At 61.1% G+C, this 230,686-nt stretch carries 186 protein-coding genes and 7 pseudogenes (1 of these 193 cut by a window edge); 91 read left to right on the top strand and 102 right to left on the bottom strand.

The genetic code is table 11. The features are described from left to right. Nucleotides 1–206: 206 nt before the first annotated feature. Entirely contained in the window at nt 207–842 is a 636-nt protein-coding gene (locus RHEC894_RS31950) for a TetR/AcrR family transcriptional regulator (protein WP_085740601.1), read from the bottom strand. 114 nt (nt 843–956) lie between these two features. Between RHEC894_RS31950 and RHEC894_RS31945 the strand changes: the two genes are divergently transcribed. Further along, nucleotides 957–3,419, top strand: a complete 2,463-nt coding sequence (locus RHEC894_RS31945) for a beta-glucosidase (protein WP_085740600.1) — start codon at nt 957–959, stop codon at nt 3,417–3,419. A gap of 56 nt (nt 3,420–3,475) precedes the next feature. On the opposite strand, the gene RHEC894_RS31940 is transcribed toward RHEC894_RS31945, so the two are convergent. The 3 genes from RHEC894_RS31940 to RHEC894_RS31930 form a co-directional block, all read right to left on the bottom strand. Further along, entirely contained in the window at nt 3,476–4,012 is a 537-nt protein-coding gene (locus RHEC894_RS31940) for an OmpA family protein (protein ID WP_085740599.1), read from the bottom strand. A gap of 12 nt (nt 4,013–4,024) precedes the next feature. Next, a complete protein-coding gene (locus RHEC894_RS31935; RefSeq protein ID WP_085740598.1) occupies nt 4,025–4,699 on the bottom strand; it encodes a L,D-transpeptidase in 675 nt (224 codons plus the stop codon). 328 nt (nt 4,700–5,027) lie between these two features. Then, complete coding sequence (locus RHEC894_RS31930; RefSeq protein ID WP_206427952.1) at nt 5,028–6,239, bottom strand: GGDEF domain-containing protein; 1,212 nt, start codon at nt 6,237–6,239, stop codon at nt 5,028–5,030. Between the two features lie 483 nt (nt 6,240–6,722). Here RHEC894_RS31930 and RHEC894_RS31925 point away from each other — a divergent pair, with 483 nt between their 5' ends. Continuing rightward, complete coding sequence (locus tag RHEC894_RS31925) at nt 6,723–8,894, top strand: TonB-dependent siderophore receptor (RefSeq protein WP_085740596.1); 2,172 nt, start codon at nt 6,723–6,725, stop codon at nt 8,892–8,894. 181 nt (nt 8,895–9,075) lie between these two features. Here the strand turns inward: RHEC894_RS31925 and RHEC894_RS31920 are convergent, their stop codons facing one another. Next, nucleotides 9,076–10,959, bottom strand: a complete 1,884-nt coding sequence (locus RHEC894_RS31920) for a HAMP domain-containing methyl-accepting chemotaxis protein (RefSeq protein WP_085740595.1) — start codon at nt 10,957–10,959, stop codon at nt 9,076–9,078. A gap of 253 nt (nt 10,960–11,212) precedes the next feature. Between RHEC894_RS31920 and RHEC894_RS31915 the strand changes: the two genes are divergently transcribed. Continuing rightward, nucleotides 11,213–12,223, top strand: a complete 1,011-nt coding sequence (locus RHEC894_RS31915) for an AraC family transcriptional regulator (protein WP_085740594.1) — start codon at nt 11,213–11,215, stop codon at nt 12,221–12,223. A gap of 15 nt (nt 12,224–12,238) precedes the next feature. On the opposite strand, the gene RHEC894_RS31910 is transcribed toward RHEC894_RS31915, so the two are convergent. The 5 genes from RHEC894_RS31910 to RHEC894_RS31885 all read right to left on the bottom strand — a co-directional run bounded on the left by RHEC894_RS31910 (nt 12,239) and on the right by RHEC894_RS31885 (nt 16,753). After that, on the bottom strand, nt 12,239–12,769 hold the full coding sequence (locus tag RHEC894_RS31910) for a hypothetical protein (protein ID WP_085740593.1): 531 nt from the start codon (nt 12,767–12,769) through the stop codon (nt 12,239–12,241). A gap of 146 nt (nt 12,770–12,915) precedes the next feature. Further along, nucleotides 12,916–13,191, bottom strand: a complete 276-nt coding sequence (locus RHEC894_RS31905) for a hypothetical protein (RefSeq protein WP_010068777.1) — start codon at nt 13,189–13,191, stop codon at nt 12,916–12,918. A 240-nt stretch (nt 13,192–13,431) separates the two neighbouring features. Beyond that, nucleotides 13,432–15,399 carry a Fe(3+)-hydroxamate ABC transporter permease FhuB gene (gene fhuB, locus RHEC894_RS31895; RefSeq protein WP_085740590.1) on the bottom strand — a complete coding sequence of 656 codons (1,968 nt, stop codon included), beginning with the start codon at nt 15,397–15,399 and terminating at the stop codon, nt 13,432–13,434. Further along, nucleotides 15,396–16,229 carry an ABC transporter substrate-binding protein gene (locus RHEC894_RS31890; protein WP_085740667.1) on the bottom strand — a complete coding sequence of 278 codons (834 nt, stop codon included), beginning with the start codon at nt 16,227–16,229 and terminating at the stop codon, nt 15,396–15,398. The genes fhuB and RHEC894_RS31890 overlap by 4 nt, the downstream gene beginning before the upstream one ends. Nucleotides 16,230–16,261: 32 nt before the next feature. Continuing rightward, complete coding sequence (locus tag RHEC894_RS31885) at nt 16,262–16,753, bottom strand: GNAT family N-acetyltransferase (protein WP_010068349.1); 492 nt, start codon at nt 16,751–16,753, stop codon at nt 16,262–16,264. Nucleotides 16,754–16,917: 164 nt separating this feature from the next. Between RHEC894_RS31885 and RHEC894_RS31880 the strand changes: the two genes are divergently transcribed. Further along, on the top strand, nt 16,918–17,574 hold the full coding sequence (locus RHEC894_RS31880) for a sigma-70 family RNA polymerase sigma factor (RefSeq protein WP_085740589.1): 657 nt from the start codon (nt 16,918–16,920) through the stop codon (nt 17,572–17,574). Here RHEC894_RS31880 and RHEC894_RS31875 read toward each other — a convergent pair. Genes RHEC894_RS31875 through RHEC894_RS31865 form a run of 3 tightly spaced genes read right to left on the bottom strand, consistent with a single transcriptional unit; the run spans nt 17,465 to nt 21,067 of the window. After that, nucleotides 17,465–18,652, bottom strand: coding sequence for a PLP-dependent transferase (locus RHEC894_RS31875; protein ID WP_085740588.1), 1,188 nt, complete (start codon nt 18,650–18,652; stop codon nt 17,465–17,467). The two genes, RHEC894_RS31880 and RHEC894_RS31875, sit on opposite strands and share 110 nt — an antisense overlap. Nucleotides 18,653–18,662: 10 nt before the next feature. Then, nucleotides 18,663–20,081 (bottom strand): MATE family efflux transporter, encoded by a 1,419-nt coding sequence (locus RHEC894_RS31870; RefSeq protein ID WP_085740587.1) that lies wholly within the window; start codon nt 20,079–20,081, stop codon nt 18,663–18,665. Beyond that, the gene (locus RHEC894_RS31865) at nt 20,078–21,067 is read right to left on the bottom strand and encodes a GNAT family N-acetyltransferase (protein ID WP_206427959.1); all 990 of its coding nucleotides are present in this window, start codon (nt 21,065–21,067) and stop codon (nt 20,078–20,080) included. Before RHEC894_RS31865 ends, RHEC894_RS31870 begins: the two co-directional genes overlap by 4 nt. A gap of 194 nt (nt 21,068–21,261) precedes the next feature. Here RHEC894_RS31865 and RHEC894_RS31860 point away from each other — a divergent pair, with 194 nt between their 5' ends. From RHEC894_RS31860 to RHEC894_RS31850, 3 genes are read left to right on the top strand one after another with little or no spacing between them, the layout of a single operon-like run. Beyond that, nucleotides 21,262–21,480, top strand: a complete 219-nt coding sequence (locus RHEC894_RS31860) for an MbtH family NRPS accessory protein (protein WP_085740585.1) — start codon at nt 21,262–21,264, stop codon at nt 21,478–21,480. Nucleotides 21,481–21,498: 18 nt separating this feature from the next. Next, nucleotides 21,499–25,491 (top strand): non-ribosomal peptide synthetase, encoded by a 3,993-nt coding sequence (locus RHEC894_RS31855; protein ID WP_085740584.1) that lies wholly within the window; start codon nt 21,499–21,501, stop codon nt 25,489–25,491. Next, nucleotides 25,488–26,843 (top strand): SidA/IucD/PvdA family monooxygenase, encoded by a 1,356-nt coding sequence (locus tag RHEC894_RS31850; RefSeq protein WP_085740583.1) that lies wholly within the window; start codon nt 25,488–25,490, stop codon nt 26,841–26,843. The genes RHEC894_RS31855 and RHEC894_RS31850 overlap by 4 nt, the downstream gene beginning before the upstream one ends. On the opposite strand, the gene RHEC894_RS31845 is transcribed toward RHEC894_RS31850, so the two are convergent. After that, nucleotides 26,816–27,529, bottom strand: coding sequence for a 4'-phosphopantetheinyl transferase superfamily protein (locus RHEC894_RS31845; RefSeq protein ID WP_085740582.1), 714 nt, complete (start codon nt 27,527–27,529; stop codon nt 26,816–26,818). The genes RHEC894_RS31850 and RHEC894_RS31845 overlap by 28 nt on opposite strands. A gap of 390 nt (nt 27,530–27,919) precedes the next feature. Here RHEC894_RS31845 and RHEC894_RS31840 point away from each other — a divergent pair, with 390 nt between their 5' ends. Further along, complete coding sequence (locus tag RHEC894_RS31840) at nt 27,920–29,797, top strand: HAMP domain-containing methyl-accepting chemotaxis protein (protein WP_085740581.1); 1,878 nt, start codon at nt 27,920–27,922, stop codon at nt 29,795–29,797. Between the two features lie 19 nt (nt 29,798–29,816). Here the strand turns inward: RHEC894_RS31840 and RHEC894_RS31835 are convergent, their stop codons facing one another. Then, nucleotides 29,817–30,461 carry an NrsF family protein gene (locus RHEC894_RS31835; protein WP_085740580.1) on the bottom strand — a complete coding sequence of 215 codons (645 nt, stop codon included), beginning with the start codon at nt 30,459–30,461 and terminating at the stop codon, nt 29,817–29,819. After that, nucleotides 30,458–31,006, bottom strand: coding sequence for a sigma-70 family RNA polymerase sigma factor (locus tag RHEC894_RS31830; protein ID WP_085740666.1), 549 nt, complete (start codon nt 31,004–31,006; stop codon nt 30,458–30,460). Before RHEC894_RS31830 ends, RHEC894_RS31835 begins: the two co-directional genes overlap by 4 nt. A 186-nt stretch (nt 31,007–31,192) precedes the next feature. On the opposite strand from RHEC894_RS31830, the gene RHEC894_RS31825 reads away from it, so the two are divergent. The 11 genes from RHEC894_RS31825 (at nt 31,193) to RHEC894_RS31775 (ending at nt 41,857) form a co-directional block, all read left to right on the top strand. Then, nucleotides 31,193–31,441: a pentapeptide MXKDX repeat protein gene (locus RHEC894_RS31825; RefSeq protein ID WP_010067279.1), complete on the top strand. Its 249-nt coding sequence runs from the start codon at nt 31,193–31,195 to the stop codon at nt 31,439–31,441. Nucleotides 31,442–31,529: 88 nt separating this feature from the next. After that, entirely contained in the window at nt 31,530–32,369 is an 840-nt protein-coding gene (locus tag RHEC894_RS31820; protein ID WP_085740579.1) for a cytochrome b/b6 domain-containing protein, read from the top strand. After that, nucleotides 32,369–33,145 (top strand): molybdopterin-binding protein, encoded by a 777-nt coding sequence (locus RHEC894_RS31815; RefSeq protein WP_085740578.1) that lies wholly within the window; start codon nt 32,369–32,371, stop codon nt 33,143–33,145. Before RHEC894_RS31820 ends, RHEC894_RS31815 begins: the two co-directional genes overlap by 1 nt. Before the next feature lie 369 nt (nt 33,146–33,514). Next, nucleotides 33,515–34,273 carry a FadR/GntR family transcriptional regulator gene (locus RHEC894_RS31810; protein ID WP_085740577.1) on the top strand — a complete coding sequence of 253 codons (759 nt, stop codon included), beginning with the start codon at nt 33,515–33,517 and terminating at the stop codon, nt 34,271–34,273. Between the two features lie 23 nt (nt 34,274–34,296). Beyond that, nucleotides 34,297–35,271, top strand: a complete 975-nt coding sequence (locus RHEC894_RS31805; RefSeq protein ID WP_085740576.1) for a sialic acid TRAP transporter substrate-binding protein SiaP — start codon at nt 34,297–34,299, stop codon at nt 35,269–35,271. 274 nt (nt 35,272–35,545) lie between these two features. Next, nucleotides 35,546–36,118, top strand: coding sequence for a TRAP transporter small permease (locus tag RHEC894_RS31800; RefSeq protein WP_085740575.1), 573 nt, complete (start codon nt 35,546–35,548; stop codon nt 36,116–36,118). A gap of 4 nt (nt 36,119–36,122) precedes the next feature. Beyond that, nucleotides 36,123–37,529, top strand: a complete 1,407-nt coding sequence (locus RHEC894_RS31795) for a TRAP transporter large permease (protein WP_085740574.1) — start codon at nt 36,123–36,125, stop codon at nt 37,527–37,529. Between the two features lie 10 nt (nt 37,530–37,539). After that, on the top strand, nt 37,540–38,574 hold the full coding sequence (locus tag RHEC894_RS31790) for an L-idonate 5-dehydrogenase (RefSeq protein ID WP_085740573.1): 1,035 nt from the start codon (nt 37,540–37,542) through the stop codon (nt 38,572–38,574). A 218-nt stretch (nt 38,575–38,792) separates the two neighbouring features. Further along, on the top strand, nt 38,793–39,485 hold the full coding sequence (locus tag RHEC894_RS31785; RefSeq protein WP_085740572.1) for a GntR family transcriptional regulator: 693 nt from the start codon (nt 38,793–38,795) through the stop codon (nt 39,483–39,485). Nucleotides 39,486–39,620: 135 nt separating this feature from the next. Beyond that, entirely contained in the window at nt 39,621–40,508 is an 888-nt protein-coding gene (locus RHEC894_RS31780) for a dihydrodipicolinate synthase family protein (protein ID WP_010067952.1), read from the top strand. A 2-nt stretch (nt 40,509–40,510) separates the two neighbouring features. Continuing rightward, nucleotides 40,511–41,857: an FAD-binding oxidoreductase gene (locus RHEC894_RS31775; protein WP_085740571.1), complete on the top strand. Its 1,347-nt coding sequence runs from the start codon at nt 40,511–40,513 to the stop codon at nt 41,855–41,857. A gap of 128 nt (nt 41,858–41,985) precedes the next feature. Here RHEC894_RS31775 and RHEC894_RS31770 read toward each other — a convergent pair whose 3' ends face one another. From RHEC894_RS31770 to RHEC894_RS31755, 4 genes are all read right to left on the bottom strand, one after another. Then, nucleotides 41,986–42,387 (bottom strand): hypothetical protein, encoded by a 402-nt coding sequence (locus RHEC894_RS31770; RefSeq protein WP_085740570.1) that lies wholly within the window; start codon nt 42,385–42,387, stop codon nt 41,986–41,988. 70 nt (nt 42,388–42,457) lie between these two features. Next, on the bottom strand, nt 42,458–43,174 hold the full coding sequence (locus RHEC894_RS31765) for a hypothetical protein (RefSeq protein WP_085740569.1): 717 nt from the start codon (nt 43,172–43,174) through the stop codon (nt 42,458–42,460). Nucleotides 43,175–43,296: 122 nt separating this feature from the next. Then, a complete protein-coding gene (locus RHEC894_RS31760) occupies nt 43,297–43,968 on the bottom strand; it encodes a hypothetical protein (protein WP_085740568.1) in 672 nt (223 codons plus the stop codon). A gap of 178 nt (nt 43,969–44,146) precedes the next feature. Continuing rightward, nucleotides 44,147–44,491 (bottom strand): helix-turn-helix domain-containing protein, encoded by a 345-nt coding sequence (locus RHEC894_RS31755; RefSeq protein WP_010066694.1) that lies wholly within the window; start codon nt 44,489–44,491, stop codon nt 44,147–44,149. Nucleotides 44,492–44,669: 178 nt separating this feature from the next. Here RHEC894_RS31755 and RHEC894_RS31750 point away from each other — a divergent pair, with 178 nt between their 5' ends. The 3 genes and pseudogenes from RHEC894_RS31750 to RHEC894_RS33720 form a co-directional block, all read left to right on the top strand. Beyond that, complete coding sequence (locus RHEC894_RS31750) at nt 44,670–45,323, top strand: acyl-homoserine-lactone synthase (protein ID WP_085740567.1); 654 nt, start codon at nt 44,670–44,672, stop codon at nt 45,321–45,323. 203 nt (nt 45,324–45,526) lie between these two features. After that, nucleotides 45,527–46,252, top strand: a complete 726-nt coding sequence (locus tag RHEC894_RS31745; RefSeq protein WP_085740566.1) for a LuxR family transcriptional regulator — start codon at nt 45,527–45,529, stop codon at nt 46,250–46,252. A gap of 42 nt (nt 46,253–46,294) precedes the next feature. Then, nucleotides 46,295–46,450 (top strand): annotated as a pseudogene (locus tag RHEC894_RS33720) (CopG family transcriptional regulator); the annotation flags it as partial. A 48-nt stretch (nt 46,451–46,498) separates the two neighbouring features. On the opposite strand, the gene RHEC894_RS31735 reads toward RHEC894_RS33720, so the two are convergent. Further along, complete coding sequence (locus RHEC894_RS31735) at nt 46,499–46,963, bottom strand: Lrp/AsnC family transcriptional regulator (RefSeq protein WP_085740565.1); 465 nt, start codon at nt 46,961–46,963, stop codon at nt 46,499–46,501. A 127-nt stretch (nt 46,964–47,090) separates the two neighbouring features. Between RHEC894_RS31735 and alr the strand changes: the two genes are divergently transcribed. From alr to RHEC894_RS31720, 3 genes are all read left to right on the top strand, one after another. Further along, on the top strand, nt 47,091–48,224 hold the full coding sequence (gene alr, locus RHEC894_RS31730; protein WP_085740564.1) for an alanine racemase: 1,134 nt from the start codon (nt 47,091–47,093) through the stop codon (nt 48,222–48,224). A 27-nt stretch (nt 48,225–48,251) separates the two neighbouring features. Beyond that, complete coding sequence (locus tag RHEC894_RS31725; protein ID WP_085740563.1) at nt 48,252–49,538, top strand: D-amino acid dehydrogenase; 1,287 nt, start codon at nt 48,252–48,254, stop codon at nt 49,536–49,538. A gap of 78 nt (nt 49,539–49,616) precedes the next feature. Further along, nucleotides 49,617–50,636, top strand: a complete 1,020-nt coding sequence (locus tag RHEC894_RS31720) for an AraC family transcriptional regulator (RefSeq protein ID WP_085740562.1) — start codon at nt 49,617–49,619, stop codon at nt 50,634–50,636. A gap of 133 nt (nt 50,637–50,769) precedes the next feature. On the opposite strand, the gene RHEC894_RS31715 is transcribed toward RHEC894_RS31720, so the two are convergent. From RHEC894_RS31715 to RHEC894_RS31705, 3 genes are all read right to left on the bottom strand, one after another. Continuing rightward, on the bottom strand, nt 50,770–52,452 hold the full coding sequence (locus tag RHEC894_RS31715) for a globin-coupled sensor protein (protein WP_085740561.1): 1,683 nt from the start codon (nt 52,450–52,452) through the stop codon (nt 50,770–50,772). A 301-nt stretch (nt 52,453–52,753) separates the two neighbouring features. Then, nucleotides 52,754–53,437: a LuxR C-terminal-related transcriptional regulator gene (locus RHEC894_RS31710; RefSeq protein WP_245339588.1), complete on the bottom strand. Its 684-nt coding sequence runs from the start codon at nt 53,435–53,437 to the stop codon at nt 52,754–52,756. Between the two features lie 194 nt (nt 53,438–53,631). Continuing rightward, complete coding sequence (locus RHEC894_RS31705; protein ID WP_085740559.1) at nt 53,632–54,966, bottom strand: aspartate aminotransferase family protein; 1,335 nt, start codon at nt 54,964–54,966, stop codon at nt 53,632–53,634. Between the two features lie 141 nt (nt 54,967–55,107). On the opposite strand from RHEC894_RS31705, the gene RHEC894_RS31700 reads away from it, so the two are divergent. Beyond that, nucleotides 55,108–55,656, top strand: coding sequence for a cupin domain-containing protein (locus RHEC894_RS31700; protein WP_010064194.1), 549 nt, complete (start codon nt 55,108–55,110; stop codon nt 55,654–55,656). On the opposite strand, the gene RHEC894_RS31695 is transcribed toward RHEC894_RS31700, so the two are convergent. Beyond that, nucleotides 55,653–56,438, bottom strand: coding sequence for a pyrroline-5-carboxylate reductase (locus RHEC894_RS31695; RefSeq protein ID WP_085740558.1), 786 nt, complete (start codon nt 56,436–56,438; stop codon nt 55,653–55,655). The genes RHEC894_RS31700 and RHEC894_RS31695 overlap by 4 nt on opposite strands. 4 nt (nt 56,439–56,442) lie before the next feature. Then, entirely contained in the window at nt 56,443–57,162 is a 720-nt protein-coding gene (locus RHEC894_RS31690) for a GntR family transcriptional regulator (protein ID WP_085740557.1), read from the bottom strand. A gap of 198 nt (nt 57,163–57,360) precedes the next feature. Between RHEC894_RS31690 and RHEC894_RS33865 the strand changes: the two are divergent. Both RHEC894_RS33865 and RHEC894_RS31685 read left to right on the top strand, forming a co-directional pair. Then, nucleotides 57,361–57,450 (top strand): annotated as a pseudogene (locus RHEC894_RS33865) (short-chain dehydrogenase); the annotation flags it as partial. Between the two features lie 89 nt (nt 57,451–57,539). Then, the gene (locus tag RHEC894_RS31685) at nt 57,540–58,217 is read left to right on the top strand and encodes a GntR family transcriptional regulator (protein ID WP_010066932.1); all 678 of its coding nucleotides are present in this window, start codon (nt 57,540–57,542) and stop codon (nt 58,215–58,217) included. A 27-nt stretch (nt 58,218–58,244) separates the two neighbouring features. On the opposite strand, the gene RHEC894_RS31680 is transcribed toward RHEC894_RS31685, so the two are convergent. Further along, the gene (locus RHEC894_RS31680; protein WP_085740556.1) at nt 58,245–59,246 is read right to left on the bottom strand and encodes an Ldh family oxidoreductase; all 1,002 of its coding nucleotides are present in this window, start codon (nt 59,244–59,246) and stop codon (nt 58,245–58,247) included. 261 nt (nt 59,247–59,507) lie between these two features. On the opposite strand from RHEC894_RS31680, the gene RHEC894_RS31675 reads away from it, so the two are divergent. Together RHEC894_RS31675 and RHEC894_RS31670 are read left to right on the top strand one after the other, a co-directional pair. Further along, nucleotides 59,508–60,560, top strand: coding sequence for a proline racemase family protein (locus RHEC894_RS31675; RefSeq protein WP_085740555.1), 1,053 nt, complete (start codon nt 59,508–59,510; stop codon nt 60,558–60,560). A 108-nt stretch (nt 60,561–60,668) separates the two neighbouring features. After that, entirely contained in the window at nt 60,669–61,508 is an 840-nt protein-coding gene (locus RHEC894_RS31670; RefSeq protein WP_085740665.1) for a hypothetical protein, read from the top strand. Between the two features lie 60 nt (nt 61,509–61,568). Here the strand turns inward: RHEC894_RS31670 and RHEC894_RS31665 are convergent, their stop codons facing one another. The 8 genes from RHEC894_RS31665 to RHEC894_RS33220 all read right to left on the bottom strand — a co-directional run bounded on the left by RHEC894_RS31665 (nt 61,569) and on the right by RHEC894_RS33220 (nt 69,092). After that, on the bottom strand, nt 61,569–62,090 hold the full coding sequence (locus tag RHEC894_RS31665) for a hypothetical protein (RefSeq protein ID WP_085740664.1): 522 nt from the start codon (nt 62,088–62,090) through the stop codon (nt 61,569–61,571). Nucleotides 62,091–62,187: 97 nt separating this feature from the next. Continuing rightward, a complete protein-coding gene (locus RHEC894_RS31660) occupies nt 62,188–62,772 on the bottom strand; it encodes a TadE/TadG family type IV pilus assembly protein (protein ID WP_085740554.1) in 585 nt (194 codons plus the stop codon). Between the two features lies 1 nt (nt 62,773). Next, nucleotides 62,774–63,304 (bottom strand): TadE/TadG family type IV pilus assembly protein, encoded by a 531-nt coding sequence (locus RHEC894_RS31655; RefSeq protein ID WP_010067604.1) that lies wholly within the window; start codon nt 63,302–63,304, stop codon nt 62,774–62,776. Further along, nucleotides 63,301–64,665, bottom strand: a complete 1,365-nt coding sequence (locus tag RHEC894_RS31650; RefSeq protein ID WP_085740553.1) for a TadE/TadG family type IV pilus assembly protein — start codon at nt 64,663–64,665, stop codon at nt 63,301–63,303. The genes RHEC894_RS31655 and RHEC894_RS31650 overlap by 4 nt, the downstream gene beginning before the upstream one ends. A gap of 310 nt (nt 64,666–64,975) precedes the next feature. Further along, entirely contained in the window at nt 64,976–65,356 is a 381-nt protein-coding gene (locus tag RHEC894_RS31645; protein WP_085740552.1) for a carboxymuconolactone decarboxylase family protein, read from the bottom strand. A gap of 169 nt (nt 65,357–65,525) precedes the next feature. After that, complete coding sequence (locus RHEC894_RS31640) at nt 65,526–66,776, bottom strand: ABC transporter substrate-binding protein (RefSeq protein WP_085740551.1); 1,251 nt, start codon at nt 66,774–66,776, stop codon at nt 65,526–65,528. 65 nt (nt 66,777–66,841) lie between these two features. After that, entirely contained in the window at nt 66,842–68,944 is a 2,103-nt protein-coding gene (locus tag RHEC894_RS31635) for an EAL domain-containing protein (RefSeq protein ID WP_085740550.1), read from the bottom strand. Between the two features lie 10 nt (nt 68,945–68,954). Next, nucleotides 68,955–69,092 (bottom strand): hypothetical protein, encoded by a 138-nt coding sequence (locus RHEC894_RS33220; RefSeq protein WP_010067820.1) that lies wholly within the window; start codon nt 69,090–69,092, stop codon nt 68,955–68,957. Nucleotides 69,093–69,860: 768 nt separating this feature from the next. Here RHEC894_RS33220 and RHEC894_RS31630 point away from each other — a divergent pair. After that, complete coding sequence (locus RHEC894_RS31630) at nt 69,861–72,440, top strand: bifunctional diguanylate cyclase/phosphodiesterase (protein ID WP_089152763.1); 2,580 nt, start codon at nt 69,861–69,863, stop codon at nt 72,438–72,440. A gap of 606 nt (nt 72,441–73,046) precedes the next feature. On the opposite strand, the gene RHEC894_RS31620 is transcribed toward RHEC894_RS31630, so the two are convergent. Genes RHEC894_RS31620 through RHEC894_RS31610 form a run of 3 tightly spaced genes read right to left on the bottom strand, consistent with a single transcriptional unit; the run spans nt 73,047 to nt 74,650 of the window. Continuing rightward, a complete protein-coding gene (locus tag RHEC894_RS31620) occupies nt 73,047–73,760 on the bottom strand; it encodes an RNA polymerase sigma factor (RefSeq protein WP_085740547.1) in 714 nt (237 codons plus the stop codon). A gap of 34 nt (nt 73,761–73,794) precedes the next feature. Continuing rightward, nucleotides 73,795–74,121: a cupredoxin family copper-binding protein gene (locus RHEC894_RS31615; protein ID WP_085740546.1), complete on the bottom strand. Its 327-nt coding sequence runs from the start codon at nt 74,119–74,121 to the stop codon at nt 73,795–73,797. 7 nt (nt 74,122–74,128) lie between these two features. Beyond that, nucleotides 74,129–74,650, bottom strand: coding sequence for a DUF4142 domain-containing protein (locus RHEC894_RS31610; protein ID WP_085740545.1), 522 nt, complete (start codon nt 74,648–74,650; stop codon nt 74,129–74,131). 394 nt (nt 74,651–75,044) lie between these two features. On the opposite strand from RHEC894_RS31610, the gene RHEC894_RS31605 reads away from it, so the two are divergent. Beyond that, a complete protein-coding gene (locus tag RHEC894_RS31605; RefSeq protein ID WP_085740544.1) occupies nt 75,045–75,620 on the top strand; it encodes a methyl-accepting chemotaxis protein in 576 nt (191 codons plus the stop codon). Nucleotides 75,621–75,640: 20 nt separating this feature from the next. Here the strand turns inward: RHEC894_RS31605 and RHEC894_RS31600 are convergent, their stop codons facing one another. The 9 genes from RHEC894_RS31600 to RHEC894_RS31560 all read right to left on the bottom strand — a co-directional run bounded on the left by RHEC894_RS31600 (nt 75,641) and on the right by RHEC894_RS31560 (nt 86,807). Then, entirely contained in the window at nt 75,641–77,899 is a 2,259-nt protein-coding gene (locus RHEC894_RS31600) for an EAL domain-containing protein (protein ID WP_085740663.1), read from the bottom strand. A 335-nt stretch (nt 77,900–78,234) separates the two neighbouring features. After that, nucleotides 78,235–79,680, bottom strand: a complete 1,446-nt coding sequence (locus tag RHEC894_RS31595; protein WP_085740543.1) for an aldehyde dehydrogenase — start codon at nt 79,678–79,680, stop codon at nt 78,235–78,237. 20 nt (nt 79,681–79,700) lie between these two features. After that, the gene (locus tag RHEC894_RS31590) at nt 79,701–80,486 is read right to left on the bottom strand and encodes a coniferyl-alcohol dehydrogenase (protein ID WP_085740542.1); all 786 of its coding nucleotides are present in this window, start codon (nt 80,484–80,486) and stop codon (nt 79,701–79,703) included. A 40-nt stretch (nt 80,487–80,526) separates the two neighbouring features. Next, nucleotides 80,527–81,552, bottom strand: a complete 1,026-nt coding sequence (locus RHEC894_RS31585) for a branched-chain amino acid ABC transporter permease (protein WP_085740541.1) — start codon at nt 81,550–81,552, stop codon at nt 80,527–80,529. Beyond that, entirely contained in the window at nt 81,549–82,481 is a 933-nt protein-coding gene (locus tag RHEC894_RS31580) for a branched-chain amino acid ABC transporter permease (protein ID WP_085740540.1), read from the bottom strand. Before RHEC894_RS31580 ends, RHEC894_RS31585 begins: the two co-directional genes overlap by 4 nt. Next, entirely contained in the window at nt 82,478–83,206 is a 729-nt protein-coding gene (locus RHEC894_RS31575) for an ABC transporter ATP-binding protein (RefSeq protein ID WP_085740539.1), read from the bottom strand. The genes RHEC894_RS31580 and RHEC894_RS31575 overlap by 4 nt, the downstream gene beginning before the upstream one ends. Next, a complete protein-coding gene (locus RHEC894_RS31570; protein ID WP_085740538.1) occupies nt 83,203–83,955 on the bottom strand; it encodes an ABC transporter ATP-binding protein in 753 nt (250 codons plus the stop codon). Before RHEC894_RS31570 ends, RHEC894_RS31575 begins: the two co-directional genes overlap by 4 nt. Nucleotides 83,956–83,960: 5 nt before the next feature. After that, nucleotides 83,961–85,280, bottom strand: a complete 1,320-nt coding sequence (locus RHEC894_RS31565) for an ABC transporter substrate-binding protein (protein WP_085740537.1) — start codon at nt 85,278–85,280, stop codon at nt 83,961–83,963. A 63-nt stretch (nt 85,281–85,343) separates the two neighbouring features. Then, nucleotides 85,344–86,807, bottom strand: a complete 1,464-nt coding sequence (locus RHEC894_RS31560) for an aldehyde dehydrogenase (RefSeq protein WP_085740536.1) — start codon at nt 86,805–86,807, stop codon at nt 85,344–85,346. A 234-nt stretch (nt 86,808–87,041) separates the two neighbouring features. Here RHEC894_RS31560 and RHEC894_RS31555 point away from each other — a divergent pair, with 234 nt between their 5' ends. From RHEC894_RS31555 to RHEC894_RS31540, 3 genes are all read left to right on the top strand, one after another. Continuing rightward, nucleotides 87,042–87,941, top strand: coding sequence for an AraC family transcriptional regulator (locus tag RHEC894_RS31555; RefSeq protein WP_085740535.1), 900 nt, complete (start codon nt 87,042–87,044; stop codon nt 87,939–87,941). A 1,028-nt stretch (nt 87,942–88,969) separates the two neighbouring features. Beyond that, nucleotides 88,970–91,273, top strand: coding sequence for a hypothetical protein (locus tag RHEC894_RS31545; protein WP_164517734.1), 2,304 nt, complete (start codon nt 88,970–88,972; stop codon nt 91,271–91,273). A gap of 122 nt (nt 91,274–91,395) precedes the next feature. Beyond that, a protein-coding gene (locus RHEC894_RS31540; protein WP_089152714.1) for an IS5 family transposase occupies nt 91,396–92,147 on the top strand; the annotation gives its coding sequence in 2 pieces (ribosomal slippage) (nt 91,396–91,732 and nt 91,732–92,147; 753 coding nt in all). A gap of 145 nt (nt 92,148–92,292) precedes the next feature. Here RHEC894_RS31540 and RHEC894_RS31535 read toward each other — a convergent pair. The 3 genes from RHEC894_RS31535 to RHEC894_RS31525 form a co-directional block, all read right to left on the bottom strand. Further along, nucleotides 92,293–94,035: a hypothetical protein gene (locus RHEC894_RS31535; RefSeq protein WP_085740532.1), complete on the bottom strand. Its 1,743-nt coding sequence runs from the start codon at nt 94,033–94,035 to the stop codon at nt 92,293–92,295. Then, nucleotides 94,032–95,762 carry a hypothetical protein gene (locus RHEC894_RS31530; RefSeq protein ID WP_010069700.1) on the bottom strand — a complete coding sequence of 577 codons (1,731 nt, stop codon included), beginning with the start codon at nt 95,760–95,762 and terminating at the stop codon, nt 94,032–94,034. The genes RHEC894_RS31535 and RHEC894_RS31530 overlap by 4 nt, the downstream gene beginning before the upstream one ends. Before the next feature lie 361 nt (nt 95,763–96,123). After that, nucleotides 96,124–96,636 (bottom strand): hypothetical protein, encoded by a 513-nt coding sequence (locus tag RHEC894_RS31525; RefSeq protein WP_010069701.1) that lies wholly within the window; start codon nt 96,634–96,636, stop codon nt 96,124–96,126. A gap of 179 nt (nt 96,637–96,815) precedes the next feature. Here RHEC894_RS31525 and RHEC894_RS31520 point away from each other — a divergent pair. After that, nucleotides 96,816–97,094, top strand: a pseudogene (locus RHEC894_RS31520) (MFS transporter); the annotation flags it as partial. A gap of 107 nt (nt 97,095–97,201) precedes the next feature. Here RHEC894_RS31520 and RHEC894_RS31515 read toward each other — a convergent pair. The 4 genes from RHEC894_RS31515 to RHEC894_RS31500 are packed head-to-tail and all read right to left on the bottom strand — an operon-like array spanning nt 97,202 to nt 99,230. Beyond that, nucleotides 97,202–97,897, bottom strand: a complete 696-nt coding sequence (locus tag RHEC894_RS31515; RefSeq protein ID WP_010069432.1) for an MIP/aquaporin family protein — start codon at nt 97,895–97,897, stop codon at nt 97,202–97,204. Further along, nucleotides 97,897–98,424, bottom strand: a complete 528-nt coding sequence (locus RHEC894_RS31510) for an arsenate reductase ArsC (RefSeq protein ID WP_010069431.1) — start codon at nt 98,422–98,424, stop codon at nt 97,897–97,899. Before RHEC894_RS31510 ends, RHEC894_RS31515 begins: the two co-directional genes overlap by 1 nt. A gap of 15 nt (nt 98,425–98,439) precedes the next feature. Further along, on the bottom strand, nt 98,440–98,880 hold the full coding sequence (arsN2, locus tag RHEC894_RS31505; RefSeq protein WP_010069430.1) for an arsenic resistance N-acetyltransferase ArsN2: 441 nt from the start codon (nt 98,878–98,880) through the stop codon (nt 98,440–98,442). Next, complete coding sequence (locus RHEC894_RS31500) at nt 98,877–99,230, bottom strand: metalloregulator ArsR/SmtB family transcription factor (protein ID WP_010069429.1); 354 nt, start codon at nt 99,228–99,230, stop codon at nt 98,877–98,879. Before RHEC894_RS31500 ends, arsN2 begins: the two co-directional genes overlap by 4 nt. A gap of 178 nt (nt 99,231–99,408) precedes the next feature. Here RHEC894_RS31500 and RHEC894_RS31495 point away from each other — a divergent pair, with 178 nt between their 5' ends. Further along, on the top strand, nt 99,409–101,505 hold the full coding sequence (locus RHEC894_RS31495; RefSeq protein ID WP_085740531.1) for a carboxy terminal-processing peptidase: 2,097 nt from the start codon (nt 99,409–99,411) through the stop codon (nt 101,503–101,505). A gap of 728 nt (nt 101,506–102,233) precedes the next feature. Here RHEC894_RS31495 and RHEC894_RS31490 read toward each other — a convergent pair. Both RHEC894_RS31490 and RHEC894_RS31485 read right to left on the bottom strand, forming a co-directional pair. Beyond that, a complete protein-coding gene (locus RHEC894_RS31490; protein WP_020920629.1) occupies nt 102,234–102,518 on the bottom strand; it encodes a GIY-YIG nuclease family protein in 285 nt (94 codons plus the stop codon). A 242-nt stretch (nt 102,519–102,760) separates the two neighbouring features. Next, a complete protein-coding gene (locus RHEC894_RS31485; RefSeq protein WP_010069540.1) occupies nt 102,761–103,906 on the bottom strand; it encodes an IS4 family transposase in 1,146 nt (381 codons plus the stop codon). Nucleotides 103,907–104,466: 560 nt separating this feature from the next. On the opposite strand from RHEC894_RS31485, the gene RHEC894_RS31480 reads away from it, so the two are divergent. Continuing rightward, nucleotides 104,467–105,024, top strand: a complete 558-nt coding sequence (locus tag RHEC894_RS31480; RefSeq protein WP_206427958.1) for a dihydrofolate reductase family protein — start codon at nt 104,467–104,469, stop codon at nt 105,022–105,024. A gap of 54 nt (nt 105,025–105,078) precedes the next feature. Here the strand turns inward: RHEC894_RS31480 and RHEC894_RS31475 are convergent, their stop codons facing one another. From RHEC894_RS31475 to RHEC894_RS31440, 8 genes and pseudogenes are all read right to left on the bottom strand, one after another. After that, nucleotides 105,079–107,370, bottom strand: coding sequence for a transglycosylase domain-containing protein (locus tag RHEC894_RS31475; protein ID WP_245339587.1), 2,292 nt, complete (start codon nt 107,368–107,370; stop codon nt 105,079–105,081). Between the two features lie 48 nt (nt 107,371–107,418). Then, nucleotides 107,419–113,349, bottom strand: a complete 5,931-nt coding sequence (locus tag RHEC894_RS31470) for an MG2 domain-containing protein (RefSeq protein ID WP_085740529.1) — start codon at nt 113,347–113,349, stop codon at nt 107,419–107,421. A gap of 7 nt (nt 113,350–113,356) precedes the next feature. Then, nucleotides 113,357–119,005, bottom strand: a complete 5,649-nt coding sequence (locus tag RHEC894_RS31465; RefSeq protein WP_085740528.1) for a lysozyme inhibitor LprI family protein — start codon at nt 119,003–119,005, stop codon at nt 113,357–113,359. 198 nt (nt 119,006–119,203) lie between these two features. After that, on the bottom strand, nt 119,204–120,610 hold the full coding sequence (locus RHEC894_RS31460; protein WP_085740527.1) for an adenylate/guanylate cyclase domain-containing protein: 1,407 nt from the start codon (nt 120,608–120,610) through the stop codon (nt 119,204–119,206). 233 nt (nt 120,611–120,843) lie between these two features. Continuing rightward, entirely contained in the window at nt 120,844–121,353 is a 510-nt protein-coding gene (locus tag RHEC894_RS31455) for a hypothetical protein (RefSeq protein WP_010067504.1), read from the bottom strand. Nucleotides 121,354–121,559: 206 nt separating this feature from the next. Then, nucleotides 121,560–122,063, bottom strand: a complete 504-nt coding sequence (locus RHEC894_RS31450) for an SRPBCC family protein (protein WP_085740526.1) — start codon at nt 122,061–122,063, stop codon at nt 121,560–121,562. Beyond that, nucleotides 122,047–122,208, bottom strand: a pseudogene (locus RHEC894_RS31445) (ArsR family transcriptional regulator); the annotation flags it as partial. The pseudogene RHEC894_RS31445 and the gene RHEC894_RS31450, both read right to left, overlap by 17 nt. 143 nt (nt 122,209–122,351) lie before the next feature. Beyond that, complete coding sequence (locus RHEC894_RS31440; RefSeq protein WP_085740660.1) at nt 122,352–123,170, bottom strand: alpha/beta hydrolase; 819 nt, start codon at nt 123,168–123,170, stop codon at nt 122,352–122,354. A 178-nt stretch (nt 123,171–123,348) separates the two neighbouring features. Between RHEC894_RS31440 and RHEC894_RS31435 the strand changes: the two genes are divergently transcribed. Both RHEC894_RS31435 and RHEC894_RS31430 read left to right on the top strand, forming a co-directional pair. Further along, nucleotides 123,349–124,272 (top strand): LysR family transcriptional regulator, encoded by a 924-nt coding sequence (locus RHEC894_RS31435; RefSeq protein ID WP_085740525.1) that lies wholly within the window; start codon nt 123,349–123,351, stop codon nt 124,270–124,272. Nucleotides 124,273–124,462: 190 nt separating this feature from the next. Beyond that, a complete protein-coding gene (locus tag RHEC894_RS31430) occupies nt 124,463–124,939 on the top strand; it encodes an NUDIX domain-containing protein (RefSeq protein WP_085740524.1) in 477 nt (158 codons plus the stop codon). A gap of 105 nt (nt 124,940–125,044) precedes the next feature. Here the strand turns inward: RHEC894_RS31430 and RHEC894_RS31425 are convergent, their stop codons facing one another. Continuing rightward, nucleotides 125,045–125,530 carry a MarR family transcriptional regulator gene (locus tag RHEC894_RS31425; RefSeq protein WP_085740523.1) on the bottom strand — a complete coding sequence of 162 codons (486 nt, stop codon included), beginning with the start codon at nt 125,528–125,530 and terminating at the stop codon, nt 125,045–125,047. Nucleotides 125,531–125,728: 198 nt separating this feature from the next. Between RHEC894_RS31425 and RHEC894_RS31420 the strand changes: the two genes are divergently transcribed. From RHEC894_RS31420 to RHEC894_RS31405, 4 genes are read left to right on the top strand one after another with little or no spacing between them, the layout of a single operon-like run. Continuing rightward, entirely contained in the window at nt 125,729–127,312 is a 1,584-nt protein-coding gene (locus RHEC894_RS31420) for an AMP-binding protein (protein ID WP_085740522.1), read from the top strand. A 42-nt stretch (nt 127,313–127,354) separates the two neighbouring features. Beyond that, nucleotides 127,355–128,194 carry a p-hydroxycinnamoyl CoA hydratase/lyase gene (locus tag RHEC894_RS31415; RefSeq protein WP_085740521.1) on the top strand — a complete coding sequence of 280 codons (840 nt, stop codon included), beginning with the start codon at nt 127,355–127,357 and terminating at the stop codon, nt 128,192–128,194. 57 nt (nt 128,195–128,251) lie between these two features. Then, on the top strand, nt 128,252–129,358 hold the full coding sequence (locus tag RHEC894_RS31410) for an NAD(P)-dependent alcohol dehydrogenase (RefSeq protein ID WP_085740520.1): 1,107 nt from the start codon (nt 128,252–128,254) through the stop codon (nt 129,356–129,358). A gap of 21 nt (nt 129,359–129,379) precedes the next feature. Continuing rightward, the gene (locus RHEC894_RS31405) at nt 129,380–130,819 is read left to right on the top strand and encodes a coniferyl aldehyde dehydrogenase (RefSeq protein WP_085740519.1); all 1,440 of its coding nucleotides are present in this window, start codon (nt 129,380–129,382) and stop codon (nt 130,817–130,819) included. A gap of 53 nt (nt 130,820–130,872) precedes the next feature. On the opposite strand, the gene RHEC894_RS31400 is transcribed toward RHEC894_RS31405, so the two are convergent. Then, nucleotides 130,873–131,916 carry a class I SAM-dependent methyltransferase gene (locus RHEC894_RS31400; RefSeq protein ID WP_085740518.1) on the bottom strand — a complete coding sequence of 348 codons (1,044 nt, stop codon included), beginning with the start codon at nt 131,914–131,916 and terminating at the stop codon, nt 130,873–130,875. Nucleotides 131,917–132,178: 262 nt separating this feature from the next. Here RHEC894_RS31400 and RHEC894_RS31395 point away from each other — a divergent pair, with 262 nt between their 5' ends. Beyond that, a complete protein-coding gene (locus RHEC894_RS31395; RefSeq protein WP_089152770.1) occupies nt 132,179–134,182 on the top strand; it encodes an EAL domain-containing protein in 2,004 nt (667 codons plus the stop codon). A 166-nt stretch (nt 134,183–134,348) separates the two neighbouring features. Here RHEC894_RS31395 and RHEC894_RS31390 read toward each other — a convergent pair whose 3' ends face one another. Together RHEC894_RS31390 and ugpC are read right to left on the bottom strand one after the other, a co-directional pair. Continuing rightward, the gene (locus RHEC894_RS31390; RefSeq protein WP_085740516.1) at nt 134,349–135,641 is read right to left on the bottom strand and encodes a mechanosensitive ion channel domain-containing protein; all 1,293 of its coding nucleotides are present in this window, start codon (nt 135,639–135,641) and stop codon (nt 134,349–134,351) included. A gap of 398 nt (nt 135,642–136,039) precedes the next feature. Then, nucleotides 136,040–137,107, bottom strand: coding sequence for a sn-glycerol-3-phosphate ABC transporter ATP-binding protein UgpC (gene ugpC / locus RHEC894_RS31385; RefSeq protein ID WP_085740515.1), 1,068 nt, complete (start codon nt 137,105–137,107; stop codon nt 136,040–136,042). A 336-nt stretch (nt 137,108–137,443) separates the two neighbouring features. On the opposite strand from ugpC, the gene RHEC894_RS31380 reads away from it, so the two are divergent. From RHEC894_RS31380 to RHEC894_RS31340, 9 genes are all read left to right on the top strand, one after another. Then, nucleotides 137,444–139,084, top strand: coding sequence for an extracellular solute-binding protein (locus tag RHEC894_RS31380; protein ID WP_085740514.1), 1,641 nt, complete (start codon nt 137,444–137,446; stop codon nt 139,082–139,084). A gap of 72 nt (nt 139,085–139,156) precedes the next feature. After that, on the top strand, nt 139,157–140,275 hold the full coding sequence (locus tag RHEC894_RS31375) for a sugar ABC transporter permease (RefSeq protein WP_010069233.1): 1,119 nt from the start codon (nt 139,157–139,159) through the stop codon (nt 140,273–140,275). Beyond that, nucleotides 140,275–141,186 carry a carbohydrate ABC transporter permease gene (locus tag RHEC894_RS31370; RefSeq protein ID WP_010069232.1) on the top strand — a complete coding sequence of 304 codons (912 nt, stop codon included), beginning with the start codon at nt 140,275–140,277 and terminating at the stop codon, nt 141,184–141,186. The genes RHEC894_RS31375 and RHEC894_RS31370 overlap by 1 nt, the downstream gene beginning before the upstream one ends. Before the next feature lie 17 nt (nt 141,187–141,203). Next, nucleotides 141,204–142,226, top strand: a complete 1,023-nt coding sequence (locus tag RHEC894_RS31365; protein WP_085740513.1) for a LacI family DNA-binding transcriptional regulator — start codon at nt 141,204–141,206, stop codon at nt 142,224–142,226. Between the two features lie 51 nt (nt 142,227–142,277). After that, the gene (locus RHEC894_RS31360) at nt 142,278–142,739 is read left to right on the top strand and encodes an RbsD/FucU domain-containing protein (protein WP_085740512.1); all 462 of its coding nucleotides are present in this window, start codon (nt 142,278–142,280) and stop codon (nt 142,737–142,739) included. Beyond that, complete coding sequence (locus tag RHEC894_RS31355; RefSeq protein WP_085740511.1) at nt 142,736–143,665, top strand: ribokinase; 930 nt, start codon at nt 142,736–142,738, stop codon at nt 143,663–143,665. Before RHEC894_RS31360 ends, RHEC894_RS31355 begins: the two co-directional genes overlap by 4 nt. 313 nt (nt 143,666–143,978) lie before the next feature. Beyond that, nucleotides 143,979–145,865 (top strand): diguanylate cyclase, encoded by a 1,887-nt coding sequence (locus RHEC894_RS31350; protein WP_085740510.1) that lies wholly within the window; start codon nt 143,979–143,981, stop codon nt 145,863–145,865. A gap of 109 nt (nt 145,866–145,974) precedes the next feature. Next, the gene (locus RHEC894_RS31345) at nt 145,975–148,272 is read left to right on the top strand and encodes an FdhF/YdeP family oxidoreductase (RefSeq protein WP_085740509.1); all 2,298 of its coding nucleotides are present in this window, start codon (nt 145,975–145,977) and stop codon (nt 148,270–148,272) included. After that, nucleotides 148,269–148,580: a hypothetical protein gene (locus RHEC894_RS31340; protein ID WP_010069211.1), complete on the top strand. Its 312-nt coding sequence runs from the start codon at nt 148,269–148,271 to the stop codon at nt 148,578–148,580. The genes RHEC894_RS31345 and RHEC894_RS31340 overlap by 4 nt, the downstream gene beginning before the upstream one ends. A gap of 25 nt (nt 148,581–148,605) precedes the next feature. Here RHEC894_RS31340 and RHEC894_RS31335 read toward each other — a convergent pair whose 3' ends face one another. From RHEC894_RS31335 to RHEC894_RS31305, 7 genes and pseudogenes are all read right to left on the bottom strand, one after another. After that, a complete protein-coding gene (locus tag RHEC894_RS31335) occupies nt 148,606–149,604 on the bottom strand; it encodes an AraC family transcriptional regulator (RefSeq protein WP_085740508.1) in 999 nt (332 codons plus the stop codon). 819 nt (nt 149,605–150,423) lie between these two features. Further along, nucleotides 150,424–150,817, bottom strand: a pseudogene (locus RHEC894_RS31330) (oxidoreductase); the annotation flags it as partial. Between the two features lie 210 nt (nt 150,818–151,027). Beyond that, nucleotides 151,028–152,110 (bottom strand): glycine betaine/L-proline ABC transporter ATP-binding protein, encoded by a 1,083-nt coding sequence (locus RHEC894_RS31325; RefSeq protein ID WP_085740507.1) that lies wholly within the window; start codon nt 152,108–152,110, stop codon nt 151,028–151,030. Then, a complete protein-coding gene (locus RHEC894_RS31320) occupies nt 152,103–152,990 on the bottom strand; it encodes a proline/glycine betaine ABC transporter permease (protein ID WP_085740506.1) in 888 nt (295 codons plus the stop codon). The genes RHEC894_RS31325 and RHEC894_RS31320 overlap by 8 nt, the downstream gene beginning before the upstream one ends. Nucleotides 152,991–153,085: 95 nt before the next feature. Next, nucleotides 153,086–154,087 (bottom strand): ABC transporter substrate-binding protein, encoded by a 1,002-nt coding sequence (locus RHEC894_RS31315; RefSeq protein ID WP_085740505.1) that lies wholly within the window; start codon nt 154,085–154,087, stop codon nt 153,086–153,088. A 67-nt stretch (nt 154,088–154,154) separates the two neighbouring features. Then, nucleotides 154,155–154,949, bottom strand: coding sequence for a pyrroline-5-carboxylate reductase dimerization domain-containing protein (locus RHEC894_RS31310; RefSeq protein ID WP_085740504.1), 795 nt, complete (start codon nt 154,947–154,949; stop codon nt 154,155–154,157). An 11-nt stretch (nt 154,950–154,960) separates the two neighbouring features. Then, nucleotides 154,961–155,590: a TetR/AcrR family transcriptional regulator gene (locus tag RHEC894_RS31305; protein ID WP_010069005.1), complete on the bottom strand. Its 630-nt coding sequence runs from the start codon at nt 155,588–155,590 to the stop codon at nt 154,961–154,963. Between the two features lie 146 nt (nt 155,591–155,736). On the opposite strand from RHEC894_RS31305, the gene RHEC894_RS31300 reads away from it, so the two are divergent. The 18 genes from RHEC894_RS31300 to RHEC894_RS31215 all read left to right on the top strand — a co-directional run bounded on the left by RHEC894_RS31300 (nt 155,737) and on the right by RHEC894_RS31215 (nt 174,354). Next, nucleotides 155,737–157,773, top strand: coding sequence for an NADH:flavin oxidoreductase (locus RHEC894_RS31300; protein WP_085740503.1), 2,037 nt, complete (start codon nt 155,737–155,739; stop codon nt 157,771–157,773). A gap of 46 nt (nt 157,774–157,819) precedes the next feature. After that, a complete protein-coding gene (locus RHEC894_RS31295) occupies nt 157,820–158,422 on the top strand; it encodes a dimethylsulfoniopropionate lyase (RefSeq protein WP_085740502.1) in 603 nt (200 codons plus the stop codon). A gap of 148 nt (nt 158,423–158,570) precedes the next feature. Beyond that, nucleotides 158,571–159,320: an electron transfer flavoprotein subunit beta/FixA family protein gene (locus RHEC894_RS31290; RefSeq protein ID WP_085740501.1), complete on the top strand. Its 750-nt coding sequence runs from the start codon at nt 158,571–158,573 to the stop codon at nt 159,318–159,320. 25 nt (nt 159,321–159,345) lie between these two features. Continuing rightward, complete coding sequence (locus RHEC894_RS31285) at nt 159,346–160,275, top strand: electron transfer flavoprotein subunit alpha/FixB family protein (RefSeq protein ID WP_085740500.1); 930 nt, start codon at nt 159,346–159,348, stop codon at nt 160,273–160,275. A gap of 15 nt (nt 160,276–160,290) precedes the next feature. Next, nucleotides 160,291–160,983 (top strand): dimethylsulfonioproprionate lyase family protein, encoded by a 693-nt coding sequence (locus RHEC894_RS31280; RefSeq protein WP_085740499.1) that lies wholly within the window; start codon nt 160,291–160,293, stop codon nt 160,981–160,983. Between the two features lie 75 nt (nt 160,984–161,058). Next, nucleotides 161,059–162,186 (top strand): S-(hydroxymethyl)glutathione dehydrogenase/class III alcohol dehydrogenase, encoded by a 1,128-nt coding sequence (locus RHEC894_RS31275; protein ID WP_085740498.1) that lies wholly within the window; start codon nt 161,059–161,061, stop codon nt 162,184–162,186. Nucleotides 162,187–162,188: 2 nt separating this feature from the next. Next, nucleotides 162,189–163,025, top strand: coding sequence for an S-formylglutathione hydrolase (fghA, locus tag RHEC894_RS31270; RefSeq protein ID WP_085740497.1), 837 nt, complete (start codon nt 162,189–162,191; stop codon nt 163,023–163,025). Between the two features lie 55 nt (nt 163,026–163,080). Continuing rightward, nucleotides 163,081–163,653, top strand: coding sequence for an S-(hydroxymethyl)glutathione synthase (gfa, locus tag RHEC894_RS31265; RefSeq protein WP_085740496.1), 573 nt, complete (start codon nt 163,081–163,083; stop codon nt 163,651–163,653). Between the two features lie 333 nt (nt 163,654–163,986). Further along, on the top strand, nt 163,987–164,703 hold the full coding sequence (locus RHEC894_RS31260) for a GntR family transcriptional regulator (RefSeq protein WP_085740495.1): 717 nt from the start codon (nt 163,987–163,989) through the stop codon (nt 164,701–164,703). Further along, a complete protein-coding gene (locus RHEC894_RS31255; protein ID WP_085740494.1) occupies nt 164,700–165,611 on the top strand; it encodes a dihydrodipicolinate synthase family protein in 912 nt (303 codons plus the stop codon). Before RHEC894_RS31260 ends, RHEC894_RS31255 begins: the two co-directional genes overlap by 4 nt. Beyond that, nucleotides 165,604–167,121 carry an aldehyde dehydrogenase gene (locus tag RHEC894_RS31250; protein WP_085740493.1) on the top strand — a complete coding sequence of 506 codons (1,518 nt, stop codon included), beginning with the start codon at nt 165,604–165,606 and terminating at the stop codon, nt 167,119–167,121. Before RHEC894_RS31255 ends, RHEC894_RS31250 begins: the two co-directional genes overlap by 8 nt. Next, nucleotides 167,118–168,464 (top strand): FAD-binding oxidoreductase, encoded by a 1,347-nt coding sequence (locus tag RHEC894_RS31245; RefSeq protein ID WP_085740492.1) that lies wholly within the window; start codon nt 167,118–167,120, stop codon nt 168,462–168,464. The genes RHEC894_RS31250 and RHEC894_RS31245 overlap by 4 nt, the downstream gene beginning before the upstream one ends. A gap of 76 nt (nt 168,465–168,540) precedes the next feature. Continuing rightward, the gene (locus RHEC894_RS31240; RefSeq protein WP_085740491.1) at nt 168,541–169,392 is read left to right on the top strand and encodes a glycine betaine ABC transporter substrate-binding protein; all 852 of its coding nucleotides are present in this window, start codon (nt 168,541–168,543) and stop codon (nt 169,390–169,392) included. A gap of 84 nt (nt 169,393–169,476) precedes the next feature. Then, a complete protein-coding gene (locus tag RHEC894_RS31235) occupies nt 169,477–170,568 on the top strand; it encodes a glycine betaine/L-proline ABC transporter ATP-binding protein (RefSeq protein ID WP_085740490.1) in 1,092 nt (363 codons plus the stop codon). Between the two features lie 21 nt (nt 170,569–170,589). Then, nucleotides 170,590–171,438: a proline/glycine betaine ABC transporter permease gene (locus tag RHEC894_RS31230; RefSeq protein WP_085740489.1), complete on the top strand. Its 849-nt coding sequence runs from the start codon at nt 170,590–170,592 to the stop codon at nt 171,436–171,438. Next, nucleotides 171,435–172,286, top strand: coding sequence for an ABC transporter permease subunit (locus RHEC894_RS31225; protein ID WP_085740488.1), 852 nt, complete (start codon nt 171,435–171,437; stop codon nt 172,284–172,286). Before RHEC894_RS31230 ends, RHEC894_RS31225 begins: the two co-directional genes overlap by 4 nt. Before the next feature lie 15 nt (nt 172,287–172,301). After that, nucleotides 172,302–173,300 (top strand): 4-hydroxyproline epimerase, encoded by a 999-nt coding sequence (locus RHEC894_RS31220; protein ID WP_085740487.1) that lies wholly within the window; start codon nt 172,302–172,304, stop codon nt 173,298–173,300. A 40-nt stretch (nt 173,301–173,340) separates the two neighbouring features. Next, entirely contained in the window at nt 173,341–174,354 is a 1,014-nt protein-coding gene (locus RHEC894_RS31215; RefSeq protein WP_085740486.1) for a GlxA family transcriptional regulator, read from the top strand. Between the two features lie 155 nt (nt 174,355–174,509). On the opposite strand, the gene RHEC894_RS31210 is transcribed toward RHEC894_RS31215, so the two are convergent. The 3 genes from RHEC894_RS31210 to RHEC894_RS31200 are packed head-to-tail and all read right to left on the bottom strand — an operon-like array spanning nt 174,510 to nt 178,162. After that, nucleotides 174,510–175,790 carry a Xaa-Pro peptidase family protein gene (locus RHEC894_RS31210; protein WP_085740485.1) on the bottom strand — a complete coding sequence of 427 codons (1,281 nt, stop codon included), beginning with the start codon at nt 175,788–175,790 and terminating at the stop codon, nt 174,510–174,512. Nucleotides 175,791–175,830: 40 nt separating this feature from the next. Then, a complete protein-coding gene (locus tag RHEC894_RS31205) occupies nt 175,831–176,898 on the bottom strand; it encodes a hybrid-cluster NAD(P)-dependent oxidoreductase (RefSeq protein ID WP_206427957.1) in 1,068 nt (355 codons plus the stop codon). Between the two features lie 10 nt (nt 176,899–176,908). Beyond that, the gene (locus tag RHEC894_RS31200) at nt 176,909–178,162 is read right to left on the bottom strand and encodes an aromatic ring-hydroxylating dioxygenase subunit alpha (RefSeq protein ID WP_085740483.1); all 1,254 of its coding nucleotides are present in this window, start codon (nt 178,160–178,162) and stop codon (nt 176,909–176,911) included. 110 nt (nt 178,163–178,272) lie between these two features. Between RHEC894_RS31200 and RHEC894_RS31195 the strand changes: the two genes are divergently transcribed. Then, nucleotides 178,273–179,160 (top strand): LysR substrate-binding domain-containing protein, encoded by an 888-nt coding sequence (locus RHEC894_RS31195; RefSeq protein WP_085740482.1) that lies wholly within the window; start codon nt 178,273–178,275, stop codon nt 179,158–179,160. Nucleotides 179,161–179,175: 15 nt separating this feature from the next. On the opposite strand, the gene RHEC894_RS31190 is transcribed toward RHEC894_RS31195, so the two are convergent. The 3 genes from RHEC894_RS31190 to RHEC894_RS31180 form a co-directional block, all read right to left on the bottom strand. Next, nucleotides 179,176–180,828 carry an acyltransferase gene (locus RHEC894_RS31190; protein WP_085740659.1) on the bottom strand — a complete coding sequence of 551 codons (1,653 nt, stop codon included), beginning with the start codon at nt 180,826–180,828 and terminating at the stop codon, nt 179,176–179,178. 271 nt (nt 180,829–181,099) lie between these two features. Next, nucleotides 181,100–181,846 (bottom strand): SDR family oxidoreductase, encoded by a 747-nt coding sequence (locus RHEC894_RS31185; RefSeq protein ID WP_085740481.1) that lies wholly within the window; start codon nt 181,844–181,846, stop codon nt 181,100–181,102. Nucleotides 181,847–181,881: 35 nt separating this feature from the next. After that, nucleotides 181,882–182,274 (bottom strand): DoxX family protein, encoded by a 393-nt coding sequence (locus RHEC894_RS31180; protein WP_085740480.1) that lies wholly within the window; start codon nt 182,272–182,274, stop codon nt 181,882–181,884. A gap of 154 nt (nt 182,275–182,428) precedes the next feature. Between RHEC894_RS31180 and RHEC894_RS31175 the strand changes: the two genes are divergently transcribed. Further along, nucleotides 182,429–182,809, top strand: coding sequence for a helix-turn-helix domain-containing protein (locus RHEC894_RS31175; protein WP_010068184.1), 381 nt, complete (start codon nt 182,429–182,431; stop codon nt 182,807–182,809). A gap of 12 nt (nt 182,810–182,821) precedes the next feature. On the opposite strand, the gene RHEC894_RS31170 is transcribed toward RHEC894_RS31175, so the two are convergent. Further along, nucleotides 182,822–183,316 carry an Lrp/AsnC family transcriptional regulator gene (locus tag RHEC894_RS31170; RefSeq protein ID WP_010068185.1) on the bottom strand — a complete coding sequence of 165 codons (495 nt, stop codon included), beginning with the start codon at nt 183,314–183,316 and terminating at the stop codon, nt 182,822–182,824. Between the two features lie 171 nt (nt 183,317–183,487). On the opposite strand from RHEC894_RS31170, the gene RHEC894_RS31165 reads away from it, so the two are divergent. The 3 genes from RHEC894_RS31165 to RHEC894_RS31155 all read left to right on the top strand — a co-directional run bounded on the left by RHEC894_RS31165 (nt 183,488) and on the right by RHEC894_RS31155 (nt 190,275). Then, entirely contained in the window at nt 183,488–183,694 is a 207-nt protein-coding gene (locus RHEC894_RS31165; protein WP_010068186.1) for a hypothetical protein, read from the top strand. 27 nt (nt 183,695–183,721) lie between these two features. Further along, nucleotides 183,722–187,429: a trifunctional transcriptional regulator/proline dehydrogenase/L-glutamate gamma-semialdehyde dehydrogenase gene (gene putA / locus RHEC894_RS31160; RefSeq protein WP_085740479.1), complete on the top strand. Its 3,708-nt coding sequence runs from the start codon at nt 183,722–183,724 to the stop codon at nt 187,427–187,429. A 308-nt stretch (nt 187,430–187,737) separates the two neighbouring features. Beyond that, complete coding sequence (locus RHEC894_RS31155) at nt 187,738–190,275, top strand: methyl-accepting chemotaxis protein (RefSeq protein WP_085740478.1); 2,538 nt, start codon at nt 187,738–187,740, stop codon at nt 190,273–190,275. Nucleotides 190,276–190,310: 35 nt separating this feature from the next. Here the strand turns inward: RHEC894_RS31155 and RHEC894_RS33715 are convergent. Beyond that, nucleotides 190,311–190,595: pseudogene (locus RHEC894_RS33715) on the bottom strand (ABC transporter ATP-binding protein); the annotation flags it as partial. Nucleotides 190,596–190,839: 244 nt separating this feature from the next. On the opposite strand from RHEC894_RS33715, the gene RHEC894_RS31145 reads away from it, so the two are divergent. From RHEC894_RS31145 to RHEC894_RS31135, 3 genes are all read left to right on the top strand, one after another. Then, nucleotides 190,840–192,987, top strand: a complete 2,148-nt coding sequence (locus RHEC894_RS31145) for a type I secretion system permease/ATPase (RefSeq protein ID WP_085740477.1) — start codon at nt 190,840–190,842, stop codon at nt 192,985–192,987. Then, complete coding sequence (locus RHEC894_RS31140) at nt 192,984–194,441, top strand: HlyD family type I secretion periplasmic adaptor subunit (protein WP_085740476.1); 1,458 nt, start codon at nt 192,984–192,986, stop codon at nt 194,439–194,441. The genes RHEC894_RS31145 and RHEC894_RS31140 overlap by 4 nt, the downstream gene beginning before the upstream one ends. Before the next feature lie 308 nt (nt 194,442–194,749). After that, complete coding sequence (locus tag RHEC894_RS31135; RefSeq protein ID WP_281069176.1) at nt 194,750–201,880, top strand: M10 family metallopeptidase C-terminal domain-containing protein; 7,131 nt, start codon at nt 194,750–194,752, stop codon at nt 201,878–201,880. Between the two features lie 230 nt (nt 201,881–202,110). Here RHEC894_RS31135 and RHEC894_RS31130 read toward each other — a convergent pair whose 3' ends face one another. From RHEC894_RS31130 to RHEC894_RS31085, 10 genes are all read right to left on the bottom strand, one after another. Then, a complete protein-coding gene (locus RHEC894_RS31130) occupies nt 202,111–203,436 on the bottom strand; it encodes an FAD-binding oxidoreductase (protein ID WP_085740474.1) in 1,326 nt (441 codons plus the stop codon). 271 nt (nt 203,437–203,707) lie between these two features. Beyond that, entirely contained in the window at nt 203,708–205,363 is a 1,656-nt protein-coding gene (locus RHEC894_RS31125) for an ABC transporter ATP-binding protein (RefSeq protein WP_085740473.1), read from the bottom strand. Then, nucleotides 205,360–206,226: an ABC transporter permease gene (locus RHEC894_RS31120; RefSeq protein WP_085740472.1), complete on the bottom strand. Its 867-nt coding sequence runs from the start codon at nt 206,224–206,226 to the stop codon at nt 205,360–205,362. Before RHEC894_RS31120 ends, RHEC894_RS31125 begins: the two co-directional genes overlap by 4 nt. After that, entirely contained in the window at nt 206,223–207,173 is a 951-nt protein-coding gene (locus RHEC894_RS31115) for an ABC transporter permease (RefSeq protein ID WP_085740471.1), read from the bottom strand. The genes RHEC894_RS31120 and RHEC894_RS31115 overlap by 4 nt, the downstream gene beginning before the upstream one ends. An 80-nt stretch (nt 207,174–207,253) precedes the next feature. Next, a complete protein-coding gene (locus tag RHEC894_RS31110) occupies nt 207,254–208,864 on the bottom strand; it encodes an ABC transporter substrate-binding protein (RefSeq protein WP_085740470.1) in 1,611 nt (536 codons plus the stop codon). Between the two features lie 63 nt (nt 208,865–208,927). Further along, nucleotides 208,928–209,641, bottom strand: coding sequence for an HAD-IA family hydrolase (locus RHEC894_RS31105; protein WP_010066775.1), 714 nt, complete (start codon nt 209,639–209,641; stop codon nt 208,928–208,930). A 651-nt stretch (nt 209,642–210,292) separates the two neighbouring features. Beyond that, on the bottom strand, nt 210,293–211,573 hold the full coding sequence (gene otnK / locus RHEC894_RS31100) for a 3-oxo-tetronate kinase (protein ID WP_085740469.1): 1,281 nt from the start codon (nt 211,571–211,573) through the stop codon (nt 210,293–210,295). Between the two features lie 3 nt (nt 211,574–211,576). Next, nucleotides 211,577–212,353 carry a 2-oxo-tetronate isomerase gene (gene otnI, locus RHEC894_RS31095; RefSeq protein ID WP_085740468.1) on the bottom strand — a complete coding sequence of 259 codons (777 nt, stop codon included), beginning with the start codon at nt 212,351–212,353 and terminating at the stop codon, nt 211,577–211,579. A gap of 15 nt (nt 212,354–212,368) precedes the next feature. After that, nucleotides 212,369–213,310: an L-threonate dehydrogenase gene (gene ltnD / locus RHEC894_RS31090; RefSeq protein WP_085740467.1), complete on the bottom strand. Its 942-nt coding sequence runs from the start codon at nt 213,308–213,310 to the stop codon at nt 212,369–212,371. Nucleotides 213,311–213,379: 69 nt separating this feature from the next. Further along, nucleotides 213,380–214,696 carry an MFS transporter gene (locus RHEC894_RS31085; RefSeq protein WP_085740466.1) on the bottom strand — a complete coding sequence of 439 codons (1,317 nt, stop codon included), beginning with the start codon at nt 214,694–214,696 and terminating at the stop codon, nt 213,380–213,382. Nucleotides 214,697–214,932: 236 nt separating this feature from the next. Here RHEC894_RS31085 and RHEC894_RS31080 point away from each other — a divergent pair, with 236 nt between their 5' ends. Both RHEC894_RS31080 and RHEC894_RS31075 read left to right on the top strand, forming a co-directional pair. Next, nucleotides 214,933–215,931, top strand: a complete 999-nt coding sequence (locus RHEC894_RS31080) for a LacI family DNA-binding transcriptional regulator (RefSeq protein WP_085740465.1) — start codon at nt 214,933–214,935, stop codon at nt 215,929–215,931. A 16-nt stretch (nt 215,932–215,947) separates the two neighbouring features. Next, nucleotides 215,948–216,616 (top strand): aldolase, encoded by a 669-nt coding sequence (locus RHEC894_RS31075; RefSeq protein ID WP_085740464.1) that lies wholly within the window; start codon nt 215,948–215,950, stop codon nt 216,614–216,616. An 80-nt stretch (nt 216,617–216,696) separates the two neighbouring features. Here RHEC894_RS31075 and RHEC894_RS31070 read toward each other — a convergent pair whose 3' ends face one another. Continuing rightward, nucleotides 216,697–217,740, bottom strand: coding sequence for a tartrate dehydrogenase (locus RHEC894_RS31070; protein WP_085740463.1), 1,044 nt, complete (start codon nt 217,738–217,740; stop codon nt 216,697–216,699). Between the two features lie 442 nt (nt 217,741–218,182). Here RHEC894_RS31070 and RHEC894_RS31065 point away from each other — a divergent pair, with 442 nt between their 5' ends. Beyond that, a complete protein-coding gene (locus RHEC894_RS31065) occupies nt 218,183–218,401 on the top strand; it encodes a hypothetical protein (RefSeq protein ID WP_085740462.1) in 219 nt (72 codons plus the stop codon). 32 nt (nt 218,402–218,433) lie between these two features. Here RHEC894_RS31065 and RHEC894_RS31060 read toward each other — a convergent pair whose 3' ends face one another. Beyond that, a complete protein-coding gene (locus tag RHEC894_RS31060) occupies nt 218,434–218,745 on the bottom strand; it encodes a hypothetical protein (RefSeq protein WP_085740461.1) in 312 nt (103 codons plus the stop codon). 193 nt (nt 218,746–218,938) lie between these two features. Here RHEC894_RS31060 and RHEC894_RS31055 point away from each other — a divergent pair, with 193 nt between their 5' ends. The 8 genes and pseudogenes from RHEC894_RS31055 (at nt 218,939) to RHEC894_RS31020 (ending at nt 223,748) form a co-directional block, all read left to right on the top strand. Further along, nucleotides 218,939–219,394: a helix-turn-helix domain-containing protein gene (locus RHEC894_RS31055; RefSeq protein WP_348630169.1), complete on the top strand. Its 456-nt coding sequence runs from the start codon at nt 218,939–218,941 to the stop codon at nt 219,392–219,394. Nucleotides 219,395–219,489: 95 nt separating this feature from the next. After that, the gene (locus tag RHEC894_RS31050) at nt 219,490–220,395 is read left to right on the top strand and encodes a LysR family transcriptional regulator (RefSeq protein WP_010068594.1); all 906 of its coding nucleotides are present in this window, start codon (nt 219,490–219,492) and stop codon (nt 220,393–220,395) included. 54 nt (nt 220,396–220,449) lie between these two features. Next, the gene (locus RHEC894_RS31045) at nt 220,450–221,580 is read left to right on the top strand and encodes an HPP family protein (RefSeq protein ID WP_085740460.1); all 1,131 of its coding nucleotides are present in this window, start codon (nt 220,450–220,452) and stop codon (nt 221,578–221,580) included. Between the two features lie 42 nt (nt 221,581–221,622). Continuing rightward, nucleotides 221,623–221,902 (top strand): annotated as a pseudogene (locus RHEC894_RS33700) (DUF6522 family protein). A gap of 375 nt (nt 221,903–222,277) precedes the next feature. Beyond that, a complete protein-coding gene (locus RHEC894_RS31035) occupies nt 222,278–222,568 on the top strand; it encodes a hypothetical protein (protein ID WP_085740459.1) in 291 nt (96 codons plus the stop codon). A 104-nt stretch (nt 222,569–222,672) separates the two neighbouring features. Then, a complete protein-coding gene (locus RHEC894_RS31030; protein WP_085740458.1) occupies nt 222,673–222,966 on the top strand; it encodes a hypothetical protein in 294 nt (97 codons plus the stop codon). Between the two features lie 31 nt (nt 222,967–222,997). Continuing rightward, nucleotides 222,998–223,324: a DUF2934 domain-containing protein gene (locus RHEC894_RS31025; protein WP_085740457.1), complete on the top strand. Its 327-nt coding sequence runs from the start codon at nt 222,998–223,000 to the stop codon at nt 223,322–223,324. 4 nt (nt 223,325–223,328) lie between these two features. Continuing rightward, entirely contained in the window at nt 223,329–223,748 is a 420-nt protein-coding gene (locus tag RHEC894_RS31020; protein WP_085740456.1) for an HD domain-containing protein, read from the top strand. An 81-nt stretch (nt 223,749–223,829) separates the two neighbouring features. On the opposite strand, the gene RHEC894_RS31015 is transcribed toward RHEC894_RS31020, so the two are convergent. From RHEC894_RS31015 to RHEC894_RS30985, 7 genes are all read right to left on the bottom strand, one after another. Further along, nucleotides 223,830–224,099, bottom strand: a complete 270-nt coding sequence (locus RHEC894_RS31015) for an antibiotic biosynthesis monooxygenase (protein WP_010068165.1) — start codon at nt 224,097–224,099, stop codon at nt 223,830–223,832. A gap of 44 nt (nt 224,100–224,143) precedes the next feature. Continuing rightward, nucleotides 224,144–224,407, bottom strand: a complete 264-nt coding sequence (locus RHEC894_RS31010; protein ID WP_010068164.1) for a hypothetical protein — start codon at nt 224,405–224,407, stop codon at nt 224,144–224,146. A 251-nt stretch (nt 224,408–224,658) separates the two neighbouring features. Then, nucleotides 224,659–226,509: a DUF2264 domain-containing protein gene (locus tag RHEC894_RS31005; RefSeq protein WP_085740455.1), complete on the bottom strand. Its 1,851-nt coding sequence runs from the start codon at nt 226,507–226,509 to the stop codon at nt 224,659–224,661. Nucleotides 226,510–226,584: 75 nt separating this feature from the next. Then, nucleotides 226,585–227,859 carry a sugar ABC transporter substrate-binding protein gene (locus RHEC894_RS31000; protein WP_085740454.1) on the bottom strand — a complete coding sequence of 425 codons (1,275 nt, stop codon included), beginning with the start codon at nt 227,857–227,859 and terminating at the stop codon, nt 226,585–226,587. A gap of 31 nt (nt 227,860–227,890) precedes the next feature. Then, nucleotides 227,891–228,613, bottom strand: coding sequence for a YesL family protein (locus tag RHEC894_RS30995; RefSeq protein ID WP_085740453.1), 723 nt, complete (start codon nt 228,611–228,613; stop codon nt 227,891–227,893). Between the two features lie 20 nt (nt 228,614–228,633). Continuing rightward, nucleotides 228,634–229,743: an ABC transporter ATP-binding protein gene (locus tag RHEC894_RS30990; protein WP_085740452.1), complete on the bottom strand. Its 1,110-nt coding sequence runs from the start codon at nt 229,741–229,743 to the stop codon at nt 228,634–228,636. Between the two features lie 15 nt (nt 229,744–229,758). Further along, on the bottom strand, nt 229,759–230,686 hold the 3' portion of the coding sequence (locus tag RHEC894_RS30985) for a glycoside hydrolase family 88 protein (protein ID WP_085740451.1). It continues 245 nt past the right edge of the window; 928 of the gene's 1,173 nt are visible here — the last part of the coding sequence; its start codon lies beyond the right edge, outside the window; it ends in the stop codon at nt 229,759–229,761.

Below are 230,686 nucleotides of genomic sequence, written 5' to 3'. Positions count from 1 at the left end.
CGAAAGCGCTGCTACGGTAGCAAAAAAATGCGGCGTCTCGCAAACGACAGTCATACGGTTGAGCAGCTTTCTCGGAATTGGATCATACCGAGGCCTCAAGGATTTCTGCGCCAGCTATATTCGAGAGCGATCCAAAGGCGTGTCACCCGCTCATTACCCTCCCCAGCGGCCATCGCGCAGTGTCAGGTAGCGCTATCCGGGCCTGTTCATTCCTTCAGGTCGAGGCTTGCGAGCAGCCTGATAATATAGGCTTCCAGCCCGCCCACCATGTCGAAACGGTCGGGATCGCGCAGCCAGAGCATCTGCAGGCCGTCCATGACGGCGATCAGTTCGGCGGCCATGGCGTTGCCGTCGATGCCGGCATCGATCGAGCCGTCAGCGGCGGCCCGCTCGAAGGTCGCGGCGATATGCTGCTGCATCTCGGTGGCGCGATCGAGAAACCAGGCTTTGGCGGGGTGGCCCTTCATCAGGCTCTCGGCATTCAGGATGGCGAAGGCCCTGATAACCTCTATCATGCCGGCATTGCGGCGGAAGATCTCGACCATGCCCTTGAGCAGGCCGCGAAGATCGGCGCGATAATGGCCGATGAAATCGGCGCTATCGAGATCGCGCTTGGCGAGGATCGACAGCAGCAGATCAACCTTGGTCGGGAAATGATGCAGCAGGCCGGGCAGTGACAGGCCGACGTCGCTGGCGATATCGCCGATCGCGGCATTCTGGTAGCCGTCCTCGGCAAAGCGCCGCATCGCAGCCGCCAGGATCTCCGCGCGGCGCGTCTCCCCCTTGCGGGATCGCCGCCGGCGCTTCTCCTCTCCGACATTCTGTTCCGACAATTCCGCCATCGTCCCCGGTCCCTTTTCCATGCTCTCCATTCCATACATCAGCTTTGCTTGATTGACATCTTAAAAATACCGAGTAATCGGTAGGTTTAAGGATTGAACCCTCGGGAGGCTTGCATGATCGATTCCATTCTCGACAAGATGACCCTTGAGGAGCAGGTCTCTCTGCTCTCGGGCGCCGATTTCTGGACGACGGTTCCTATCGAGCGTCTCGGCGTGCCGAAGATCAAGGTGACGGATGGGCCGAATGGCGCGCGCGGCGCCGGTTCGCTGGTCGCCGGCGTCAAGGCGACCTGCTTTCCCGTCGCCATCGCGCTCGGCGCCAGCTGGAATCCCGATCTCGTCAAGCAGATGGGGGGCGCCCTTGCGCGCCAGGCCAAGAGCAAAGGAGCGGCCGTGCTGCTCGCGCCGACGGTGAATATCCATCGCTCCGGTCTCAATGGTCGCAATTTCGAATGTTATTCCGAAGATCCGGTGCTGACATCGGAACTCGCCGTCGCCTATATCGAGGGCGTGCAAGGCGAGGGGATCGCGGCAACCATAAAACACTTCGCCGGCAACGAATCCGAGATCGAGCGGCAGACCATGTCTTCCGATATCGACGAGCGGACGCTGCGCGAAATCTACCTGCCGCCCTTCGAACAGGCCGTCCGCCGCGCCGGCGTCATGGCCGTCATGTCCTCCTATAATCGTCTCAACGGCACCTATACCAGCGAACATCACTGGCTGCTGACCGAGGTGCTGCGCCAGGAATGGGGTTTTGACGGTATCGTCATGTCCGACTGGTTCGGCTCGCATTCGACAGCCGATACGATCAATGCCGGTCTCGATCTCGAAATGCCGGGTCCGGCGCGCGATCGCGGCGAAAAACTGATTGCCGCCGTGCGCGAGGGCAAGGTCGAGGCCGCGACGGTGAAGGCTGCGGCGCGGCGGATGCTGCTGCTGCTCGAACGGGTCGGCGCCTTCGAGAAGACGCCTGACCTCACGGAGCAGGCGATCGACCTGCCGGAAGACCGGGCGCTGATCCGCCGCCTTGGCGCGGAGGGCGCGGTCCTGCTCAAGAACGACGGCATCCTGCCGCTTGCCAAGACCTCGCTCGACCGCATTGCCGTGATCGGACCGAATGCCGCCACCGCGCGCGTCATGGGCGGCGGCAGCGCCCAGATTGCGGCGCATTATACGGTGAGCCCGCTCGAAGGCATTCGCGCCGCCCTTGCCAATGCCAACAGCATCAGCCATGCGGTCGGCTGCCGCCATAACCGTCTGATCGACGTGTTCAAGGGAAAGATCACGGTCGAATATTTCAAGGGACGCGGCTGCAAGGGCAATCCGCTTCATGTCGAGATCGTCGACAAGGGCGAGTTCTTCTGGTTCGAACTGCCGTCGGGCGATCTCGACCCCGCCGATTTCTCGGCTCGGATGAGAATGCAATTCGTGCCGGAGGAGAGCGGCGATCATGTCTTCGGCATGACCAATGCCGGCCTGGCGCGGCTCTTCGTCGACGGCGTACTGACGGTGGATGGCCATGATGGCTGGACGCGCGGCGAAAACTATTTCGGCACCGCCAATGACGAGCAGCGCGGCACTGTCGCACTCGAAGCCGGCCGGGCCTATGCGGTCACCGTCGAATACGAGCCGTCCATCGCGAGCGGGGAGGGCATCAACCTCATCGCCATTCGTTTCGGCGTGGAAAAACCGCTCGGCGAGGGCGATATCGAGGCAGCCGTCGAGACGGCCCGCAATGCCGATGTGGCGCTTCTCTTCGTCGGCCGCGACGGCGAATGGGATACGGAGGGGCTTGATCTGCCCGACATGCGGCTTCCGGGCCGGCAGGAAGAACTGATCGAGCGGGTGGCCGCCGCCAATGCCAATACCGTGGTCGTGCTGCAGACCGGTGGCCCTGTGGAAATGCCGTGGCTCGGCAAGGTCCGCGCCGTGCTGCAGATCTGGTACCCGGGGCAGGAGCTCGGCAATGCTGTCGCCGACGTGCTGTTCGGCGATGTCGAGCCCGGCGGACGCCTGCCGCAGACCTTCCCGAAGGCGCTGGCGGACAATTCCGCCATGACAGGCGATGCCGCCGTCTATCCCGGCAAGGACGGGCATGTGCGCTACGCCGAAGGCGTCTTCGTCGGCTATCGTCACCACGACACACGCGCCGTCGAGCCGCTCTTTCCCTTCGGCTTCGGCCTCGGCTATACCCGTTTCAGCTGGGGTGAACCGCGGCTTTCGGCCGGCGAAATGGGGCCTGATGGCGTGACTATAAGCCTCGACCTGACCAATATCGGCGACCGGGCGGGCTCGGAACTGGTGCAGCTCTATATCAGTTCGCCAAAGACAAAAGTGGAGCGGCCGGCCAAGGAGCTGCGCGCCTTCGCAAAGCTTTCGCTGCAACCCGGTGAGACCGGCACGGCCGTGATGAAGATCCGGTCGCGCGATCTCGCTTATTTCGATGTCGAGGCCGGCGCCTTCCGGGCCGAGCCGGGCGACTACCAATTGGTAGTGGCGGCGAATGCGGCGGATATCAGGTTCATCGTCGACCTGCCGTCGCCATCGGGTTATATCCTGCCGCCTCCGTCCTGAAGGCGGACTGGCGAGACCGCATCAGCTGCGCAAGCGCTGAATGGTTCGAGCGGCGATCAGGCCGCGTCGGGCTGGGTGCGCAGATTGGTGACGACGCGCCTGTTCTGCACCCGGCAGGATCGATCCGTGCAGTCGCGGACTTCGCGGTCGTTGCCGTAGCCCTTGGCCCACATGCGCTTGGCGTCCACGCCCTTTGAGGCGAGATAGGCCATTGCTGCGTCGGCGCGCTTCTGCGACAGCGTCTCCATTTTAATTGCGGAACCGGAATCGTCGGCAAATCCCTGCAGCTTGAGCAGCCAGGTCGGGTTCTTGTTCAGCCAGGCGGCCTGGTTGTCCAAGGTTGCCATGGCGACGGAATCGAGCGCGGCGGAGTCCTGCTTGAAGTAGATCCGCCGGCCGACATTGAGGATGAAATCTTCTTCGCTGCCCGCCGCCACGTTCTCGAAACCGGGCGCGGGATCGTTGGTCTGGCCGGTCATCGGCGCTGCGGTGGGTTCTTCCAGGGAGGCGATCTCGGTTGTGGAGCAGGCGGCAAGCGCCAGGAGCATGGACGCGACGAGAAGGCGCCTTGCAAATTCGGTCGGAGCAGACATCAGGGTGATTTCCTATTCAACCGGGGTTGTTTGGCTGACCTGCGTAGCGCTTTCGGCCTGGTCGGCAATATGCGGCAGAACCTGTACGGCCGTGCCGATGGGGCAACGCTGATAAAGGTCGATGGCATCCTCGTTGAACATGCGGATACAGCCGCTGGAGGCATCCTTGCCGATGCTCCATGGCTCAAGCGTGCCGTGGAAGCGATAGCCCGTGTCGACGCCGTCGCGATGCAGATACATGGCGCGGGGACCGAGCGGGTTCTTCGGTGAGCCTCCCTCCACGAATTCGGGCAGTTCGGGATGGCGTTTGCGCATCTCCGGCGGCGGTGTCCAGCGCGGCCAGAGAGATTTGGCGTCGATCGTGGCGCGGCCGAACCATTTGAAACCCTCGCGGCCGACGCCGACGCCGTAGCGGATCGCTGTCTTGTTCTCCATAATCAGGTAGAGGAAATGGTGCCTGGTATCGACGACGACGGTGCCGATCGGCTCGCTGCTGAAATATTTGACGACCTGGCGGTGCCATTTCCTGTCGATCTTGGCGAAGTTCGTCGCCCGAAATGTCACGCCATTGTCGACGGCGGTGCCGGCAAAAAAGGAAGACGCCTGAGCGAAAGCCGGCCTGCCGACCGCACCGGCGCCAAGTAACGCCAATCCACCAAGCACAATATCCCTGCGGGTCCACGGCATCGGCAATATCCCCCTCAAAGCCAAGCAGCGAAGCGTCAGTAAAGCAGATTTTTCATTTGCGACAACAGAAAATTATTCTCTTGCCTGTTGCCGTTACTCCGGCAGGGCGATGTTGGCCCAGCAACCCCCAGGTCATTTGTCTCCGCGCGACCCGAGCAAATTCAGGGGAAAAGGTCGGCGAGTTCGGAGCGTGCGATGCGCCGCAACCTGATCGCCTCCGCTGCGTCTATTGGACGATAGGGAAAGCGCAAACGGGTGCCGACGGAGCCCCAATTGCCGATGGCGCTCAAAAGAGCGGCGTTCGAATGGCCGAGGTCGCGGCGGAAGATCAGCCTGCCTGATCGGCTTCCGGCGTGTGGACCACCACGCGGTTGCGGCCGGTCTTTTTGGCAAGGTAGAGCGCCGCATCCGCCTGGTGCTGCATGCGCTCCGCGGACACGCCGTCACCATTTTGCAATATCGCTATTCCGATGCTGACAGTGACCCAGGGAACGACACGCGAGGTGGGATTTGGAAGAGACGCGGCCTCAACTCGGCTGCGAATTCTCTCGGCGACCGCCCTGGCCTCCTGTTCATCGGAACCGGGCAGAAAGACAAGAAACTCTTCGCCTCCGTAGCGGGCGACCTGATCCCGCTCATCTCTCATGCTGCTCTGGATGATGCCGGCAACTTTCACCAGGCAGCGGTCGCCTTCGGCATGGCCGAGATTGTCGTTGAGATGCTTGAAGTCATCGATATCGCACATCAGCATCGCCGCGCCGCTCGTTCGCATCAGTTCCTCGTTCCAGAAATGATGGAGCGTTTCCATCATCGAACGCCGGTTGGCGACACCCGTCAGCGGATCGGTCCGCGCCAGCAATTCCAGCTGCGAGTTGGCGTCGGTCAGCTCTGCGAGGCGGCTTCGATCTCGTAACTCGAGCAGGAAAGTCTTCTGAGCGAAGATGGTCGTGGTGCGTCGGGCAACGACTGTCGCAGCCACACCGCTCGCGAAAAACAGCGTTCCGGCAAGAGCGCTTCCCGCTTCGATGCCTGGATTGTGCAGCTGAAACACGAGGTAGAGACCGAGGGCGGAAGCACCGATCGCCATCGCCCAACCGAGCGGAACGGGAAAGATGATGATGGCGGTGACGGCAACAAACAGCATGATGGTCAAATGCCGCTCATAAAACTCGCCGCCACTGTTCACCCCCACCAAAGCGACGGACAGCAGGATGAGAAAAACCGCCGATAGGATGAAAACGCCCTGCAGCCACAAAGCGTGCGGTCGCCGGAAGACCATAACGGCGACAAGGGCGGCGGGGGGAAGGATAGACGCCGGCCAAAGCATCGACATGACGGTTTCGGCCGGAAGCAGGATCGCGTTGAGGCCCAAAGTCAGGATGTCGAGCACGATAACCCAAACCATCCACGCGCGGATGATCTTGGCCGTCCGCGGCCAGGAGCGTTCGCGAAAAAGCTGAGCCAGTTCCCCATGCAGGCGGATATCGCGCGTGCGCCCCCCGAGCAGGCGCTCGACTTGCTCTGAAATGGCCGGGCTCAACCTCTGGAGAGGTTTCCGCGAAGACGCCCTTACCGTTTTGATAGGAGCTCTGGTTCGCTCGGTATCCATGTGTCGGATTTAGGGAGAAGATGACCGGAGACAAGACGGGCCGCGGTGTTCGCCCGAAAAGACGATGTGCCTGCCCTAATGATTTTGTACCACGTGGTGACAGTCGGTCGTCAACATGCGTCACATCGGGTCAAGGTCTTACAGATAGGGCCGAACTGACGGTTCTGTCCCATCAAGATCGGCAGGTTGACAGCATTTCTGTCCACACTTTGCCTGTCGCACGACAAAACCGTCCTCCGTCGGCAATTACGCGGTGGAGAACGCTGCGGACCTTGATGGAGCGTGCAACCTGCTCGGGAGAGGCAAGCACGGAGATTTTATCGGTTAAAAGATGACTAAAAGAATCATCTTATGTTGACAAGGCCAATCTCGCTCCATAGGTTCCGCGCGCATCTGTGACGTAGGGACCAAGTGATGGCGCGTGTTTTTTTGAATGTTTCTAATAATCTACCGCGAATTTATAGAGAGAGCCTATTTGCCACGACGGCGGTCGTTCTGATCGGCATTGCAGCATCGCCGGCTTCCGCCCAGAGCGCCTCCGCAGGCGACACCGCGACAACGCTGGAACCGATCGTCATCCAGGGTGCAGCCTCTGATAGCAAGACCGACCGGACGTCGGTCACCGCCAAGAACAGCGCGGGCGCGACCAAGATCAGCACGCCGCTCGTCGAGACGCCGCGTTCGATCTCCGTCACCACCGAGAAGGAAATCGAGCAACGCGGCGCGCAGTCGGTCATCGAGGCGGTGCGTTACACGGCCGGGGTGACCACAGGAACGAGCGGCTTCGATCCGCGTTTCGACCAAATCTATATTCGCGGCTACAACGCCACGACGGTCGGCGACTATCGTGACGGATTGCGCCAGCCCTATATCAACTACGGCACGTTCCGCACCGATCCCTATCAGTTGCAGCGCGTCGAGGTGATCAAGGGGCCGGTCTCCGTTCTCTACGGCTCCGGATCGCCGGGTGGCCTCGTCAACAAGATATCGAAGCTTCCGACCGAAGAGCCGATCCGCGAAGTCGGCATGACCTACGGCACCAAGGACCGGGTGCAGGGAATGTTCGATTTCGGCGGGCCGATCAGCGAAGACAACGACGACTTTCTCTACCGCATCGTCGGCCTTGCCCGCCGCGGCGATACCAATTTCGATATTGCCGACGACCGCTATTTCCTGGCGCCGTCCTTCACCTGGAAGCCAGACGAGGGCACGTCTCTGACGGTGTATGGTCTGGCGCAGGCGGACGAAACCGATGCCAATGTCGGCGCGATCACGACCGTGGACGGCAGGATTCTCGATATCAGACAGAGCGATCCCGATTATGACTATCAGAAGATCAAGCAGCAGCAGGTCGGTTATCAGTTCGAGCATGAATTCGACAACGGCCTGACCTTCCGGCAGAACCTGCGTTATTCGCATCTCGATCTCAGGGCTCGCTACCTCGGCGTTACCAGCTGGACCGGGACCGTCGCGCATCGCGGCACGAATGCGATCCGCGACGAAATGAATGTTTTCCAGGTCGACAATCAGCTCGAGGCGAAATTCGATACGGGTCCGCTTGCGCATACGATGCTGTTCGGGCTCGACTACACCAATCTCAAGTCGAGCTTTGGCTATGGCTTCGGAGCCGCCGATCCGGCATTCGACTTCGATATCGCCAATCCGACTTACGGAGTCTCGGGCTCTACGCCGGACTATAATTTCTTGGCTTCCGATGCCGATATGCGGCAGGTCGGCATCTACGCCATGGACCAGGTCGAGGTCGGAAACTGGCGCTTCAACTTCGGCGGCCGGCAGACCTGGGTAGACCAGACGCGAGATTCGACCTTGCCCACGGTCAGCTCGGAGGATGTCGACAAGAATGCCTTCTCCGTACAGGCCGGCGCGCTTTACCTCTTCGACAACGGCATCGCGCCGTTCGTTTCCTACGCGACCTCCTTCGATCCGGTCACCAACCGATCCGCAACCAACACAATTCTTCCGCCGACGAAGGGCGAGCAATACGAAGTCGGCGTGAAGTACCAGCCTCCCGGCTCCGACATCCTGCTATCGGCCGTCGCCTATCACATCGTCGAGCAGAATAAGCCGAGGCTCGCCGACCCGCTGACCTTTGCCTATGACTCCCAGGGCGAAGTGACCGGAAAGGGTATCGAGCTTGAAGCCCGCGCGGCAATCGCCGACGGCCTCGATATCATTGCGGCCTATACCTACAACGACTCCGAAGTAACGGGGGGCAACAACGTCGGAAATACTCCCGCCGTCACCCCGACCCATATTGCAAGCCTGTGGGCGAACTACACCTTCCAGGAAAGCAATCCCTTCAACGGTCTGTCGGTTGGCGCCGGCATGCGCTACATCGGCGAGACCTGGACGGATGTTGCCAATACCTCGAAAAATCCTGCGACTTTCTATGTCGATGCATCCGCCTCCTATGATTTCGGCGCGCTCGACAAGAAATATGAGGGCCTGACGGCAGCCTTCGCCATCCGCAACATCGCCGACAAGCGAGAAACGGTTTGCGAAGAGGGCTTCTGCTACCTGGGCCAGGGCCGCAACATGACCGGCACACTGAAGTATCGGTGGTAAAGGCATGGGCTGCCGAGACGAACAGGACGTCTCGGCGCCCGACTTCGATTGCTGATCGTCCATCGCCCACCAGGCCGCCTATCTTGACGGCTTGGGGGCGATGGTCCGTTCTCCTATTGCCAAAGTAAATTACTTACCGCAGACCGCCATCGTCACCCTTCGGCTCCGCCCCATTGAGCGCTTATGCCGCGTACCCGCGGCCGAAGGCGGCAGCCACTCTGTTGCCGAGCGTCTGCACTGCCGATGAAGATGGCGCGACGGGCTCACGTCGCGGATCCTGCCGATCACCACTCAGTTTGAAACGCTCGACCAACTGAGTGAGCATCTTGGCCTCGTTTGCCAGAGATGTGCTGGCGGCAGTCGTTTCCTCGACCATGGCGGCGTTCTTCTGAGTGACTTGGTCCATCTGGTTGACTGCGACATTGACTTCACTCAGGCCTACGGATTGCTCTCGTGCAGAAGTCGCAATAGCCTCGATGTGATCGTTGATCGTGGCGACATCTATTTCGATCGTTTTGAGAACCTCGCCGGTCTCGCTGACCAGCTTGACCCCATCACTGACCTCGGCATTGGAGGTTCGGATCAGCGCTTTGATTTCCTTCGCAGCCGTTGCCGATCTCTGCGCAAGCTCCCGCACTTCCTGTGCCACAACGGCGAAGCCTTTGCCTGCCTCACCCGCCCGCGCGGCTTCCACTCCGGCATTCAGTGCCAGGAGATTTGTCTGGAAGGCGATTTCATCGATCACTCCGATGATGTTGGAGATTTGGTTCGAAGACTCTTCGATCCGGCTCATGGCGTTGACTGCTCTTGCAACGACCTCTCCGGACCGCAGCGCACTGGCATTCGCCTGGTTCGCCACCACTCGCGCTTCCTCGGCGCGGTTCGACGAATTGACGACATTGGTGGTGATCTCGTCGAGTGCCGCAGCAGTTTGCTCGAGCGAAGCAGCCTGCTGTTCCGTTCGCGTTGAAAGATCGTTGGCTCCCTGGCTGATTTCGCGCGTACCGCCGTCGATGGTCACGGTAGCCGTTGAGATTGCCGAGAGAGTGGCGGCCAGTTGTTGAACCGAACTGTTGAAGTCGTGACGCAGAGCTTCGAAATCGGCGGCAAAAGCGCCGTCCAGCTGAAATGCCAGATCCCCGGATGCAAGGCGCTTCAGTCCTATCGCCAGGCCCGAAGTTGCTATACGCAGCCTTTCAGCCGCCTCGGCTTCGGCCTGCTGCTGAGCGGTAATGCGATCTTTCTCGGCTTGCGCCCGAGCCTGTTCCGTTTCGGCTTCCAACTGGCTGTTGGCGATGAGGGCCTGGCGGAACTTTTCCACAGCGACAGCCATTTCGCCTATTTCGTCGCTACGCTCGCGTCCGGGGACCTCGCGCGCCGTATCCCCACCCCGCAATGTGTTCATATAAGTGGACATCTGGGATAGAGGCGCGATAACACGCAGATGGCTGAGGATGATCGCGGCCATACCTGCTGCGAATGCGATCGCAAGGGCAACGATGGCCGAGGTGACGCTGAACTCGACAGCGGCGTCGGCCGTAGTCAGGTTGTTGTTGTTGTCGGCTACATTTATGTCGACGTCCTTCTGGATCAGGTCGCCGGCTGCGTCATAACTCGTTCTGCCCTCGCCGAGCAGCAGCGTCATCGCATCGTCAGGCTTGCCGGTATCTGCGAGCGTCTTGGCTCGCTGCCATATCTGCTGATAGGCCGCGTCTGCGCTTACAAAGTTCTGGTAGATGGCCCGCTCGGCGTCGCTCGTGATGGCTGGCTGATAGTCCTGCAGGTCTTTGCTGATCTGCCCGGTGGTATTGCTCAAATCGGAAAGAATCTCCTGCCGCGTTGTGTCGCGGGCGAGGACATAACCGAGATGTGCAACGCGCATATCGCCGTAGTCGACGTTGAGTTGGCTGAGCGTCAACATGGAGGGAACCGTATCGAGGGCGATCGACCGGCTGGCGGTCTTGATCGTGGATAGGGATCGCAACCCCAGAATACCTTGTCCAAGTGAAATGGCGACCAGAGTTCCAAAAAGTCCGAACAAAGTAAATTTGAGGGTTATTCGCATGATGTGCTGCTCCTTAGTCTTGCCGAGATAGCCTCGTGCGAGAACGGGAGCATCGGGATCCGTAAATTTTTATTAATCATGCGGCTTCCTCGGTTCTGCCGCTCTTTCCGCATTCGGAATGTGGATAGGCGTTCGCGTTGGGGATAGTTGCGGTGAGCCTCTTCCGTATTAGCCAAGCAAAACATGTTGTATTCAGTTCAGCGGTGACGTTGTCGGCGGCGGCGTGGGGAGTTGGCCGATCAGGGAGGAGTTAATGGAGGATGATCAGAGCTTGCCATTCACCTGTCGGTATCGTGGCGCCTCATTCGATAACATGATCGAAACCCTTGGCAGCGCATTCGGCACATTTTCCGCCGAGCCGGCGGGGAGCAGCAGAGAATTCAGCTGGGGGATCGATCTTGCGGTGACCGAAAGGACAATTCTGGTGCGGGGCTCCCACCAGGATCAATTCACATTTCGGGTCGAGCCGATTTCGGAAACGGCTCAATATTTGTGCATTATCGTTCCGCGCAGTGGTGGCATGGGTATCACTCGCGGCTCGCGCTGCGGTCAGGCTTCCTCAAGCAGGCTTCTTCTCTACACCAATTACGAAGCCGGCGAGGTAGCGATGTACGGTCAGAACAGTCTGATCGATGAACTGTTGATCGACTGGTCCGTCATTCGTCAAACCGTGGCGCAAATTTTCGAAAAACCGTTGGATGGGTCGCTGGAATTTCTCTTCGAATTGGACGGGACGACCGCGTGCGGCGCGACGATACAAAGACTCGCCGAGACGATCATCGATGGTATGAGTGAGGCTGGTCCCTTGATGAGCTCTCCAATTGCGATGGCGAATCTCACCCAGGCGATGGCTGATCTCGTGGTTCGCCAGGTACCGCACCGCCTAACGCCGTTTCTTGGCAAGAAAGTGCATATGATCGCACCGCGTCATGTTCGACGGGCGATCGAATTCATGCATGAGCATATCGATCAGCCGATCACCATGCCGCTTGTGGCCGAATTCGCCGGAGTTTCAACCCGAGCCCTCGAAACCGGCTTTCGCATGTTCAAATACATAACCCCGGCAGGATACCTGCTTGCCTTGCGCCTGCAGGCAGCTCGACGAGATCTTCTCAATCCCACAAACGATGAGAGCATCAAAGCTATTTGCCTGAAATGGGGCTTCTTCCACTTCGGGCGCTTTTCGGCCGTCTACGCGTCGACTTACGGAGAAAAACCGTCCCAAACGCGGCTGCGCTCCCGAGCCTTAAGCTCGGCCTGCTAGCGAGAGCAGCCAATGTCAGAAGGCGCGAAAAAGCCTATCCCACAATGCTCGGGCAGGTGATGCCAGCGGTTTCGACTCGTCGTTCGCAATCTTGATATCCAAGTCGCTCCTTTCTGTCATGAACGTCGCAGTCATCCGGGTAAAATTAGTCGCCACCTCGGCAAAACGCATTGATCCGCTTTCACCCAACACTTTCCGGAGCGTGGCTAAAGTCAGGTCGAATTTCCTGTAAATCTGCTCGAACCGTCCGCAGCTTCTTTTTTCTACGCGCACGGCAAGATTGCCGTCCGCGAGCGCCGAGACGATCCGGCTGATCTCGGAATAGCTTTCTTGCAGGACGGCGAGTAGCTCGTTGAAAGTTTCGGCACTTCGATTGAACTCGGGATCTTGAAAGTTCTGCGGCATTCGTCGCGAGAAATCTCCGTGGGCAGCAGCGCTAGCAGCGGCATCGAGTTCCAAGCGGAATCGACCGGCTTCTCCGTCCGTCCGGAGCCCTTCAGTTTCCAATACTTCAAGCATATTGGCGCTCGTGTCCTGGTCAATCACTGGGCCGATCTCCTATGAAGCCCACGATAGCCGGACTGCGGCAAAATCGTACCTGATTGGCATGTCTTGGAACCGCACAGTGATGTTGACTTCTCATATTGACGTTCGCGCGAACCGGCGTTTCCTGCCGCTTTGGCAGGCGCGAGCTAGGTTACGATCAACGGCCTGGCTCGATGTCCGTCCAGCACTTCACCCTGCCGATCCGTGCATTGGCTCTCCTGGGCTGCGGCGGATGCCGTATAGGATTCTGTTCGCGCTGCATGGGCGAGCCATGTCAACTTCTCGAACATGGCGACCAGTTCATCCATCACCGCTGTGATATTTGCCCGGGCTTCTTCCAATTGCTCTTCCGGCGAACCGGGCGCTTTTGCGTGGCCTGATGGATTTGCTTGCTTCTCGGGGAACGTGATTATGTTGCTCATGGAGCTTCCTATGAAATTGGTGGCAGATGAACTGCAAGCGTGCCTGATCATCTGGGTGGCCACGCCTCGTGCAGGGCCTGCCTCTGCATTGATGGAGCTATGCTTTAGGTTGGATGAAGAACAAGCGGCCCGAGCAGATGACTTCGCAGATCGGATACTGTTTTGCGTATTTCTGCGGATTGTTGAACGACGCAGAAAATGAGACTGGCGGTGACAGGTCGAGCTTGCTCCGGCCGCCCCTCACCTCCGCCGACGCAGAACGATCAGCAGCATCGGGGCTCCGACCAGAGCCGAGATCAAGCCGGCCGGCACCTGATAGGGAAAAGCGACCATACGTCCCCCCCAGTCGGCGATGACGAGCAGGACCGCCCCGATGAGGGCGGCGGCGAGGAGCTGGGTGGAGGGCCGGCGAAGACCGAGCCCCTGGGCAAGGTGCGGTGCCATCAATCCGATAAAGCTTAAGGGGCCGACGACGAGCGTCGCTGCTGCCGTCATGATCGCGGAGAGCCCGAACAAGACCGCGCGTGCGGGAACGATCCTGAGGCCGAGTTCGCTTGCCGTTTCGGTTCCAAGTTGCAGCAGGGCAAGCCAGCGGCTGGCGAGAAAGGCGGCGATGAGGCAGGCGAGCGCAATCAGCAAGGCGGTTGCCGCCACGGTGTTGTCGACGAAATAGGTCGAGCCCGCCATCCAGCGGATCAGCGCCAGGCCGCGCGGGTCGCCGCTCGCGGCAAGGACGCCGATTCCGGCGTCGAGGATCGCGCCGAAGGCGATGCCGGCAAGCAGCACGCGGTTCGGGCCGAAGCCGGAGCGGGCGCTCAAGAGGAAGATCAGCGTCAGCACGATAAGGGCGCCGCCGCCGGCAAAGGTAAGCTGGAGCGGCAGTCCCGGTGCGGCAAAGGTAAACATGGCGGCCGCAACGCCGAGCGTTGCTCCTGCCGAGACCCCGAGCACTTCCGGGCTCGCCATTTCGTTTCCGGTCAGCCGTTGTAAAATCAGCCCCGTCACACCGAGCACGGTTCCGGCGCCGAATGCAGCGGCGACCCGGGGCAGCCGAAGGGGAAGGATTTCATTCCATGCGGCGGCCGGCAACCACGCCCAGGCTCCGTCGGGCGCGCGGCCGAAAAAGATCGCGGCGATCGCCAATGCGATGACGCAGGCGAGCAGGATGGCGAATGATGTCGTTCTGCTGCCGATCGCAGGCCGTGGCAATGCAGTAGCCGGCAGCGTGCGCGAGACTGTGGCGAGACGTGGCAGAAGAGCGATCAGGATCGGACCGCCGAGCAGCGCGGTCACCGCCCCCGTCGGCACGAAATCGCCGGGTGCAAGAAGCTTGATCGTCTGATCCGTCAGCAGGAGAAGACCGGCGCCTGATATCGGCGACCAGATCAACTGGCTGATGATCCGCCTTGCACCAGCGAGCCGAACGATCTGCGGGGCGACCAGCCCGATGAACCCGATGACGCCAACGGCGCTGGTGACAAGGGCGCAGAGGGCGATGGCAATCGCCAGGATGAAACTCCGCGCCCATTTGACCGGCAGGCCGAGGCTCGTTGCGCCGGCATCGCCGAGTTGGCTGAGAGCGAGCGGTCTCGTGGCGAGAAACGCAAGCCCGCAGAGCAGCGCCACCTTCGGCAGCAGCGACATCGGGATCGCCCAGCTTTGTTGTGACAGCGACCCGGCGCCCCAGATGAAAATCCCCGAGAGATATTGATCGTTCATCAGCACCAGGATGGCTGCCGCCGCCCCGCACCAGAGGCCGACGATCATGCCCGACAGGATGAGGGAAAAGGGCGAGAAGCCGTGCCGGGCGCTGATCGAAAAGATGGCGATGGCAGCCGCCGCACTTCCGCCGAGCGCGACCGCGTCCCGGCCCCATCCGGTCAGCGAGGGGAAGGCGAGCATGACCGAAACCAGCGCCAGATTGGCACCGGCCGAGACGCCGAGCGTCGTCGGCGAGGCTAGCGGATTGCGCAGCACCTGTTGCAGGATCGTGCCGGAGAGCGCGAGGGCAGCGCCTGCTATCAGCGCCGTCGCCATGCGCGGAAGCGTCGAATAGACGAGGAGAAGGCGCTCGGCATCATAGTCGCCGGTCGCAGCCTCAAGGTGAGGCAGCGCCGGCAACACCTCCAATAGGGCAAGGCCCAATCCGGAAAAGAGCAGCAGCGCCGCAAGTGCGGGCGCCCCGAAGTAAGAAAATCCAGCCTTCATCGGGCGGCAGTCTCCAGGGTATCTACTACGAGGGTCGAAAATCGCAGCGCCTCCTCGACCATTCCGAACATCAGGACGCCAGGAATGACGGAGATCCGCCGCTGTCTGACGAAGGGAAGGCTGGTCCAGAGCGGGCTGTCGGAAAGCTGCGTGAGGACGTCAGGCGGAAGCAGCGGCGAAACGACGATCAGATGCGCTTCTTCGTCGAGTTCGGCGAGCTGTTCCAGGCCGATCGTTTGAAATCCCCAGTAGCTGGTCTCGCCCTTCCAGGCATTCTCGATGCCGATGCGCTTCATGGCGCCGCCGAAAAGCCCGGGGCCGCCATAGATGCGCGCATGCCTGCTGTCGATGAAGTTGATGACGGCAACCGGAGGCGCAGACAGGCTCTTTGTCCGCTCCCGCAACCGATCGAATGCGGCGTCGGCATGGGACAGAAATGCCTTTGTTTCCTTTGGCCGCCCGATCATCGTTCCGAGCCGCAGCGTTTCGGCGTAGGAACAGTCGAGCGCCTCTGCGTGCTCGGCATAGATGGTGAACCTTTCCACCGGCGCGATCCGCGCCAGCTTTTCATCCAGTGCGGCAAGGAAAGGGGTGCTGAGAATGAGCGACGGTCGGATGCTGGTGAGCACTTCGAGGTTGATCTCCGACGTGGTGCCGAGATCGACAACATCAGGCGGCATCGCCGGCTCGACGACCCATTCCGCCCAGTTTCTCAAGGAGACGACCGCGCGCGGTATCTCGCCGAGCGCAAGCATCGTCGACGCCAGCCCATAGTCGAGCGAAACCACCCCGCCGTCGCCGGCGTTCGCGATGGCGGGTGCGCCGGTCAAGGCCAAGGCGCCAAGCAGAAAGTCTCGTCGTCTCAAAATGCAGACTCACCTGCCTGGACCGCAGCGAGCGGCTTGACCATGAACAGACACGGATGATCCTCGTGCCAGAGCGTCGCAAAGACCTCTGCCCTGACGAAGCCGTTGCGATCATAAAACCGCCGCGTCGCCTCGAATTGCGGTTCGTCGAGGCCGCGCGGGGCGAGCGTCTTGACCGTCAGCAGCCGGGCGCCCGATTGATGGCCGAAGCGTTCGGCCTCGTCGAGGAGATGGCGTCCGGCACCGCGACCGTGATATTCGGGGCGTGTCGCAATCAGTGCGATTTCGACGGCCCCGGGCAGATGCGGCTTCAAGGCCATCAATGCCGTCACGACATCCGCTTCAACGTAGCCGAACACCGGTAGATCCTCGACCGCCGCGGCACTAGCTTCGATGACCTCCGGTTCTGAAAACCAGTCGGGCAATGCCCCCATGATCGAGCGGCAGAGCTCCGCCTTGCCTGTCAGGATCTCGACTGTTCTTCCCATTTTTTCTCGCCTTCACGCGGTCGATTTAAACTTGACTCTTGTTATCATCTTAAAATAGACACTGCAATCAAATCGTGCACTTCCGCTCAAAAAAGGAGCGTCAAGACCGAACCGACCAGCAACGACAGAGCCTGATTTTCCATTTGTAAAAAGGGTACAGGACTATGCGAGCATCGCATCGTGATGTGAACGGAAATGCCGTGGTCAACGCTATGATCGAAAACAAGGAGAAACTCCTCAAAACGATCGAAAGCGTTGTCAAATCAAGATCATATTCCGAGGATATATTTCAGGATGGCGTTATCAAAGCTTACGGGGTGAATGTCGAAGGCATTCGTTGCCCCATCGGTTACGCATTCCGGATGGTCTATAACCTCGCGCTTGACGAGAGCCGCCGCCGGCGCCAGCGGATGAACAACTATAGGTCGATAGACCAGGTGCAGGAGATCACGGCGCCGATCCCGACAGTGCTCGATCAGCTCGTGGCAGCCGAGACCCTGCGTGACGTGCTCGCTTCGCTGGAAGCACTGCCGAAGCGTACCAATGATGCCTTCATCCGCCACCGCCTCAACGGCGTGCCGCAGAAGGATATTGCGGCCGAACTCGGCGTCTCGAGGACGCTCGTCAATTTCATGATCAAGGCGGCGGAGCAGCATTGCCATTCGGCGATCACCGAACCCGCCGGCCCCGATCATGAACATCGGCGGGATACTACCGCCGCGCGGCGTGCAGCGCCTGCTGCAGGTCGCTCCACAGCAGTTCCGGCTCTTCCAGCCCAACGGCGAAACGAATTGTCTGTTCGCTCACGCCGAACCGGATGAAAGTGGTCATCCGGTCGGGAATCTGCAGCGCCACCTTGGCGGGGACGACGAGCGTTTCCGGTCCGCCCCAGCTGACCCCGAGACGGATTTCGCGAAGCCCGTTGACGAAGCGCGCGACGTCGATATCGGGCGTGAGGTCGAAAGCGAAGAGCCCGGCATAACCCGACAGCGTCGCCCGGCCGGGATGATCCTGAAAGGCCGGGTGGCGGACGTGGGCGATGTCGGGATGCTGCTTCAGCCGTTCGGCGAGCAGCAGTCCGCTGCGCTCATGCTCCTTGAGGCGGACACGCAGTGTGCGCATGCCGCGCAGCAGGAGCCAGGCCTCGAACGGCGAGAGCTTGGCGCCGACATAGGGATAGGAGGTCGAGTTGATCCTGGCGATCGCTTCCTTTGTGCCGACGACGACGCCGGCGACGGTATCGCTGTGGCCGCCGAGATATTTCGAGGCGGCGTGAATGACGATATCGACGCCGTGCTGGATCGGCTTCTGGAAGAGCGGCGTCGCCCAGGAATTGTCGATGATCGTGGTGACGCCGGCCTCCTTCGCCATGGCCGACAGCGCCACGATGTCCTGCAGCTCGAAGACGAAGGAGGAGGGGTTTTCGAGATAGAGCAGCTTGGCGCCCGGCAGCGCCTTGCGCACCTCGTCATGGTCGGAGGGATCGACGAAATCCACCGTGACGCCGAGCCTGCCGAGCAGCTTCACCAGCAGGCGGTAGACATCATTATAGAGGTGGCGCACGGCAACGACCCGGTCGCCCGCTTCCACGAGGCTGAGAATGGTCGCGGTAATGGCGGCCGTTCCGCTCGAAAAGGCGCGCCCATCCTCCGCGCCTTCGAGGCGCGCGACCAGCAGTTCGAATTCGCGGACGGTCGGATTGTCGCCGCGCGAATAGATGTAGTTGCGCGCCCGGCCGGCGAAGACATCCTCCATCGCCTCGTAACTGTCGTAGGTAAAGAGCGACGTCTGGAAGATTGGCGGTGAGACGGCGTTGAATGCCGCCGGATCGACGGGCGTAAAGAGATCGTCGGCGATCGCATGGGCGCCAAGGTGGTGCGGGTTGATCGACTGGTTCATGGTCATCCTCTCATGGACAAAAGCTGGGATAGGGACGGATGGAGGCCGGATGGCCGGCCGAACGCTGCCGGAGTGCGCTGAGTGTCCTCGCCAGGCAGACGGCCGACAGCAGGCCGGTCAGGGCAGAGGCAAGGAACATTGCTCCGAGCAGGCCCGAAAAACCGAAGAAAGGCGGCAGGAGCGCAAGCAGCGGAAAGAGCAGATAACCATTCTGCGCCAAGCCGACGGCCAGTGCTGCTTTCGACCTGCCCTGCGCCTGGAAGAGGACCAGCAATGTTTGCCGCAGGCCGAACAGCAGAAAGGGAAGATGGGTCGCGACGATCGCTTGCCCCGCGATCGAAATCACTGCCTGATCCCCGGTGAAGAACGAAGCGAGCTGTTCGGAAAAGACGATCGCCGCCAGACCATGGGCGCCGCCGACGGCGCTCGTCACGGCCGTCAGGATGCGGGCAGCCGACAGCACCCGTGATATATCCCCTCGGCCCCAGGCAAAGCTCAGGATGGACTGGGCGCCGAGCGAGATGCCGATGACCGGGAGTGCGCCGACAGCAAGCAGCCGCAAGGCGATGCCGACTCCGGCAATGCCGTCCTCGCCATGATAGGTGCCGGCGACCGACAGCATGGCCGCGATTGCGCCGGCCGTCGCAAGGCTCGTCAGCGTCGTCGGTGCGCCCACGGCAAGGACCGGCCTGAGATGCCTGAGGTCGCCGAGCCGCCAGCCGAACGTCAGCCGGATCGTCCCGAGGCGTCTGGCATGATAGGCGCCGTAGATTGAGAGCGCCACGATCTGGGACAGGATGGTTGCGATCGCCACCCCTTGCAGACCGAGGCCGAAGCCGAAGATCATGATCGGATCGAGGACGATGTTCAGGGCGAAGCAGGCGACCAGCGTCCACATGCTGAAGCGGGCATTACCTTCGGCGATCGCCAGGAAATCGAGAATGATCTGCGCCATCGTCAGCGGGATCGAGACCGCGATGATGAGGAGATAATGCTGCGCAAGCGGCTCGATCGCGGGTGTCGCGCCGACCAGCAGGAAAGATGGGAATACGACGATGGCGATCGCGCTCGCCGCGCCGAAGAGGACCCCGGCTGCAAGGCTGACCGAGGCCAGCGTGCTCGCCCGCGACCGGTTTCCGGCGCCGAGCGCCCGCCCGACTTCGGTCGCCACGCCGACGCCGATGCCTTCGCCGAAGGCGGCGACGAGCATGAGGATCGGCAGCACGATCATGATCGCGGCAATCTGGTCTTCGCCGATCATGCCGACGAAGATCATGTTGATCGTGTGATGCGCGGCATTGATCGACAGGCCGAACATGGCGGGCAGGCCGAGGCGCAGCAGCAGCCGGAAAAGCTGCGGGCTGGCAAGATCTTCCGGGGCAAGCCGGCGTTTCCGCAGGCTGCCGCTCATCTCGCTCATGTCGTTCATGATGCGGGGACCCAGAGATGATCGCCGAAGAAGCGCTCGCGGGTCAGCATCACCAGCAGCGCCCGCTTGTGCGGAAAATCGAAATGCTTGACCTTGGCAAAGCCCGAGCGGTCGAGATTGCGGATCTGCTGCTCGTGGCTGGCGCGCGGTTCGCCGACGATGCGCCTCGTACGCGGATCGTCGAGGAAGATGAAATGCATCAGCGAGGGAAGCCAGGCGCTGATCCATTTCTTGCCGCGATAATCCGGCTCGCCGATCGCCACATGCCATCCACGATCGTAATCGTCGGCATCGTAATAGGGACCGAGCCGGTTCTCCTTGGCCCAGTAGACCTCGAAATAGCCGAAGGGAATGTCGGCGAAACTGCCGATCAGCGGCAGGACATGCGGATCGGCGATCCTTTCCTCCAGGATCTCCCGGTGCTTGTCGATCGAGCCTGCATCCTCCCAGATCGTGTTGACCTGCTCGTCGTTCATCCAGCGATGGAAGGCGGCAAGATCGGTCTCGGGATCGGCCAACCTGAAGCTGATATCCCGCTCCAGCCACGGGATGAAGCGCTGATAGATCGTGCCCTTCGGCTTTGCCGGCCGGCGCGGATGATAGCGGCCTGCCGTCATCTCCTGCACGGGCGGCAGCGGATAGGACATCTGCGGCAGCCACAGCGAGGGCCATTGCCAGAGGATGGCGGAATCGAGCCGTCCATCGGTGCCTGAAATGTGCCGGGGAAGGCCAGCCTGATGGCCTTCGAAAGCGACCGATTTGATCGAGCGGTCTTGCGCCGTCACCGCTTCGGCGGCCGCCATGAGAAGCTCCGCCGATTGCACGGGATTTCCCTCGTAGAAGGTCAGCGAGGCGACGCCGGCTTCGACTTCGAGGGCGACTTCGTGATTGCCGTGTGCGGTGTTGAGATGGACGATATTGGGGGCAAGCCTGACATAGCTGCGCGCCTGCAGAACCCGCCTTTGTTTGGCGGCGTCGAAATCCATGATGTTCTCCTTGATCGGCAGGGCTTTTGATGCTGCGAGCATGAAGCCCGCTCCTGCGCCGATTTGGTAGAATGACGATCCATCCCAAGGCGGATTTAGGGGCAGGCGAAGAAAAAAATTCTCAGCAATTTTCTAAACTCCAGCAGGGGGGATCCGTCATTTGCGCATGACGTCAATCTCTGCAGGAGCTTCGAATGGACAATCTTGAGCCCCGCGACGATCTCTGGATCGTCGTCCACGACACCGAGCATCACTACTCGGTCTGGCCGCAGGACAAGCGGATTCCGGTGAGCTGGCAGGCGGCGGGTTTTGCCGGTTCGCGCCAGGAATGCCTCGCCCATATCCGTGACGTCTGGGCCGATCCGCGCCCGCTCTCCCTGCGCTCGGCCATGGCAGCCGATGCGCGTCTCTGACAACGTCTGGATGGCAAGATGAACAAGCAGATTACCAATTTCGCCGATGCCCGCCCGACCGATGCGGCAATGGACACAATCGTCGAAAGCTTTCCGCTGACGATCGCGCAGAAACGCATCTGGTCGCTGGAGCAGATCGGCAATTACACGGTTTTTCCCGACCAAGTCATCGGGCTGCGGCTGGGTGCCGGGATCGACATCGAGACGATTGGCGGCGCCTGCCGCGCGCTCGTGGCTGAGAACCCGTCGCTTGCCACCCGCTTCCGCCGGCTGGCGGGCGGCCGCATCGAGCAATATCGCGGCGCATCGAACGCCGTGCCGATCGAAATCCTCGGACAACAGGGAGCCGCTCTTTCGCAGGCCGAAGCCTTGGCCGCGCGGAAAGCTTTCCGCGACGGGCGCTTCGATCTTCTGGACGGGCCGGGAGCGCGAATCCAGATCATCCGGCTTGCCGATGGACAGTCGCTGCTGACAATCGTGCTGCATCCGATCATTTCAGACGATCGGGAAAAATCCGTTCTTGCCGCTTCGCTGGCGCGCATTCTCGATGGCGCGCCGGCCGGCGACATGCGCCCGGCGGAAATTTCGGCCGGGACGCGGGAGGAAGAATGGCTGGAGACGGATGCGGCACGCGAAGCGCTGGTCTATTGGCGCGACACGATCGGTCTCGACTATGCGGCCACAACCTTCCCCACCCGCTTCAACAGCGGCGGGCTTGCCGGCGTGGCGCGCGCTGAGCATCGCTTCGCGATCGAGCCCGCGCTGTGGGACAGGCTGGAACGGCATGCGGGGAATAAGGGATTTCAGGTCGAGCGTGTGCTGCACGCCGCCTTCTGCGCACTGCTGGCGCGCTACAGCGGCAACTATGCTTTGCTGACCGGGCTGCTGGCCGCGCGTCCCCGCACGGAGCATTTCGCCACCCGCGGCCGCGCCGAACAGGTGCTTCCGCTCGTCCTGCCGCTCGCCTCCCGGCATTCCCTCGACGATGTCGTCGCGGCGATCTCCTCGGTGACGGAGGAGGGGCTTGCCCGCCTCGTGCCGCTGGAGCGCATCACGCAGGAACTGGTCGTCGACGAAGCGGCCGCCCAGGAAGCCGTGGTCAAGGCGCTGTTCGAATTCCGCGAACCCTATCCGGTCGCGAGAGATGCGACGAATCTGGAACCGTCAGGCGCGCGTGCCGACAGCGAACTTTCCCTGGTGGTCGAGGCGTGTCTGCAGGGCGGCGCATTCGGGCTGATCGACTATGCTCAGGATCTCTATGACGGCGCCCTGATCGCCCGTGTCGCCAGGCATTTCGGCCTGGTGCTCGAACAGATCGTCGCCCAACCGGATCTCCGGATTAGGGATATCGAACTGGTCGGCAGTGACGAGCTCGACTGGTTGTCGGCGCCTTATGAGGACGATGTCATCAACGATGACCGGCCGGTTCACGAGTTGATATCGGTCCACTCGCGCCGGACGCCTGAGAAGACCGCGATCGTCTATGGCGATGAGGAGTGGAGCCATGGTTGGCTGGAGGCGAGCACCAACCGTCTCGGGCATCGGCTGCGGCAGCTCGGCGTTCGCGCCGAGGTCACGGTCGCGATCTTCATCAAGCGTTCGCCGGAGGCGATCGTCGGTATCCTCGCCACGCTGAAGGCAGGCGGCGCCTATATTCCCGTCGAGCCCGACCATCCGCCGGTCCGCAACCACCACATCCTGCGCGACGGCGGCGTCAAGATCGTCCTGACCCACAGCTGGCTGCGCCATCGCCTGCCGGAGGAGCTCGATGCGATTATCCTCGAACTCGACAAGCTCGATCTCGACGGCGAGCCGGACACGCCGCTTCATATTCCCACGCATAAGGATCAGCTCGCCTATGTCATGTACACGTCGGGATCGACGGGATTGCCGAAGGGTGTGGCCGTCGAGCACGGCCCGCTGACGCACCATTTGCAGAATACCTCGCGTGTCTACGGCATGAGTTCGGAGTCTCGCGAACTGCCGTTCCTGCCCTTCAGCTCGGATGGCGGCCATGAGCGCTGGATGAACCCGCTGATGGAAGGCGGCAGCATCATTCTTCCCGATCAGCCGCTCTGGACCCCGGAAGAGACGCTGACGGCGATGCGCAAGCACGGCGCCAACAATGCGAGCATCCCGACAACCTATCTGCAGCAACTGGCGGAATGGGCCGACATTACCGACGGCGCGCCGCCGATGCGGCTCTATTCTTTCGGCGGTGAAGGGCTGGCGCAATCGACCTTCGACCTCCTGTCGCGGGCGCTGAAATCGGAATGGCTGATCAACGGCTACGGTCCGACCGAAACCATCATGACGCCGATGGTCTGGAAGGTGAGGGCCGGCACCAAGTTCCAGGGTGTCTATGCTCCGCTCGGCCGCGCCGTCGGGCTCCGGCGCGTCTATGTGCTCGACCCCGATCTTAACCTGTGCCCGATCGGCGTGACCGGCGAGCTTTACATCGGCGGCGAGGGCATTGCGCGCGGCTATCTCGGCAAGCCGGATACGACGGCGGATCGCTTCATCCCCGATCCGTTCTCGCAAGAGGGCGGCCGGCTTTATCGCTCCGGCGACCTCACGCGCTGGCGCGAAGACGGAACCGTCGAATTCGTCGGCCGCGTCGACCATCAGGTGAAGCTGCGCGGCTACCGCATCGAGCTCGGCGAGATCGAAGCGGCGCTGCTCCAGCAGCCCGGCGTCGGCGAAGCCCTGGTCGTGCTGCGCGATGACGATGCCGGCGAGAAAGCGCTGGTTGCCTATGTCGTTCCCAAGAAGGACGAGAGGCTTGATGTCGAGACTGTTCGGTCCGGCCTCGAACGCAGCCTGCCGTCTTATATGGTGCCTGCGGCCGTGGTCGAACTCGAAAAGATGCCGACCAATCCGAACAGCAAGCTCGACCGCTTCGCGCTGCCCGCACCTCAGCCCGTCAAGCGCGAAATCGTCGAGCCGGCGACCGTGCTCGAAGAAGAGGTGCTGGATGTCTGGCGCCAGGTTCTCAAGCTGGAGGCGATCAGCGTCGAGGACAATTTCTTCGCGATCGGCGGCAATTCGCTGGGGGCAATCCGCATCCTTTCGCAGATCCGGCAGCGCCGGCCGAAGATCCCGCTCACCGTCGCCGATATCTTCAACAACCCGACCATTCGCGGCTTTGCCGGCGTGATGGAGCAGGGGGAGGAGCGGGATCTCTCCGAGGTGATCGTGCTGCGGGCATCAGGCGCCAAACCACGGCTCTATTGCTTCCCGGGACTTCTCGTCAGCACCCGCGAATATGTGAAGCTCGTCGATTATCTCGGTGCCGACCAGCCGGCGACCGGCTTCATTTGCCACTCGCTGTCCGAGAAGAAGGAAGTCGGCGCGCCTGTTGAAGAGATCATCGAGAGCTATGTCGACTATATCAGGAAGCACAGCCGCGGCGCGCCCTGCACTTTTCTCGGCTGGTCCTGGGGCGGGCTCCTGGCCTATGAGGCGGCCCGCACGCTTGCCAACGAGGTCGACGTCAGGATGATGGCGATGGTCGATGTCTGCGATCTCGGATCGGAATTTGCGATCGGCGCCAAGCCGCGCTTCCGGCCGGGCGAACGCGACGCGCTTCACCGGGACGTGCAGGCATGGCTGCAAAAGACGGCGATGCGGCCCGAATGGGACCGGCTGCTGTCGACGATGGACGCCGATACCTATGAGCAGTTCCTGCGCTTCGTCGGCGACGAGAAGGACCCGCTTCCCACAGACGGGCCTGATATCAGCAGCCGCGAGCATACGTTCTGGGTGCTGATCGACAATGCCCTGATCTTCCGCAAGCATCGGCTCGTTCCCCATGATGTGCCGATCTATCCCTGGGCGGCCGACGACAGCCTCAACCGCGGCCTCAACCTGATCGATTGGCGCCGCCTGTCGCCGCGCGCGCACGCGGCCGAGATCATCACCGGCACCAACCACCTGCACATGATCGGGTCGCCCGCCTTCCACTCAAGGCTTGCCCTGCGTCTCAAGGAAACAGAGAAGGATTTCGCATGACCGTCGCTTTTACCCGCAGGGACGCCCTCAACGAGCCGCTCGATCTTGCCGGCATCGGCATCGGTCCCTCCAATCTGAGCCTTGCCTGCCTGCTGGAAGCCGTGCCCGAGGTCCGCAGCCGCTTCTTCGAGCGGCGCGGCGCCTTCGACTGGCATCCCGGCATGATGATGCCCGGCGTCGAGCTGCAGTCGTCCTTCCTGAAGGACCTCGTCACCCCGGTCCTGCCGACCAGCCGCTGGTCCTTCATCTCCTATCTGGTCGCCCATAAAAGGCTCTACGCCTTCCTGAACGCCAATTACGAGGCCGTGCCCCGGCAGGAATTCGCGCGTTACCTCGCCTGGGTCGCCAAGGGTGTGGAGGGCTTGCGCTTTTCGACTGACATCCGCGACGTCGAGCACCGTGACGACCGCTTCATCCTGCGCTTCGACAACGGCCAGGAGGAAGCGCGCAACCTGGTGATCGGCACGGGGTCTTCGCCCTTCGTGCCCGCCTGGGCAAAACCCTTCCTGGGTGCGGATTGCTTCCATAACAGCGAGGCTAAATCGCGCCTCGGCGATCTCGGCGCTTCCCGCATCGTCGTGGTCGGCGGCGGCCAGAGCGGCGGCGAGGTGGTGGAAGCACTGCTTGGCGATCCCGGTTCGATGAAGGAACTGACCTGGATCAGCCGGCGCCATAATTTCGAGCCGATCAACGATACGCCGTTTTCGAACCAGGTCTTTTCGCCGGAATATGTGCAGGCCTATCTGAAACTCAGCGGCGACCAGAAGCAGGCAGCCCTGAACAACTCGATCCTGACGAGCGACGGCCTGTCGATTTCGACGATCCACTCGATCTATCGCCGCCTCTATGCGCTGCGTTATCTCGAACCGGGCACGCTCGCCGCATCGCTGTCGCCGAACCGCGATGTGATCCAGATGGAGCGGAACGGCAATGCCTATCGGCTGATCGTCCGGAACCATTTCGACGGCGGCATAGAAGTGCTGCATGCCGATGCCGTGGTTCTGGCGACCGGCTACAGGTTCCGGCTGCCCGATGCGCTCGGCGCGCTCAGCGAAAGGATAAGCCTCGACAGAAACGGCTATCCCACCCTGAACGACGATTACACCATGCAGTGGACGGGGCCGAGAACCAACCGGCTGTTCGCGCAGAATGCCGGCCGGTACTCACACGGCATCGCCGACTCGCAGCTCAGCCTCATGGCCTGGCGCAGCGCCGCCATCGTCAACTCGCTTCTCGGCCGGCAGCATTTCGATGCCGAACCCGACAACGCGCAACTGGTCTGGGCGACGGAGGCTTCGGCGATGCCGCATCCGTTGCGCGCCGGCTATTCGGACGGCATGCTGTCGTCCTGAAACAGGCGTGTATGAATCTCGGGGAGCCCTGATCGGGAGCAAACAGCCAGCGCAACGACGTGCTGGCTGCCGCTTTCGATCAGACGGTGATGCCATTGCCGGTCGGGTCCGCCGGTCATGACAGGGACGCCGACCTTCCGGGAAAAAGCGACATTGCGAGGATCTTCCCGCAAGCCCACGCCAAGCGCCTTGAGATGGCTCTCCTTGAGCGTCCAAAGTTCAACGGCGGCTCGCGCGCGTTGATGCGCGGGCAATTCATCGAGCCAGCGTCGCTCGTCCAAGCTGCAATAGGTGTCCAAAGTCACCTCTTCGATCTCGGTGTCGGCGCGCTCGCAATCTATTCCGATGCGCTCGCAGCCCGCCGCAACCGCGACCGCCACCAGCCCGTCGGCATTGGACAGGCTGAATTGCAGTCTATCGCGACCCTCAAGGCTTAGCTTGCCGTGTTCGTCTGCGACAAACACGATCTCACCCGGCAGCGTCCCGGTATGGGCGCTCAACAGGCGCCGCAAGAGATAGCGGCCGGCTATGAACGAGGCTCGATCTCGTTCAAACCGATAGGTCGCCGCCCGATCCCGTTCATCCGGGGAGAGCGACTGCATCCAGCGGTTTCGGTCACGTTCGTTCCTGGAATACTGCCAGAGAGAGATTTCGATACCGGCAGGTTGGTTTTCTGATAGCTGCATGGATCCAGTATGTGTTCCCGGGGCCGATTGGCAAGCACGCAGCTGCTTGCCGACGTTGCGGATGGCAGGCAGTGGCGTTCCGTTCCCTGACAGGTGCCACACAAGTTAATTTCAGGACCTCTTTCGGCTCTGCTCCACGGCCGACGATCGGCGCGGTGCCGATCTCGGCCAAGAGATATTTTCACTCGCGGTGGCTGTTTTTCCCAAGTTTTCCATTAACTTATGGTCGTGCCATGGCTCTCATTGATCGCAGAAGTGTCGGTCCGCGCAAAGTTTTCTAAAAACGACACCGGCGCCACCGTTTAGTTAATACTAAATTATTAAATCCGGTGCGAGATTTTGCGTCAACCGGAAAGCCGGTCGTCCCAACAAGCCTTCGAGGAGACCCGCATGAAGCGCCCAAGTATCAAGCAGGCCCTGATCTTAAAGCTGACAATTATCAGCCTGTTCATGGTTGGACTGTCCTATGTCTCGCTGACCAAGATGTCGACGCTTCGGGCCAATGCCGAACAGATCGGGACCTTCTGGATGCAGCGGCTGGTGACGGCTCGTGAGATCAAGGACAACTTCCTCGATCTGAAGCTGAGCTATGCTCAGTATCTCCTGGAAGACACGGCGGAGGAGCAGAAAACCGGAAAGCAAGAGATCGACGCCGCAGGCATCGCGCTCGACAAGATTGTCGCCGAATATGAAAACGGCGTCCGCACGGTGCGTGGGCGCGAGCTGATCAATCAGATCAAACCGGAACTCAGCAAATATCGCGAACTGGCAGATCACATGATCGCGCTCCAGACCAGCGGGAAGACGCCTGAAGCCGTTCGGTTCTTCAAGGAAAATATGGAGCCGCAAGCTGCGCTGGTGAACAAGGCGGTGGCCGATCTGGTTGCTTTCATTCTTAGCCAGGCCGAAGGCTTCGTCGCCGCGAGCGGTGTTTCGGCGAATTCCGCTTTCCTCTTGACGGCAGCAATTGCAGCAATCGCCGTACTCATTGCCGTGGCGGGAATCGTGTTTGCCGTATCAGGAATTGCCAACCCGATCCGAAGAACCGCGTCCGCCATGAAGCGCTTGTCGGATGGCGACCTCGACAGTGATATTCCCTATGCCGGCCGCGCCGACGAAGTCGGCGAAATGGCCAACGCGGTCGAGATCTTTCGTCAGAACGCTCTTAACGTCGTCAGGCTTGAGAAGGAGGCCGCCGACTCCCGCATTGAGAGTGAGGCGGCGCGCAAGGCCGCCCAGCAACGCGCCGAACGCGAAGCTGAACAATTGCGTTTCGCAACCACGACATTGGGTGGGGGTCTCCGGCGGCTAGCCGCAGGCGACATATCCTTCCAGCTCTCGGAACAGTTTGCAGCCGAATACGAAACCTTGCGCGAAGACTTCAACGCTTCGCTCCGGCAGTTGGGCACGACGATCGGTGCCGTGCTGCAGACCGTACACAGCATAGACAATGGCACCGGCGAAATTGCATCTGCCGCGCAGGACCTTTCCAAGCGTACCGAACAACAGGCAGCTTCTCTTGAGGAGACGGCCGCAGCCTTGGACGAGATCACGTCGAATGTGACGATGGCCAGCAAACGCACCGATGAGGCACGCCATGTAGCGGTGGAAGCCAATGTCAGCGCTCAGCGGTCGGCAACCGTGGTAGCGGAGGCCGAGCAGGCCATGCGGCGTATCGAGGACAGTTCAGAGCAGATTTCGAACATCATTGGTGCAATCGATGAAATCGCCTTTCAGACGAACCTCTTGGCGCTGAACGCCGGCGTCGAGGCTGCCCGTGCGGGTGAGGCGGGCAAAGGTTTTGCCGTGGTCGCACAGGAAGTCCGTGAGCTTGCCCAGCGCGCCGCTCAAGCAGCCAAGGAAATCAAAGGCTTTATTCAAAAGTCGTCAACCGAAGTGCAAAATGGCGTGAAACTGGTTCTCGAAACCGGAACGTCGCTCAAGTCGATCGGCGAGTATGTCCTACAGATCAACCAGCTGATGGATGCGATTGCCACTTCGGCGCGCGAGCAGTCAACCGGGCTTGCCGAGATCAATACCGCCATCAATCAAATGGACCAGACGACCCAGCAAAATGCGGCAATGGTCGAGCAGTCGACGGCTGCCGCCGCATCGTTGTCCTCCGAGGCAGGCCGTCTGCGGGATCTGGTCAATCAGTTTCAATTGGACGGCGACAAAGGCGCGGCGGACGTGCAGCGCGGCGGGCGGGCTTTCGAAGGCAATAAACCAATCCGGTTGGTCACTGCGCGCCGCGCGATGCAAAGGTGACGCGCGACCAGAGAAGGATCTACCAGCGCAGCAGGCGAGGACTGGTGAAGACGCCAAGCGCGCCGGTGAGCAGGATGCCGAGGGAATACCAGATCAGCACGAAGGGCATGCCGTTTTCGGTGCAGAACCATGAATAGACCCAGGCGCCCGCTGCTCCCGCGGCAATGCCGGCGACGAAGCCGGTGAGCCGCAGATCCGAAGGTGCTGCGCGACGCAGCGCCCAGACCACGCCGGCATAGACCGGCAATGCGAAGCCGACGATCAGCAGAGGGCAATGGAGCGCCGAGGAGCCGAGGATCAGCACTCGGGAAGACCCAGCAGGAGCCATCATCAACTGGATGGCTGCGACTCCAGTCATCGCGGCAAAGATCGTTGCAAGCCAACCGAAAAAGCGCCCTTCGGAACCGTCGGGGCGGGAAAGCCGAACGACGGCGAAGAGAGCCGTCACGGCAATCAGTGCATTGTAAGCCGATTTGATCCAGAAGACCGGCAGCATCAGTACTTCAGGCATATCGACCCTGAGGCCGAGAATGGCCAGCATCAGCAGCAGCGAGAGCCCGAGGGTGGGCAACAGGCCAAGCGCGAAACGGCGCCGCAGGGTATTGCGCGGCACCGGCTTCAGGTCGCTGACCAGGCTTTCGATGATGTCGTCCGTCTTTGTCACGATGCGCCTCGCAATCTCTCTCCGAGCGCCTTGAGCGCCCGGTGGATGCCGACTTTCACCGCCGATTCGGACTGGCCGGTGCGGGTTGCGGTGTCGGCGACCGAACGGCCCTCGAGTTTTACCTGCCGGATCAGTTCCTGCTGTCTCGCTGTCAAGCCGTCGAGTAGCCGCTCGACGTCCATGCGGGCCGTCAGCGTGTCCTCGCTGAAGTCGCTTTCGATTTCCTCTCCAAGCTCGATCTCGGCCAGCCTGCGTCCGCCGTGGCCACGGTGATGGTCGATCAGCTTGTAGCGGGCGATCGAGAAGAACCATGCCGTGAAGGGTCTGTTTCGGTCATAGGTGGATCGGCGGGAATGCAGTGCCAGCAATGTCTCCTGGACCAGGTCTTCCATGTCCGCCTTCGTCGCCGCAGCCATCCGGCGGCTGTAATAACCGACAAGCAGCGCCCGCAAAATCGTCAGCAAACGCCGATAGGCGGCCTCGTCCCCGTCAAGGGAAAGAAGCATCAAGGCTTTCAGGGCTTCTTCCGAACGGGCTGTTGTCATGCTGTCGGAGAGTTCATTCGGAAAAGCAGCCAATCGGTTACAGGGAAGATCAAAAACAATATCGGTATCACAGTCCTATCACATGCTCGTGAGGCTGTAACGCATCCCGTCGTTGCCTCGAATGGGTTGATGTGAGCCGTCGGCAGACCGCCGGCGGACACGACAATCCCATTCCAGGAGAGTTCCATGACCAAACTTGTTTCCAGCCTTGCAGCCTGCGCCTTCATCGTCGGCCTTTCGCTCGCCGGTGCGGCGTCGGCTGAAGACGCGATGAAGTCCGATACGATGAAGAAGGACACGATGCACAGCGACGCGATGTCGAAGGATGCCATGAAGATGGCGGGCACCAAGAAGGACTGCATGCACAAGGCCGGCATGGAAAAGGATGCGATGAAAAAGGCCGATATGACGAAAGCCTGCGATGCGATGAAGTAGGCGTTTCAGATCGGCGCGGCCGCTGAAACTTTATCCACGGCGGCTGCGTCTTCTCTGCTCGAAATGTCCATTCCTCCGGAGAACCATCATGGCGATGATCGATGCCGGCACGAAAACCGGTCGCATGCTTGTCTACCGCCACAGCCTTGCCGTCCGCCTGTCGCATTGGCTGAACGTGCTGTGCCTGACCGTACTGCTGTTCAGCGGCCTGCAGATATTCAATGCGCATCCTGCACTTTATTGGGGCCAGTACGGCGCCGACAACGACCCTTCCTTCATTTCCATGGAGGCTGTCGAAGACGGCAATCGGGTGAAGGGGGTGACGCATATTGGTTCGCTCGCCTTCGATACGACAGGTTTCCTCGGCCTCTCGAACGTCGACGGCGAGGCGACAGCAAGGGGTTTTCCGAGCTGGCTCACGGTTCCCAGCTATCAGGATCTGTCGACCGGCAGGCGCTGGCATTTCTTCTTCGCCTGGCTCTTCGTTTTCAACGGCCTCGTTTATTTCTGCTACGGGCTGTTCAGCCGGCATTTCCGCCGGGATCTCGCCCCGGCCGGCAACGAACTCAGGCTCGCCCATCTCGGCCATGAGGTTGTCAACCATATCAGGCTGCGCTTTCCCAAGGGAGCCGAGGCACGGCATTACAACACGCTGCAGAAGCTGACCTATCTCGTCGTGATCTTCCTGTTGCTGCCGTTGATGATTGCCACAGGGCTGACCATGTCGCCGGGCTTCAATGCCGTGGCGCCCTGGCTGCTCGATATCTTCGGCGGCCGTCAGTCGGCCCGCACCCTGCATTTCCTCACGGCCTTTTCGCTCGTCGCCTTCGTCGTCGTGCATGTCGCCATGGTGATCCTGTCGGGTCTCTTCAACAATCTGCGCTCGATGATCACCGGCTATTACGCCATCGAACAGGGAGACGAATGATGAGCCGCCTGATCACCCGCCGCCGTTTCCTGATCGGCTCGACGCTCACCGCCTCCGCACTCGGACTGAGCGGCTGCGACGCATTGGTCGAAAACGACCGGACGAAATCGGTCCTGAAGATCGCCGAGGGCTTCAGCATGAAAACGCGCCGCTTTCTGCTCGGCGACGATGCGCTGGCCCGCGAATTCAGCGAGGCCGATCTGTCGCCGGTCTTTCGCTCCAACGGCACCAGCATGCCCGATAACCCACAATATCTCGACTGGATGAGCCGGCAGTTCTCGACCTGGAGACTGGATGTCGGCGGTCTCGTCGAAAAGCCGTCGCAATTTTCGCTCGCGCAGTTGAAGGCGATGCCGTCGCGCACCCAGATCACCCGCCATGACTGCGTCGAAGGCTGGAGCGCGATCGGCAAATGGGCGGGCGTGCCGCTCGGTGCTCTGCTGCAATCGGTCGGCATGAAAGCTGAGGCGCGCTACATCGTGTTTCACTGCGCCGATGAATACGAAAAGACGTTGGATGGCAGCGGCTGGTATTATGAGAGCCTCGACTTGGTCGATGCCTTCCATCCCCAGACGATCCTCGCTTATTCGATGAACGGACGCGACCTGGAGGTGGCGCATGGAGCGCCGCTGAGGCTCCGGGTCGAGCGGCAGCTCGGTTACAAGCAGGCGAAATATCTGACCCGCATCGAGGCGGTGGCGGATCTCGGCCAGCTTTACGGCGGCAACGGCGGCTTCTGGGAGGATCGCGGCTACGAATGGTATGCGGGGATATAGTGGCCCCATGCGTACGCTTAAAAACGGCCGAGGAAACCTTCCACGACCGTGCGGTGAGCGCCTTCACTCAGTCACCCCGGTTCGAGGTACGGCCGAGCGCATTTGCGTGCTTCAAAAATCGCGACCTCATTCTGGCGCCTACGCCTCCCGCCACGGCAAAAAGCCAGAGATAATTCATTGTCACGCTTCTGGTGTCGGCCAAACCCGAGAGGATGGCGGAGGTTCCAGCGGTTGCTCAGATTGTGAATAATGCCCGCGGAAAGTTCATGCGACGGATTGACGCACAACCCAAGCGATGATACGCATTGATAATTGGTCAGGCCAGTTGACCAGATGCGTGCTTGAGGAGAAGCCGCCGGGGAGGCCACGATGTTTTCGCCTGTGGAATCCCGCCGCCTTTATCGGCAGGTGGCGGATCAGATCCGATCGATGATATCAAGCGGCGAACTTGCCGTCGGCCAGAGGCTGCCCGCCGAACGTGAGCTCGCGGAGCAACTGTCGGTGTCGCGTCCGACGGTGCGGGAGGCGCTGATCGTCCTGGAGGTCGAGGGCCTCGTCAATATCCGCATGGGCTCCGGCATCTATGTGGTGCGCCGGCATGCCGCAAGCGTCGCGGCAAGCGAAGGTGAGCCGGTGGAGGGGCCTTTCGAGCTCCTGCAGGCGCGCGCCGTCATCGAATGCGCCATCGCCGAGGAAGCCGCGACCCGCGCCAAGCCTGAAGATATCGCGCTCCTCGACGAAGCGCTGGTGCGCATGAGCGGCGGCGTCAATGATGCGGGCGCGGTCATCGCCGCCGACCGCGCCTTTCACACCGGCATTGCCGCGATCGTCGGCAATGCGACGCTGATCCGCGTGACCGGCGAGATGTTCGACATGCGCATGAGCCCATATTTCGAAAGGCTCGCGAGCCACTTCGAGGGGCCGACGACATGGCGCAGCGCCCTGGAGGAGCATCGGGCTATCCGCGACGCGATTGCATCAGGCGATGCGGCCGGCGCAAAGGCGGCCATGCGCGCCCATCTCACCCTATCGCAGAAGAGGTTTTCCGAGAGCTTCGGGGAGGAGTTTTCGGGAGAGGAGGAACGCGGCCGCGACAAGGGGCCAGCAAAAGCAACGGACAAGACTTAACTCGAGCTCAGGAGGAGAGAGCGATGAAGAGCAGACTGGCAACGATATTTTGCGCCGCAGCCGCGATCATGGCGAGTACGGCACTTGCCCAAGCCCAGACCGTGCTGAAATGGGCGCATGTCTATGAAACGTCCGAGCCCTTCCATACGGATTCCGTCTGGGCCGCCGAAGAGATCGCCAAGCGCACCGACGGGCGCTACAAGATCGAGGTCTATCCGGCCTCGCAGCTCGGCAAGGAAGCAGATATCAACCAAGGTCTCAAGCTCGGCACCGTTGATATCATCATCTCGGGATCGAGCTTTGCGGCGCGCGATTACAAGCCGATCGGCGTCACCTATTTCCCCTATATTTTCCGCGGTCCCGATCACCTGATCGCCTATACCAAGAGCGACGTCTTCAAGCGCCTCGCCAAAGGTTATGAAGACAAGACCGGCAATCACATCGCCGCCGTCAGCTATTACGGCACGCGCCATACGACATCGAACAAGCCGATCGCCAAATGCGCCGACATGCAGGGCTTGAAGATCCGCGTGCCCGACGTTCCGGCCTATCTCGCCATGCCGCGCGCCTGCGGCGCCAACACGACGCCGATTGCCTTTGCCGAGGTCTATCTCGCGCTTCAGAACGGCACCGTCGAGGCGCAGGAGAACCCGCTGACGACGATCGAGGCGAAGAAGTTCTACGAAGTCCAGAAGAACATCATTCTCACCGGCCACATCGTCGATCACTTGAACACCGTGATCTCGAAGACGCGCTGGGCGAACCTGTCCGACGAGGACAAGAAGATCTTCGGCGAGGTTATGCAGGAGGCCGCCGAGCGTACGACCAAGACGATCGCCGGCAAGGAAAACAGCCTCGTCGCCACCTTCAAGGAGAAGGGGCTCAACGTCGCCGAGGTCGACAAATCATACTTCGAGAAGAACGTGATGGAAAAGGTGAAGTTCGAGGACTTCGGCTACGAGAAGACCGATTGGGAGGCGATCCGCGCGATTCAGTAAAAGCTCGTCAGCAATAGATGCCCCTCGCCCTAGCCCTCTCCCCGCATGCGGGGAGAGGGTGGCGGCAGCCGGATGAGGAGCAGGCGCCGCCGAGCAATGAACGAGGTTTGTCGACGAACTGAAAGGGCCGCCAAATACTCTTCGTCATGCTCGGGCTTGTGCCCCAGGCATCTGCCACCATTCGATAGGGCAGCAGATCCTCGGCACAAGGCCGAGGATGACGCCGAGCAAGAATAAGCGCCGCCCATCTTCCCCAACCGCAACAAGGCCGATCATGTCGCAAGAAATCCATACGCCAATCACCGCCGAGGAAATCGGTCACGAGTTCGAAGGGCACGCGCCGACGGCAAACGTCTCGGACTACGCCGTCGAAGACTGGATCACGCTGGTCGTCTTCTGGCTGATGGCCGGTTGCGTCTTCCTGCAGTTCTTCACGCGCTATGTGCTGAACGACAGCTATGCCTGGACCGAGGAGATCGCGATCAACTGCCTGATCGGCGTCGTCTTCTTAGGCGCCGTCATGTGCGTGCGCACGTCGCGGCACATCCAGGTGGACGTGTTCTATCACTACATGCCTGCAAGCCTGGCGCGCGTGCTCGCCACTTTCGTCGATATCGTCCGCATCGGCTTCTTCGCCTATGGCTGCCATCTGATGTGGCGCTATGTCGACATCGTCGCCGACGAGCAGATGGTCACCATCGACCTGCCGCGCAACGTCGTCTTCTACGCCGTTCTCGTCGCTTTCGTGCTGATGCTGATCCGCGCGGTCATCGTCTTCATCGCCAATATGCGTCGCGGCTACTCCGTTCTGGAGCGCCCCGAAGAATTCCAGACCGTCGAGGAGTAATCCGATGCTGCTGCTTCTTGGTTCGTTTCTGGTCCTGATGCTGGTGGGTGTGCCCGTTGCCATCTCGATGGCCGTCGCCTCGGTGCTTTACATCGTCCTCTACGGCGTTGCCCCCGACATCATCGTCGCCCAGCGCATGATCGCCGGTGTCGAAAGCTTTCCGCTGCTGGCCGTCCCCTTCTTCATCCTCGCCGGCAATCTGATGAACTCGGCCGGCGTCACCGGTCGCATCTATTCCTTCGCGGTGGCGCTCGTCGGCTGGATGAAGGGCGGGCTGGCGCAGGTCAATATCATCGGCTCCGTCATCTTCTCCGGCATGTCCGGCACCGCACTTGCCGATGCGGCAGGCATCGGCACGATCGAGATCAAGGCAATGAAGGATCACGGCTATCCGGTCGAGGCGGCGGTCGGCGTGACGGCAGCTTCGGCAACGCTCGGGCCGATCTTTCCGCCGTCGCTGCCTTTCGTCATCTATGGCATGATGGCGAATGTCTCGATCGGCGCTCTTTTCATGGCCGGCATCCTGCCCGGCGTCGTCATGACGCTTCTGATGATGATCACCGTCGCCGCCTTCGCCTATTGGAAGCGCTGGGGTTCGGACGCGCCGTTCGATGTCAGGCAGCTGCTGTCGGCAGGAATGGAAATCGTCGTCGTCCTGGCAGTGCCGCTGGCGATCTATCTGCTGATGCAGGCTGGTGTATCGATGAATGTTGCGGCTGGCATTGCCCTTCTCGTGCTTCTTGCCCTCGACTGGTATTTCCGCTTCTCCGCCGTCATGGCGCTGATGACGCCCGTCATCCTGATCGGCGGCATGACGATGGGCTGGTTCACGCCGACCGAGGCCGCCGTCGCAGCCGTTCTCTGGTCGCTGTTCCTGGGGCTGGTGCGCTACCGCACGATGACGCCCTCGACGCTTGCCAAGGCAAGCTTCGATACGATCGAGACGACGGCATCCGTTCTCTTCATCGTCACGGCGGCATCGGTCTTCGCCTGGCTGTTGACGGTGAGCCAGGCGGCGCAGCTGCTGTCCGATGCGATCCTGTCGATCACCGACAACAAATGGGTTTTCCTCATCCTGGTAAACCTGCTGATGCTGTTCGTCGGCTGCTTCCTGGATACGATCGCCGCCATCACCATCCTCGTGCCGATCCTGCTGCCGATCGTCGTCAGGTTCGGAATCGATCCGGTTCAGTTCGGGCTCATCATGACGCTGAACCTGATGATCGGCCTGTTGCATCCGCCGCTCGGCATGGTGCTTTTCGTGCTGTCGCGGGTGGCGAAACTCTCGGTCGAACGCACCACCATGGCGATCCTGCCCTGGCTGGTGCCGCTCTTCCTGGCGCTGATCCTGATCACCTTCGTGCCCGCCATATCGCTCTGGCTGCCGCAGCAGCTCGGGCTGCTGAGGTAGGAGCGGGGTCATGCAGACACGCCTGGCACGGCTTTACGAAAAGGGCGATCTCAGGGTTGAAACCGATGTGGTCGCGACGCCCGGTCCAGGTGAGGTGTTGCTCAAAATGGCAGCCGCAGGCATCTGCGGTTCCGACCTGCATTATTATCAGGATGGCGGCTTCGGACCGGTGAGGGTTCGCGAACCGATCATCCCGGGCCATGAGGCATCGGGAATTGTCAGCCAAGCCGGCGAGGGTGTTGATCTCGCGGCCGGCACGCTGGTGGCGGTTAATCCCAGCCAGCCCTGCGGGCGCTGCGAATATTGCCGCAGGGACATGCCGATCCACTGCCTGGAAATGCGTTTCATGGGCAGTGCGATGCGCTTGCCGCATGAACAGGGCATGTTCCGGGAATGGCTGGTGGTGCCGGCCAGGCAGTGCCTTGCGGCAGGAGCTGCAACGACGGCTGCGGAAGCGGCCTGCAGCGAGCCGCTCTCCGTCTGTCTGCACGCTGCATCACGCGCAGGAGATATTGCCGGCAAACATGTCCTCATCACCGGGGCCGGCCCGATCGGGGCCTTGATGGTTGCCGTTGCCCGTTATCACGGCGCAAGCGAAATCGTCGTAACCGATCTTGCGGATGCGGCGCTGGACCGAGCCAAAGCGATGGGTGCTGGTCGTACGATCAATGTTTCCCGGGATGGCGCAGCACTTGCGGAGTTCGAGGCGGGAAAGGGTTATTTCGATCTCGTCTTCGAATGCTCGGCCGCCGTCCCGGCGATCCGCAGCGCGATCGCCGCCGTCAGGCCGTGCGGCACGATCGTGCAGGTCGGCGTCACAGGCGAGATTCCGATCCCTCTCAACGCCATTGTCGGCAAGGAACTCCACATTCACGGAACGCAGCGCTTCCATGAGGAATTCGCCACCGCCGTGGAGCTGATTTCCAGCCGCAGGATCGACGTGCGTCCGATCATCAGCCACAGCCTGCCGCTCGAACAAGCCGACGCGGCTTTCATTCTCGCCGGCGACCGCGCTGCCGCCTGCAAGGTGCAGCTTATCTTTTAAGCCATGCAATTCCGACGAGTTCGGCGGAAGGTCGGCCATTCGCAGCCGAGTTGCCGCACCGTGTCGGCGACTGTTCATGGCATCTGCAATCGATTCAGCCGGTACGGATAGAGCACTTTCACACAACATAGGCTCGACGGGACGGGTTCTAATTCCAAAGAGGTATTGACGCCTATCTTATGTCTACTTATTGTCTTCTAAAAGTAGGAGGCAATGATATGGATGCCGAGATCAACCCTGACCGCAAAGGCAATCTTGGCCTCATGCTCCGCAGGCGCATCTTGACGATGGAGCTGCCACCCGGGGCGGTGTTGGATGAAGTGGCGCTGAGTGAAGAGTTCGGACTATCCCGTCCGCCGGTTCGCGAGCTGATGCGCCAGATGGCCGGCGAAGGCTACATCGAGCTGGAAGCAAACCGCGCTGCGCGCGTGAGTTCGATGAGTTACCAGTCGCTTCGCGACTTCTTTCTTCTTGCGCCGATGATCTACATCACAGCCAACAAGCTGGCTGCCGAGAACGCAACGCGTGGGCAGCTCGACGTACTCAAGCAGGTTCAGCAATCGTTTCGAAAGGCGGTCGACAATTGCGATGTCGAGGGGCGCGTCTTCTACAACGACCAGTTCCACCGCCAGATCGGCGAGATGGCGCATAATGTCTATCTGGTTCCGAGCTTGCGGCGGCTGCAGATTGACCATGCGCGCATCGGCAAGGTTTTCTACACGCACCCGAATACGCCTCGCATGCAGGAAGAACTCGAGCTCGCCGCGCAACAACATGACGAGATGATCGAGGCCATCGGGAAACGGGACCCCGACGCAGCCGGAGAGCTGGCACGGATTCACATCGAGCTCTCACGACGAAACATGGCCATGTACGCGGCCCCGGAGGGCCTGGAGACGCCGACCCCTTAGGGCCGGTGTTTTGAAGAAAACATCGGATCGCAGCCGCAAAGGCCGGCGAGCGAACTTTCAAACAAACAGGAATACATCAGGCTCAAGCCATTGGATTTCCACCCATGGGCAGCCTAACGCGGGACTAGAGAACGAATGTCTGACTTCCCATTTCGAGGCCTGAATCTTGCCATCACCACGCCGTTCGACGCCGTCGGACGCATCGATTACGACAGGCTCGCAGCCAATGTCGAGCGCTACCTTGCTGCAGGCGTCAGGAGTTTTCTGTTCAGCTCCGGCACCGGTATGCACGTCTACCTTTCCAAGGAGGAATCCGAGGAACTGATCCGGCGCGGAGCGCGGATGGTCGACGGACGGGCGAAGGTGATCGCTCAGACGTCCGCCCTGCTTGTCGAGGACGTCGTCGAGCGCACCGCCCGCGCGCGCGATGCCGGCGCCGATGGTGTCATGGTTCTTCCGCCCTTCTTCGAAGGGCCGACCGACGATCAGGGCATCATTGATTTTTACAGCGAGGTTGCAACGGCAGGCCTTCCGGTCATCGGCTACAACGTCCCGCAGGCGGTCGGTGTCGCCGTCACGCCCGACCTTCTCGAACAGCTGAGCGAAATCCCCGGCTTCTGCGCCGTCAAGGACAGTGGCGGCGATCTTGCAAAGCAGGCAGCCCTTATCCGCACCGGCCGCTTCGTCATGAACGGCGCCGACCCGCTTGTTCCCTATGCGCTCTATGCCGGATGCGACGGCCTGATCTGGGGTGGGGCGAACTTCGCTCCGAAAACCTGCGTCGCCCTCGTCGAGGCCGCCGCCGGGCGCAAGTGGGACGAGGTGCGCGCGCTCTGGAAGATCCTGGAGCCGTCGATGGGACTGATCTGGGAAGGCGATTACGTGCAGTCCGTCTACGCCGCCGCCGATCTCATCGGCTACGGTGCGGGCGTTCCGCGCAAGCCGCTGCGCGCGCTCGCCCCGGAAAAGCTTCCCGTCCTGCGCCGTTCCCTCGAGGCACTCATGGAGCGGGAGGCGATTTGACTGTGACCCAGGCCGCAAAGAACGTCTTTGTTGCATCCAGGCTTCCGAAACGCGCAGGCGTGTCGGGCTGGGTGGCCACGCTTCAGCCGCGCACGCCGCGGCCCTCGCTGAACGGGCCGGTCATTGCGGATGTCGCCATCATCGGCGGCGGTTTCGCGGGGCTTTCCGCGGCCCGGCGCACATCGCGCCTCGACCCGGCCGCCAAGGTCGCCGTGCTGGAAGCGGGTGTCGTCGGCGAGGGGCCAGCGGGGGCGAATTCGGGCTTCATCATCGACCTGCCCCACGAGGTCTCCTCCGACGATTTCAGCGGAGAGTCGGAAGCCAAGTTCAGGCAGTCCGTGCTCATACAGCGCTCCGCCATCGCTCTGGCGAGCGAGATGGCGGCCGAAAACGGCTGGGGCAAGGACGTGTTCGATCCCTGTGGCCGATACAGCGTCGCTATCAGCGCGGAAGGCGACAAGCACCTCGAGGATTATGCGGCACAGCTGACGAAAATGGGCGAGGACCATCGGCTCCTTGACGTCAGGGAGATCCAGGCGGTGACGGGATCGCCGGTCTACACCTCCGGTCTGTTCACGCCCGGCACGATCATCGTGCAGCCCGCGGCCTATATACGCGGGGTTGCCGACTGCCTGAAAGAGCCGGTCACCCTTTACGAGCGGACGCCAGCACTCTCGTTCGAGCGCTTCGGTACGGGCTGGCTTGTCAAGACGCCGCAAGGCTCCGTGCAGGCGGGAAAGATTATCATGGCGAATAACGGGCATGCGGAGAGCTTCGGCTTTTTCCGTGGCCGTCTGCTCCACGTCTTTACCTACGCTTCCCTCACCGAGGCGTTCGACCCTTCGCGCCTCGGCGGAGAACGAAAATGGGCTGCCACCCCAGCCTTGCCGATGGGAACGACCGTCCGCCGCATCACCACGGGCGGCGGCGACCGAATCCTGGTGCGCTCTCGCTACAGCTACAATCCGAGCATCGCCGTCAGCGATAGCGCGATCCGGCGGGCCGGCCATCTGCACGACGGCAAGTTTTCCAAACGCTTTCCGACGCTTGGCGGTGTCGCGATGCAGTATCGCTGGGCCGGCGCGATGGCGCTCACACGCAATCATGTCCCGGCATTCGGCGAGATCGAACATGGCGTCTTCGCGGCATGCGGCTGCAACGGCCTGGGAGCGTCGAATTCGACGGCGGCAGGGATCGCCGCGGCGGAACTGGCGCTCGGACACGATTCCGAACTCGGCCGCATCTATGCCCGCCTGGCTGCCCCGACGGCATTGCCGCCGCAGCCCTTCACGACGATCGGAGCCAAAACCCATCTCGCCTATCGCGAGTGGCGCGCAGGATCCGAGTGACGAGGAGCATTCTCCGATCTGCGCGTCTTCGGCGTCATCGAGGCAGCCCGGTCGGCGCCATTTCCCCTCCCGCCCTAAACCTTCGGACAAGACGGAGGGGGCATGTTTTGCGAGAGGAGCTTCGCCTCCTACTGGCAGGCAGTCAGGCCGCCCGGATTTCGAATGGCGGCGAAACCGACGCCGTCGATCGTGTTGTCGTTGCGGGCAATGAAGCAATAATCGTCATTGGCGTGGGGGGCTGCGACGACGCAGGAGTTGGATCCGGCCGGAATGACATAGGTGTCCAAATTGTTGATCGCAAATACGGAGGCGGTTCCATTTGGATGGGGTGCCGGCTGTTTGGTGAACAGGATCGCATCCTGCGGCGGCGCGACGGCGATCGGTTGATGGTTCCGGCAATCGGGCGAAAAAGCGAGCTGCGCGGTAGCGGGCAACGCGGTTGCCAGCAGAGAGAGGGTGGCAATGGCGAGCGCGGCGATCTTGCCGCGGCAGACCGTTTGGCCGGCGAATTTCGAAATGTTCCGTAGCATTGCTGTTCTCCTTTTGGTTCAAGCGTTTGATGGTCTGCTCGATCGTCGGTGATGAATGGAATTTCTGGATCTATGGTCCTCCTGTCGCCGAAAACGTTCCGTCGGTGTTGTAAGTCACGGTGTAGGTGCCGTAGCCGGTGGTGAAATCGCAGAGGGCGGCGTTGCTCTCGTCATAGGGAACAACCGTTCCTGCAGGCTGGTAACCCGCCTTCACGAAAAAGATCTGCTGCGGTATGCAGCTCATGACGGCGTTGGGGACAGGAGCGACGAAGCTCGACAGGATGATTGCCTGGTCGTTGTTCAGGGCGGCGACGCCGCAATAAAGTTCCGGAGCCGGTAAGGGCGTATAGGTGGGCACGTTCATGGCAAAGGCGCCGACCGGAACCCCGGATTGGTATGCGGGCGCGGAAAGCCCCAGCGGATCGAGCGTCAAGCTCGTGCAATTGTTCGGCTCGCCGCCGGCGGTGGTGAGCGTAATCGCGCGGGCCGCGGTGGTGCTGGTGACGATCGATCGCGTGGTGGCATCAAGCGCGATGAGCGCGATAAGCTGCGAGGAAGGCGCCGATTGCATCGTGCTGAGGGCGCCTGCATAGATCTGCCTGTCCAGACCGAAATTGATCTGGGCTCCCGAATTTCCGTAATTGCCGACGCTCTGGCAGCCGAGGCTGCTGCTGAAAACCGAGGGGCTGAGCAACGAAGGGAAAGCGGCCTGCTTCTGGAAGAGATAAAAATATTGCGTTGTTTGCGACAGGTTCCGAACGATAATCTGGTAGGACGAACTGGTCATGGCTACGACACTCCCGTCTGAGATCCGACATATCGGTTGCCTGGGCGGGCGGCGGTAATCGCGCGGATGGCGGCGCATGCGGGTGAAGCGTGACGGTTCCTCACCCGCAGGCCAGCCGAGGCTTACTGGAGCTGCGTGCTCCAGGTGCCGTTACCGTTCAAGGTGATGTTGCAGACCGTGTAGCCGCCGGTGAAATCGGCGACCGCCGCGTTCACGCTCGATTGCGTGAAATTCATGACGGTGCCCGGTGTATAGGCTCCGGTCTGAACATAATATTTCAGGATCGGCTGGCAATCGGTGTTGCTGGCCGGGTTTGCCTGCACGAAGTTGGAGAGCACGATGCCGCCATTGACGGCGACCGCCGAGCCCACATTGAAATAGGGGGGCGAGTTGAAGACCGGCGTGGTGATGCGGAAGGCTCCGGGCTGCACACCCTCACCATAGGTAGGTGCCGAAAGACCGAGCGGATTGATGGTCGCCGTCGTCCAGTCGTTCGGGTTGCCGCTGCCGCCGGAACTCGGAGCGAGATCGATGGCGCGGCTGGCTGACGCGTAGCCGGAAGAAGCGCCGATCTGTGGGGGCGTGTTCGCCTGCTGGATACCGGCATAATATTGCAGGTTGACCTGGAAGGTCAGGATCGAACCTGTGCCGTCGTAATTGCCGAGCGACTGCGAGAAAAGGCTGTTCGAATAGACTTGCCCGCCACCGGTATAAACGGCGGGCTGCTGAAAGAAGTAGAAGCCTTGTGTCTGAGCTTCGAAATTTTTCACATTGATGGTCAGCAGAGTAGACATGGTTACGACCCTTCTCGGTTGAGAGTGAAACAAGGGTTTCGGCGGCGGCGAGGGCAGGCGGCTAAGCCATTCGGCCGATTGATGAAACCCTGACTAGAAAGATCGTTTATCATCTGCCTTGTGGCAACTTAAACGTGTTGAGCGCAGATTGAAAATCGGCACAAATTTGCGCCTGGCGTTACAGACGCTCCGGGGGGATGGATTCGACCAATCCCATGAGATTGGACCGGGCTGCCGCAGGCCGGTCGCGCAATGCCTGAACCAATTGCAATTCCGTAGGGGAAACCGTGTCGCTCCGATGCCAATCCATGGTCCCTCGTCCGAGCAGCAGCCAGTCGAGGGAGACATCCAGGAGGTGCGCCAGCGCACAGGCGCTTTCGAGCGAGGTGTGGCCGCCATTCTGCCAGCGGGAGACGGCGGCGACCGATACGTTCAGTTCGGCCGCGAGTGCGTGAACCTTCCGAAACTTGCCGCGGGATATCGCCTCGCGAATGCGTTTGCCGCGTGCCAGGTCGTGCGTCATTGGAATCCTCCCCATGTTCTCTTGAATTTGGCGACCACGGAGAGCGTTCGGCCGATCAATATCAGAAATCGCTTATGAAAATGAAAAGCAAAGCGAAGCGCCGGTCAATCTGGTGAAATATCCATATTGTCGCGGCTCGGCCTCCCGTTGTGAAACTTCGACGATCAGGAGGACGGAGATGTTGCGGATACTCACCAAAGATATGTTCGAGGCCGATCGGTGTGCTTTCGACGAAATGTTTCGGGCTCGCGCCGCCGTTTTTCGCGATCGTCTGGGATGGCAGGTCGATGTCAGGGATGAGTGGGAAAGGGATCGATATGATGAAACGGAAGATCCCGTCTATCTCGTGACGCAATGGCCTTCCGGCGCGCTGACAGGTTCGCTGCGCCTGCTGCCGACCACCGGGGCGACGATGCTCAAGAGCGAGTTCTGCCGGTTCTTCGACGAGCCTATCGATATCGACAGCCCGACGACTTGGGAATGCACCCGCTTCTGCGTTCATCCGCTGGCCGGACAGGCGGATTACAATTCGTCGCGCGCGGTCGCCACGGAACTTCTCTCTGGGCTTTGCGATCTCGCACTCGATACCGGTATCGAGAGTATCGTCGGCGTTTACGACGCCGCGATGATCGGCGTCTATCGCAGGATCGGCTGGAGACCGACCGCGCTTGCCAGATCCCGCCCCGAAATCGGCAATCTGTATGTCGGCCTGTGGGAGGTGACGGCGGACAATTGCCGCACGCTTCGCGCCAATCTCTCCCGGCTTATCGAGCAGGCCTCTGGCAATCCCTCAGGAGCTGCCGTCGATGAAAGACATGGTGGAATCAGATGAACGGGCGGCGTCATGCGCGGTCGTTGTCGCGGCAGCGATCCGCCGTTCCCGGGAGATGGAGAGAACCATCGCCCACAGTGGGATATGCGGCACCGGGTCTTAACGCATTTTTCACGTCATACGGGGGTATGGACTATTATCAGCAATCGCTAAATGATACCGATGCGAGCAGCAAAAGAAACGCGCAACCTCGAGTTCATCTCATGCTGAGCAGTTCTCGTTTTTTCTATAGTCTGGACCGGATTTCCGCATCGCCGACATTGCAGGATCTGGAAGCAACGCTCGATGAAGTCCGCCACATCTATGCGATCTCGCATATGGTTCTGCATGTGACCCGTTCTTCCGGGGCCTCCGCCGACAATCCATTGCTGATGCTGACCTATCCGCCCGAGTGGGTGAAGCAGTATCGCGAACGGGACTATTTCAGCATCGATCCCATCGTGCGCCTCGGCCGGCACGGTTTCCTGCCGGTAGAATGGTTCGCGTCGAAATGGGATTCAGGCCGGGCGCAGATCTTCTTCAAAGAGGCGATGGCCTTCGGCGTCGGCCGGCAAGGCATCACCCTGCCGGTGCGGGGACCGCAAGGCGAGCGATCGCTGTTTACCGTCACATCAAACCATCCCGATGCCTATTGGCGGCAGTTCCGGATGGACAGCATTCGCGATCTTCAGTTTCTCGCCCACCATCTCCATGACAGGGCAATGGTTCTTTCGGGCATGAGAAAGAGTGCGGATTTTCCGCAATTGTCGCGCCGCGAACTCCAATGCCTTGGTATGACGGCGAACGGCCTTATGGCAAAACAGATCGGCGCCCGCCTGTCCATTTCGGTCAGCGCGGTGCAGCTCTATCTCGCTTCGGCGCGCCGGAAGCTGACCGTCGCCACGACCAGCGAAGCGGTCGCCAGGGCCACCGCGCTTGAGTTGATATAGTTTGAAATGTTCGTGACCTTTTCGGCCTGAAGCTGAAAGGGCCGTGAGGAGAAGCGCGAGACGCCGCGGCGGGAGACCCTCAATGCCTGGGACGAATTTCAGGCGACCGGCCTGCACCTGACTGGCGACGAGGTTGAAAAGTGGTTTTTGTCATGGGGAACTGACGAAGAGCTACCCGGACCCGAATGCCACAAGTAATCTTCTCCCGAGGGGCTGCAATGCGAAGCACGGGGAGAGCACCGTGGTTCAGCGCCTGCCTTTCGTCCGTGTCGCCAGCACGTTGCGGATCGAGAAGCTGGAGTGAATCCTCAGCACGCCCGGCAGGGCAGACAAGATCTCCTTGTGGATCCGCTCGAATTCGCCCGCATTGGCGACTTCCACGCGCAGCAGGTAATCGGAGCCGCCCGTCATCAGAAAACATTCGCGGATCTCGGGATGCCGGCGGACCGCCGCCTCGAAGCGGTCGAGATAATCCTCCGTCTGCCGTTCCAGGGTGATGTTGATGATCACGGCGATCATCGCATCCGCATTGCTCGTATCGAGAAGGGCGGTATAGCCGCGGATCACACCCGTCTTTTCCATGATTTTGATGCGCCTGAGGCAGGCCGAGGGTGAGAGCACGACCTCGGCCGCGAGCTTGGCATTGCTCATGCGGGCGTCGAGGCGCAGGAGCCTCAGGATGTTGCGGTCTGTCGCGTCTAGGGCGGTCATGATTGATTATTCCAGATTTTCACTGATCGTGCGCATAATATGCAAATTATACAATAATCAACGACAAAATTGCAGGCAATTTCGCCTATTATTTCATAGACTCCCATAACAATAAGAGGGAGTGGACATGGACGGTGATCTTCTGGTTTCCCACGCACACACTGCCGCGATCATGCGGGGAGCCACGGGCTATCTCAAGATCGACCTTACCGCTCTCGGCCGCAATTACCGCAAGCTCCTGTCGATGCTGGCGCCGGTGCGCGCGGGCGCCGTCGTCAAGGCCGATGCCTATGGCCTCGGCGCCGAGCGGGTGGCCAAAACCCTTTATGGTCAAGGCTGCAGGCATTTCTTCGTCGCCCAGTTCGTCGAGGCCGTCAGGCTCCGGCCGGCGCTTGCGCAGGACGCCCAGATTTTCGTGCTGAACGGCTTGCAGCCGGGCAGTGAAATTGCCTGCGCCGAGATGGGCGTCGTCCCGGTTCTGAATTCGCTTGCCCAGTGGCGGCAATGGTCGGCAGCGGCGGGCGCACTGAAGCGCTGCCTGCCTGCCGTCCTGCAATTCGACACCGGCATGTCGCGGCTCGGTTTCCCCCCGGAGGAAAGGGCCGAGCTCGCGGCTGCCCTTCGCGACGGCGGCAATGTCGAGATCCTGTTCATCATGAGCCACCTGGCCTCGGCCGATGAGGGAGATGGTAAGCAGAACGGCGAGCAACTGGCGGAGATGGCCGGCATCGCCGAGGAATTTCCGGGCCTCGATATTTCCTTTGCCAATTCCGGCGGCGTTTTCCTCGGTGGGGCCTATCACGGTGTCCTCGCCCGGCCCGGTATCGCGCTCTATGGCGGCGCGCCCAATGCCGGCGAGAAAAACCCGATGGAGCCGGTCGTCAGCCTCAACGTCGCCGTCGTGCAGACGCGGACCGTGCCATCGGGTACGAAGGTCAGTTATGGCGGTGCGTATGTCGCCCAAAGGGAAATGCGGCTCGCCACCATCGCCGCCGGTTATGCCGACGGCCTGCCGCGAAGCCTCGGCGACCGCGGCGCCGTCTTTTACCGGGGCGTCCGCCTGCCGATCGTCGGGCGCGTGTCGATGGACAGCATCACCATCGACATATCGGTCCTGCCGGAAAACACGCTGACGCTCGGCAGCCTTGTCGAAGTGCTCGGCCCGCATCAGACGCTCGAGGACATCGCCCGCGATGCCGACACCATATCTTACGAAATCCTAACCGGTCTCGGCGATCGTTATCACAGGCAATATCGCTGAGTCCGCGGCTCCATCATTGGGAAGATCATGAAAGTCATCGTTCTGGGCGCCGGCATCCTCGGCGTCACCTCCGCTTATCAACTCGCCAAAGCAGGCCATGAGGTCACGGTCGTCGACCGTCAACCCGGCCCGGCGCTGGAAACGAGCTTTGCCAATGCCGGCGAAGTCTCCTTCGGCTATTGTTCGCCCTGGGCGGCACCCGGCATTCCGGCGAAGGCCATGAAGTGGCTGTTCATGAAACATGCGCCGCTCATCCTGCGCCCGAAATTCGATGTGGCCATGCTCTCCTGGATGGCGAGGATGCTGTCGAACTGCACCTCCGAGCGCTACGCGATCAACAAGAGCCGCATGCTGCGACTTGCCGATTACAGCCGCATCGCGCTCGCCGAGCTACGCGCCGAAACCGGCATCGCCTATGACGAACGCATGCAGGGAACGCTGCAACTGTTCCGCACGCAACAGCAGCTCGATGCCTCGGCCAAGGACGTCAAGGCGCTCGCCGCCGACGGCATCCCCTATGAGGTGCTGGACCGGGACGGCTGCATTCGCGTCGAACCGGCGCTGAAGCATGTGCGCGAGAAGATCGTCGGCGGCCTGCTGACGCCGAAGGACGAAACCGGCGACTGCTTCAAGTTCGCCAATGCTCTCGCTGCAAAGGCCGAAGCGCTCGGTGTCCGCTTCGTCTACGGCACGACGATCAAGCGGCTCGATGTCGAGGCCGGCCGCGTGCGCGGGGTTGTCACCGCTCGCGCTCGCGATCGCGATCGCGATGGCGACGGCGACCACGAGAGCATGAGCGCGGATGCGGTGGTGGTCGCGCTCGGCAGCTATTCGCCGCTGCTGCTGAACCCGCTCGGCATCCGTCTGCCGGTCTATCCGGTCAAAGGCTATTCGCTCACCATCCCGATCACCGATGCCGCGCGCGCGCCGGAATCGACCGTCATGGACGAAACCTACAAGATTGCGATCACCCGGCTCGGCGATCGAATCCGCGTCGGCGGCATGGCTGAAATTTCAGGCTATACCAACGATCTTGGCCTGGCCCGCCGCAGCACGCTGGAGCATTCCGTCACCGATCTCTTCCCCGGCGGCGATGTTTCCAAGGCTTCCTTCTGGTCGGGCCTGCGCCCGATGACGCCGGACGGTACGCCGGTCATCGGCCCGACGAAGATCAAGGGCCTCTTCCTCAATACCGGTCATGGCACGCTCGGCTGGACCATGAGCACCGGTTCGGCACGGCTGATAGGCGATCTCGTCAGCGGCCGCTCGCCTGAAATCGACGCCAAGGATCTTGCCGTAAGCCGCTACGGCTGAGTGCGCACAGAGCAAAAAGGAATTGTATTACTATTTAAATCGGCTATCCCTAGCGTAGATCGTCTTGCGAGGGCATGCATGTCCGTTCATTCCGATAGGCATACCGTAGGCAGTTCCATCCGGCAGCCGGCTCTGCAGAGCATGGCGTTTCGGGAAACCGCGCGGAGCGGAACGGACCTGGACGAGCTCTCGGAGGCATTGTCGACGCCGAACGCCGCGATCAAGATGACGGCAGAACGCAATACATCAATTGCATATCACTGCAATTTCATCTCGGTGGGAGATGTCAGCGTTGGCGATTGCTCCTATGAAGGCACGATCGTCGGCAAGCGGGACGGGGTCATCGACAGGATGAGCATATTCCTGCCGACGCAGGGCAACATGTCGTTCGGCGGAAAACGGGAGCCAATCTATTCGGTGCCCGGTCGGGGTGTGATCCTGGAGCCGGGCAATGCCAGGGACACCGGCATCTTCGGCCCCCGTCGTCACCTCTGCATGTTCATCGATCAAGCGATGATAGCCAGGCGCCTCACGCATATGTTCGAGCGGACGATCAGCGGTGGCATCGATATTCATCCCGATATCGATCTTACATCAGGTCCGGGGCTTGTCTTGCAGCAGATCGTCTCGAACCTCCACAGCGGCCTTAGCGGCGACGGCCTGCTGCAGCGCTCGCCGCTCGCCGTCAACTCGTTCTGCGAGGCGGCGGTCTACCTGCTTCTGGAGACGTGTTCCCATCGCTATTCGGAGGAGCTGGCGCGCCCTGCTCCGGCTCCGGCCCCGCGCCATGTGAAACGGGCAATCGACTACATGCGGGAACATATTGCCGAGCCGCTTTCTCTTGACGACATCGCTGTCGTAGCAGAGGTCAGCGTTCGAACTCTGCAGCAGGGTTTCCGGCAGTTCAGGAATACCACCCCGATGTCATACCTGCATGAACTCCGAATGCAGGCTTTGCGTCAGGATCTGCTGGAATGCGACGGGAAGCAAAGCATTGCCGAGATTGCGCTCAGATGGGGATTTGTCCACCTCGGGCGGCTTGCGGCCGAATACAGGAAACGTTTCGGTGAGCTGCCGTCGCAGACGTTGAAGCGCTGAACTCCCGGGCATTCGGCTGCTTTCCGGCATCTGAGATTGAGCAGCGGCCTCGGTCGCATAACCAGCCGCTTCGCTCGCGGCTGGCCGTGGTCACAAAGCGGAATTCCGGGGAGCCGCCAGGCGCGGCGGCTCGTCAGAATTCCTCCCAGTCGCTTGCTGCGATAGCGGCATTGCCGTGGCTTGGATAGGCCGCGCCCAGCTTTGCCCGCAATTCGCGCGCCGGAGACGGAACTGCCGTGTGTCCGCTTGTCCGCCCGGCGACATGTGGCCGGGATGCACGGGCTTTGCCGATGTTGAACGCGCTGAGCATCTGAGCGATACGGCCGACTTCCTGAACCAGGGAATGGCTGGCGGCGGTGGATTCTTCGACCATGGCGGCGTTTTGCTGGGTAGCCTGGTCCATGGCATTGACGGCCGTGTTGACCTCCTGAAGCGCAGTCGCCTGCTCGCTCGATGCCCTGACGATGGCGCCGATGTGGCGGTCGATTTCCTGGACCTCGTCGACGATCACCGTCAACGTTTCGCCGGTTTGCCCAACCAGGGACACGCCTGCCTTCACCTGTTCGCCGGAATTGTTGATCAGCCCCTTGATCTCTTTTGCTGCCTTCGCGGACCGTTGCGCCAGTTCGCGAACCTCCTGGGCGACGACGGCAAAGCCCTTGCCGGCCTCTCCCGCCCGAGCCGCTTCGACGCCGGCATTCAGTGCGAGAAGGTTGGTCTGGAAGGCGATTTCATCGATGACGCCGATGATGTTGGAGATTTCACGTGACGAGCTGTCGATCGCTCCCATTGCGGCGACGGCCTGCTGGACGATCTGGCCCGATTTCTCAGCGCCGATGCGGGCCTTTGCAACCAATTGGCCCGCCTCTTCCGCGCGCCGGCTGGAATCTTTGACGGTGGTCGTGATCTCCTCGAGCGCGGCGGCCGTTTCCTCGATGGAGGCGGCCTGCTGCTCGGTTCGCTTGGAAAGATCGTCTGCTGCGGACCGGATCTCTTGCGACCCGGCATTGATCTGCGAAGCAGCCCCGTTGATCTGTTCTATGGTCGTCGCCAGCTGTTCCAGTGCATTGTTGAAGTCGTCGCGCAAGGCGTGGTAGGCGGCAGGCAGGTTGTCGTCGATCCGGTAGCTGATATCCTTGGCGGCAATCGCTGCCATGGCCTTGCCGAACGTGCCGCAGACGAGCTGCCGTTCCGCCTCGATCGCATCTGCCTGGGCCTTCTGCTTGGCGATCTCGGCCTGGTCGATATAGACCGAGATGGCGAGATCCATGTCCAGCATCACGGCCTTGACGAGGCTTGCCAGCGCGTTGCCGAATTCGGTCGGCTTCATCGTTTTTTTCGAAAATACTCCACCCTTCGGGGCCATTTCCTCGACGGCGCTGTTGATCAGATGGTCGACAATGATCGCGTAGCCGCCGATATACCATTGCGGCTCCAGGCCGATGCGAGCGTGGACGGTTCCGATCGTCCTGACCTTGCCGACATATTCCTCGTTGAAGTTGCCGTCGGCGATATTGGCCCAATGGCCCATCTGGGCACCCTTGGCGCGGGCGATATTCTCCTCCGTGGAGAAGAAGCGGCTGACTTCCGGGCTCTTACGGAGCTGCGCATAGAACTTGTCGAGGCCATGCGGCAGTTCGCGTTCGATCAGCGTCTTTAAGGATCGGATGCCGGCACGGCCACGATGGTCGAGCTGCATGAAGTCGAGGCGGCGTTCGACATTCTGGCTTTTGCTCTTGGCGTGGTGCGGTCCGTCGCCGCTATTGTGACCATGGGCCGAATTGCCGCTGGCATGCATATGAAACTGACTCGACATTCCCGACCTCGAAGACTGGGCTGAAACCGTAATTGGGCACGTGCCTCAATCACATCGAAACCCGCCGTCATGTCGGAACATGGCGTCCACCCGCCTGATCGATGGCCCCAAAATTGGGGCATTTGGTTTATTTCCAGTTAACCAAACCGGCGGGGAAAATGGATTCTGTCAATTTATTCGTTGTCCGGATACGTCATGCGATTTTTGGATCAAGAGATTTGATTTCATCTGCCCCTGAACGGCGACAGCTCCCGGGTTGGGAGCTGCGCTTGGAGGGTATTCGGTTCGGAAGATTCGATGTTCAGCTGATGAGTTGCCGACGGATTGCTTCGGCAATCGCATGGGCGCGATTGGCTGCCCCGAGCTTCTTCGTCGCGCTCTTGAGATAGCTGTTGATGGTTTCCGTCTGATAGTCCGACGCATCGGAAATTTCTTCGCTCGTCAGCCCTTGGCCCGCCAGTTCGAGGCAGCGAAGCTCGCCGCGGGTCAGGCGAAGGACGCCGGCTGCAAAACGGTCCATCAGCGGCTTGGTGATCGCCCGATGCAGCGGCTCGGAAAAGAAGACAAGCAACTCCTGTTCGCTTGCAGTGAACGGCCTTTCCCGCGTGAAGCAGACCCCTCCATAGACGATGCCGTTCCTTGAGAGTGGAATCTGTATCCGCCGCCCGATCTCATAGGATCGCAGCAAATATTGGAGGCGTTGGGACGGGGGCAGAATGTCGAAGGCTTCTTCCTCCGTCAGCGGCGCGGTTCGTTTGAGCGACTGAACGACGAGGGGATCGGACAAGCCGAGCTTTTCTCCAAAATAGGTATCGACGTAGGCGGGAGGCATATCGGTATCGATGGAGCGGCCCCTCCCGATCTGATATCCTTCCAGATCCAGCCCGCCGACGGCGATGTAGCGGAAATCGACGGCCTTCCTCAGTTGTTCCAGCAGGTCGCTGTTGCGCAACTGTCGGTGGGCGGGAACTTCGCGAAGATCCACGAAATGGCAAAGGCTTTCAATTGAGGCGCACCCCATCTTGTCCCCCGATTCGCTGGTTAACGATTAACCCGACTTTGGGGCTTGAGAGTTAATAATATGTTTACTTCTCGTCTTGGCACTTGCAGGGGCGCTATTTTCCTTCCTCGGGCGGGATGCAACCGCCCGAGGACGTCGTGTCGAATTCCGTCGACGGCTTACGCCGCACGCTTCAGCGCATCGCCGAGCGTCGAGACGAGCGTGTCGATCTCGCCTTTCTCGATGATGAGCGGCGGAGAAAGCGCGATGATATCGCCGGTCACGCGGATCAGCAGGCCCTTGTTGAAGCAATCGACGAAGACGTCGTAGGCACGGGTTCCCGGTGCACCGGCACGGGGCGACAGTTCGACCGCACCGACCAGGCCGAGATTGCGGATGTCGACGACATTCGGCAGGCCTTTCAGCGAATGAAGGCCTTCCTGCCAGTGGTCGGCCAGATCGGCTGCGCGGGTCAGCAAGCCTTCTTCCTCATAGATTTCGAGAGTGGCAAGGCCGGCGGCGCAGGCGACAGGATGGCCGGAATAGGTATAGCCGTGGAAGAGCTCGATGGCATTGTCAGGCCCGACCATCAGGCCATCGTAGACCTTGCGGCTGGCAAAGACCGCGCCCATGGGGATCGCACCGTTGGTCAGGCCCTTCGCCGTGGTGACGAGATCGGGCACGACGCCGAAATAATCCACCGCGAAAGGCGTGCCGAGACGGCCGAAGCCGGTGATGACCTCGTCGAATATCAGCAGGATCCCGTATTTGTCTGCGGTGGCGCGCAGCTTCTCGAGATAGCCCTTCGGCGGCAGGACCACGCCGGCCGATCCCGACATCGGCTCGACGATGACGGCTGCGATGGTTTCGGCGCCGTGTAGCTGCACCAGGCGCTCGAGATCATCGGCCAGTTCCAGGCCGTGGGCGGGAAGCCCCTTGGAAAACGCATTGCGCTCGACGTCGAGCGTGTGGCGCATGTGGTCGGCCGGAATCTGCGGGAAGACGCGGCGGTTGTTGACGAGGCCGCCGACGGAAATACCGCCGAAGCCGACGCCGTGATATCCCTTCTCGCGCCCGATGATCCGGGTGCGCGTGCCCTGGCCGATCGCACGTTGGTAAGCGATGGCGATCTTCAGCGCCGTATCGACCGATTCCGAACCCGATCCGGTGAAGAACACCCTGTCGAGCTTGGCCTCGGCGCCGCCCGGCGCGTTCGCGGCCAGTTTCGCAGCAAAGTCGAAGGCGATCGGATGACCCATCTGGAAGGTCGGGGCATAATCGAGCGTCGCAAGCTGCCGCTCGACGGCCTGGGAAATCTTCTTGCGGCCGTGGCCGGCATTGCAGCACCAGAGCCCGGCCGTGCCGTCAAGAACCTGATTTCCATCGACGTCGGTATAATACATGCCGTCTGCCGCTGCCAGAAGCCGCGGCGTCGCCTTGAATTGCCGGTTCGCCGTGAACGGCATCCAGAAATTATCGAGTACGGGCGCGTTCGTCTTACTGATCTGGTCCATCCTGGCCTCCTGTGATTGGCGCGAGAATGACAATTTCCCTTCGTCAAACAAGTCCTTTTCTTTGCCGGTGCAAGTGATTGAAATTAAACAGACAAGAAAGTAGTCTTTTCGATATTATGAACAACACAAACGGATCGCGTCATGTCAGTCGATATCGGCAGCCGCCTTCGCCATCTCCGGATCGCCCATAAGCTTTCCCAGCGTGAACTCGCCAAGCGTACGGGCGTGCCCAATTCAACGATTTCGCTGATCGAATCGAACGCCTCCAACCCCTCGGTCGGGGCCTTGAAGCGAATTCTGGACGGGATCCCCATCGGGCTGGCGGAATTCTTCGCCTTCGAGCCCGAGCGTCCAAGGAAGGCCTTTTATGCGGCTGAAGAACTGGTGGAGATCGGCAAGGGCGCCATCTCCTACAGGCAGGTTGGGGAGAATTTGTTCGGGCGCAGCCTGCAGATACTCAAGGAATGTTACCAGCCCGGTGCCGACACCGGAAAAATTCCGCTTGTTCACGAGGGAGAAGAGGGCGGGATCGTCCTCGCGGGAAGGCTCGAGGTGACCGTCGATGACGAGCGGCGCATCCTTGGGCCGGGGGATGCCTACTATTTCGAAAGCCGGCGCCCGCACCGCTTCCGCTGCGTCGGGCCGGTGCCCTGCGAAGTCATCAGCGCCTGCACGCCGCCGACTTTTTAGTCTTTGCCCTCGATACGGGCGAGGACGCCATCGAGTGCGGCGGTCAGCGCGGCGATGCCGCCCTTCTTGTCGAAGTCCGAAAGGACCTGCTCGTTCAGTCCGCCCTTGGTCGCAAATTCCCGACTCAATGCGCTGAACGGCTCGGCGGCGCCGGCGCTGCTCGCCTTCTGCCCAAGGCTTGCGAAGAGCGGGGCGATATAGGCCTGTCCCTTCGCCCTTTCGAGCCCGCTTTTTTCCAGCCAGCCGGCAACCGACTCCATGATGCCGAAATAGGTCGACATGACGGCACTTGCGGCTGCGAGAAGATCATATTCCTTCCTGGACTGGCATTGCACGGCCGTTCCGAGCGTATCGAACAGCTCTGCGACAGCCGTATCCGGCGGATAGACCGCAGTCACGCCCTGCCGGTCTGCGACGAAGGGCAGGGGGATGGCCTGAACGAGATTGACATCGGCGCCGATCCACTCCAGCAGGGCCTGTCGCTCGGTCGCCGCAACGAGGCTGACGACTATCTGGCCGTTCCTGAACGAAAGCTGCCGCACGACCTCCTCGGCGATTTGCGGCCGTATCGCCAGAAACACCATATCGCTGCGCTCGACGACATCCTGATTGTCGTGGGCAATCCGCACGGAGGCGAACTCGGCTGCCAGTGTCTCGGAGATGTGCGCGCTGCGCGGGGAAACGTGAATCTCGCTGATATAGGCCGGTTCGGCCAGAAGCCCGCGAACCATCGCTTCTGTGATGGCGCCGGTGCCGACGAATCCAATGCTCTTGGCGCTCATGTGGCTACTCCGCGGCCCGCAACGGCCCCAGCGCGACATCCGTCGTGTAGTTCTCGCGCATGAAGTTGATGAAATTGTCCTGGAATTGGCGTGTATGGGCGTGGGCGAGTTCGTCGGCGAGCTCGACGTTCTTATCCCTGATGGCATCGAGCATCAGAGTGTGTTCGTTGGTCAGCAGATAGCCCTCGTGAGTTCGCTCCAGATATTCGAAGTGCAGGTGGAGCATGCGCTGACCCTGCGACAGCAGCTTTTCGTAGAACGAGGCGAGATACTGGTTTTTTCCGGCATGGGCGATTGCCATGTGGAATTCCTTGTTGGCCTCCGACATGGCGAGATGATTGCCTGTTTTGACTGCCGCTTCGAATGATTTCAGCCGTTTGGCGATGATCTTCAGGTCGGCTTCTGTCCTCAGGGCTGCGGCAAGCCGCGTATTCATCCGCTGGGCGATGTCGAGCGCTTCCACATATTTCGGAAAGGTCGCGACTTCGATGGGGGCGACGATCGTGCTGCGGTTCGAAAGCGTCACCACCAGCTCGTCGGCGCCGAGCCGGATCAGGGCCTCTCGGACCGGCGACCGCGACATGTCGAAACGTTCGGCAAGCGTCATCTCGTCGAGAATCTGACCGGGCGGCAGAGCGAGCGACAGGATCTCGTTGCGAAGCGCCTCGTAGACGTTTTTCCAGCCGGTTCCGCGGATACGTTTCACTTCCGGTTCATCAGACACTTAAGTCCCTTTCTCTCGACGCGGATTCCAGGCCAGAAAAGCAGCCTGCCGGCACTGTAGTGTTTCCGCCCGGGTTTGTCGACGCGCTGTTGACAAGTCGACACGAGGCCGACAATAAAACAACGGAAACAGCCAAAGCGGACGGATGGAAAAACGCGCTTTGATGCCGGCACCAATCGACGCGGAAACCGGTTGGACGACAAGGTTGGTATCAATGCCGTCTGCCCAGGCGAAATCCACACGCCGATGCTGGAGGCCGGCGCTACCCGCTCTGGCCGGGCGATCGCCTTGGGTGAAAACGCCAATCGATCTTGAGGAATGAGATCGTCTACGATATCCCAGGCAGGGCTTCGTCTCGGACATAAGGAACTTGGGCTATGCCTTTCAATACCGCTCAGGTGACTAATCTCGGGAAGGCGCCCACCGCTTCGGATGTGATTTTGAAATTCATCCGTGATTCCATCGCGGATGGTTCGCTTGATGAAGGGGAGCCGATCCGCCAGGACGATGTCGCCCGGCTGTTCAATGTCAGCAAGATTCCGGTGCGGGAGGCGCTCAAACGGCTGGAGGCCGAAGGTCTGGTGGAATTCCACCGCAACAAGGGCGCGATCGTGACCAGCGTTTCGGAGCCCGAGATCGCCCAGATCTTCGAGGTGCGCGCGATCTTGGAATCGAACGCCATCAAGCTCTCGATTCCGCATATGACGGAAGAGACCTTTGAAAAGGCGCTTGCCTATTGCGACGCCTTCGCAGCGGAGACGGATGTTGCCCGGTGGTCGGAATTGAACTGGCGATTCCACAGCTGCCTCTACGAGGATGCGCAGCGGCCATTTCTCGTTACCACCATCCGTTCCGTCAATGACCGGCTGGAACGCTATCTCCGGGTGCAGTTGACGCTGTCGCATGGCAAGCAAACGGCGGATCGAGAGCATCGGCAGATCCTCGAAGCGTGCCGCGCGCGCGACGAAGAAAAGGCGGCAGAGCTGCTCTATGCGCACATCATGAGCGCCTGCCAATCGCTCCTCGAACATCTTCCGGCAAAAAAGCCCCGCTGAGCGTCATTGCGCCGATGGTGGCAACCATCAGGCGCCCGCGATCTTGACGATCGCTTCGAATACGGCGCGCGGCACTTTCAGCCCTTCCGTCGCCGGCCTTGGATAGGCGATGCCGCTGACGCCGGGCACGAATACACCGTGGCTCTGAAGGCGGTCAGTCTGGCGGCGGGCGCGTTCGACAAGGCCATCGCCGGTGCGCCCCGGCATCATCGCGACGATGGTCAATCCCACAGCGGGGCTTGCGCTTCCCTCTCGGAAAGATGGCGTGTCCAACGACCAGGGTCCTCCGGACAGGCCGGCCGACAGCATTTCCACCATCAGCGCCACATTGGCGCCCTTGCGCCCGCCGAAGGGGAGCAGCGCTCCGCCGAGTGCTCTCGCCGCATCCCGGGTATCCTTGCCGGTTTCGTCGACGGCCCATCCCTCCGGGATGGCGCGCCCCTCGGCCGCGGCAGCGACGATATTGACATAGGCGGTCGCGCTGGAGGCTTGGTCGATGATGAGAGGCAGCGACCCTTCGCCGAGCGGAAAGCCGAAGGCCATCGGGTTTGTGCTGTAGACGGCCGGACCGCCCGCTTTCGCGACCACCATGGCATTGGCGTTGGTGGCGGCGATGCCGACGATCCCTTCGCCGGCAAGCCTGCGAACATAATAGCCCAGTTCTCCTGTCGTATAGCTGTTCGTCTGCGTGAAGACCGCGAGCCCGAAATTGCGCGCCGCCGCCACGAGATCGTCGAACGCCAGATCGAAGCCAAGCTGAGCGATGCCTCGATCGGCATCGGCGGCGAAGAAGGCGGGATAGGGACGCTCGCATGTCGGCGCCGGGTCGCCGTTGATGCGGCCTTCCCGGAAGCTGTCGAGATAATCCACCATGTGCGGAAATCCGAGCACGGCAGGTCCATAGAGCGCGGCGGACAAGGTGGCGTCCACAAGGGAGCGGGCAGTGGCTTGGCTGGCGCCTGCCGCCAGGCAGGCGCGCATCGCCAAACTCTCGGCTTCCGCCAGATCGAACACGACCTCATCCGACATCTTGATCTCCTCCTTTTTCTCTCCTGGCCGACCGACCTGTCCTGGCCGTTCTGAGGCTTTAGCAAAAGTGGGGACACGTCGACAGGCGAAATGTACAGAGATGTCTATTTTTCGCTATCCCCGATTGACGAGTCTATATTTTCAGATATCGTATACGATATTACAAGGCAATATGCATTACACGCGTTTTCTGAAAGCCGGAGACGTCAGGCATCGCTTTCACGAACACGAGCTCGCGATCGAATAGAGAAGGAAGCAGAAATGGGATTCAAAAGGACGGTTCACGCGGTCGATACTCACGCCGGCACGCCAATGCGCGTGATCACGGGCGGCGTTCCGCATATTCCCGGCAATTCCGTCTATGAAAAGATGAAATGGCTGGAGAGCAATGACGACCAGTTGCGCAAGCTGATGCTGCGTGAGCCGCGCGGCTATCCCGCTCATTGCTGCAACATCATCGTGCCGCCTTGTCATCCGGAAGCGGATGCCGGTTATGTCATCATGGAGCAGGTCGAATATCCGATGATGTCGGGCGGCAATACCATCTCGGTGGTCACGGTTCTGCTGGAGATGGGCATGCTGCCTATGAAGGAGCCTGTCACCGAGCTGGTGCTCGAGGCGCCGGCGGGGCTCATTCGCGTCAAGGCCGAATGCCGGAACGGCAAGGTCAAGAGCGTGACCTTCAAGAATGTGCCGGCATTTGCCGCCCATCTCGATGCCGTCATCGACGTGCCGCATCTTGGAAAGGTCACGGTCGATGTCGGCTGGGGCGGCATGTTCTATGTCATCGCCGACGTCAGGCAGTTCAAAGGCCTTGAACTGATCCCGGCGCATGGGCGCGAGATCGCGCGTGTTTCGGCGATGATCAGGCAGGCGGCCATCGAACAATTGCAGGTTGCTCATCCCGATTATCCCGGCGTCGGTATTACGATCTCACAGCTGTCGGGTCCGACGGATGATCCGAACGCCGACTGGAAGAACACGGTGACGATGGCCACGGGCGATCTTTCCTGGGATGATCCCGCCACCTGGACGGGAGCGCTCGATCGCTGCCCCTGCGGCACCGGCACCTGCGCGAAGATGGCCGTTCTGCATGCCAAGGGCGAATTGCCGCTCAATCAGGATTTCCGGCATCAGGGCATCCTCGGCAATATCTACACCGGCAGGCTGGTCGAAGAAGCCAGGATCGGCGACAAGGCCGCCGTTGTCCCGACGCTGACCGGCACCAGCTGGATCTCCGGCTTGAACACCCTCGTTCTCGACAATGACGATCCCTTTACCGAAGGGTTCACCCCCGGCGACATCTGGGCCTGACGAAAGGCGCGCGGCGCGTCGCCTGCGGCGATGATCTCGCTTTCGTTTTGGTCGTCATATGTTTACAAGCGCAAGCTGTAAATATTCGACCGAACGGAGGCATTGATCTTGCGTATCCTGCGTCGCGCGCTCTTGGGGTCCCTTTGGGCCATCATCGGCTGGAAGCCGTCTTTCGCGAGGGAAGCCAGCCCGGAAACGGTGACTGAAGCCGAGGCCGCGTCGGTGACGCCCCGGCATGTCCTGTGTTTTCTCGGTAGCGACCGCGACCTCAGCCGCCTGTCGCAAGCGGCAGCGCAGGCGATTCGTGACTTCGCCACCGGATTCAGCATTGACGAGGAATATTCGCAGGCCGAGCCGGACGACCGCATGAGCCGGTCGTTCGATGTCTGCTGGGACCGTGTCGAACCGGATGCCTGGAACGAGGCGGACGAGGAGGCCGTCGCCGGTCATCAATCCGTGCTCTATGTTCTCGGGCCGAGCATGGCGCAGGCCGAGACGATGAAGGTTTCGATGCTGGCGCTGCGCTTCGTCGAACGGCTGATCGCTGCGGGAGCGGTTGCGGTGAAGGGCGAAAGCGCCGGCATCGCGCATGGGCTCGATCGCTGGCGGGAGCTGATCCGGCAGGGAGCCGAGGCTGAGAAGGCAGCCGATGCGCTCGCCGAGCAGCGGATCGGCCGGCTGGCCTTCGCCAAGCGGCCGCTCTCGGCGAAAGGATATCTGGAAAGCGTCGGGTTCCACCTCGTCGGCCTGCCCGACGTCTATGTGCCCGCGGCGATGGGCAGCGAAAGGCAGGTCGTTGCCATCATGGATGCGGTCGCCGACGAGATCGCCAGGCAGGGCCTCGAGCCGACGCTGAAGGCGCGCCGGGCAAAGCTCTCCTTCAATTCCACTTACGAAGTTGACGAGTTCAAATTCAATCCCTACGGCATCGTCAGGCTCGGCGGCTGAGTGACGCAATCTCGCGCCGGGACTTTTGCCTGCCTTCCCCCATGATCACTGAACGCCGCTTCAATCCGTCTGCTGCTCCAATGTCTTGGCTAACTCTTCATAGTGGCGGGCAGATCCCGCATTCTTCTCGGCGGCATATTGGGCGCTGACCAGCCGCGCTGCTTCGGCCGCGATGCGAAAGGCATTGATCCTATCCTGCGGCTCAGTCTCGGCTTGCGCGCCGATGTCGCCGTCGCTGAAACTGCCGGCCCTAAATCCCTCAGGCAGATCGACGACACCGATCTCGGGAACGCCGTCCTTCATCCTGCCGAAGAAGGCTGCTCCGGCCTTGTCGCCGTCCCGGCGGCGCAGCATTCCTTCCCCTGACGCTTTTCCCCCGATACAGGCGCCAATCCAGAAGGTGGGGCCGCTGGTCAGTGAGGCCGGTGCTACAAATTTGCAGCGGCTGCCCGGATCCTGCGACCATCGAAGCGCGGCCGGCGCCGCACCGGCTGGGGCTGGCGAATATAGCGCGGCCGCCACAGCGGTCGCCGCAATGATCTGCAAACGTCCCATACCGCCGCAAACTCTTCTTGCCGTCATTTCCATACCTCTTGTCGCCGGTCCTTTAATCGGCTGAGGCAATGCACCATTGTCCGCCTGGCGACAACTGCCACGGGGCCGCTAAAGAACCTGCTGCTCAATTGTATTTGATCGTGTCGCTGACTCTCGGGCGATTGAAAAAGTAGCGATCGAAGCTATAGCCGTTCTGTCCGGTGAAGCTTGAGAAAAACTCCGAGACCGGCGTCGTCAACGTGTATTGTACACGGGTCAGCACGACCTGCACGCCGGTTTCCTTGATTGTCGAGGGGATGGTGACCGCGCTCGCGGTGCCGGAATTCAGCGCCGTGGTGTTGAGCGCGGCAGACCAGTTGACGGTCGCACTGCCGCTCGCATTGACATCGTTGACCGCAACCGTGATCGTCAGCTTGCTGGTGTCATAAGGCTGCAGGATGAAGCTGGCGCCGGAAAGAAGCTTGGCGACGTCGGTTTTCGTCCAGGAGCTCTGCTGGGCTATCATGTCGCCGGTGGACGAGGCGATCTCGTCGATCTTTCGGCTGACCGTCAGCGCATGGCCGAGATCGACGGTGCCGAACAGCAGCATCAGCAGGATCGGCAGCACGAGTGCGAATTCGACACCCGAAGCAGCCGATCGGTCGCGCGCGATATGCCGGATGCGCGACCGCGCAAAGCGGAAAAGGGACCGGCTCGATTTCTTGGTCATGTCAGAAGGGCTCGTTGCGGAACAGAGCGGCAGATCCAAGCAGGTAGCGGCCGTCGGAAAGCTTGGCGTTCGACAGGCTGAGGAAATTGGCGACCGCAGTCCACGGCAGGAACGCCTGAACCAGGATGTAGTCGCTGCCCTTGCCAATATCATAAGTCTCGGTGACGGTGAGTTTGCCACTGTTGTCGATGGGATCCGTGCTGGCAGCGGAGGACATGTCGGAAAGCACGTTCACCTTGACGACGAGACCGCTGGAGCAGTCGAACGTCAGAAGCATGTCGTCGCATATCTTGGCCTTGAAACCGGCCAGCGTGATTTTGGAGGACGCCACCTCGCCAGTGCGGATCATCCGGGAAATCTTGTGAACCGAAGCGTCCAGTGCGGAGTTGACGAAAAACATCAGCGACACTTCGATAATGCCGAATAGAATGATGAAGAGCGGCAGGGCCAGGATCGCAAATTCGATCGCGGCAGCCCCCTTGTGGTCGCCGACCAGACGGCGCAGCGGTGCGAAGATTTTTTTCCGCGTCATTGGGTCAACCGAACGGCAGAGAGATATTGGGTGAAAAGCGTCGACAGGCCTGCGGTGATCTCGGTCGATGAGGATGCCGACAGGAACAGGCTCTTGGACGATGCGCAGTCGGCAAGTGCATAGGGGATGTAATCCCGCCGCGTAATGCTGGTCGATACGCCGCTATCCATCGTGCCGCCCCAGGTGTTCTTCCAGTTGGCGCTCGCCATGGTCGAGCCGACAGTTGCGTTGTAACCCCAGTCCGTGGTGATCGGCAGATATTCGGTGTAAAGCACGGCCATCGTATTGGATTGATTTTTCAGATAGCCGCACCAATCGGGGTTGAGCGGCGCGACTTTATTCCAGTATGCCCCAGAGATCGCCTGGTTGTTCTTCCATACGACGCTGTCGGTCACCCATTCGCGCTTTGACTGGACGCCGTCCGTCAGCAGAAGTACCAGCTTGAGCGGCGACGCTGAGGTGGTTCCATCCCCTCCGGCGCCGACTTTCTGCTTGAGCGTGGCGAGCGAAACGTCGAAATAGGTGGCGGCCGTCGAGGTCGCGCTGGTGAGGCCATAGCTTGCGGTGGTGAGGCGGGTGCGCGCCGTGTCCGTGCTCAGCGTCGGGGCGAGAACCTCCGTCAGCGTATCGCCCAGACTATAGAGCCCGACCTTGATCCGTTCGTGATTCTTGTCGGATGTGTCAATCAGGCTGAGCACGTCCTTGACCGCGTCGCCGGCGACATCGGCGCGCAGCTTGATGCTCTTTGCCGTGCTGTATTCATAGTTGTTGGCATATGTCTTATTGCCGACCTTGTGCGAATCGCCGGTGTGGCAGGCGAATTGACAGCCGATGCCGGAATACATGGTCGCCTGACCTGCCGTCGTTGCCGCCAGGAGCATCGACGGGGACGTGTCGATGACGATATAGACATTGAGATAGGAGGTCGCGGGTCCCTTGACGGCGCTTGCCACGCTGACCGGAACGGTATCGATATTGGCAATTTTCATGAAGGTCGTCGGAACGGTGCCGCTCGCCGTCGCCGTGATGTTGTGGTTGGTGGTATCGATGTCGATTTCGCCAAGCGTGTAGCTGTTTTCCACCTGAGCATGGAACCAGTCGGTGACCTTGAGCTTGAGGGCGTCGGTGTCTCCGGTGTTGTTGATCTGCTTGACTGCGGCGATCAGCGCCGCATCGAGGTCGCTCTGCATCTTCTGGCGGACATTGTAGCTGCGAATATAGTCGAAGCTCGCGCCGACTGCGACGAGCATCGGCACCAGGCTGAGAGCGACGATGATCCCGACGTTGCCGGTTCTGTCCCGTCTAAGACCGCGAAGGGCTGCGAAGGCCCGGCCGAATGAATATGAAAAAACCGACTTCAATAAAACACCGCTGCCCAAAACATGAAAAACAGTAGGGGCAAGATGTGTTAAAGACGCTTAAGTCTTTGTTAATTCTTGCCAGTTCTGGCAAAAACGGGACGCAGGTGCGCCGTTTGGTGCGTGTATTGGATATGTTTGCGAATTATGGATATTCGCAAGGCCGCGTCGCCGGCATGGCGCGCGTGTAGCAGCGATCTGCCGTTCTCTTTCGAAGCAGGAGCAAGCTTTCCATAGGATAAACCCGCGGTTGAGCCGCGGATTATCGTGCTGATGGAATAACGCAACCGATCTGCCGACGAAAGAATGGATATCAGGCCTTGTCGACTTCGGCAAAGACTTCGCGCGCAAGCCGGAAGGCTTCCACGCCGGCGGGGATGCCGGCATAGATGGCGAGCTGCATCAGCGTATCCTTGATTTCTTCGCGGCTGCAACCGTTCGTCAGAGCGCCCTTCACGTGCAGCTTGAACTCGTGGCTCCGGTTCAAGGCGCCAAGCATGACGAGATTCAGAAGACTTTTGTCGCGGCGGGTGAGGGCAGATCGCCCCCAGCCGGCACCCCAGCAATATTCGGTTACGAGGTTCTGAAAGTCCCGGTTGAAATCGTCGGCTGCACCAAGCGCCTTCTCCACATAGTCGGCGCCGAGAACTTCCTTGCGGATCGCCAGGCCGCGTTCGAACATTTCTTGCGACATTACAAGTCTCCTTCATTGACGACGGGATTGCTGGGAACACCTATAGCCGGGATTTCCACGGCGATGATATCCCCCGGCCTCAATGAAGCCGATCTGGCGGCGAGGGAGCGCCAGCCTTCATCCGTATCCGGCTGGACCGCTTTCGAAGCGCATCGGCGGCAATTCACGCTCAGCGCTGCATCAGCAGGTCGTGCAGGCGTTTCTGAACCTCTTGCGGCGACATGTCTCTGTTGTTGAAAAAGTCGCCCACCACGGCGATCCAGCCCTCCGACATCTGGGCCGGCATGGCCTGGGATTGGGCGCTGACTTCGCCCTTCTTGGCCTTGATCATCTCCAGCCCAAGCTTGCCGCAACGATCGAGTCCGGACGGATCGACATCGGTGCGTACCGGCAAGGACCCCTTGATCCGGCTGAATGCGACCTGATTGTCGCGGTCGAGCACCATGCGGGCGAAAGCCTGCTGAGCTTCTGCCGTGCCGTCCCGATTGGTCAGCGGAAAGGCAAAGGCATCAATCACCATGAAATAGGCGATGGACGTGCCGGGAACGAGGCTGCAATCGAAATCCTTGTCGACGCTGTAGCCGCGCGCCACAAGTTCGCCCTTGGCCCAGTCTCCCATGAACTGCATGCCGGCCTTGCCCTGGCCCACCGCCGCCGTGGCATCGGCCCATGTCTTGTCCTTGCGCTGCTCGATCGGCTCCACATAGTTGGACAGGCGCAACAACAGTTCCAGAGCTTCGATCATGCGCGGGTCCTGCACCAGGGCGGCATCGCCGCTCATGAGACGGGCGTAACCCTCTGGTCCGAACTTGTGATAGACGATGTCGTTGAAGATGAGCGACACTTCCCACCGCGAGCCGCCGAGCGCGATCGGCAGACGTCCTGTCGCCTTGATTTTTTCGGCCGCGTCGAAGAGCTCGTCCCAGGACTGCGGCGTCTTCACGCCGGCGTCTGCCAGTGCCGCCTTGCTTGTCCAGAGCCAGTTTTCCGCATGGATATTGGTCGGCGCGAAATAGACCTTTCCCTTGTAGGAAATCCGGTCAAGAACCGTGGCAGGAAGGACGTCCTGCCAATGATCCGCCTGCGCGACGTCATCTATATCCTGCACGATGCCCATTTCCGGCAGTTCGCGCGATCCCTCGTTTGCATTCCACTGCATCACTGCCGGTGCATATCCGTTGGCGATGCGATCGCTCACGACCCGCTGGACGGCGACCTTGTTTTCTGCCGGCATGTCGACCCACTGGTTGCCGGTAGCCGTCCAAGCCTTACGGAAAACGTCGAGCGCCGCAGCCTCACTTTTCGAGACCCAGAAATGCACGACATCCACTGCCATGCCCTCTCCCGCGAAAGCTTTTGCCCCCGGACCCGTGGTCACCAGGGCCGCCGCAAGCCACGCCCACATTATTCTTTGTTTCATTCGCCACCCTCTTTCATTTGATGTGCCTTGCCTCACCGAGTCTCGATGGGCTTTCAGTATCGCTTTCAGCTTGCAATCTGGGTGATCTGCTTGGGGACCTTGCGCACGGCAATGGACCCGGACGCCAGTCGTTCGACTGCAACGGACGCTGGTTCCGGCTTGGCGTAGAGATAGCCTTGGCCGATCTCGCAGCCGGCATTCAAGAGGAAATGACGCTGGCTCTCCTCCTCGATGCCTTCCGCGACGCATCGCTTGCCGAGGTTGCGGGCGAGATCGATGATCGCCCGGATGATCTGCTCGGAGCGAACATCCTTGCCGATTTCGGCCACGAAGCTGCGGTCGATCTTGAGTTCGTCGAAGGGGAAGTCGCGCAGGTGCACGAGCGACGCAAAGCCGGTGCCGAAATCGTCGAGCGAGACCGACACTCCACGCCCGCGGAAACGCGAAATGGTCTCGGCGATCTGATTGGCGCCGCGATTGAGAAAGACGTCTTCCGTGACTTCGATGGCAAAATCGAGCCAGTCGAGGTCGTTCGCTTCCACCGCCGCAGCGATGAGGGTGTAACCATCGTCGCCGACCAGCAGGGCTTCCGGCAGATTGATGGCAACCGACCCGGCCCTGAACCCTGCTGTCTTCCACGTCTTGAGATCGCGAGCGACCGTATTGACGATACAGCGCGTCATGCTTTGGATGAGATGGCCTTCCATGAGCGGCAGGAAGCGGCCGGGCGGCAGAATGCCGAGCTGGGGGTGGCGCCAGCGCACCAGTGCCTCGAAGCCGAGATGCTCGCCGGTCTGCAGGTTGACCTTCTGCTGGTAATAGACGACGAACTCGTCACGGTCGGCGGCGACTGCGAGCGCTGCGGCAAGCCGGTTCTGCTCCAGCCGCTGGGCGAAGGATGCTTCGTCGAAGATGACGGCGGTGTTCCGCCTGGCCTTGGCGGCATAAAGCGCCAGATCTGCAGTGCGCATGAGTGCGGCTTCGTCCGACGCATGGCCTGGTACGAGCGCGCCGCCGAGACTGGCCGAAACCGGCAGCAGCCGGCCCTCGAAATGACATTCCGTTGCAATGGCAGCGACTGCGCGCTCGGCGATCCCCTCAAGCGTTGCCGCATCCGAAATTCCGGGAAGCAGAGCAGCAAATTCGTCACCGCCAAGCCGCGCAACTATGTCGCCGGCGCGAAAAGTCTTCTGCAACGCGCTGGCGACGTGGCTGAGAACCGCGTCGCCTGCCGGATGGCCAAAACTGTCGTTGGTAGCCTTGAAGTGGTCGAGATCGACCAGCAGCATCGAAAAGCCGGCGCCCGTCCGCTCAAGGGAAGCAAACAGTCCGTTCAGCGCCTCATTGAACGACGATCGGTTGCCGAGGCCTGTCAGCGTGTCGGTATGGGCCAGGTGGGTCAGCTTGATCTCGAAATCGAGGGTTCGCCGGTGCTCGGTGCGCAGCTTGACGAGGAGCGGTATGAAAAGGATGAGAGTGGCCAGGATGAGTGTGGCTGCGGTCAGGCTGAGGAGAACCGCGCTGATCAGGCGGGTGTGATCGATGCTCATATCGCTCCGGTCATGCGCACTCTCGATCAAGGCGCCGAACTGACGCATGAGCATGCTGTCGGATGAAACGGCGAAGTCGATCGGTCCCCAGAAGCTGTATCGCTCCCGCCGATCCAGCAATTTCGCGGACACGACGCGTTCGGCCCTTTCAAGGAAATCCTCCAGCCGTCCGTCGAGTTCCACGCGCAGTTTTTCAGATGCCGCATCCCGGCCGTTCAGCCGTTCGAGAAAATTTGCCTCGACCTCATCGTTCAGCTCGTTCAGCTGTACACTCATGGCGCGGATGTCATTGATCGCCGTCTGAACGTCCTCGACCATCGGCCTGACGATATATTCCGGCATATTCGGGTCGGCGGAAGCGCGCATGATCGCTCGCGTCTGATTACCAAGCTGCTGGAAGCGAATGAACTGGCGGCCGATCAGATAGCTGATGTTCTGCTGCAGGGAATGACGATCGAGTGCCACCTTGACCGTCAGGAAGGTTGCCCCGATGAGAACCGTCATGACGACAACCGCAAGCACGTAATGGCGCCCGATGGAGCGGATATATTTCGCCACGGAGGAATGGGACTCGCCTGATGGCGTCACCGTGTTTTCCAAATCCGAACCAACCCCCATTCGCGCTCCATCAGGAAAAGTATAAATTGGCCGAGCTGCCTTCGGCCCACAGGCTGTTCAGCCCGTTTTCAAATACGGCTTGAATTTCTTGCTGCTGGAGCCCGCTGTTTGAAGCCGTCGGGTTTGCGCCGGACGGCGGCGTCACCATGATTTATCGGAGGATCGGCCCTCATGGCCTGAGTTCGCGCCGGAAAATGCAAGGCCTCACGTCATCGCTCGCAGGCAAAAACTGTTGGGAGGCTCCCGGAGCGATACGGCTCCGTGCGTCAATAATTCGAGGCGACAGGGATATTCCGGTCTGTCGCGCCGGGCCGGCGCGCGCCGTCTGCGCCACATCGAGAAAAACTGCTGCCATGTGCATGCGAATTATTGAACATTTTCCCCTCTGAGCGCATGCCATCTGCATTGATGAGCAGCGCCTGTTCCGTCTTGTCCCGCAACCCGTCTTCATGGCGGAGAGATACGGGCAGCACCTCGTTCGAATGGGTTGAAAACTGCGGACAGTCTGGTTTCAGAAGCGTAAACGCCTTCGTGAAAAACTAACAAAACCAGATTCTTGCGAGAAAACACGCACGAAAACATCGTAAATTGGCCACGCTGTTCGGATTCCGGATAAAAGCGATGTCCCTTTCCGGGCCAGTGGTGAAACCCTGGCGGGGCAAGTCCGCAATATCCAAATCGCGCGGTTTGATCCGGATCGCGCGTCGAATGTGACGCGCTGCAGGAGGACGCAGCGATCTCTTAATTTTCTGGCCGCATTATTCAGGTCTGAGTGACGTGCTGCGGTTGCAGCGGCCCGGCGCTCTTGCGGTCACATCTTCATCAGTTTGCGCCTCAAATGACTTGGGTGGCTTTCCTAGAGAATTCGCGGTCGGATGAATGACGCATCCGGCCGGTACGCATGGTGAGGATATCCATGACGAAGTCGTCGTCCCAATCGCTCCAGCAGCCGGCGCTTTTCATGCAAGGCCGCGAGCGGGATGGAGCGCAGCATCAAGACGCCGCTGTCGCCCGGCAGGCCCTTCCGGAAGTCTTGCTCGGCGTATGTCCCCTCCCCATATTCTACAAGAACACGCATGGCCGTTATATCGGCTGCAACAAGGCTTTCGAAGACTTCGTTGGTCTCGCACGCGACGAAATTATCGGGAAAACCGATTTCGATCTTCATCCGAAACATCTGGCCGAATTCTATTTCGCTGAGAATGAGGCGCTCCTCCAAAGGGGTGGAGCCCAGTATACCGAAAGGAAGTTTACCACGGCGAATGGGGCCGTTCGGGACGTCGCCATCAACAAGGTGGTTTTGACCGGGGAAAACGGTGGCCCGGCTGGCCTGATCGGCGCCGTCGTCGACATCACCGAGCACACGCAGGTGCAGCGGGATCTCAAGAATGCGCTCGAATTCGCAGAAGGGATTATCACTGCTATTCCGGACGTTCTGTTCGAAGCGGATGAGGACGGCCGCTATCTGCAGGTCTGGACGCGAAACCCCGAACTGCTGGCCCAGCAGAAGGAGATGCTGCTCGGCAGGACGGTCAACGACGTTCTTGCGCCCGATCAGGCGGCCATCGCGATGGCGGCTCTGAGCGAGGCCTGCAGAGAGGGAGTGGCCTACGGACGATGCATTTGCATCTCCCTGCCGAACGGCGAGACGCGATGGTTCGAGTTGTCCATAGCCAAGCGGCCGAGCGCCGATCCGGCGGCGGCCACCACGCTCCTGGCATTCTCGCGAGATATCACCGAGCGAAAACAAGCCGAGGATGCCATCAATTCCGTGCGGACGCAGTTGCTGAGTGTGCTCCAGACCATGCCCGATATGGTCTGGGTCAAGGACATGGACGGGGTCCATGTGATGTGCAACCACGCCTTCGAACGGTTGACCGGATTGGCCGAAGCGGACGTTGTCGGAAAAACGGATTTCGAGCTGTTCGATATAGAAAGGGCTCGGTATTTTCGGGAATCGGACAAGGCGGCGATCGAGGCGGGAAAGTGCATTGTCAGCGACGAGGAATGGGTCGTTTCCAAGGAGAAGGGTGAATCTGTTCTTCTTGAAACACGCAAGGTGCCGATTATCGATGCAGCGGGAGACGTCGTCGGCGTTCTCGGCGTGGCGCGCGACGTGACCGAACTGAACGTCTCGCGCCAGAAAATCCACCAGATGGCCTTTTACGATCCTCTGACCTCGCTGCCGAACCGATCGCTGTTCAACGATCGGCTGCGGCAGATGATCCCCTCGGCCGGATCGCGAGGCCAGCGGGCCGGGGTGATGCTGATCGATATCGACCATTTCAAGGTGGTCAACGACACGATGGGGCATCCCGTCGGCGATCAATTGCTCTGCCAGGCGGCCGCACGCCTCAATGCCAGTGTGCGCGACTACGATACCGTCGCCCGTCTCGGCGGCGACGAATTCGCGATCCTGCTGCCGGAGCTGCGGCAAGGCGACGATCTCGGCCGGATCGCCAGCAACATCCTTGAAAAATTCAGGGAAAATTTCCTGCTGGACGGCCAGGAAGTCTTCATTTCATGCAGCGTCGGCATCGCGCTCTATCCCGATGACAGCGCGGACGCCAACGACCTGGTGAAATACGCCGATTCGGCGATGTATCTCGCCAAACGCTCCGGACGAAACAGTTTCCGCTTCTATTCGAAGGATCTGACCGCGAGCGCCGAGGAACGCATGCGGCTGGAGTCGGAATTGCGCCGCGCCATCGAGCGCCAGGAACTGGAATTGCACTATCAGCCGAAGGTGCTTCTGGAGAACGGTGCCATGGTCGGCTCCGAAGCCTTGCTGAGATGGCGTCACCCTGAAATGGGCATGATTCCTCCCGCCCGTTTCATTCCGGTCGCCGAAGACACGGGGCTGATCGTGGAACTCGGGCGGTGGGTGCTGCGCGAGGCATGCCAGACGGCGACCGAGTTGAACGCCGACAGCCGCTCACCGCACAAGGTGGCGATCAATCTCTCGGTCAAGCAGTTCCAGTCTGCCGGACTGGTAAAGTCGATCGCCGAAATTCTCGACGAAACCGGCTGCCGCGCGGAATGGATCGAGATCGAAATAACCGAAAGCCTTCTGCTCGATCAGAAGAATGAAACGCTGCAGGCGCTCTCCGAACTTCGAAGCATGGGATTTTCGATCGCCATCGATGATTTCGGCACCGGCTATTCGGCGCTGAATTATCTGGCGCGCTTTCCGATTGATACGCTGAAGATCGACCGATCGTTCATCAACAGTACTGACAGACGCAACGAGGAGCTGGTCAAGGCGATCCTGTCCATCGCGCGCTGTCTTGGACAGAGCGTGGTGGCAGAGGGCGTCGAAACCGCCGAGCAGGCAGCTTTCCTGGCGGCCAATGGATGCGGTTCGGCGCAGGGGTTCCTCTACAGTAAAGCCGTGCCCAAGGCCGACATCATCGCCCTGTGCCTGCGCTCCGCTGCGAGCGGTGCCAACCCGGGCGAGACGGGGTCTTGCCCGGGCGAGACGCGGTCCTGCGGATGAACGCCGCTGGAAAATGATGATACAGGCGCGGTTGCTGCCCTGCACGAGGCTGCGAAATCTGCGGCGCTCGGCCGAGAGCGTTTGCCGAGCGGCAGGAGCCGATGGCGCCGCGATCTGAAAATGTGCGATTGTCGCAGCCCTATCCACTTGGCGCAGTAAAGCTGTCATGGGAATTCCGGCCAGCGCAAAAATAGGAATTTGTTAAGGCTGAGGCGGTGTTTATGGCCTCACGAACACAGGCAACTCGCTCCAATGAATAGCGAGGATGTTCCGGGCGATCGGCATGAAATAGGCCGCATCCCTTTAAGCCATCGGATCCGGAGACATGAGCGTTTCCTATCCGCCAGAACAACGAAACAAAGAATGCAAATGGCTGAAATCATCCTCTTTCCAAATCCGGCTCCCAGCACGTCGATGGAGCTTCACGACCCGCAGGTCCCAGGCCAACCGTCCGGCGATCCGGAGATGGATCAGATGCTCCAGGCACGTGCCCGGATCCGAAACGTTTTGGACGAACTCGATAGACTAACCGGTGCGCTGCAAGCCTGCTCCTCGCTGACGGGGGCATAGGATTGGTCGGCGAGTACGGGACCTTGTTGCGAGATATCATGACGGCTGCCGAAGCGCCGCGATGACGCGATCGGCCATGGAAGCGCAGCGGGCGCCATCGAAGGGGAACAGCGCCTGAAATGCGCCGGAGAGCCGTTTTTCGATCGACTGACGCATCATCTTTCGCGCCCGGTGCAGCCGTGTCTTGGCGGTTTCGGGCCTGATGCGGAGATAGGATGCGGCCTCTTCGGTGCTCATGCCTTCGACATCACGCAGCACGAAGATGGCGCGAAATTCATCCGGCAGTTCGTCGACTGCATGTTCGAGGAGCTGGCGCGCCTGGCTCCGCGACAGCTCGGTTTCCGGATCGGTTGCGGAGAGTGAGGATGGAAACTGGAGCACTTCGCCGCCCGGCGACGTCGTCTGCATGTCGATTTCCTCGAGCGTAGTGGTGTTCTTCTTCTGTCGGCGCACGCGGCCCAGAGCCTCGTTGAGCGTGATCCGGGTCAGCCATGTCGAAAGCTCGGCCTCACCGCGGAAGGTCGCCAGATTGGTGAAGGCCTTGACATAGGCAGCCTGCACGACATCTTCCGCCTCCCCATCGTTGCGGATGACGGCGCGCGCGGTGCGGAACAGACGCTGGTTGTGGCGCTGGACAATGGCGCGAATGGCGGGTTCGTCGCCCTGCTTTGCGAGGGGCACGAGCTCGGCGTCCGATAGCGTCGATATGTGCTGCCGGTGTCGGGCGACCGGAACCGGAATGGCTGCCATGCAAATCTCCGCCTTGTTCGATCGGAGCCCGGCCCTATGGCCGGACGTCCAGTTTGCCCGTCATGGCGGGATGAAAACGGCAATAGAAATCGACCGCTCCCGCCCGGCTGACCGTCATCCGCGCTTCCGATTTTGGCGGCAGATCGATATCGAAGCTTTTGTCGCGAGCCGTCGCCGTGTGCCGGAATATATCATCGTTCCGCCAGATGATCACATCGCCGACATGCAACTCGGCAGGTGCTGAGCCGAATTTCATGCCCGCGATGGTGACCTGATATTCCCCCGCCGAAGCGGCACTGACGCCTACACACAGCAGCGCAAGCAGCAAGGGAAGCCGCAGCACCTTGATAAGCCGGCCCATCGCTGACCTACTTGATCATCGAAGCAAGATGCTCGGCATGCATCTGGTGCTGCTTGAACAGGGTGAGGCCCGTTTCCAGCAGCGATTTCAGCTCCTTGTTCTGAGCCGAAGGGATCAGCACCTTGGCGAGCGCATCGTTGACCGATTTGTGATAAGCGACCTCGTTTTCGATATAGGCCTTGTCGAAGGCCGCGCCATCGAGGGCGCCGAGCGTCGTCAGTTCCTTGCTCGCCTGGGTCGAGAGCGACTGGCTGATCTTGTTGTCCTCAGGCGTCACCTTCAGCTTTTTGACGAGCGCGAGCGCCTGATCGTTGACGGCCTTATGGTCGCGCTCCATGGTCTTGGCGAATTCGATGACCTCGGCATTCTTGCTTTTCTTCAACGCCTGCTCCGCGGCAGTCACATCGATCTGCCCCGCCGTATAGGCGATATGGGCGATCTGAGGGTCGGTCGGCTTGGCATCGGCAGCGATCGAGGCGGTGCCGAGCAATGCTGCGATGAAGGTTGCGCCTAGAATTTGCTTGAACATGATCTGTCTCCTTTGTCGGATGGAAGCGAGCATTGGATGCAGATCGATCGAAAAGGTTCCCGGAAATTTCTGACGTTGAAAGACAGCCGGCCCCAACCGCGGCGCTTCAGCCTTTGCCGCAAGGCCTGCCGTTGCAGGCCGCTGTCCAATCAAAATACGTCGATACTATCCGTTTTACGCGCCAAAGAACTGGCCGCGCCAAGGTCGAAGGGCTTTTTTAAGCGTTGCGGCATTGGATGGGGTCGCGCGCTGCCGGTTGGGATAACCCGTCCGGCTGCGACCGCCGCGGGGGGCAGCAGGCAGATGGAAAACGACATGGTAGATCGCAATTGTGCGCTTATGATCCGCGGCGGGTCATGCGGCCGCGCGGCATTGCGCTAAGGCTTGGGTGGGCATGGTCGAGATAACGAACGGCTCCGGGCGGAATAAGACGTACCAGGATCGGGATTCCCAGGATACCGAAACCATCGAAGCGTCAACCGATCTCAACGAGCAGAAAGCCAGGTTCTGCGCCGAGATCGCGGCCTTGGCGACGGCCGTCATGAGCGGAGATCTGACGCGGCGCATGCATGCCGATTATGCCGACCCGGATCTCGGCCGTTCGGCCGCCCTCCTCAACCAGCTGATCGGTTCGATCGGCGATAATTTACATGATTTCAACGATGCGATGACCGCTCTCGCCCAGGGAGATCTGCATCGCCGCGTGCGGGAGAAGCACCGCGGCGCCTTCGGGCCGTTGCAGAAGAATTTCAATCTGGCCATTGCAACGGTGCGCACGGTGCTGGGAGAGCAGGGTTCGGATCAGTTTACCGATAGGGCGGCGAAATTTCGCCGGATGCTGACGGCTTTCACGCGGGATGAGACCGCTTTCGCAATTCGGATCTCCGATGAGGATTCGCGGCCCATTCCTTCGCCTCCCCACGATCTGTGGCTGAAGCTCGCCGACGCATTGGACGGTTTCTCGGTCTAATCTGTCAAGCAGGCGAGCGATCAGCCTGCCCCTGTCAGTCCCCTGTCCTTCATTTGGCAAAATTCGATCAGCTGCTGCGAGCTCATCGGCCGCGCCAGAGCGTAACCTTGCAGCAGATGGCAACCGAGATCTTTCAGGATCTTCGCATGCTCCATTGTCTCCACGCCCTCGGCAACGATGTCGATATTCTGTGATCGGCCGATTTCGATGATCGAGGAGACCAGGCGGCGCTGAGAGGGAGAGGCGATAATCGGCTTGATGATCTCCCGATCGATCTTCAGCCTGCGTGGCTCAAATCGAAGCAGGCTGACGATGCTGGCATGGTCGGTGCCGAAATCATCGATCTCGATTTCGATGCCAAGCTGTTTGACGGCGGGAATGATCTCGCTGAGAACGGGTTGAAGATGGTCGAAGGAGATTGTCTCGAGCAGCTCGAAACAGAGCCGGCCCCTTGCAACCGGAAGCGCGGAGAGCTCGGCCAGCAGATCGGCCTGCGCCAGCCGGCGCGCCGATATGTTCACCGAGACACGCGGGATCTGCATTCCCAAACTGTCCCATCGTGTCAGCTCGAACAGCGCCTTTTGCAGGATCAGCCTGTCCATGTCGCCGCTGCGCCCCAGCCTTTCGGCGACATCGAGAAATGCGTTCGGCCCGAGCAGGCCTTTTCGCGGGTGATCCCAGCGGGCAAGGGCCTCGACGCCGGCAATCGCCAATGTATTGGCATCGAATTGCGGCTGGAAGAATGCAACGAGTTCATCGCTGTCGAGCGCATGATCGAATTCATCCGCCAGTTCCTTCGACTGGATCGCCGCGCTGCGCAGCTCCTCGGTGAAAATCGCCGCGCGGCCGCGGCCCGTCTTCTTCGCCTCGTACAGAGCCAGATCGGCATTCAGAAGCAATTGGCCAAGGTCGCGGCCGCGCCCCTGCCCGGTTTCCCAGGCGACGCCGGCGCTGGCCCCGACCACACATTCCGCACCATCGATGAAGAGGGGTTGCTCAAGCGTCTCGACGATCTGCTGGACCAGTCCGTTGGCTTTCGGCGCGGGATCGCTGCTCCAGCTGGCGAAGATGAACTCATCGCCACCGATCCGAGCCGCGACATCGTTCGGGCCGGCCAGTTCGGCAAGGCGGAAAGCCGTTGTCTGCAAGACCGTGTCGCCTCCGGCATGGCCTTTGGTGTCGTTGATCTCCTTGAAACGATCGAGGTCGATATGGATCAGGATCAGGCAATCGTCCGCACCGGGTCTCGGCGGCTGGGCGATCATCCGGTCGATAAACCGTCGATTGGGAAGCCCGGTCAGCGCGTCATGCAACGACAGATATTCCAGCCGCTGGCGGGCGCGAACGAGCTTTTTCTTGTGCAGGCGAAGCTTTTCGATGGTTCTCTGGCGTGATTTGGTAAGAAAGCCGACCCAGATCATCGGCGCGACGACACAGAGGGACAACAGGCTCGCATAGAACTCGAAAGTGCCGAGCCCGTTATACGGGGCCCATCCGTGCTTGGGCACGGCGACCAGGGTCCATCGGCCATAGGTCATGTCGACGGAGGTCACCACCGGCTGCTTCGAAAAAGTGTCCAGGCTGCCGAGAAAAACTTGTTTGGGCGAATTCGGCTCCGGTACGGTGCTGATGGCGATCTCAAGCTCGCTCGAGCCAAGGCCGCTTTCCCCGAAGAGCCTCGGAATATCGACGATGCCGGAAAGAAGCCCCCAAAAGACCTGGCTCGTTCCGTCGTTGAGATAGATCGGGCACCTGACCACGAAAGCCGTTCCACCCTGGATAAGCTCGACAGGGCCTGTCAGCACGATATTGTGGGTGTTGCGCGCCAGCATCGCGGCAGGCCGTTGCTTCTCATTCGTCCGGTAGTCGAGGCCGATCGCCTTTTCATTGCCCTTTTCCGGATAGACCCATTTGACGACCATGCCGGGTGCGGCGGCAAAGCTGCGCAATTGTGAATCGGGCTGCAGGATCTCAGCGGCAAGTTTGGAAAATGCGTCCTGGCCCATCTCCGGATTGACGGTGATCCCCGCCGCCAGGCCCTGCAGCAGCTTCACATTGCCGTTGAGGTTCGTCTGAAGCCGGGAGGATATGGTGGCAAGCTCGCCGGCGACCACCGCGCGTTCATCGGCGAGCGATCGCTCCAGCCGCCAGTTCGTTGCCACCCAGACGACGATGACGGCGATGGCGGCCGCAAATATTGCTGGAGCAAATGCGCTGGCATGGCGCATGACAGCGCCCACAAAGCCGCGCGCTACCTTTGGATGTCTTCGAAACTTCATCAGGCCGCCGGTGTAGATAACAGGCATCTACCCTTGCACAGTTTGTTTAAGGCAACGCTAAACCCGACAAGGCACGATCGGCAAAGCTCCTTTTTGGCCTGGATCGTGACGACGCCCGCCTCAACTCCTGGAGCGAAGGCGCTTTAAAGCATGTCGCGCAAAAGTGTCCAGCGGTTTTGCGAGAACGACATGCGTAAAACAAAGACCTAAAGCGCGAGGAGCGAATCTGAAAGATTGCGACGCGCTTTAGGTTCGGGTAAAACGCGCCGCAACCGCCATAGCCGTTGCGGCGCAATCATGCTTTCAAGACCACGCCGCAGCGCCGCCGACGCCCCTCAGAAGGGATAATGCTGGGCGGAATTCTCGATGGTGATCCAGCGCAGGTCGGTGAATTCGGCGATCGCCGCCTTGCCGCCGAAGCGGCCGTAGCCGCTGCCCTTGACGCCGCCGAAGGGCATTTGCGCTTCATCGTGCAGCGTCGGGCCGTTGATGTGGCAGATGCCGGATTCGATGCGTGCCGCAACCGCCATTGCCCGCTGGATGTTGCGGCTGAAGACGGCGGATGACAGGCCGTATTCGGTGTCGTTGGCAATGCGGATGGCCTCCTCCTCGCCGGAGACGCGAATGATCGGCTTGACGGGGCCGAAGGATTCTTCCGCATAGACGCGCATGTCGGGGGTGACGTGATCGAGCAGCGTCGCCTCGACCACGGTGCCGGAGCGCTTGCCGCCGGCCACGAGTTTTGCGCCCTTGGCGGTGGCGTCAGTGATCAGCTCCTCCATCTTTCTGGCGGCATCGAGGCTGATCAGCGAGCCGAGAACGACATGGCCGCGCGGGTCGCCGGCCGGCAGCTGGCTGGCGCGGGCGGCCAGTCTGGCGACGAACTGATCGGCGATCGCCGTGTCGACGATGATCCGCTCCGTCGACATGCAGATCTGGCCCTGATGCATGAAGGCGCCGAAAATCGCGGCATTGACGGCGCCGTCGATATCGGCGTCGTCGAGAATGACGAGCGGCGCCTTGCCGCCGAGCTCGAGCAAAGCGGGTTTGAGATATTTGCCGCAGGTCTCGGCGATGATCTTGCCGACCTTGGTCGAGCCGGTGAAGTTCACGCGCCTGACGGCCGGATGGGCGATCAGCGCGTTGACGATCTCTGGCGCATCCTCCGGCGCATTGGTCAGAACATTGATGACGCCGGCCGGCAGGCCGGCTTCGGTCAGCACTGTCGCGATCAGCCGGTGCGTGCCCGGGCATTGTTCGGATGCCTTGAGGATGACGGTATTGCCGCAGGCGATCGGCATGGCGATGGCGCGGGTGGCGAGGATGACGGGCGCATTCCACGGCGCAATTGCCAGGCACACGCCGGCCGCCTGCCGGACGCCCATGGAAAGCGAGCCGGGCTTGTCGGAAGGAATGATTTCGCCTGAAATCTGCGTCGTCATCGCGCCCGCCTCGCGCAGGATATTGGCGGCGAGCATGACGTTGAAGCCGGCCCAGGGCGCGGTGGCGCCGGTCTCCTCGATCATCAGCCGGGTAAATTCGGCCACTTTCGAATCCATGATGTCGGCGGCCTTCATCAGGATGGCGCGGCGCTGGCCGGGCCCGGTCTTCGACCAGGCGCCGAAGGCGGCGGAAGCGGCGTCGACGGCGGCGGCGACATCCTCAAGGCTGGCGGCGGCGGCGCGGCTCGCAAGCTTCTCGGTGAAGGGGTCGATCCGGTCATAGGTCCGGCCGCTGGAGGCTGCCCGGTCGGCGCCGTTTATGAGCAGGGAAATATTCATCGTGGGTCTCCTGGAAAGAATTAGAAGCCGAGAACGTCGGCGTTGATGGAGGCTTCGAGGCCGCCGTCGGCGGCAAGATTGGCGCCGTTGATCCAGCGTCCGCCGTCCGAGCAGAGGAACAGCACGGCGGGCGCGATATCGGCTGATGTGCCGGCGCGGCCGACGCGGGTGATGTCGCTGTCGACCCGGGCATCGCCGAGCACGGCGCGGAACTGCTTGAGGATCGGCGTTTCCACCGGCCCGGGGCTCACCGCATTGACGCGGATGCCGCGGTCCTTGAACAGCGGCTGGTGGGCCGCGCGCATGGTCCAGAGCAGCAGCAATTCCTTGGAGAGCGGGTAGCCCTGCTCGTCCTTGAGGCCGTGTTCGGCGGCAACGGCCGCCACATCCGGAAAGCCTTCGATCGAGGTCAGCAATTTGGCCCGCTCGAGATTGGCGCGCCAGCCGTAACCGGCGATCGAGGCGACGTTGACGATGGCGCCGCCTTCGCGCAGGCGGGGTGCGACGGCTTCCGACAGAGCGCGCAGGCCGTAGAAATTGACGGCGAGCGTCGAGACCACGCCTGTATTGCCGGAAAGGCCGGCGACATTGGCGAGCGCATCGAGGCGCGCCGGCAGCTGCGCGACGATCTCGGCAACGCCCGATGGCGTGGAGAGATCGCCCTTGATGAAGGCGGCGCTTCCATTTGCCGGTTCGCGCACATCGACGCCGATGACCTCGGCGCCCATCTGGCCGGCCAACTCCGCCGTCCGGGCGCCGATGCCGGAGGCGACGCCGGTCACCAGGATTGTTTTACCAAAAAGCATGGATTTCACCTTTCGCAAGAAAACCGGGAAGCAGGTCGGTTCATTCTTTCCATTTGATTTTCGTCGGGCCGGGCAATTTCAGCCGGTAGCCGACGGGCAGAAGCTGGAAGTCGAAGCGGCGCTCGATTTCGCCCCAGAGGCCGCGCGGCATGTAGAGCGAGAAGATCAGGGCCGTGGCGCCGAGACCGATCAGATACCAGACGCCGGCCGCACCGAAGAAAGTCTCGATGACGAAAAACAGGATGGCTCCGAGGATGGCGCCCTCGAATTTGCCGATCCCGCCGACCAGCACCATGAAGATCATGTAGGCCGTCCACTGGACGCTGAAGTAGGTCTTCGGCTGGAAGGTCGTGGCCGTCGCCAGCCACAGGCCGCCGGCGATGGCGATGCCGAAGGCGGCGAGCACGAAGAGCAGCCGCTTGGTGGCGGTCACCCGCACGCCGACCGAAGTCGCCGCCTCTTCATTGTCGCGGATCGCCTGCATCGCCGCGCCCGCGCGGCTGCGCATCAGCATGAAGAGCGCGCCGAGCAGGGCCGCCATGGACGCGAGCGCAAGCCAGTAGATCGCCGCCCGCCGCGTGCCGCTGTCATAGACGTTGAGCGAAATCAGCGAGGTTCCGGTTTCCCCCTGGATCAGCCGGTCGAGATTGACCAGCAGATGCGCGAGTTCGGCGACGACCCACATGCCGATCGCAAACTCACCGCCCTTCAGCCGCAGCATGAACAGCGAAAGCGGGATCGACAGCGCGCCGGTCACGATCGCCGCGGCAAAGACCGAGACGAAGGGATCGAGCCCCGCATCGGCGAGCCGGATGGTGAAATAGGCGCCGAGGCCGAAGAACACCTGCTGGCCGACCGAGACCAGGCCGCCGAAACCGGCAAGCGCATTCCACATGGCGGCCAGGATCACATAGATGAATAGCGCCGTCATCCGGTCGATCGCACCGGCGCCGAGCACGGCGGGGGCGAGGATCAGCAGGGCAAACACCCCGGCCATGGAGCCAAGCGCCGCCCGCGACGAGGTCGTCCAGCGCTCGATCGATATTCCGTTGGAGACGAATGTCATGTCGGGCTCCGATGGCGTGCGCGAAGGTTGAGGAGGGTGCTGGGTTTCAGAAGTGCTGCGATTTTATCGAAAACCGGCAGGCGGGACCGCGACAGCCGGATGAAAAGCACCAGCAGGAACACGGCATGGCCGCCGATCAGAAAGCCCTGCGGATGCAATTGCGCGCCGAGTGATTGGGCAAGGCCGAGAATGATGCCGCCGGCAAGCGTGCCCCAGAGCGATCCGGCTCCGCCGATGACCGCCGCCTCGAAGGCGAAGAGCAACTGCGGGCCGCCCGCATAAGGGCTGAAGGTCGCCCGCATGCCGAGAAAGGCCCCGGCGATCCCGATCGTGACCATGGTGATGGCGGTGGCCACCGCATTCACCCTGCGCGCATCGATGCCGACGAGCCCTGCCGTATCGGGATCCTCGGCCGTGGCGCGGATGGCGCGGCCGAGCGCAAATCGCCCGAGGAAGAATTGCAGCCCGCCGAGAACGAGGATCGCCGTTACCATCATCATCACGGCAAGCTTGCCGACGAAGATGTGGCCGGGCAGCTGCCAGGATGCATAGGAGAGGTTGCCGATGAAGGGCGCGAGCGACCGGGTGTCGGCACCGAACTGCTCGAACAGCAGATTGTCGATGACGATCGACAGGCCGAAAGTCGTGAGGATCGGCAGCAGCGTGCCGCCGCGGGCGCTGCGTTCGAGAATGAAGCGCTGCAGCAGCCAGCCGATCACCGCCATGACGGGCAGCACGATCAGCAGGCCGGCAAAGGGCGGAATGCCGGCCTTGGCGGCAAGCAGCCACAGTCCGTAGGCGGCGGCGACCGCCAGGCTGCCATGCGCGAGATTGATGATCCGCATGACCGAAAACATGAAGGACAGGCCGCAGGCGATGACGGCATAATAACCGCCGAGCAGGAGGCCCTGGATCAGGGTGTTGATCATGATGCGCTCCTTTCGCCGGCTGCCCGGTGCAATCCGAAATAGGCTTTGGTGACCTCGTCGCGGGTGACGGCCGCTGCCGGCCGGTCGAGCACGATGCGGCCTTCCAGCATGCAGATGACACGGCTTGCGACACTCATGGCGCGGCCGAGATCCTGCTCGACCAGCACGATCGTCGTTCCCGAAGTCAGCAGCGCCTGCAGCTGGGCATAGACGCGGTCGACGACCAGAGGCGAAAGCCCGAGCGAGACCTCGTCCAGCAGCAGAATATCGGGATTGCTCATCAGCGCCCGGCCGATGGCGGTCGCCTGCTGTTCCCCGCCGGAGAGGTGGCCGGTCTTGGTGTGACGGCGGGGTTTCAGGTTCGGAAAGGCGTCGAGCACGCGATCGATGCTCCACGCGCCCTTGCGTCCGCAGCTCTTGCCGAGAAGCAGGTTCTCTTCGACAGTCATCTGCGAAAACAGGCGCCGGCCTTCCGGCACCAGGGCGATGCCCTTGGCAATCCGCTTGTGGGAGGGGACGGCGGCCAGGTCTTCGTCGCCGAGAAGCACACGGCCGGAGGCGGGCAGATGGGCGCCGGCGATCGATCTGAGCAGTGTCGTCTTGCCGGCGCCGTTGGCGCCGACCAGAGCCAGCACCTCGCCTTTGGCGATATTGAAGCTGACCCCGCGCACCGCCTGGAGCAGGCCGTGGCGGACGTCGAGATTCTCGATGGAAAGAAGGCTCATGCGGGCGTCCCTCCAAGATAGGCCTTCACCACCTCCGCATCGCTCATGACAGTTTTCGGTTCGCCGTCGGCGATGATCCGGCCGGCATCCATACAGATCAGCCGTTCCGCCACCTGCAGCAGGATGTGAACGATATGCTCGATCCAGACGATGCCGATGCCGCGGCGGCGCAATTCGAGGATGGTTTCGACGAGTTCGCTCGCCTCGCCATCGGTCAGGCCGCCGCCGATCTCGTCGAGCAGCAGCAGCCGCGGCTGGGTGGCAAGCGCGCGGGCAAGCTCCAGCCGCTTGCGATCGAGCAGGCCGAGCGTGTCGGCCTGGCGGTTGGCGACGCCGAGCATGCCGCAGAGCGACAGCGAGTCCACCACACGCTCATAGGCCTCGTCGCGGCTTGCGGCATTGCCGTGCGAAGCGGCGACGAAGACATTTTCGAAAGTCGTCATGCCGCTGAAGGGTTTGGGAATCTGATGCGTCCGCACGAGTCCGGAGCGGCAGCGCTCCGCCGCCGTCCGGCCGGTGACGTCGGCGCCATCGAAGGTGATGCTTCCCGCACTCGGCGGGTAGGCGCCGGCAAGCACGCTGAGCAGCGTCGTCTTGCCCGCCCCGTTCGGCCCGACGATGCCGACCGCCTCGCCATCGCCCATGGAAAAATCCAGATTTTCCAGGACGACGAGCGCGCCGAACTGCTTGTGGATCCCTTTGGCCGAGAGAAAGGTTCCTCCCGGCCGATTTTGAGCTACCTGCTGCACGTGCGTTACCCGTTATAAGCGATCAGCTTGGCGCCGACCGGGACATTGGGATCGGTGGCGTTTTCGGTGACGACATAGTCGAGCGCGAATTTCGAGCCCTCGGCCGCCTTCACCCATTGCGTGCCGATGATTGGCCCCGGTGAGACGTTGGCGACCGGACCGCTGGTGAAGTCGACCTTGCCGGCGATCGTCGTGGTCTTCAGCGTGGCGAGCGCCTTGGCCACCGCCTCCTTGCTCTTGACGTCGGTGCTCGCCTTCAGCGCATCGAAGCCGGCATCGAGCAGCGCCAGGCTGGCGCCGAGCTGCTGCGTCCACTGCTTGCCGCTTGCCGCTTCATAGCCGTCGGCAAGTTCGGTTCCGGAGACGCCGGTCAGCGTCGATTTGTAAGGGAAGGCCTTGTGCCAGTAGGCCGCGCTGCCGATGTTGAGGCCGAGATCGCCGAGCGCCTCGATGTCGGATGGAAACAGGCCCGTCTTGGCGACCTGGCAGATCTTGATCTGCTGGGTCAGACCCTGTTGTGCCGCCTGGCGCCAGAAGGCGGCGAAATCGGGCGGGATCGGGAAGGAGTTGAAGATCTCCACGCCCTCTTGCCGGAAGAGAGCGATCTGCGCCGAAAAGTCGGTCGTCCCGGTTTCATAGGCGCCGGGATCGACGATCGTGAAGCCGGCCTTGGCAAGTGCGGGCGCCAGATGGGCGCGGATCGCATTGCCGTCGGCATCGTTCGGATACATGACGCCGACCTTCTTGTTGGTCTCGATCAGGCTCCACTGCGAAACATAGGCCTTGTGGAACTCTTCGACGCCGAAGCCGAAATGATAGGTCCACTTGAACGGCGAGGGCGCGCCCGGCTTGGCGCCGCGGCCGAAATACCAGGCTTCCCAGGGCATGACCGTGGAAAGGCAGGGAATGCCTGCCGCCTCGCAGGCATCGGCCACCGGATTGATGGTTTCCGGCGTCGAGACGGCGAGCATCAGGTCGATCGCCTCGTTGTTGATCAGGTCCTTCGCCAGCTGGCCGGCGCGCGAGGGATCGGACTGGGTGTCCTTGTCGAGTATCTCCACCTTCCAGGTCTTGCCGCCCGCCTGCAGGCCGCCCTCCAGCGCCTTGCGCGCCAGTTCCAGCACATAGCCGTCGGTCTCGCCGAAGCCGCCGAGAGGGCCGGTGCGCGGGCTGATGAAGCCGACCTTCAGCGTATCGCCGCCTTGGGCGAAAGCCGTGCGGCCGGAAAGCGCCAGCGCCGCACTGCCTGCGGCAGCCGATGCGATGAAAGAGCGGCGGGTGAGAGACGCTGTGTTGAGTTTGCCGTTGCGGAAAATGCCGTTCATGAAATTCCTCCCTCTTGATGCGGGCCTCCCAGCCCGTTTGCTCGTGTTCATCCCGATCCGGACTCAGATCGGGTAATGTCGTTTTCCCCCAGCCATGGTGATCCATCGGAGCTCGGTGAATTCATCGATCGCGGCCTTGCCGCCGAAGCGGCCGTAGCCGCTCGATTTGACGCCCCCGAACGGCATTTGCGGCTCGTCGAAAACCGTGGCCTGGTTGATGTGGCAGATGCCGGATTCAAGCCGCATGGCAACCGCCATCGCCGCATTGACATCGGCGCTGAAAACCGCCGCCGAGAGCCCGTATTCATTGTCGTTGGCAACCGTTACCGCCTCGTCGACGCTGCCGACCCGGACGATCGCCGCAACCGGCCCGAAACTCTCCTCGCGGTAGATGCGCATGGCAGGCGTCACGTGATCGATGACGGTCGCATCCATCAGCGTGCCGTTGGGCCGGCCGCCGCAGACGAGCACCGCGCCCTTCTGCAGGGCGTCGTCGACGAGCGATTTCACGCGCCGAGCCGCCTCAGTGTTGATCAGCGTGCCGAGCGGCGTATTGCCGTCCCCAGGATGGCCCGCGACGAGGGTTTCCGCCTTCGCCCGGAATTTGCCGACGAAGCCGTCGGCGATCTCGTCCATCAGGATGATCCGCTCGGTCGACATGCAGATCTGGCCCTGGTTCATGAAGGCGCCGAAGGCGGCAGCCCCCACCGCCTCGTCGATATCGGCGTCATCAAGCACGATGAACGGCGCCTTGCCGCCGAGTTCGAGCAGGCAGCGCTTCAGATGCCGTGCCGCGCTTTCGGCGATGATCCGGCCGACACGGGTGGAGCCGGTGAAATTGATGCGGCGCACGGCCGGATGGGCGATCAGGGCATCGACGACGGCGGCGGCATCGTTCGGCGCATTGGAGACGACATTGACGACACCGCGGGGAAAACCGGCGTCACGCAGGACGTCGCCGATCAGGCCATGGGTCTTCGGGCAGAGTTCGGAGGCTTTCAGGACGACGGTGTTGCCGCAGGCAAGCGGCATGGCGACGGCGCGGGTGCCGAGAATAATGGGCGCATTCCACGGGGCGATGCCGACGCAGACGCCGGCCGGCTGGCGCACCGCCATGGCAAGGTTTCCGGGAATGCCCGATGGAATGAGCTCGCCGGAGATTTGCGTGGTCATCGCCGCCGCCTCGCGGAATATATCGGCGCCGAGCCGGCAATTGATCGCCGCCCATTGCGTCGTGGCGCCGGTTTCGCCGGTCATGGCGGCAACGAGTTCCGGCGTTCTGATATCGAGGAGATCGGCCGCGGCATTCAGCAGTCTGCGCCGCTCGCCGGGGCCGGTCTGCGACCAGTCGGGAAAGGCGGCAGCGGCCGCATTGGCGGCCCGCGTCATATCGGCGATGGATCCTGCGGCGGCGGTCGTTGCGACGTCGCCGGTCAGCGGATCCAGACGTTCGAAGGTCGCCCCCTCGGAGGCATCAATCGCCTCGTTGTTGATCATCAGCTTTGCCGAAAACACCGCTTCACCCATTCATTACATGTCGGCGCCAGGTGCTGACGCCTGCATTGTTGCCACGGGAGAAGACGAGCGGACGCGACGGCCTGAAGGCCGCTCAAGCGTTCCTGCGTTGTCGGAATGCCTCCTCCCAAAGGCTGATGACGATAAGGTTACGCCGATCGACTGCGGATGGAATGCGATTTATTGGGTTAATATTGTAATTATCCGGCGATTGCGGCACTATTTCACGGGAGCGGAGGAGCGGTCTTGGCGACGGACGGAGGCATTCATCACTATGCCAGGGGCGAGTGGCACGCGCCGTCGCTGTCGCATCGGCGCATCCGCCTTCAAAAAGGCCTCTATGCCGATTTCCACCATTTCCTGCTGCTCGGCGAAGGCGCCGCCGAGCTTCATTTCGACAGCGGCGAAGATCGCCACTTGCACGGGCCGCTGCTTGCCTTCCTGCCGCCGCAGGCGCGCTGCGACCTGTCGATTGCTGCGGGAAGTGCCGCCCATCTCATCGGCGCCTCGGCGCAGATCATGGTCGATGCGATCGGCGACAAGGTGGAATCCTATTCGCTGCGCCTGTTCACCGAGCAGCGCAAGCTGGTCGAGGCGCGGGATCCCTTGCTGGTAGCCGAAATCAGCCCGCTGATCTCAGGCTTCGTGCGGGAACTCGGCGATCCCTCCCGCGCCTCCTCGATGGTGGTCTCGGCCTATCTCAGGCTGATCCTGATGACGCTGTGGCGCGGCAGCGACGGCGAAAGAAACGAGCCGCGCGGGCAGGGCGAAACCGGATCGATCCTGCAGCGCTATCGCCAGCTGGTCGAGGCCGGCTTCCGCCAGCACCGGCCGATCAGCGATTATGCCGCCGAACTGGGCGTCACCGCCGACCGGCTGCATTCGATCTGCCAAAGGACGCTCGGCCGCTCGCCGATCCAGCTTCTGCATGAGCGCGTGGTGCAGGAGGCAAAACTCAGATTGGAACGCTCAGCCCGCAACATCCAGGAAATCTCCGACAGCCTCGGCTTCCGCGACCCGACCTATTTCAGCCATTTCTTCAAACGCAAAACCGGCCTTTCCCCCGCCGGCTACCGCGAGATCGCCCGGGGGGCGGCTGGGTCGGAGAGTAGTATGTTGTCCTCGGGGTATGCGGATTGGCCTTAGGCTCGGGGCCTATTGGGTAAAGTTGGAATTTGCCGGTCTTGGATCGCAAATCACATTGTGGAATACCCAGCCTGCGTGAGACTGCAATGCCAATAGCTGTCGTGACAACGACTAGCGTGAACGACCGCTTAGGGCCGCAAGCGGATTGGGGCCTCTTGGAAGCCGGCCAAAAAAGCCGACAGTAGCTTCAAGTCTCGTAGGCGTGTGCTCATCTAGGCTGCCAGCGGGGGTTGGCATCGCGCGTAGACGCTTCGTAGCCGGCTCTGCTGTCCACGTCACGCGAGAATTATTGAAGGTTTAGAGCTTTTAATACCGAGCGGCGAGTTTGACTTTGACGTCGTGTTGGTGGACGTTTCGATGTAGCAGTGTCGCTCCACAATCCTAACTACATAAGCTCCCCAAATGGCAAAGCAGGTCTCTGACGGAAAATTGGAAAATGAAGCTGTATTGGCTCCAATCGAAAAGGCTCGCCGAACATTTGAAAATATAATCTCCGAAGTAGGAGAGTTGCTAGAGCAGGCAATTACCGAAGAAGACGCCAAGATAAAGCTAATAAACCGTATTATTTGTGAGGTGTTAGGCTGGGACGTCTCAGAAATCTCAACAGAACGACAGCACGCAAATGGATATTCTGATTATCTAATTGGCGAGAATGGGGACCCGCTTTTTGTCTTGGAAGCGAAACGACAAGGATTGTTGGAGGTCGATTTCGCCAAGAAGGACAATTTGAGGCTCGTCGCCCTATCAAATACCGCCCTTAAGAAGTGTAAGGAAGCTGTTGATCAAGCGTTTGGTTACGCCGCAGAGGAGGGTCTCCCGTTTGCAGTAGTGACGGACGGCATCATATGGATTTTGTTTAAGCCGTTTGTTGCAAATAAGTCTTATCGCAGTGTGTCATCATTCATTTTTCCATCTCTGGAGGCAATTCGAAACGATTTCCATATTTTTTTCGAGATTCTTTCAGCGGAGCCTGCCGTGAGCGCCTCTATGCCGTGCGCTTTGACGAGATTCACAATAGCGCGGCAAATGTGGAAGCCGTTCGCTATACTGCATTCAGCGACGTTGATATCCATCTTACAGCAAAGAGCGATTTTTCGTTTGAAATCGAACGCATACTGGGCACATTTTTTGACAAGCTACGAGGCGACAATGATCCGGACCTCCTGCTGAACTGCTTCGTTGAGAGCCGAGAGAGCAGATATGCCGATTACAGCTTGGAAAAACTGACCGATCGCATTTTGGGAAATATTAAGACTGAAGATATCGAAGGGAAACTATCAGATGTCATTGAGGTTGCCGCTAGCGAGAGCAGCGGTGGTGAAACCGTATTCATCGTAGGCCCAAATGGAGCGGGAAAAAGCACCTTCGTGGACCGATTTTTCAAGAAAACGCTTCGACGAGATCTTCGGCTGCGTTGCTTGGAAGTTCACATCGATCTCCTCGATATTACAGGTGCCGTAGAAAGCAGTAATCGGGAAACAATTGAGATTATAATATCTTCAATTCACCGGCAGATTTATCCTGAAAATGACGGTCCAAATTACGACCAAATGCGCGGCTTATATTTCAGTGAATATGAGCGCAGGCGCAAGGTTAGCCAGAGAAATCTATATATCTCCAATAAATCTGAATTTCAGATTCAGTTTGATACTTATGTAGAGGAAATTGTTGAAAAGAATCGTGAAGACTACCTCAAGAGACTGCTCAAGGACACTGTTAATAATCGGAAAATGCTTCCGGTTCTAGTATTTGATAACATTGATGACCATGATGAGGCCGTGAAAGTCGCCATCTTTCAGCTTGCTCAGTCTCTGAGACGACATGTTGCCCATAGCTTACTCATTTTCCCCATTACGGATAAGACGGCTTGGGGGCTATCTAAATTAGATATTGTAAATGTGTATTCCAGTCGGTCCTTTTTTTTGCCGACCCCTTCGCCTCGTGAGGTGTTCCGAAAGCGCATTGAATATATCACGGGTAATACTTCCGAGACGCCAAAGGCTCGAACCAAAGAATTTTATCTGGCCAAAGGCATACGGCTTCATATCGACGATATTCGAAAATTTGCATTTATAGTCAACGATATATTTGTAAACCAGGAGTATACCGCACAGACGCTTGGTGAATTCAGCAACTACAACATTCGGATAACTTTAAATCTGGCGCGGCGGATCATAACGTCACCTGTGCTGGCCATTGAGAATTTGGTTACTGCCTACGTTGTCGGCGAGGCAACAGTAGTCCCATTTGATAAGCTAATTGAGGCACTCGTGAAGGGTGATTACACTGCGTTCAAACCCGGAGAGTGTAAGCAACTTTGTTCCATTTTCGAATCTGATTTACGGGTAATTCAAAGTCCGCTGTTGAAAATTAGAATCTTGAAGCTTTTGGAGGCGAGGCTTCTGCAGGGAAGGACAGTCGAAGAACGACATATGCCAGTGCAGGCAATATTCGATTTCTTTGATGCGCTGGGCTCTTCAGAGGCAAGCACCAGTAGTGCTCTGAAGATACTGCTTGACGCCGCCCTCATTGAGAAGTTTGACGTTTCGCTAGGGCATCTGTCACCAGACCAATCGGTGGCCATTTCTCACCGAGGGGCGGTTCATTTGAGTCTTGTGACAAGATATCCGGTGTTTGTGGGGCAGTTAGCTTTGGCAACAGGGATATCAGATCGGATTCTCGCCGATGAATTAAGGAGCATAGCGGGGTCAAATGATCAAAAGGCGGCAAGTCGCGTCGTCGAGAAATTTTTAAACTACGCTCTTGCGAAAGATGCGCAGCTTCTTGGGTCTGTGGGCAAGATAGATAGAGGTGATCAGAATTCCTTGTTGTATTCGCTTCGAACATTGGCTGCTGGGAAACGGCCCGTGGTGTCCTCAGTTGCAGGCATAACAACACAGCGCATCCGCTGTGTTGTCGAGTGGTTTGACAGGGGCCTTGGCTATGGCTTCGTAAAACTGGCGGACAGAGATATCAGCGCGATGCTTCACAAGAATGCACTCGGTCCGGTATCCCCCTACGACATATGGGAGGGGGACATCCTTGTTTGCGAACTGGTCGAAGCCGAAAAAGGCCTCTCCGTGGAAAAGGTAATATCGATCGAACCAGGTAACTATCAACGTGGAGAAGGGGTAATTGTTAAGCTCTCGACAGAGAAGGGCTTCGGATTTGTGGAGATCGACGGCCTACCTATCGATGCATATTTGCCTCTCAATAAATTCGCAGAGGATCATAGCAGGCCCCTTAGAGAGGGGCAAAGGGTCAAAGTAGCCTATGTTCAGAACAAGGGCCGGGAGGGGTATGTCATAAAAGAGCTTTCCCCCGCAAAATAGAACGACTGTCGACTTGGCGTCGATAAGTCTAGGGTGTGTCGTCAGTTCCCTGCCTTGCTGGGCAAGATTCCCAAATCGGATTTTATGTGATTCATAGCAGACCGGCCATTGGAGGGCTGGTTATGACACGTCGTTATGGATTGCGAGACGATCAATGGGATCGGATCAAGGACCTTCTGCCCGGGCGGGAAGGTCATGTTGGCGGCACGGCGGCCGATAATCGCCTGTTCGTGGAAGCTGTGCTTTACAGATACCGCGCCGGAATACCCTGGCGCGATCTTCCTGAGCGGTTCGGAGACTGGAAGATCGTCCACAAGCGGATGCGCCGATGGTGCGAAGGCGGCGTCTTCGAGCGTATATTCAAACACTTGGCCGCCGATCACGACAATGAATATATGATGCTGGATTCCACCGTCGTGCGCGCCCACCAGCATAGTGCTGGCGCGCAAAAAGGGGGGACCAGGCGATCGGCCGATCCCGTGGGGGGCTGACGACGAAGATCCATGTGATCGCCGATGCGCTCGGAAATCCGGTTGCGATCTCACTGACACCGGGCCAGGCATCGGATCTGGCGCAGGCCCAACCTCTTCTTGAGGAAGTTGATCCTCAGGCGTTCCTGGCTGACAAAGCTTATGATGCCGACGCGCTCATCGACCATCTCAAAGCACGTCACATTACTCCGGTGATTCCGCCAAAAGCCAATCGTACGACGCCCAGACCAACAGACTTCGCGCTTTATTGCGAGCGCAATCTCATCGAACGTTTCTTTAATAATCTCAAACAGTTCAGAGCTATAGCCACGCGATACGACAAGCTCGCCGCCACCTTTCTCGGAGCAGTTCAGCTCGTCGCCGCTTTCATTTCGCTCAACTGACGACAGGCCCTAGTAGACGACCGTTTTCTTACAATGAGGTCGCCAAACGGAAACTATTTCCGTTCGCAGCCGGAAGAAGATTATCACTTTCGCTCCTGCCAATGAGATGTTTGCAGCGTGTTAGTCCGATGGTGCAAAGGGTTGCCTAGTCCTCCTGCCGGATTGTGCGGTCGGATGCTAATTGATCAGATGCGGTGCTGTTCGGTGCCGCACGATCTTGACCTTGCCAAACGTGGACGGGCACCGGCATGCGATAATGGCGACATGCCGTGAGGAGAACCGGAGTCAGGTTGCTTCGAACAGCGCTTACTCGCTCATGTAGCGGATGCTCGTTCATCACGCGATTGAGGAGTTCAAAAACGGCTTCAAGCGAGTCGTTGAGAGGCAGACCTGGTACCGACAACCCGTGATCTCGATCACCATCCCAAAACACGTCATCCGTTCGCCCGTCGGGAACCCAGATTTGGTGTGTCATATGCGGGGCGTGTTCTAATAACGTGCTGCGCAAACGCTCAGCACGTTCCTGATCTCCGACCATAGCAAGCCACGCAAGAATGAAAGTGTAAAGAATCCCCGCCCGCGTATGCTCTTCGAAGTATGTGTCGCTGCGATCTCTGGGATGACTGAGGACGTCACGATAATTTGTCGTCGGTATCGGATAGTGCTGACGTATCCTTAGTCCGTTGCACAGGTGATCCGACATGCCACGAATATAGTCGGCGACGTTGGAAATACGGCCGCGCACGTCTGCGAGACGCATGAACAGAGCCAGCTCGATCATGAAGTCGTCGCGAATTGGAACGGCTAACGCCGGATTCGCGTTCAGCATCGCGATCGCTATGTTGAGCAGCTTGTCAGCCTGTTCGCTCATCGCTTGCGCGAATGCCTCATCCTGCATGCCGCTCAAGGCATCCAGCCACAGTCCGTGAAGTGACAACCTCCCCAGAGTCTCGAACAAAGCTATGTTGATATCGACCGCATTACGTGAATTCACGGCCATGGAAAGCGCGTAGCGCTTGTCGGCGAACGGCCCAATCTTTTCAACGAGCAGAAGGTGAGCGATGATGAAATGAAGTTTCAATACCTGATCAAAATGAGCTAGCCGCTCTTGTCGTGTCGGACCCTTACGCAGATGGGTACTGTCGCAGTGTGGCCAGCTACGTAGCAGTAACAGCTCTGATGCTCGATAGGCCGCCTCAAGGTTGCCGGCGTCACGAGCCCATACAAAAAGTATCCAAAGGCATAGGTAGGCCTTGCGTAGCTGGCGTGTGCGCTCTGTCTGGTTCTTAGGTTCGGTGAAAATAGCATTAAGCAGGTGGCGGAAATGCCGATAAGCGACGTCGGGTTGGTCGAGCATCGCAAGCGCTTTCTGGAACAGCCCACGGTGCTCACTCTCAACTAATTCTGCGCGTAGCATGCCACTGAGAATAAGATCAGCGAGCCGATCTCCGTTCCACTCGGCGAAGTGAAGGTTGGCTTTCTCATTCGTCCGACAGAAGCCGCTCCATTGGGCCCGAACATCCTCGCGCATCTCGCCGCCCATACAGACACATACGACTACAGGGAGTTCCGCCAGGTGGGGTGGTATGCGGTTCGGGATGTAGTCATCCATAACTTCGTTGAGCGACGGTCGTACCGCCTGCTGACTGGCGTCCCAGTGCTCCCGTGTCAAGTCGCCGGATTTGATTGTGAAGAGGAACAAGCTGCGAGCGCCATCGCGGTCCGCATCGGGGCCGACTGCAGCGATGTCGACACCAGCTTGCCGTGTGCCACGGCGAGGGCGGGTCAGAACTTGGAACCCGCTCTCACTCAGAAGGGCAGGCAGGATAGCGTCGAGTTCGTCGCGTTCACGCAGTGAGCGCAGATAGTGCGTAACGACAAGTTTCACAGCTGTTCTCGAGACTCAAGCTTGAATTGGACGAGCATGCGGTCTAGGCCTACCGGGTCGATGACACTGAGCAGGGGTAACTCGGACGAGATTGAGAAGGATTTCATTTCGGTCTCGGTCAGATGTGTGGTGCCGTCGCCGGTATAGATCGGCGTCAACGACGAGCGACCATACAGAATGTATTGTTTGGTGAAGAGGTCCTCAAGCATCGATTTCCGGCGCCCCTGCTCCATGCTCCGTTCCATCTGTTCGTGCCACTGAACACGGTCCGCCTCGCGCTGCGTTTCGCTGGGGTGCAGTTCTACCAAGCGTTCAATACCCTCCGTTGCACCCTGAAGTGCAGTCTTGCGCGCGAGCAGTTCAGCAACGCCCGAGCCTTTCAATTCGTCGTCTGCGACGTAGTGCTCTAGGTGCTTCTTCAACTTGCCGCCATAGCTCAGGAGCAGGGGGTCGTAGATCAGATCGAGGACGTAGTTCGCGATATCCGGAGATCCATCGCGAAGCACCGCTAACGGTATGGCAACTGCGGCAAGCGGATCAATGAAGAACCATCCAACGGCCTTGCGGCAGAGGAATAGTTGGTCCGATGGGTCTGGTGGGAGAGACGACATGGGGATGGAGAAAGGAGGGGCATCGTTCCCGACGCCGCAAACTTCGCTAGCTACGCATTTGCGAGTGTGCGTACCCCCGTTCAGCAGCCAGTACATAACCGCACCACCCAGCACGTCAGAGCCTGCATTTTGCAGCGCGTGGTAGGTGCTTTGGAGCGCATCCAGCGTAATCCGACCCTTCGAGCGATCTATCAATTCACCGACTAGGCGCACGACATGCTCGGCGCGCCCGGTGCCCACGAGTTGGTATGCGGCATGGTCGATGTGCGAGATCGTACCAATGTGGTCTGGGTTAACGTCCGCGACGGCGGCGAGACACAAGTTTATGGCGTTCTCTGTAAGGCCCTCTCGGTGAAGCCAGAGGAAGTCTGCCGCAAAGTGAATCGAGAGCGGAGTCCGTGTCTGAAGCACTCGATCGAGTTGTTCGTCGAAATCGGTTGGTGCGGATTCTTTTCGTTGTGCGGCAGCGCGGTAGCCCGCTTCGAGGGACCGGAGTGCGGTTTCCTCATCGTCGCTGGACGCTCCTTGAAGCAGGGTGTCAAACACCTCATTGTAACGCCCACCCAACTCCATGGCTCCCAAGGCCGAAATGGCTGCGAGCTTGGCCGCTCGTTCGTCAGATCGCGCAAATATGAGGCTTTCCTCGACATCAGCGTTCATTCGCAAAGTCGTGAGTAGTTGACGCAGCGCTACGTCGTCGCCCCTACGCGCCGCTTCGTAGACCTTGGAAGGCCTGGATGGGTCCTTCTTCGTCCATTCTCCAAAAGCAGCACTAGGGGCACCTGCAGCCAGATCGTTGCCACCGGCGTCGATAAGGCGCGCCACAAACCGAAGAAGGGCGGCTTGATCTACGTTCAGAAGGGGTATGAGATCACACAGAACATGTTGGACAAAGAAGAATTGCGGTCCTTTAAGCTCCGCCAGCGCCTCTTCGATATGGAGGTCAAGCCGTGGCGCGTCGGTGGCGTTGAAAATGCTCGCGAGCGTATTGAGGAACGCAGAGTGATTATCGTCAAGACACTGACGGTCGCGATCTGCAACAGTACGAAGCAAGCCACGTGTGCGGAGCTGCGTATTCAGTTCTGTCTCGTCTATCGATATCGCCTCGGCCGTCATCCGTCTTCCGCTGAGTTTGGTGTTCCCTAAGAGAGGAGATATCAAAGTTATGGGAGCGCATATGATTCGCATAGTCGATGAAGTGACGTATGCGCTCCCGATCTGTTTTGCACTTGTGGGGCCTACTTCCTGAGGAAAGATCGAAATTCCGATCTGGACAGGACCGGCCGGTTCGATTGCGAACTGCGTTGCGAATGTCCGCTTTTAGAATCGACCAAGAGACCACCGAAGGACCGAAACGAAGGCGCGCTGCCGCCCGGCCGCTGCCGGCCTTGTTGCGGTTATCAGCCTTCCGCTCGGACAAGGAAAGCTTCTGTGCCGAAGCTACCGCACACCAAGGTTTCCCCAATCCTGACTGCGTTCAGGGTGGCCAAAAAGGCTTCACCGGCTCAATGCGATATCTCTTCTCGAACTCACGGATCACCATTTCGAGCGTTGCCTCAAAAGCACCCTGATCGAACATCATCGATTGCTTTGCCTCGTGGAGGTAGCGCCAGTCGATGAAGGCGTCTTGATGCTGACCCAGAATGTGACGAATTCTGTAGTCGAAGTTGAAACCGTGGGGATGATACGGGGCCACTGACCTTCTGAACTCCGCATCGAGTTTCTCTTGGCTTTCGGGCTTTAGGCTATCAAATAGTTTCATCAGGTTGTGCGATTTGACAACTTTTGGATCGTCGTAGTCGAAAACGAACCACGCTTTCAGTGCCAACTCCATGGAAAGCGCCAAAAGCATCGGTTCAACACCGACGTGTTCGCCCTCGCGGAACTCTACATCCTTTCCGAATTCTGGGCCTGGAAAGCTCTGAGTTTTTCGAAAAATCGCCTTTGCGGCTTCCCCGATTCTTATGGCCGTCGTTAGGCGCTCACTCATCAGATGTCCATTTGATTGATGTAGACCGGTTTTGGATCTTGAGTTGAGACATTACATGAACGTTATCGCTCAGGCCAGGTAGCATAGAGTTGCAACAACAAGGCGGAGTTGATCTGTCGCCGAAGCATCGCTCTGCATCCTGAGCGCGGCCGCCACCGCGCGGTCCGGGCTCGGAAAGGTCGCCGTCGGTGCCGATCTTCGCCCTTGCCATCGTGCTCATGGAAATCTCTTCCGGTATGGTCCAGTACCAAGCCGCCTTCGAGGCGCTGGTGGAGGCCGATCCCCGGTCCGCATCGCGGAGTATCACCTATCTCACACTGATTGCCGGGTTTGCCTCCACGATCTTCTGGCCGATCGCGATGGCTCTGCTTGGCTATCTCTCCTGGCGCGAGATCTATCTGGTTTATGCCGGGCTCAACCTTGCCATCTGCATGCCGTTCCATGTCTGGATCATGCGAAAGGGAAAGAAAGGTGCCACAGGCGGGCAAAGGCTGATGCGCGAGCCCGTCGTCGGGGCAATCCCACAATGGTGGTCATCCGCATCCGATTGTCGTAGATGGTGAATTCAAAGCTTTGCCTCCGATGAGACTGTCGATGAGGTGGAGGGCTGCAGGAGCCAGGTGAGCAGCGTAAGTGCGAGAACAGCACCGGCAATCTCGGCGATCCAGAAACCAGGCAGATCGACAGGACGAATGCCTGAGAAGGTGTTTGTCAGTGACCGGGCCAACGCGACCGCGGGATTGGCGAAGGACGTCGACGCGGTGAACCAGTAGGCGGCGGTGATGTAGAGCCCGACGAGCCACGGCACTGCCCTCTGCTCGAACTTGATGCCGGCAAGGATCACTGCAAGCAGTCCGAAGGTTGCAACACCCTCGGAAAACCACTGGGCGCCGCCCGCCCGCACCTTGCCCGACAGTTCGATCAGCGGCAGTCCGAACATCAGGTGCGCCGCGATTGTTCCGACCACGCCGCCCGCGATCTGCGCCAGCACATATCCCCCGAAGTCGCGCTTCGGCAGTGACCGGGACATTGCAAAGACCATCGACACGACCGGATTGAAGTGAGCACCGGAGATCGGCCCGAGGATTGTGATCAGCACCACCAGGATAGCGCCCGTCGCCAGCGTATTGCCGAGTAGCGCCAGGCCAACGTCCTGCGTCAGCGATGTTGCCATGATGCCCGATCCGGCCACGGTCGCGACCAGCATTGCGGTCCCCAGCCCCTCGGCAACCAGCCGCCGCGGTAGGTCGAAGCCGTCCATCAGTTTGCCTTCGGCTGCGGAATGTTGGCGCCTTCCATGGCGCCGATCTGGCGAAGGTGTGTTTCCAGCGCGAGCTTGTCGATCGAGGTAAGCGGCAGGCTGATAAAGGACATGATCCGGTTCTTCAGGAAGCGGGCGGCTTGGGCGAAGGCGCGCTGGATCTCGACTTCCGTCCCGACGACGGCGGCGGGATCCTCGACGCCCCAATGTGCGGTCATCGGATGTCCGATCCAGATCGGGCAGGCTTCGCCGGCTGCGCTGTCGCAGACGGTGAAGATGAAGTCCATCTGCGGCGCGCCGGGTTCGGCTAACTCGTCCCAACTCTTCGATGAGAAGCCGGCCGATGGATAGCCGAGCGCTTCCAGCTCCTTCAGGGCGTGCGAATTAACCTCGCCCTTCGGCTGGCTGCCGGCAGAATAGGCCTTGAAGCGACCCGCGCCTTCCTTGTTGAGAATGGATTCGGCGAGAATAGAGCGAGCGGAATTGCCCGTGCAGAGGAACAGCACGTTATAGGTCTTGTCGGTCATGGTCGTGATCCGGGTTTAGGTTGGCGGCCTTATGAGCCTCATGATGGTCGCTGATGATGGGCAGATGGAGGAAAGCTGGCGCGTCGCCAGTACCGCTGCGGGCACGCTGTCCCGCTGCACTTCAGAAAATCCGATGCGCGCGAAGAACGCCGCTGCGCTCATCGTCGCGAGAAAGACATCACCGCTGCGGTCAAGACTCGCCAACGTCTGCTCGACCAAGACACCTCCCAGGCGTTGGCCGCGGTGATCGGGTAGCACGACGACCGAGCGGAGGAGGTGATCATCACCGCAACGCTCGACGCCGGAGAAGCCAACAATCCGGCCATCCGATGATAGTGCCTTGAAGAAAGTGCGGCCGTGATCTTCGATGTCGTCCGTTGGCAGATGCGCGTCCGTCAAAGCCGCTTTGAGGGCAGCGTCGTTACCCGTAACCTGCTCTAGCCGGATCGCCCTCATGACAACTTCGCCTCCGGGGCGCAGCAGGGTGCCAGCTCGGCAATGAGCGGAGCACAAAGCTCCGTCGATCCACCGCAGCAATCCTTCAGGAGGAAAAGAGTTAATTCGCGAAGCGCATTGAGATCCGCCCGATAGATGATGGACCGGCTCTGTCGTTCGCTCGTTACCAGACCTGCCCGTGACAGTGTTGCGAGATGCGCCGACATTGTGTTCTGCGGCACATCGATGAGGCGGGCGAGTTCTCCAGCGGGAATGCCGTGGGGCTCGTGCCGTACGAGCAGCCGAAAGGTTTCCAGGCGCGTGGTCTGAGCCAGGGCGCCGAGCGCCGCTATCGCGTTGTCATTATCCATATATCCAGAATAACGGATATTTTGTCGGTGTCAATGCGATCGGCGAGTTCATGGAACCCCGGATGCGTTTTCTTGGCTTTGCCAACCATGTTATTTGCCACCTGCTTGCCAAAAGACCATAATTGTCTCACCTAGATCACCCATCGACATCAGGCATTATGAATTGGATCAACGCTGAATGCGCATACCCTACGTTTTTCTTGCAGCATTTCTTGCCCTCGCACAGTCCGCATATGCTGAAGTTGCCTCACCGCCTGCTTTGGCGCCGCTGAAGCGGCAGGCGCAGGCGGCTCAGTTGAGCGCACAGTTTCTCTCGCGATACAGCTACAAACCCGTTCCGCTTGACGACGCCTTGTCGCAAAGGATCATGGACAGCTTCATCAAATCGCTTGATCCGGACCGCATGCTCTTCCTGCAAACGGATGTCGACAAGTTCATGGCCGATCGCAGCGAGATCGACGATGCGATCGAAAAGCAGGACCTGAAGATCCCGTTTGCGATTTTCAACGCCTATGAACAGCGCGTCGTCGACCGCATGACCTATGCGCGCAGCCTGCTCAAGCAGGGCTTCGATTTCAGCACGCAGGAGAGTTTTTCGGTGCTGCGCGATAAGGAGCCGTGGCCGCAGTCGGAAGCCGAGAGCAACGAGCTTTGGCGCAAGCGCGTCAAAAGCGATTGGCTGCGGCTGAAGCTCGGCGGCAAGACCGACGCAGCGATTCGCGAAACCCTCGACAAACGCTACGAAAACTCGCTCGAGCGTGCTTACAAGTTTAAAAGCGACGACGTTTTCCAGTCGTTCATGGATGCCTACGCCACCTCTGTCGATCCGCACACGGATTATTTCGGGGCGGCCGCTTCCGCCGATTTCAATGTCTCGATGAAGCTGTCGCTGTTCGGCATCGGTGCCGTGTTGCAGGAACGCGACGACTACACGACCATCCGTGAGCTCGTGCCCGGCGGGCCGGCGCAACTCTCCGGCAAGCTCGCCGTCGGCGACCGCATCACCGGCGTCGGTCAAGGCAAGGATGGGCCGATCAAGGAAGTCGTGGGCACGCGCCTCGATGAAGTCGTGCAGATGATCCGCGGGAAAAAAGGCTCCGTCGTGCGCCTGGATATCCTGCCGGCCGATGCCGGCGCCGATGCCGCGCATCGTGTCGTCAGCCTGGTGCGCGATAAAATCAGCCTCGACAAGCAGGCCGCCAGGAAAACCGTGCTGTCGGTGAAGGCTGGCGACACCACGCGTAAGATCGGGATCATTACGCTGCCTGTTTTCTACGAGGATTTTGAAGCCAAGAGCAAAGGCGACAAGGACTACAAGAGCGCAAGCCGCGATGTCGCCAAGCTTCTCGGCGAATTGAGCGACGAAAAGGTCGACAGCGTTCTTATCGATCTGCGCAACAATGGCGGCGGTTCACTGGATGAGGCGATCGATTTGACCGGTCTCTTCATCGGCAACGGCCCGGTCGTTCAGCAGCGCGGCAGCGACGGCAAGATCGGCGTCAGAAGCGCTGATTTTGCGGCACCCGTCTGGACAGGCCCGATGGGCGTCCTGATCAATCGCGGCTCGGCCTCGGCTTCGGAGATTTTTGCCGCTGCCATCCAGGATTACGGTCGCGGCGTGATTATCGGCGAACCCAGTTTCGGCAAGGGCACCGTTCAGACCGTCGTCGATCTCGACCAGGTGGTTCACAACAGCAAACCCGAATTCGGCGAGCTGAAAGTGACGATTTCCCAGTTTTTCCGGGTCAACGGCGGCACCACGCAGCTGCGCGGCGTGACGCCCGATCTCACCCTGCCGGGCCTGTCCGATCCCACGAGCTTCGGCGAGACCAGCTATGACAACGCCCTGCCATGGGCTGAGATCAAACCCGCGAAATACACCCCCTCCGACACGATCAAGACGCTGCTGCCGGCATTGCAGAGCCGCCATGACGCGCGGGTCAAGAGCGATCCGGATTTCCAGCGCCTGTTGAAAGACATCGCCGATCTGAAGGCGCAGCGCGAGAAAGGGCTGATCTCGCTCAATGAAGCCGAACGCCGCAAGGAAGCGGCTGCTCGAGAAAGCCGCTTCAAGTCTCGGGCCCAGGGAAGCGATGACGAGGATCTTGGCGGAGATGACGGCCTGCAGGCGGACGAGCGCAGCCTGAGCGCCGATATCGCCATGGAAAACGCCCGCAAGAATGCCAAAGACGTCCTGCTGGACGAATCCGCCGCCATTCTTGCCGACGAGGCAGATCTGCAGCAAGGCCCATCACAGGCAGTCACAAAGCAATAGGGCAGTTCCAGCGTCGCATCGTTGTTCCAGCCGACGTCGAGTTTGGCAGAAGCAGCTCCCCACTCTCCGGCATCCCAGGGCTTGCTGGCCCTGGGATCCATGTGTCCCGGCACCACCTCTTCCTCCGTCATCCCAGGGCCTGACCCTGGGATCCATGCCGCTGGCGCTGCGTGAACAGAGATGGGCCGCAATTCAACGAAATTATTGAAGCCGCGTACTTGGTTGTGGATCCCAGGGTCAAGCCCTGGGATGACGGAGAATGGGGTTGGCGTTCTCGCCAAACGCACCGTCGGCGCAGCCTGCGAGACGCCACTTCTGCCGCGGCTTCATCGCAGCTGCCGAGTCGCAGCTTCATCGCGCCGGCGAAGCTTGTGTGTCCCGGCAGCACCTCTCCTCCGTCATCCCAGGGCTTGACCCTGGGATCCATGCGGCTGGTGCTGCGTGAAAGGAGATGGGCAGCAATTCAGCGAAATTATTGAAGCCGAGTGCTTGGCTGTGGATCCCAAGGTCAAGCCCTGGGATGACGGGGAATGGGGTTGGCGTTCTCGCCAAAAGCACCGTCGGCGCAGCCTGCGAGACGCCACTTCTGCCGCGGCTTCATCGCCGCTGCTGAGTCGCAGCTTCATCGCGCCAGCGAAGCTTGTGTGTCCCGGCACCACCTCTCCTCCGTCATCCCAGGGCTTGACCCTGGGATCCATGCGGCTGGCACTACGTGAACAAAGATGGCATCACCAAAGCGTCAAATAGAGATCGTCCCACTCGGGATTCATCGCCTCGACCAAGTCGATTTTCCATTGCCGGTTCCACCGTTTCAATGACTTCTCGCGCTGGATCGCGCTGCCGATATCCCAATGCTCCTCATACCAGACGAGGCGGGTGCATCCATATTTCCAGGCAAAGCCCGGCGTCAGCCCTTCGCGATGTTCATAAATGCGGCGCTCCAGATCGGAGGTCACGCCGATATAGAGGGTGCCGTTTTTCTGGTTGGTGACGATGTAAACATATCCTGCCATGTGTGCAGAGTGCTCGGCTGTGGATCCCAGGGTCAAGCCCTGGGATGACGGAGAGTGGGGCGGCTTCCGGAGCAAGGGCAGGGGAGGAGAGGTGGTGCCGCGATGCCCAAGCTCGCCGGCGCGATGAAGCTACGGTAGAAACCGCGCCTCACACGCTGCACCGCCGATGCGTTTGGCAAGAAAGCCAACCCCACTCTCCGTCATCCCAGGGCCTGACCCACTGCTGTCCGGTTTAAATTGTGTCACCATTGGAGGCTCATCTGGCCGGGATTTCCGGGAGGGTTGTTGCGTGGTTTTAGCAGGCGGTCGATCCTTTTGCGGTGCATCAGGTTGGTGCGCACCAGGCGGGCGAAGGCCAGCGGGCTTATGATGGTGGCCTGGTCGGCCTTTGCCATCTGCAGCAGCAGATAGGCGATCAGAGCGACGGCCACCTGGATGCGCACTGCATTTTCGCTGTTGCCGAGGAAATGGCGGATTTTCAGCGTCTGCTTGACCCAGCGGAAGAACAGTTCGATCGCCCAGCGGCGCTTGTAAAGTGCGGCGATCTCCTCGGCCGGGGCGGTAAGATCGTTGGAGAAGATGCGCAATATCTTGCCGGTTTCGATCCGCACGCCGATCTCGCGCACCGGCCGGTTCATCGGATTGCGGCGGCTCCTGGCCTGGCGCTGCGGCAACAGGCCGATGCGGTCGAACAGGATGCCGGCATCCTCGTTGACCGCCTGCTCGGCGCTCGCTGTCAGTTTCGTATGGGACTTGAGGCGGGTGACGATGCGGCAGCCGGCGGCATCCAGCTTCGCCCACCAGCCGAAATCGTAATAGCCGAGATCGAAGACATAGGTGGCGCCCGCCTCGATCGGCATCTCCTTGGCGGCGGTGATGTCGTTGACATTGGCCGCGGTGACGGCCGCATAGATCGGCCGTTCGGCATTGGCATCATAGACGACGTGCATCTTGGCGCCGCAGGCCTGATCGGAAAAGCGGGCCCACTGCGATCCCGCCCCGGAAAGTGGCAGACTGCTGCCGTCGATCAGATAGACCGCCTCGCCGATGGCCCGCTTGAGGCCGCGCCCGGCGCGGGCCAGCATCTGCGTAAACAACTCGGTAAAAACGGCGCTCGGACGCAGGCCGTTGGCATCGGCGAAAGTCGAGCGCGACACCGGGCGAGCGCCGAGATGGTAAAGGCGGGCACTATGGCTTTCCAGGGACCCGACGATCTCGCGCAGGCTGACGGCACCGGCAAGCTGGCCGTAAAGCAGGGCGATCAACTGGCTCTTCGTCGACAGCCGCCGAACATGCTTGTCGGCCTGATGCTCCTCCACAAGTCTTTCGAAGATCGTCCACGGAATCCGCTTCAACAGATCATGAAAGACGCTATTGTCATGCCGCACGGTGTTGCTCCTATTTCGTGTCCGAGATCGTCGCGAAACGCTCGAATACGAGTAGAATCAACACCGTGCACCATGTCCACTAAATTTAAACCGGACAGCAGTGGGCCTGACCCTGGGATCCACAGCCAAGCGCACGGCCTTAATAACTTGTCTGCAGTTGGACGCCATCTCTTTCCACACAGTACCAGCCGCATGGATCCCAGGGTCAAGCCCTGGGATGACGGAGAGTGGGGCGGCTGCTGGAGCAAGGACAGCGACGAATAGGGTTGCGGTTTACGTCGGCCGCTCTCTAGCTGTCTGGTCCCATTGTGTGACGGAATAGGGGTTCGCTGGATAGGGGCCGGACCAAACCGGTTGGCTCGATCATGGTCCGGCGCCTTGTAAGATACGGCAGTAACCAAAATCCGTATTCGGCATGTCGGCGTCAGCGTCGCTCGAGCGTCCTTGGGAACATCGAGACCTTCCGCCTGCTCTCCGCTTGCCTGAACGAGCTTTTGCATCAACAGTCCACCCGCAGAGCGCATTGGAAAAGACCATAGGAGATAAAAGTGTCTGCATCAGTGCTCTTCATGTCCATGTCACTGGACGGATATATCGCGGGACCTAACGATGAAGTGGGCAATCCCGGCGGCGACGACTTTATGCGGTTGCACGAGTGGTACGGGGATTTTTCCCGGCCGACTGGGCCGGTCGGACAGTTGTGGGACGAATGGAACGCGCCAGGTGCGATTTTGGCGGGTCGGCGAACCGTGGAGCAGGTCGATCACTGGGGCGGTGACAATCACGGTGTGCCGATCTTCGTACCCAGTCACAGGCCGCCCGGGCCATCCGTCGCGAATTACCCGTTGGTCAAATATGTGAGCGACGGGATCGTGAGCGCAATGGCGCAGGCAAAGACCGCCGCCGGGGACCGGGACGTGTTGATGCTTGGCGCGTATACGGCGCAACGGGCGCTGGAAGCTGGCGTGCTCGACGAACTGCAAATACACCAGGTTCCAGTCTTATTCGGAGGTGGCCGCCGAATGTTCGAAGTCTTACCATCGCGCGTCGAGTTGGAGATCGTCCGGGTGATCGATACACCCGAGGCCACGCACATCCGCTACCGTGTCCGCCGCTGAGCCCGCCGACCCAGCCGTCACTCGGTCGCAGGATTTGTCGGCAGTTCGACCTTCTCACTGCACATAGACCGGCACGACCGCGGAGGTTTCATCGCGGTAGGGCAGGCGGATCTGGAAGCGGTGTTCACCCCGCTGGATGGGCCAGAAGACAGGCTGGTCGGGGTCGGTGACGGCGAAGGGCTGGCCGTCGACATACCAGACGATTTGCGGCACGTGCGGCTGCACGTCGGCCTTCAACGGCAGCCGGTCGAATGCGGCCGGCTGTTCCGGATTGCGCCAGATCTGGCTGTTGCGGGCAGGCGCCGATATGGCGAGATGGATCTTCGCGTTGGCAGCGTCGGCACCTGCGAGCGCATAATTCTGGCTCTTGCCCGCTGTTGCGCTGATCGGAAAAGACGGGAGGCCGGCGTCCGGGCGAGGCGATAGCGCAGCCGCCTTCGGCATCTCGTCGGGCTTCAGCCATTCCACCAGCGTCCGGCTGCAGCTGTTGTCGTCCGCCTGCCCGTTGACGACGCAGACCTGCATGGGCTTGCGGTCCGGCGGCGTCGGAAACCGTGCATCGGCAATGTCTCCCGGCTTGTTGCCATGCACCCGGTCGATGATCGCGTGCACGAGGCGGGCGGCACTGCCGGCGCCGGTCATCCGGCTCATGGTGCCGTCGTCGCCCCGCCCGATCCAGACGCCGACGATGACCTTTTCCGAATAGGCCACGGCCCAGGCATCCCGGTAGCCTTGCGAGGTGCCGGTCTTGATGGCGACCGGGAATGGATATTCCAGCGTGCCGTAGCGGTGGAAGCTCGGCAGCCGGGCCTGCGGATCGGAGAGGAAGGAGGTAATCAACCGGGCGGTATCGAGCGAAATCACCCGCACGGATTGCGGCTGCGGCTGCGCGCGCGCCCAGCGCAGATCCTGCAACTGGCCGTCATTTGCCAGCACGCCATAGGCCCGCATCAGCCTGTCCAGGCGTGTCGGCAGGGAGCCGATCGCCATCGACAGGCCGAAATGATCGGCCGGCGTTTCCAGGTCGTGCAGACCGAGATCGCGCAGAAAGCGGAATGTCGTTTCCAGCCCGATGCTGCGCAGCAGATTGGTGGCGGGCACATTGCGCGAATTGGCGAGCGCCTGGCGGGGCAGCATGGGCCCGAGGAATTCGCGGTCGGCATCGCCGATGCCCGCTGCGCCTTCCGGCAGATCCAGCAGAATATCGGTCGGCTTCAGCACGCCGCGCTCGAATCCCAGCGCGTAGATGAAGGGTTTGAGCGTAGAGCCGGGCGAGCGCTGCGTCCGCGTATAGTCGAAGGCGCCGGCATGCCTGCCGTAATAATTGCTCGAACCCACCTGGGCGAGAACCTCGCCGGTTTGACGCGACACCACCATGACGCCGACTTGCTGGGCGCCGGCAGAGCGCCAGCCATCGAGATATTGCCGCGCAAGCGCGGTGACGTCGGCCTGCAGGCCGAGGTCGATCGTCGTGTGGATCAGCGGCATAGTCGCCGAGGCCGGAGCGACCAGGCCGTTCTCGATCAGATCATGATAACGCAGGATCAGGTGCAGGGCGTCCGGGCGGCGGGGCAGCTCGGGCATCCGCATGGCGTCGAGCTGGCGGTGGGCGATTTCCGCCTCGTCGGCCGCAAGGATTTTCTGTTTCGCCAGCGCTTCGAGGATGTGATGACCGCGGTGAACGGCCCGGCGCAGGCCCCGCGGCCGCAGCGGGTTCATCCGGGTCGGCGATTGCGGGATGGCCGACAGCAGCGCGATCTCGGCCCAGGACAAGTCCGCCACCGGCTTGTCGAAATAGAGCCGCGCGGCATGGGCGATGCCATGGCTGCCGTTGCCGTAAGGCGCCAGCCGCAAATATTGCGCCAGCGTGGCGTCGCGGCCGTAACGCAGGGTCAGCAGCACGCCGGTGCCGGCCTCGAGGATCTTGTGCATGAAGCTGCGCGATTCCGGCTGCTGCATCCGCGCCACCTGCATCGCAATGGTCGAGGCGCCCGAGCGGCGCCCGACGCCGCCGAGATTTTGCCAGGCTGCCCGGCCGACCGCATAGGGATCGACGCCGATATGGTCGTAGAACCGCCTGTCTTCGAGGGCAAGCGTCGCCTTGACGACGCGGTCGGGCAATTGCTCCAGCGGCCAATAGCCATAATCGATGCGCCCGCTCGCACCGTCGGCGTGACCGATCTGCGTGAGGAAGGCGCCGCTGCGATCATAAAGGATCGGCGTCGGGGCCGGCGCAATCAGCTGGGCGCGCCGATCGATGAGATAGGCATAGACCAGGGCCCCGGCTGCGAGAAGCAGTGAGGAGAAAAGAACGAACTTCGATCGGCGCGTTCCCAAGAGTGTCATTAGCCGGCTGCCTGGCTCCTCGCCTGATGTCATCCTGATGGTGGCGGCCTACTTCGCCACCACGATTTGCACGGCAGCGCTCATTCCCTGCACACCCTTCTGGTACATGGTTTCGGCAAGGGCCCGTGGCTGCGTGTACGAACCGGGGATCAGGGCGCGCGTCCGGTAGGCGAAGGTGTAGTTGCCTTTCGCAAGTCTGTCCGCCGCGCAGAATACCTGATCGTCGCCATAGGAGACCCAGTTGCTCGGCAGGCTCGACGCAATAGCAGGCGTGGCCTCGGCCGGGGCGGTGGCGATATTGGGGTTGAGAGGATCGAGCCCCGCGGCCAGCGGCAGGGTCAGCGCCACATGGGTGCGATCTTCGGATACGACCAGTTCGACCCTTTCCTCCAGCACGTCGCCGACCTTGAGCTCTATCGCCCCTTTGGCATCGGCAACCAGCTTCTCCAGCGGCGCATCGCCGGCCGGCACGCGGTAGAGCGTGCGGGTCAGGGCGAAACCCTGGCTCTCGGCTGGGGCGGTATAGCCGGCTTCGGCGGAGAGATACGAGGTCTCCACCAGCGCCAGAGCAGCCGTCGTTCCGGTATTCTGGATGGTGACGGCGCTCGGATCCAGGGTCACCTCACGCAACACGGGCGCGTTCGCGTCGAGCGTCAGATTCTGGACATTGCCGTTCTGAGCCAGCGTCAGCGGCAACGGCGTGGTCGGCCGCTGCCAGGCGGCTGCAAGCGCGCGGATTGCGGCCGCCGTGGCATTGGTCGAGCCCCAGCCGTCGCCTTCGCCGAGCTGCAGCAAGGCGGTTTTCAAAGCGGGATAACGCGGATCCGTTTCCGACGTCAGTGCCGCCGCACGCACCATTTCGGCAAGGCTGCGGGTTTCCGAGGGCAGGATGATCGGGCTGCCGCCATCCTGGGCCTGGCCGTCATAAACCAGCTGGCCATTGCGGGAGAGGATGCGCACGCGCGACCACATGGTGTCGGCGAGACCGCTGACAAGGCGTTGGTCGGCATCGGGCGCAGCCGCGGCCGCCGCCGTCATTCTGGCAACGCTGACATTCGGCATCACGGCGGCCGAGCGGGCGAGTTCGGCCGTATAGGCAGGATCGAGCGCGCCGCCTTCGGCCAGAGCCGTCAGGGCCTCGACCCGTTCGCGAACCTCGTCACCGCTGATGAGATGCGGATAGTCCGAGCGCAGCGATAGTTTCAGCGCGCTCGCCAGGCGATCCGCCAAGGCCTTGTCGGTGGCTTCGCCCGCCTTGTCGGCCGCGACCAGGAAGGAATAGGCCCAGGCCGTCAGCGAGACATTGCCCTTGCTGTGCGGCCAGAAGCCGACGAGGCCATCGGCATCGACCGCCTGGCCGATTGCCAGCACGGTATTGTGCACATCGCCGTCGATGCGTTTCTCAAGCTTCGCCGCGGCCAGGATGGGGGCGAAACTTTTGAAGGCGACGCCGGAGGAGGCGAGCGATATCCGTTGTTCGGTGGAGCCGTAGGGCGTTTCCACCAACGTGTTGAGACCGGCGACGAGCTTGACCAGTGCCGGATCGGAGGTCAGCGTCATCACCCGCTGAAACGATCCGGGGCGCAGATTTTCCTGAAGTGCCGGCAGCGTTTTCGAGCCGCCCGCCGGGATTTCGACGATCTCGTAATGCCTGGTCGGCATGCGATCGGGCTTCAACGGCAGCGTGATCTCGACGGCGTCGCTGGCGTGGTCGTCCAGGCGCTCGACCCCGAAACGCAGCCGCACGTCCTCCCTGCCGGGCTGTGGCTCGGGCACCGCGGCGAGAACGCCGATATGCGCCGGTTTGTTCTGTTCCCAGGTAAAGGCGAGATCCTTGCTGCCCGCCAGCGTCAATCCGTCGGCAGCAATGGAAGCAGCGCCGGCGCCGCCACTGCCCTCGACGACGCGGGCAATGACGCCGGCCTCGAACTGGTCTCCATAACGCAGGAAGCGGGGCAGGGCGGGTTGCGCCACGATCTCCTGCCGGATCAGCATTTCGCCGGTGCCGTAGCCGAAGCGGTCGGGACCGCTGACGGCCTTGGCGCGCAGCTTGAAGACGGTCAGCGAGTCCGGCAGTTTCACCTTGATCCTGGCGATGCCGTCCGGGCCGACCTTCACGTCCGGAAGATAGATCGGCACCGGCGTGAAATTCTTGCGGACGGATATATTGTTGTCCGTGCCCCAGTCCTCCCGCTCGTCGCCGCCCGGCACCTCATCCAGGGGAATGATGCCGAAGGCCATGTTGCGGGTGTCGCGCAGCGCCATGGTGGAGGGGCGCTTGACGATGAAATTCGGCAGCGGATCCAGCGGCTGTTCCGTCGCCAGCGACAGCACGGCCTGGTCGATCATCCAGAAGGTGGCGTCGCCCGCAATCGGCTGACCGGTATCGTCGGCCAGATGCAGCGTGACCTCCACTTCATCGCCGGGGCGGGCCTTCTTCGGGTAATCCAGGGTCACGCTGACCGTGTTTTTCACCGGCTTGACCGTCACCGTCTTCGTCGCGGCGATCGTGACCGGCTTGCCCTGGTCGAAGGGCGCGTTCGGCGAGGGAATGCTGGTCTCCAGCCGGCCGCGCATGATGAGGAAGTGCACGGGAATCTCAGGCGTATATTCCTTGCGGATCGGCACCGCATAATGGCCGTATCCGTCTGTGATATCGACCCAGTCATAGCGGAACGTTCCCTCGGGCTCTTCGACGACGGCAAGCGCGCGGGCGGTCTGGAAAGGCGACTGGATCAGCAGGTTGGCGGTCTCGCCGGGGATGTAGCTGTCCTTATCCGTGGTCACGACCGCGGTGCGGGCGGGCGGCTGTGCCCAGGTGACCGGCGTAGTGCCGCCGACGAAGAAGTCTACGCTCACCTGCTGCCGGCGGCCGATCCGGTCGCTGGCTTCGAGTTGCAGCACATAGACACCGGCGTCCTTCGCCTCGATCGCCAGGGTCTGAATCTCCGACGTGCTGGTAATCTTGCGCTCGAGAACGGTCTCGTCCATCTGCTGCGTGATGTATTTCGCCGAGCCCTGGCTGAAGTCGCTCGCCTGCAGCGTCGACGTCCAGTTGCGATGGATCAGGCGCGCCGTCATCTCCAGCCCGGCGACGGGATCGCCATTGCCGTCGACGGCGAGGATCTCCGGCTCGATGGCGCCGGGCGTCGGCACATAGCGCGGCAATTTAAGGCCAAGCACGAAAGGCGGGACGGCGTAGACGTCGGTGATGCTGCGCACCTGCAGATCGTCGTCGCCGGTCACCGTCGCCTCGATCATGTAGCGGCGGGGTTGCGCCGTCGGCTCGATCGTCGTGTCGAAGCTGATGCGGGCGGCCCCGCCGGCATCGGTGCTGCCGTCGCGTTCGAGCGCCGGCGAGGATTTGAATTCGCCGCCGCCGGAGTAACGGGAATCCGTCGAAAAAAGGAAGCCTTCGTGGCCTGATGGCGTCCAGTTGTAGGGATATTGCACCGCGCGCCAGCGAATGGGGCGATCGGCCAGCAGGCCGCCGGCGAAATAGCGCGCGATCAGATCGACGTTGAAGGAGGAATCGAGCGGTACCGTTTGCGGATTGTTGAGCACGACTTCGAAAGTCGGCAGCCGGTAAGCCTCCTTCTTGAAGGAGATGCTGCCGCATTGGACGGTCTTGTCAGCCGCGCTGTCGTCGTCGGCGCTCCCGGAAGTCTCGGCCTGGCTGTCGTCGGCGGTCGCATCATCGCTGCTGCCGTCGCTCGGCTGGCCGTCGGCATTACCGTCGTCATGAGATGTCTGCGCCGGTTGGGTTTGGTCCGCAGCCGCAGCCGCGTCACCCGGTTCGAAGTGAACCTCGTAATCGCCGGTCGCCGGCGTCTCGGCGTCGAATTTGTGGTAAAAGCCGCCGGACGCGTCCAGCCGCACCGGCACGCGCCATTCCTGCTGGTCGGGGCCGGTGATCACGATCTGGCCGCCCTGCGTCGGCAGCGTCAAGTGGCCGCCGAGATAGCTGCGGACAAATCCCTTGATATGCACCGGCTCCTCCGGGCGATAGATCGGCCGCTCGGTAAAGATGTGGCAAAGCGTACGGCTTTGCTCGGTACGGTTGTCTTCTGGATTGGTGGTCCACTCCAGCCACGAGGCCGAGGGCTTGGTCCAGTTATCCCCGGCATATTGGGCCGGGGCATGATCGGGGTCGACGACCAGAGTATCCAGCCCCTTCGTCACGATGACCCGCCGGATCTTCGCATCAGTGCGCTGCTGCAGCTCCCAGGAAAAGAAACCCTCCGCATCGGTCGTCCCGGTCGCGAGTGTGACGAAGTTGCCGTCCCGCAAACCGTCGAGGCGGATTTGCGCCCCGGCGATCGGATTGCCGCCGGCAAGCGAGGTGACGGCAAAGCGCACCCGGCCCGGTTCCTCCACGGCGCTCAAGGTCAGGTCGGTGACCTGCACGCGAAGCCAGTGGCGGGTTTGATTGTCCACCGCGCGCAGGCCGACGAGGTAAGTGCCGGGCTGGTCGGCGCCGGCAATCCTGGCAAAAAAGGATTTCAGATCGAGGCCGAACTTGGTGTCGACGCCGCCCTTCTTGATCGGCAGGTCCACGAACTGGGAGATGGCCGGCGAGCCCAGCGCCTTGATGCGTGCCTGGATCGCATCGGCCGATATCTCGTCGCTGTCAGCCCATTTCTGCGGCTCCTTGCCGGGCAGCGGCGGCGCCTCGTCGTCGTCGGTATCGAGGCCGGATTGCGGAAAAGGCCAAAAGTCGCGCGACAGCGGATCGATCGCATGGATGCGCACATCCGCCCTGTCATAACCGCGCCCGCGCAACGGCACGAGTTGCGGGCCAAAGCGCTCGACCACCCCCTGCGAGGCATCCCAGACGAGCGAGGACTGTTCCGGGGCGAAAGCGAATTTGCGGCTGAAGCCCTCGGCGAGCGGCCTGCCGCGCTCATCCGTCAAGGCGCCGGCGGCCACATCGAGCGTATAGACCTTGTCGGTGAGAAAGCGGCCATTGATATAAAGCCGCCCGCTGCCTGCTTCCGCCCTGAGATCGTCAACCGGCGGAGAAATGCGCAGGGCGTCCCGGACCGAGAGCTGCTCTCCGGCCGCCGGGTTGCTCGAAAACCGGAAGATCAGCCCACGGCCCTGGCTTGACCGATCGGCGTTGTCATCGCCCTCGGCGCTGTCATCGCTGACGGTGGCGTTGGACGTGCAGCGCATGATGCCGTCGCTCGTCGTGGCGTCGAAGCCCCGCCCGCAATCGGACTTGGTCATGGTGAAAGGCACGGCGGTGCGCACGCGCAATTCGAAGGTCTGGTCGCTGAAATCAGCGGTGTCGGCAAGCTTCAGCCGCAGAATGGCGACGCGGCCATCGGGCACGCTCGCATGCAGCTTCACTGCATAGGATTGCTGGTCGCCGCGGCCGCTGCGTTCCAGCGGCTGGATATCGAAATCCTGCGCCCCCAGCATCAGACCGCCTTCGTCGCCAATGCCGGGCGCCGGACGCAGCTCGATCGACAGAAGGCGGCTCAGCGCCGCGACATCGACGGGTTCGGCAAAGGTCAAGGTGATCTGGTCGAGTTCGGTGACCGGATCGTCGGCAGCAGCCGGGGCCGTGGAGACGGGCACCGGCAGCAGCGGTATCAGTTCCGTCTCGCCGCCGGCGGCCTTGTCATAACCCAGCATCTTGACCTTGACGCGGGCAAGCGGCTGCCACTTATCGGCCGGCCTGAATTGCAGGGCGCGCGGGCCGAGCCATTGCCAGGCGCCGGCAGCCACCGGTTCTATCGTCACGAAACGTTCGGGCGCGTCTTCCGGGCCGCCGGCTGCGGGGCCGGTATCGTTAGAAAAGAAGATCGTCACCGGATCATAGGCGCGCAGGAACCTCTCCGGCACGATTTTGACGCCGTCGGCCCGTTGCAGAACATCGAGTGCCGGTGCGGGAGCGCTCTGCTGCGCCTGGCCGTTTGAGATCAGCGTTGAAGACGCAAGGGCGAGGGCAATGAGAAATACGATCTTTTTCATTGGTGTTTCACTTCGATCCCGTGGGCTTCAAACCGGCGCGCTGCAGGTAGTCACTGACGATTTCGGGCGGCGGACCTGCGGGCGGTGGCGACAATCCGACCACCGAAGGTCTGACGATGAGCGTCGGTGCGTCGGCCGGTGCGCGCGCTTCGAGGAGATAATAGCCTGCCGCAAGCTGCTTGAGCTGATTGACGCCGTCGCCGAGCGCCTGACCTTTGGCATCCAGCAGCCGGCCGATGGCGAGGTCCGGATCGGAGCGCAGGCCGACACCGATATTACCGCTGTTTCTGACCTCGAAGCCGAACAGGGCCGTCGCGCCCGGTGCAAGCACGACCGGGGCACCGATGCCGTCATTGACCGGGACGACCGGCGTTGCCGTCATATCCAGGCTGCCCGACAAGGGGCCTTCATGCGTGGAGTAAAGCGTCAGGATCGCCTCGCCCGCCGCAAGATAGCGGTGGAATTCCGCTCCCGTCGGAAAGAGCTGCATGTCGCGGCGACCATCCTGCTCCAGGCCGACGATCACGGGGGCGTCGGTGCTGACGTCAAGCACCATCGGTTGGGCCGGATCGAGACGGAAGGCCATGGCCTCGCCCTCGAGCGCCACGCTCTGCGGCAGGGTCATCGCTTTTGGTTCGGGCTTCGGCCAGGGCGACTTGCCGCCGCGCTCGAGCCACAGTGCCACGAGCCCGGCGCCATGATCGACGATCAGCCGGCCGGGTCCGGAGACGGACATGCTCTCACCACGCAAGACCCGACCGTCGTCCCCGATAAAGGTCGCCGCGCCGCCGGAGACATTCAGGATATCGCCTTTGATGGCATCGACGGCGATTTCTTCCGATCCGACCGTCCCGAAGAACCGGCGCTTGATCTGATCATCGCCGAGGCTGACGGCTTGTCCCGGCGACAGGCCGACGCGCGCCGAGCCGGCATTCCCCGTCAGGTTGACGAGCCAGATCTCTTCGGCCGAGGTCGCGATGCTGCGCGACAGGGGAGCCGAACCGGACCAGACGTTCAATAATTGGAAGGCTGAAGGGTCGGAGACGACGGCGATTCCGGGCGCCAAGTCGAGCGTCAGTCGTTTCACCCCGGCTGCCAGCTTCACCGGCTGCGCGCTGAAGGCTGGAACGGTCGCGGTCAATGTGCCGTTCAGCTGCACCGCCTCGAGTTCAGCCGCATCGATTGGCCTGAGCCGCATCTGCAGGCTTTCATCGCTTGCGGCGTTCCATATATGCAAATCCTGTTTATCGGCGAGGGCGACCGCACTGTTGAGGCTGACGCCCATGCCGCGTCCGGCCGAAAGGCCCGGCTGGCCAAAAGCCGAATCCGCGCGCCACAACCTGACCTTACCAGGCAAAGAAGGGGTGACTGGAACAATTGCCTGATCTCCCGCCGCAAGCGTCAGCGCGATCTCTGCATCGGGCTGTGCAGGGTTCACCTGCACATGGCCAGCTGCGCGGGAGACCAGCCACAAACGATCCGATTGCGGCGCAAAAAGCCCTGATGTCGCCGCCGTCAGCGGGCGATCGGCACTTGCGCCTGCAAGCAGATCGCCGCTGGCGCCGAGGTTGACGAGGCCGGCCGATGGTGCATGCGCGAGAGCGATATTCAGGGAGAGATCAAGGCCATCGATGGCCACGGGTTCCAAGGCGATATCGCCGGGCTCGCGTATATCACCGGCGATGCTGCGCGCGGCGATCTTGATGGGCGCTGCCCCGCCATCGAGGGTCCAGACCGATGCGCGCAATTGTGCATCCCCCTCGGAAGCCGGCCAGGCGATAAAGGGCGTGCGTCCGCGGGCAAAAGCCTGCGGCTTCCAGCTGCCATCGGCGTCTCGTTTTTCGACGGAGAGAACCAGGTCGCTGGTCGACTGCGCCGCCACCAGCGCAAGCCGATCCTTTACATTCGCCGGCAAGAGGCCCGGCAGAGGGAAAGTAAAGACGGAGGCGCCATTGACGGAGGCGGTGCCGCTGTCGGCAAGCGCCGGCTGCGGTTGTTCCTGCGGCAGGGCAAACTGGACCTCGATATCCCCGACATTGGCCTGGTCGTCGTCACTGGAGTCTGCTTCTTGATCGTCGGGATTATCGTCCGATTGGCTGGCTGTACCTGCCGCCGCCGCCTCATCGAGAGCCAGCGTGTAGGATCCGGCCGGCAGGCGGGTGGAGAGCGCGATGTTCCAATCATCGCTGCGCCCCGTCAGGCGTTCGACGACGGCGCCGTGCCCGTCCTTCAGCACAGCCTTGATTTCGCTGCGGCCGAAAGTGCCGAGGCTGACGACATGGTCCTTTTCGACATTGAAGGAAAGCTCGGCCGGCAGGTTGACGAAGCGCGCCTCTCCGGGCTGCAAATCCGTGGTGTTCAGGGTGATCTGATAATCCAGCCGGTCATCATGGGCGAGGCTCGTGAGGTCGATGCGGTAATGCCCGGCCTTCAATTTGCCGGTGAATTGCGGAGCGGCAACAAATCGGGCGATCTGCTCCTTGTCGTCGCGAAACAGGGTGCCGATCATGCCTTCGGTCAGATCGATGCTGACATCCGCATCGGCCAGGAGATCGAAAGTCCAGCTGTCGGGAACGCGTGTGGCGCCCTTGCTCTGAGGCTCGCGCCACTGAAATTCCTGGGTCTGATTGAAGGCGAGCGGATGCGGCCCGTGGCCCTGCAGTTGCGGCGGGTCGATGACAGGCCTGAGCCGCGCGACAAACCGCGTGTCGACGTCGCGCGGCAGGATCACGAGGCGGTAATGCCCCGGCGTGAAATCCTGGCTGAGCGTGGAGAGCGGGCCGGGCGCGGTCAGCGGCCAGCCTTCCGTATCCTCGAGGCGAGCGGTCAGGTCTTCGCCAAGGGAGTAGAGATCAAGCTGGTAAGATCCCGCACTGGTTATCTCGATCGGCACGATGGCGCCGCGCCCGCCGGAGAGAATTCCACGGCTGGTGCCATCGGCGACCAGGGTTGCCGCCGTCGGAAGCGAGGCCGGCATCACGGCGACGCCGAGATGGCCGGAGGAATTCTGTGCGGAGACGTCGATCTGATAGGTTCCCGCGCGCAGATAGGTTTGCAGCAGCGCATTATGGCCATCGCCATTGTCCGCCGCCTCTCCCAGCCTCGGCAGGAAGGACGTTCCAAGGCTCAGCGATGTCTGCAAACGGCCAAGGGTCTCGATGCGATAAAGCCCCCCTTGCGCCACCTCGAGCCGGTAGGATTTCTGTGCGTCCTCGGCGAGATCGAGAAACTGGCTTTGGCCGGCAATCAACGGGGATGCAGGGGCCGGCGGTGCGCTGTTGGGCGCCGCGGCAGCATCAGGCTGCCAGCTGACGACGATCGAGCGGGCAGCGGCTGAAGCCGGGAAGCGCAAGGTCAGCGTCCGGCCTTTTGCATCAACGCGCTGGTTGCTGGTGGCGAAAGCGACGGAGCTATTATGCATGTCGACGGCGGCGATCGTCCCGCCGCCGGGCACACGGACGTCGATCTGCAAATCCGCTGACGACGCCGGCCGCGACAGGGCGTCCGCACCGTCGATCCGGGCGCCTTTGGCTTGCGGCACGGGCGCCGGCATATCGGACATTGGTTGGTTCGGTGGGGGTTCGTCCGGCAGGGGCTGCCGTTGCGCCGAGGCATCGGCGGGCTGCCAAAGCGCCAGTGGCCGCGCCTCAAGATTGGCGGGCAGGGCCACGGCGCGAGGCCCCGTCAGCAGACCGGGCGCGGCATTGGTGATGATCTCGTAGCGCGTGGCCTTTTCGGCTCCCCGAATGCCGAAGGATATATTGGTGCGCGCCGGAGCGGCGGGCTGAACCGGTGGGACGAGGCCCGGCGTGCCGAAGGTGAGGTCGACGATGCCGGCGGCATCGTTGTCGGGCAGCAGCCGCAGCAGATAATAGCCGGCGTCCAGATCGAAACGATCGGGATTGCGGCCATCGGCGCGCGGCGCATTGCCGACCTGAACCGGGCTGATGTCGGCGTGCAGGGCAACGCCCGCGGTGCGGATCGCGATCTGGCCTGCCTGCGTCATCTCGAACAGCAGCGAGGTCGGCCCGCGCAAATTGAAGCGCCGCCGCCAGGCCTGGCCTGGGCCGAGATGCGGCAGATCGGACGCGACGATGGTCGCTTTGCCATCGCCATCCTGGCGTACCAGCAGCGCCGTCGCCGGAATTTCATCGCCGCCTTCGCCGGCAACGTCTAGGCTGATGAGATTGGGCACCGAGCCTTTGAATTGCGTCTCGGTGCCGAACCGAAGCCCGCGGACCTGGAAATGCTGGCCTTCATACCCCGAGATTTCGACAATGCTCGGCTGGCTGTCCGTCGAAAGTGCCAGCGTGGCCGCCGGCTCACGGCTGGCCTTGTCGATCGCGGCGCTTTGAAAAGCAGTCTCCGCTTGGGAAGTCCGACCGGCCCGGAGCACCGCCGGCGCCGATTGCGGCAGCTCGAGACGGAAGGTATCGAGATCCGCCGGCGCCTCGAAACGGATCGAGCCAAAAGGCCCGATGACATTTTCGGCAATCCCTCCCGCGAGCGACAGCTGCGTGCCGGTGCGAATATGGAATGGCTCTGCGGCATCCGAATTGGTCCAGACAAGCTTCTGGCCGCCATAGGCCGTCACGAGGTAGCGGCCCGGCTCGACCGTTCCCCTCAGCCTGGCCCGGGTCATCGGCAGGCCCGGCTTCAGTTCGAAGATCGACATTTTCGGCGAGAGATCGGCAATATCGGTGCCGTTTCGCCATAAACGCAGATCCTGAAGCGAGCGTCCAACCGCCTCGATATCGACGCGCCCGGATTCGGGAATGTCGATCCAATAGGATCTTTGCTGCAGATCGCCGAGATCGGCATGGATGGGGGTGGCGGAGGTCAAAGCGGCGTCGGGCTGTTCGAGCTCCTGATAGGCCTGCGCGGTGAGCTGGACGTAGCCGGCGGCTCCCTTGGCGCCGAACACACGGATCTTGTAGGTGCCCTTGTCGAGCAGCGCATCGATCCGGCCGTCGCTGACGCCGGCGGCACCCATGCGGTCTCCTGGGCCTGCGATCATATCGACGAGCTGCAGCGCCGCACCGGAGGCGCTCTGCGTGCGGATGGCGATATGGCCGGGCGCCTCGACGGTCAGCAAGGTGCTGCTGTCCTGATCGGCAGGCAGATGATCCAATGCCAGATGCGGCTGCGACACTAGCGGGGGCGGGGCTTTTGCGGGCGCGGATTGAGATGCTGCGTCAGCCGCCGGCGCCGAACGATCCTGTTCCGCCGCCGGCTGGGTCGCCGGCGCGGTCGATGGCGTGGGTTGGACGGCCTGGGCGGGTTCAGGAGGCTTCTGATCCGGAGAAGCGCTTGCTGCTCCAAGCGCGGCAAGACGCGCCTGATAGCTTGTCGTCAGGCATGCCGACAGCCGGGCCAGATCGGTATCCACGCAGGATTTGTTGCGCTCCGCCAGCCAGCGGCGCTGTTGCTGTCGCAGATCGTTCAGCTTTGCCGGGTTGCCGCCGAGATCCGTCAAAGCTTGCCGATAGGAGGCCGCCAAGGCGGTATCCTGAGCGATCAGGGCCGGAGAGGCGCAGATCGCTTTCTCGATAACGGTCTGCGCCTTGCTGCAATCAAAGGATTGCGCATGGCAGACCGTCGAAAAAAGACCACAACCGAGGACAACAAGCGCATGCAGGCGGAAGACGGAAGCCATGAACAACTCGTTTTTTAGGTGGCCGGCACACTACTCAATATGAAGTATCGCTGATCAAGACAATATGCTTCACCCGCACAAGGTGTGGCGATGATAAAAACAGCAATCCGCGGGCAAAAATCCGATCATGGCCCCGGCGAAACGCGGCCTGCACCGATGTTCGTGGCGGGCTGGCAATGCGCGAAGATCAGACGAAGCTCACGAGAGGGCGAAGATTCTGACCTCTCTGCCGATGCCCTGAAGTTCCGCCATCCGCGAGGCCGATGTGATGCCGCTGTCGCGCAGGATATCCGAAACCTTGATATCGCCGACGATTGCCTCCGTCGTCATGATCACATTGGGATCGGCAAGGCCCTGGACGCGCGAGGCGATATTGACGGTCTGGCCGAAATAGTCCTGCCGGTCGTTCAGGTTGACGGCGAGGCATGGGCCTTCATGGATGCCGATCTTCAGCAGAAGATCGTCGCTGCCGTGTTCGGCATTCAGCCGCAGCATCGCCTCCCGCATCCTGAGCGCGGCCGCCACCGCGCGGTCAGGGCTCGGAAAGGTCGCCATCACGGCATCGCCGATGGTCTTGACGACCGCGCCTGCCTCGGTGGCGACGATCTCGTGCAGAACTCTGAAATGCGCCCGCACCAGATCGAAGGCGGCAAGATCTCCGACGCGCTCGTAGAGCGCGGTCGAGCCTCTCAAGTCGGTGAAGAGGAAGGTCAGGCTGGTGATCTTGAGGCGCTGGTCGACGTCGAGCGTATCGGTCCGGTAGATGTCGCGGAAGCTCTGGTTCGTCAGCAGTCGTTTGGCTGTCAGAAAAGGCCGCCTGCGCCCGAGAAGGTCGTGCAGGTCATCTCCTGCAATGCAGACGTTCGGCACCACTCTGCGGTCGGTGTGGTTTTCGAGGGTGAGCCGCAACTGGCCGGGACGAAGGGTCAGCGTTTCGTTGAGTGCATGCGCCCGGCTGATGACCATCGAAAGGGTTTGACGTTCGCCGGTAGGCTCGCCCTTCACGTCGATGAACTGTGCGGAATGCGTGACCGCATCGAAGATGATGACGAACTGCGCCGGCAGTTGCAGCGAGACGAAAGCCTTCTCGCCCGGAGCCAGCTCGATCATCTCCAGCTGGATACGCGAAAACTTCGCTTCCAGGTCCTCCGGCAGGTCGACACCGGAGGAGAAGAAGATCTGGCGGTAGTACTCGAGCGGAGGCAAGCGATCGGGGTCGTGGGCGGCAATCCTGCGCACTCTCGGGCTGACGGTGAAGGTTACCTCGACCATCTCGTCGAGCGTCGGCTCGTATCCGGCCGCGCAGAGTGCGCAATGATAGGTCTCTTGCGAGACCCCTTTGAGGGTTGCGCCGCTGTCAAGGACACCGCCGCATCCCGGGCAAAGCACATTCCAGGTCATTTCGAACGCGCCGATGCGGGCCGCATGCAGAAGCGCTGCGATGGTTTTCTCTTCATCGAGGTGATGCTGATTTGCGAAAGCGAGTGCATTGATGCGATTGAGATCGCGGTCCGAGCCATGTTTGACGACGTTTTCGATGCACTCGATCGTCTGCGGGTCGGCGGCCTGCCGCAGGGCGGCAAAAAGTGCGTCCATTTCGCTCATCAGATCAGTCTCCGTGCGCAGAACCCACGGCGGACGACGCCAGGACCGCGATCATAACACGGGAATTTCTTAATAGAAATCGATAGGCCCGGAGCTGCTCAGGGAAACGATTGAAGCCGCGCGCGCTTGGTTGTGGATCCCAGGGTCAGGTGCAAAGCCCTGGGATGACGGGAGTGGGTCGGTGCATTTCCAACAGGGATCGACCGCGTCGCATCCGATCCAGCTTTAGGACTTCAGGCGAGGTGAGCGAGGATATCGTCGACGACACCTGTAATGCTACCCGCCGTGTCGATATTGATGCCGACGGGAAGATACTCTCGGCTATCATGGTAACGCAGTACCAGAGCCCGCTCGGCCGGCTCGAAGCCCGGCTCATTGGGCCGCCCATCCAATCGTCGGTTCAAGGTCTCAACGTCGATGTCGAGCACGAAAACTTTATCGAACAGGTGTAGGAATTTGTGGAAATTGCGCGAGCCGCCACAGAAGAAAGTAGCAGGGCGGGTGGTGTCGGCAGCAATGGCGCGGACTTTTTCAGTCGGCCAAATCCAATGCGCGTATCCCCAGGCAATGCGGTCGGTGCCTTCGGGTGGTCCTGCGAGTGCGCGGCCTGTCTCGGGGTCGCCCACATATGCCAGGACGCGGTCGCCATGGACAACATGATAGCCCCGCCGCTCCAGTTCGGAAGCGACAGACGTTTTTCCAGTGCCCGAACTGCCTTCGATCAAATAGTTTTTTATGCCCATGAGCGCTTTTATCACGGCCTTCGATCCGGTGATAAGACCTCTACGTGCGCACGCTCACACAAAGAATTCAGCGATCGCCTGCAGCCCGGCACAATGCGGTGGCGGCGAATATCTGGTGGGCGCGCGCGCCTTCGCTCCGGCCGGAAAGGCCGGTGGGGCGCGTCCCGAGAGCGGACATACCCCCGAGGTGAGTTTTCCGGCCGGCGCTACACGCCTAGACTGGAAAGCAATTCGTCGAGCTGCTCCAACTGCTCCGGCAATGCGGCCGCCGAGCCCTGTAGTGCTTCCTCAAGCGCCTCCTTGGACGGATAGACTTCGTGGAACTTCAGCAGCGTCTTCCCGCCCTGTTCCTCGAAAGTCACGGTCGTGATGGCGCCCTCTTCGTCCTCGTCGTTGGTCCAGACGATGCGCTCGTTCGGCACCACCTCGAGATACCTGCCGTAGAAGGCCATGGTGTCCGACCCGTCGGCGCCGAATTCCAGCCGATATTTGCCGCCGGTACGGACGTCCATATCGCACGATACGAGCGAAACGCCGGTTGCCGATTTTGGCACCCACCACCGCTGGAACAGCTCGGGCTGGCTCCATGCCTTGTAAACCGTGCTCGGCGGCGCCTCGAATGTCCGCGTCACGATGAGTTCGCGATCTCCTTTGCGCTCGACCGACGTGCGGTTCTGCGCATCGCCTGCATTGTCAACTTGCCGATTCATCGTTTCCCTCCCGTTTCATCTCGCTGATGATTTCGTCCAATGCTTCGAAGCGGGCCTCGAAGAGCTTGCGATGCGCCTCGATCCACTCGGCCTCCGCCTTGAGGCCGCGTTTCCCAAGCTTGCAGGTTCTCACCCGTCCGACCTTCACTGCGCACCAAGCAAATTGCCATTGTCGGAAGCACCTCCGGGAACGCTCCACGTACCAGCACCAACAAGTGTCACCCGGCACTGCCGGGTGACAGATCGTCCTGATGACGTTGGATAAAGGCCGCGGTCCGGTCGATGTCGTCAAGACCTGATGAACGAGAGCAGGTCGGGGTTAAGGACATCTGCATGTGTGGTCAGCATGCCATGGGGGTAGCCCGGATAGGTCTTCAGCGACCCGTTCTTGAGCAGGTCGACCGCACGCGGCACGGAACTTGCGAATGGCACGACCTGATCGGCCTCGCCATGCATCACCAGCACCGGCACGGTGATCTTCTTGAGGTCTTCGGTATAATCTTCCAGCCAGGAGGCGACAGTCGCGTGGTGAGCGAGAGCACCACCGCCCATGCCCTGACGCCACCAGTTCGCAATGATTGCCTCCGAAGGCTTGGCCCCATCGAGGTTGTACCCGTAGAACGGATTCTCAGGGACGAAACGGTAGAATTCCGACCGGTTGCCCAGCACGCCCGCGCGGATAGCTTCGAACCACTCCGGCGGCTGACCGGACGGGTTTTCCTCGCTCCGGTACATGTTCGGCGTCAGGGAAGCGACCAGCACCGCCTTCGCGACCCGCTCCTGGTGGCGGGCGACATAGCGAGCCACCTCACCGCCGCCTGTGGAGTGGCCGATGTGGATCGCGTCGCGCAGGTCGAGGTGCTCGGTCAGGGCCGCGAGGTCGGCAACCCAGTGGTCCATGTCGTTGCCGGTGCCGGGCTGGTCGGACCGGCCGTGGCCGCGCCGGTCGTGGGCGATCACCCGGTAGCCGTGGCCAAGAAAGAAGGTCATCTGGGCGTCCCAGTCGTCCGCCGACAGCGGCCAGCCGTGGCTGAAAACGATCGGCTGACCTGAGCCCCAGTCCTTGTAGAAGATGTTTACGCCGTCCGTGGTCGTGATTGTAGGCATCGTGTCGCTCCATCTGCTCTGTTGAACATTCGTTTTTCGATACAGCTGATTGCGAAATACCTCCGGCGAGGCGTGTTCGATCATATCTCAAAACTGTGACGTTGACTAAATCCCCTCTTTATCAAGGACAAATACCTTGTACGTTCGAGCTATGCCTAGAATGTATAGCGAGGACCCGATGGAACTCAGGCATTTGCGCTATTTTGTTGCTGTTGCGGAAGAGGGAAGCTTACTCACCGCAGCCGAGCGGCGGCTACACACTTCCCAGCCCTCACTCAGCAGGCAAATTCGCGATCTGGAAACCGAAATCGGTGTAAAACTGCTGGAACGGCAGCCGCGCGGCGTGACGCTCACCGCCGCCGGTAAAGTGTTTCTTGATCACGCGCGGCTGGCCTTATTGCAAGTCGAGGCGGCTGCGGAAGGGGCCCGGCGGGCGGAACGGCCGCAAAAGCAGTCGTTCACTATCGGTTTTCTCGCAGGACAAGAGGTCGTGTGGCTACCCCATGCATTGCGCATTATTCGTGAGGAAGCGCCGGAGGTTGAAATCATACTGTCCAGTCAGTCTTCCCCGGACCTTGCTCTGGCACTGATGCGAGGCAAGCTGGACGTCGCTTTCCTTCGCCCCGAGACGCAGAGTGTTGGTGTGTCCTTCAAGTTTTTAGCCAAGGAGCCACTGATCGCCGTACTGCCGGCGGACCATCGCTTGACGTCTCGCAAAAAGATCCGGCCGCAGGACCTTGCCCGCGAAACTTACGTCAGTTCGGCTAGAATTTCTCCCGTATTGCAATCCGTGATCCAGGATTACGCGTCGGAAATTGGGATCACCCTCAAGGCAGAGTACGAAGGTGACGGTCTGCCATCGGCAATGTCGCTCGTCGTGTCTACAGGTGGAATAACGCTTATTCCGCTTTATGCGCAAAATATGCTGACGCCAAATGTCGTTGCCAGAGCACTTGAGGGTGTGCCTCCGACAATTGATCTCACCTTAGGATACAACGATTCAAATTCCTCACCTTTGCTCCGCCGATTTTTGTCTCGTTCTGATGAATTGGTCGCCAACGTACAAAATCAGAGCATCATCCGCTATGCTGAGGTTCCATAGTAGAGATCAAGCTCAACCGGCCTCCCGAAAGCTGCAAGTCAGCTCGCGGCCCATGTCAGCCATTGCCGATTACGGCGCGCAATGACTGCTAAGAAGGCGCGAAGCTGCCGAGCGCAGCCGTTATGCGCGTTGCGGAATTTCCTGTTATGCCAACCGACGACGCAGAGGATCATTTTGGAGGAGAGGGCGAGTGGCCGAAATTCCAATTCGTTGTTTTGCCGTGTCGGTCGTTGTCATCCGCGAGAGGATGGCTGGATATGAGGTGCTGCTTTTACGCCGAAATCACACGTTGATTGGTGGGTGGTGCCAAGTGGCCGGCGGGATCGAGGATGGCGAGAAGGCCTGGGAAACTGCGTTGCGAGAGGTCCGTGAAGAGACGGGCCTGATCTGCGACTTTCTCTATTCTGCAGATATCTGCGAGCAATTTTATGAGGCGGATCGCAATGCCATCAGCATGCTGCCCGTCTTCGTCGGCGTTGTGAATGCCGAGCAGGCAGTTGTTCTCAATGATGAACACAGCGAATTTCAGTGGGTCTCATTCGCAGAGGCCGTGGAGATGGTGCCGTTCGCCGGGCAGCGTCATGTTTTAAGACATGTCGAGGCGGAGTTCGTGCATCGGGAGCCGGTTGGGCATCTTCTCATTCATGAGATGTCGCGGAAAATTTAAGTTTCTTCGAAGCCGATGACCTCTTCGAGCCGGGAGCGGTCACGAGGCTTCTCTGCGGCGAGCGGGTCTTGAGCCCAGGCCAGCCGGGAAACGCGAAGCGGGTTTTCAGTTCCTCTTATAGATCCGCTTCAGCGCCGCCAGCAGTGCGTCCATCTCATCGGGTGAAAACAGGTCGATGAAACGCTGCTCATGCGTGTCGATCAGCTTGCGCGCCTGTGCGAGTATCGCGCGTCCCGCCTCTGTCAGATGCAGTTCCTGGCGGCGGCGGTCGGCTTGGGAAGGCCGGCGCTCGATCAGGTCGCGGGCCGCCAGCCGGTTGACGAGGGCCATCATGGTGGCGCGGTCGGTACCGAGCGTGTTGGCAAGGTCGATCTGCGATGCGCCGGTGTTGACCGCAAGCAGTTCCATCACCGCCAGCTGTTTCTGCGTCAACGCCAGTTGCTCCATGGTTTCGGCGAAGTCGCGATAGATCGCGACATGCGCCATGCGCAGATGAAAGCCCAGGAGATTGCCGAGCCGGCCGACGTCGAGCGGCGGCGTTACGGACGCCTCTTCGCCCTCTACATCGTCCTGCGGTGCTTTCGTGGTCATTGTTCGTCTCGCCTTGTTCAGGCGTCATAACCATCAAAATCAGCGGGTTAGTCAATATCGGCGGCCGCAATTTCTCCGACGCCCGCCCGAATGAGCAGATTGCTGCAGACGGCTCTTGCATCTTCGGGAAAAGATATTAGTATGTGTTGCATACAAATTTGGTGCCTGCTGTGGGAGCGGTGGGCATGGGAGGAAATCATGGCGCATTCCTTTTCCGGGGTGGCTTCGCAGGCGGATTGCGGACTGGTGACGGATGACCCGATCCTCTACCGTGCCCGCGTGGCGGGGGATGGTCAGGCTCTGTTCGAGATCGCTACCGGCCGGCAGTTCACCTATGCCGAGCTCGATGCGCGGATCGCCCGCTGCGCCGGCTTTTTGAGCGGTGTACTCGGAGCACGGCGGGATGGGGCGCGGGTCGCCATGCTGGCGCGCAACTCGATGGATTCGATCGTGCTGGCCTTTGCCTGCCAGCGTGCCGGCGCCATCTACGTGCCGCTCAACTGGCGCCTCAACGCCGCCGAGCTTCGGCCGATCCTTGCCGATTGCACGCCGGCGCTCCTGATCCACGACGAGGAGTTTTCGGTTGCCGTGGCGAGCCTTGCGGATGCCGACGCCGCGATGACGGTGATCTCGACGGTCGATGGTCCGGCCGGGCTCGCCACCCGGATCGAGGCGAGCCTTCCGGCCGGACCGGTGCCTGCCGATGCCGATGGAACCTGCGTCCTTCTCTACACGTCTGGCACGACGGGACAGCCGAAGGGTGTCGTCATCACCCGCCGCAATGCTTTTTTTGCCGGCATCAATTTTTCCTTCGTTGGCGAGATCGGGCCTCAAACCGTCGCTTTGTGCGACCTGCCGTTCTTCCACACGATCGGGCTGATCGCGGTGGCGCGCACCACATTGATGCTGGGCGGCACGCTCGTTATCTCCGACCGCTTCACCCCGGCGCGCACGCTGGCAGCCCTTGCCGACCGGCAGCGCGCCATCACCCATTATTTCGCCGTGCCGCAGATCGCACTCGCCTTGCGCAGCGATGCCGCCTATAGCGCCGCCGCACTTTCCGGCCTGCACGCGCTCTTCGTCGGCGGCGCGCCGCTGACGCAGGCGCTGATTGAAAGCTACCTCGAAGACGGCGTCGCGTTGGTCAACGGTTACGGCATGAGCGAGGCGGGAACGGTGCTGCATGTGCCGATCGACCGGCGCGCGGTGCAGGACAATCCCGGCAGCGTCGGTCTGCCGGCGCCGTTGCTCGACATTCGTATTGTCGGCGAGGACGGCCGCGACGTTTGCGACGGCGAGATCGGTGAACTCTGGCTGCGCGGCCCGGCGGTGACGCCGGGCTACTGGAACAAGCCGCGGGAAAGCGCTGCCGCCTTCACCGACGGCTGGTATCGCACCGGCGATCTCGGCCGGCGCGACGCCAACGGCTTCTATCGCATCGTCGACCGGCTGAAGGACATGTATATCAGCGGCGGCGAGAATGTTTATCCGGCCGAAGTCGAAGCCGCGCTGGTGAGCCATCCCGATATTCTCGATGGCGCCGTCGTCGGTATTCCCGATGCCAGGTGGGGCGAATGCGGCATCGCCTATGTCGTGCTGCGGCCGGGTTCTGCGGCAACCGGCGAGATGATCGCCGGCCATTGCGCCGAACGGCTCGCCGCCTTCAAACGTCCTGCGCGCATCCTCTTCGTCGAGACCATTCCCCGCACCGCCTCCGGCAAGGTGCAGAAACACGTTCTGCGCCAGCTGCATTCCGAAGAAACCTTTCAACGACAGGCCTGACGCGGCCTCCGGCTTTCATGCCGAAACCAATGGAGTGATCCCATGAGTGAAAACAACAAGACTGAAAACCAATCGCCGGTTCTGGTCGAATTCGACAACGGCATCGCTTTCGTGACCCTCAACCGTCCGGAAAAGCGCAATGCGATGAACCCGGCCCTCAATGCCCGGATGCTCGAGGTGCTCGACGAACTCGAGGGCGACGAGCGCTGCGGTGTGCTCGTCCTGCGCGGCGCCGGGCAATCCTGGTCCGCCGGCATGGATCTCAAGGAGTATTTTCGCGACAATGACGGCAAGCCGCGCGATGCCACGCTGAAGGCGCGGCGCCAGTCCGGCGGCTGGTGGAGCCGGTTGATGTATTTCGAAAAGCCGACGATCGCCATGGTCAACGGCTGGTGCTTCGGCGGCGCCTTCACGCCGCTGGTTTCCTGCGATCTTGCCATCGCCGCCGAAGAAGCGAATTTCGGCCTTTCCGAGATCAACTGGGGCATCCTGCCGGGCGGCAACGTCACCCGCGCGGTCGCCGAAGTGATGCGCCATCGCGACGCGCTCTACTACATCATGACCGGCGAACTGTTCGGCGGGCGCAAGGCTGCGGAAATGGGGCTGGTCAACGAGGCCGTGCCGCTCGCCGAGCTCGAAACCCGGGTGCGCAAGATCTGCGCCAGCCTGCTCGAAAAGAACCCGGTGACGCTGAAGGCCGCCAAGGACACCTATAAGCGTGTGCGCAACCTGCCGTGGGATCTCGCCGACGACTACATCTACGCCAAGCTGGAGCAGATGCTGTTTCTCGACAAGACCAAAGGGCGCGACGAGGGGCTGAAGCAGTTCCTCGACGACAAGACCTACCAGCCGGGGCTCGGCGCCTACAATCGCAGCCGCTGAGGACATGAACCCGGCCCGCCGGGTCGTGAGCGGGCCGATCATCGGGAGGAGGATAGAATGAAAATCCATGCCGCGGTGGCGCGTGCGCCGCATATGCCGTTTTCGCTGGAAAAGCTCGATCTGGAGGAGCCGCGCGAGGGGGAGATCCTGGTTCGCGTCGTCGCGACCGGGGTCTGCCATACCGATATCGTCATGCGCGACCAGCACCTGCCGGTGCCGCAACCGGTCGTGCTCGGTCATGAAGGTGCAGGCATTGTCGAGCGTGTCGGGCCGGGCGTTGCCAAGGTGGCGCCGGGCGATCACGTGGTCATGACCTTCAATTCCTGCGGTCATTGCCCGAGCTGCAACGATCACGAGGAGACCTATTGCCACGAATTTTTCCCGCGCAATTTCTTCGGTTCGCGGGCCGATGGTTCGAGCGGGCTTTCCTACCGGGGAGAGCGGGTGAACGGCAATATTTTCGGACAGTCCTCCTTTGCGAGCCATGCGCTCTGTCATGAGCGCAACATCGTGAAAGTGCCTGAGGACGCCGATCTGGCGCTGCTCGGGCCGCTCGCCTGCGGCATCCAGACCGGCGCCGGCGCGGTCATGAATGCGCTGAAGGTCGAACCGGGAAAAGTGCTCGCGGTTTTTGGCATGGGTTCTGTCGGGCTTGCCGCGGTCATGGCGGCGCGGGTCGTCGGCGCTTCCAGGATCATCGCCGTCGATGTCAATGAGACGCGGCTGGCGCTTGCCGCCGAACTCGGCGCGACCGATATCGTCAACGGCAAGGCGGGCGATGCGGTCGCCGCGATCATGGCGCTGACCGGCGCCGGGGTCGATTATGCGATCGATGCCTCCGGCGTGCCCGCCGTCATCGATCAATGCGTGCGCGTGCTGGCGCCGCGCGGCACTTGCGGCATCGTCGGCGCCTCGCCGTACGGCGCAACGCTGACGCTCGACCTCACCCATATCCTCTCCGGCGGACGCCGGGTGCGCGGCATCGTCGAAGGCGATTCCAATCCGGACGTGCTGATCCCTCTGCTGATCGACCTTCACAGGCAGGGCCGCTTCCCCTTCGACAGGCTCGTCACCTTCTATGATTTCGCCGATATCAACCGGGCGGTGGAGGACTCGGAAAAAGGCATCGTGCTGAAACCGGTCGTGCGCCAGCCGGCCGTCTGACACCGTTCAAGGGAGGAAAGAATGAACACCATGACCCCGATCGCCAGCGATACCAGCCCCGATGCCATGAAGGCGCTGCTCGAGCGGCAAAGGGCATCCTTCGTGAAGGAAGGGCCGCCTGATATCGAGACCCGCATCGATCGCATCGACCGCGTCATCGCCCTTCTCGTCGATCATAAGGATGCGATTGCCGCGGCTCTGTCGGAGGATTTCGGCAGCCGCAGCGTCGAGGCAAGCCTGCTTCTCGACGTTTTCACCTGCATCGGTTCGCTCAAATATGCCAAGGCCCATCTGCCCGAATGGCTGAAGCCGGAAGAACACGAGGCACTGTTCCCGGATGCGGTCGCCAAAGTGGTCTATCAGCCGAAAGGCGTCGTGGGGATTCTCAGCCCCTGGAATTTCCCCTATCAGCTCGCCCTTGCGCCGCTTGCCGGCATTCTTGCCGCCGGCAACCGCGCCATGATCAAACCGTCGGAGGTCACGCCGGCTTCATCAGCTCTGATGGCGGAACTCATCGCCGGCGCCTTCGACGAAACGGAAATATCAGTGGTTCAGGGCGGACCGGCGACGGGCACGGCCTTCACATCACTTGCCTTCGACCATCTGATCTTCACCGGCGGCACGGCGATTGCCCATCACGTCATGCGGGCGGCGGCCGAAAACCTGACGCCGCTGACGCTCGAACTCGGCGGCAAGTCGCCCGTCATCGTCGGCCGCTCGGCCGATCTCGCAGACGCGGCGCGCCGCGTCATGACCGTCAAGACGCTGAATGCCGGCCAGATCTGCCTGGCGCCTGATCATGTCTACGTGCCCGAGGAAAGCGTCGAAGCCTTTGCCGAACATGCGGTGGCGGCGGTCGCCGCGATGTATCCGACGCTGAAGGAAAATCCTGATTACACGTCGATCGTCAACGGCCGCCATCATGCCCGCGTCCAGGGCCTGGTCGAAGACGCCAGGGCCAAGGGCGCCCGCATCGTCGAGATCAATCCGGCGGGGGAGAATTTCTCGCAGCAGCCGGCCCACCGCATGCCGCCGACCCTGATCCTCGATCCCACCGACGCTATGCGCGCGCTGCAGGAGGAAATCTTCGGGCCGGTGCTGCCGGTTCTTCCCTATCGTGATATTGCCGACGTCATCGATCGCATCAATGCCCGGCCGCGCCCGCTTGCCCTCTATTATTTCAGCGGGGATCACGAAGAGGAGCGCCGTGTTCTCGACAATACGACCTCCGGCGGGGTGACGGTCAACGACTGCATGAGCCACGTCACGGCGGAAGGCCTGCCCTTCGGCGGCGTCGGCCATTCCGGCATGGGCGCCTATCACGGCAAGTTCGGTTTCCTCGCCTTCTCGCATCCGCGCGCCGTCTATCACCAGAGCAGGATGGTGGAAGCGGAATATATGATGCGGCCGCCCTTCGGCGAGGCGATGCGCGGCTTTCTGGCCGCGGCGATCTGCAAGTAGAGCGACATCGCCGGAGCCGGGCGTGAGATTTTGTTACGCCCGGCCGTTGCGGCTTACGGCAGCTTCCTGATGGTGCTGTAAATGATGTTGCGGTTGGTGCCGAACCAGACCCTCTTGTCGACCGTGTTTTCCGCCGCGCTGGCATTGGCAATACGCCACATGTCTGCCTCGGAACGCTGGAGAAGCTCCCAGTTCATATAGGATTCCATATATCCGTCATCCGCCATCTCATCGGAGAAGTTGGCAAACAGAAAGATGCCACCCGGTTTGAGCATTTCCATGCAAATCTGCGTGAGCCGGATTGCGACCTTATCCGTGAGATAATCGTACAGGCCTGCGGCGTAGATCAGATCGAATGTGCCAATGTGATGCTTTCGCGCGAGCAGGCCGCGCACAGATCCATCGATAGGCTCGACACGGGTCCCGTGGAACTGGCTCGAGATCGAGCCAATGCTTTGCGGATCCTGATCGAGAGCCACCCAGCGTTTCAGGCGGCCTTCCGCCAGTGCTGTGGATGCCTCCGCTTCGCGAAGGTGACCGGCGGCGATGGCCAGAACCTCGGTATCCGAACCGGTCCGCGCGGCTGTGTCATCGACGTAGCGGGTCAGGATGTCGCGCCGTTCCCTGACGGCCACCGGGCCGGGCGCGTTGATCGTGTATTCGAAGATATCGAGACCGAGATGGGTGGATCTGGCCACCTCTTCGGCCACCGCCGGATGTCCATAAATAAAGTCTATCAGACTGGCATCACCGGAATAACCGCGCGGCTTTTCGAAGGACCAGCGCGTGAACGGGCACTGCTGCAGGATCTTTGCCGAGGGATGGGCCTGAATCAGCGGGATGAGCTTCTGCCACACGGCCGCGCCGCATTTCTGGCGGACGTCGTGGAGCTGACCAATCAGCCACCTGACGGCCTCAGGCAGGTCTTTGCCGGCGGCGAACCGCTGCATTGCAAGGCTGATGACAATCGCAAACTCGGCCTCCGCGGTGCGAAGCAGGCCTGTTTCGTGATCCTGGCTGGGTGAGAGGAAGTTATTGCTGACGGACTGCGGGGTGATCAAGCTTTGGCCATCAAGGGAAAAGAGCGGCTGTGCCACGGAACCTCACACTGGTAAATAACAACTTAAGAGATAAGATAAAATCCTCAGCAATTTCTTAACGTCAAGTCAAGGTCCGCGGCAGTAGTCGCCACCGCGCCACTTAATTTTAGAAAATATTAGTGAAACCGAGAGATACCCTGCCGGCTTAGGGGTTGTTTGCGCCTTATCGGTTGATGTGCAGTGGGCGTAGGGGTATCCAGTTTCAGCGGGCGGTCTGCGTAGGGCAACGGCTGCAAGTTGTTTGGGTGGCAGGGGCATGATGCACGTGTTAGCCGAGACCGCAGTCGCCACAATGCGGCCAACGCTGTCGCCAGAACGGCTGCGTCGGCTTTATAAGCAGCGGAGCGAGAGCAGCCGAAAGTGCGCGACGCGCAGCGGCCTCTGGATCGCCGTCGCTGTTTACTTGGCCTATGCCTTCACGGACTATCTTTTTATTGGCGATGTCGTCCAATACACCATCGCCGGCCGGTTGGCGGTAGGCGCCGGCGCGCTGTGCATGCTGGAGCTCCTGCTCTATCGCAAGGCAAAAGCCGACACGGTCGACATGGCCGCGGCGGTATCCGTGCTGGCAGCCTATCTTGTCTGGCTTCTCACCGCCCAGATGACCACGGTCAGGGAAGCGTTCTCATACTATATGGTTTTTGGCGCGATCTTCATGATGAGCGTCAACCTGTTCTTCAGTTTCCGGTTTCCGCTTGCGCTTGCGGCCTCCGTCACCAACGTGCTCATCTTCGTCGGCGCTCTTTATCTGTTCGCGCCTATGTTGCTTCTGCACAAGCTGATCCTCGGCGCCTTCTGTATTTCCTGTTTTATTTTCACGTCTTACGTGAACCTTCAGCTCAACAGAGAGCGCTATAAGGTCTTCCTGAATGCCCTTGAAGCCAGTTTGCAGCAAGCGGCCGCCGAGGAAAGGGGCAAGGCGCTCTTGCACCTCTCGAACACGGACTCGTTGACGGGCCTGGAAAATCGCCGGGCAATCGATCAACGCCTGCGTGATCACTGGCAACGCTGGCAGGACCAGAGGGCGCCCTTTGCCGTCCTGCTCATCGATGTCGATTACTTCAAGCACTATAACGACTGCTATGGTCACCAGGAAGGTGATCGGTGCCTTGTGGCCGTATCCCAGCTTCTCCAGAGCGTGGCCTCGTCCTACGGATCGATCATCGGGCGATACGGCGGCGAGGAATTCATCGTCATCGCGCCCATGCAAAATTCGGAAAGAGCGTCCGCACTCGCAGAAGCAATGTGTGCCGCCGTCCGCGCGCTGGCCTGGCCGCACGAGCACCGGCGGGACGGGACCACTGTCATCACCGTCAGTGTCGGCGTCTCCTACACGCGAGACCAGACCAAGCAGGTCGACAAGGTCATTCATGAAGCCGATCGCGCACTTTATGCCGCCAAGGCAACGGGTCGCAACACCGTCGTGGTCTTCGATCCTGACGACCCGCAGAGCAGCGACGACAGCGAGGATATCGCCGCGACCCTGAAGATCGCGCTTGAACACGGCCTCGTCCACCTCGTCTATCAGCCGATCCGCAACGTCCAGACCGGCAAGACGGACGGTGTTGAAGCTTTGATGCGTTTAAGGATGCTGGACGGAACCGCGGTGCCGCCTGACAGATTTATCCCGGTTGCGGAAAGGACGGGTTCGATCGTTAAACTCGGCCGGTGGGCCATTCGCACTGTTTGCCGAGACCTGCTGGCAACCGACCTGGTGGAGGTTGCCAGCGTCAACGTTTCGCCGATCGAACTGAAGACGCCGGGTTTCGCCAGCTATATCGCAGCAACGCTGGCAGAATTCGACGTGGCGGGCGCCAGGCTTGCTTTCGAAATTACCGAAGGGGTCGAGCTGGAAATCGACCAGGACCTGGTTCGCTGCATCAGCGACCTGAGGGCGCTCGGCGCTCAAGTTTGGCTCGACGATTTCGGCACAGGCTTCGCCGGGCTCTCGTGGCTTCGCCTGATAGACTTCGACACCGTCAAGATCGATCGGTCCTTCCTCCATGACAGCAATACGGAGAGAGGCAAGAGGATGCTGCTCGACATCATCAGCCTGCTGCGCAATCGCGGCGTGAAGATCCTCGTTGAAGGCGTCGAGACGATCGAACATCAGTTGCTGATGCAGCAATATGGAATCAACCACATCCAGGGATATTACATCGGACGGCCCGCGCCGGCTGCTCGGCTTGAAACGGATAACGTGCTGCCGTTCAGCATGGCCAGGAACCTTGATTCGAAACGCCTGTCTCGGAATGGGCCGTAGGTTCGGATCCGTTCAATTGCCAAATTGCGCACCTTGTGAAACGCGACCGCACAATATTTATCGATTGCGTGGGCGCTGTTCTTGAGCGCGCCAATCCTTCATGGGCTGTCGACGGTTGCGCGGATGCCCAACAATGAACCGACTGTGGTGATGAAATCTGGAAAGATCAGTCCGGTTGTTTGATCTCGATAGGGCTTTTCATGATGATTTCATGATGCGGGAACGGGATAGAGACACCAGCTTTCTTGAAGGCATCCCACAGCGCCATCAGGACTTGCCCACGAACATTTGTCAGCCCGTTCGCTGGATCCGAGATCCAGAAGCGAAGCCGAAAGTCGAGCGACGACGCGCCAAAGCCGGTCAGCCAGCAGACGGGCGGTTTATACTGATTTGCGACCCGGGGTACCGTCGATGCCGTCGCAATGGCGATCCTCACGACTTGATGGGGATCGCTGTCATAGGACGTTCCGAAGTCGACGTCTATTCGTACATAATCACTCGAGAACGACCAGTTGACCACCTGCTGCGATATAAAGTCTTCGTTCGGAATGAGGTACTCCTTGCCATCGCGGGTGATGACAGAAACAAACCGCGAGCGCAGGTCACGGATCGACCCGAACGTGTCGCCAAGTGTGATCGTGTCACCCGGCTTGATTGACTTGTCGATCAAGATGATAATGCCGGATATGAAGTTTGATACCACTTTTTGAAGGCCGAAGCCGATTCCGACGCCGACTGCGCCTGAGAAAATGGTCAGCGCCGTAAGGTCGACCCCGGTCGCCGACAACGCGATGGCTCCCGCGATTATGATCAGGCTGATCTTGATGAATTTGCTGATCAACACCTTGATGGAAGGCGACAAATCGGCCGACTGCTGAACCCAGTGGGAAAGCATATTGCCAATGAGGACGGCTATCCAGATCAAGGCGATCGCCAACGCGAGGGCTTTGAGCACAAGCAGAAGTGAGAGTCTCACCGCACCTAAATTAATCGCGAGCTCGTCAAGAGCAGATAGAACCGGGCCGTCCAGACCGACCGCATAAAGAGCGATATAGCTCCAGCTGACGATCGCGACGGCGCGTGACAGGGTAGGGTTGCGGATGATTTTGGTCAGGACGGAGATGACGAACCATGCTGCTGCCAGCGTCAGAGCCGTGGACACAAGCCAGCGTTGCGAGGGCCACGCGCTCTTGCTCAACACGACGTTTGCGAGCCACAACCACCCCACAAGGAAAAGCCACATCATCCGGCGCATAGGAGCAATGATGACCCGAAGCAGGTCTGGATTGCCCTTGATCTGGCGCGCCTTTGCCTCCATCGCAGGCTCCGTGCGTGACGCAAGCAAGGACGCAAAACTGTAGCCGGCGACGATGATCGCAAGCTGAAAGAACGTCCATTCGTTCAGAATGAACGTCGTCAGCCACTGCTCGGCGAAGTCGGTCATCTGCCTGATATTCATGATGATGATCCGATGAATGTCAGCTAGATAAAACTATCGCATGAGTTTAGTTCATTTGGAGGGAACAAGCACCAGCATTCCTCAGAAGACTCAATGATTTACTATCACCTCAGCGCCGAAGAGATCAAAGAACGCGCGAGCTGATGGAGATCCTGGCGCAGAGGAGACGGCATCAACCTGATGCCATCTCCCTCAATGTGAACGGGAATCGATGCGTGAATTCTTGGGGCGCTTTATATTCTCTTTAATCCTGCAATGTGCGAGACGCTGATTGGCGGCAGGTGGTATACCGGCATGAATGCTTCGATCAGATGAGTGCCGTCCACCGGATGAACCCTCCTCGTGCAGGAGATCTCGCCGAATTCGAAGAAAACCAAAACTTAAGGGCAGTGGCGGGCTCAATCGAGCCGCAGCGACTTGCCCGAGCCGGCATCGAATATATGGAGCTTGTCGGTGCGAGGAGCGACAGTGACCACTTGTCCGGGCTCGAACTCGTGGCGTTCCGAGAATACGGCGACAAGCTCGCCCGGCCCGTAGCGCAGGAACACCATCGTTTCATGGCCGGTGGGTTCGGTGACGCTGACGGTTGCCTTCAAGCCATGTTCGGCCAGCGACAGATGTTCGGGCCGAATGCCGAGCAGGACGGGCTGCCCGTCGGTTGCTTCCGGGATGAAACCAAGTGCGATCTCGTCGCCGGTCTCCGTGACAAAGATGGCGCCATCGGCCTTGTAGCGGCCTTTCAGCAGGTTCATCGACGGTGAGCCGATGAAGGTTGCCACAAACGTGTTGTTGGGACGGTCGTAAAGTTTCAGCGGCGTGCCGATCTGTTCGACCTTGCCGCCCTGCATCACCACGATCTTGTCGGCCATGGTCATCGCTTCGACCTGGTCGTGGGTGACGTAGATGGTGGTGGTTCTCAGCCGCTGATGGAGTTCCTTGATTTCCTTGCGCATCTGCACGCGCAGCTTGGCATCGAGGTTCGACAAGGGTTCGTCGAACAGGAAGACTTGCGGCGATCTGACGATGGCTCGGCCCATCGCCACGCGCTGCCGCTGGCCGCCCGACAGCTGGCGCGGATAGCGGTCGAGATAGGGCAGGAGGTCGAGGGTTTCGGCCGCTGCCTGCAGGCGCTGTTTGATGAGTTCGGCCGGCTGTTTCTGCAGGCGCAGCGCAAAGACCATGTTTTCGGCAACGGTCTTGTGCGGATAGAGTGCATAGCTCTGGAAGACCATGGCGATGTCGCGGTCTTTCGGCGGCAGGTTGTTGACGACCTTGTCGCCGATCGAAATGGTGCCGCCGGTGATGCTTTCCAGCCCAGCGACCATGCGCAACAGAGTGGATTTGCCGCAACCGGACGGGCCGACGAGCACAACGAACTCGCCGTCGCGAATATCTATATCCACGCCGTGCAGGACATTGACGGCGCCGTAAGCCTTCTGCGCCCCTGAAATATTGACCTCAGCCATGTGCCTCCCACTTGCTTTCGGCGCCCCCGAGCTGCCTCAGGGGTCTGCATGTCTTGCCGTGTGTCCGAGAGGATGCGGCAGGGCAAAACCGGCCGCGCGCCTCCTCAAAAGCACCCGTCGAACCTCCTCCATGAAACGTTTCATTTCTTGTTGACTTTTCCAGCCGGCCGTCTGATGCTCGCCGGCGAAACCGGGAGGAGCGGTTTCAAGCAGGATATGAAACGTTTCATTTCTTGCTTACCAGATAGTTCTGCATCGAGCCAGTCTTAAAATTGGGCAGGAGCCGGCCGGCGAGGTCGGCGGGCGAAAACGCCGGGAAACGTGGAGGAGGAAGATATGAAAGTTGAAATTTACGATGCATTGATGCGCCGTCAGGCAAGCCGCCGTGACGTGTTGCGCGGAACGGCAAGTGCCGCGGCTCTGCTCGGCGTCTCGAGCGCGATCGGCGGGATTCCCGGCATGGCGTTCGCCGCTGATGACGTGCGCGCCCAGATCCTGCAAATCCCCGGCGTCGGTAAGGGATCGCCGACGGATGCGGACTGGCAGAAGGTCGGCGAACTCTGCCTCGGTCCGACCAAGAGCAATGTCAAACAGGGCGAATTCGCCGGCGTCGAGTTGACCTTCATGGGGCTCAACAACCAGAATCTGCACAACTTCCTGTTCCGCGGTTTCCTGAAGCCGTGGGAAGCCTATACCGGCGCCAAGATCAATTGGATCGATCTTGCCCAGGCCGATTACAACGCCCGCCTTCAGCAGTCGATCGCAACCGGCACTGTCGATTTCGACATCCTGGAAATGGGCGCCCCCTTCGAAGGCGACACCGCCGGGCGCGGCCTCCTGGATGAAATGCCCGACTGGGCTGCAAAGCAGATCGAGGCCGACGACCTGGTCAGCTACCTGAAGCCGCCGGTCGGCACCTGGGGCGGCAAGACTTACCGTGTCACGATCGACGGCGACTGCCACACCTTCGCCTATCGCAAGGATTACTTCGGCGAAGGCTCGATCAGCGGCATGGCCGAGCCGCCGAAGACCTGGCAGGAAGTCAACGCAGTGTCCAAGGCGCTGATCGGCAAGACCGATCCGCTGACCAGTCAGCCAGCCTACGGCTATCTCGATCCGCTCAAGGGCTGGGGCGGCTTCGGCTTCTATTTCATCGAGAACCGCGCGACCGCCTATGCCAAATATCCGGGCGACCCGGCCTGGCTGTTCGATCCTGAAAACATGAAGCCGCTGGTCAATAACCCCGCCTGGGTTCAGGCGATCCAGGACGTCCTGGATCTGATTGCCGCCAAGGCCTATCCCGCCGATCAGATCAATGCCGATCCCGGCACCACGGCCTTCTCGCAGTTCCTGGCAGGCACCGGCGCCATGCTGATGTGGTGGGGCGACGTCGGCTCCAGCGCCCGCACCTCGGACACCTCGGTCGTCGGCGACGTGGTCGGTTTCGGCATCAACCGCGGCTCCAACCGCGTTTACAACCGCAAGACCGGACAATGGGAAGACAAGTATAACGAAGCGCCCAATATGGCCTATCTCGGCTGGGGCATCTATGTCACCAAGCAGGTCTCCGGCGACGAGAAGAAGCGCAAGGCCGCCTGGTCCGCCGCTGCCCATCTCGGCGGCAAGGATCTGTCGCTGTGGACGTCGGCCTATCCCTCCGGCTTCCAGCCCTACCGCCAGTCCAACTTCAACTACGACGAATGGGAAAAGGCAGGTTACGACCGCGCCTATATCGAGGACTACCTGGGTTCGAACGCCGACAGCTATAACCATCCGAACGCCGCCATCGAACCGCGCATCCCCGGTATCTTCCAATATTATTCCGTCGCCGAGGACGAATTGGCGAAGGGTTTTGCCGGGCAGTATAAGTCGGCACAGGAGACTGCGGATGCGATTGCCGCCGCCTGGGAAAAGATCACCGACCAGATCGGCCGCGACAGCCAGCTGAAACTCTATCGGGCGAGCCTCGGGCTCTGATCTTTTGACCAAACGCGCTGGCGGGTCGGAAGCGATTTCGCCAGCGCCCTTTCTGTCCGGGCGAGGAATATCATGTCGACAGTCGAAGGCGACCTGCTCCACACGGTCGAAGCCGGCTCCATTTCGGCGAGCCGACGTTTCTGGGGCCGCACGGCCCTGTGGCTGAGCGCCCTGTGGTTCATAACATCGTTCGTCCTGCAGGGTGTCCATGAACTGGGCTGGAGCGATTGGGGCTTCGCCAACTGGCGCCCGGTGCTCTATGCCTATTTTCTCTGGGCCGCCGTTCTTTGCGTCACCCGTGTCGTCATTCATGGCGAGGCGGGCAAGAAGGCGCTTTTTGTTCTGCCGGCCGCACTTTTCGTCGTATCGATGGTGGTGTTCCCGCTGCTCTTTGCGCTGTGGATCGGTTTTTCCGATTGGAACCTCGCCTCTTCGGCAGGCAGGCGCTTCAATGGGCTCGACAATGTCAGGCGGATGATCACCGATCCGTTCTATGCCAATGCCCTCATCAACATGATCCTTTATTGCCTGGCGATTGCCGTCGAATACGCAATCGCCTTCGGCCTGGCGCTGCTCCTCAACCAGGAAATCGTCGCCCGCAAATTCTGGCGCGTGACCTTCCTGGTGCCCTTGATGCTGTCGCCGGTCGCGGTCAGCTGGATGGTCGGCAAGTCGATGCTGGAGACCCGTTTCGGCCCGGTCGCGCGCTTTGCCCGCTGGCTCGGCTGGGAAAATCCCTCCTTCTTCGGCGATCCGCTGACGGCGCGGCTTTCGATCATGATCATGGATGCCTGGACCTTCATTCCCTTCATGATGATCATGCTGCTCGCCGGACTGCAGGCTTTGTCCAGGGAGGTGCTGGAGGCGGCCGAAGTGGATGGCGCCACCAAATGGCAGCGCTTCTGGCAGGTCATTTTCCCGCTGATGCTGCCGGTGTCGGTGACGGCGGTGATGATCCGCATCATCTTCAAGCTCAAGCTCGCCGATATCATCATCACCGTGACGTCGGGAGGCCCCGGCGGGGCGACCGATTCCGTCACCAGTTTCATCTATCGAGAATATCGCGACCGTTCGAATGTCGGATATGGAACCCTGCTCGCGCTGGTCTATCTGGTCATCATCGTCGTCGGCATGACGGGGCTGATGAAGGCGTCCGACCGTGTCGTGAAGCGCATGACGGGAAGGCTCTGATGGTTGGGATCGATTTCGAAAAATACGCGCGCGGCCAGCGCATTCGCTGGTGGGCCATGCGTTTCGTCGTCTATGGCCTGCTCGTCACCTGGGCATTTGTCTGTGTGTTCCCGCTGTTCTGGACGGTGTCCACTTCATTCAAGACAGCCGCCGACGTCATGCGCGGCAATCTGATCCCCTGGTTCAACTTCGCGCCCAGCTGGCTCGGCTGGCGCTCGCTCGGGCTCTCTCCGGATACGATTTTCGAGATCTCGACGGTGCGCGAGGAATTTATGCGCCGGCTCTGGAACAGCGTCATCATCTCGGTCACGGCATCGGCCCTGGCGGTTGTGCTCGGATCGCTCGCGGCCTATGGCCTCAGCCGCTTTTCCTACAAGTTCGGCCATATGCGCAATTCCGACATTTCCTTTTTCTTCCTGTCGCAGCTCATCATGCCGCCCGTCGTTCTCGCTTTGCCGTTCCTGGTTCTTTATAAGGAGCTGGCGCTGCTCGATACCTATGTGGGCATGATCGCCGTCTATACGCTGATGGTCCTGCCGATCGTCGTCTGGATCATGCGTGACCAGTTCGCCACCATACCGGTCGAGCTCGAGGAGGCGGCGCTGGTCGACGGCTTATCGATCTGGGGCGCCTTTGCCCGCATCATCGTGCCGCTCGTTCTGCCGGGCATGGTCGCAGCCTTCCTGCTGGCGCTGATCCTGTGCTGGAACGAATATTTCTTCGCGGCATTGCTGACCTCGACCAACACCAACACGCTGCCGGTGATGATTGCGAGCCAGACGGGCAGCCAGGGCATCAACTGGTGGTCGATGGCCGCCCTTTCCACCGCCGGCATCCTGCCGCTGGTCGCTGTCGGCGTCATGTTGGAAAAGCACATCATTGCCGGGATGACCGCTGGAGCGGTAAAATAGCTGCGGGACGGTCGAAAATGTCAAAGATGCCCACAGTCAAGGATGTCGCCGAATATGCGGGCGTATCCGTGGGCACTGTGTCGCGCGTGCTGTCGGGCGAAGCGGCGGTCAAGCCCATGCTGCGCGAAAAGGTCAACGACGCCATCTCAGCGCTCGGTTACCGGCCGAACGTCACCGCGAGAGCGCTGCGCACCAGCAAAACCGATGTCATCGGCCTCATCGTTCCCGACATCACCAACCCGTTCTTCGCGCAGCTCGCAGCCAGCGTCGAGCGCGCGGCGCTCGAACGCGGGCATAGCCTGATGCTGGCAAGTTCGCATGACGATCGCGAAGCGGAGCAGAGCCACGTCCTGGCGTTTCTCGACCGGTCGGTGCGCGGCATCATCGTGGTGGCTTCGAGCGACAGTCCGGGGCTCCACCTGGAGGCCGCGGTTCCGGTCATCTCGCTCGACCGACGCTTCGGCGCCTTTCCCCTGGTCTCGACCAACCATGCGCAGGCGGCAGCGCTGATGGCGGACCATCTCTACGAGCTCGGGCACCGACACATCGCCTATATCGCCGGGCCGCCTGACACCGAGGCCGGGCGCATGCGCAGGCAAGGCTTCGTCGGTCGCATCGATAGGTTCGGCAAAACAGGCGAGCCGGTCGAACTGGAAATTGCCTACGGCAAATTCGATTACGAATCCGGCGAAAGAATTGCTCGCGATCTGCTTTCACGCCCGCCGCAGGACCGGCCCACGGCAATTGCGGCAGCCAGCGACCAGCAGGCAATCGGCGCGCTGCGTGCGGCGCGCGACCTCAAGATCGATGTGCCGCGCAAACTGTCGGTGACGGGTTTCGACGATATTTCGCTCGCCAATCTCGTCGTTCCCAGGCTGACGACCATATGCCAGCCGGCGGACATGCTGGCGCGGCGCGCGGTCGGCCTTCTCCTCGAGGAACCCTCGGGCAGGCGAGACGAGATGGTCGATGGGTCTCTGGTCGTGCGGGGGTCGACCGGCCCGTGCCCGAAGCCGAAGCCCGATATCAGCAAACATTAAGAATTGCAGCACGGCCGGTGCTCCGGCCACGAGAAAGGGATGGAAGGATCAATGCTCAAGGGAATCAGGGCCGAACTCAACGGCGATATTCTTCAAGCACTTTGCAACATGGGGCATGGCGACTATCTCGTCATCTCCGACATGAATTTTCCATCGGAGTCGATCGCGCGCCAGACGCGTCTGGGCAAGCTGCTGAGCATGGAAAACATTCCGGCGCCGCAGGCGATCGATGCGATCCTTTCCGTCTTTCCGCTGGACACTCCCATCCAGCCTTCGGTGGGCCGCATGGAGGTGATCGGCAAGCCCAACGAAATTCCGCCGCTTCAACAGGAAGTCCAGGCCGTTGTCGACCGCGCCGAAGGCAAGCCGTCGCCGATGTATCCAGTCGAACGGATGGCGTTTTATGAGATTGCCAAAAAGGCCTATTGCGTGATTGCAACCGGGGAACTGCGTTTCTACGGATGCTTCCTTCTGACCAAGGGCGTCATCCCGGCGGAGGAGGCTCTGCGATGAGCGGGAAAAGCGGAATCGTCATTCTGGGTATTTTTGCCGCCGACACAGCCTATAAGGCCAAGCGCCTGCCGCATATTGCCGAGACGCTGATGGGCTCGGGTTTCACGCTTGGGCCGGGAGGCAAGGGCTCCAACCAGGCGATCGCCGCGGCCAAGGCCGGCGGGAAAGTGACGTTTATCTCCCGGGTCGGCAACGACCCGTTCGGCGAAATGGCCCTTGCCGCCTATGCGGCGGCGGGCGTCAAAGCCAATGTGATGAAGATGGACGGCGTTTCCAGCGGTGCTGCCTTCATCTTCGTCGACGAAGTGACCGGGGACAATGCCATCATCGTCGCGCCGGGTGCTGCCGGTCTCATCGGCATTGAAGACGTCGGTGCGAACCGGGCGGTGATCGAAAGCGCGGCTATCTTCATGACCCAGCTCGAACAGCCGCTCGAGGCGGCCATACATGCCCTGTCGATGGCGAAAAGGGCAGGGGTCGCCACGATTTTCAATCCCGCGCCGGCCCGCGCCATACCCGACAGTGTCTATGGCTTGTGTGATTTCATCGTCCCGAACGAAGTGGAGGCAGCCGAATTGGTGGGACATGCGATCGAAACGGATGAGCAGGCACAGGCGGCGGCGCGCACCTTGCTGGATCGCGGAGCAAGAGCGGTGATCCTGACGCTCGGCGCACGCGGCGCCTATTACCACGCAGCCGATCGGAGCGAATTCGTGCATGCATTTTCTGCGGGCAACGTCGTCGACACCACGGGCGCCGGCGATGCCTTTCTGGGCGGCTTCGCGACGGCGATCTCGGAAGGATATGCCCCGGCCGAAGCGGTGCGCTTCGGTTGTGCCACCGCGGCAATTGCGGTGACGCGGCCGGGCACGGCCCCCGCCATGCCCTCGCGCGCGGAGATCGACGCCTTGTTGTCCTCAAGTTGATCGAACGCCGCAAGGCAAACGACGATCCACAAGCACGCGACAGCTAGCCCGATTGCGCAATCCTGTCCGGAAGGCGCAGTTTTGTGTCGGTTAAATACCTGTCGTGACGCTTGAGACGCGGTTGTTAAGCCTGCCTTATTCATCCGGTGCTAGCAGTTGAACTGCAGCGCGTCGCCGACATGATGTCTCCTGCCGGTCTGCTCCGAGGCGCGTCGGCGAACAAGGAAGCCGACAGGTCTGCGGTTTAACCAAGCTCAAACCAGTGCTGCCCTATGATGGGCTCTTACACGTAGTGGAAGGTGGACCTAACGCGGTGAACGGCATCTGGGCGCAATTCGGTGGCAACCTTTCATTCGTCTGCCTGGCGATCTCGCTCTGGGCGCATTTTTCGATCCAGGTTCAGCATCGCTCGTTTCGGCAGGAGAAAATCGCCTTCGGTATCATAACCGGTTGCGCTTCCATCGGATCGATATTGCTGGCGGTCGAATTCCATCCGGGCATCTATATCGACTTGCGTTTTTCACCGCTTGCGCTGGCGGGCATGTTTGGCGGGCCGATCGCGGCGGCTTTTGCCGCCGCACTGGCGATCGCCTTTCGTTTTGCTGTCGGCGGCGCGGCAATGATCGATGGTATCGTGGCAATCGTCGCCGCGACCGGTATCGGCCTGGCGGCGCATTTCTGCGTCCGCAAGAGATCTCCCGGATTTCTGGACGTTGCGATGTTGAGCCTCGCCCTTGGCGTTGCACTTGTCATCTCGATGGCGACGCTTCCCACCCTGGTGAACGCCCATGTGCTCGCCGGCGTCGGTTTTCCCTTAATTTCGCTGAATTGCGTCGCGACCGTTCTGGGCGGCCTCGTTCTCCTGAAGACGCAGGAATGGGAGCTGGAACGAAGCATATTGGTGACCGCATTTTCGCAGTCGCCCGACTATCTCTATGTCAAGGACCGAAACAGCCGCTTCATTACCGTCAACGAGAATATGACTCGTCTCTTTCGTTTCCGGACGACGGCCGAGATGATCGGATTGTCGGACTTCAATCTGATGTCGCGGCCGCTGGCCGAAGAATTATATTATCTCGAGCAGCAGGTCATAGACACCGGCATGCCGCTGATCGACTCGGCCGAGCAGATCGAGGGCAAATCCCTGCTCGCCTCCAAGGTTCCATTGCGGGACAGGCAGGGGCGGGTGATCGGCCTGGCCGGCGTAACGCGTGACATTACCGAGCGTGTCGCCCTGGAGCGGGAGTTGCGCGAAAGCAAGAACCTGCTGTCGCATGCGATGGCGGGCATGTCCGATGGCATCGCCATGTACGACGGCAAGGGTTTTCTTGTTTTTTGCAATGACCAGTATCGCGACGCGTTTCCGCTCTCCGCAGATGCTCGCGTGATCGGTGCCCATATCAGCGATATCCTGCGCCGCGTCGCAGAAACCGGCGAACGGCCCGGTATCCCCGATGATGTGGAAGGTTGGATCAAGGCTGCCGCGGTCTCACTGCACAGCAACAAGGACGAAGAGGTTCAGCTTCACAACGGCGACTGGCGCAGCATCCGGACAAGGCTTGCGGAAGACGGCATGGCGATGGCCGTCGTCTCGGATATCACGGCGACGAAGCAGGCGGAAATCGCGCTCAGGCTGTCGGCCGAGCAGTTGAAGAGCCTGGCCGAGACCGATGGCCTCACCGGCATCGTCAACCGTCGCGCCTTCGACGAAGCCTTCGCGCGCGAAACCGCGGGCAGCGCCAGGAAAAACACGCCGTTCAGCCTGCTGATGGTCGATATCGACCGCTTCAAGGCCTATAACGACACGTATGGCCATCCCGCCGGAGACCAGTGCCTGCGGGTCGTCAGCAAATGCCTGCGCCAATCGGTCAGCCGGCCGGCCGACATCGTTGCGCGTTATGGCGGCGAGGAGTTCGTGGTGTTTCTCCCTGACACCAGCGCCAAAGGGGCAATGATCGTTGCCGAGCAATTCGCGCGTCGCCTCGCCAAGGAAAATATCGCCCATTCCGGCAGCGAATTTTCGCGGGTGACGGCGAGCATCGGCCTGGCCTGCGCAACCGGGGCTGTTCTGCGAACCAATCCGAACCGCCTCCTGACCGAGGCCGACGCGGCGCTCTACGACGCCAAGACCCAAGGCCGCAACCGCATTTTGGCCCATTCGCTCACTGGCGAACGGCATGCCATGAAGGAAGTCGGTTAGGTCACCGTCCCGATCGAGCTGGATCCGATCCGGCTTCGATAGGTTTTTTCTATCGAACCATCGTTGCTGTGGCCTTGATGTTTTTCCCGCTTCGACAATAGAGGAGCGCATGGACACAAAATTCATTGGCAAGAAATCGGCGGCCGCCGGCGGCTGGGGCGCTTTGAAGAGTTGCGGCAAGCAATTGCTGCAAAGCGGCATGCCCATCTCGGGCGCGCGTACCCTGCTGAAGGCAAACCAGCCGGATGGCTTCGATTGCCCGGGCTGCGCCTGGGGCGATCCGGAACACGGATCGTCGTTCGAGTTCTGCGAGAACGGCGTCAAGGCGGTCGCCTGGGAGGCGACGGAGAAGCGGGCAACACCCGCCTTCTTCGCGGACAATACGGTCTCGCAGCTTCGCCGGCTGAGCGACTATGAACTTGAACTCAACGGTCGCCTCACGCATCCGATGCGCTACGATACCGGGAGCGACCGCTACCTGCCGGTTTCGTGGGAGGATGCCTTTGCCGAGATCGGCGGCATCCTGAAGGGCCTCGATACCCCCAACCGCGCAGAATTCTACACCTCGGGCAGGGCCAGCAACGAGGCCGCCTTCCTGTACCAGCTGTTCGTGCGCGTCTACGGTACCAATAATTTTCCCGATTGCTCCAATATGTGCCACGAAGCCAGCGGCATTGCCATGCGCCAGGCGGTCGGCGTGGGCAAGGGCACCGTGCTTCTGGAGGATTTCGAGGAGGCCGATGCGATCTTCGTGATCGGCCAGAACCCCGGCACCAATCATCCGAGAATGCTCGGCGACCTGCGCCGCGCCGCCATCCGCGGCGCGCGTATCGTCGTCTTCAACCCAATCCGCGAGCGTGGCCTGGAGCGCTTCTCCGATCCGCAGGACAAGATCGAGATGCTGCGGGGCGGTTCGACCGAGATCGCCAGCCAATATCTGCAGCCGCAGCTCGGTGGCGACATGGCCGCGGTGCGGGGCATGGCCAAGGCCGTGCTGGCCGCCGAAGACAGGGCGGTCGCCGCCGGTCTGCCCCCCGTGCTTGATCACGCATTTCTGACCGAACACTGCGCGGATTTCCAGGCCTATCGGGCCGCGGTCGAGGCCACAGGCTGGGCTGAGATCGAGGACCAGTCGGGACTGAGCCGCGAGGAGATCGAGCGGGCGGCCGAGGTCTATATCAACGCCGAACGCGTCATCTGCACCTGGGCGATGGGTGTCACTCAGCACCTGCATTCGGTAGCGACGATCCGCGAGATCGCCAACTTCATGTTCCTGCGCGGCAATATCGGCAAATCAGGCGCCGGCCTTTGCCCGGTGCGCGGCCATTCCAACGTGCAGGGCGACCGCACCGTCGGCATCAACGAGAAGCCGGCGGACGATTTTCTCGATGCGCTGGAAAAACACTTCCGCTTCGCCGTTCCCCGCGAGCATGGCCACAATGTTCTGGCCGCGATCGGTGCGATGCTCGATGGCTCGGCCGAAGCCTTCATCGGCCTTGGCGGCAATTTCGCGCGCGCCACGCCCGACAGCGCTCTCGTCGAAAAGGCGCTTCGGCGGCTGAAGCTGACGGTGCACATCGCGACCAAACCCAATCATTCGCATCTCATGCCCGGCGAGGCGGCCTTCATCCTGCCCTGCCTCGGGCGCACCGAGATGGACCTCAACGAAGCCGGCAACTCCCAGCTCGTCAGCGTCGAGGATTCGATGAGCATGGTGCATGGTTCTGCCGGCATCAATCGCCCGGCCTCGCCGCACCTGCTCTCGGAAGTCGCCATCATTGCCGGCATGGCGAAAGCGACGGTCGGCTCCGCCGTCGTCGATTGGGCCAAGCTTGCCGACGACTACGACCGCATCCGCGATCATATCGAGGCCACCGTTCCGGGCTTCGAAAACTACAATGCGCGCCTGCGCAAGCCGCGCGGCTTTCACCTGCGCAATGCGGCTGCGCATCGGGAGTGGGATACGCCGGCAGGCAAGGCGTCATTCTCCTCCGAGCCGCTTCCCGAGGAGACGGTGCATCAGCGTGCACGAAAAGGCGAGGGGCATCGTTTCGCCCTGCAGACGTTCCGCTCGCACGATCAATACAATACGACCGTCTACGGTCTCGATGACCGGTATCGCGGCGTCTACGGTGAGCGGCAGGTCATTTTCATTCACCCCGCCGACCTGAAGGCGATGAACGCCGAGGCCGGCGACCGGGTCGACGTGATCGGCGAGTATGATGACGGCATCGAGCGCATCGCTGAGAATTTCCGCCTGGTGCCCTATGACATTCCGAGGGGCAGCATTGCCGGGTATTATCCCGAGCTGAACGTACTGGTGCCGCTCGGCAGCGCCGGCAAGGAAAGCGATACGCCGACCTCGAAATCGATCATGGTGTCCTTCCGTGGGCGAAACGCCGCGTGAGCGAAAAGGCGCCCGAGATCGATCGGTTTCTTGCCCTCGTCGCGGCCGCGCAAGCCGGGGATGGCAGGCTGACAACCATACAGGCGGGTCTTCTCGTCGCAGCCGAGCTCGGGATTGCGCATGATAGCCGCTCCTTCGCACGCAGGCTGGGGATCGCGCACTCCCTCGTGCTGCGGGAGCTCAACGCCCTGACGGAGCGCAACGGCGTGATCGAGATCGTCAAGCGGGATCCGAAGACGATGAGAATGCACTACACCTTGCCTCCTGCTTCTCGCCGTAAGCACGGCCGGCAAAGCGCTTCGCATTGACCGCCGCACTTGCTGATGACGGGCATTATCGACGGCAGACGCGCTTCCTGGTGTCGGAAGGATATTCCCCATAGGTCGACTTATAGACCGCGGAGAACCGGCCGAAATGAAAGAAGCCCCATTTGAGACAGATCGCCTTCATGGTCTCGGTGCTCTCGGGGTCGAGCAGGTCCTGCCTGGCCGCGCGCAGGCGAAGCGTCAGCAGGTAGGCGGCAGGAGAGGTGCCCCTGAAGGCGCGAAAGCCGGTCTCGAGCGCCCGGCTGGAGACGCCGGCTGCTTCGGCGACCTTCGGCATAGTGATCGGCTGATCGATATTGGCCTGCATGAATTCGATCGCCTTGCGCACATGCCGGGGAGCAATGAGAGCCGGCCCCTTATCGAGAAAATGCGACAGCCGGTTCGGCACCAGGCGCACGACCAGATCGGCGAGCGCCTGCGTCATATGCGCCATGGCGATCGGCGACTGCAGCAGAGGGCCGTCGTCGCGCATGCCGATGGCGATCGTTTCGGTCAGATTGCCGATCGTCCGGCCGACCGGGGTCGACAGATCCAGTTCAGGCAATAGGTCGAGAGAGCCGCTGAACGGTATTTCGAACGTCTGGCCGATCGTCTGGAGGATCACGGACCAGTTGATCAGCAATTCGTCGATGACGTTCGACTGCCCGTGCATGATGACGCTGTCTGGTTCGAAATTATTGTAGAGAAGCAATTTTCCCTGCCCCGCCTCGGCGAGGCGGGATCCATAAGCCACCCCCATGCCGCCGCTGCGTGGCACGACGATCGACAAATACTCTGTCGTATCGACGGTCGGCTCGATATTGAACTGAAATCCCGCCTCGTGATAGCCGGTGAGCAGGACAGCGCTGTCAGCCGCAGAAAAGTCCAATCCCCAGTCGAACTGTTGAGCCCGGCCGACAGGCTCGGCATCGAACGCGCCAAAAGCGCCCCCGAGGGTTTCGACCATATTGTCGAAGGACGAGCCGCGAAATCGAAATGAGAATTGCGGAGTGCTACTGTCTGTCATGCTGCTCCCGTTGTGCAATTCGGTTGCTTCGACTTGCCCTGTTCGATTGCCCGCGCACGACGGAACGAAGGGCGAGCTTCGTGGCGGTGGGCTTGACGCACGTACCTCGGCCAATCATCCAGATCATCGTTCTTCGCTTCGGGCTCATCAGGGCCGGTTGATGGGCCGTATAGTCGATCCGGGCGCCGGGCGCAGGCGTACGTGCGACTGGATTTCCGCCTGATATCGGCATCGAAACCTGGCCCTTGCGCAAACCGATGCAGGCCGAGGTCGGGCGCGGCAAATGTCAAAAATTCAAGCCGTACATAGATTGTCGACAGTTCCCATCACGTCCGGTTTCGCAGCCTGACGGACGAACTGGCAGAACACGGGACAATTGGCAATATGATGAACGATTACGCTGAAGGGCAAAATTTTCGCGTGTGGCCGGAAGGTCACCAACCAATGCGGCGGCGGCGCCGAGATGCATATCTTGCCTGACGCTGTGAGGATGTGCCGCGGTCGCGAGCCGCGCAGTCGCCTGCCGAAGGTTCTATAGTGGACCGCTTAAGATTGCCTTCGGCAGGCAGACATGCATGCAGGCATACGCACGGGATGGTGTGCGGATGTATGATCCCTTCCATCCTTTTTGGGGGTGATGGATGAACGGGCTTGGCTTTGGGACCGCAAACCATCATGGTCCCGGTCGAAGTTCATTTTATTGTTCCGCAGCCATGGAGCAATTGTCGGGTTACGATATTATTCGCCAATCGGTTTTTCGCGACGCAGTCTGGACTGGTTCTGCGCAAAATGTATAGGCAGACGCTGGCTAAGCATGTTCGCGCGGCGGCAGCGGCGCGCTGGCTGCACGAGGCCTTCGATCGTGTCCCAGACTCCGCCTCGCTCATCGAATGCGAGCCGTCGCTGTCGTGATGGCTGGGCGAGCCGGATGGCGACCAATGTGGGTGGTATGAATTGTCGGAGCCGCCGTGCGCACCGATATGGTAGAGCTGCTGGATCGCGATCGCCCCGTTTTGCTTGATCGAGGTTGTGACCTTTCGACGACGATTATTCCGGCGCCATCCACCGCGCGCTCGGAATAGGCGATATGCCGGTCGCCCGGCACACCATTGCTCGCCGTATTTGCCGTATGCGCCCCGAAGACGATCCGATTGCCCAGGATGTGACCGCGCAGGCTGACGGGCGAAAACAGACGCGGGAAGAGTTCCGACATCGCGGTTCCTCAGGCGTCAGGCGACCGATTTTCAGTTCCCAAAAGGCGGCGTGCCCGATATCGCCGTCACCGGCGAAACGGAGACACGGCCGCATTTAAAGTATGTCGCGCAAAAGTGTGCAGCGGTTTTGCGAGAACGACATGCGTAAAACAAAGACCTAAAGCGCGAGGAGCGAATCTGAAAGATTGCGACGCGCTTTAGAGCAGGCTTCAGAGAGCGACCGAGAGGGTGCTGTCGCGTCGGGTGGCCATCCCCTCCTGTGAGTTCACCATCGCACTGGCGAGCTGGCGGAAGGTGACGAGCCCCAAGGTTTCCCCGGAAGGCGAAACCACTCTAGCGTCGCCCTCCGGCGCCGATGACAGCATGCGGACGGCTTCTTCGACCGTCGTTCCCGCCACAATCGCCAGTCCAACCGGCGCCGCACCGGAATGCAGCGGCGTCATCACGGCTTCGACATGGATGACGCGGCCGCGATTGACCTCCTTGACGAAGTTGGCGATGTAGTCGTCGGCGGGCCGCAGAACGATGTCCTGGCTGGTGCCCTGCTGGATGACTTCGCCATCACGCAGGATGGCGATCTGGTCGCCGAGGCGCAGCGCCTCGTCGAGATCGTGGGTGATGAAGACGATGGTTTTCTTGATCTCCTTCTGGATGTCAAGAAGCACCGTCTGCATGTCCGTACGGATCAGAGGGTCGAGTGCCGAATAGGCTTCGTCCATCAGAAGGACCGGGGCGTCGTTGGAGAGAGCCCTGGCCAAGCCGACCCGCTGCTGCATGCCGCCGGATAGCTGGTTGGGATATCTCTGTTCGAAGCCCTTCAGCCCGACCCGCTCCAGCCAGCGCATGGCGACGTCGACGGCTTTGGCGCGCTCCATGCCCTGCACTTCGAGGCCGAAGATGGTGTTGTCGAGCACGTTGCGGTGCGGCAGAAGCGCGAACTTCTGGAACACCATCGCCGTCTGTTGCCGGCGAAACGTCCGCAACTCGGTCTCGTTCATCTTCACGACGTCGACCCCGTCGACCAGCACTTCGCCGGCAGTCGGATCGATCAGCCGGTTGATGTGGCGGATGAGCGTCGATTTTCCCGATCCCGAAAGGCCCATGATGACCTGGATGCGGCCGGAAGGGATTTCGACATTGATATCCCTCAGCCCCAACACATGGCCGTGCTTTTCGTTGAGTTCGGCCTTGGTCATGCCTTTCTGAACAGCATCGACATAAGCGGTGGGGTTGGGACCGAAGATCTTGTAGAGGTGGTGGATCTTGATGCCGCCGAAACGATGCTCAGCCATGGACGGTCTCCCGATGCTTCTGGAGCCTTTTGCCATATGCCTGGCTGACTCGGTCGAAGATGATGGCGATGCCGACGATGGCAAGACCGTTGAAAATGCCAAGCGTGAAATATTGGTTGGCGATCGCCTTGAGCACCGGCTGGCCGAGGCCCTGGACGCCGATCATCGAGGCGATGACCACCATGGCGAGCGCCATCATGATCGTCTGGTTGATGCCGGCCATGATGGTGGGCAGCGCCAGCGGCAGCTGTACCTTGAACAGCTTCTGCGAACGCGAGGTGCCGAAGGCGTCGGCGGCTTCCAGCACGTCCTTGTCGACGAGCCGGATGCCGAGATCGGTCAGGCGGATCATCGGCGGGATGGCGTAGATGACGACGGCGATCAGGCCGGGCACCTTGCCGATGCCAAGCAGCATGACGACGGGGATGAGGTAGACGAAACTCGGCATCGTCTGCATGACGTCGAGGATCGGATTGACGATGCGCTGCAGGCGGTCGGAGCGGGCCATCAGGATGCCGATCGGAATGCCGATAGCGATCGACAGGATCGTGCAGACGAAGATCATCGAGACCGTCCGCATCGTATCGTCCCACATGTCGAAATAGCCGATCAGCATCAGCGTCACCAGACAGCCGACGACGATCTTCAGGCTGCGGCTCGCAAACCAGGCGATGGCAAGGACGATCAGGGTGATGATGGGCCATGGCGTCTGGGTCATGAAACGCTCGGCGGCGATGAGGAAATGCTGCAGCGGCACGAACAGGCTTTCGATGCCGTCGCCATAGGCGCGGGTGAAGCCGCGAAAACCGTCATCGATCGCCTTCTTCAGATTGCGAAGCGCGTCGTCATCCATATGTGGAAACTTATAAAACCATTCCATTCGGTTCCCCTTTTCTTCAAAGAGCCGCGGCAGTCTTTTTGTTTTTATCGGCGAGTGAGAAGCGGTGCGCTTTTGGCGCACCGCGATAGTCAGTGTTAAAGGGCAGCTTCGATCTTCGTGGCTGCCTCAGGCGAAACCCACTTAGACCAGATGTCCTTGTTTTCTTTCAGGAAATGCTTGGCGCCGTCTTCGCCGGTCGCCTGGTTGTCGGTCATCCACGACATCAGCTTGTTGACCGTATCGTTGCTCCATGAGCGCTTCGCCAGGTAGTCCATGACTTCAGGCCCGACCTTTTCCGAGAAGGGCTTGGCAACCAGGGTGACGACGTGATCGACCGGCCATGAAGCGGGCTTGGGGTCGGGGCAGTCGGCGACGGTGATGCAGCGTTTCCATTCGGCTGAATCCTCCGGCACGCCGGCTTCGAGCTTGACCATCTGATACTTGCCGAGCAGCGCGGTCGGTGCCCAGTAGTAACCGGCCCAGCCTTCCTTGCGTTCGTAGGCCTTGGCGATCGAACCGTCGAGGCCGGCGGCAGAGCCGGTGTCGACGAGGGTGAAGCCCGCCTTCTCGGCCTCAAAGCCCTTGTAGAGCTGCGAGGTGACGACCGTGCCGCCCCAGCCCTGCGGGCCGTTGAAGATGGCGCCCTTCTTCGGATCCTCGGGATCGGGGAAGAGTTCCGGATGCTTCAGCACGTCGCCGATGGTCTTGATATCGGGATGGGCGTCGGCGAGATATTTCGGAATCCACCAGCCCTGCACGCCGCCGTCCGGCAGCGGCGAGCCGACCTGAACGATGCGGCCTTCTTCAGTACCCTTCTTGACGACGTCCGGCAGCAGGTCGATCCAGGCTTCGGGCGCGATGTCCGGCTGGCCCTTCTCGGCCATGGAGGTGATCGTCGGGACGGTGTCACCGACGGTGATGTCAGCACTGCAGCCATAACCTTCGTTCAGGATGAACTTGTCCAGGTTGGAGAGAACTTCGGCGCTCTGCCAGTTCATGCTGGCGATGGTGACGCTGCCGCATTCGGCGGCGCTGGCGAATGACGCGCCGCCGATCAGGCCGAACGTCAAACACGTGGATGCAAGTAATTTCTTCATTCTCGTTCCCTCTGTTTAGCGGCTGATCTTGCCGAGCGGGGTGCCGCAGTGCCCGCCCCAACGGTTGTCAGGAAGCCTTTCCCATACTCACCGATCTCTCAAATGCTGCGGACAAACCCTTGGCGACCGAAGCGTCAAACCCTGCCGCGCGCATGCCTTCGATGGCAGCCGCTGTCGTGCCGCGATAATCGAGAAAGGTCTGGACGACGTCGTCCGGATTTTCGCCATGGCGCTCCAGAAGGCGGCCGGCGCCTGATATCACCGTATTGACGGCGCGACGCGCAATCTCGGCCGGCAGGCCGCGGGCGACGGCATCGTTCATCATGGCTGCCGCAAGCAGCGCCGGGAAGGCCGGTCCGGAGCCGGAAAGGCCTGTCAGGTAATCGACGTCGCTTTCCTTTGCGACCTCGTCCTCAGATCCGCAGGCATCGAAAATGGCGCGCACGACAGTGCGGTCATCTTCCGTGACATCGCTCGCGCCAATCCAGGGCGTATAGGACTTTGCCACTTCGGCGGCGGCATTCGGCAGGGCACGGACGACGCGGCCGGTTTTGTGCCGCTGCGAAAGGGCGTCGAGACCGATGCCCGCCATGACCGAAATGACCAGCTTGCCGCCGGCATCGACATCAATGGGGCGCCAGTCGTCCGGGCGGACGGACAGAAGGACCACATCGGAGCGGTCGGCAAGCGCCTGATTGTCGGGAGTCCAGAAAGAATTCGGGAAACGATCCGGCCGCTGACTGCGATAGGAGAAGGAGAGATTTCGAGCATTGACCAGGCCGGCATCGATAATCGAGCCGGCGATTGCTCCGCCCAGCCAGCCACCGCCGCCAATGATGCCGATCCTCAGGGAAACGCTCATCCGGGCCTCCTCTAGCCAGGCTTGTAGCCATGCCGGGAGAAGAAGCGGTCGAGCTCCCTCTGCTGCGGCACGACGCCCGTGTAGATCGCGATATATTCCGGAATCCGTTTCATGCGGACGGCGAGTTCCTCCATCGATTGCATGGAAATGTAGCCGATCTGAACGAGGTAAGTCGTTCGCGCTCTGACATCCGATGTCGTTTCTGGTAGCCCGAACCGCATGAACATGCGTTTGAGCGCCTCCATCCGGATCTGATCAGCCTCTTGAACCTCGGCGAGAAGCTCGTCGGATTGCAGCGCCCAGCTGCGCACGGCAAACTCGAATTTCGCGTCGAACAGATCGGTGTCGAGCCAGCAATCGAAGACGTTGAGCATCGCCTCGGTCAGCGATTCCGCATAGGCTTCGGACCGCTTGACGATGCTGCCGGTGTTTTTGTCGCGCCAGCGCGCCACGAGCGCATCCAGCAGTTCCTCCCGATCCTTGAAGAACCAGTAGAAGCTCGTGCGCGAGAGATTGAGCTTCTTCGCCAGCGGCAGAATTTTCACCGAATCCACGCCGGATTCGAGAAGGGAGTGGTAAGCTGCTTCCAACCATCCCTCCTGCGATCCGCGCCAGCCAGTGTCGTTCAAAGCCTGATCCATGCCTTATCTCCTATCAAATTATGAAGCCCCGCACAAGAAAAATGTACATCAGTGTATAAAGTAATGACTTAATTGTTTTCATCGTTGACACATATGTACATTGCGCTTAGCGTCTCCCTCGATATTTTAATCCGGAACCACGGCCCATGTCGAATGATCCCCTTCTGCAGCCCTATCAGCTCAAGCATTTGAAGTTGCGCAACCGTATCATCGTGACCTCTCACGAGCCGGCCTATCCCGAAGACGGCATGCCGAAGGAGAGGTATCGCGCCTATACCGTGGAGCGGGCAAAGGGTGGGGTGGCCTTGACGATGACGGCGGGCTCGGCCGCCGTTTCCAAGGATAGCCCGCCGGTTTTCAACAACCTGCTTGCCTACAAGGACGAGATCGTGCCCTGGATCAGGGAAATGACCGATGCCGTGCATGAAGAGGGTGCGGCGATCATGATCCAGCTCACCCATCTCGGCCGGCGCACCCGCTGGGACAAAGGCGACTGGTTGCCGGTCGTCGCCCCATCTCATCATCGCGAGGCTTCGCACCGCGCCTTCCCGAAGAAGATGGAAGATTGGGATATCGAGCGCATCATCAAGGACTTCGCCGACGCGGCCGAGCGCATGAAGGCGGGCGGTATGGACGGTGTCGAACTCGAGGCCTATGGTCACCTGATCGACCAGTTCGTGTCTCCGCTCACCAACGAGCTCGATGGCCCCTATGGCGGCTCGCTCGACAATCGTCTGCGCTTCTGTTTCGACGTGTTCAAGGCGATCCGGAAGAGGGTGGGCGACGATTTCATTCTCGGCCTGCGCTATACCGCCGACGAGTGTCTCCCCGGCGGCACCGGCAAAGCCGAAGGCATTGAAATCTCCAAGCGCCTGAAGGAAAGCGGCCTCATCGATTACCTTAATGTGATCCGCGGCCACATCGATACCGACGCCGGCCTGACCGACGTGATCCCGATCCAGGGCATGGCGAATTCGCCGCATCTCGATTTCGCCGGCGAAATCCGTGCCGCGACCGACTTCCCGACCTTCCATGCGGCGAAAATTCCCGACGTCGCCACCGCCCGCCATGCGATCGCGGCCGGCAAGGTCGACATGGTCGGCATGACCCGCGCCCACATGACCGATCCGCACATCGTCCGCAAGATTATCGAGAAGCGGGAAGAGGATATCCGGCCCTGCGTTGGCGCCAATTACTGTCTCGATCGCATCTACCAGGGCGGGGCCGCCTACTGCATTCATAATGCCGCCACCGGCCGCGAATTGACCATGCCGCATATTCTGCCGAAGGCCGAGGCGAAGAAGAAGGTCGTCATCGTCGGCGCCGGCCCGGCCGGTCTGGAAGCGGCGCGCGTTGCCGGGGAGCGCGGCCATAAGGTCGTCGTCTTCGAAGCGGCGAACGATGCCGGCGGCCAGATCCGGCTCACCGCCCAGAGCGAGCGCCGCAGGGAAATGATCAGCATCATCGACTGGCGCATGAGCCAGTGCGAGAAATACGACGTCACGTTCCACTTCAATAGCTGGGCCGAAGCCGACACGATCGAAGCCGAACGCCCCGACGTCGTCATCATCGCGACCGGCGGCTTGCCGCATACAGAGGTTCTCGCGCGCGGCAACGAGCTGGTGGTCTCCTCCTGGGACATCATTTCCGGCGACGTGAAGCCTGGCGCCAACGTGCTTGTTTTCGACGATGCCGGCGACCATGCCGGTCTTCAGGCGGCGGAGTTTCTCGCCAAGGCGGGCGCCAAGGTCGAGATCATGACGCCGGACCGGTCCTTCGCGCCCGAAGTCATGGCCATGAACCTGGTGCCCTATATGCGCTCTCTGCAGAAACATGACGTTACCTTCACCGTCACTTATCGGCTGGAGGCCGTCGAGAAGAGCGGCAACCAGCTCGTCGCCCATGTCGGCAGCGATTACGGCGGCATTGCCAGACAGAGCAGCTTCGACCAGATCGTCGTCAATCATGGGACCATCCCGCTCGACGAACTTTATTTCGAGCTGAAGCCGCATTCGAGCAATCTCGGCGAGATGTCGCACGACCAGCTTCTTTCCGGGGAACCGCAGTCCGTCATTCGCAATCCCGAAGGCAAGTTCCAGCTGTTCCGGATCGGCGATGCTGTCGCTGCGCGCAACACGCATGCCGCCATCTATGACGGTCTGCGCATCGCCAAGGATATATGATTGCTGGAGCGGCCATTTGTCGGCCGATCGTCTCGGGAGGGATGATATGAGTTTACGCGGGGAAAGCCTCCAGCTTTTCGTGGATGCGGCGTCTCTGGCTTTCGATCAATTCGCGACAGCCCCGGAGGCCCGCCGCTCGGTCCGCCAGTTTTTTGCGGCGCTGGAGCGCCCGGGGGGCGCCCGTGCGGGAGAGGGAAGCCGGTTGTCTGTGTGTGATCACCTCGATCCGGCGCTGGCGGTGGATACCTCCTATGCTTCGCTGACGCGATTGATCGAGACGTTCAAAGGCATCGAACCAATGCTTGAATGGCGTCGGCGCACCAAGTATGACCACACGGCCAGCGATAATTTTGTCGATGGGCATGCCAATGCCATGATCATCGGCCCGGGTGGATTGGAGGAGCGGAGCGATCTGTGGTTCGGGGTGACGTTGATGGCGCCCGATGTGCGCTATCCTGATCACGATCATGCGCCGGAGGAGGTCTATCTCGTGCTGTCCAAGGGAGAGTTCCAGCAAGGCGACGGGGAGTGGTTTTCGCCCGGCATCAGCGGGTCGTTCTACAATGTTCCCGGTATCAGACATGCCATGAGGTCGGTCGATGCGCCGCTTTTCGCCTTCTGGGTGTTGCTTGCCGAACGGCCGCACTGACGACTAGAGCATGATGCCGAAAAGTGTGACCGGTTTTCGGACGACATCATGCTCTAACTATATGATGTAGAACAGGATTCAGATTTTAGGCCGACCCGGCCTAAAATCATCCTGTTCTAGCAATTTAGAAATTAAAGGGGGGTTGCCCATGAAGATTCTCGTGCCCGTCAAACGGGTTGTCGACTACAACGTGAAGATCCGGGTTCGTCCGGATGGCACGGGTGTCGAGCTAGCCAATGTGAAGATGTCGATGAACCCGTTCGACGAGATCTCGGTGGAAGAGGCGCTGCGTCTGAAGGAAGCCGGCAAGGCCGAGGAAGTGGTGGTGGTGTCGATCGGTCCCGCCAAGGCCGAGGAGACGCTGAGGACGGCGCTCGCCATGGGCGCCGACCGGGCGATCCTGGTCGAGACCGAGGATGCCGTCGAGCCGCTGGCGGTCGCCAAGATCCTTAAAGGCGTGGCCGATGCCGAACAGCCGGGCCTTGTTATCGTCGGCAAGCAGGCGATCGACGACGATTCCAACCAGACTGGCCAGATGCTGGCGGCGCTGCTCGGTTCTGCCCAGGCGACCTTCGCCTCGAAGATCGAGATTGGGGATGGCAAGGCGACCGTCACCCGCGAGGTCGATGGCGGCCTGCAGACGATCGAGATCAAGCTGCCGGCGGTCGTCACCACGGACCTGCGCCTGAACGAACCGCGTTATGCCTCGCTGCCGAACATCATGAAGGCGAAGAAGAAGCCGCTCGACAAGAAGAGCCCGGCCGATTTCGGCGTCGATACCACACCGCGGCTGAAGGTGCTGAAGACCGAGGAGCCGGGTGGCCGCAAGGCCGGCGTCAAGGTCAAGTCGGTCGCCGAGCTGGTCGACAGACTGAAGAACGAAGCCGGCGTGCTGTAATCGGGTTGGAACAGGAGCAACCATCATGACCATTCTTCTTCTGGCCGACCACGACAATTCGAGCCTCTCCGACCAGACCGCCAAGGCGCTGACCGCGGCAAGCCAGATCGGCCCCGACGTGCACATCCTCGTTGCCGGCAAGGGCGCCAAGGCGGCGGCCGATGCGGCGGCCAAACTCTCCGGCGTTTCGAAGGTGCTGCTCGCCGAAAGCGATGCACTCGCCAACAATCTGGCCGAGCCGCTGGCCGACCTGATCGTCTCGCTTTCTGCCGGCTACGACACGATCATCTCGGCCGCCACCTCGGTCGGCAAGAACGTGCTGCCGCGCGTCGCAGCCCTGCTTGACGTCGCCCAGGTCTCGGAAATCATCGAAGTCGTCTCCGCCGATACCTTCAAGCGGCCGATCTATGCCGGCAATGCCATTCAGACGGTGCAGGCAAGTGATGCCAGGAAGGTCATCACCGTGCGCACCGCCTCGTTTGCCTCGGCATCTGAAGGCGGCTCTGCCTCCGTCGAGGCGATCCCGGCGGCTTCCGATCCGGGCCTGTCGACCTTTGTCAAGGATGCGCTGTCGGCTTCCGACCGTCCGGAACTGACCTCTGCGAAGATCATCCTCTCTGGCGGTCGGGCGCTGGGTTCGGCGGAGAAGTTCCGCGAAGTCATCCTGCCGCTTGCCGACAAGCTCGGGGCTGCCGTCGGCGCCAGCCGTGCGGCCGTCGATGCCGGTTATGCGCCGAACGACTGGCAGGTCGGCCAGACCGGCAAGGTGGTTGCGCCCGATCTCTATATCGCCGCCGGCATCTCCGGCGCCATCCAGCATCTGGCCGGCATGAAGGATTCGAAGGTGATCGTCGCCATCAACAAGGACGAGGAGGCGCCGATCTTCCAGGTTGCCGACTATGGTCTGGTCGCCGATCTGTTCGAAGCCCTGCCGGAATTGCAGAAGGCGATTTGACGAGGGGGATCGAACGTGGCGCGCGCGGTGGGACGTCCAATCAAACCTGGTGCCGACCTTCTTCTCAACGATGACGAAAAGCCGGCATATATTCGGCTGCACGATATCGGAAGGGAAAGGCGGCCCGGGCCGCTGCAGGAATTCCTGAATGACGTCGGCGGATTGATGCTGTCGGCCGACGCCCCTGCCGTCGCCAGCTTCGTTGCCGGCAAGGTCCTGCAAAGGCTGCTCAAAACGGGCAAAGTGCGGCCGGAGGGTGGGCCTCTTCCTGGCGTGCCGGAGGGGCTTGATGACGTGATTGGTCATCTTGCAAAATCAGGACGGAAATACGAGGCGATCGCCAGCCAATTCCATAGCCTCGCCGATAAGCTGCTCTGGAGACGCGGCCGCTCCGGTCCGTTTGCAAGCCTCAATTTCGGCAACACGCATTCCCATGCGGTCATAGTTGGTCCGGGGGGCCTGGAAGAACGCGCCGATCTCAGGGTTGGTGTGATCTATATGGATCGCTACAGCCGCTTCCCCGATCATGTTCAGACGCAGCCCCGGGCCTTCCTTTTGTTTTCGCCGGCTGAAATCTGCCTTGGCGATTCCCAATGGTTTTCTGCCGCTACCGGTACAGTCTTCGCCAACGACGCCGGGCAATCTTTCGCCATAAGATGCACGGCTCAGCCGCTGCTGGCGGTCTGGTGCCAGGTCGAGCCGGGATAACCGAGCCGCGGCCGGGGCAGATCGTGTATCCGCATATGCAGTCACTGAATTCAATTTAATTGGAGGGATTATCAAATGGACGTTCGCGCCGCTGTTGCCGTTCAGGCCGGCAAACCGCTTGAAGTGATGACCGTGCAGCTGGAAGGGCCGAAGGCCGGCGAGGTTCTGGTGGAGGTCAAGGCGACCGGCATCTGCCACACCGACGATTTCACCCTGTCGGGCGCCGATCCGGAAGGCCTGTTTCCGGCCATTCTCGGCCATGAGGGCGCCGGCATCGTCGTCGATGTCGGTCCCGGCGTCACCTCGGTCAAGAAGGGCGACCATGTCATCCCGCTTTATACGCCGGAATGCCGCGAGTGCTACTCCTGCACCTCCCGCAAGACCAATCTCTGCACCTCGATCCGCGCTACCCAGGGTCAGGGCGTGATGCCGGATGGTACGAGCCGCTTCTCGATCGGCAAGGACAAGATCCATCACTATATGGGCTGCTCGACCTTCGCCAATTATACCGTGCTGCCGGAGATCGCGCTGGCCAAGATCAATCCCGACGCGCCGTTCGACAAGGTCTGCTATATCGGCTGCGGCGTCACCACAGGCATCGGCGCCGTCATCAACACCGCCAAGGTGGAGATCGGATCGACCGCCATCGTCTTCGGTCTCGGCGGCATCGGCCTCAACGTGCTGCAGGGCCTGCGCCTTGCCGGCGCCGACATGATCATCGGCGTCGACATCAACCCGGATCGCAAGGAATGGGGCGAGAAGTTCGGCATGACGCATTTTGTCAATCCGAAGGAGGTCGGCGACGACATCGTGCCCTATCTGGTCAACATGACCAAGCGCAACGGCGACCTGATCGGCGGCGCCGACTATACCTTCGACTGCACCGGCAACACCAAGGTGATGCGCCAGGCGCTGGAAGCATCCCACCGCGGCTGGGGCAAATCGGTCATCATCGGGGTGGCCGGCGCCGGCCAGGAGATCTCGACGCGTCCGTTCCAGCTGGTCACCGGCCGCAACTGGATGGGTACGGCCTTCGGCGGCGCGCGCGGGCGCACCGACGTTCCGAAGATCGTCGACTGGTACATGCAGGGCAAGATCCAGATCGATCCGATGATCACCCATACGATGCCGCTCGAAGACATCAACAAGGGCTTCGAGCTGATGCACAGGGGTGAAAGCATCCGCGGCGTGGTGGTCTATTGAGAATGAAGACGATCTCGACCGATAAGTCCTACGGCGGCACCCAAGGGGTTTACGTCAACCGCTCCGAGGCCTGCGATTGCGATATGACCTTTGCGGTCTTCGTGCCGCCGCAGGCCGCTAAGGGCAAGCTGCCGGTTCTATGGTATCTGTCCGGCCTGACCTGCACGCATGCCAATGTCATGGACAAGGGCGAGTATCGGCGGCTTGCCGCCGAACTCGGACTGATCATCGTCTGCCCGGATACCAGCCCTCGCGGCGACCATGTTGCCGACGAGCCCGACAACTGGCAGTTCGGCAAGGGCGCCGGCTTCTACGTCGACGCTACAGAGCCGCCCTATTCGGCGAATTATCGCATGTACAGCTACATCGTCGACGAGTTGCCGCGGCTCATCGCCGAACATTTCCCCGCCGACATGGACCGCCAGGGGATCTTCGGTCACTCGATGGGCGGCCATGGTGCGATCACCATCGCGCTCAAGAATCCGGACCTCTTCCGGAGCTGCTCAGCCTTCGCGCCGATCAGCCATCCCTCGGTCTCCGGCTGGTCGAAGCCGGCCTTGCGGAAATATCTAGGCGCCGACGAGGCGACCTGGCGGGCCTATGACGCCTGCTCGCTGATCGAGGACGGGCATCGGTTCCCCGAACTGTTTGTCGATCAGGGAACGGCGGACAGCTTCCTGGAGGATGGCTTGCGTCCCGACGAGCTTCGGCAGGCCTGCGAGGCGGCGGGCATCGGATTGTCGCTGCGCATGCAGGAAGGCTACGGCCATTCCTACTTCTTCATTTCGACATTCATGGAGGACCATCTGCGCTGGCATGCGCAGAGGCTGGGAAAGTAATTGCAGAGCTCGGCCGGGCATATCGCAAACGGCCAGGGAGGGAAGGAGAGAAGCAATGAGTAGCATCGCCATTCATCCAGCAGTGGATTCAGGCTTTCGAGCGACTGACGCTGCTTTCGCGGGCGGGACGCTCGTGTGCAAATGCACGAGCAATCCGGTCAAGGTGAAAATCAAGGGCGACATCGCCCACAACCACGCCTGCGGCTGCACCAAATGCTGGAAGCCCGAGGGAGCAGTCTTCTCGGTCGTGGCGGTAGCGCCGACGGAAAACGTCGAAGTGCTCGAGAACGGCGACAAGCTCGCCGTCGTCGATCCCGCGGCCCTGATCCAGCGGCATGCCTGCAAGCAGTGCGGCGTGCATATGTACGGGCCCGTCGAGCGTGAACATCCCTTTCAGGGGCTGTCGTTCGTTCATCCTGAGCGTTTTCAGGAGGGCGGCTGGGCAAAGCCGACCTTTGCGGCCTTCGTATCATCGATCATCGAAAGCGGCTTCGATCCGTCAAAGATGGACGCCGTCAGGGGGCAGCTGAAGGCGTCGGGCCTGGAGCCCTATGACTGCCTGTCACCTGGCCTGATGGACTATATCGCCACCTGGACCGCCAAGAAGAGCGGCGTCCTCGCCTCGTAAAATCCCGGGGAGCGCCGGTCACGGCGCTCCCCGACCATCGCCGCCATCCGATCGAAATAATCCTGATGGCCGCGTGCCGCCGGTTTGCCGGCGCTTCAGGCTCCGACCCTGGCTGCAGAGAACTCTCACCTGTCCTCATAACCGCAACTCCGCGATAGCTGCCGCTGCGGAGCGTTCCTCCATTGTTATCCGGCATTCCCGCATCAGCAGCGCTCTGAGAGATTGTGTATCGACGGAATAATAATTGTGTACGCAAAGTACACAATTATTTGACTCCTCCGGAAAAGAGTGCCATCTTCAGGGCGTAGAGCAACGAATGGCGGGAGATCGACGATGGCGAAGACACCGAAGAGCAATCTCTACGAAGACCTGAAGCGCCAGATTCTGACGATGGAACTGGACCCGGACGCCGATCTGGACGAGGCCAGTCTGAGCGAGAGGTATGGGCTTTCCCGAACGCCGGTGCGCGACATTTTTCGTCGCCTCGCCGGTGAGGGTTACATCGATATCCGTGAGAACAGGGGTGCGCGGGTCATTCCGATGAACCACTCTACGCTTCGGAATTTCTTTCTCGTTGCGCCGATGATCTATGCTGCAATCGGCCGTCTCGCGGTGCAGAACTTCAAGCCCGCCCAGCTGTCGGACCTGAAGCAGACGCAGGAACGGTTCCGCGCCGCCAGCCAGAATATGGATGCCTTGGCGATGGTCCTCGAAAACAATCGCTTTCACGAGATCTTCGGCGAGATGTCGGGCAACGTCTACATGCAGCCGAGCCTTGGCCGACTGCTCATCGACCACGCGCGCATCGGTCACACGTTTTTCCGGCCGAGGAATGAGGACATGAAGCGGCGGCTGCAGGTGGCGGTCGACCACCATGACGGCTTCATCGCAGCGCTCGGCGCTCACGACGAGGATGCCGTCGTCGACCTCGTTTTCGAACACTGGGAATTGTCTCGCGAGAACATGGAGATGTTCATCGCTCCGCAAGGCCTCAAGGCTGACGCCTTCGTGGGCGGTCCAGCCACGCAAATATTGGAGAAGTCATCGTGAAATTTGAGGGGATCTATACGCCGGCGGTAACGCCGCTCGATAAGAACGGACAGATCGACCGGGCCGGATTTGCCGCCGTGCTCGAGTCGCTGATCGAAGCGGGCGTCCACGGCATCATCGTCGGCGGCTCGACGGGCGAATACTACGCCCAGAGCAGCCAGGAACGGTACGAACTTGCAGCCTATGCGAAGGACGTCATTGGGACGCGGTTGCCGCTCATCATCGGTACCGGCGCCACGCGGACCGAAGATTCGGTCGAATATGCCAAGGCTGCGAAGGAAATCGGCGCGGATGCGATCCTGGTGTCGTCGCCGCCATACGCATTGCCGACCGAACGCGAAAATGCGGTCCATGCGCTGACGGTCGATCGCGCCGCCAACCTGCCGATCATGCTCTACAACTATCCCGCCCGCATGGGCGTGGTGATGGGCGAGGAGTATTTCGCGCGCGTCGGCAAGTCGAAGAACGTCGTCGCCATCAAGGAAAGCTCCGGCGATATGGGCAATCTTCATCTGCTTGCCCGGAAATTCCCGCACATTTCTCTGTCCTGCGGCTGGGACGACCAGGCGCTCGAATTCTTCGCCTGGGGTGCAAAGAGCTGGGTCTGCGCCGGCTCCAACTTCCTGCCGCGCGAGCATGTCGCCCTCTACGAGGCCTGCGTCATCGAGAAGAATTTCGACAAGGGCCGGGCGATCATGAGCGCGATGCTGCCGCTCATGGATTTCCTCGAATGCGGCAAGTTCGTCCAGTCGATCAAGCACGGCTGCGAATTGATCGGGCTGAATGTCGGATCGGTCCGTGCCCCGCTGCGCCCGCTCAACTCCGAAGAAAAGCGAACCCTTCAGACCGTCGTCGCCACATTGAAGCGCACGGTCGCCCAGATCACGTCGGGAGCCAATCATGCATGAACCCTTGACCGCCGCCGAATATAAGGCGATCGCCGCCGAACTTCAGTTTCCGACGAACGCCTTCATCGACGGCGCATTTCGTCCGGCAAATTCCGGCAAGACTTTCACCACCACGAACCCTGCGACAGGCGAGGTCCTTGCCGAAATCGCAGCCTGCGATTCCAGCGACGTCGACTTTGCGGTGCAGAAGGCGAAGGATGCGTTCGATGACGGACGCTGGCGGCTGCGCTCGCCGGGCGAGCGCAAGGAAGTGCTGCTGAAGCTCGCCAAGCTGATGGAGCAGAACAGGCACGAACTCGCTGTCCTGGAAAGCCTCGACAGCGGCAAGCCGGTGCGCGAATGCCAGACGGTCGACGTTCCCGATACCATTCATACGATCCGCTGGCATGCCGAGCTTATCGACAAAATCTACGACAACACCAACAATGTCGGCGCCAATGCGTTGGCCATGGTGGTGCGCGAGCCGATCGGCGTCGTTGGCTGCGTTTTGCCGTGGAACTTCCCGCTGCTGATGCTGGCCTGGAAGATCGGCCCGGCGCTCGCCGCCGGCTGCTCGGTCATCGTCAAGCCGGCGCAGGAAACGACGCTCACGACGCTGCGCGTCGCCGAGCTTGCCCATGAAGCCGGTATTCCGGCCGGTGTGTTCAACGTTGTTACCGGCTCCGGCCGGGAGGTCGGCGAACCGATCGGCCTGCACATGGACGTCGATATGGTGGCCTTCACCGGATCGACGCCGACCGGCCGCCGCTTCCTGCGTTACGCCGCGGACTCGAACCTCAAGAAGGTCGTGCTCGAATGCGGCGGCAAGAACCCGGCGGTGGTGTTGGCGGATGCCGAAGACCTCGATCTCGTCGCCGAGCAGGTGGTCAACGGCGCCTTCTGGAACATGGGCGAGAACTGCTCGGCCACGTCGCGCCTGATCGTCCATGCCAGCATCAAGGACGAACTGCTGCAGCGTATCGGCGCCTATATGCGCGAATGGAAGACGGGTGACCCGTTGAACCCGGAAAACCGCATCGGTGCACTGGTCAGCAAGAGCCATTTCGAGAAGGTGAAATCCTTCCTCGATGACGTGAAGACCGAAAAACTCTCGCTCGCCCATGGCGGCGAAACTTTTGAAGGGGCCTTCATCGAGCCGACGGTGGTCGACGGCGTCACGCCGAAGAGCCGGCTGTTCCAGGAGGAAATTTTCGGACCGATCCTTTCTGTCACGACCTTCGAAAACCTGGCCGAGGCCACCGCACTTGCCAACGACACCAATTACGGCCTGACCGCGTCGATCTATACCGGCAGTCTGCGCAATGCGATCCGGCTGTCCCGCGACATCCGCGCCGGCCTCGTCACCGTCAACTGCTTCGGCGAGGGCGATGCCTCGACCCCGTTCGGCGGCTACAAGGAGTCCGGTTTCGGCGGCCGCGACAAGTCGGTCTTCGCCCACGACAATTACTGCGAGCTCAAGACCATCTGGATCGATATCTCGGAGCGGTCGATCGACGAGACGATCCGATGATCACGAGACCGGTCAAACGTCTGCCGGTTGAGAATGGCATCTCGGGCTGGGAGGCGATCAGCAAGCGTTCGTTCCCGGTCCGAAGCCTGGAAGGCAACGTTACTGCAGACTGGCTGATTGTCGGCGCCGGCTTTGCGGGCCTCTCTACGGCCCGCCGTCTCCTCCAGCTTCGACCGGACGACAAGATTGTCGTCCTCGATGCGAGCGAGGTCGGCAAAGGCACGTCCGGCCGGAACTCCGGCTTCATGATCGACGTCCCGCATAATCTGGCGGGCGGCGAATATTCGAGCGGAGAGGTGGATGCGACCCGCTTGGAGATGGCGCAAAACCGCTCCGCGATCGCTTTTGCCGCACAAGCCGCGGAGGAATACTGCATGTCGCGGGAGACATTCGATCCCGCGGGGAAGATCAATGCGGCGGCCACGGAACGGGGCATGAAGCTGAACCGGAGCTTCGGCGAGTCACTGAAGGGCGCCGGCGAGAAGCATAGTTTCCTCGATGCGGCGGAGATGCGCGAGATCACGGGATCGGATTATTACTTCGGCGGCGTCTTTACGCCGGGTGCCGTTCTGATCCAGCCTGCCGATTATATCCGCGCGATTGCTGCCGGGCTCTCGGGCAAGGTCGACATTTTCGAACACTCGCCGGTTACTTCACTGAAGCGCGAAAACGGAACCTGGACGGCGGCTTCTCCGCAGGGCACGGTAACCGCATCCAAGGTGATCGTGGGCGTCAACGGTCATATCAACGACTTCGGGTACTACCGCCGCCGTCTGATGCACTTCTATGGCTATGCCTCGATGACTGCTCCCTTCGCGGCGGAAGACCTCGGACGCAAGGCCAGTGGCCGCGACAGATGGGCGCTGCTTCCGGCGGACGCCATGGGGGCGACCGTTCGCAAGATCACATCAGGCGGTCAGTCGCGCATCGTGCTCAGAACGCGATGGACCTATGACACGACCATAGCGTTGACCGAGCGTCGGCTACGGGCAATGGCCGAGGAACATCGGCGCTCGCTGGATGCACGTTTCCCCGGCCTCAAGGGCATCCCGTTCGAGCATAGCTGGGCCGGGCGCATATGCCTCAGCCTGAACCATGTGCCCGCCTTCGGCGAAGTCGAAGAAGGACTTTACTCCGCGTGCTGCGAGAACGGACTGGGAACCGTCAAGAGCACGCTTGCCGGTATGATGGCGGCCGAACTGGCTACCGGGACCACCTCCCGGCATCTCGAAGAATATATGGATCACGCCGGACCGTCGAAGATCCCCCCCGAGCCGTTCGCATGGCTGGGCATCAATGCGGTGATCCGTTTGCAGGAGTTGCGTGCAGGTCGCGAGGGATGATCCGTCGCCGCGCAATGTGAAGACTGCCGCCCGCAGACTTCAATGAGAATGGGAACGAAAACCAGGAGTAAGAACAATGAAGACTTTGTGGAAGGCGCTTTGCGCCGCTGCGGTGATCGGGATGAGTATCCTGCCTGCCCGCGCGGAAGAAAAGACCATCAATCTGGGCACGATGGCGTGGGAAGACCTGACGCCCATCACCGGCATCACCAAGAAGGTTCTCGAAGACGCAGGCTACACCGTGAAGGTGACCGAGTTCTCCGAATGGGGCATCGCCTATGCCGCTCTTGCCAAGGGCGATATCCAGGCTCTGACCTCGCAGACCGACTACGTGGCCCAGGATTATTGGGACAAGAACAAGAACCGTCTCGAGAAGATCTCTCCGGTTTCGCACGGCCTCTATCAGGGCGTCGCCGTTCCGAAATACGTTCCGATCGACTCGCTCGAACAGCTCAATGAAAACGCCGATAAGTTCGGCGGCAAGATCATCGGCATTGAACCGGGCGCCGGCCTGATGCGCGATACTGCGAATGCGGTCAAGGATTACGGCCTGAAACTCCAGCTCGTCGAAGGCAGCACCGCCGCGATGACGGCGGCGCTGAAGTCTGCCTACGATCGCCAGGAATGGATCGCGGTCACGATCTGGGAGCCGTCGTGGATGGTCCAGAAGTACGAGGTCAAGTACCTCAAGGATCCGAAGGGCGTCTTCCCGCCGCCGCAGAGCTACTACTGGATCGGCCATAAGGGCTTCTCCGAAGAATATCCGCATGCCCGCGAAGTCATGGCCAGCGTCTACGTGCCGATTGCCGACATCACGACCATCAACGGCGAAGTCAAGGACGGCAAGACCATGGACCAGGCTGTGCAGGATTGGATCGGCAGCCATGCCGACCTGATCAAGCGCTGGGAAAACATCAAGAAGAAGTAATCGCATCGTGGCCGCCCGATCCGTCGGGCGGCCACCTTCAAACCGAATGAAGAAGCCAGCGCCATTGGCTCAAAGGGGATCGCTATGAAAACCGCCAATATCGATGCCACGGATGTCCTGATCGACTGCCAATCCCTCTGGAAGGTCTTCGGAGGCAAATCCGCCGCCGCGATGAAATCGATCAAGGAGCGAGGCCTCGGCAAGACAGAGGTCCTCAAGCAATTCAACTGCGTCGTCGGCGTCTCCGACGCGAGCATCGAAGTCCGGCGCGGCGAAATCTTCTGTATCATGGGACTGTCGGGAAGCGGAAAATCGACGCTCATCCGCCTTCTCAACAAGCTGATCACGCCGAACTCCGGCAAGGTCCTGGTCAAGGGACGCGATCTCGCCAGCCTGTCGCCGGTCGATCTCAGGCAGATGCGCGCCAAGAATATCGGCATGGTGTTTCAGAGCGTCGCTCTCCTGCCGCATCGCACCGTCCTCGAAAATGCGGCCTTCGGCCTCGAGGTCCAGGGCATTGCGAAGGCGGAGCGGAACAAGACCGCTGCCGCCGCGCTCGAGAAGGTCGGCCTTGCCGACTGGCTGAGCCGTTATCCCAGTGAGCTTTCCGGCGGCATGCAGCAACGCGTCGGGCTTGCCCGGGCGCTCGCCTCCGATCCCGAGATCATCCTGATGGACGAGCCGTTCAGCGCGCTCGACCCGCTGATTCGGCGCCAGCTTCAGGATGAATTCCGCCAACTGACCAAAGCTCTCGGCAAGTCCGCCGTCTTCATCACCCATGATCTCGACGAGGCGATCCGCATCGGCGACCGCATTGCGATCATGAAGGACGGCGTCATCATCCAGACCGGCACGGCCGAGGAAATCATCCTCAACCCGGCGGACGCCTACGTCGCCGAATTCGTCGCGGGCATCTCCCGCCTGCATCTGATCAAGGCGCATTCCGTCATGCGCAGTGTCGCCGAATTCCAGCAAGGGGCGCCGACCTTCGACATTGCCTCGCTGGCGCGCACGACGCCGGACGCCGATATCGACGAGCTCATCTCTTTGACGATGCAGTCGGAGCGCGACGCCATCGCCGTCGTCGACAATGATCAGGTCGTCGGCGTGGTCACGCCGCGCAGCCTGCTGATGGGTGTCAAGGGGACCTCCGCCCACGATCTCACGGCGGCGTGACCCCAACTGGAGGTGATTGACATGGATAGTTCAGCCTTCACCGATGTTTTCGACGAATGGACGGACGCAGCGCTCGAATGGGTGAGCGACAACGGGGAGTTCCTCTTCGACTATATCAGACAGGTTCTCGAAGGGCTTTATGACGGCATCCTCTGGCTCCTGCAGCTTCCGCCCTTCTACGTGATCGCCCTGGTCGTGGCGCTCATCGGCTGGCGGGCGGTCAATCTCTGGTTCGGCCTCGTGAGCGGCGTCGCGCTGGCGCTTTGTTTTTCGATGGGGCTCTGGCCGGAGACGATGAGCACGCTCGCTCTTGTCCTGACCGCGACCGTGATCGCCTTGGCGATCGGCATCCCGATCGGTATCGCCGCCGGCTTTTTCACTGCTCTCGATCGTTTCATGGAGCCGGGCCTCGATCTGATCCAGACGATGCCGCCCTATATCTATCTGCTGCCGGCGATCGCCCTGCTCGGTTATGGGCCGGCGACGGCGCTGATTGCGACCGTGATCGTCGCCGTGCCACCGGCGATCCGCCTAACCTCGCTCGGCATCCGCATGACTCCCAAGGAATTCATCGAACTCGGGGAGGCGCTCGGGATGACGCCGGCAAAAATGTTCTTCAAGATCCGTCTTCCCTTTGCGCTGCCGAGCATCATGGCGGGCATCAACCAGAGCCTGATGATGGCCTTCGGCATGGTCGTCATCGCCGGCATCGTCGGTTCCGGCGGGCTCGGAGAGACCATCTACGGCGCGATCAGGACACTCGACATCGCCACCTCAATCAATGGAGCGATCGCCATCGTGGTATTGACCATGGTGATTGACCGGATAACCCAGAGTGCCGCTCGCTTGGGAACAGGGAGGAAAGCATGAATCTTTCGACCTTGCAGTTTTCGCCCGGCGCCTTTCTGGCGCCATCGGTCGATTGGCTCAATACCAATCTTCACCCGCTGTTTGCGGCCATCAGCTATCTGGTGGAAACGGTGCTTTCGGCAATCGAGGCGGCGCTGCTCTTCGTGCCGCCCTATGCGCTGATCGCGATCGTCGTCGTGCTGGCATTCTTTGCCGTCAGCCTGCGCGCCGCAATCCTTGCCGGTCTTTGCCTCGGCTTCTGCTTGCTTGTCGGGCTGTGGACGGCATCGATGCAGACCCTTGCGCTGGTCAGCGTCGCCGTCATGATCTCGGTGCTCATCGCCTTTCCGATCGGCGTCCTGTGCTCTCGCCACAAGACGCTGGAGGCGGTGGTTCGGCCGATCCTCGACGTGATGCAGACCGTGCCGCCATGGGTCTATCTCATTCCCGCGGTGATGATTTTCAGCCTTGGGCGCGTGCCGGCGATCATCGCCACCATCGTCTATGGCATTCCGCCGATGCTGCGTTTGACGACGCTGGCTTTCAACCAGGTGCCGAAGGTCTTCATCGAACTCGGCAGCGCCATCGGCGCGCCGCCGCGCTCGATCCTCTGGAAGATCGAAATCCCCCTGGCCAAGCAGACGCTGCTGGTCGGGCTCAACCAGTGCATTCTTCTGTCGCTGGCCATGGTGGTGCTGGCCGGCCTCGTCGGTGCAGGCGGGCTGGGCGCCGAGGTGACGCGTGGCCTGACCCGCATGGAGATGGGGCTTGGCCTGAGGGCCGGCCTGGCGATCGTCGCGGTCGCCCTTCTGCTCGACCGGTTGTCCCGCGGTCTGCTCGACCGCGGCAGGCTGCCGAAGGCGAGATGAGAAGGATATGACGGAATGAGAAACAGCTTCTTCTGCATCGATGCCCATACCTGCGGCAACCCTGTCCGTCTCGTTGCCGGCGGCGGCCCGCTGCTTCCGCACGCGCCAATGGGCGAACGTCGGGAAATCTTCGTCCGCGACCACGACTGGGTCCGCAAGGCGCTGATGTTCGAGCCGAGGGGGCATGACATCATGTCGGGCTCAATCATCTACCCTCCCTACCGGGAAGACTGCGATTTCGCCGTTCTTTTCATCGAGGTCAGCGGCTGCCTGCCGATGTGCGGCGCCGGCACGATCGGCACCGTGACTGCCGCGATCGAAGAGGGACTGGTCAAGCCGCGTGAAGCCGGAAGGGTCGCGATCGAAACGCCGGCCGGCAGGGTCGACGTCACCTATGAGGAGAAGGGCGGTTATGTCGATTCCGTTCGTCTCCACAATGTGGCGAGCTATCTCCATGAGGCCGATGTCGAGGTCGATGTGCCCGGAATGGGCCGTCTGCGTGTCGATATCTCCTATGGCGGCAATTATTACGCGGTCGTCGAACCGCAAGAGAACTGGAGTGGACTCGACGGTATGAGCGCCTCCGACATCGTCGGCTGCAGCCAGAAGCTGAGATCGGCGCTTGCCGATGTCTGCAATCCCGTTCATCCCGACGACGCCAGAATATCAGGCGTGCATCATGCGATCTGGTGCGACCGCCCCGTGAACGACGTCTCTGACGGACGCTGCGCGGTTTTCTACGGAGACAAGGCCATCGACCGGTCGCCGGGCGGCACCGGCACCTCTGCGCGCATGGCCCAGCTCCATGGCAAGGGGCGGCTCGCCGTCGGGTCGAGATACCGTCATGAAAGCCTGATCGGGACCATTTTCGAGGGCCGGGTCGAGGCCGAGGCAAGGATTGGATCCTATCGCGGGATCCTTCCAAGCATCGGCGGCTGGGCGCGGGTCATCGGCCACAACACCATTTTCGTTGACGACCGTGATCCGCTGGCACACGGTTTTCAAATTCGATGAGCGCGTTTTCCGAGGTTTGAGAGACGGCGAGGAGATGACTATGCGACCGGAGCAGCATCGACAGGGAGACGGCGTCGCGAAATCCGGTGCCAGGCTCAAAGTGGGATTCGTGCTGTCGCGATCGTTTACGCTATCGGCCTTCGCGCTCTTCGTGGATACGCTGCGGCTTGCGAGCGATCAACAGGATCGCTCCGGAAGGGTGCTTGCCGACTGGCAGGTGATCGGCAGCACGCGGCACCTCATCACCTCGAGCTGCGGCGTTCAGGTTGCTCCAACGTCGGATTTCCTCGATCCGTTGAAGTTCGACTATATCGCCGTCGTCGGCGGACTGCTGACGGTGGCGGAGCCCGTCGATCAGCAGACCATCGCCTTTCTCAAGCAGGCGGACGCCAAGAAGGTGCCGCTGATCGGCGTCTGCACAGGTTCCTTCATTCTTGCCGAGGCAGGCCTGATGAAACGGCATGATTCCTGCGTCAGCTGGCTGCATTACAAGGAGTTTCGCGAACGGTTTCCCGATCTCAGTGTCCGTTCCGATCGGCTTTTCAATCTCGATCGTCAGCGCGGATCCTGCGCGGGCGGCAGCAGCTCGGCCGACATGGCGGCGCTGCTGGTCAGGAAATATATCAGCCGCGATGCCGAACGGAACGCGCTTGAAGTGCTTCAGATCGAGAAGGCCCGAACTCCGGCGGATATCCAGCCTCGACGCCCGCTGTACGACGATTATGGCGACGCCCGCGTCAAGGCGGCGATGATCACGATGGAACAGTTCGTCGACGGCAGCATGCCGATCGAGAAGCTTGCCGCCATGGTGGGTCTTTCCAGGCGGCAGTTGGAGAGGATATTTATCGAAAAGACGGGAATGTCTCCGGCCAAGGCCTATAATCGTGTTCGCATGGAGCGGGCGAAATCGATCCTTGTGCAGTCGAAGGCGCCGCTGATCGAGATCGCGCTCGATGTCGGCTTTGAAAACGCCTCGCAGTTCACGAGAACCTTCAAGCGCACCTTCGGGCAGACGCCGTCGCAGCATCGCGCGGCGGCTTCGAGAGCGCACTAAAGCGCGTCGCGATCTTTCAGATTCGCTCCTGGTGCTTTAGGTTTTTGTTTTTACGCATGTCGTTGCGGCAAAAGCGCTTCGCGCTTGCCTGGCAAAACCGCGGCACACTTTTGCGCGACATGCTCTAAGGCAGGGACAGCTATCGCGCGAAGAGTTCAGATCTCTTCCCACGGAAACGTGTCCAGCCGCTCCGCGCCCTTTGCCGTGATCAGGGCCTGGGTTTCCAGCTTGATGCTTTCCGATCCGGCTTCGGCGATCAGGCTTTCCACGTTGAGCACCATGCCTTCCTCGATGATGCCGGTGAAATCGGGATCGAAATCCGGATGCAGCAGCACTCCCGGCCACTCATCCGCCATGCCCGTTCCGTGCAGGGCCAGCGTGTAGCGATAAGGCTGGTATTTTTCCGGAATCCGCCACGACAGCGCGTTGAACTCGCGGAACGTCATGCCGGGCTTGATGACCGACAGATTGTGTTCGATCTGGTTCCTGGCCGCCGCGTAAAGCTCCTTCTGCTTGGCGTTCATCGCGACATGGCCGCACGTCCATGAGCGCGAGAGGTCGGCGCAATAGCCGTAGGGGCCGATCATATCGGTGTCGAAGGAGATCATCTCTCCATGCTTGACGACATAATCCGAACATTCCTGATACCAGGGATTGGTTCGCGGACCGGCGGTCAACAGCTTGGTTTCGAGCCACTCGCCGCCGCTGCGCGCGTTTTCGAAGTGCAGCTCGGCCCAGAGCTCCCGCTCGGTGCGGCCCGGCTCGGAAACCTCGTATATCCGCGCCATGCCTGCTTCGCAGACGCGGATCGTCCAGCGCATCAGCTCGATTTCCTCGGCGCTCTTGATCGACCGCGCCCGCTCGGCCAGTTCCTGGCCGTCGAGGAGGGTAAATCCGCGTTCCGTGAGTTCGAACGCGCCTGATGGTTCGAGCCTGTCGACGGCGATACGCCTGTTGCCGCCATTTTCCGTCACCAGGTCGGCGATCTCGTCCACCCAGGCTTTCAGGCGGGGTTCTATGAGGTTGCCGGCGGTGAAGAAGATCCAGGACTTCGCCGGCCGGACCTCGTCGATACCGGGGAGCCCGTCATTGACATGTTCTGCGCCTTCGAATTCGAAAATGATGGCCGGGCCGTCGGCCAGGATCAATGCGTAGCGCGAGGGATTGTGCATCGTCCAGATGCTCATATTCGACGAGTCGAAGGCATAGCGGATGTTGACGGGATCGTAGAGCAGCAGGGCGCCGCAATCCCACTCGCGCATCTTCATGCGCAGCCGCTCCAGCCGATAGCGGCGCGCCCGGTCGAGCGTTTCGGCCGGCACAGGGCTGATGAGAGGCCGGTCGGCCCCATCGGGATTGAGATAAGCCTGCTTCCGCTCGTCCTTGAAGACCGTCGAGCCGCTCAGCTCGACGGAATCGTTTTCGTCTCGCAACATTTGAGTGATCCCCTGTTGTCGGTGGGTAGTGCAGCGTTGCTCAGCGTTCGATGACGAGATCGCTGAGCGGCTTCGAGCAGCAGGGCAGGAAAAAGCCGGCGTCGATTTCCCTCTGCCGGATGCCGCCATTGTGGTTCATCTCCACCGAACCGGAGACAAGCTTCGACTTGCAGGTCCCGCAGACCCCGTTCGCACAAGAGGAAGGCAGGCGGACGCTGCCTTTCTTTGCCGCTGAAAGCACGGTCTGGTCTGACGGGACTGCCAATGTCTTGTTCTGTTTCGAGAATTCGACCTGGAAAGCCCTCGTCGCCGGCTGTGCTTCGACGTCGAGGCCTGGCTCGTCGATGACCGCGGCGTCGAAGCTCTCTTCGATATAGTTTTCTGCCGGGACGCCGAGAGCCGCCGTGATCGAACGCGCCGCCGCCATGAACGGCGCGGGACCGCAGCACATGACGACGCGTCCAGCGATGTCGGGAACGGCAAGCTTGAGGAATTCCGGCGAGATCCGGCCGGTCAGCCCCGGCCAAGATAACTCGCCGGCGACCGTCTCGGGAAGAAACTGGAGGCGCAGTCGCTTCATCCTCGCTGCGAGCCCCGAAAGGTCATGGCGAAAGATCAGATCGGCGGGCGTTCTCGCCGCGTGCAGGAAGACAATGTCCGACGCTTCGTAGCTGTCTGCCAGATCACGTGTGATCGACATGACGGGCGTGATGCCCGAACCTCCGGAGAGCAGCAGAAGCTTGATCTTCTCGCCCTTGGGTCGGATGAAATGACCAAGCGGTCCCTGACCCTTGACGGTCATACCTGGCGCCATGTGGTCGTGGAGCCAGTTCGATATCCTGCCGCCCGGCACACGCTTGACCGTCACCGTAAAGGCGTTCGTTCGATGGGGCGACGACGAGATGCTGTAGCATCGCGCCTCGCCATCCGAACCCGTGGGGAAGTCGAACAGAAAGTACTGGCCGGCATCGAAGTGGAAATGCTTGCCTTCGGGCGACGCGAAGGTGAAGCTTTTCACGTCATGCGTCTCCTGATGGACATCGAGACAGACGAGGGTCTCGTCGGTCTCCCGATCCCAGACCTGCTGCGCGCTCTGACCTAGACGCATGGATGTGAGATCAATACCCATGAGCGCGCATCCGGTCGATGTACCAAGTGGCGAACTTGTCGAGGTTCGTCTCGGAGAAGCGGGAATAGGGGCCCGGCTGATAGGCGGGATCGAGAGCGCCGGCATGGGAACGGGCGACGAGGTCGGCGTCCTGGTCCGTCGTTGCGACCCAGACATCCGTCAGCTTGTCGAGGTCGTAATCGACCCCTTCGACGGCGTCCTTGTGCACCAGCCACTTGGTCCTGACCAGCGTCTTGCCGGCCGAGAGCGGGATGACGGTTGCCACGACCGCATGGTCGCCCATGAAGTGGTTCCAGCTGTTATGACCCCAGAGATGCGTGTCGCCGAGATCCTTGCGGGTCATCTGCCCGAGGAGCTTGGAGGATGCGGCGGTGGCGTCGTGAGTCTGGGACTCGCCGGCGCCCGATATGATCAGCCGCTGTGTGCGGAAGTTCGTGGCGCAGTCGGTGAGCTGCTCGATGGCAGCCGAGGGGAAACCGTCTGCCTCCCACGCCTGCGTGCGCTCCTCGTACAGCCGGAAATGCTCCTCTGCCTGCTCGCGGTCTTCCGGGCTCAGCGTTTCGGGATCGAAGCCGAAGTCGAGATCGACGAAGGAGACGCAGAGTTCCGGGTGGTTGGCGGAGCAATGGTAGCATTCGCGATTGTTTTCCATCGTCAGCTTCCAGTTGCCGTCTTCGATGACGTCGGTCTGGTGAGCGATCTTGGCATTGCGGATGTCATAGGGAGCCAGACGCTCGACCATCGCCTGTTCGAGGCCGGCAATGTCCTCGGGCGGATTGTCGGAGAGGCAGACGTAGATCAGGCCGCCGATCGATTTGAAGGTGACCGGTTTCAGGCCGCGGCAGTCCTTGTCGAAATCCTTGCCCATATGGGGGGCATAGCTGAGTTCGCCCGTCAGCTCATAGGTCCAGGTGTGGTAGGGACAGACGAGCTTCGAAACGATCGTCTTGCCCGGATTGAGAAGGCGGGAGCCGCGATGGCGGCAGACATTGTGCAGCACGCGGATTTCGCCGTCGTCATCACGCAGCAGGATCAGGCTCGTCTTGCCGATGTCGATCACCGTGGCGTCGCCGGGTTCGGCAACGTCACAGTCGAGGCCGACACAGATCCAGTGATTGTGGAAGAAGACGTCGATGTCTGCTTCGAACACGTCTTCTCTTATATAGAGGCCGGCCGGCAGCGAGTGGCCATCGGCACGGGCTTCGAGAAGGGCTGAAATGGAAGATGGAAGCCTGTTTAGCATGAGAACCTCTTATGTGAGAGTTTCCCTAGATTGCGCTTGCAGATCGGGGCTTTCAACGGCATAAAAAATCACGTTCGCATAATATTTTCTCATGTGAAAGGGCATCCAAGATGCAATTTCGAAAGCGGCTTCCATCGCTGACCGCACTGGTGACGCTGGAGGCGGTGCTGCGCATGAAAAGCTTCACCTTGGCAGCGACTGAACTCGGCGTCACCCAGGCGGCGGTCAGCAGGCAGATTGCGTTGCTGGAGGAGGAACTCGGCCAGGCGCTGTTTGTGCGCAAGCACCGGGCGATCGAGCCGACGGCGGCATGCATCAGCCTCGGCGCGACGCTGGCAAAGAGTTTCGCCGATATCGCCGAGAGCGTGGAGGCGATCCAGTCGCGCAGCCAGGACGTGGTGACGATCGGGGCAACCGTCGCATTCTCTTCCTTCTGGCTGCTGCCGCGGCTCGCCGAATTCCGCCGGGCCAATCCCGGCATTCTGGTGCGGGTGATATCCCAGGACAGTCCGATCGCTCTCGACGGCGGAGAGGTCGATGTGGCGATCCGCTACGGTCTGCCTCCCTTCAGCGATGGGACGGTCATCGCCTCGCGCGGCGACGTCATCTCCCCCGTCTGCTCTCCGGATTACCTCAGGCGTCGGGGAGATGGTCCGCTCGGCTCGTCGGACGAATTCATCGAAACGGATGTTGTCGACCGTTCCTGGTACAACTGGTCGCAATGGGTTGCCCTGACCGGCTCCAGTATCGAGGTCAAACCGTCGCTGCGGTTCAACCATTATACCGAGAGCATCGCCGCGGCGCGCGCCGGGCAGGGGATTGCGCTCGGATGGCGCATGCTGGTCGGCACCTTTCTCGAGGACGGGACGCTGGTGCGCGCTGAGGAAAGCGAGCTTGCCGCGGAGGGGCGTTACAACGTGATCGTGCCGGTCAAAGCCAAGCGAAGCAACGCCCGCGACCTCGCCGCCGCCTGGCTGACGGCATCGCTGCACGGTTGATCGAAAACGCCAAAGTTACAGACCCAACCCGGGGGTTGCCGTCCGGTGCACGCCTTTGGGGATGAAGGCGAAGCGTTCTGCCAGGCCGAGGAAATCGGCCGCGAGGTGGATGACGGAAAGCCACATTTCCGTGCCCTGCAGGCTGGGTTCACCGCCGTCGGCGAAAGGAAATCCCTCGCCGTCCCGCCATCTGTCCAGCGCCCTTGAGATGAGATTGCGGGCGATCGTCTCGCCATCGCTCCGCCGGTAATCGGTCTGGCGAGCAATCAGCAGCAGCGGATGAATCGTATCGAGCAGGTTGCACGCGGTGTATTTCTGAGCCGCGAAGCCCTTGTGGTTGCGGTAATTGAGATGAACCGTTTCGAGCGCGGCATGCGGGTGCGGGATCGGCATGCCGAACTGCGCGTAGGTGCCGCGCGTCAGGCGGTAAAAGCCGTTCACCGGTTGTAGCCATCCTTCCAGCGCCGTCGGCTCGCCCCATAGGCCCGAGACGCTGTCGGCATGGCGGCTCAGCCACTCGAAGAGCTGCTGGCGTGGATCCCTGATGCCGAAAGACTTGGCATTGAAGTACATGGCGGTTCCGATGGCATCGATCACGCTGCCGGCATGCCATGCCCGGCTCGACCAAGGCAGGGCGCTTAACCAGCGCTCCAGCTCTTCAGCATCGCACTGCACCGCTTGGATGGGGTGCTGCGGCCCGGAGCCGAGCAGTTCGAGCGCATAGCCGACCGAAAGGACATTGTAGAGCGCTTTCGGATCCTCCCTCAACGCTCGGCCATGCAGGTGCGAATGCTCTTCCGGGAAAAGGCCTGTCTCTCGGTCCTGGAGACCTTGGAGACGCTCGATGGTCTGCGGCGCATCGAGCCCGGGCGGCAGTTGGCCGAAGCCAGCCGCGATCTCGATGGCATCGCAGAGATGCCGGATCGCCGGTCTCCTGACGCCGTCCGCCTCCAGCGATTCATAGGCCTCAGGTGTTTTCCAGCGTGCGAGAATATCCGGCCATTGCTCTTTCGCTTTCTGACCGAGCCTGACCAACTGATCCTCGATATCTGCAGTGCCCGATTTCCTGGCCATCATGCCTCGGCTCCGCAGCACCTTTGCCGGTACGCCCCCGGCAATCGCTAGCGCAGGAATGTCCTGCGTGACCACGGCCCCGGCGGCGATCACCGCGCCATTTCCAATCGTGACGCCATCGAGGATCACGCAATTGGCGCCGATCCAGACATCGTCGCCGATCACGATGCCGAGGCTGATGACGCCCTGGCGATGGATGGGACGATCCGGATCGTCGAAGCCGTGATTGAACCCGACGATCGATGCGTGCGAGGCAATCCGCACCCCATTGCCGCACGTCACCTTGCCGGACACACAGGCAAAAGGATTGATGCTGCAGTCGTCGCCGAGGGTCACATCGCCCCGCACGAGCGCCTGCCCGGCAATCCACGACCGCTCGCCCATCGCCAGGCTTTCGGTGAAGATCGCGGCATCTCCAGCGATATAGGACGTCCCGGCCAATTCAGCGCCGCATGAGTGCCGAAGCGCTGCCTTGCGGGCGAGGTGAGCGGGATGATCGAGGTCAGACGCGATGCGTTCCCAGGGAAGATATTGCAGCCTGCGCGATTCCCGATCTTCGCTCGCCGATGCTTGCCGGTTGTTGGCTTGGTCCATCTGATCCTCATTGTCGATTTCGACCGCCGAACATCCGCTCGGCTTCAGCGATCCTGCCCCGCAATGCATCAGATGGTGTCATTCGTGCGAAAGCAAGACCGGATCAAGCAGTCGGCGAACGCTTCTGGCATGGGGGCTGGCAGACTCGTTCGATGCGCACCGGGAATTCTCCCCTGACGAACAGCGGCCGTCGTAGGTAGTCCCAAAAGCACGCCGGGCCGCTCGATTGGACAAAGGGGCGCAACCTATTGCGCCCCAAGCTCATCGGCGATTACCGGGCGCTGTCGATGATAGCGCCGCCGTCAGGGGTAAGACTGTAGCCGGTGATGAACTGCGAATCCTTGCTGGCAAGGAACAGCACCACCGGCGCAATGTCCTCTTCCGGCGAGCCGAAACGAGCGAGCGCATTCGCTGGCGGAGGAACCTCCTTTTCGGCAGCACCCCAGGTGTCGGCGATCGGCAGGATGTTGTTCACGGTGATCTTGTCTGCGCCCCATTCGCGTGCCGCCGTGCGGGTCAACGCGCGCACCGCCTCCTTGGCCATATTGTACGGGCAATAACCAGCAAGCCCGCTGGTGGCGGCCATCGAGCCGAAGTTGATGATCCGGCCTTCTCCGCTTTCTCTCAGGTGAGGATAGCAAGCCTGCATGAACCGCAGATAGGCGATCGGCCCGGTATCGAAGTTTCGTTGCAACAGCTCGACCGAGAGGTCGATGACCGAAGACGAGACCGCGGAACCATCGAAAGCATTGTTCACGAGAATGTCAATGCGGCCATATGCGGCTACCACCTGGTCCACCGCGGCCGTGATCCGGTCGGTCTCCCCGACATCGCAGACGACGCCGAGTGCTGTGCCGCCCGCTTCGACGATATCAGCGACGACACGTTCGACGCCTTCTGATGTGCGCGAGAGAATTGCGACCTTCGCACCTTCGGCGGCAAAGAGCTTTGCAGTGGCGCGGCCAATGCCACGGCTTGCGCCCGTGATGATGGCAACTTTTCCATTGAATCGACCCATTTTTATCTCCTTGATTGGGTTGGGGCTATCGGATGTTAGCGCGCTGTGGTCTGAACGTAGGGGGAAGGGACGATGCGGGCTTCGTTCTGCGTCAGGAACGAGGTGACGAGCAGCGCCAGGCCGATCGCCGCGGGCAGGGCGCCGGCGGGTTTTCGAACGCCGATATGTGCGAGGCCCGACAGCAGCAGGTGGAAGAAGATGCCGGCATAGGCGAGATCGCTGAGCGGCATGCTGATGCGTGAAAGGATCGCGACCGGGCCGAGAACCTTGATGACGATCATGAATGGAATGAGGTAGGAAGCCTTGTATCCGAGTTCCGCCAGAACCTGGCGAACCCAGTCTCGCTTGATGACATAGATGGTGGCTGAGGCGAGGTAGAGCGCGGACAGAAGTGCCGTGCTGATCCAGTAGACGTAATATTCAGGCATGAGTTCATCCCTGTCGCTGCCCACGCAGCAACATCCCTCTCGTCGAGTCTGTCGGTTTGTTTTGAGGAACGCTTTTCCTGCGCCCTCTTGTGCGTGCAGAGAAATGTCGTCTAACATTTATATTTGCAAGTAGGATGATTTACTTGCTGTTAGTATGGCAAGGCAGACCATGGCAGAAGACGAAGTCAATATGCATGAAGAGATGCGGCGAGCCTTCGCGTTGCTCTCCGGCAAATGGAAGCTGGAAATCATGTGGCTGCTCAATCAGCGGGTCTATCGGTTCGGCGAATTGAGAAAGGCTATTCCCGGCATCACCCAACACATGCTGACGGCGCAACTTCGCGAACTCGAAGCGGACGGTTTGGTGTCCCGCACCATCTTCGCGGAGGTTCCTCCGCGCGTCGAATATGAGATCACGCAAAAAGCGCGGGGCCTCGGCCCGACGATGGAAGCTTTGACCGCATGGTGGAACGAGTACGGCAAAAGCGTGCCGGTGAAGCCGGGCGCTCGTGGGCGGAAAGCGAGAGATCGCTGAACTGCTTCACAATCACGAAAGGCTCGAGCCGAACTTGTCCCAGCCTTCCTTGATCGTCTCCATCGCGACGTTGGTCGAGGTGTTGGCAACGTGCGGCAGAGTCGAGATGCGTTCGCCGAGAACGCGGCGGTAGCGGCCGATGTCGCGGGTGCGGATCTTCAGGAGATAGTCGAATCTGCCGGCGATCATATGGCATTCTTCGACTTCCCTGATCTTCTTGATGGCCTCGTTGAAGCTTTTCAACGCTGCCTCGCGGGTATCAGAGAGTTTCACCTCGACGAAGGCGATGTGGTCGAGCTGCATTTTCGCAGGATTGAGGACGGCCTTGAAGCCTTCGATATAGCCGTCGTTGATCAGTCGCTTGAAGCGGAGCTGGCAGGGCGTCTTCGAAAGCCCGACGCGCGCGGCAAGATCGGTGATCGACAGTCTGCCGTCCTCGGCGAGCGCCGCGAGGATCTTTCTGTCGAACTGGTCCAATTCACTAAAGACGTCGGTTTCGCCAGCCATTTGAACTCTCGTTGATCACTTTATAAGTTCATACAGCTTGAAAACCGCTAAAATCAAGTGAGATCACGATTTGCGGCTGTGGTAGATTGTGCGTCGGCAATGGGAGGAAGGTGCGAGCGCCTGGCGTATTGCCGGGATCGGCAGCGCCGCCGCACCAAAAGGGGATCACGGATGCACCAGAAACAAGCGGATGACGATCGGAAACCCGACTTGCTCGTTCACTACAGGCCGGTGGCGATAAGAGCGGTTGCGGCCGCATTCACCGTCAAGCGCAACAAGCCGAATGCGCGCCCGCTTCGCGAGACGGAATATTCCGGTCCCGCTTTTCTGGATGATGCACTCTGGGATGACGAGCCAGGTGTTCCATTTATCCGCTAAACAGATTTTGATTGAACAGGGACTCCCATGTTGAACGCAGCGATCGACGCCGACTCTTCCAATGATCCCGCCAAGGGCGCGCCATTCGCCGCCTTCGCGCCGCCGATCCGGCCGCAATCCGAGCTTCGCCAGGCAATCACATCAGCCTATCGCCGTCCGGAAACCGAATGCCTGCCGCCGCTTGTCGCCGCCGCGCGTGTTTCGGAGGCGAAGCGCTATGACATCCGCAGCACCGCCCGCACGCTGATCGAGGCACTGCGCGCCAAGCATAAAGGCACCGGCGTCGAAGGGCTGGTGCAGGAGTATTCGCTTTCCAGCCAGGAAGGCGTCGCGCTGATGTGCCTTGCCGAAGCGCTGCTGCGCATTCCCGATACCGACACCCGCGACGCGCTGATCCGCGACAAGATCGCCGAAGGCAACTGGACCTCACATATCGGCGGCGGCAAATCCATGTTCGTCAACGCCGCCACCTGGGGTCTCGTCGTCACCGGCAAGCTCACCTCGACGGTCAACGACCGCAGCCTGTCGGCGGCGCTGACGCGGCTGATCGCGCGCGCCGGCGAGCCGGTCATCCGTCGCGGCGTCGATATGGCGATGCGCATGATGGGCGAGCAGTTCGTCACCGGCGAAACGATCGAGGAGGCGCTGAAGCGCGCCCGACCGCTCGAAGCGCGCGGCTTTCGCTATTCCTACGACATGCTGGGCGAGGCGGCGACGACGGCCGCCGACGCCGAACGTTATTTCAAGGATTATGAAAAGGCGATCCACGCGATCGGCAAGGCGTCGGATGGGCGCGGCATCTATGATGGCCCCGGCATTTCGATCAAGCTTTCGGCTCTGCATCCCCGTTACGCGAGGGCCCAGGCCGGCCGGGTGATGGGCGAACTGCTGCCGAAGGTAAAGGCGCTGGCCGTTCTCGCCAAGTCCTACGATATCGGCCTCAACATCGATGCCGAGGAGGCCGACAGGCTGGAGCTTTCGCTGGATCTGCTCGAAGAGCTTTGCTTTGCCCCGGATCTTGCAGGCTGGAACGGCCTGGGCTTCGTCGTGCAGGCCTATGGCAAGCGTTGCCCCTTCGTGCTCGACTATGTCATCGATCTCGCACGGCGCTCTGGACGCCGCGTCATGGTGCGTCTGGTCAAGGGCGCCTATTGGGACGCGGAGATCAAGCGCGCTCAGCTCGATGGTCTCGACGACTATCCGGTCTATACCCGCAAGATCTACACCGACGTTGCCTATATCGCCTGCGCGCGCAAGCTTCTCAACGCACCCGATGCCGTCTTTCCGCAGTTTGCCAGCCACAATGCGCAGACGCTGGCGACGATCTATCACCTCGCCGGTCCCGATTTCGCCGTCGGCAAATACGAATTCCAGTGCCTGCATGGCATGGGCGAACCTCTCTATGATGAAGTCGTCGGCAAGGAAAAGCTCGATCGCCCGTGCCGGATCTATGCGCCTGTGGGAACGCATGAGACGCTGCTTGCTTATCTCGTCCGTCGTCTTCTGGAAAACGGCGCCAATTCCTCCTTCGTGCACCGCATCTCCGATCCGACCGTCTCGGTCGAGGCGCTGATCGCCGATCCCGCCGAGACGGTCGCCGCCATGCCTGTCGTCGGCGCTCCCCACGCGCAGATCGCCTCGCCGAAGGCGCTTTACGGCAGTGCCCGTGCCAATTCCGACGGTCTCGACCTGTCGAACGAAGCGACCCTTTCCGATCTGGCGCAGGTGCTCGCCGCCTCGGCCGCAAGCCCATGGCATGCGCTGCCGATCCTGGCCGATGGCTCGACGGACGGGGTGACCCGTGACGTCCTCAATCCTGCCGATCACCGCGATGTCGTCGGCACGGTCACCGAGCTGAAGGTCGAAGACGCCGCCCGGATCGTCGCGATGGCTGCCGAGCATGCGCCGCAATGGGCGGCGGTGCCGCCGGCCGAGCGTGCGGCCTGCCTGGAGCGGGCGGCCGACATTATGCAGGCCCGCATCAAGACGCTGATGGGCATCATCATGCGTGAGGCCGGCAAATCGGCGGCCAATGCCGTCGGCGAGGTGCGTGAGGCGATCGACTTTCTGCGTTATTACGCCGAACAGGCGCGCAAGACGCTTGGGCCGTCTCATGCGGCCCTTGGCCCGATCGTCTGCATCAGCCCATGGAATTTCCCGCTGGCGATTTTCACCGGGCAGGTTGCTGCCGCTCTGGTGGCCGGCAATCCCGTGCTTGCCAAACCCGCCGGCGTCACGCCGATCATCGCTTCGGAGAGCGTCAAGATCCTCCATGAGGCGGGCGTCCCTGTGGGTGCCTTGCAGTTCGTGCCCGGCAGCGGCCGCCTCGGCGCCGGTATGGTGGGCGCTCAGGAAACAGCGGGCGTCATGTTTACCGGCTCGACCGAAGTTGCCCGCATGATCCAGGCGCAACTGGCCGAACGCCTGTCTTCATCAGGCAAACCGATCCCGCTGATTGCCGAAACCGGCGGCCAGAACGGTATGATCGTCGACTCCTCGGCCTTGGCCGAGCAGGTCGTGGCCGACGTTATTGCCTCGGCTTTCGACAGCGCTGGCCAGCGGTGCTCGGCGCTGCGCGTTCTCTGCCTGCAGGACGATGTGGCCGACCGGACCCTCAACATGCTGAAGGGTGCCTTCCGCGAGCTGACGATCGGTCGCACCGACCGGCTGAGCATCGATGTCGGTCCTGTCATCAATGATGGCGCAAAGGCCGAGATCGACCAGCATATCGAGCAGATGCGCGGCCGCGGCCGTAAGGTCGATCAGTTGCCGCTGCCCGAAAGTGCCGCGGCGGGGACCTTCGTTCCGCCGACGATCATCGAGATCAAGTCGCTGTCGGACCTGACGAGGGAGATCTTCGGGCCGGTTCTGCATGTCGTGCGCTTCAAGCGGAACGGCCTCGACCGCCTCATCGACGACATCAATGCATCGGGCTACGGCCTGACATTCGGGCTTCACACCCGGCTTGACGAAACGATCGCGCATGTGACGAGCCGCATCAAGGCCGGCAATCTCTACGTCAACCGCAACATCATCGGCGCTGTCGTCGGCGTGCAGCCTTTCGGCGGCCGCGGCCTGTCGGGCACCGGCCCGAAGGCCGGCGGTCCGCTCTATATCGGCCGGCTGGTGCAGCGGGCTCCCGTGCCGCCGCAGCAGGATTCCATTCATACGGACCTCGCCCTTCGCGATTATATCGTCTGGCTCGACAAGAAGGGTTTGCCGGCCGAAGGGGAAGCGGCGCGCGGATATGCGAGCCGCTCGGCGCTCGGGCTCGAACGCGAACTCACCGGTCCGGTCGGCGAGCGCAATCTCTACGCGCTCCATCCCCGCGGCCGCATTCTTGCGGTGCCTGAGACCGAAAGCGGCCTCCATCGCCAGATTGCCGCAGCGTTGTCCACGGGCAACCACATCGTCGTGGACGCCGGCTCCCTGCCGAAATCGACCTTGGCGGATCTGCCGGCCGCCGTCGCCAGCCGGGTTTCCTGGACGTCGGATTGGGAAAAGGACGGGCCGTTCTCGGGCGCACTCGTCGAAGGGGATCGTGACAGGGTTCTTCTCGTCAATCGAAAGATCGCCGCTCTGCCGGGTCCGCTTCTGCTGGTCCAGGCCGCGACGAGCGAGGAGTTGGCGAGCGATCCCGAGGCCTATTGCCTGAACTGGCTGCTGGAGGAGGTGTCGACATCGATCAACACCGCGGCAGCCGGCGGCAATGCAAGCCTGATGGCCATCGGCTGAGCGGCCAGTGAGGGGCAGGCAGCGTCCTCCAGGCCGCTGATGTGCGCTGCCGCGTTCTCTTTCGTTATGCTCGGGACTTTCTTGAGCATCGGCACCTCGTCGGCAAGGCAACAGTTCCTCGGCACAGGGCCGAGGATACGCCGAGCAAAAAAGCGAGCTTTATTGGCAGCCTGAAGATGCAGAAAATGCGATGCCTCGATCACCCTTCCAGGGGGTCTGAATAAAACTCGACACCATTGACCATTTTTTTAGCAGTTGCGGCTATCGTCGCGCCATCAGGCGTGACCATTCCTGGGGTTGGGGTTCTTATGGCATTGATTGATCGACTGTTGCAGCGCATGCGGATCGTGACGAAGGTCCTCTTCTTCCTGGTGCCGCTGATCGTTCTCATCGCGGGCATCGGGCTTTTCGGCTATTTCACCGCCGGTACGCTCAAAGGCCAGATGACGCTGACGCGGCAGACGATCGATGCTCTTTCCAGTTTCCAGCAGCTGCGGTCTTCGCTGACGGCCTTTACCGATCTTCCGGCGGCCGCCACGCGCGATCGGCTGGTTGCCAGCATCTCCGATCAGGAGAAGGGGGCTGCGACGCTCGACGCGATGCTGATCGATCCCGCCCAAAAGCAGCAGATCGCCGTGGTGCGCGAACTCGGGGCCAAGATGCAGAGCGGCGCCGATGCGCTTTGGGCTGTGTCGCAGGAGCGCGCCAATACCGAAAAGGCGATCGACGATGCTGTGACGCAGCTGTTCAAGGAAAGCCAGACCGCCCGCAAGCAACTCGACGTTCTCCAGGACCAGGCGAACGGAAAAGAGGCCTTCGTCCGGGCGCTGCTCCTCGATGCCTCTGTCTACAAGAATCTCGCGCAGCGCATCGCAAAGCTGCGCAAGGCGACCGCGCAGGCAACTGCCCCCGCCGATATCGCCGGCGCTCTCGGCAGCCTCCTGCCGCCGCTCGTCAAGGAGGTCGGCGGGAGCGCCGCACTCGCCTCCGACAAAGCCCAAAGCCAGATTGCCGCGCTGAAGCCGGTATTGGACAAGCTCGCCGGGATGGCCAAGGACAGTGCAAACCTGACACTCGACGGTTATGCTCCTCTCGACCAGGACCTGCAGGGCTTCGAGGAGACGTTCGGAAAGCTTGCCTCAGGGAATGCGGATACTGCGATCGAGCGTTTTGTCGGCATGGATGCAAGCATATCGACGCTTCGCTCGATGGTGGTGATCGTCAATACCGCGTTCAAATCGATTGACGATCTGCGCCTGCACTTAAGCGAATTGAACAGGCGGGTCGATGCCGAGGCGCGGGATGCTGTTCTCGCCGATCTCAAGGCACTGCGCGAAAGCGCCGCACAGCTCGTACCCTTGAGCGGAAAAAACGCCGCCTTGCAGGATCTTGCCAAGAAGATCGAGCCGTCGCTTGCCTCGATCGAAAAGGATAGTTCGCTTCTGATATCGATCGCCGACAGGTGGCGCGCCAATAAGGAGGCGGCGACGGCACTGGTGGCCGACGCAAGCCACACGCTCGAACAGTTCGTCAGCACGGCGCAGGAGAGCGGCAAGGAAATCAGCCAGCGCTCGGCGACAATGTCGCTTGCGGCAATGATTGCAGGCACGGTGCTTGCGATCATCGGCGGTCTCATGCTGATCGAAACCCTGCGCGGACCGCTGAAGCGGATCACCCAGACGATGATGAGACTGGCCGACGGCGATCTCGACATCTCCATCGGCGACGGCAAGCGCGGCGACGAGATCGGCGACATGATCCGATCGGTGACCGTCTTCCGCGACCAGGCGCTGGAGAAGACCAGGCTGGAAGAGCTTGCCGAAGCAAACAGGGCGCGGGACGAACGGGAGCAGGCCCGCCGCGCGGCCGAGCAGGCGCGCATCGAGGCTGAACAGAGCGAGGCTTTGAACGCTCTGTCGGATATGCTCGGCAAGCTTGCCAACGGCAATCTCGCCGCGGAGATGAGCGAGGATCTGGCCGCTGACTATGTCGCCATGGCCCGCACCTATAATCACGCCATCGACGCATTGCGCCTGACGCTCGCCGAGGTTCGCAATACGACCTATGAAATCGCCGAGGGCAGCACCAATCTTTCGGGTGCCGCCGACGATCTCGCCCGCCGCACGGAGCAGCAGGCCGCGGCCCTCGAAGACAGTTCGCGCGTGCTCGGCGAACTCACAGCCAGCGTGCGGACGACGGCCGAAAATGCGAGCCAGACGTCGCGTTCGGTCGCCGAAGCACACCGCCAGGCCGAGCATTCCGCAGCCGTCGTCGCCAAGGCCGTCGACGCCATGGGCGCCATCAACCGGTCGTCCGAAAAGGTCAGCAGCATCATCGGCGTGATCGACGAGATCGCCTTCCAGACCAATCTTCTTGCGCTCAATGCCGGCGTGGAAGCTGCGCGCGCGGGCGAGGCCGGCAGAGGTTTTGCCGTCGTCGCACAAGAGGTTCGCGAGCTTGCGCAGCGTTGCGCCAAGGCGGCCCGCGAGATCAAGGAACTGATCTCCAACAGCGCATCGCAAGTCGGCACGGGCGTCAAGCTCGTCGAAGAGACCGGTGAGGCGCTTTCGGCGATCATGGAGCACTTCACCTCGATCAACGGGCTGGTGCAGGTGATCTCGTCGGCCACGACGACGCAGTATAAGGGCATCGATGAGGTGAACAACGCCGTGCGGGACGTCGAGCACATCACCCAGCACAACGCCGCCATGGTTGAGGAGAACACCGCGGAAATTCACAGGCTCCGCCACCAGGTGGAAGTCCTGAATGAAAGAATCTCGCACTTCCAGACCGCTGTCGCCGATGGCCGCAGGGCAGCCGGCCCGTCGATGTCGCTGGCTTCCTGAGAAGTAACGCCTTCACCCCCGCGCCGGCAGGGCGGTTAGACTGATCTGCCCAACCCAAGCGGTGTCAGGCGAGGAAGGGTGTCGGCGCCTCCATCTTCATGGAGCAGCGCAAGACAGTGACGCTTCAGCCGTGAAAACTCCGATGACGCGACGATGTCGGTCGCTCGCGGTCGCGGGAAGGGGACGGTGATCTCTTCGTGAATGCGCCCTGGCCGCGCCTTCATCACGATGATCCGGTCCGCCAGCAGGAGCGCCTCTTCGATATCATGCGTGACGAACAGGATGGTCTTGCGGAATTGTTCTCGTAAAGAGAGCATTTCGACTGATGATGCACGTTAAGAGATCGGTCTGGTTCGACTCGATTGCCGAGCGTCAAACTAAACATGCTACCGGCGGTGCAGTGTTGCTTCTTCGTCACAACCGAGCCGAATTGCGGTGAGCCCCAATATCCCCGTGGCGCGGTATTTCCGAGTGAGCTACATGTCGGCAGAGAACCGCCGCATGCGGTCGGTCGAGTGGTGTTGCAAGCGGAGAATCCGCGGCTTAGAGGGATAAGTTCCGCATATGGATGGCGCCGTTTCGCAGCAGCTGGACTCCGGTCTTCGTGCGCTCTGCGGTATCGCCGCATTCTATCGGATCGCTGCGGATGCGGTTCAGCTGCAACATGATCTGGCATTGAAGGGGCGCGTGTCCCAGCCCATCGACATTCAGCGCGCAGCCAAAATCATCGGACTGAAAGCACGTGTGGTCGAAAAGGTCACGGAGCAACGCCTTCGAACCATGCCCGTCCCCGCTATCGTCCAGGTTCGCAGCGGATCCTTCCAGGTGCTCGGCGGGCTGAATCCCTCTGGAAAATACCGTCTTGTCGATCCCATAACGCGTGCTGATCGCGAGATTGCTCCGTCGGATATATTGGCCGAAATCGACGCGCGCGTTATTCTTGTGGGCCGGCGGATCAGGGGAGAAGGGTCGGACCCGCGGGAATTCGGCTTCAAGTGGTTTTTGCCGTCGATCTGGCGTTATCGAAAGCCGCTCGCGCATGTCTTGCTGGCATCGCTGTTTGTGCAGATCTTCGCACTCATCACACCTTTGTTCTTTCAGGTCGTGGTCGACAAGGTCTTGACGCATAAAGGCTATTCGACGCTGTTTGTGCTCGTTGCCGGTATTGCGATCATCGGCCTCTTCGATGTCATGCTTCAATATCTGAGAGCCTATGCATTGGCTCACACGACGAACCGGATCGATGTCGAGCTCGGCCAGCGCCTGTTCCATCATCTGCTGCGGCTGCCGCTGGATTATTTCGAGACGCGATCTGCCGGCCAGACCGTTGCCCGCGTCCGCGAACTGGAAACCATCCGCGCATTCTTGACCGGCCAGGGATTGTTTTCGGCCCTTGATGTCGTTTTCACATTCGTCTTCATTGCGGTTCTTTTCGCTTATTCCTGGAGCCTGACGCTGATCGTCATTGCCGCCATCCCGATCTACATCCTGATCGGAACCGTGGTGCGACCGCCGCTGCGCGAATTCGTCAAGGAGAAGTTCAATCGGGGCGCGGCAAGCCAGCAGTTCCTGGTCGAAGCCATCGTCGGTATCCACACGGTAAAGTCCGCCGCGGTGGAGCCGGTGATGCAGGCGCAGTGGGAGGACAAGCTCGCGGCTTATGTGCGAACAGCCTTCGATACGACACTGCTTGGCGTCGGCGGGCAAAACGCCATTCAATATGTGAGCAAGCTTTCGACGGCCGCCCTTCTTCTTTTCGGTGCGAGGGCGGTCATCGAAGGCGAACTTTCCGTCGGCTCTCTCGTCGCCTTCAACATGATTGCCGGCCAGGTTACCCAGCCGATCTTGAGGCTGTCGCAACTCTGGCAGGATTTTCAGCAGGTGCAGATCTCGGTCGACCGGCTCGGCGATATCCTCAACACGCCGATGGAGCGTCAGCCAGCCGCGCGGTTGTCGTTGCCTGCACCGAAGGGAAAAATCGATTTTCGAAACATCACCTTCCGTTATCGGCCAGGCTCACCCGAGGTCCTGAAAAACATATCGCTCGAAATAAAGCCGGGAGAGGTCATCGGTATTGTCGGAACTTCGGGCTCGGGGAAATCGACGCTCGCGAAACTGGTGCAGCGTCTTTATATCCCCGAAGAGGGGCAGGTCCTTCTCGACGGCATGGATCTCTCCCAGCTCGATCCCGCCTGGCTTCGAAGCCATATCGGCGTCGTTCTCCAGGAGAACCTGCTGTTCAACCGGACGATCCACGACAATATCGCGTTCTCAAACCCGGCGATGCAGCGCGCTCAGGTGATTGCGGTCGCCAAGCTCGCCGGGGCGGACGAATTCATCTTGCGACTGCCGCACGGCTACGACACGATGATCGAAGAACGCGGCGCAAACCTCTCCGGTGGCCAGCGTCAGAGGATCGCCATTGCCCGGGCGCTGGCCACCGCTCCCCCGATCCTGATTTTCGATGAAGCGACCAGCGCGCTGGACTATGAAAGCGAGCGCGTTGTGCAAACCAATATGCACCAGATCGCCGCCGGCCGTACGGTTATCATCATCGCGCATCGGCTCGCTGCCGTACGGCCTTGCAACCGGATCATCGGCATGGCTGACGGACGCATCGTGGAAGTCGGCAGCCATGACGATCTGCTCAAGCGCCCGGGCGGCCTCTATGCGCGGCTTTGGGCCTTGCAGAACGACAGGGGCGCCGCATGACAGGCAAGGCGGCCAAAGCCGTGCGATATGCCGGCCTCCTCTCGCGCCCGGTGGCGCGATCCGACCACGAGTTTCTGGCGCCGGCGCTTGAAATTCTGGAGACGCCGCCCTCGCCGGTGCGTCTGGCGCTGATCCTGATCATCTGCGCCTTCGTCACGACGGCATTGATCTGGTCTTATATTGGCCGCATCGACATCATTGCCGCCGCACAAGGCAAAATTCAGCCGACCGGCCGTGTCAAAGTTGTTCAGCCATTGTTGACAGGCAAGGTGAAGGCGCTTCCGCCGGCGAATGGCACACCCGTCAAGAGCGGCGATATCCTGCTCGAACTCGACCCGACAGATGCCATTGCCGATGAGACGGACGCAGCAAAAGGCCTGGCCTCCGTGAGAGCCGAGGTTCGGCGCCGAAAAGCCGCGGTGGACTATGTTCGATCTCAGAAGAGCGACCAGCCGCTGCCGACGATCTCCTGGGACGCAGATGCGCCCGATGAATTGCGTGGCCGTGAGGAAGGCATCCTGCGGGGTGATCTCGAGCAATTCCAGGCCGCGGCCGCATCGCTCGATGCTCAGAGGCAGCAGAAGGAAGTGGAACGCGATCGCCTGGTCGTGACGGTTGCGGCTCAAAACTCGCTGGTTGAGACCCTGAAAGATCGCGTGGCGATGCGCCATGCGCTGGCTTCGAAGGACGCCGGCACGATGGCAAGTGTGATCGATGCCACGCAAACATTGAAAGAGCAGGCGACACAGCTAGCCGTGCAGGAGGGAAACCTCGCTGACGCCGCGGCTGGCATCGAGGTCTTCGCGCGGGAGAAAGACAAGCTGACACGAACGTTCCTGAGCGATCAGCTCGGACGGCTCGGCGATGCGGAGCGCCGGGTCGAAGAACTGGAGCAGCGGCTGGCGAAAGCCAGGAATGTTCGCGAGCAGATGACCTTGCGTAGTCCAATAGACGGCACGGTGCAGGCGTCGTCGATTACCAGTGTGGGTCAAGTGGTGACCGTCGGCCAGGATGTTATGCGTGTCGTGCCCGAGGGGAGCGCGTTGGAGCTTGAAGTCTACGCTTTGAACAAGGATATCGGCTTCATCAAGGTCGGACAGGAGGCTGTCGTCAAGCTCGAAGCCTTTCCCTTCACCCGCTACGGAACCATTCCAGCCCACGTCACCAAAATCGCTGCAGATGCGATCCCCGAACCCGACGCCGCACGCCGCGAGGGCGATCCTGCAGCAAGACAGGCGGAGACAACCTTCGGCGGCGCCGAAAGAATGCAGAACCTGGTTTTCCCGGTCACATTGAGCCTGGAGACCCGTCAAATTTCAGCAGATGGTCGTAACGTCGAGTTAAGTGCGGGCATGGCAGCAATTGCGGAAGTGCGAACGGGTGAGCGCAGAATGCTGGAATATGTCTTTTCGCCTTTGGTCGAGGTCGCGGAGGAAGCACTTCGTGAACGCTAGTTGAGAAGGTCGTCCTTACTGACGCGAGATAAGAACGGTAGTTGAAAATTTGCCCTCCGCTGGAGCGGAGGGAACAGGCATAGCCACGGTAGGCAAGTGGGGATTTTATGACGAGTCTTATTACTTCGACAAAGGACGTCAGCTTGACGGGAGATCAGAAAGTTGACGGGCTTCTCAGCGGCGTTGCTTGGGATGGCACGATAACCTATGCGTTTCCCACGACCTCGTCATCGTACATCTATAGCGGCGAGAAAGATTCTGATTTCTCGTCGATTTCCTCGCAACAGCAGTCTGCAGCTTTGTTTTTTATGGAGCAATCCTACGGAAACGCGGCAAATGACGGTTTTTCGGTTGAGGGATTTACGAACGCCAACTTTACCGCCGGCAGCGCCGATACGGCAACCGTGCGGTTCGCTCAGTCGTCCATGCCTCCGACGGCATGGACCTATTATCCGGGTACTGGCGCCTACAGCGGCGATGTCTGGTTCGGGACGGAATATGCCGGAACAGAAGATGACCTTCGCTTTCCGGAGTTCGGCAATTATGCGGGCCATACTTTGGTCCATGAGCTGGGTCACGCTCTCGGATTAAAGCATGCCCACGAACCGGATTTTTTCAATCCTACGGTTGTTCCGCGTGCCTACGACTCGGTCGAATATTCGGTCATGACCTATCGCACCTTTGTCGGAGACAGTCTGAGTGGGTACAAGTATGAGCATGACGGCGCGCCGCAAACCTTCATGATGCTCGACATCGCCGCCCTGCAGCAAATGTATGGGGCGGACTACACCACGAACAGTGGCGATACCGTTTATAAGTGGAATCCGAACGAAGGCGTCACCTATGTCGACGGAGTAGCCGCCATTACGCCCGATGCGAACCGCATCTTCGCGACAATCTGGGACGGCGGCGGCATCGATACCTATGATTTGAGCGCTTATACCACCGCCCTCAAGATCGACCTGCGAGCAGGGGGGTACTCGGTCTTTTCCCAGAGCCAATTGGCCGATCTGTGGGGTGACTATGCCCGCGGCAACATTTTCAACGCTCTTCTTTATGAAGGCAATACTGCGTCCTTGATCGAGAATGTTCAGGCCGGCTCCGGCAACGACAACATTGTCGGCAACGAGGCGAACAATACGCTTTGGGGCAATGCCGGAGATGATTCGCTTTACGGCGGTATCGGTGACGACACATTGATCGGAGGCGTTGGTTCCGACTGGATGGTGGGCGGGGCCGGCAACGACCTTTATGTTGTCGACGACAGCTTCGATGTTGTGATCGAGAGTGCGAACCAGGGGACGGACGCAGTCCAGACGGCCCTTTCAAGCTATACGCTCCGCAACAACGTCGAGATCCTGACCTACACGGGATCCTCCAGTTTCACCGGCACCGGCAATGCGCTTGCTAATATGATCACCGGCGGCAACGGCAACGACACGCTGGATGGCGGGGCAGGTGCGGACATCTTGATCGGCGGCGCGGGGGACGACACCTATATCGTCGACAATGCCAGCGACAGCATCACCGAAGCCGCCGCTGCGGGGACCGACACGGTTCGCGCGACATCAGCAAGCTATACGCTTGGCGCCAATGTCGAGAACCTCACCTACATCGGCACGGGAACTTTTATCGGAACAGGCAATGAGTTGAACAATATCCTGACCGGGGGGGCAGGTGCTGACACCCTGGACGGGAAGGCGGGAGCAGACACACTGATCGGCGGAGCGGGCAACGACACCTATATTGTCGATGTTCTGGCCGACGTGGTCACCGAAGGGCTGAATGCTGGCACCGATCAGATCAATACGACGCTTTTTTCCTATGCTTTGACGAGTGTTGCCAACGTCGAAAACCTGAAGTTCATCGGCACCGGCGATTTTAGCGGGACTGGAAACAGCCTCGCCAACACGATCACCGGCGGCACCGGCAACGATCTTCTGGACGGCGGCGCCGGCAACGATACGCTGATCGGCGGAGCGGGCAACGACATCTATGTGGTCGACAGCGCGAGCGACGTTGTCACCGAGGCGGTCAGCGCCGGCACCGACGAGATCCGCACGGCGCTTGCGAGTTATACGCTCAGCAACAATGTCGAGAATCTAACCTATACGGGGTCCGCCAACTTCAACGGCACCGGCAACGCGCTTGTCAACACGATCACCGGTGGCGCCGGCAATGACGTGCTGGATGGCGGAGCAGGCGCGGACAGCTTGATCGGCGGTGCGGGCGACGACACCTATATCGTCGACAATGCCTCCGACATCGTCACCGAAGCCGCCGCTGCGGGGACCGACACGGTTCGCACGGCCCTGGCAAGCTATACGCTCGGCGGTAATGTCGAGAACCTCACCTATAGCGGTACGGCAGCCTTTACCGGGACAGGCAACAGCCTTGCCAACACGATCCGGGGTGCGGCCGGTGCCGACACTCTGGACGGAAAGGCAGGTGCAGACACACTGATCGGCGGAGCAGGCGATGACACCTATATTGTCGATGACGTCGCCGACGCGATCACAGAAGGGCTGAATGCAGGAACCGATCTGGTCAGGACGGCGCTTTCTTCCTATGCCTTGACCAATATCGCCAATGTCGAGAACCTGATTTATACGGGATCTGCCAGCTTCACCGGCACCGGCAATGCGCTTGCCAACAAGATCACCGGCGGCGCCGGCAACGATCTGCTGGACGGCGGCACCGGCAATGACACGCTGGCAGGCGGTGCCGGCAACGACATCTATATGGTCGACAGTGCAAGCGACGTGATCACCGAAGATCTCAGCGCCGGTACCGACGAAATCCGCACGGCGCTTGCGAGCTATACGCTCGGCAACAATGTCGAGACCCTCACCTATACGGGATCGGCCAGCTTCAGCGGCACCGGCAATGCGCTTGCCAACGCGATCACCGGCGGCGCCGGCAATGACATGCTGAATGGCGGGGCAGGCGCCGATACCTTGATCGGCGGTGCGGGCGATGACACCTATATCGTCGACAATGCCGGCGACAGCGTCGCCGAGAACACCGACGCGGGCAGCGACACGGTTCGCACGGCCCTGACAAGCTATACGCTCGGCGCTAACGTCGAGAACCTGAGCTATAGCGGCACGGTCGCATTTACCGGGACAGGCAATGACCTTGCCAACACGATCACCGGCGGTGCCGGTAACGATCTGCTGGACGGCGGCGCCGGCAACGACACGCTGATCGGCGGTGCCGGCAACGACACCTATATTGTCGATGACGTTGCCGACGTGGTCACCGAAGGGCTGAATGCAGGAACCGATCTGATCAAGACGGCGCTTTCCAGCTATACGCTCGGCAACAATGTCGAGACCCTGCAATATACAGGATCGGCCAGCTTCAGCGGCACCGGCAATGCGCTTGCCAACAAGATCATCGGCGGCACCGGCAACGATCTTCTGGACGGCGGCACCGGCAATGACACGCTGGTCGGCGGTGCCGGCAACGACATTTATGTGGTCGACAGTGCGGGCGACGTCGTCACCGAGCTGGTCGGCGACGGCACCGACGAAATCCGCACGGCGCTTGCCGCCTACTCGATCGCTGCATTGGCCAATGTCGAGAACCTCACCTACACGGGATCCGCCAACTTCACCGGCACCGGCAATGCGCTTGCCAACACGATCACCGGCGGCGCCGGCAACGACCTGCTGAATGGCGGGGCAGGCGCCGACACCTTGATCGGCGGGGTGGGCAACGACTTCTACATCGTCGACAATGCCGGCGATATCGTCACCGAAGTTGCTGATGAAGGAACCGATACGGTTCGCACGACCCTGACAAGCTATACGCTCGGCGCCAATATCGAGAACCTCACCAATATCGGCACGGCAGCCTTTACCGGAACAGGCAACGCACTGAACAACATCCTGAGCGGGGGAGCGGGGGTCGACACGCTAACGGGCGGCGCGGGCGACGACACCTATGTCATCTCCATCGGCGACATCGTCATCGAGAATGCCGACGAGGGAACCGACACGGTGCAGACGGCCCTTGCCGCCTATACGCTCGGCGCCAATGTCGAGAACCTCACCTATAGCGGCACGGCCGCGTTTACCGGCACCGGCAACGGTCTCGACAACATCCTCAAGGGCGGTGTTGGCGCCGACAAGCTCGTGGGGGCTGGCGGCAACGACACATTGATCGGCGGGGCAGGTTCCGACACGATGTCGGGCGGGACGGGTGACGACATCTATGTTGTCGATATTGCGACCGATCTGGTGATCGAGAATGCGAGCGAGGGAACGGACACGGTCCAGACGGCGCTTGCAAGCTATACGCTCGGCGCCAATGTCGAGAACCTGACCTATACGGGATCGGCCAGCTTCACCGGCATCGGCAATGCGCTTGCCAATACGATCACCGGCGGCGTCGGCAATGACACGCTGAATGGCGGGGCAGGCGCTGACACATTGATTGGTGGTGCGGGCAACGACACCTACATCGTCGACGATGCCGGCGACAGCGTCACCGAAGCCGCTGCTGCGGGAACGGACACGGTTCGCACGAACCTGGCGAGCTATACGCTTGCTGCCAATGTCGAGAACCTTACCTTTGCCGGCACGGGAGCGTTTGCGGGCACTGGCAACAATCTCGCCAACGTGATCACGGGTGGTGCTGCCATCGATACGCTGTCCGGTGGTGGCGGCAACGACACGCTGGATGGCGGGGCCGGCGCCGATACCTTGATCGGCGGTGCGGGCGACGACACCTATATCGTCGACAATGGCGGCGACAGCGTCGCCGAGAACACCGACGCGGGCAGTGACACGGTTCGCACGGCCCTGACAAGCTATACGCTCGGCGCTAACGTCGAGAACCTGAGCTATAGCGGCACGGTCGCATTTACCGGGACAGGCAATGACCTTGCCAACACGATCACCGGCGGTGCCGGTAACGATCTGCTGGACGGCGGCGCCGGCAACGACACGCTGATCGGCGGTGCCGGCAACGACACCTATATTGTCGATGACGTTGCCGACGTGGTCACCGAAGGGCTGAATGCAGGAACCGATCTGATCAAGACGGCGCTTTCCAGCTATACGCTCGGCAACAATGTCGAGACCCTGCAATATACAGGATCGGCCAGCTTCAGCGGCACCGGCAATGCGCTTGCCAACAAGATCATCGGCGGCACCGGCAACGATCTTCTGGACGGCGGCACCGGCAATGACACGCTGGTCGGCGGTGCCGGCAACGACATTTATGTGGTCGACAGTGCGGGCGACGTCGTCACCGAGCTGGTCGGCGACGGCACCGACGAAATCCGCACGGCGCTTGCCGCCTACTCGATCGCTGCATTGGCCAATGTCGAGAACCTCACCTACACGGGATCCGCCAACTTCACCGGCACCGGCAATGCGCTTGCCAACACGATCACCGGCGGCGCCGGCAACGACCTGCTGAATGGCGGGGCAGGCGCCGACACCTTGATCGGCGGGGTGGGCAACGACTTCTACATCGTCGACAATGCCGGCGATATCGTCACCGAAGTTGCTGATGAAGGAACCGATACGGTTCGCACGACCCTGACAAGCTATACGCTCGGCGCCAATATCGAGAACCTCACCAATATCGGCACGGCAGCCTTTACCGGAACAGGCAACGCACTGAACAACATCCTGAGCGGGGGAGCGGGGGTCGACACGCTAACGGGCGGCGCGGGCGACGACACCTATGTCATCTCCATCGGCGACATCGTCATCGAGAATGCCGACGAGGGAACCGACACGGTGCAGACGGCCCTTGCCGCCTATACGCTCGGCGCCAATGTCGAGAACCTCACCTATAGCGGCACGGCCGCGTTTACCGGCACCGGCAACGGTCTCGACAACATCCTCAAGGGCGGTGTTGGCGCCGACAAGCTCGTGGGGGCTGGCGGCAACGACACATTGATCGGCGGGGCAGGTTCCGACACGATGTCGGGCGGGACGGGTGACGACATCTATGTTGTCGATATTGCGACCGATCTGGTGATCGAGAATGCGAGCGAGGGAACGGACACGGTCCAGACGGCGCTTGCAAGCTATACGCTCGGCGCCAATGTCGAGAACCTGACCTATACGGGATCGGCCAGCTTCACCGGCATCGGCAATGCGCTTGCCAATACGATCACCGGCGGCGTCGGCAATGACACGCTGAATGGCGGGGCAGGCGCTGACACACTGATCGGCGGTGCGGGCAACGACACCTACATCGTCGACGATGCCGGCGACAGCGTCACCGAAGGGTTGAATGAAGGAACCGATCTGATCAGGACGACGCTTTCCTCCTATGCTTTGACGAGCATCGCCAATGTCGAAAACCTGATCTTCACCGGCACCGGCGATTTTATCGGGACGGGAAACAGCCTCGCCAACACGATCACCGGCGGCGCCGGCAACGACACGCTTGACGGCGGCACCGGCAATGACACGCTGATCGGCGGTGCCGGCAACGACATCTATGTGATCGACAGTGCAAGCGACGTCGTCACCGAGGCGGTCAACGCCGGCACCGACGAAATCCGCACGGCGCTTGCAAGCTATACGCTCGGCAACAATGTCGAGAATCTGAGCTATACGGGATCGGCCAGCTTCACCGGCACCGGCAATGCGCTTGCCAACACGATCACCGGCGGTGCCGGCAACGACACGCTTGACGGCGGCGCCGGCAACGACACGCTGATCGGCGGAGCCGGCAACGACATCTATGTGGTCGACAGTGCAAGCGACGTCGTCACCGAGGCGGTCAACGCCGGCACCGATGAGATCCGCACGGCACTTGCGAGCTATACGCTCGGCAACAATGTCGAGAACCTGACCTATACGGGGTCCGGCAACTTCACCGGCACCGGCAACGCACTTGCCAACACGATCACCGGTGGCGCCGGCAATGACGTGCTGGATGGCGGGGTGGGCGCCGATATTTTGATCGGCGGTGCCGGCAGCGATACCTACCTCGTCGACAATGCCGGCGACAGCGTTGTCGAGAATGCCGCTGCGGGCAGCGACACGGTTCGAACGACCTTGGCGAGCTATACGCTTGGCTCCAATGTCGAGAACCTCACCTATGCCGGAACGTCTGATTTCAGCGGAACAGGAAATTCGCTTGATAACATCATTGTCGGCGGTAACGGGACCAATACGCTGACTGGTGGCGCTGGCAACGATATCCTCATTGGCGGGGATGCAGCTGATTTCTTCGTTTACTCGCCGAACTGGGGCCACGATACGATCATAGACTTCATGGCAACCGGCACGGCGCACGACACGATCAGGATCGATCACAGCATTTTCGCGGACTGGGCGTCGCTTCTTGCTGCATCCACTCAGTCTGGCAGCGATACAATCGTTACAGCCGATAGCGACAACACCATAACGCTGAAGAACATCGCCGTATCAAGCCTGGATTCGTTCGACTTCCTGTTCGCGTGAAGCTGATCGAACCTCCCTGGTAGAAATCATGCCGGGGAGGCGCTCCCTCTCTTCGCGAGGCCAGCGCCAGCGGGCTCGAAGCCGGGATCCGTGCAAAATCGGAGTCGCTTTTCGGAAAGCATGATGCGTAGCATTCCCGCAAGACGGCTTCACTGGGGGCTTACGGATCGGACGCCTCACCGGCGAAATAGAATGTGAGGCCAATGGCGATCTGTTTCGGCTGGCTGCGTTTAAAAATCGGCCACTTTGCCCCAGGCGGATGTCCCGAAGCGGTCGGGATGATAGGGCCGGGGATCGACGATCGGCTCATCGCCTGTGACGATGTCGGCGATCAGATGGCCGGCGCCCGGCCCGATGCCGAAGCCGTGGCCGCTGAAGCCGGCAGCCAGGATGAAACCCGGAAGGGTGGCGATCTCGCCGATCCCCGGCACACCGTCCGGGGTGCTGTCGATATAGCCCGCCCAGGCCGCGCTGATGCGAGTTTTCTTCAGGGCCGGTAGAAGCTCAAGTGCCCGCGCATGCGTCAGCGCAATGGTGGCCTCGTCGACCGCGGGGTCGAGGATGCGCATGCGCTCCATCGGCGTCGGGCTGTCGAGCCGCCAGCGCGCCAGAGACTCGTGACCCGAACGAAACCCCTCCAGCCCACCGGGTGCAAGACTGCGCCAGCGCCGGGCGAACATCGGCAGGAATTGTGCGGCGAAGCGGAATTGCTGCGGGGTCGGATCGACACGGCCGCGGCCGCTGATCGCCAGCGTGTAGCCGCCGTCGCCGCGCCGCGTCACCGACACGGCTGCTGTATGCAGTGCGTCCGGCAGGCCGCTTGCGCCCGGTGAAACCGAAAGGATCGACGAACGGATCGATGCCTGCGGAAATCGAATGCCGAGTTGGCGGCAGAAGGAGGAGGCCCAGGCGCCGCCGGCCAGGATCGCGATTTTTGTGCGGATCGTGCCATGCTCGGTGACGACGCCCGAAAGCCTGCCACCTTCGATGTCGATGCCGCGGGCCGCACAGGACTGATGCACCGTGCCCCCCAGCTTCAGGATCGCACGTGCGACGGCTGGTACTGCCCGCGCGGGATCGGCGGTGCCGTCTGTCGGCGAAAACACCCCGCCTTTCCATGTGGCGCCGGTGACGCGCCCGCGTTCGGTTGCTTCTACGCTGCTCAACATATGCGTCGTGACGCCGACCGAGCGCGCGAAATTGCGCCAGCGTGCCCAGCCGGACAGTTCCTCGTCGCTATTGCTGAGATAGAAAAGGCCGCAGCGACGAAAGCCCGTATCCTCCCCGGTCTCGGCGGCGAAGCGCTCCCACAGATCGAGGCTCTTCGTCGACATCGGCAGTTCGCGGGCGTCGCGGTTCTGCTGGCGGCACCAGCCCCAGTTACGGCTCGACTGCTCTGCGCCGACAAAGCCCTTTTCGACGAGAGCGACCTTCAATCCGCGCCGGGCCAGATAATAGGCCGCGAAAACACCGACGATGCCGCCGCCGATCACTACCGCATCGGCGGCAGTCGGCAGCTTCGGCGTGGTGTCGACGCGATCGAGCGGTGCGGGCATGGCAGGGTCTCCGTTTCCAAGATGTAGTCTAGCGGATCTGGCGCCACGCCTTTACCGCAGATCAGCTGGCGGCGGCAGAAGATTCCGTCTTGCTTCGAGCGCGGCAGCCATTTGTGCTTCCGCCTGTGTTGCAGCGTCATAAGCGATCGCAAGCGGAGACCGTGTGCAGCGAGACCCATTCGGATCGGCTTAAGGATCCTCTACGAATTGCAGAAGAATGGCCGGGTTGCGAACGCGGAACGTTGCCGGAAAGTGATCACCACGCCGAGCCTCATTGCCGGCAATAGGCCCGCACCAGTTCAGGATCCTGCTGCAGCCCGTCAAGCCAGGCCGGATCAAGCGTCGGCACTGATGAGAAGAGCAGTTGCGAATAGGGATGCGTCGGCGTCTTTACCGTCGAGGGCGTGATTTCCTCGACCTTCCGGCCTCCATACATCACGACGATCTCGTCGCAGATCGCCTCCACGACCGAGAGATCGTGGCTGATGAAAATGTAGGAAAGGCCGAGTTCGCGCTGCAATTCCTTGAGCAGGTCGATGACCGCGGCGGCCACCACCGTGTCGAGCGCCGAGGTAATCTCGTCGCAGAGGATCAGCTTCGGATCGGCAGCCAGCGCCCGGGCGAAATTGACGCGCTGCTTCTGCCCGCCCGAGAGCTCTCCCGGCCGGCGATGACGCAGGTTGCGCGGCAGGCGCACCATATCAAGCAGTTGATCGATCCGGACGTTTTGGGCCTGCCGATCCATGCGATGGTAAAAGACCAGGGGCCTGGCGAGGATGTCTTCGACCGATTTTGCCGGGTTGAGAGCGGTATCGGCATATTGGAAGACGATCTGCATCTCGCGCAACTGGTCGCGCGAGCGCTCGCGAGCGCTGCGGTTGAGTTCCGTGCCGTCGAAGACGATCTTGCCGACTGCGGCCGGCAGGATGCCGGCAATGGTGCGGGCGAGCGTTGACTTGCCGCAACCGGACTCTCCGATGATGCCGAGATTACGCCCTTTCTCTACCTTTAGGCTCACATGCTCGACTGCGCGCACGAGGGGAAGGCCGTCGGCCTGGCGCTGTCCGTAGCCCGCAACGAGATCCTCGATCTTCAGAAGCGGCGCCGTCGCGCGCGCGACTGCCCCTTCCATGCCGCGCGATTTCGGCTCGAAGGCTGCGAGCAGCTCTCTGGTATAGGGATGCTTGGCGTTGTCGAGTATCTCCTTGGTGGTGCCGGTTTCCTGGACCTCCCCGCCTTTCAATACGACGATGCGGTCGGCGATCTGCGCGACGACGGCGATGTCGTGCGAGACATAGACGCCTGCTATGCCGCCCTTCTTCATGACCGACTTGAACGCGCGTAGCACTTCGATCTGGGTCGTCACGTCGAGCGCAGTCGTCGGCTCGTCGAAGATGACGAGTGTGGGGTCGCCGATCAGCGCCATGGCCGCCGCCAATCGTTGCAGCTGGCCGCCGGAAACCTGGTGCGGATAGCGGCTGCCGATCGTTTCGGGGTTCGGCAGGGACAGCGCCCGGAAGAGTTCGACTGCCCGGGCACGCGCCTCTTCCGGCGACATCAGCTGATGAATCCGGGTGACTTCGATCACCTGATCCATGATCGATGTGGCCGGGTTGAAGGCGGCGGCCGCCGATTGCGGGACATAGGCGACTTCGGTGCCGCGCACTTTGGCGCGCTGTTTCTCACTGAGCGCAACCATGTCCTTGCCGCCGACCGAGACGCTGCCGCCGGAGATGCGGCAGCCCGCACGGGTATGGCCCATGAGGGTCAGGGCGATAGTTGTTTTGCCCGAGCCGCTCTCGCCGATCAGCGCGACGATCTCGCCCTCGGCAACGTCGAGGCTGACGCCCTTGATGATCTCGACGCGCCGGCCGGAATCGGTGGTGGCCTCGACCTTCAGGTCGCGGATTTCAACGAAACTGCTCATGACGCGCTCCTGTCGCGGACTTTCTGCGGCAGGTTGTCGATCAGCAGATTGACGCTGATCGTGAGGCTGGCGATGGCAAGCGACGGAAACATCACTGCCGGCGCACCGAACGGCAGCCCACCGATATTCTCGCGCACGAGCGCGCCCCAATCGGCATAGGGCGGCTGGACGCCAAGGCCGAGGAAGGAAAGCCCGGAAAGGAGCAGAACGATGAACACAAAGCGGATTCCGAGGTCGGCAAGCACCGGACCGACGATATTGGGAAGGATTTCCGAGCGAATGAGATAGAGGGTGTTTTCACCGCGAATTCGGGCGACCGTGATGAAATCCATCGCATTGATATTGACCGCGAGCGCCCGGGCGAAGCGGTAGGCGCCGGGGATGTAGATCACCGACAGTGTCAACACCAGAATCGGGACAGAAGAGCCGACCGCGGCGACGACCACCAGGCCGAACAGCTTGCTCGGGATGGAGTTGAGAGCGTCGAGGAAGCGGCTGAGGATCGTGTCCAGCCAGCCGCCGGCGACGGCTGCAATCATACCGAGCACGACGCCGCTGAAGCAGGCGATCGTCACCGCCGCCAGCGAGATGCCGACCGTATAGCGCGCGCCCATCAGAATCCGCGAAAGCATGTCGCGGCCGAGATAGTCGGAGCCGAGCCAGAGTTCCCGGCTCATCGGGCCGAAATAGTCGACATCGACAATCTCGCCGATAGGATAGGGGATGATCAACGGTGCGATGATCGCAATGAGCGCCCAGGAGAGGATGACGACAAGGCCGATTGCTCCGACGATGTTGAAGCGATAGCCAAACCGGGTTCCGGACGGCCGGCCCGAAGCGATTACGGAACGGGTCATGGTCATCGGAGCCTCGGATTGGAAAGAATGGCGATAATGTCGGCGATGGTGATCAGCAGCAGATAGCCGAGGCAAAAGATCATCGCGCAGCTCTGGATCAGCGGCAGGTCGCGGGTGGCCACGGCATCCAGCATCAGCTTGGCGATACCGGGATAGTTGAAAATGGTCTCGACGATGATGACGCCTCCGAGCAGGTAGGACAGTGAAAGCGCAACGGCATTGACGATCGGGCCCAGCGCATTGGGAAGCGCATGGCGAAAGACGATGCGCGGCCGGGAGGCCCCCTTGAGCAAAGCCATTTCGACATAGGGCGTGTTGAGCGTTTCGATAACAGCGGCGCGTGTCATGCGGATCATCTGGGCCGAGACGACAAAGGTCAGCGTGATCACCGGCATGGCGTAGACGCGCAGGATGTCGCTCAGGCTATGGACCTCATTGGCCAGGGAGAGCGCCGGCAGCCATTTCAGATAGACGGCGAACAGCAGCGCGGCAGAGGTCGCGACCATGAACTCCGGCACGGAGATGACGCCTATGGTGATCACGGTGACAATCCGGTCGTAAAGCGTGCCGCGCAGCATCGCCGCGGTGATCCCGAGCGTCAGCGCAATAGGCACGGAGAAGAGCGCGGTGACACCGGCGAGTTTCAGCGTATTGACGAAACGGCCGGCAATAAGATCTGCGATCGGCATTTCGTTGGCATAGGAGGTGCCGAGGTCGCCCTGCAGCAGTCCGATGGACCAGCGCAGGAAACGAAAGAGCGCCGGCTCGTCGAGATGCATGGCCTTGCGAAGACCTTCGACGGCTTCCGGCGTGGCCGCCTGACCAAGCAGGATCGTCGCCGTATCTCCCGGCAGGAGCGTTGTCGCGAAGAACACGGCGAAGGAGACGATTACCAGGGTGATCAGGGCGATGAGCAATCTGCTCAGCACAAGGGATAAGACCTGCTTGTTCACGCGCGGCTCCCTTTTTGGCGTTCGAGTTCAATTCCGAAAGAACCGGGGCTTGGCTGCAGCCCCGGCTCCCTTCATTATTATCAGGCTTCGAGCCAGACGTATTCCGCGAAGGCGTATCCCATCTGGCCGCCGAGCGGATTGGGTTCCAGGCCCTTGAGCTTGGCGGCGGTGGCATCGACATTCGAAAGATAGGCCGGGATGATGGTGCCGGCTTCGTTGGCAATCATCGCCTGCATCTCGTCGTAGATCGCCCTGCGCTTCTCCTGGTCGAGCGAGCCTCGAGCTTCGATCAACATCTTGTCGAACTTCTCCGACTTGTATTGGCTCTCGTTCCAGGGGGCCTGAGAGGAGTAGAGCAGCGAGAACAGGATGTCCGGTGTCGGACGAGGATTGATGTTGCCGAAGTGGATCGGCGCCTTGAGCCAGTAATTGTCCCAATAGCCGTCGGAGGGAACGCGTTGGACATCGAGCTTCAGGCCGATCTCGGCGCCCGAAGCCTGGATGACCATCGCCATGTCGATCGAGGAGTTCGCCGCTTCGGAGGCGATCACCGGAATGGACTGGCCGAGGACGCCGGCCTTGTCGAAATGGAACTTCGCCTTGTCGGGGTCGAAGGCCCGCGGCTTCAAGTCGGCATTGCGGTAGAAGTTGACGGGAGAAACCGGCTGGTCGTTGCCGATTTCACCGAGGCCGCGCAGGACCGACTTGACGATCTGTTCGCGGTTGACGAGGTACTTCATGCCCTCGACGAAGTCGCGCTTGCTGCCGGGATCCATGTCCAGCCGCATGTTGAGGTTGGTGTAGTTGCCAGAGGTGGTCTTCGACAGGAAGAAGCCGTCCCCCTGGGCCTCGACGAGGCGCACGGAGCGCGGATTGATCGAGGCTGCAAGATGGATGTCGCCCGACAGCAGCGCATTGACGCGGGCATTGTCGTCGCTGATTGCGAAATATTCGAAGGAATCGACGTTCGGGCCGGATTTCCAATAGTTCTTGTTCTTGATCCCGACCGAGCGAACGCCCGGCTCGAACACTTCCTTGACGAAAGCGCCGGTGCCGTTGGCCTTGGTGAAATCGGTGGTTCCGTCGGAGACGATCATGAAGTGATGCATCGACAGGATGGTGGGCAGATCGGCATTGGGATCGGCAAGCGTGATCTCGACGGTCTGCTTGTCGACGGCCTTGAAGCCGGTCATCTGGGCGGCGATCTTGGCGACCTTCGAGCCGACGGACGGATCGAGATGGCGCTTCAGCGAGAAGACCACGTCGTCTGATGTCAGTGGCTTGCCGTCGTGGAAGGTGACGCCCTTCTTCAGCTTGACCGTCCAGGTCTTCGCATCCTTGGACTCGATCGCTTCGGCAAGCTCCATCTGCGGCGTGCCTGATTTGTCGAGGAAGGTGAGGCGGTTATAGAAAGAGCAGCACCGAACATAGTCGGTGGAGAGCGACGCCTTGGCCGGATCGAGCGTATCGGCCGTGGAGGAAGACCAGCCGGCCGCCTTGAGCGCGCCGCCGGAAACGGGCGTCGCGGCGAGCGCCTTGCCGGCGCGGCCGAGCACGAGCCCGCCGGCCGACATGGCAACCCCGCCCGCGAGCATCATATGCAGCAGCTCACGGCGGGTGGCGCCACGACGGATGGCGGTTTCGATCATGGCGTCGTCGGACGTGGTCCAATTGGTGATCTTGTCGTTCATCTCATTCCCCTTTTCTTCTGTGGCGGGCTGCCCGTTCCGGGCAGGCCCGATCCGGTTTTAAAATCAGGCGCGCGCGGCAGCCACGGCATCGGCCAAGCCTGCCATGGAGGTGAAGTGGAAGTCAGGTTTGGTGAATTCGGCCGGCTCGATCGTGCCGCCGTAGCCCTTCTGGGCATGGCGCCGCTCAACCCAGCAATTGGTCAGCCCGAGTTGCCTGGAAATCCCGATATCGTGGTACTGGCTCTGGGCGACATGCAGGATGTCGTCCTTCGAATGCCCTTGCGAGGCAACATAGGCGAAAACCGTCTCGAAGAATGCGGGATCGGGTTTTTCCGTGCCCGTATCGTCGGCCGTGAAGGCAGCATGGAATGGATTGCCGAGCTCCCTCTCGAACAAATCGAATGCCCAGCGCCGGGCATTGGTCATCGCAACGAGGCGGTAATTCTTCGCAAGTTCGGCCAGTGCTGCGGCGCTGTCTGAAAAACCCTTCCAGTTCTTCGCCGAATCCCGCAGCCGTTGCCCATATTTTTGATCGGCGGGCAGGCCGAGTTCCGGTGCGATCGCCAGGTAGACGCGCACGAGGTCGTCGGGAAAGAGGCCGGCTTCCCCGGAGTAGCGAGCCGCGCGATAGAGGCTGAGCGCCTGCTCGCCGTCGACCGTGACCCCCGTCTCGGCGGCGATCTCGGCAAAGCAGCCCTTGAGGCCGGCCTCGAAGTCGATGAGTGTGCCGACGACGTCGAATGTCATGTATTTGAATTCCGGAAGGCTCTTGCTCACGTGAATTCCCCAGTGTTCGGCTCTGGCGGGAGCACGGTTCTCGAAGAAGAATATTCTGTTCCCATAGGCGGGATCTTTGTCCCGCTCTTGTCCCGAAGGCCCGCATCTGCCGGGATCCGCGCCTTTCACTGATCGTAGTTTGTCATCTGGACTGCGCCGGATTCTCCTGAAAGGCGGCATATGGCGGCACAAAATACCGAATCTGACCGTTTCGCGATATTCTGAGGCTTGCATCACCCACGCGCATCCTGGCCCGCCAGCGTGAAGCGCCGGCACCCGGCGAAGCTCACCGTTTCGGTGCTGAGGCGGCAGTGCGCCCATGAACGCCGGCGCGTCGGCGCAGGAAATGAGGTTGTTTCCAGGCTCGATCGACGATGCCGTGCACCGCCTTGGCGCCGTTTTTCGCAAAATTTCGGGGTTTCGAGGCCGATTGCGGCGCAGAGGCTTTTGCTGCAGGTGGAGAGGACGCCGAGGCGGCATCGGCGGCAGAAAGCGGGCTCAAGCCCGCGTCAACCGCCGATGAGCCGCAATCGGCGATCGGAATGAACGGATCGCGCTCAGGCTATCCCTGGCTATTCCGGAAAGGTCGAGCGGCTTCTCGATCGTCGGCGCCCGAGCCGGCAGCCTGCAATACCGCAGGCGCTGGACATGTCAGTTCATCATTGCCAGCGCTGCCGCAAAGAAATCCTCGCCTCCGAAGTTTCCTGATTTCAACGCCAGCAGCATGTCTCCCTGGGCATTGCCGACCGTACGCAGCACCGGCACGCCCGGGGCAATCTCCGGTCCGATCAGAAATGCGGGAATGGCGAGTCTGTCGACCGCAGCGCCTGAGGTTTCGCCGCCTGCAATCACGAGGCGCCGCACGCCTCTCTCCACCAGTTCGGCTGAAATAATCGACGTCGCCGTCTCGATCGCGTGGCCGGAGGCTTCCCGCCCGTAAAGGGTTTGCAGCCGGGATACGGTTTCGGGTGCGGCGCTCGCGGCGACCACGACGGGGCCGGCGGCGATGCGGTCTCCGGCCCAGGAAATCGCCGCGGCGATCTCGTCCGGACTGGCAAGCAGCCGTTCCGGGTCGAGCCGCAGGACGGGCATCGACCGTTCGGCGACGTCGAGCTGGCGCAGCGTCGCCTTGGAGCAACTGCCGGCCACAATCGCTGAGAGCCCGCCGACGGGACGCATGGCGTCCACCGAAGTTGTGCCGCCGGACGATATCCGACCGGTGCGGACGAGCGCGCGGGCAAGGCCGAGGCCGAGGCCGGACGCACCGGTGGAGACCGGCGTTTCGAGGGCGATCTCGCCGAGCGTTTCAAGGTCCCTCTCGAAAATCGCATCGGCGATAGTCAGGGTGACGCTTTGCGTTCGCAGGGCGTCGAGCCTGGCCTTGACGACGGCAGGCCCGGCCGCGATGGCATTGAGATCGATCAGCCCGACAGTGCCGCGCGATTGTCGGGCAAGAACCCGCACGAGATTGGCGTCATGCATGGGATTGAGGGGATGGTCCTTGAGCGGGCTTTCGTTCAACGGCTGTCCGCCAACGAAGAGGTGACCGAGATAGACTGTGCGGCCGGTTTCCGGAAAGGCTGGCGTCACCAGCACTGAGCCGCCGCCCGCTGCATCGCTCAATGCCTCCGTGACCGGGCCGATATTGCCGGCATCGGTGGAATCGAAGGTCGAACAGATCTTGTAAAGCACATGGCCTGCACCCCGCTGGCGCAGCCACCGCTCGGCGCTGGCAGCGGCCGCCACGGCATCCGAGGCCGGGACGGAGCGGATTTTCAGGGAAACGACCACGGCGTCGACATCCGGCAGTGCCAGCGACGGGTCAGGGATGCCGACGGTCTGCACCGTGCGCAGACCGTTCTTCGTCAGCGTGTTGGCGAGGTCGGACGCGCCCGTATAGTCGTCAGCGATTGATCCGAGTGAAATAGCCATCGTCTAGCTCCGCGCAAAAGGTTTGAACCAGCCAAGACCGTCCAGCGTGTGGCTGCGCGGGATGTATTCGCAGCCGATGAAGCCGTCATAACCCAGCCGTTCGATTTCGCCGAACAGATAGGGATAGTTCAGCTCCTCCCCATCCGGCTCGTTGCGTGACGGCACGCTGGCGATCTGAATATGCCCGGTGATCGGCAGCAGGCGCCGCAGCGCCATGACGACGTCGCCATGGATGATCTGCCGGTGATAGATGTCGAACTGGAGCTTCAGGTTCGGCAGGCCGCATTCGGCAATCAGCCGCTCGGCTGCGCCGAAATCGTTAAGGAAATATCCCGGCATGTTGCGCCCGTTGATCGGCTCGAGCAGGAGATCGATGCCCCTTTCCGCAAGCCGCTCGGCCGTATAGGTGACGGAGCGCCGATAGCGGGAGGAGGCGTCTTCGTCGTGACGGTCGGCGATACCCGCCATCAGGTGCAGCCGCCCGACTCCCGTTGCTGCCGCGTAGTCCAGTGCCTTCTCGACATCGGCTTTCAGCGCATCGAACCGTCCGGGAAGGGCGGCAATGCCACGTTCGCCTGCTGTCCAGTCGCCCGGCGGCAGATTGAACAAGGCCTGCTGCAGATTGTTGCGGGCAAGCCGCTCGGCGATTGCCTCCGGCGTGGCTTCATAGGGAAAGAGGTATTCGACGGCGGCAAAGCCGGCATCGGCTGCGGCGTCGAAACGGTCGAGGAATGCCCATTCGTTGAACATCATCGTCAGGTTGGCGGCGAAAACCGGCATGTCTGGCGCTCCTTTTTACAGGCTCTGCGGCTTTTTGTCGGAAACGGGCAATTCAGCGCCGGAAAGTTTGGCGTAGAGCCGCGCGAGCGAGGAGTCGTCGTCCCGGCCCATACCGGCGCCCGCGGCGGCCAGATACATCTGCAGGGCCGCTGCCGAGAGCGGGGCCGGATAACGCTCGGAGCGGGCCATATCCTGGACGATGCCGAGATCCTTGACGAAAATCTCGATGCTGCTGAGCGGCGTATAGTCTCCGGCCAGCACATGCGGCACACGGTTTTCGAACATCCAAGAATTGCCGGCCGAAGCGGTGATCACCTCATAGACCTTGTCGAGCTCGAGGCCCTGCTTGGCGGCAAAGGTGATGGCCTCGCAGGCGGCGGCGATGTGCACGCCGGCGAGAAGCTGGTTGATCATCTTGAAGGCAGCGCCCGTTCCGGCCGCGTCGCCAAGCTCGTAGACCTTGCCGGCCATGGCGTCGAGACCCGGGCGTGCCCTGTCGAAGGCCTGGCCGGAGCCGGATGCCATGATCGTCAGTTCGCCAAGCGCCGCCTTGGCTGCGCCGCCGGAAATGGGGGCGTCGAGATAATGAAGGCCGAGAGCCTCTACTCGTTGTGCCAGATTGCGTGCAACGGCGGGATCCATGGTTGCCGAGGAAATGAACACGGCGCCAGCCTTCATCGTGCTCGCAACACCTTCAGGGCCGAACAGCACGGCCTCGGTCTGCGCGCCGTTGACGACGACGGAGACGACGATGTCGGCATCCTTTGCTGCGTCGGCCGGGGTCTGAGCGCCCCGTCCGCCGTCGGTGATGAAGCGGTCCACCGCCGCCGGCGTGATGTCATATCCGACGACATCGAGCCCTGCGCGCGTCATCGACCGGGCCATTCCGAGCCCCATTGAACCAAGACCGATGACGGCCGCGACGACAGGACCCGGGTTTTCAGCAATCGGTGACATGAGGAGTTCTCCGGTCTCGTGAGGAAAGATCTGCGCTCCTCCGGGTGGCGTCCCCGGAGGAACTCTTATTCAGCGATTGACGGTTTTCGCGGGAACCGTCAACACGGCAAGCGAGCCAATGACCAAGGCAGCCGCCAGCAGATACATGCCGGCGCTGTTGGTGCCGGTGAAGTCTTTGAGATAACCGACCAGAAACGGCCCGAGAAACCCGGCGAGGTTGCCGACCGAATTGATCCAGGCGATGCCGGCCGCGGCACCCGTGCCGGCCAGAAAGGCCGTCGGAAGCGACCAGAAGAGCGGCGCGCAGCTGATCGCGCCGGCAGCCGCCAGCGACAGGCAGACAATCGAGACCGTCGTGCTCGTTGCCATCGTTGCCGCGACAAAACCGCCTGCGGCGATGAGAGCCGGGACGACGAGGTGCCAGCGGCGTTCGCGCAGCCTGTCGGCGGAGCGTCCGAGCGCCAGCATGGCGACGAATGTGCAGATATAGGGGATCGCGGAAATCAGGCCGATATTGAGGTTTCCGCTGACGCCCGACGCCTTGACGATGGTGGGCATCCAGAAATTCAGGCCATATTGCCCGAGCACGAAGCAGAAATAGATCAGGCACATCAGCCATACGCGACGGTCGGCCAAGGTTGCGCCGACGCTGTGCGGGCTTGCCGTCTTGACCCGGTTCTCCGCCTCGATATTGGCCGTCAGCACGCGCTTTTCCTCATCGTTCAGCCATTTCGCGCCCTCAATCGTATCATCAAGATAGAAAAACGTCGCGACGCCGAAAAGAAGGGCCGGAATGGCTTCGATCAGGAACATCCACTGCCAGCCGGAAAGGCCGTGCATGCCATGGAAACTGTCCATCAGGAGGCCTGAAAGCGGGTTGCCGAAAATCGCGGAAATCGGGATTGCGGACATGAAGGTGGTGATGATCCGGGCGCGGCGATGAGCCGGATACCACGCGGTCAGATAGAGAATGATGCCGGGGAAAAATCCGGCTTCGGCAACGCCCAGCAGGAAACGCAGGACATAAAAGACGGTTTCCGACGAAGTGAACATGAAGGCGGCGGAAATGATGCCCCAGGTGACCATGATGCGGGCGATCCACACGCGCGCGCCCACCTTGTTCATGATGATGTTGCTCGGCACTTCAAACAGAAAATAGCCGATGAAGAAAATGCCGGCGCCGACGCCGTAGGCGGCTTCCGAGAGGCCGAGCTCACTCGACATTTGCAGCTTGGCAAAGCCGACATTGACGCGGTCGAGATAGGCGACCACGTAGCACATCATCAAAAAGGGTACGATGCGCCAGAATACCTTGCCATAGGCCCGGTCTTCGGCGGCTTCAGCGGGATATTCGCCAGCGACCGGCGCCTGCGTTTGCAGCGTCATGATTTCCTCCTCCTGTTGTTGCCGCGGTCCCTTGTCGATCCTCTCGCGGCAAGCAGCGCCATTTTTGGCAGCGCTGCCATTTTCATTTAAATCATTTTGGCAGCGCTGCCAACGCTAAATTGGTAGCGCTGCCAAAAAAACCTTGCTTCTCGACGAGAGCGGTGAAAAATGGCGGCTGCATGGGGCATGGGCGGACAGGCCGAGCAACCGCCTCGAAAGCCGGGTTCAACGCAACGATGGAATTCAAACAGCAGGTGGCGGTAACTCTTGCCGAGGTCGCGGAAGCGGCCGGTGTTGGCGAGAGCACGGTGTCGCGCGTGCTGCGCAATCACGGCTCGTTTTCCGGCAAGACGCGGGAGCGGGTGATGGCTGCCGTCGAGCGGTTGGGCTATGTGCCGAACCGGATCGCCGGGACGCTGGCTTCCACCGGTTCGCGTCTCGTTGCCTTCGTCATTCCCTCGCTGTCCAACATCGTCTTTCCCGATGTGCTGCGCGGCGCCAGCGCCGTCCTGGAGGAAAACCGGTACCAGGCAGTGTTTTCCGTCACCGATTATGATCCGGGCAAGGAGGAGGCACTCGCTGCTGCGATGCTCGCCTGGCGGCCGGCGGCGGTCATGCTGGCGGGATACGAACATACCGAGGGGACAGTGAAGATGCTGCGCGCCAGCGGATGCCGGGTCGTGGAACTGCTCGATCTGGATGGAGACGCGCTCGATATCGCGGTCGGCTTCTCGAACCGCGCGGCCGGGCGGGAGAGCGCCATCTTCCTGTTCGAACGCGGCTACCGCCGGATCGGTTATGTCGGTCACGACCTCAATCGCGATACCCGGGCCGGCAAGCGGTTTTCAAGCTTTTGCGAGACGCTCGAGGCGCGTGGCGCCCCCCTCGTCACCCGCGAAATTGTCGCCAACGCTTCGTCCGTGGAAAACGGCAGGTTGGGGCTGCAGCGGCTGCTTGCCCGGGCGAGCGATCTCGACGCGGTCTATTTCTCCAACGACGATATGGCGCTCGGCGGTTATTTTCACTGTCTGGCCGAGGGGATCACCGTTCCCTCGACGCTCGCTATTTTCGGCTATAACGGCCTCGATATCGGCCGGGCAATGCCGCAGCCCCTGTCGACCATCCGGACGCCGCGCGTGGCAACGGGAAAGATAGCCGCACAACTGGTCGTCGCCAACGCGCCGCCCCAGACCGTCGATCTCGGTTTTGAACTGATCGAAGGGGCGACCGCTTAATATTGGAGGAAGTGTGATGTCCGACGCGCGCCAGCGTGAAGAAATCTGCCGATACGGCCGTTCGCTGTTCGAGCGCGGGCTGACGCCCGGTTCGTCGGGCAACATATCGTTGCGGCTCGATGACGGTGGCTGGCTGGTAACGCCGACCAACGCCTCGCTCGGTTTTCTCGATCCGGCCCGGATATCCAGGCTCGATGCCGGAGGCCGGCTCCTGTCCGGGGACAAGCCGACCAAGGAAATTCCGCTGCACACCGCGCTCTACGATACGCGCGGCAGCGCCCGCGCCATCGTCCATCTTCATTCTACCCACGCGGTGGCGCTGACCATGCTGCCGGAAATCGATCCGCGCGCCGTCCTGCCGCCGATGACGCCCTACTATCTGATGCGCGCCGGCGAAACCGCGCTGGTGCCGTATTATCGTCCAGGCGATCCTGATGTGGCCGACGCCATCCGCGGGCTGGCGGGCAAGTATTCGTCGGTGCTTCTGGCCAACCACGGACCTGTCGTTGCCGGCGACAGCCTGGAGGCGGCGGTCTTTGCGACCGAGGAACTGGAGGAAACGGCGAAGCTCTATCTGCTGTTGCGCAACCTCAATCCGCGTTTCCTCAGCCCGGCGCAGGTGGCCGATCTCGTCGATACGTTCGGCCTCGAGCTTCCATCACATCATCATCACGACGATGATTGACGCTGTCGCTTGGCTTCCAAGCGTTCGATCGCTGCATGTCCTCATCCCCGGAGCTGCGGCCCACGTCCGGGCGGCATGTATTAGTCGAGCGCCGAAAGCACCGACGACGTGATTGCGTCGGTTTTGTCCTTGCCGGGGACCGAGCCGATGCCGCGTGCCGTCGTTGCCTCGATTGCAGCCATCACCTTTCCGGCGGCCGCCGTTTCTCCCAGATGCTCCAGCATCATTGCGCCCGACCAGATGGCAGCGATCGGATTGGCGATGCCGAGATGGGCGATGTCAGGCGCGGAGCCGTGGACGGGTTCGAACATGGACGGCGCCGACCGATCGGGATTGATGTTGGCGGAGGCCGCAAAGCCGAGCCCGCCCTGGATGGCGGCGCCGAGGTCGGTCAGGATATCGCCGAACAGATTGGAAGCGACGACGACATCGAGGCTCTCCGGCGCCATGACCATCCGGGCGGCCATGGCGTCGATATGATAGCTGGTCACCTCGACATCCGGATAGTCCGCCGAAAGTCTCTGGGTGATCTCGTCCCAGAAAACCATCGAGTATTTCTGCGCGTTGGACTTGGTCACCGAGGCCAGCTTGCCGCGCCGCGCACGCGCCTGCTCGAAGCCGAAACGCAGGATGCGCTCGACCCCCTTGCGGGTGAAGATCGAGGTTTCCACAGCCACCTCGCTGTCGGTACCCTGATGGACGCGGCCGCCGGCGCCGGAATATTCGCCTTCGGTATTTTCACGAATACAGAGGATGTCGAAATTCGCCGACCGCAACGGTCCCTGGACGCCCGGCAGCAGCCGGTGCGGGCGAATGTTGGCATATTGCACGAAAGCCTTGCGGATCGGCAGCAAAAGTCCGTGCAGCGACAGGGAATCGGGCACTTTGCGTGGCCATCCGGCGGCGCCGAGCAGAATGGCATCGAAGGAACGCAGCGTTTCGATGCCATCGCCGGGCATCATGCTGCCATGCTCCAGATAGTAGTCGCAGGACCAGGGATAGCTTGATGTCGCGAGCGAAAATCCGTTTCCTGCCGCCACCTTTTCGAGCACTGCCGTGGCTGCTTCCGTCACGTCGCGGCCAATGCCGTCTCCTGGCAGAAGGGCGATCTTGTAGGTCTTCATGGCAGGTCCTCACAGGCTGATGAGCAGGCTCTCGCTAATGCGTTCGGGAGATAGGCTTTGCGGCCCAATCCTGTCGATACAGGTAGGGCGCGCTGAATTACTGTAGAGGCAGGCTCAGGCTTTATTTGCCGAAAGCGGCCGGGATTTGGTGGATCGTTGTTTTTGCGCGGGCATCGCCAGTCAATTGTATCGAGCGGTCCGGATTGAAATGCATCCCGGTGCCTCTCCGGCCATCGCGACCTGGGGAATCAATGAAGATAATTCCTCCCGCGTTTCGTGAAATTTCTTTGGCGGCTGCCGCGGAGCCTCAAGCTATGGCTGACTTTGATGCCCAGCGGATCGAGGGGCGCTGCGGTAGCTCCTGAACGCATTCCTCGGCATCTTGAAAATATATCGTAATACGATATATATGATATATGCCGATCGTAGAGGAGTAAGCTCCATGGAAAGATTGCAGCCCACATTGCACCACCCGACGTCATATCCTGCGGATGAGGCTTTTGAAAATCTCAGGCTAAGGGTTCATGCCTTGCTTAATAATCGAGAAGCAGGCCGTTGGGAGCTTTTGTGGGCGGAGTGGCTGTATGATGTGGCCCTGCTCACCAACGATTTTCGTCTTTGGATACAGCATCTCGACAGGGGCTTCGATACCGCCAAATAGGCTGCAGCCGCTGCCTGGAAAAGCCGGATGGCTCAGTTGATCGAACGCAAGCCGAGATAAGCCGCCAGGCTGAGGACCGAGAGAGCAATCGTCAGCTTGGGTCGCCCATCGTCAAACATGGCCGCTAGGAGCAGGCCGATCGTCAGGATGGCGGATTTCGCCCAAAGGTCCTGATCGGAGACGATGAATGCCAGTGTCGCCAGGAAGACGGCGCTTGCGACGATCGTCACGGGCGCAGACTTCTCGGCGAGATCGCCGCCCGGGAAATATGGCAGAAGAAAGCGCCGCATGCTCAAGCCAGAAGCGATGCTGAGAAGAAGACAGGTCAGGACAAGATGCAACATGGGGTTGGCGCCGATCGATCTGCAGATGGAATTGCTAAAGCAAACCTCGTGCCAGCCTCAAACGCCTGAAATGTCGTGCGCCAGAGGCAATGTCGCGGCCTGCTTGGCTATTTCCTCGGCGTTGCGATCCTTTTTTCGGCAACCGAAACGCATCGCGATATGGACGTAAAGCACAACAAAAGCTGGAGGTGATATGGCGATGAAGCAGCAGGAGCGTCTCCACGAGGGAGATTACGAGGCGTTGGCCAATTTGCGCTATCGCATCCGCCGCTTCCGGCAATTCAGCGCGAAGGAGGCGCAAAGGCTTGGCCTTACGCCGCAACAGCATCAGGCGCTGCTCGCGATAAAAGGGCAACCTGCTGGCAAGAAGATGAGCACGCGGATGCTGGCCGAGCGCCTTCTCATGGACCGAAACCTGGCCGATGGCCTCGTTCAGGAGCTCGTCGGCAAGGCCTATATCGAAACCGATCCCGCGGCAGCAGGTCCCGGCAAGCAATTCATTCGTCTTACCAACAAGGCAGAGGGTGTGCTTGACCGGCTGGCAAGTGCCCATCTGTTCGAGATCCGCAAGATGGCGCCTGAGCTGATGCAGGCGCTTCGTGTCCTGCAGGATCGCCAGAACATGCAGCGTATCGCGTGGATGCAGTGACAAGCGATTTTCGGTGCCGAACCGGCTTGAGCTGCGGCGATGATTTTTATATAGAGAATTATCCTTCTCCATAATTCCGGAAATGAGATTTTTTCTTGGATCTTTCGTCGATCGAAATCTTCCTCGCTGTCGCCAGCGACCGCAGCGTTACCAAAGCTGCCAAGGCCGTCGGGCGGGTGCCGTCGAATGTGACGACGCGCATCCAGCAGTTGGAGGAGGATCTCAACGTTTCCCTCTTCAGCCGCAACGGCAAGAAGATGACATTGACCCGGGAGGGTGAGACGTTTCTTGCCTATGCCGATCGGCTGATGGCACTTGCGCTCGAAGCGCGCCAGGCCGTGCGGCCTCTCGCCCCATCGGGAACATTGCGCGTCGGCACGATGGAAAGCACGGCGGCGAGCCGGTTGCCGGCAGCGCTGACGCAGTTCAACCGGATGTGGCCTGATGTGTCGCTTCATCTAACGATGGGCGCATCCCGCGATCTTGCCCGCGCCGTCGTGAGCGATGCGCTGGATTGCGCGCTGATCGCTCGCCCGCCGAAGGCGATGCGCGGGGAAGACGCGGATTTCGAGGCTGAGCTCAAGGCGCTGGAGATGGAACCGGTCTTTGTCGAAGAGCTGTTGATCGTGCTGCCGTCCGGGCATCCCGCGATCAAGTCGGCTGTCGACCTTCGCGTCGGTTCGATTGCCGCTTTGGAACCCGGCTGCACCTATCGCAGGATCGCCGAAAACTGGGCGCGCAAATCGAGCGTCCTGCCGACGAGCGAACTCGGCTCCTACCATGCGATCCTGGCGAGCGTTGCGACCGGCAAGGCCGCCGGTGTCATGCCGAGATCCGTTCTTGACCTCATGCCTTGGCCGACCTCTGTGCAGACCTACCAACTCGGGTTCGTCGAGACGCTGCTTGTCTCCCGCAAGAACGATCGCCCCAGCGCATTCAACGCATTCCACGAAGTCCTCAGCGCGACAAAAGGCAGAGATATCAGGCTGGCAACAAACTAGTCCTCACCTTCTCCTCAATCCGCCGGGTAATCCTCGCTCAAAATTGGTCTTGTCATGCAGTATCCCGTTTCCCCGAAGGTGGGGCCGAGCCGCTTCCGTCGCTTCCGTCTGTTTTCACCCATCTTGGCCGGCGCGACCTTGCGGGAGCGGTTGATCGCATGTCTCGGCGCTTTGGTGGCGATTGGCCTGACCGGCGTCATCAGCGGTTATCTTTTCGGGCAGGGACCGCATCTTCCTTTGATCGTTGCGCCGATGGGCGCTTCTGCGGTGCTTCTTTTCGCGGTGCCGGCCAGCCCGCTTGCGCAGCCGTGGTCGATCATCGGCGGCAATACCATTTCCGCCCTGATGGGGATTATCGCCGCCTATTTCATCCGTGATCCGATCATCGCGACCGGCGTCGGGGTGTCGCTGGCCATCGGCGCGATGTCTTTCACGCGATGCCTGCATCCGCCGGGAGGCGCGGCGGCGCTGACCGCCGTACTCGGCGGTCCTGTCGTCGCCGGCTGGGGATTTCTCTTTCCCTTCGTGCCCGTCGCCTTGAATTCCTGCATCCTCGTCGGCCTCGGCCTGCTGTTCCACAAGCTTTCCCGGCGAAACTATCCGCATGTCATTCCGAAACCTGCGGAAAACACTCATCGCACGATCGACCTGCCGTCCGCCGTGCGGGTTGGTTTTCGCGAAGAGGATGTCGACGCCGCCCTTGCCGCGCTCGATGAAACCTTCGATATCGATCGCGCTGATCTCGGCCGCCTGCTGCAGCAGGTCGAACTGCAGGCGGCGATCCGCTCAAACGGCAAGATCAGCTGTGCCGATATCATGTCGCGGGACGTGGTTGCTGTTGGCGAGGCTGCAGAACCGGATGCCGCACGGCACCTGCTTTTGAAGCACAATATCCGCACGCTGCCGGTAAAGGACCCGGAGGGCCGCCTCGTCGGCAGCGTCGGCTTGCGGGAATTGTCAACCAGCATCGATGCGATCGCAGGCGCGATTTCAAAACCGGCAGTGGCAAGACCTTCCGATCCGGCCCTGTCGCTGCTGCCCGTTCTGACGGACGGGCGCACCCATGCCGTCATTATCGTCGATGACGATTACCGGATCCTCGGCCTGATCTCGCAGACCGATCTCCTGAGTGCCGTGGCGCGGCTGCTGCCGAACGACAGCGCCCCGATCTCGGCGGTGGCGTAACCGATTGTCGAAGACATGTGAAGCAAAGCGGGTAATAGACCGGTGTTGATCGAACGTGATCCGAATGGGGATTTCATTCTGGAGTCATCCGAACTTGCGGAGCGCTTCGGACTGTCGCTAGCCGACCTCCGCCGTCACATGCGACCATGGCTCCGTCGTCAGCACCGTGGAAATAGGCACCGCTGAACACGCGGGGACCACGCGGGTGTCGCTCCGGCTCGGCAACAGGCTTTGGCGCGCCGTTCTGAACGGCGACAATGAAGTGCAGCAGGAACAGATGACCGTTTTCCGGGGGAAAACCTCCGGGCCGCCCCTGCGCTGACGCCATCCGTTATGCATGGCGGCTTGCTAAGGCTACCCTGCAGCTCACCATATTCCCGTTTGCGCGGTCGAGCCGAAGGAAAAGTCGTTCTTCTCTGGCCGTTGCCGACGGCGCCCGAGCCGTCCGCTCCGGCATTTTCCACCATCTGCGAGCAGACGTGGGCGGACGGACGATATCGGCGCCACGCGCCAATCCGGCCCCTCAGGGAACAGAAGATCGGCCCCTGCGTTCGAAATAATGAATGGCTGTTGCCCTCGAGTTGAAAGGGGCAAGCCGCACCGAGGTTTGAACCGGATTTCGGTGTTTTCTGCTCGTTGGTGATCGGGGCTCGATGAGCTCGGCCGCTTCCCGCATCTCTTGGAGTGAGTGAATGAAATGGAAGAAATCACCAGTCTAATCAGAGACCTCAGTATCGAGGAACGCGAGGAAATCTTCGTCGATATCGCGCGTATGCTGGAGTGTACTGCGCGTGAGGCGCTGGTCGAGGGCAACATGCATTTCGCAGCAATTTCCAACGACATGGCCGAAGCGATCCGTATCAATGCCGATGAACTCGCCCGCGATGATCCCGATAATGCCGAACTCGTCTTGCAGCAGGCAACGGCGATGATCTCGCAGTTCGATGCCGTCCACCCCTATCGCATGGTGAGCATGGCTGTTCATTGATGACAGGCCGGCGGTCCAGCCTCGATCGCTTTGGTCACACGCTACCCTCGCGGAACTCTCGCCGCCTGCGGAGGTTATTGAACCACAACAGCGAAAGGTGACCCATGGCGACTTCCAGATCCAACGTCCCGCCCGAGAGCGCTGCGGCGCGGCGCAACCCAGGTTCGGCGCTAGGCGGCGGTTGCGACACCGAAACCCCAAGCCTGAAGCTTGCGAAGGAATATCTCAGCCTTGGCGGTCGCCGCCGGTCCAAAATTGACGACAACATCACCGATGTGCGCCAATGGGAAGAGGACCCGCCGGAGGCCGAACGGTTCTGGAGGGAACGGGTGGAGACGCTTTCAAAGGACGAGCGTAAACAGGTGGAGGTTTTTCTCCCGACGATCAACACGCCCTGACTGGCTGCTTCAAATATGCCTGGAGGCGATCATGGCTATAGACAAGCACGAGCAGATACGTCGCCGCGCCTACGAAATCTGGGAGGCCGAAGGCCGCCCGGACGGCGCGGACCAGCGCCATTGGTTGCAAGCCTGCGACGAACTGGCCGGCGAGGACGAGCATGAGACGCTGCAGGACCTGCTCGATCAAGACGACAGGGATGATACCGCCCTGCTTCAAGGCGCCGGTGAGAGCGGCGATTTCGATCCGCCACCGGCAAAGCTCCGCCGGATGGCCGGGGTTCGCGTGCCTGATATCGAGATGACGACGGGCGAAAGGCGGCCGCAGGGGAAGATCAGGAAGACCGAAGGGCCGTGATCCCATGCAGCATCTCGACCACGCAATCCAAATCGCTCTCACAGCGCATGAAGGGCAGGAGGACAAAACCGGCCGGCCGTTCTTCGAGCACTGCCAGCGGGTTGCACTTCGTGTTTCCAGCGATGAGGCGCGGACGGTCGCCTATCTTCATGACGTCGTCGAGAAAGGAAGCGGGTGGACGCTCGACAGGTTGAGAGAGGAAGGTTTTCCACCGGCAATTATCCCCGCGGTGGATGCTTTGACACGGCGGCCGGACGAGCCGGACGATGACTTCGTCAGGCGTGCCGCATCAAACCCGCTGGCTCTGCCCGTCAAACAGGCTGACCTTGAAGACAATCTCCGGCAGGCCGAACAAGCCGGCAGGAAAACCGAAAAATACCGACGCGGCCTGACTCTCCTGCGCGACATTCGGAATGGGCAATAGAACGCCATTGGCTGCACCCGCTCTGCAGAGAGCGGCCGCAACGGCCTCCATCGCTCGCCAGCGAAAGCATTTTTGCCTATTTCATGTTTTATTGGCAAACCAGACGGTCGGAGTGCCGAGCACGCCTCCCTTCTGCATCGCCGCCTTCAGCTCTTCCAGCTTGCCGAAGGCCTGTGCCGCTTCCAGCGTGGCAAATTCGTGCGTAACGGTAATGTCGTTCGGATTGTCGGTGGCTCGGTAGACGGCTTCGGCCATTACGCCATTGGCCTTTTGCACCGAATGAAACGCATCATATATCTTGCGCCAGGTGGCATAGTCGGAGACTTCGTGCCTCACGAATAGCGTCGTCATGTCATCCTCCAGCGTTGCATTTCCAAATCTCGCCGAGATGTGTGTCAGGATTGAACCAGGAACATCAAGGTCTCGGGCAACACGCCGTCACTCGCCATGGCATCGGCGGCTGCCTTGGTCTGCATGAAAGCCATCAACTTTTCCATGTCTGCAACGTCCATGACCAAACCGACGTGGTTGGACATTTGAGGGTCTGTAAAGGTGCGAATATTCGTGACGCCAACGGGTTCCAATACCTGCTTGCGAACAGGTGAGGCGAGCCAGTGTTTCGTGTCTTTGACGTCGTGACAGATCATTATGGTAGGCATTGCGTCCTCCTCTCATGGTCTGAGAATGGATCCGGAGTATACCATGGTGTTGCATTGCATTTCATTTCAATAATATTGCATGGAATGAGGTGTTGATCTTATTTCTGAGGGTGCATGTATAATTATTGTAGGTAATTCGAAAATATTATGGCCTTCGGTCGCGCTTCTCCGCGGGTGACGATAGCCACAATCATCCCAGCCCGGCTGAAATCCGGGGAACGAGCGCCTCTACCGTGTCCTTCAATCCCGAGCTAAGGCTGGAGGGCGAAGGCCGTCACCCGCACGCCTTTCTTGCGAAAGAGCTGCTCCAGCTTGTCGAGATCGGGACGGGCTGGCGGGTTATCGAGCGCTGCTGCCCAATCCTCGTGGCTCGGTAGCGCTATCGCCGCGGTCACCAGCACGGTTGTTCCCGGGGCGATTTCGCCGCGCAGTTGCGGCAGTAGCGTTTTGGCGTGGACAAGGTTGGTGTTCGGGATGGGAGTCATCGCATGTCCGCCTCTCGGACGAAGCGATAAATCCATGATCGCGCTGATGTCGGTCTGTCCGTACCAGACGGCCCTGCCTTCCGCCTGTTCGGAGCGATCGGCATTGAAATCGGCGCGCTCGATCGCAAAGCCGCCCTCGATGGTTTTGAGCGCACGTGGCGTCGCGATGCGGTGGATGCGGATGTGCCAGGGATTTGCCGGAAGCAGCCAGGTTTCGATGGTGACGTCGTTCCAGGGGCGCCAGCGCGAGTAGAGCCGGTTGCCTGCGATCAGCGCCTCTTCCATGGTTTCGCGCATGCGGAAGTGCACGCCGTCGTCCGAGAGGCCGAGCATGCCGTCGAAGCTTGCAGCTGAAAAATTCCGGTCGTCGGCTTCGATGTTGAAGGCGTAGCGGGTGGAATAGACGAATTTCGAATATTTCTCGTTGGCGCCGCGCATCTTGTCGTGCTGCTGGCCGGAGGAAAGCACGACGACGTTTCCCGGCGTGTGCATGGCGACCATGCCGGCTTGCTCTAACGCCACCGGTTCGGGGAATTCCGGCTGCGGCGCCTCTTCGGCGGTCCAGAAGGGGTGGTCCTGGGCAAGGGCGAGCGGCAGGAAGAATTTTAGCGCCCAATAGGGCGAGCCGGGCGAATTGTAGCTTTCGCCCATCAAGAGGTTCGGATAGCCATAGCCGACGGAAAGAACGCCGTCGCGGTCCGCAATGGGCATCGCCGACCACCAGCGGATATGACGCATGTAATAGCCCTTGATCTCAGCCCAGGGCAGCGCTTCTTGCCCCGCAAAGGCGAGCGCGCCCCAGAAGCCGCCGGCCGCGAAGCGGTAGGCTTGGCTGCGGCCGAAGGCGAGGGCGGCGCCATCCGGGCCGAACCAGTGGCGGATATCCCCGGCAAAGGTCCGGGCGCGATCGCGGAAGCGCTCCTTGCGGGCTTCGTCGCCGCGTGCCAGCACCGTGTAGATCAGGCCGTAGAAATGCATGGCGAAGGGAATGTAGTGGTCGACCCGCCGTACCGGTCCGTCGCGATACCAGCCTTCGCCGATGTCGAAAGCTTCCAGCTCGTCGAGATAGGCGACGGTTTTGCCGTGGTCGAACGCTACGCCGACACGTTCCAGACCGAGATCGATGAGGACGCGGAAGAATTTCCAATTGTTGTCTATGAATTCCAATTCGCGCGCCGCAAGCAGATAGGCGGCAACCGTCTTCTTCTGATCGACGTCAAGCGGCTCCCAGATATGTTCGGGCACGAGCGCCAGCGCGAAGCCGACGGCGGCGAGTTCGACCAGCCGCTGGTTGCGGTCGGCGAGATCGCCCCAATATTCGGAATGAGCGGGATTGGTCCCGTTCGCGAGACCGCGCCGATAAAGATCCCAATGCGGAAAATGACCGCCGCCGGCAGCAAGGGGGACGATGCCCCAGAGCGGCCGGGCAAACCCTTCCAGGTCAGCCGCCGCCCGGTCGAAGATCGCGCCGGCTGCACCCAGGCGGACACGGGCGCCGCCTTCGGAAAAGTAAGGCAGGAGCGGCCCGAAGAGATCGTTGACGGCCTTTACGAGGTCGTCGCGGGTCTTCAGGGGATTGCCGAAAAGCGGGTTGGCCCTGGCGGGATCATAAATCATCGTCAGCTCGATACTTAAAAAGGGGATCGGCCGCGGGCCGGATGCTGACCCGCGGCCGTGAATATCGCGTGAGGCTTACTTGATGGCCTTCACGCCTTCGGTCATTTCCTTCAGCCCATCGTCGATGGAGGTGTTGTCGGTCATGATCGCGTCATGGGCGCGGTTGAGCACCACTTCGATCTTGGCGGCGTTCGGGTTGACCGCCATTTCCAGATAGGCCTTCGAGGGTATCAGTGCTTCCTTGCTGGCCGCGTCCTCGGGGAAGCCGGGCGTTGCCGCGATCTTGGCGCTGACGTCAGCGGTCTTGAGCGCGGGGAAGGTGCCAGTCGAGGCGATGACGGCTGCGCCCTCCGGACCGGTGACGAACTTGATGAAATCGAGGGCGGCTTCCTTGTGTTCGGAATTGGCGTTGACCGCGAGACCCGAAATCTGCGCTGCCGTCGTGCCGGCCGCAACGCCGTCCGGATGCGGGAACTTCACGATGCCCCAGTTCTTGCTCTTCGATTCACCCGACTTCACCTTGGCGATCTGGGTGCCGACGAACCAGGTTCCCATCGGCAGCATGCCGATCGTGCCGTTGAAGAAGAGCGCGGAATAATGAGTATTCGACGTCTTCAGGAAGGCGTAGGAGGGAATCGCGCCGTCTTTCTGCAGGGTGAGTGCCCGCTCGTACCAGGGCTTCAGGAAAGCATAATCGCCATCGACCAGCGTGTGTTTTCCGTCGAGGATGCCGGGCAGCTGGACGGTGGAGCGCCAGGTGTGCAGCAACGCGCCATAGGTCTTGTTGGTGCCCATGCCGCCGGCAAGCTTCTCGGCGGTCGCGTCGAACTGCGCCCAGGTCATGTCATTCGTGGGATAGGGCACGCCGGCCTTATCGAAAATGTCCTTGTTGTAATAGACGACCCAGAAGTCGGAGCGGAACGGTATCGAATAGATCTTGCCGTCGATGGTCAGTTCTTCGATCAGGCCGCCATAGGGCGCCGGATCGATCTTCTGGTCCTTCACGAAACCGCTGAGATCGGCGATGTTGCCGGCGCGGACCAGGTTGGTGTAGCCCGGCACGTCCTTGACGGTGACGATGTCGATGTCCTTGGAGCCGCCGGTCAGCTGCGTCGAGATCATCTGCTGATAGTCCTGCGAGCCGAGATCCATCGGCTCGAACTTCACGTTGGGGTGCTTGGCCTGATAGGCCTCGATCAGCGGCTTGTAATAGGCTGTTTTGTCCCAGTCCCACAAAGCCCATTTGAGCGTCACGGCGTCTTCGGCAAGTGCGGCACCTGCCGTCGTTGCGGCCAGGGTGAAGCCCGCCACGGCGAGTTTCATCGTTCTCCCGAATTTCTCCAAATACATTCCTGTTCTCCTTCCCTGGATCGTCTCTGGATCAGTTGTTTTGTGAAGCGTTTGGTGCATGCGGTTTACGGTGTGGAGGCAAGTCCAGAACCATCACCGCCGCCCGATGGACGCCGAATGCGACGGCGAACATTCCGAGTGAAAAATTGAAGGTTGCCGGCATGAACACGGAAACCGGATAGAAGAGGATATGCGTGAGCCACAGGGCGGCATTGAAGGCGAGTGCGGCAAGCGCCGGAAGCGGACGGAGGAGGGAGGCGAGCGCAGCGAGGCGCAGCAGCCGCAGAGCCGACAGATCGCGCATCACCATCAGCACGATGAGATGGCAGGCGGCGACGGCAAGGAAGGCAGTCGCGACGAGGGCGATCGCAAGCGGTGCGGTCAGAATCAGATTATCACGCGCACCGGCGGCATAGGTAATGATCGCGTGGACGCCGATTGCAAGCCCGCCCGCCATCGCTAAGCCCCAGGCTGTGGCGCGCAGGAAGTATCGCCGGAATGCTTCCGTGAAGTCCCTGAGCAGATAGGTGTTGCGGTCTTCGACCAAGGCGACCGAGACGCGGGCCATGGCGACGAGGGCTGCCGGCAGCGTCACCACGAGGAGCGAGGCCAGCAGGAACAGGATGTTCAGCTTGACCATCTCCCACCATTCGCGGGCGAGGATGTCGGCGAAGAGTGCAAGGCCTGTCTTTGCAGGCGCATCCTTCGGAATGCCCGGTCCCTCCTTCGTCCACATATCCCGCAACCACTGCATGGCTGTCTCCTGCAGGCGCCTCAGTAAAGGATCGAGCGTTCCGTTTCCTTGTCGAACAGCTGCGCATTGCTCATGTCGGCGACGAGCGTCGCCTCTTCGCCGATGCCAGGCCGGAAGCGAGGCGAGACGCGGGCGATGAGATTGCGTCCGTCCGCCACCATGTTCAGGTGCACTTCGGAGCCCATGGGTTCTGCGAGCTCCACCACGGCCTTGAGTGGCGCGAGATTCTCAGCCGGAATATCGGCCGGCGGCAGTTCGTGGAAATTCTCCGGACGGATGCCGAGCACCACGTCGCGACCCTCATAGGGTGCGATCCTGCTCCTGTCGAAATTGGCAGGCAGCGGCAGTTCCCGTCCGTCGAAAACCGCGACGTAACCTTCGCCCCGGCGAAGGATGGTCGAGGGCAGCATGTTCATCTGCGGCGCGCCGATGAAGCCGGCGACGAACATGTTGACGGGGCGGTCGTAGAGGTTCTGCGGCGTGTCGACCTGCTGGATGTGCCCGTCCTTCATGACGACGATGCGGTCCGCCATGGTCATGGCCTCCACCTGGTCGTGGGTGACATAGATGAAGGTGGCGTCGAGGCGCTTGTGCAGCTTGGTGATTTCGCTCCGCATCGTACCGCGCAGTTTGGCGTCGAGATTAGAAAGCGGCTCGTCGAGAAGGAAGACGGCGGGATTGCGCACCATGGCGCGGCCGAGCGCCACGCGCTGGCGCTGCCCGCCCGAAAGCGCCTTCGGCTTGCGGTTCAGCAGATGGGTGATGTCGAGGATCTTCGCGGCGTCCTGGACCTGCTTGTCGATGAAATCGCGCGATACCTTCCGGAGCTGCAGGCCGAAGGCCATGTTCTTGTAGACGGTCATATGCGGGTAGAGCGCATAGTTCTGGAAGACCATGGCGATATCCCGGTCCTTGGAGGGCACGTCATTCATCACGTCGCCGCCGATCCGGAGTTCGCCGCCGGAAATTTCCTCGAGGCCGGCGATCATCCTCAGCGTCGTCGATTTGCCGCAGCCGGAAGGGCCGACCAGGATGATGAATTCCTTATCGGCGATTTCGAGATCGATATCGTGGACGACGGTGAGCGCACCGTAGGATTTGTTCAGCTCTTTAAGCGAAATGCTGGCCATCGGATTCTCCTGACGTCACCAATAGGAAGACCAGCGGCGCGAAAGGCGCGTCAAAGCTTCCATGTAATAATAATCTCCCCAGGAGACGCATTCATCGACGCCCTCGCCGCGGCAGGTGTTGAAGGGCGACTTTTTCGAATAGGTGGCATGCAGCACCAGGCCGTTGGAGACGGTGGCATCCTTGACCGCATAGTGATCGGCAAGGCTCTTCACCATGCGCCGCGCCAGCATGCGGTAGCGCTCGGCGGTGTCGGCGTCGACGAGATCGGCCATCTCAAGCAGGCCGCAGGCGGTGATCGAGGCCGAAGAGCTGTCGCGCGGCTCGCCGTCGCCATCGGAAAAGACGAGATCCCAATAGGGCACCATGTCGGCCGGCAGCCGGTTGAGATAGAAGGCGAGCAGCCGGTCGAAGGTTTGTCGATATTCACTGATCCGCTCATAGCGGTAGGAGATCGCCATGCCCGCGATGCCCCAGGCCTGCCCGCGCGCCCAGGCGCTGTCGTCCCGGTAGCCCTGTTTGGTGGCGCCGCGCACCGGCGCGCCGGTGACCGGGTCCATGTAGAAGGTGTGATAGGTGGAATCGTCGGGCCGCACCGAATGGGCGAGCGTGGTGCGGGCATGAATGAGTGCGATCTCGCGATATTTCGGATCGCCGGTCTCGCGGCTTGCCCAATAGAGGAGCGGCAGGTTCAACAGGCAGTCGATGATGTAGCGGTATTCCTCCGCCTTGCCCTTGTGGCCCCAGGCCTGGATGAACTGGCCGATCGGCTGAAAGCGCTCGATCAGCTGGTCGGCAGCGAGGATCGCCGCCTTGCGGCCGTCTTCGTCTCCGACGAGCTTCCAGGCTGCGATGCAGGAGGGCGAATAGAGAAAGCCCATGTCGTGGTGATCGGTCTCGATGCGGTTGACGATCCGATGCAGGAAGGATTGGACCTGGATCTGT

Origin of the sequence: Rhizobium sp. CIAT894, assembly GCF_000172795.2 — a bacterium.
Classification (GTDB): domain Bacteria; phylum Pseudomonadota; class Alphaproteobacteria; order Rhizobiales; family Rhizobiaceae; genus Rhizobium.
The sequence above is the reverse complement of the archived record's forward strand: the minus strand, read 5'-3'. Positions and strand labels throughout refer to the sequence as shown.

Excerpts from the sequence above, each read along its gene's own strand:
- RHEC894_RS31245 (WP_085740492.1), top strand. The coding sequence starts at position 167,118 with ATGATCACGAGACCGGTCAAACGTCTGCCGGTTGAGAATGGCATCTCG.
- RHEC894_RS31125 (WP_085740473.1), bottom strand. The coding sequence starts at position 205,363 with ATGAGCAGTTTCGTTGAAATCCGCGACCTGAAGGTCGAGGCCACCACC.
- RHEC894_RS31525 (WP_010069701.1), bottom strand. The coding sequence starts at position 96,636 with ATGAGTGAGCGCCTAACGACGGCCATAAGAATCGGGGAAGCCGCAAAG.
- RHEC894_RS31680 (WP_085740556.1), bottom strand. The coding sequence starts at position 59,246 with ATGTCGGATGAGGTCGTGTTCGATCTGGCGGAAGCCGAGAGTTTGGCG.
- RHEC894_RS31165 (WP_010068186.1), top strand. The coding sequence starts at position 183,488 with ATGCACCAGAAACAAGCGGATGACGATCGGAAACCCGACTTGCTCGTT.
- RHEC894_RS31030 (WP_085740458.1), top strand. The coding sequence starts at position 222,673 with ATGGCGACTTCCAGATCCAACGTCCCGCCCGAGAGCGCTGCGGCGCGG.
- RHEC894_RS31310 (WP_085740504.1), bottom strand. The coding sequence starts at position 154,949 with ATGAGCGTTTCCCTGAGGATCGGCATCATTGGCGGCGGTGGCTGGCTG.
- RHEC894_RS31450 (WP_085740526.1), bottom strand. The coding sequence starts at position 122,063 with ATGAATCGGCAAGTTGACAATGCAGGCGATGCGCAGAACCGCACGTCG.
- RHEC894_RS31620 (WP_085740547.1), bottom strand. The coding sequence starts at position 73,760 with ATGGCAGCCATTCCGGTTCCGGTCGCCCGACACCGGCAGCACATATCG.
- RHEC894_RS31735 (WP_085740565.1), bottom strand. The coding sequence starts at position 46,963 with ATGACCGCCCTAGACGCGACAGACCGCAACATCCTGAGGCTCCTGCGC.
- RHEC894_RS31110 (WP_085740470.1), bottom strand. The coding sequence starts at position 208,864 with ATGAACGACAAGATCACCAATTGGACCACGTCCGACGACGCCATGATC.
- RHEC894_RS31845 (WP_085740582.1), bottom strand. The coding sequence starts at position 27,529 with ATGCAGCTATCAGAAAACCAACCTGCCGGTATCGAAATCTCTCTCTGG.
- RHEC894_RS31880 (WP_085740589.1), top strand. The coding sequence starts at position 16,918 with ATGCGAGCATCGCATCGTGATGTGAACGGAAATGCCGTGGTCAACGCT.
- RHEC894_RS31295 (WP_085740502.1), top strand. The coding sequence starts at position 157,820 with ATGAGTTTACGCGGGGAAAGCCTCCAGCTTTTCGTGGATGCGGCGTCT.
- RHEC894_RS31865 (WP_206427959.1), bottom strand. The coding sequence starts at position 21,067 with ATGGATTTCGACGCCGCCAAACAAAGGCGGGTTCTGCAGGCGCGCAGC.
- alr (WP_085740564.1), top strand. The coding sequence starts at position 47,091 with ATGGACGGTGATCTTCTGGTTTCCCACGCACACACTGCCGCGATCATG.
- RHEC894_RS31260 (WP_085740495.1), top strand. The coding sequence starts at position 163,987 with ATGGCGAAGACACCGAAGAGCAATCTCTACGAAGACCTGAAGCGCCAG.
- RHEC894_RS31780 (WP_010067952.1), top strand. The coding sequence starts at position 39,621 with ATGTCTGACTTCCCATTTCGAGGCCTGAATCTTGCCATCACCACGCCG.
- RHEC894_RS31140 (WP_085740476.1), top strand. The coding sequence starts at position 192,984 with ATGACAGGCAAGGCGGCCAAAGCCGTGCGATATGCCGGCCTCCTCTCG.
- RHEC894_RS31410 (WP_085740520.1), top strand. The coding sequence starts at position 128,252 with ATGAAAATCCATGCCGCGGTGGCGCGTGCGCCGCATATGCCGTTTTCG.
- RHEC894_RS30995 (WP_085740453.1), bottom strand. The coding sequence starts at position 228,613 with ATGCAGTGGTTGCGGGATATGTGGACGAAGGAGGGACCGGGCATTCCG.
- RHEC894_RS31305 (WP_010069005.1), bottom strand. The coding sequence starts at position 155,590 with ATGGATCAGGCTTTGAACGACACTGGCTGGCGCGGATCGCAGGAGGGA.
- RHEC894_RS31155 (WP_085740478.1), top strand. The coding sequence starts at position 187,738 with ATGGCATTGATTGATCGACTGTTGCAGCGCATGCGGATCGTGACGAAG.
- RHEC894_RS31655 (WP_010067604.1), bottom strand. The coding sequence starts at position 63,304 with ATGACGCGGAAAAAAATCTTCGCACCGCTGCGCCGTCTGGTCGGCGAC.
- gfa (WP_085740496.1), top strand. The coding sequence starts at position 163,081 with ATGAGTAGCATCGCCATTCATCCAGCAGTGGATTCAGGCTTTCGAGCG.
- RHEC894_RS31565 (WP_085740537.1), bottom strand. The coding sequence starts at position 85,280 with ATGAACGGCATTTTCCGCAACGGCAAACTCAACACAGCGTCTCTCACC.
- RHEC894_RS31575 (WP_085740539.1), bottom strand. The coding sequence starts at position 83,206 with ATGAGCCTTCTTTCCATCGAGAATCTCGACGTCCGCCACGGCCTGCTC.
- RHEC894_RS31415 (WP_085740521.1), top strand. The coding sequence starts at position 127,355 with ATGAGTGAAAACAACAAGACTGAAAACCAATCGCCGGTTCTGGTCGAA.
- RHEC894_RS31640 (WP_085740551.1), bottom strand. The coding sequence starts at position 66,776 with ATGAAACAAAGAATAATGTGGGCGTGGCTTGCGGCGGCCCTGGTGACC.
- RHEC894_RS31580 (WP_085740540.1), bottom strand. The coding sequence starts at position 82,481 with ATGATCAACACCCTGATCCAGGGCCTCCTGCTCGGCGGTTATTATGCC.
- RHEC894_RS31530 (WP_010069700.1), bottom strand. The coding sequence starts at position 95,762 with ATGACGGCCGAGGCGATATCGATAGACGAGACAGAACTGAATACGCAG.
- RHEC894_RS31375 (WP_010069233.1), top strand. The coding sequence starts at position 139,157 with ATGTCGACAGTCGAAGGCGACCTGCTCCACACGGTCGAAGCCGGCTCC.
- RHEC894_RS31000 (WP_085740454.1), bottom strand. The coding sequence starts at position 227,859 with ATGTATTTGGAGAAATTCGGGAGAACGATGAAACTCGCCGTGGCGGGC.
- RHEC894_RS31455 (WP_010067504.1), bottom strand. The coding sequence starts at position 121,353 with ATGGGCATAAAAAACTATTTGATCGAAGGCAGTTCGGGCACTGGAAAA.
- RHEC894_RS31325 (WP_085740507.1), bottom strand. The coding sequence starts at position 152,110 with ATGGCTGAGCATCGTTTCGGCGGCATCAAGATCCACCACCTCTACAAG.
- RHEC894_RS33220 (WP_010067820.1), bottom strand. The coding sequence starts at position 69,092 with ATGGTGACGCCGCCGTCCGGCGCAAACCCGACGGCTTCAAACAGCGGG.
- RHEC894_RS31820 (WP_085740579.1), top strand. The coding sequence starts at position 31,530 with ATGGCGATGATCGATGCCGGCACGAAAACCGGTCGCATGCTTGTCTAC.
- RHEC894_RS31345 (WP_085740509.1), top strand. The coding sequence starts at position 145,975 with ATGGACACAAAATTCATTGGCAAGAAATCGGCGGCCGCCGGCGGCTGG.
- RHEC894_RS31170 (WP_010068185.1), bottom strand. The coding sequence starts at position 183,316 with ATGGCTGGCGAAACCGACGTCTTTAGTGAATTGGACCAGTTCGACAGA.
- RHEC894_RS31705 (WP_085740559.1), bottom strand. The coding sequence starts at position 54,966 with ATGGACCAGATCAGTAAGACGAACGCGCCCGTACTCGATAATTTCTGG.
- RHEC894_RS31745 (WP_085740566.1), top strand. The coding sequence starts at position 45,527 with ATGCTGAGCAGTTCTCGTTTTTTCTATAGTCTGGACCGGATTTCCGCA.
- RHEC894_RS31600 (WP_085740663.1), bottom strand. The coding sequence starts at position 77,899 with ATGAAGTTTCGAAGACATCCAAAGGTAGCGCGCGGCTTTGTGGGCGCT.
- RHEC894_RS31195 (WP_085740482.1), top strand. The coding sequence starts at position 178,273 with ATGCAATTTCGAAAGCGGCTTCCATCGCTGACCGCACTGGTGACGCTG.
- RHEC894_RS31405 (WP_085740519.1), top strand. The coding sequence starts at position 129,380 with ATGAACACCATGACCCCGATCGCCAGCGATACCAGCCCCGATGCCATG.
- RHEC894_RS31765 (WP_085740569.1), bottom strand. The coding sequence starts at position 43,174 with ATGACCAGTTCGTCCTACCAGATTATCGTTCGGAACCTGTCGCAAACA.
- RHEC894_RS31440 (WP_085740660.1), bottom strand. The coding sequence starts at position 123,170 with ATGCCTACAATCACGACCACGGACGGCGTAAACATCTTCTACAAGGAC.
- RHEC894_RS31130 (WP_085740474.1), bottom strand. The coding sequence starts at position 203,436 with ATGCCCGCACCGCTCGATCGCGTCGACACCACGCCGAAGCTGCCGACT.
- RHEC894_RS31945 (WP_085740600.1), top strand. The coding sequence starts at position 957 with ATGATCGATTCCATTCTCGACAAGATGACCCTTGAGGAGCAGGTCTCT.
- fghA (WP_085740497.1), top strand. The coding sequence starts at position 162,189 with ATGAAGACGATCTCGACCGATAAGTCCTACGGCGGCACCCAAGGGGTT.
- RHEC894_RS31180 (WP_085740480.1), bottom strand. The coding sequence starts at position 182,274 with ATGCCTGAATATTACGTCTACTGGATCAGCACGGCACTTCTGTCCGCG.
- RHEC894_RS31145 (WP_085740477.1), top strand. The coding sequence starts at position 190,840 with ATGGATGGCGCCGTTTCGCAGCAGCTGGACTCCGGTCTTCGTGCGCTC.
- RHEC894_RS31850 (WP_085740583.1), top strand. The coding sequence starts at position 25,488 with ATGACCGTCGCTTTTACCCGCAGGGACGCCCTCAACGAGCCGCTCGAT.
- RHEC894_RS31215 (WP_085740486.1), top strand. The coding sequence starts at position 173,341 with ATGCGACCGGAGCAGCATCGACAGGGAGACGGCGTCGCGAAATCCGGT.
- RHEC894_RS31420 (WP_085740522.1), top strand. The coding sequence starts at position 125,729 with ATGGCGCATTCCTTTTCCGGGGTGGCTTCGCAGGCGGATTGCGGACTG.
- RHEC894_RS31025 (WP_085740457.1), top strand. The coding sequence starts at position 222,998 with ATGGCTATAGACAAGCACGAGCAGATACGTCGCCGCGCCTACGAAATC.
- RHEC894_RS31615 (WP_085740546.1), bottom strand. The coding sequence starts at position 74,121 with ATGGGCCGGCTTATCAAGGTGCTGCGGCTTCCCTTGCTGCTTGCGCTG.
- fhuB (WP_085740590.1), bottom strand. The coding sequence starts at position 15,399 with ATGAAGGCTGGATTTTCTTACTTCGGGGCGCCCGCACTTGCGGCGCTG.
- RHEC894_RS31795 (WP_085740574.1), top strand. The coding sequence starts at position 36,123 with ATGCTGCTGCTTCTTGGTTCGTTTCTGGTCCTGATGCTGGTGGGTGTG.
- RHEC894_RS31920 (WP_085740595.1), bottom strand. The coding sequence starts at position 10,959 with ATGCGAATAACCCTCAAATTTACTTTGTTCGGACTTTTTGGAACTCTG.
- RHEC894_RS31940 (WP_085740599.1), bottom strand. The coding sequence starts at position 4,012 with ATGTCTGCTCCGACCGAATTTGCAAGGCGCCTTCTCGTCGCGTCCATG.
- RHEC894_RS31225 (WP_085740488.1), top strand. The coding sequence starts at position 171,435 with ATGAATCTTTCGACCTTGCAGTTTTCGCCCGGCGCCTTTCTGGCGCCA.
- RHEC894_RS31700 (WP_010064194.1), top strand. The coding sequence starts at position 55,108 with ATGTCAGTCGATATCGGCAGCCGCCTTCGCCATCTCCGGATCGCCCAT.
- RHEC894_RS31490 (WP_020920629.1), bottom strand. The coding sequence starts at position 102,518 with ATGGCAGGATATGTTTACATCGTCACCAACCAGAAAAACGGCACCCTC.
- RHEC894_RS31725 (WP_085740563.1), top strand. The coding sequence starts at position 48,252 with ATGAAAGTCATCGTTCTGGGCGCCGGCATCCTCGGCGTCACCTCCGCT.
- RHEC894_RS31285 (WP_085740500.1), top strand. The coding sequence starts at position 159,346 with ATGACCATTCTTCTTCTGGCCGACCACGACAATTCGAGCCTCTCCGAC.
- RHEC894_RS31205 (WP_206427957.1), bottom strand. The coding sequence starts at position 176,898 with ATGCGTCTAGGTCAGAGCGCGCAGCAGGTCTGGGATCGGGAGACCGAC.
- RHEC894_RS31290 (WP_085740501.1), top strand. The coding sequence starts at position 158,571 with ATGAAGATTCTCGTGCCCGTCAAACGGGTTGTCGACTACAACGTGAAG.
- otnK (WP_085740469.1), bottom strand. The coding sequence starts at position 211,573 with ATGGCTATTTCACTCGGATCAATCGCTGACGACTATACGGGCGCGTCC.
- RHEC894_RS31370 (WP_010069232.1), top strand. The coding sequence starts at position 140,275 with ATGGTTGGGATCGATTTCGAAAAATACGCGCGCGGCCAGCGCATTCGC.
- RHEC894_RS31635 (WP_085740550.1), bottom strand. The coding sequence starts at position 68,944 with ATGGGGGTTGGTTCGGATTTGGAAAACACGGTGACGCCATCAGGCGAG.
- RHEC894_RS31230 (WP_085740489.1), top strand. The coding sequence starts at position 170,590 with ATGGATAGTTCAGCCTTCACCGATGTTTTCGACGAATGGACGGACGCA.
- RHEC894_RS31315 (WP_085740505.1), bottom strand. The coding sequence starts at position 154,087 with ATGAAGAAATTACTTGCATCCACGTGTTTGACGTTCGGCCTGATCGGC.
- RHEC894_RS31135 (WP_281069176.1), top strand. The coding sequence starts at position 194,750 with ATGGAGCAATCCTACGGAAACGCGGCAAATGACGGTTTTTCGGTTGAG.
- RHEC894_RS31665 (WP_085740664.1), bottom strand. The coding sequence starts at position 62,090 with ATGACGGCAAGAAGAGTTTGCGGCGGTATGGGACGTTTGCAGATCATT.
- RHEC894_RS31935 (WP_085740598.1), bottom strand. The coding sequence starts at position 4,699 with ATGCCGTGGACCCGCAGGGATATTGTGCTTGGTGGATTGGCGTTACTT.
- RHEC894_RS31005 (WP_085740455.1), bottom strand. The coding sequence starts at position 226,509 with ATGATTTATGATCCCGCCAGGGCCAACCCGCTTTTCGGCAATCCCCTG.
- RHEC894_RS31585 (WP_085740541.1), bottom strand. The coding sequence starts at position 81,552 with ATGACATTCGTCTCCAACGGAATATCGATCGAGCGCTGGACGACCTCG.
- RHEC894_RS31590 (WP_085740542.1), bottom strand. The coding sequence starts at position 80,486 with ATGCTTTTTGGTAAAACAATCCTGGTGACCGGCGTCGCCTCCGGCATC.
- RHEC894_RS31685 (WP_010066932.1), top strand. The coding sequence starts at position 57,540 with ATGCCTTTCAATACCGCTCAGGTGACTAATCTCGGGAAGGCGCCCACC.
- RHEC894_RS31790 (WP_085740573.1), top strand. The coding sequence starts at position 37,540 with ATGCAGACACGCCTGGCACGGCTTTACGAAAAGGGCGATCTCAGGGTT.
- RHEC894_RS31210 (WP_085740485.1), bottom strand. The coding sequence starts at position 175,790 with ATGTTGCGAGACGAAAACGATTCCGTCGAGCTGAGCGGCTCGACGGTC.
- RHEC894_RS31875 (WP_085740588.1), bottom strand. The coding sequence starts at position 18,652 with ATGAACCAGTCGATCAACCCGCACCACCTTGGCGCCCATGCGATCGCC.
- RHEC894_RS31830 (WP_085740666.1), bottom strand. The coding sequence starts at position 31,006 with ATGACAACAGCCCGTTCGGAAGAAGCCCTGAAAGCCTTGATGCTTCTT.
- RHEC894_RS31675 (WP_085740555.1), top strand. The coding sequence starts at position 59,508 with ATGGGATTCAAAAGGACGGTTCACGCGGTCGATACTCACGCCGGCACG.
- RHEC894_RS31300 (WP_085740503.1), top strand. The coding sequence starts at position 155,737 with ATGTCGAATGATCCCCTTCTGCAGCCCTATCAGCTCAAGCATTTGAAG.
- RHEC894_RS31785 (WP_085740572.1), top strand. The coding sequence starts at position 38,793 with ATGGATGCCGAGATCAACCCTGACCGCAAAGGCAATCTTGGCCTCATG.
- RHEC894_RS31500 (WP_010069429.1), bottom strand. The coding sequence starts at position 99,230 with ATGGATAATGACAACGCGATAGCGGCGCTCGGCGCCCTGGCTCAGACC.
- RHEC894_RS31770 (WP_085740570.1), bottom strand. The coding sequence starts at position 42,387 with ATGCTACGGAACATTTCGAAATTCGCCGGCCAAACGGTCTGCCGCGGC.
- RHEC894_RS31495 (WP_085740531.1), top strand. The coding sequence starts at position 99,409 with ATGCGCATACCCTACGTTTTTCTTGCAGCATTTCTTGCCCTCGCACAG.
- RHEC894_RS31320 (WP_085740506.1), bottom strand. The coding sequence starts at position 152,990 with ATGGAATGGTTTTATAAGTTTCCACATATGGATGACGACGCGCTTCGC.
- RHEC894_RS31045 (WP_085740460.1), top strand. The coding sequence starts at position 220,450 with ATGCAGTATCCCGTTTCCCCGAAGGTGGGGCCGAGCCGCTTCCGTCGC.
- RHEC894_RS31595 (WP_085740543.1), bottom strand. The coding sequence starts at position 79,680 with ATGAATATTTCCCTGCTCATAAACGGCGCCGACCGGGCAGCCTCCAGC.
- RHEC894_RS31810 (WP_085740577.1), top strand. The coding sequence starts at position 33,515 with ATGTTTTCGCCTGTGGAATCCCGCCGCCTTTATCGGCAGGTGGCGGAT.
- RHEC894_RS31800 (WP_085740575.1), top strand. The coding sequence starts at position 35,546 with ATGTCGCAAGAAATCCATACGCCAATCACCGCCGAGGAAATCGGTCAC.
- RHEC894_RS31080 (WP_085740465.1), top strand. The coding sequence starts at position 214,933 with ATGGAATTCAAACAGCAGGTGGCGGTAACTCTTGCCGAGGTCGCGGAA.
- ltnD (WP_085740467.1), bottom strand. The coding sequence starts at position 213,310 with ATGTCACCGATTGCTGAAAACCCGGGTCCTGTCGTCGCGGCCGTCATC.
- RHEC894_RS31470 (WP_085740529.1), bottom strand. The coding sequence starts at position 113,349 with ATGAAAAAGATCGTATTTCTCATTGCCCTCGCCCTTGCGTCTTCAACG.
- RHEC894_RS31855 (WP_085740584.1), top strand. The coding sequence starts at position 21,499 with ATGAACAAGCAGATTACCAATTTCGCCGATGCCCGCCCGACCGATGCG.
- RHEC894_RS31055 (WP_348630169.1), top strand. The coding sequence starts at position 218,939 with ATGGCGATGAAGCAGCAGGAGCGTCTCCACGAGGGAGATTACGAGGCG.
- RHEC894_RS31755 (WP_010066694.1), bottom strand. The coding sequence starts at position 44,491 with ATGACGCACGACCTGGCACGCGGCAAACGCATTCGCGAGGCGATATCC.
- ugpC (WP_085740515.1), bottom strand. The coding sequence starts at position 137,107 with ATGGCTGAGGTCAATATTTCAGGGGCGCAGAAGGCTTACGGCGCCGTC.
- RHEC894_RS31645 (WP_085740552.1), bottom strand. The coding sequence starts at position 65,356 with ATGTCGCAAGAAATGTTCGAACGCGGCCTGGCGATCCGCAAGGAAGTT.
- RHEC894_RS31870 (WP_085740587.1), bottom strand. The coding sequence starts at position 20,081 with ATGAACGACATGAGCGAGATGAGCGGCAGCCTGCGGAAACGCCGGCTT.
- RHEC894_RS31560 (WP_085740536.1), bottom strand. The coding sequence starts at position 86,807 with ATGGGTGAAGCGGTGTTTTCGGCAAAGCTGATGATCAACAACGAGGCG.
- RHEC894_RS31085 (WP_085740466.1), bottom strand. The coding sequence starts at position 214,696 with ATGACGCTGCAAACGCAGGCGCCGGTCGCTGGCGAATATCCCGCTGAA.
- RHEC894_RS31360 (WP_085740512.1), top strand. The coding sequence starts at position 142,278 with ATGCTCAAGGGAATCAGGGCCGAACTCAACGGCGATATTCTTCAAGCA.
- arsN2 (WP_010069430.1), bottom strand. The coding sequence starts at position 98,880 with ATGAGGGCGATCCGGCTAGAGCAGGTTACGGGTAACGACGCTGCCCTC.
- RHEC894_RS31695 (WP_085740558.1), bottom strand. The coding sequence starts at position 56,438 with ATGAGCGCCAAGAGCATTGGATTCGTCGGCACCGGCGCCATCACAGAA.
- RHEC894_RS31750 (WP_085740567.1), top strand. The coding sequence starts at position 44,670 with ATGTTGCGGATACTCACCAAAGATATGTTCGAGGCCGATCGGTGTGCT.
- RHEC894_RS31220 (WP_085740487.1), top strand. The coding sequence starts at position 172,302 with ATGAGAAACAGCTTCTTCTGCATCGATGCCCATACCTGCGGCAACCCT.
- RHEC894_RS31190 (WP_085740659.1), bottom strand. The coding sequence starts at position 180,828 with ATGGACCAAGCCAACAACCGGCAAGCATCGGCGAGCGAAGATCGGGAA.
- RHEC894_RS31915 (WP_085740594.1), top strand. The coding sequence starts at position 11,213 with ATGGAGGATGATCAGAGCTTGCCATTCACCTGTCGGTATCGTGGCGCC.
- RHEC894_RS31510 (WP_010069431.1), bottom strand. The coding sequence starts at position 98,424 with ATGACCGACAAGACCTATAACGTGCTGTTCCTCTGCACGGGCAATTCC.
- RHEC894_RS31240 (WP_085740491.1), top strand. The coding sequence starts at position 168,541 with ATGAAGACTTTGTGGAAGGCGCTTTGCGCCGCTGCGGTGATCGGGATG.
- RHEC894_RS31395 (WP_089152770.1), top strand. The coding sequence starts at position 132,179 with ATGCACGTGTTAGCCGAGACCGCAGTCGCCACAATGCGGCCAACGCTG.
- RHEC894_RS31475 (WP_245339587.1), bottom strand. The coding sequence starts at position 107,370 with ATGACACTCTTGGGAACGCGCCGATCGAAGTTCGTTCTTTTCTCCTCA.
- RHEC894_RS31335 (WP_085740508.1), bottom strand. The coding sequence starts at position 149,604 with ATGACAGACAGTAGCACTCCGCAATTCTCATTTCGATTTCGCGGCTCG.
- RHEC894_RS31010 (WP_010068164.1), bottom strand. The coding sequence starts at position 224,407 with ATGCCTACCATAATGATCTGTCACGACGTCAAAGACACGAAACACTGG.
- RHEC894_RS31425 (WP_085740523.1), bottom strand. The coding sequence starts at position 125,530 with ATGACCACGAAAGCACCGCAGGACGATGTAGAGGGCGAAGAGGCGTCC.
- RHEC894_RS31120 (WP_085740472.1), bottom strand. The coding sequence starts at position 206,226 with ATGACCATGACCCGTTCCGTAATCGCTTCGGGCCGGCCGTCCGGAACC.
- RHEC894_RS31610 (WP_085740545.1), bottom strand. The coding sequence starts at position 74,650 with ATGTTCAAGCAAATTCTAGGCGCAACCTTCATCGCAGCATTGCTCGGC.
- RHEC894_RS31435 (WP_085740525.1), top strand. The coding sequence starts at position 123,349 with ATGGAACTCAGGCATTTGCGCTATTTTGTTGCTGTTGCGGAAGAGGGA.
- RHEC894_RS31175 (WP_010068184.1), top strand. The coding sequence starts at position 182,429 with ATGGCAAGGCAGACCATGGCAGAAGACGAAGTCAATATGCATGAAGAG.
- RHEC894_RS31035 (WP_085740459.1), top strand. The coding sequence starts at position 222,278 with ATGGAAGAAATCACCAGTCTAATCAGAGACCTCAGTATCGAGGAACGC.
- RHEC894_RS31715 (WP_085740561.1), bottom strand. The coding sequence starts at position 52,452 with ATGTCGAGTCAGTTTCATATGCATGCCAGCGGCAATTCGGCCCATGGT.
- RHEC894_RS31825 (WP_010067279.1), top strand. The coding sequence starts at position 31,193 with ATGACCAAACTTGTTTCCAGCCTTGCAGCCTGCGCCTTCATCGTCGGC.
- RHEC894_RS31235 (WP_085740490.1), top strand. The coding sequence starts at position 169,477 with ATGAAAACCGCCAATATCGATGCCACGGATGTCCTGATCGACTGCCAA.
- RHEC894_RS31465 (WP_085740528.1), bottom strand. The coding sequence starts at position 119,005 with ATGGCTTCCGTCTTCCGCCTGCATGCGCTTGTTGTCCTCGGTTGTGGT.
- RHEC894_RS31355 (WP_085740511.1), top strand. The coding sequence starts at position 142,736 with ATGAGCGGGAAAAGCGGAATCGTCATTCTGGGTATTTTTGCCGCCGAC.
- RHEC894_RS31275 (WP_085740498.1), top strand. The coding sequence starts at position 161,059 with ATGGACGTTCGCGCCGCTGTTGCCGTTCAGGCCGGCAAACCGCTTGAA.
- RHEC894_RS31605 (WP_085740544.1), top strand. The coding sequence starts at position 75,045 with ATGGTCGAGATAACGAACGGCTCCGGGCGGAATAAGACGTACCAGGAT.
- RHEC894_RS31015 (WP_010068165.1), bottom strand. The coding sequence starts at position 224,099 with ATGACGACGCTATTCGTGAGGCACGAAGTCTCCGACTATGCCACCTGG.
- RHEC894_RS31200 (WP_085740483.1), bottom strand. The coding sequence starts at position 178,162 with ATGCTAAACAGGCTTCCATCTTCCATTTCAGCCCTTCTCGAAGCCCGT.
- RHEC894_RS31365 (WP_085740513.1), top strand. The coding sequence starts at position 141,204 with ATGTCAAAGATGCCCACAGTCAAGGATGTCGCCGAATATGCGGGCGTA.
- otnI (WP_085740468.1), bottom strand. The coding sequence starts at position 212,353 with ATGCCGGTTTTCGCCGCCAACCTGACGATGATGTTCAACGAATGGGCA.
- RHEC894_RS31250 (WP_085740493.1), top strand. The coding sequence starts at position 165,604 with ATGCATGAACCCTTGACCGCCGCCGAATATAAGGCGATCGCCGCCGAA.
- RHEC894_RS31860 (WP_085740585.1), top strand. The coding sequence starts at position 21,262 with ATGGACAATCTTGAGCCCCGCGACGATCTCTGGATCGTCGTCCACGAC.
- RHEC894_RS31815 (WP_085740578.1), top strand. The coding sequence starts at position 32,369 with ATGAGCCGCCTGATCACCCGCCGCCGTTTCCTGATCGGCTCGACGCTC.
- RHEC894_RS31390 (WP_085740516.1), bottom strand. The coding sequence starts at position 135,641 with ATGAATATCAGGCAGATGACCGACTTCGCCGAGCAGTGGCTGACGACG.
- RHEC894_RS30990 (WP_085740452.1), bottom strand. The coding sequence starts at position 229,743 with ATGGCCAGCATTTCGCTTAAAGAGCTGAACAAATCCTACGGTGCGCTC.
- RHEC894_RS31885 (WP_010068349.1), bottom strand. The coding sequence starts at position 16,753 with ATGGGAAGAACAGTCGAGATCCTGACAGGCAAGGCGGAGCTCTGCCGC.
- RHEC894_RS31660 (WP_085740554.1), bottom strand. The coding sequence starts at position 62,772 with ATGACCAAGAAATCGAGCCGGTCCCTTTTCCGCTTTGCGCGGTCGCGC.
- RHEC894_RS31760 (WP_085740568.1), bottom strand. The coding sequence starts at position 43,968 with ATGTCTACTCTGCTGACCATCAATGTGAAAAATTTCGAAGCTCAGACA.
- RHEC894_RS31630 (WP_089152763.1), top strand. The coding sequence starts at position 69,861 with ATGACGAAGTCGTCGTCCCAATCGCTCCAGCAGCCGGCGCTTTTCATG.
- RHEC894_RS31020 (WP_085740456.1), top strand. The coding sequence starts at position 223,329 with ATGCAGCATCTCGACCACGCAATCCAAATCGCTCTCACAGCGCATGAA.
- RHEC894_RS31070 (WP_085740463.1), bottom strand. The coding sequence starts at position 217,740 with ATGAAGACCTACAAGATCGCCCTTCTGCCAGGAGACGGCATTGGCCGC.
- RHEC894_RS31460 (WP_085740527.1), bottom strand. The coding sequence starts at position 120,610 with ATGAGCGAAATGGACGCACTTTTTGCCGCCCTGCGGCAGGCCGCCGAC.
- RHEC894_RS31805 (WP_085740576.1), top strand. The coding sequence starts at position 34,297 with ATGAAGAGCAGACTGGCAACGATATTTTGCGCCGCAGCCGCGATCATG.
- RHEC894_RS31840 (WP_085740581.1), top strand. The coding sequence starts at position 27,920 with ATGAAGCGCCCAAGTATCAAGCAGGCCCTGATCTTAAAGCTGACAATT.
- RHEC894_RS31075 (WP_085740464.1), top strand. The coding sequence starts at position 215,948 with ATGTCCGACGCGCGCCAGCGTGAAGAAATCTGCCGATACGGCCGTTCG.
- RHEC894_RS31515 (WP_010069432.1), bottom strand. The coding sequence starts at position 97,897 with ATGGACGGCTTCGACCTACCGCGGCGGCTGGTTGCCGAGGGGCTGGGG.
- RHEC894_RS31720 (WP_085740562.1), top strand. The coding sequence starts at position 49,617 with ATGTCCGTTCATTCCGATAGGCATACCGTAGGCAGTTCCATCCGGCAG.
- RHEC894_RS31065 (WP_085740462.1), top strand. The coding sequence starts at position 218,183 with ATGGAAAGATTGCAGCCCACATTGCACCACCCGACGTCATATCCTGCG.
- RHEC894_RS31905 (WP_010068777.1), bottom strand. The coding sequence starts at position 13,191 with ATGAGCAACATAATCACGTTCCCCGAGAAGCAAGCAAATCCATCAGGC.
- RHEC894_RS31060 (WP_085740461.1), bottom strand. The coding sequence starts at position 218,745 with ATGTTGCATCTTGTCCTGACCTGTCTTCTTCTCAGCATCGCTTCTGGC.
- RHEC894_RS31950 (WP_085740601.1), bottom strand. The coding sequence starts at position 842 with ATGGCGGAATTGTCGGAACAGAATGTCGGAGAGGAGAAGCGCCGGCGG.
- putA (WP_085740479.1), top strand. The coding sequence starts at position 183,722 with ATGTTGAACGCAGCGATCGACGCCGACTCTTCCAATGATCCCGCCAAG.
- RHEC894_RS31925 (WP_085740596.1), top strand. The coding sequence starts at position 6,723 with ATGGCGCGTGTTTTTTTGAATGTTTCTAATAATCTACCGCGAATTTAT.
- RHEC894_RS31380 (WP_085740514.1), top strand. The coding sequence starts at position 137,444 with ATGAAAGTTGAAATTTACGATGCATTGATGCGCCGTCAGGCAAGCCGC.
- RHEC894_RS31185 (WP_085740481.1), bottom strand. The coding sequence starts at position 181,846 with ATGGGTCGATTCAATGGAAAAGTTGCCATCATCACGGGCGCAAGCCGT.